At 59.0% G+C, this 230,686-nt stretch carries 203 protein-coding genes and 1 riboswitch (2 of these 204 only partly in view); of the genes, 117 read left to right on the plus strand and 86 right to left on the minus strand.

What is annotated here, in order from left to right; genetic code table 11:
• The 3 genes from NUW46_RS00750 to NUW46_RS00760 form a co-directional block, all read left to right on the plus strand.
• A protein-coding gene (locus NUW46_RS00750; protein ID WP_418141126.1) for a YbhB/YbcL family Raf kinase inhibitor-like protein crosses the window boundary here: on the plus strand, window positions 1–144 show its 3' portion. Its footprint begins 480 nt before the window's first position; the window shows 144 of its 624 coding nt (coding positions 481–624); its start codon lies off the left edge, out of view; it ends in the stop codon at window positions 142–144.
• A 165-nt stretch (window positions 145–309) separates the two neighbouring features.
• Entirely contained in the window at window positions 310–1,161 is an 852-nt protein-coding gene (locus NUW46_RS00755; RefSeq protein ID WP_069182523.1) for a UDP-2,3-diacylglucosamine diphosphatase, read from the plus strand.
• 137 nt (window positions 1,162–1,298) lie between these two features.
• Window positions 1,299–3,011 (plus strand): ABC transporter permease, encoded by a 1,713-nt coding sequence (locus NUW46_RS00760; RefSeq protein WP_136631452.1) that lies wholly within the window; start codon window positions 1,299–1,301, stop codon window positions 3,009–3,011.
• On the opposite strand, the gene NUW46_RS00765 is transcribed toward NUW46_RS00760, so the two are convergent.
• Complete coding sequence (locus NUW46_RS00765; protein ID WP_136631451.1) at window positions 3,008–4,135, minus strand: ABC transporter ATP-binding protein; 1,128 nt, start codon at window positions 4,133–4,135, stop codon at window positions 3,008–3,010. The two genes, NUW46_RS00760 and NUW46_RS00765, sit on opposite strands and share 4 nt — an antisense overlap.
• A 193-nt stretch (window positions 4,136–4,328) precedes the next feature.
• Between NUW46_RS00765 and NUW46_RS00770 the strand changes: the two genes are divergently transcribed.
• A complete protein-coding gene (locus NUW46_RS00770) occupies window positions 4,329–5,351 on the plus strand; it encodes a Fe(3+) ABC transporter substrate-binding protein (protein WP_136630440.1) in 1,023 nt (340 codons plus the stop codon).
• Between the two features lie 144 nt (window positions 5,352–5,495).
• Window positions 5,496–6,188 carry a TVP38/TMEM64 family protein gene (locus tag NUW46_RS00775; protein ID WP_136630438.1) on the plus strand — a complete coding sequence of 231 codons (693 nt, stop codon included), beginning with the start codon at window positions 5,496–5,498 and terminating at the stop codon, window positions 6,186–6,188.
• Between the two features lie 16 nt (window positions 6,189–6,204).
• Here the strand turns inward: NUW46_RS00775 and NUW46_RS00780 are convergent, their stop codons facing one another.
• Complete coding sequence (locus tag NUW46_RS00780) at window positions 6,205–7,377, minus strand: ADP-ribosylglycohydrolase family protein (RefSeq protein WP_418141127.1); 1,173 nt, start codon at window positions 7,375–7,377, stop codon at window positions 6,205–6,207.
• Window positions 7,378–7,698: 321 nt separating this feature from the next.
• Here NUW46_RS00780 and NUW46_RS00785 point away from each other — a divergent pair, with 321 nt between their 5' ends.
• From NUW46_RS00785 to NUW46_RS00820, 8 genes are all read left to right on the plus strand, one after another.
• A complete protein-coding gene (locus NUW46_RS00785) occupies window positions 7,699–9,894 on the plus strand; it encodes an FAD-dependent oxidoreductase (protein ID WP_418141128.1) in 2,196 nt (731 codons plus the stop codon).
• A 79-nt stretch (window positions 9,895–9,973) separates the two neighbouring features.
• Entirely contained in the window at window positions 9,974–10,945 is a 972-nt protein-coding gene (locus tag NUW46_RS00790; RefSeq protein ID WP_418141129.1) for a radical SAM protein, read from the plus strand.
• 459 nt (window positions 10,946–11,404) lie between these two features.
• Window positions 11,405–12,808 carry a sodium:solute symporter family transporter gene (locus NUW46_RS00795; RefSeq protein WP_418141130.1) on the plus strand — a complete coding sequence of 468 codons (1,404 nt, stop codon included), beginning with the start codon at window positions 11,405–11,407 and terminating at the stop codon, window positions 12,806–12,808.
• A gap of 4 nt (window positions 12,809–12,812) precedes the next feature.
• The gene (locus tag NUW46_RS00800; protein WP_418141131.1) at window positions 12,813–13,763 is read left to right on the plus strand and encodes a hypothetical protein; all 951 of its coding nucleotides are present in this window, start codon (window positions 12,813–12,815) and stop codon (window positions 13,761–13,763) included.
• 148 nt (window positions 13,764–13,911) lie between these two features.
• Window positions 13,912–14,427 (plus strand): diaminobutyrate acetyltransferase, encoded by a 516-nt coding sequence (ectA, locus tag NUW46_RS00805; RefSeq protein ID WP_291905181.1) that lies wholly within the window; start codon window positions 13,912–13,914, stop codon window positions 14,425–14,427.
• Between the two features lie 207 nt (window positions 14,428–14,634).
• Window positions 14,635–15,903 (plus strand): diaminobutyrate--2-oxoglutarate transaminase, encoded by a 1,269-nt coding sequence (ectB, locus tag NUW46_RS00810; RefSeq protein WP_418141132.1) that lies wholly within the window; start codon window positions 14,635–14,637, stop codon window positions 15,901–15,903.
• A gap of 50 nt (window positions 15,904–15,953) precedes the next feature.
• Entirely contained in the window at window positions 15,954–17,396 is a 1,443-nt protein-coding gene (locus NUW46_RS00815; protein WP_069182836.1) for an aspartate kinase, read from the plus strand.
• 138 nt (window positions 17,397–17,534) lie between these two features.
• The gene (locus NUW46_RS00820; protein ID WP_305965466.1) at window positions 17,535–18,533 is read left to right on the plus strand and encodes a sigma-70 family RNA polymerase sigma factor; all 999 of its coding nucleotides are present in this window, start codon (window positions 17,535–17,537) and stop codon (window positions 18,531–18,533) included.
• 33 nt (window positions 18,534–18,566) lie between these two features.
• Here NUW46_RS00820 and NUW46_RS00825 read toward each other — a convergent pair whose 3' ends face one another.
• The 5 genes from NUW46_RS00825 to pdxH are packed head-to-tail and all read right to left on the minus strand — an operon-like array spanning window position 18,567 to window position 21,362.
• On the minus strand, window positions 18,567–19,025 hold the full coding sequence (locus tag NUW46_RS00825) for a DUF3429 domain-containing protein (RefSeq protein WP_418141133.1): 459 nt from the start codon (window positions 19,023–19,025) through the stop codon (window positions 18,567–18,569).
• Window positions 19,022–19,327, minus strand: a complete 306-nt coding sequence (locus NUW46_RS00830; protein WP_069182537.1) for a DUF6482 family protein — start codon at window positions 19,325–19,327, stop codon at window positions 19,022–19,024. The genes NUW46_RS00825 and NUW46_RS00830 overlap by 4 nt, the downstream gene beginning before the upstream one ends.
• A gap of 57 nt (window positions 19,328–19,384) precedes the next feature.
• Window positions 19,385–19,966 carry a DNA-3-methyladenine glycosylase I gene (locus NUW46_RS00835; RefSeq protein ID WP_136630428.1) on the minus strand — a complete coding sequence of 194 codons (582 nt, stop codon included), beginning with the start codon at window positions 19,964–19,966 and terminating at the stop codon, window positions 19,385–19,387.
• Window positions 19,967–19,999: 33 nt separating this feature from the next.
• Window positions 20,000–20,758 (minus strand): 4'-phosphopantetheinyl transferase family protein, encoded by a 759-nt coding sequence (locus NUW46_RS00840; RefSeq protein WP_153637098.1) that lies wholly within the window; start codon window positions 20,756–20,758, stop codon window positions 20,000–20,002.
• A complete protein-coding gene (pdxH, locus tag NUW46_RS00845) occupies window positions 20,727–21,362 on the minus strand; it encodes a pyridoxamine 5'-phosphate oxidase (RefSeq protein ID WP_153637125.1) in 636 nt (211 codons plus the stop codon). Before pdxH ends, NUW46_RS00840 begins: the two co-directional genes overlap by 32 nt.
• A 233-nt stretch (window positions 21,363–21,595) precedes the next feature.
• On the opposite strand from pdxH, the gene NUW46_RS00850 reads away from it, so the two are divergent.
• Together NUW46_RS00850 and NUW46_RS00855 are read left to right on the plus strand one after the other, a co-directional pair.
• Window positions 21,596–22,882, plus strand: coding sequence for an MHYT domain-containing protein (locus tag NUW46_RS00850; protein ID WP_418141134.1), 1,287 nt, complete (start codon window positions 21,596–21,598; stop codon window positions 22,880–22,882).
• A 79-nt stretch (window positions 22,883–22,961) separates the two neighbouring features.
• Window positions 22,962–25,787 carry a DUF748 domain-containing protein gene (locus NUW46_RS00855; protein WP_418142070.1) on the plus strand — a complete coding sequence of 942 codons (2,826 nt, stop codon included), beginning with the start codon at window positions 22,962–22,964 and terminating at the stop codon, window positions 25,785–25,787.
• A 2-nt stretch (window positions 25,788–25,789) separates the two neighbouring features.
• On the opposite strand, the gene NUW46_RS00860 is transcribed toward NUW46_RS00855, so the two are convergent.
• Complete coding sequence (locus NUW46_RS00860; RefSeq protein WP_418141135.1) at window positions 25,790–26,614, minus strand: substrate-binding periplasmic protein; 825 nt, start codon at window positions 26,612–26,614, stop codon at window positions 25,790–25,792.
• Window positions 26,615–26,720: 106 nt separating this feature from the next.
• Between NUW46_RS00860 and yfbR the strand changes: the two genes are divergently transcribed.
• Window positions 26,721–27,314 (plus strand): 5'-deoxynucleotidase, encoded by a 594-nt coding sequence (yfbR, locus tag NUW46_RS00865; protein WP_222465835.1) that lies wholly within the window; start codon window positions 26,721–26,723, stop codon window positions 27,312–27,314.
• A gap of 14 nt (window positions 27,315–27,328) precedes the next feature.
• On the opposite strand, the gene NUW46_RS00870 is transcribed toward yfbR, so the two are convergent.
• Window positions 27,329–28,363 carry an SPFH domain-containing protein gene (locus NUW46_RS00870; protein ID WP_418141136.1) on the minus strand — a complete coding sequence of 345 codons (1,035 nt, stop codon included), beginning with the start codon at window positions 28,361–28,363 and terminating at the stop codon, window positions 27,329–27,331.
• A 2-nt stretch (window positions 28,364–28,365) separates the two neighbouring features.
• On the minus strand, window positions 28,366–28,824 hold the full coding sequence (locus NUW46_RS00875; protein WP_222465836.1) for an NfeD family protein: 459 nt from the start codon (window positions 28,822–28,824) through the stop codon (window positions 28,366–28,368).
• Window positions 28,825–29,029: 205 nt separating this feature from the next.
• Between NUW46_RS00875 and NUW46_RS00880 the strand changes: the two genes are divergently transcribed.
• The 3 genes from NUW46_RS00880 to NUW46_RS00890 all read left to right on the plus strand — a co-directional run bounded on the left by NUW46_RS00880 (window position 29,030) and on the right by NUW46_RS00890 (window position 31,886).
• Complete coding sequence (locus NUW46_RS00880; RefSeq protein ID WP_136630424.1) at window positions 29,030–29,845, plus strand: SDR family NAD(P)-dependent oxidoreductase; 816 nt, start codon at window positions 29,030–29,032, stop codon at window positions 29,843–29,845.
• A 106-nt stretch (window positions 29,846–29,951) separates the two neighbouring features.
• On the plus strand, window positions 29,952–31,052 hold the full coding sequence (locus tag NUW46_RS00885) for a GGDEF domain-containing protein (protein WP_418141137.1): 1,101 nt from the start codon (window positions 29,952–29,954) through the stop codon (window positions 31,050–31,052).
• 48 nt (window positions 31,053–31,100) lie between these two features.
• Window positions 31,101–31,886 (plus strand): class II glutamine amidotransferase, encoded by a 786-nt coding sequence (locus NUW46_RS00890; RefSeq protein WP_305965470.1) that lies wholly within the window; start codon window positions 31,101–31,103, stop codon window positions 31,884–31,886.
• A 132-nt stretch (window positions 31,887–32,018) separates the two neighbouring features.
• Here the strand turns inward: NUW46_RS00890 and NUW46_RS00895 are convergent, their stop codons facing one another.
• The gene (locus tag NUW46_RS00895) at window positions 32,019–32,924 is read right to left on the minus strand and encodes a metal-dependent hydrolase (protein WP_418141138.1); all 906 of its coding nucleotides are present in this window, start codon (window positions 32,922–32,924) and stop codon (window positions 32,019–32,021) included.
• Window positions 32,925–33,149: 225 nt separating this feature from the next.
• On the opposite strand from NUW46_RS00895, the gene NUW46_RS00900 reads away from it, so the two are divergent.
• Window positions 33,150–34,256 (plus strand): helix-turn-helix domain-containing protein, encoded by a 1,107-nt coding sequence (locus NUW46_RS00900; RefSeq protein WP_418141139.1) that lies wholly within the window; start codon window positions 33,150–33,152, stop codon window positions 34,254–34,256.
• A gap of 385 nt (window positions 34,257–34,641) precedes the next feature.
• Window positions 34,642–35,049, plus strand: a complete 408-nt coding sequence (locus tag NUW46_RS00905) for an NINE protein (protein WP_418141140.1) — start codon at window positions 34,642–34,644, stop codon at window positions 35,047–35,049.
• Window positions 35,050–35,058: 9 nt separating this feature from the next.
• Here NUW46_RS00905 and NUW46_RS00910 read toward each other — a convergent pair whose 3' ends face one another.
• Window positions 35,059–36,426: a WS/DGAT/MGAT family O-acyltransferase gene (locus NUW46_RS00910; RefSeq protein WP_418141141.1), complete on the minus strand. Its 1,368-nt coding sequence runs from the start codon at window positions 36,424–36,426 to the stop codon at window positions 35,059–35,061.
• Window positions 36,427–36,613: 187 nt separating this feature from the next.
• Between NUW46_RS00910 and NUW46_RS00915 the strand changes: the two genes are divergently transcribed.
• A complete protein-coding gene (locus NUW46_RS00915; RefSeq protein ID WP_418141142.1) occupies window positions 36,614–37,690 on the plus strand; it encodes an efflux RND transporter periplasmic adaptor subunit in 1,077 nt (358 codons plus the stop codon).
• The gene (locus tag NUW46_RS00920; protein ID WP_418141143.1) at window positions 37,690–40,854 is read left to right on the plus strand and encodes an efflux RND transporter permease subunit; all 3,165 of its coding nucleotides are present in this window, start codon (window positions 37,690–37,692) and stop codon (window positions 40,852–40,854) included. Before NUW46_RS00915 ends, NUW46_RS00920 begins: the two co-directional genes overlap by 1 nt.
• A gap of 135 nt (window positions 40,855–40,989) precedes the next feature.
• Here NUW46_RS00920 and nirD read toward each other — a convergent pair whose 3' ends face one another.
• The 3 genes from nirD to NUW46_RS00935 form a co-directional block, all read right to left on the minus strand.
• On the minus strand, window positions 40,990–41,358 hold the full coding sequence (gene nirD, locus NUW46_RS00925) for a nitrite reductase small subunit NirD (RefSeq protein ID WP_418141144.1): 369 nt from the start codon (window positions 41,356–41,358) through the stop codon (window positions 40,990–40,992).
• A gap of 204 nt (window positions 41,359–41,562) precedes the next feature.
• Complete coding sequence (gene nirB / locus NUW46_RS00930; RefSeq protein ID WP_418141145.1) at window positions 41,563–44,070, minus strand: nitrite reductase large subunit NirB; 2,508 nt, start codon at window positions 44,068–44,070, stop codon at window positions 41,563–41,565.
• Window positions 44,071–44,105: 35 nt separating this feature from the next.
• Window positions 44,106–45,338, minus strand: coding sequence for an NAD(P)/FAD-dependent oxidoreductase (locus tag NUW46_RS00935; protein WP_418141146.1), 1,233 nt, complete (start codon window positions 45,336–45,338; stop codon window positions 44,106–44,108).
• 387 nt (window positions 45,339–45,725) lie between these two features.
• Between NUW46_RS00935 and NUW46_RS00940 the strand changes: the two genes are divergently transcribed.
• Window positions 45,726–47,021 (plus strand): nitrate- and nitrite sensing domain-containing protein, encoded by a 1,296-nt coding sequence (locus NUW46_RS00940; protein ID WP_418141147.1) that lies wholly within the window; start codon window positions 45,726–45,728, stop codon window positions 47,019–47,021.
• 10 nt (window positions 47,022–47,031) lie between these two features.
• Here NUW46_RS00940 and NUW46_RS00945 read toward each other — a convergent pair whose 3' ends face one another.
• Genes NUW46_RS00945 through NUW46_RS00955 form a run of 3 tightly spaced genes read right to left on the minus strand, consistent with a single transcriptional unit; the run spans window position 47,032 to window position 50,335 of the window.
• On the minus strand, window positions 47,032–47,898 hold the full coding sequence (locus NUW46_RS00945) for an ABC transporter ATP-binding protein (RefSeq protein ID WP_222465848.1): 867 nt from the start codon (window positions 47,896–47,898) through the stop codon (window positions 47,032–47,034).
• Window positions 47,899–47,919: 21 nt separating this feature from the next.
• Entirely contained in the window at window positions 47,920–48,927 is a 1,008-nt protein-coding gene (locus tag NUW46_RS00950; RefSeq protein WP_418141148.1) for an ABC transporter permease, read from the minus strand.
• A 25-nt stretch (window positions 48,928–48,952) separates the two neighbouring features.
• The gene (locus tag NUW46_RS00955; protein ID WP_418141149.1) at window positions 48,953–50,335 is read right to left on the minus strand and encodes a CmpA/NrtA family ABC transporter substrate-binding protein; all 1,383 of its coding nucleotides are present in this window, start codon (window positions 50,333–50,335) and stop codon (window positions 48,953–48,955) included.
• A gap of 503 nt (window positions 50,336–50,838) precedes the next feature.
• Between NUW46_RS00955 and NUW46_RS00960 the strand changes: the two genes are divergently transcribed.
• A complete protein-coding gene (locus NUW46_RS00960) occupies window positions 50,839–53,484 on the plus strand; it encodes a molybdopterin-dependent oxidoreductase (RefSeq protein WP_418141150.1) in 2,646 nt (881 codons plus the stop codon).
• Here the strand turns inward: NUW46_RS00960 and NUW46_RS00965 are convergent.
• From NUW46_RS00965 to NUW46_RS01000, 8 genes are all read right to left on the minus strand, one after another.
• On the minus strand, window positions 53,468–54,169 hold the full coding sequence (locus NUW46_RS00965; RefSeq protein WP_418141151.1) for a hypothetical protein: 702 nt from the start codon (window positions 54,167–54,169) through the stop codon (window positions 53,468–53,470). The genes NUW46_RS00960 and NUW46_RS00965 overlap by 17 nt on opposite strands.
• A gap of 109 nt (window positions 54,170–54,278) precedes the next feature.
• Window positions 54,279–54,797 (minus strand): Hcp family type VI secretion system effector, encoded by a 519-nt coding sequence (locus NUW46_RS00970; protein WP_008176957.1) that lies wholly within the window; start codon window positions 54,795–54,797, stop codon window positions 54,279–54,281.
• Between the two features lie 214 nt (window positions 54,798–55,011).
• Window positions 55,012–56,736: a protein kinase domain-containing protein gene (locus NUW46_RS00975; RefSeq protein ID WP_418141152.1), complete on the minus strand. Its 1,725-nt coding sequence runs from the start codon at window positions 56,734–56,736 to the stop codon at window positions 55,012–55,014.
• A gap of 77 nt (window positions 56,737–56,813) precedes the next feature.
• Window positions 56,814–57,662 (minus strand): formate/nitrite transporter family protein, encoded by an 849-nt coding sequence (locus NUW46_RS00980; protein WP_008176963.1) that lies wholly within the window; start codon window positions 57,660–57,662, stop codon window positions 56,814–56,816.
• Between the two features lie 335 nt (window positions 57,663–57,997).
• Entirely contained in the window at window positions 57,998–58,774 is a 777-nt protein-coding gene (locus NUW46_RS00985; RefSeq protein WP_305965486.1) for an energy transducer TonB, read from the minus strand.
• Window positions 58,771–59,181 carry an ExbD/TolR family protein gene (locus tag NUW46_RS00990; RefSeq protein WP_305965487.1) on the minus strand — a complete coding sequence of 137 codons (411 nt, stop codon included), beginning with the start codon at window positions 59,179–59,181 and terminating at the stop codon, window positions 58,771–58,773. The genes NUW46_RS00985 and NUW46_RS00990 overlap by 4 nt, the downstream gene beginning before the upstream one ends.
• Window positions 59,178–59,573 carry an ExbD/TolR family protein gene (locus NUW46_RS00995; RefSeq protein ID WP_305965488.1) on the minus strand — a complete coding sequence of 132 codons (396 nt, stop codon included), beginning with the start codon at window positions 59,571–59,573 and terminating at the stop codon, window positions 59,178–59,180. Before NUW46_RS00995 ends, NUW46_RS00990 begins: the two co-directional genes overlap by 4 nt.
• The gene (locus NUW46_RS01000) at window positions 59,560–60,348 is read right to left on the minus strand and encodes a MotA/TolQ/ExbB proton channel family protein (protein WP_305965489.1); all 789 of its coding nucleotides are present in this window, start codon (window positions 60,346–60,348) and stop codon (window positions 59,560–59,562) included. The genes NUW46_RS00995 and NUW46_RS01000 overlap by 14 nt, the downstream gene beginning before the upstream one ends.
• A gap of 187 nt (window positions 60,349–60,535) precedes the next feature.
• Here NUW46_RS01000 and NUW46_RS01005 point away from each other — a divergent pair, with 187 nt between their 5' ends.
• Entirely contained in the window at window positions 60,536–62,878 is a 2,343-nt protein-coding gene (locus NUW46_RS01005) for a diguanylate cyclase domain-containing protein (protein ID WP_305965490.1), read from the plus strand.
• Here NUW46_RS01005 and NUW46_RS01010 read toward each other — a convergent pair.
• On the minus strand, window positions 62,861–63,631 hold the full coding sequence (locus NUW46_RS01010) for a sulfite exporter TauE/SafE family protein (RefSeq protein WP_305965491.1): 771 nt from the start codon (window positions 63,629–63,631) through the stop codon (window positions 62,861–62,863). The genes NUW46_RS01005 and NUW46_RS01010 overlap by 18 nt on opposite strands.
• Window positions 63,610–64,749 carry a hypothetical protein gene (locus NUW46_RS01015; protein ID WP_418141153.1) on the minus strand — a complete coding sequence of 380 codons (1,140 nt, stop codon included), beginning with the start codon at window positions 64,747–64,749 and terminating at the stop codon, window positions 63,610–63,612. The genes NUW46_RS01010 and NUW46_RS01015 overlap by 22 nt, the downstream gene beginning before the upstream one ends.
• A 52-nt stretch (window positions 64,750–64,801) precedes the next feature.
• On the opposite strand from NUW46_RS01015, the gene NUW46_RS01020 reads away from it, so the two are divergent.
• Window positions 64,802–66,289: an amidase gene (locus NUW46_RS01020; protein WP_136630407.1), complete on the plus strand. Its 1,488-nt coding sequence runs from the start codon at window positions 64,802–64,804 to the stop codon at window positions 66,287–66,289.
• 130 nt (window positions 66,290–66,419) lie between these two features.
• Window positions 66,420–67,037, plus strand: a complete 618-nt coding sequence (locus NUW46_RS01025; RefSeq protein ID WP_053113587.1) for a hypothetical protein — start codon at window positions 66,420–66,422, stop codon at window positions 67,035–67,037.
• Window positions 67,038–67,073: 36 nt separating this feature from the next.
• Here the strand turns inward: NUW46_RS01025 and NUW46_RS01030 are convergent, their stop codons facing one another.
• Window positions 67,074–68,495 (minus strand): HDOD domain-containing protein, encoded by a 1,422-nt coding sequence (locus NUW46_RS01030; RefSeq protein ID WP_418141154.1) that lies wholly within the window; start codon window positions 68,493–68,495, stop codon window positions 67,074–67,076.
• Window positions 68,496–68,709: 214 nt separating this feature from the next.
• On the opposite strand from NUW46_RS01030, the gene NUW46_RS01035 reads away from it, so the two are divergent.
• The 3 genes from NUW46_RS01035 to NUW46_RS01045 all read left to right on the plus strand — a co-directional run bounded on the left by NUW46_RS01035 (window position 68,710) and on the right by NUW46_RS01045 (window position 71,353).
• Window positions 68,710–69,717: a methionine ABC transporter ATP-binding protein gene (locus tag NUW46_RS01035; protein WP_418141155.1), complete on the plus strand. Its 1,008-nt coding sequence runs from the start codon at window positions 68,710–68,712 to the stop codon at window positions 69,715–69,717.
• Window positions 69,717–70,382, plus strand: coding sequence for a methionine ABC transporter permease (locus NUW46_RS01040; protein ID WP_222465862.1), 666 nt, complete (start codon window positions 69,717–69,719; stop codon window positions 70,380–70,382). Before NUW46_RS01035 ends, NUW46_RS01040 begins: the two co-directional genes overlap by 1 nt.
• Before the next feature lie 188 nt (window positions 70,383–70,570).
• Window positions 70,571–71,353: a MetQ/NlpA family ABC transporter substrate-binding protein gene (locus NUW46_RS01045; RefSeq protein ID WP_305965496.1), complete on the plus strand. Its 783-nt coding sequence runs from the start codon at window positions 70,571–70,573 to the stop codon at window positions 71,351–71,353.
• A gap of 109 nt (window positions 71,354–71,462) precedes the next feature.
• Here NUW46_RS01045 and NUW46_RS01050 read toward each other — a convergent pair whose 3' ends face one another.
• Together NUW46_RS01050 and NUW46_RS01055 are read right to left on the minus strand one after the other, a co-directional pair.
• Complete coding sequence (locus NUW46_RS01050; protein WP_069182577.1) at window positions 71,463–72,116, minus strand: peroxiredoxin; 654 nt, start codon at window positions 72,114–72,116, stop codon at window positions 71,463–71,465.
• Window positions 72,117–72,238: 122 nt separating this feature from the next.
• Complete coding sequence (locus tag NUW46_RS01055; protein WP_418141156.1) at window positions 72,239–73,600, minus strand: alanine/glycine:cation symporter family protein; 1,362 nt, start codon at window positions 73,598–73,600, stop codon at window positions 72,239–72,241.
• Between the two features lie 182 nt (window positions 73,601–73,782).
• On the opposite strand from NUW46_RS01055, the gene NUW46_RS01060 reads away from it, so the two are divergent.
• Window positions 73,783–74,214 (plus strand): CBS domain-containing protein, encoded by a 432-nt coding sequence (locus tag NUW46_RS01060; protein ID WP_008176998.1) that lies wholly within the window; start codon window positions 73,783–73,785, stop codon window positions 74,212–74,214.
• Between the two features lie 30 nt (window positions 74,215–74,244).
• On the plus strand, window positions 74,245–75,087 hold the full coding sequence (fghA, locus tag NUW46_RS01065) for an S-formylglutathione hydrolase (RefSeq protein WP_153634242.1): 843 nt from the start codon (window positions 74,245–74,247) through the stop codon (window positions 75,085–75,087).
• Between the two features lie 27 nt (window positions 75,088–75,114).
• On the opposite strand, the gene NUW46_RS01070 is transcribed toward fghA, so the two are convergent.
• A complete protein-coding gene (locus NUW46_RS01070; RefSeq protein ID WP_305965498.1) occupies window positions 75,115–76,239 on the minus strand; it encodes an HD-GYP domain-containing protein in 1,125 nt (374 codons plus the stop codon).
• Between the two features lie 281 nt (window positions 76,240–76,520).
• On the opposite strand from NUW46_RS01070, the gene NUW46_RS01075 reads away from it, so the two are divergent.
• Window positions 76,521–77,531 carry a GGDEF domain-containing protein gene (locus NUW46_RS01075; protein WP_153634243.1) on the plus strand — a complete coding sequence of 337 codons (1,011 nt, stop codon included), beginning with the start codon at window positions 76,521–76,523 and terminating at the stop codon, window positions 77,529–77,531.
• Here the strand turns inward: NUW46_RS01075 and NUW46_RS01080 are convergent.
• Window positions 77,495–78,916: an MATE family efflux transporter gene (locus NUW46_RS01080; RefSeq protein ID WP_418141157.1), complete on the minus strand. Its 1,422-nt coding sequence runs from the start codon at window positions 78,914–78,916 to the stop codon at window positions 77,495–77,497. The genes NUW46_RS01075 and NUW46_RS01080 overlap by 37 nt on opposite strands.
• Window positions 78,917–79,001: 85 nt before the next feature.
• Here NUW46_RS01080 and NUW46_RS01085 point away from each other — a divergent pair, with 85 nt between their 5' ends.
• From NUW46_RS01085 to NUW46_RS01095, 3 genes are all read left to right on the plus strand, one after another.
• A complete protein-coding gene (locus tag NUW46_RS01085) occupies window positions 79,002–79,874 on the plus strand; it encodes a carboxylate/amino acid/amine transporter (RefSeq protein ID WP_153634245.1) in 873 nt (290 codons plus the stop codon).
• Window positions 79,875–80,025: 151 nt separating this feature from the next.
• Window positions 80,026–81,600 carry a PAS domain-containing methyl-accepting chemotaxis protein gene (locus tag NUW46_RS01090; RefSeq protein ID WP_222465868.1) on the plus strand — a complete coding sequence of 525 codons (1,575 nt, stop codon included), beginning with the start codon at window positions 80,026–80,028 and terminating at the stop codon, window positions 81,598–81,600.
• Between the two features lie 166 nt (window positions 81,601–81,766).
• On the plus strand, window positions 81,767–83,164 hold the full coding sequence (locus tag NUW46_RS01095) for a sodium-dependent transporter (RefSeq protein ID WP_418141158.1): 1,398 nt from the start codon (window positions 81,767–81,769) through the stop codon (window positions 83,162–83,164).
• Window positions 83,165–83,256: 92 nt separating this feature from the next.
• Here the strand turns inward: NUW46_RS01095 and NUW46_RS01100 are convergent, their stop codons facing one another.
• From NUW46_RS01100 to dctP, 4 genes are all read right to left on the minus strand, one after another.
• Window positions 83,257–83,850: a hypothetical protein gene (locus NUW46_RS01100; protein ID WP_418141159.1), complete on the minus strand. Its 594-nt coding sequence runs from the start codon at window positions 83,848–83,850 to the stop codon at window positions 83,257–83,259.
• 99 nt (window positions 83,851–83,949) lie between these two features.
• Entirely contained in the window at window positions 83,950–85,260 is a 1,311-nt protein-coding gene (locus NUW46_RS01105; RefSeq protein ID WP_153634248.1) for a TRAP transporter large permease, read from the minus strand.
• On the minus strand, window positions 85,257–85,796 hold the full coding sequence (locus NUW46_RS01110) for a TRAP transporter small permease subunit (RefSeq protein WP_069182842.1): 540 nt from the start codon (window positions 85,794–85,796) through the stop codon (window positions 85,257–85,259). The genes NUW46_RS01105 and NUW46_RS01110 overlap by 4 nt, the downstream gene beginning before the upstream one ends.
• Window positions 85,797–85,890: 94 nt before the next feature.
• Window positions 85,891–86,937 carry a TRAP transporter substrate-binding protein DctP gene (gene dctP / locus NUW46_RS01115; RefSeq protein ID WP_069182587.1) on the minus strand — a complete coding sequence of 349 codons (1,047 nt, stop codon included), beginning with the start codon at window positions 86,935–86,937 and terminating at the stop codon, window positions 85,891–85,893.
• Window positions 86,938–87,367: 430 nt separating this feature from the next.
• Here dctP and NUW46_RS01120 point away from each other — a divergent pair, with 430 nt between their 5' ends.
• From NUW46_RS01120 to NUW46_RS01140, 5 genes are read left to right on the plus strand one after another with little or no spacing between them, the layout of a single operon-like run.
• A complete protein-coding gene (locus NUW46_RS01120) occupies window positions 87,368–87,808 on the plus strand; it encodes a PaaI family thioesterase (RefSeq protein WP_305965502.1) in 441 nt (146 codons plus the stop codon).
• 56 nt (window positions 87,809–87,864) lie between these two features.
• A complete protein-coding gene (locus tag NUW46_RS01125; protein WP_418141160.1) occupies window positions 87,865–89,067 on the plus strand; it encodes an acyl-CoA dehydrogenase family protein in 1,203 nt (400 codons plus the stop codon).
• A 23-nt stretch (window positions 89,068–89,090) separates the two neighbouring features.
• Entirely contained in the window at window positions 89,091–89,858 is a 768-nt protein-coding gene (locus NUW46_RS01130; RefSeq protein ID WP_222465872.1) for an SDR family NAD(P)-dependent oxidoreductase, read from the plus strand.
• Between the two features lie 19 nt (window positions 89,859–89,877).
• A complete protein-coding gene (locus tag NUW46_RS01135) occupies window positions 89,878–90,936 on the plus strand; it encodes a phosphotransferase (RefSeq protein ID WP_418141161.1) in 1,059 nt (352 codons plus the stop codon).
• Between the two features lie 54 nt (window positions 90,937–90,990).
• Window positions 90,991–92,655, plus strand: a complete 1,665-nt coding sequence (locus NUW46_RS01140; RefSeq protein WP_418141162.1) for a long-chain fatty acid--CoA ligase — start codon at window positions 90,991–90,993, stop codon at window positions 92,653–92,655.
• Between the two features lie 48 nt (window positions 92,656–92,703).
• On the opposite strand, the gene NUW46_RS01145 is transcribed toward NUW46_RS01140, so the two are convergent.
• The 3 genes from NUW46_RS01145 to NUW46_RS01155 all read right to left on the minus strand — a co-directional run bounded on the left by NUW46_RS01145 (window position 92,704) and on the right by NUW46_RS01155 (window position 95,626).
• A complete protein-coding gene (locus tag NUW46_RS01145; RefSeq protein WP_209399272.1) occupies window positions 92,704–93,159 on the minus strand; it encodes a MaoC family dehydratase in 456 nt (151 codons plus the stop codon).
• Window positions 93,160–93,276: 117 nt separating this feature from the next.
• Window positions 93,277–94,419 carry an acyl-CoA dehydrogenase family protein gene (locus NUW46_RS01150; RefSeq protein WP_418141163.1) on the minus strand — a complete coding sequence of 381 codons (1,143 nt, stop codon included), beginning with the start codon at window positions 94,417–94,419 and terminating at the stop codon, window positions 93,277–93,279.
• Window positions 94,420–94,429: 10 nt separating this feature from the next.
• Entirely contained in the window at window positions 94,430–95,626 is a 1,197-nt protein-coding gene (locus NUW46_RS01155) for an acyl-CoA dehydrogenase family protein (RefSeq protein ID WP_418141164.1), read from the minus strand.
• A 297-nt stretch (window positions 95,627–95,923) separates the two neighbouring features.
• Here NUW46_RS01155 and NUW46_RS01160 point away from each other — a divergent pair, with 297 nt between their 5' ends.
• The 5 genes from NUW46_RS01160 to oadA all read left to right on the plus strand — a co-directional run bounded on the left by NUW46_RS01160 (window position 95,924) and on the right by oadA (window position 100,714).
• On the plus strand, window positions 95,924–96,250 hold the full coding sequence (locus NUW46_RS01160) for a hypothetical protein (protein ID WP_418141165.1): 327 nt from the start codon (window positions 95,924–95,926) through the stop codon (window positions 96,248–96,250).
• A gap of 72 nt (window positions 96,251–96,322) precedes the next feature.
• Window positions 96,323–96,922 carry a hypothetical protein gene (locus NUW46_RS01165; RefSeq protein WP_153634255.1) on the plus strand — a complete coding sequence of 200 codons (600 nt, stop codon included), beginning with the start codon at window positions 96,323–96,325 and terminating at the stop codon, window positions 96,920–96,922.
• A 157-nt stretch (window positions 96,923–97,079) separates the two neighbouring features.
• On the plus strand, window positions 97,080–97,391 hold the full coding sequence (locus tag NUW46_RS01170) for a hypothetical protein (protein WP_418141166.1): 312 nt from the start codon (window positions 97,080–97,082) through the stop codon (window positions 97,389–97,391).
• Window positions 97,392–97,471: 80 nt separating this feature from the next.
• Complete coding sequence (locus NUW46_RS01175; protein WP_418141167.1) at window positions 97,472–98,893, plus strand: acetyl-CoA carboxylase biotin carboxylase subunit; 1,422 nt, start codon at window positions 97,472–97,474, stop codon at window positions 98,891–98,893.
• Between the two features lie 21 nt (window positions 98,894–98,914).
• Window positions 98,915–100,714 (plus strand): sodium-extruding oxaloacetate decarboxylase subunit alpha, encoded by a 1,800-nt coding sequence (gene oadA, locus NUW46_RS01180; RefSeq protein WP_418141168.1) that lies wholly within the window; start codon window positions 98,915–98,917, stop codon window positions 100,712–100,714.
• An 80-nt stretch (window positions 100,715–100,794) separates the two neighbouring features.
• On the opposite strand, the gene NUW46_RS01185 is transcribed toward oadA, so the two are convergent.
• On the minus strand, window positions 100,795–101,964 hold the full coding sequence (locus NUW46_RS01185) for an acyl-CoA dehydrogenase (protein WP_418141169.1): 1,170 nt from the start codon (window positions 101,962–101,964) through the stop codon (window positions 100,795–100,797).
• A gap of 183 nt (window positions 101,965–102,147) precedes the next feature.
• Between NUW46_RS01185 and NUW46_RS01190 the strand changes: the two genes are divergently transcribed.
• A complete protein-coding gene (locus tag NUW46_RS01190; RefSeq protein ID WP_418142071.1) occupies window positions 102,148–103,506 on the plus strand; it encodes a hypothetical protein in 1,359 nt (452 codons plus the stop codon).
• On the opposite strand, the gene NUW46_RS01195 is transcribed toward NUW46_RS01190, so the two are convergent.
• Complete coding sequence (locus tag NUW46_RS01195; protein WP_418141170.1) at window positions 103,500–104,429, minus strand: 2-hydroxyacid dehydrogenase; 930 nt, start codon at window positions 104,427–104,429, stop codon at window positions 103,500–103,502. The genes NUW46_RS01190 and NUW46_RS01195 overlap by 7 nt on opposite strands.
• Before the next feature lie 277 nt (window positions 104,430–104,706).
• Between NUW46_RS01195 and NUW46_RS01200 the strand changes: the two genes are divergently transcribed.
• The 5 genes from NUW46_RS01200 to NUW46_RS01220 all read left to right on the plus strand — a co-directional run bounded on the left by NUW46_RS01200 (window position 104,707) and on the right by NUW46_RS01220 (window position 111,870).
• On the plus strand, window positions 104,707–105,531 hold the full coding sequence (locus NUW46_RS01200; RefSeq protein WP_014579059.1) for an IclR family transcriptional regulator: 825 nt from the start codon (window positions 104,707–104,709) through the stop codon (window positions 105,529–105,531).
• A 287-nt stretch (window positions 105,532–105,818) separates the two neighbouring features.
• Window positions 105,819–107,912 (plus strand): 3-hydroxyacyl-CoA dehydrogenase NAD-binding domain-containing protein, encoded by a 2,094-nt coding sequence (locus NUW46_RS01205; RefSeq protein ID WP_418141171.1) that lies wholly within the window; start codon window positions 105,819–105,821, stop codon window positions 107,910–107,912.
• A 169-nt stretch (window positions 107,913–108,081) separates the two neighbouring features.
• Complete coding sequence (locus tag NUW46_RS01210; RefSeq protein ID WP_418141172.1) at window positions 108,082–109,266, plus strand: acetyl-CoA C-acyltransferase; 1,185 nt, start codon at window positions 108,082–108,084, stop codon at window positions 109,264–109,266.
• A gap of 71 nt (window positions 109,267–109,337) precedes the next feature.
• Entirely contained in the window at window positions 109,338–110,444 is a 1,107-nt protein-coding gene (locus tag NUW46_RS01215; RefSeq protein WP_153634261.1) for a zinc-binding dehydrogenase, read from the plus strand.
• 10 nt (window positions 110,445–110,454) lie between these two features.
• Window positions 110,455–111,870 carry an aldehyde dehydrogenase family protein gene (locus tag NUW46_RS01220; protein ID WP_418141173.1) on the plus strand — a complete coding sequence of 472 codons (1,416 nt, stop codon included), beginning with the start codon at window positions 110,455–110,457 and terminating at the stop codon, window positions 111,868–111,870.
• A 150-nt stretch (window positions 111,871–112,020) separates the two neighbouring features.
• On the opposite strand, the gene NUW46_RS01225 is transcribed toward NUW46_RS01220, so the two are convergent.
• Entirely contained in the window at window positions 112,021–112,602 is a 582-nt protein-coding gene (locus NUW46_RS01225) for a QsdR family transcriptional regulator (RefSeq protein ID WP_209399263.1), read from the minus strand.
• A 158-nt stretch (window positions 112,603–112,760) separates the two neighbouring features.
• Here NUW46_RS01225 and NUW46_RS01230 point away from each other — a divergent pair, with 158 nt between their 5' ends.
• From NUW46_RS01230 to msrB, 3 genes are all read left to right on the plus strand, one after another.
• Window positions 112,761–113,462 (plus strand): response regulator transcription factor, encoded by a 702-nt coding sequence (locus NUW46_RS01230; RefSeq protein ID WP_418141174.1) that lies wholly within the window; start codon window positions 112,761–112,763, stop codon window positions 113,460–113,462.
• A gap of 2 nt (window positions 113,463–113,464) precedes the next feature.
• Window positions 113,465–114,943, plus strand: coding sequence for an ATP-binding protein (locus tag NUW46_RS01235; protein WP_418141175.1), 1,479 nt, complete (start codon window positions 113,465–113,467; stop codon window positions 114,941–114,943).
• A 79-nt stretch (window positions 114,944–115,022) separates the two neighbouring features.
• Entirely contained in the window at window positions 115,023–116,240 is a 1,218-nt protein-coding gene (msrB, locus tag NUW46_RS01240; RefSeq protein ID WP_418141176.1) for a peptide-methionine (R)-S-oxide reductase MsrB, read from the plus strand.
• Here msrB and NUW46_RS01245 read toward each other — a convergent pair.
• Window positions 116,235–116,963 (minus strand): 3'-5' exonuclease, encoded by a 729-nt coding sequence (locus tag NUW46_RS01245; RefSeq protein WP_136630657.1) that lies wholly within the window; start codon window positions 116,961–116,963, stop codon window positions 116,235–116,237. The genes msrB and NUW46_RS01245 overlap by 6 nt on opposite strands.
• The gene (locus NUW46_RS01250) at window positions 116,956–118,830 is read right to left on the minus strand and encodes a putative nucleotidyltransferase substrate binding domain-containing protein (protein ID WP_153634266.1); all 1,875 of its coding nucleotides are present in this window, start codon (window positions 118,828–118,830) and stop codon (window positions 116,956–116,958) included. The genes NUW46_RS01245 and NUW46_RS01250 overlap by 8 nt, the downstream gene beginning before the upstream one ends.
• Before the next feature lie 122 nt (window positions 118,831–118,952).
• Window positions 118,953–119,176, plus strand: a riboswitch (cobalamin riboswitch).
• A gap of 134 nt (window positions 119,177–119,310) precedes the next feature.
• Here NUW46_RS01250 and NUW46_RS01255 point away from each other — a divergent pair.
• From NUW46_RS01255 to NUW46_RS01280, 6 genes are all read left to right on the plus strand, one after another.
• The gene (locus NUW46_RS01255; protein WP_418141177.1) at window positions 119,311–121,149 is read left to right on the plus strand and encodes a TonB-dependent receptor plug domain-containing protein; all 1,839 of its coding nucleotides are present in this window, start codon (window positions 119,311–119,313) and stop codon (window positions 121,147–121,149) included.
• Between the two features lie 30 nt (window positions 121,150–121,179).
• Window positions 121,180–122,064, plus strand: coding sequence for a cobalamin-binding protein (locus tag NUW46_RS01260; RefSeq protein WP_418141178.1), 885 nt, complete (start codon window positions 121,180–121,182; stop codon window positions 122,062–122,064).
• Complete coding sequence (locus tag NUW46_RS01265) at window positions 122,051–123,025, plus strand: FecCD family ABC transporter permease (protein ID WP_418141179.1); 975 nt, start codon at window positions 122,051–122,053, stop codon at window positions 123,023–123,025. The genes NUW46_RS01260 and NUW46_RS01265 overlap by 14 nt, the downstream gene beginning before the upstream one ends.
• Window positions 123,025–123,789 (plus strand): ABC transporter ATP-binding protein, encoded by a 765-nt coding sequence (locus NUW46_RS01270; protein WP_069182615.1) that lies wholly within the window; start codon window positions 123,025–123,027, stop codon window positions 123,787–123,789. The genes NUW46_RS01265 and NUW46_RS01270 overlap by 1 nt, the downstream gene beginning before the upstream one ends.
• A 70-nt stretch (window positions 123,790–123,859) precedes the next feature.
• Complete coding sequence (locus tag NUW46_RS01275) at window positions 123,860–124,210, plus strand: RidA family protein (RefSeq protein WP_062783252.1); 351 nt, start codon at window positions 123,860–123,862, stop codon at window positions 124,208–124,210.
• A gap of 76 nt (window positions 124,211–124,286) precedes the next feature.
• Window positions 124,287–125,135: a sulfurtransferase gene (locus NUW46_RS01280; protein WP_418141180.1), complete on the plus strand. Its 849-nt coding sequence runs from the start codon at window positions 124,287–124,289 to the stop codon at window positions 125,133–125,135.
• Window positions 125,136–125,165: 30 nt separating this feature from the next.
• Here NUW46_RS01280 and NUW46_RS01285 read toward each other — a convergent pair whose 3' ends face one another.
• Together NUW46_RS01285 and NUW46_RS01290 are read right to left on the minus strand one after the other, a co-directional pair.
• A complete protein-coding gene (locus NUW46_RS01285) occupies window positions 125,166–125,690 on the minus strand; it encodes a cytochrome b (protein ID WP_418141181.1) in 525 nt (174 codons plus the stop codon).
• A gap of 63 nt (window positions 125,691–125,753) precedes the next feature.
• On the minus strand, window positions 125,754–126,107 hold the full coding sequence (locus tag NUW46_RS01290) for a hypothetical protein (protein ID WP_418141182.1): 354 nt from the start codon (window positions 126,105–126,107) through the stop codon (window positions 125,754–125,756).
• 218 nt (window positions 126,108–126,325) lie between these two features.
• On the opposite strand from NUW46_RS01290, the gene NUW46_RS01295 reads away from it, so the two are divergent.
• Window positions 126,326–127,051, plus strand: a complete 726-nt coding sequence (locus tag NUW46_RS01295; RefSeq protein ID WP_418141183.1) for a response regulator — start codon at window positions 126,326–126,328, stop codon at window positions 127,049–127,051.
• On the plus strand, window positions 127,048–128,460 hold the full coding sequence (locus tag NUW46_RS01300; protein WP_418141184.1) for a sensor histidine kinase: 1,413 nt from the start codon (window positions 127,048–127,050) through the stop codon (window positions 128,458–128,460). The genes NUW46_RS01295 and NUW46_RS01300 overlap by 4 nt, the downstream gene beginning before the upstream one ends.
• Here the strand turns inward: NUW46_RS01300 and NUW46_RS01305 are convergent.
• The 5 genes from NUW46_RS01305 to NUW46_RS01325 form a co-directional block, all read right to left on the minus strand.
• A complete protein-coding gene (locus NUW46_RS01305; protein ID WP_418141185.1) occupies window positions 128,457–130,205 on the minus strand; it encodes an ArnT family glycosyltransferase in 1,749 nt (582 codons plus the stop codon). The genes NUW46_RS01300 and NUW46_RS01305 overlap by 4 nt on opposite strands.
• Window positions 130,206–130,214: 9 nt before the next feature.
• Complete coding sequence (locus tag NUW46_RS01310; RefSeq protein ID WP_291905398.1) at window positions 130,215–130,883, minus strand: TVP38/TMEM64 family protein; 669 nt, start codon at window positions 130,881–130,883, stop codon at window positions 130,215–130,217.
• 1 nt (window position 130,884) lies between these two features.
• Window positions 130,885–131,652: a glycosyltransferase family 2 protein gene (locus NUW46_RS01315; RefSeq protein ID WP_418141186.1), complete on the minus strand. Its 768-nt coding sequence runs from the start codon at window positions 131,650–131,652 to the stop codon at window positions 130,885–130,887.
• A 93-nt stretch (window positions 131,653–131,745) separates the two neighbouring features.
• Entirely contained in the window at window positions 131,746–133,167 is a 1,422-nt protein-coding gene (locus tag NUW46_RS01320; RefSeq protein ID WP_418141187.1) for an ATP-binding protein, read from the minus strand.
• A complete protein-coding gene (locus NUW46_RS01325; protein ID WP_305965527.1) occupies window positions 133,158–133,844 on the minus strand; it encodes a response regulator transcription factor in 687 nt (228 codons plus the stop codon). Before NUW46_RS01325 ends, NUW46_RS01320 begins: the two co-directional genes overlap by 10 nt.
• Window positions 133,845–133,982: 138 nt before the next feature.
• Here NUW46_RS01325 and NUW46_RS01330 point away from each other — a divergent pair, with 138 nt between their 5' ends.
• The 8 genes from NUW46_RS01330 to NUW46_RS01365 all read left to right on the plus strand — a co-directional run bounded on the left by NUW46_RS01330 (window position 133,983) and on the right by NUW46_RS01365 (window position 143,290).
• Entirely contained in the window at window positions 133,983–134,693 is a 711-nt protein-coding gene (locus tag NUW46_RS01330; protein ID WP_418141188.1) for a thermostable hemolysin, read from the plus strand.
• Window positions 134,677–136,863, plus strand: coding sequence for an AMP-binding protein (locus NUW46_RS01335; RefSeq protein ID WP_418141189.1), 2,187 nt, complete (start codon window positions 134,677–134,679; stop codon window positions 136,861–136,863). The genes NUW46_RS01330 and NUW46_RS01335 overlap by 17 nt, the downstream gene beginning before the upstream one ends.
• Entirely contained in the window at window positions 136,850–137,632 is a 783-nt protein-coding gene (locus NUW46_RS01340) for an SDR family oxidoreductase (RefSeq protein ID WP_069182630.1), read from the plus strand. The genes NUW46_RS01335 and NUW46_RS01340 overlap by 14 nt, the downstream gene beginning before the upstream one ends.
• Window positions 137,629–138,249 (plus strand): tetratricopeptide repeat protein, encoded by a 621-nt coding sequence (locus tag NUW46_RS01345; protein WP_418141190.1) that lies wholly within the window; start codon window positions 137,629–137,631, stop codon window positions 138,247–138,249. The genes NUW46_RS01340 and NUW46_RS01345 overlap by 4 nt, the downstream gene beginning before the upstream one ends.
• A 94-nt stretch (window positions 138,250–138,343) precedes the next feature.
• A complete protein-coding gene (locus NUW46_RS01350) occupies window positions 138,344–139,858 on the plus strand; it encodes a diguanylate cyclase (RefSeq protein WP_418141191.1) in 1,515 nt (504 codons plus the stop codon).
• An 82-nt stretch (window positions 139,859–139,940) separates the two neighbouring features.
• Window positions 139,941–140,807, plus strand: a complete 867-nt coding sequence (locus NUW46_RS01355) for an MBL fold metallo-hydrolase (RefSeq protein ID WP_418141192.1) — start codon at window positions 139,941–139,943, stop codon at window positions 140,805–140,807.
• An 8-nt stretch (window positions 140,808–140,815) separates the two neighbouring features.
• Window positions 140,816–142,549 (plus strand): SulP family inorganic anion transporter, encoded by a 1,734-nt coding sequence (locus tag NUW46_RS01360; RefSeq protein WP_069182634.1) that lies wholly within the window; start codon window positions 140,816–140,818, stop codon window positions 142,547–142,549.
• 81 nt (window positions 142,550–142,630) lie between these two features.
• Window positions 142,631–143,290, plus strand: coding sequence for an energy-coupling factor ABC transporter permease (locus NUW46_RS01365; protein ID WP_069182635.1), 660 nt, complete (start codon window positions 142,631–142,633; stop codon window positions 143,288–143,290).
• An 11-nt stretch (window positions 143,291–143,301) separates the two neighbouring features.
• Here NUW46_RS01365 and NUW46_RS01370 read toward each other — a convergent pair whose 3' ends face one another.
• The 3 genes from NUW46_RS01370 to NUW46_RS01380 form a co-directional block, all read right to left on the minus strand.
• Window positions 143,302–145,434: an EAL domain-containing protein gene (locus NUW46_RS01370; RefSeq protein ID WP_418141193.1), complete on the minus strand. Its 2,133-nt coding sequence runs from the start codon at window positions 145,432–145,434 to the stop codon at window positions 143,302–143,304.
• 162 nt (window positions 145,435–145,596) lie between these two features.
• Window positions 145,597–146,127, minus strand: a complete 531-nt coding sequence (locus tag NUW46_RS01375) for a response regulator transcription factor (RefSeq protein WP_418141194.1) — start codon at window positions 146,125–146,127, stop codon at window positions 145,597–145,599.
• Window positions 146,124–147,395, minus strand: coding sequence for a sensor histidine kinase (locus NUW46_RS01380; protein ID WP_418141195.1), 1,272 nt, complete (start codon window positions 147,393–147,395; stop codon window positions 146,124–146,126). Before NUW46_RS01380 ends, NUW46_RS01375 begins: the two co-directional genes overlap by 4 nt.
• Before the next feature lie 138 nt (window positions 147,396–147,533).
• Between NUW46_RS01380 and NUW46_RS01385 the strand changes: the two genes are divergently transcribed.
• The 7 genes from NUW46_RS01385 (at window position 147,534) to NUW46_RS01415 (ending at window position 158,834) form a co-directional block, all read left to right on the plus strand.
• Entirely contained in the window at window positions 147,534–149,543 is a 2,010-nt protein-coding gene (locus tag NUW46_RS01385) for a TonB-dependent receptor domain-containing protein (protein WP_418141196.1), read from the plus strand.
• Between the two features lie 272 nt (window positions 149,544–149,815).
• Complete coding sequence (locus tag NUW46_RS01390; RefSeq protein WP_418141197.1) at window positions 149,816–151,264, plus strand: YfcC family protein; 1,449 nt, start codon at window positions 149,816–149,818, stop codon at window positions 151,262–151,264.
• A gap of 24 nt (window positions 151,265–151,288) precedes the next feature.
• Window positions 151,289–152,518 (plus strand): arginine deiminase, encoded by a 1,230-nt coding sequence (locus NUW46_RS01395; RefSeq protein ID WP_418141198.1) that lies wholly within the window; start codon window positions 151,289–151,291, stop codon window positions 152,516–152,518.
• Window positions 152,519–152,536: 18 nt separating this feature from the next.
• Window positions 152,537–153,538, plus strand: coding sequence for an ornithine carbamoyltransferase (locus NUW46_RS01400; protein ID WP_418141199.1), 1,002 nt, complete (start codon window positions 152,537–152,539; stop codon window positions 153,536–153,538).
• Between the two features lies 1 nt (window position 153,539).
• Window positions 153,540–154,448: a carbamate kinase gene (gene arcC, locus NUW46_RS01405; RefSeq protein WP_418141200.1), complete on the plus strand. Its 909-nt coding sequence runs from the start codon at window positions 153,540–153,542 to the stop codon at window positions 154,446–154,448.
• A gap of 85 nt (window positions 154,449–154,533) precedes the next feature.
• A complete protein-coding gene (locus NUW46_RS01410) occupies window positions 154,534–155,607 on the plus strand; it encodes an efflux RND transporter periplasmic adaptor subunit (RefSeq protein ID WP_222465916.1) in 1,074 nt (357 codons plus the stop codon).
• Window positions 155,604–158,834 (plus strand): efflux RND transporter permease subunit, encoded by a 3,231-nt coding sequence (locus NUW46_RS01415; protein ID WP_418141201.1) that lies wholly within the window; start codon window positions 155,604–155,606, stop codon window positions 158,832–158,834. Before NUW46_RS01410 ends, NUW46_RS01415 begins: the two co-directional genes overlap by 4 nt.
• A 10-nt stretch (window positions 158,835–158,844) precedes the next feature.
• Here the strand turns inward: NUW46_RS01415 and NUW46_RS01420 are convergent, their stop codons facing one another.
• Window positions 158,845–159,900 carry a GGDEF domain-containing protein gene (locus tag NUW46_RS01420; protein ID WP_069182641.1) on the minus strand — a complete coding sequence of 352 codons (1,056 nt, stop codon included), beginning with the start codon at window positions 159,898–159,900 and terminating at the stop codon, window positions 158,845–158,847.
• A 137-nt stretch (window positions 159,901–160,037) separates the two neighbouring features.
• A complete protein-coding gene (locus NUW46_RS01425) occupies window positions 160,038–160,487 on the minus strand; it encodes a potassium channel family protein (protein ID WP_136630730.1) in 450 nt (149 codons plus the stop codon).
• Between the two features lie 152 nt (window positions 160,488–160,639).
• Here NUW46_RS01425 and NUW46_RS01430 point away from each other — a divergent pair, with 152 nt between their 5' ends.
• Genes NUW46_RS01430 through NUW46_RS01450 form a run of 5 tightly spaced genes read left to right on the plus strand, consistent with a single transcriptional unit; the run spans window position 160,640 to window position 169,143 of the window.
• Window positions 160,640–161,878 carry an efflux RND transporter periplasmic adaptor subunit gene (locus NUW46_RS01430; protein WP_418141202.1) on the plus strand — a complete coding sequence of 413 codons (1,239 nt, stop codon included), beginning with the start codon at window positions 160,640–160,642 and terminating at the stop codon, window positions 161,876–161,878.
• Window positions 161,875–165,042, plus strand: a complete 3,168-nt coding sequence (locus NUW46_RS01435) for an efflux RND transporter permease subunit (protein ID WP_418141203.1) — start codon at window positions 161,875–161,877, stop codon at window positions 165,040–165,042. The genes NUW46_RS01430 and NUW46_RS01435 overlap by 4 nt, the downstream gene beginning before the upstream one ends.
• 60 nt (window positions 165,043–165,102) lie before the next feature.
• The gene (locus NUW46_RS01440) at window positions 165,103–165,786 is read left to right on the plus strand and encodes an ABC transporter ATP-binding protein (protein ID WP_418141204.1); all 684 of its coding nucleotides are present in this window, start codon (window positions 165,103–165,105) and stop codon (window positions 165,784–165,786) included.
• A 7-nt stretch (window positions 165,787–165,793) separates the two neighbouring features.
• Complete coding sequence (locus NUW46_RS01445; protein ID WP_418141205.1) at window positions 165,794–168,064, plus strand: FtsX-like permease family protein; 2,271 nt, start codon at window positions 165,794–165,796, stop codon at window positions 168,062–168,064.
• Window positions 168,061–169,143: a lipocalin-like domain-containing protein gene (locus tag NUW46_RS01450; protein ID WP_418141206.1), complete on the plus strand. Its 1,083-nt coding sequence runs from the start codon at window positions 168,061–168,063 to the stop codon at window positions 169,141–169,143. The genes NUW46_RS01445 and NUW46_RS01450 overlap by 4 nt, the downstream gene beginning before the upstream one ends.
• Window positions 169,144–169,154: 11 nt before the next feature.
• Here NUW46_RS01450 and NUW46_RS01455 read toward each other — a convergent pair whose 3' ends face one another.
• The 12 genes from NUW46_RS01455 to NUW46_RS01510 all read right to left on the minus strand — a co-directional run bounded on the left by NUW46_RS01455 (window position 169,155) and on the right by NUW46_RS01510 (window position 180,053).
• Entirely contained in the window at window positions 169,155–170,363 is a 1,209-nt protein-coding gene (locus NUW46_RS01455) for an ammonium transporter (RefSeq protein ID WP_418141207.1), read from the minus strand.
• 223 nt (window positions 170,364–170,586) lie between these two features.
• Window positions 170,587–171,504 carry a flagellar motor protein MotB gene (locus tag NUW46_RS01460; protein WP_069182648.1) on the minus strand — a complete coding sequence of 306 codons (918 nt, stop codon included), beginning with the start codon at window positions 171,502–171,504 and terminating at the stop codon, window positions 170,587–170,589.
• A gap of 2 nt (window positions 171,505–171,506) precedes the next feature.
• Complete coding sequence (gene pomA / locus NUW46_RS01465; protein ID WP_418141208.1) at window positions 171,507–172,277, minus strand: flagellar motor protein PomA; 771 nt, start codon at window positions 172,275–172,277, stop codon at window positions 171,507–171,509.
• A gap of 69 nt (window positions 172,278–172,346) precedes the next feature.
• Window positions 172,347–172,766, minus strand: coding sequence for a YkvA family protein (locus tag NUW46_RS01470; RefSeq protein WP_069182650.1), 420 nt, complete (start codon window positions 172,764–172,766; stop codon window positions 172,347–172,349).
• A gap of 74 nt (window positions 172,767–172,840) precedes the next feature.
• Window positions 172,841–173,098 carry a TIGR03643 family protein gene (locus tag NUW46_RS01475; RefSeq protein ID WP_418141209.1) on the minus strand — a complete coding sequence of 86 codons (258 nt, stop codon included), beginning with the start codon at window positions 173,096–173,098 and terminating at the stop codon, window positions 172,841–172,843.
• A gap of 72 nt (window positions 173,099–173,170) precedes the next feature.
• On the minus strand, window positions 173,171–173,764 hold the full coding sequence (locus NUW46_RS01480; protein WP_418141210.1) for a tRNA-uridine aminocarboxypropyltransferase: 594 nt from the start codon (window positions 173,762–173,764) through the stop codon (window positions 173,171–173,173).
• Between the two features lie 6 nt (window positions 173,765–173,770).
• The gene (locus NUW46_RS01485) at window positions 173,771–175,447 is read right to left on the minus strand and encodes a phytoene desaturase family protein (protein ID WP_418141211.1); all 1,677 of its coding nucleotides are present in this window, start codon (window positions 175,445–175,447) and stop codon (window positions 173,771–173,773) included.
• Entirely contained in the window at window positions 175,438–175,938 is a 501-nt protein-coding gene (locus NUW46_RS01490) for a DUF6231 family protein (RefSeq protein WP_222465925.1), read from the minus strand. The genes NUW46_RS01485 and NUW46_RS01490 overlap by 10 nt, the downstream gene beginning before the upstream one ends.
• Window positions 175,939–175,955: 17 nt before the next feature.
• The gene (locus tag NUW46_RS01495) at window positions 175,956–177,278 is read right to left on the minus strand and encodes a DASH family cryptochrome (protein WP_418141212.1); all 1,323 of its coding nucleotides are present in this window, start codon (window positions 177,276–177,278) and stop codon (window positions 175,956–175,958) included.
• A 215-nt stretch (window positions 177,279–177,493) separates the two neighbouring features.
• A complete protein-coding gene (locus NUW46_RS01500) occupies window positions 177,494–178,243 on the minus strand; it encodes an SDR family oxidoreductase (RefSeq protein WP_069182655.1) in 750 nt (249 codons plus the stop codon).
• Between the two features lie 31 nt (window positions 178,244–178,274).
• On the minus strand, window positions 178,275–179,396 hold the full coding sequence (locus NUW46_RS01505; protein ID WP_305965552.1) for an alkene reductase: 1,122 nt from the start codon (window positions 179,394–179,396) through the stop codon (window positions 178,275–178,277).
• Window positions 179,397–179,465: 69 nt separating this feature from the next.
• The gene (locus NUW46_RS01510) at window positions 179,466–180,053 is read right to left on the minus strand and encodes a TetR/AcrR family transcriptional regulator (protein ID WP_349343994.1); all 588 of its coding nucleotides are present in this window, start codon (window positions 180,051–180,053) and stop codon (window positions 179,466–179,468) included.
• 115 nt (window positions 180,054–180,168) lie between these two features.
• On the opposite strand from NUW46_RS01510, the gene NUW46_RS01515 reads away from it, so the two are divergent.
• Window positions 180,169–181,281, plus strand: a complete 1,113-nt coding sequence (locus tag NUW46_RS01515; RefSeq protein ID WP_069182658.1) for an S-(hydroxymethyl)glutathione dehydrogenase/class III alcohol dehydrogenase — start codon at window positions 180,169–180,171, stop codon at window positions 181,279–181,281.
• A 76-nt stretch (window positions 181,282–181,357) separates the two neighbouring features.
• On the opposite strand, the gene NUW46_RS01520 is transcribed toward NUW46_RS01515, so the two are convergent.
• The 6 genes from NUW46_RS01520 to NUW46_RS01545 all read right to left on the minus strand — a co-directional run bounded on the left by NUW46_RS01520 (window position 181,358) and on the right by NUW46_RS01545 (window position 190,760).
• Window positions 181,358–181,954 (minus strand): antibiotic biosynthesis monooxygenase, encoded by a 597-nt coding sequence (locus NUW46_RS01520; protein WP_418141213.1) that lies wholly within the window; start codon window positions 181,952–181,954, stop codon window positions 181,358–181,360.
• Window positions 181,955–182,028: 74 nt separating this feature from the next.
• Window positions 182,029–183,357, minus strand: a complete 1,329-nt coding sequence (locus NUW46_RS01525; protein WP_418141214.1) for a DUF1329 domain-containing protein — start codon at window positions 183,355–183,357, stop codon at window positions 182,029–182,031.
• Window positions 183,358–183,372: 15 nt separating this feature from the next.
• Window positions 183,373–185,289, minus strand: a complete 1,917-nt coding sequence (locus NUW46_RS01530; RefSeq protein ID WP_418141215.1) for a DUF1302 family protein — start codon at window positions 185,287–185,289, stop codon at window positions 183,373–183,375.
• A gap of 41 nt (window positions 185,290–185,330) precedes the next feature.
• Complete coding sequence (locus NUW46_RS01535; RefSeq protein WP_418141216.1) at window positions 185,331–187,796, minus strand: efflux RND transporter permease subunit; 2,466 nt, start codon at window positions 187,794–187,796, stop codon at window positions 185,331–185,333.
• Window positions 187,797–187,798: 2 nt separating this feature from the next.
• The gene (locus NUW46_RS01540; RefSeq protein WP_083231746.1) at window positions 187,799–188,797 is read right to left on the minus strand and encodes a WD40/YVTN/BNR-like repeat-containing protein; all 999 of its coding nucleotides are present in this window, start codon (window positions 188,795–188,797) and stop codon (window positions 187,799–187,801) included.
• Window positions 188,798–189,056: 259 nt separating this feature from the next.
• Window positions 189,057–190,760 carry a sigma-54-dependent Fis family transcriptional regulator gene (locus NUW46_RS01545; RefSeq protein WP_069182663.1) on the minus strand — a complete coding sequence of 568 codons (1,704 nt, stop codon included), beginning with the start codon at window positions 190,758–190,760 and terminating at the stop codon, window positions 189,057–189,059.
• 369 nt (window positions 190,761–191,129) lie between these two features.
• Here NUW46_RS01545 and NUW46_RS01550 point away from each other — a divergent pair, with 369 nt between their 5' ends.
• From NUW46_RS01550 to NUW46_RS01630, 17 genes are all read left to right on the plus strand, one after another.
• The gene (locus NUW46_RS01550) at window positions 191,130–191,387 is read left to right on the plus strand and encodes a phenol hydroxylase subunit (RefSeq protein ID WP_069182664.1); all 258 of its coding nucleotides are present in this window, start codon (window positions 191,130–191,132) and stop codon (window positions 191,385–191,387) included.
• Window positions 191,388–191,440: 53 nt separating this feature from the next.
• Window positions 191,441–192,442 carry an aromatic/alkene monooxygenase hydroxylase subunit beta gene (locus NUW46_RS01555; RefSeq protein ID WP_069182665.1) on the plus strand — a complete coding sequence of 334 codons (1,002 nt, stop codon included), beginning with the start codon at window positions 191,441–191,443 and terminating at the stop codon, window positions 192,440–192,442.
• Complete coding sequence (locus tag NUW46_RS01560; protein WP_069182666.1) at window positions 192,439–192,708, plus strand: MmoB/DmpM family protein; 270 nt, start codon at window positions 192,439–192,441, stop codon at window positions 192,706–192,708. The genes NUW46_RS01555 and NUW46_RS01560 overlap by 4 nt, the downstream gene beginning before the upstream one ends.
• A 14-nt stretch (window positions 192,709–192,722) precedes the next feature.
• Window positions 192,723–194,258 (plus strand): aromatic/alkene/methane monooxygenase hydroxylase/oxygenase subunit alpha, encoded by a 1,536-nt coding sequence (locus tag NUW46_RS01565; RefSeq protein ID WP_136630689.1) that lies wholly within the window; start codon window positions 192,723–192,725, stop codon window positions 194,256–194,258.
• Between the two features lie 72 nt (window positions 194,259–194,330).
• Window positions 194,331–194,690: a phenol hydroxylase subunit P4 gene (locus tag NUW46_RS01570; protein ID WP_069182668.1), complete on the plus strand. Its 360-nt coding sequence runs from the start codon at window positions 194,331–194,333 to the stop codon at window positions 194,688–194,690.
• Between the two features lie 15 nt (window positions 194,691–194,705).
• The gene (locus NUW46_RS01575) at window positions 194,706–195,767 is read left to right on the plus strand and encodes an NADH:ubiquinone reductase (Na(+)-transporting) subunit F (protein ID WP_136631159.1); all 1,062 of its coding nucleotides are present in this window, start codon (window positions 194,706–194,708) and stop codon (window positions 195,765–195,767) included.
• 12 nt (window positions 195,768–195,779) lie between these two features.
• Window positions 195,780–196,103, plus strand: coding sequence for a 2Fe-2S iron-sulfur cluster-binding protein (locus tag NUW46_RS01580; protein WP_136630691.1), 324 nt, complete (start codon window positions 195,780–195,782; stop codon window positions 196,101–196,103).
• An 11-nt stretch (window positions 196,104–196,114) separates the two neighbouring features.
• On the plus strand, window positions 196,115–197,038 hold the full coding sequence (locus NUW46_RS01585) for a catechol 2,3-dioxygenase (protein WP_418141217.1): 924 nt from the start codon (window positions 196,115–196,117) through the stop codon (window positions 197,036–197,038).
• Window positions 197,039–197,069: 31 nt separating this feature from the next.
• Complete coding sequence (locus NUW46_RS01590) at window positions 197,070–198,530, plus strand: 2-hydroxymuconic semialdehyde dehydrogenase (RefSeq protein ID WP_418141218.1); 1,461 nt, start codon at window positions 197,070–197,072, stop codon at window positions 198,528–198,530.
• Window positions 198,531–198,537: 7 nt separating this feature from the next.
• Window positions 198,538–199,398, plus strand: coding sequence for an alpha/beta fold hydrolase (locus NUW46_RS01595; RefSeq protein WP_136630693.1), 861 nt, complete (start codon window positions 198,538–198,540; stop codon window positions 199,396–199,398).
• Window positions 199,398–200,183, plus strand: coding sequence for a 2-oxopent-4-enoate hydratase (dmpE, locus tag NUW46_RS01600; RefSeq protein WP_069182673.1), 786 nt, complete (start codon window positions 199,398–199,400; stop codon window positions 200,181–200,183). The genes NUW46_RS01595 and dmpE overlap by 1 nt, the downstream gene beginning before the upstream one ends.
• Before the next feature lie 26 nt (window positions 200,184–200,209).
• Window positions 200,210–201,145: an acetaldehyde dehydrogenase (acetylating) gene (locus tag NUW46_RS01605; protein WP_209399208.1), complete on the plus strand. Its 936-nt coding sequence runs from the start codon at window positions 200,210–200,212 to the stop codon at window positions 201,143–201,145.
• Between the two features lie 13 nt (window positions 201,146–201,158).
• Window positions 201,159–202,208 carry a 4-hydroxy-2-oxovalerate aldolase gene (gene dmpG / locus NUW46_RS01610; RefSeq protein WP_418141219.1) on the plus strand — a complete coding sequence of 350 codons (1,050 nt, stop codon included), beginning with the start codon at window positions 201,159–201,161 and terminating at the stop codon, window positions 202,206–202,208.
• Window positions 202,205–202,999, plus strand: a complete 795-nt coding sequence (dmpH, locus tag NUW46_RS01615; RefSeq protein WP_418141220.1) for a 2-oxo-3-hexenedioate decarboxylase — start codon at window positions 202,205–202,207, stop codon at window positions 202,997–202,999. Before dmpG ends, dmpH begins: the two co-directional genes overlap by 4 nt.
• Window positions 203,000–203,008: 9 nt before the next feature.
• Entirely contained in the window at window positions 203,009–203,200 is a 192-nt protein-coding gene (locus tag NUW46_RS01620) for a 2-hydroxymuconate tautomerase (RefSeq protein WP_209399206.1), read from the plus strand.
• 150 nt (window positions 203,201–203,350) lie between these two features.
• Window positions 203,351–203,911 carry a hypothetical protein gene (locus tag NUW46_RS01625; RefSeq protein WP_209399205.1) on the plus strand — a complete coding sequence of 187 codons (561 nt, stop codon included), beginning with the start codon at window positions 203,351–203,353 and terminating at the stop codon, window positions 203,909–203,911.
• 43 nt (window positions 203,912–203,954) lie between these two features.
• Window positions 203,955–204,902 (plus strand): ketopantoate reductase family protein, encoded by a 948-nt coding sequence (locus NUW46_RS01630; RefSeq protein WP_418141221.1) that lies wholly within the window; start codon window positions 203,955–203,957, stop codon window positions 204,900–204,902.
• Here NUW46_RS01630 and NUW46_RS01635 read toward each other — a convergent pair.
• Together NUW46_RS01635 and NUW46_RS01640 are read right to left on the minus strand one after the other, a co-directional pair.
• Window positions 204,899–205,924, minus strand: coding sequence for a peptidoglycan -binding protein (locus NUW46_RS01635; RefSeq protein WP_418141222.1), 1,026 nt, complete (start codon window positions 205,922–205,924; stop codon window positions 204,899–204,901). The genes NUW46_RS01630 and NUW46_RS01635 overlap by 4 nt on opposite strands.
• Window positions 205,921–206,649, minus strand: coding sequence for a MotA/TolQ/ExbB proton channel family protein (locus NUW46_RS01640; protein WP_349343985.1), 729 nt, complete (start codon window positions 206,647–206,649; stop codon window positions 205,921–205,923). The genes NUW46_RS01635 and NUW46_RS01640 overlap by 4 nt, the downstream gene beginning before the upstream one ends.
• A gap of 95 nt (window positions 206,650–206,744) precedes the next feature.
• Between NUW46_RS01640 and NUW46_RS01645 the strand changes: the two genes are divergently transcribed.
• Complete coding sequence (locus NUW46_RS01645) at window positions 206,745–207,191, plus strand: acyl-CoA thioesterase (RefSeq protein WP_418141223.1); 447 nt, start codon at window positions 206,745–206,747, stop codon at window positions 207,189–207,191.
• A 72-nt stretch (window positions 207,192–207,263) separates the two neighbouring features.
• On the opposite strand, the gene NUW46_RS01650 is transcribed toward NUW46_RS01645, so the two are convergent.
• Window positions 207,264–207,947, minus strand: a complete 684-nt coding sequence (locus tag NUW46_RS01650) for a type 1 glutamine amidotransferase domain-containing protein (protein ID WP_418141224.1) — start codon at window positions 207,945–207,947, stop codon at window positions 207,264–207,266.
• A gap of 394 nt (window positions 207,948–208,341) precedes the next feature.
• On the opposite strand from NUW46_RS01650, the gene NUW46_RS01655 reads away from it, so the two are divergent.
• Genes NUW46_RS01655 through NUW46_RS01665 form a run of 3 tightly spaced genes read left to right on the plus strand, consistent with a single transcriptional unit; the run spans window position 208,342 to window position 211,122 of the window.
• The gene (locus NUW46_RS01655; RefSeq protein ID WP_418141225.1) at window positions 208,342–208,938 is read left to right on the plus strand and encodes a substrate-binding periplasmic protein; all 597 of its coding nucleotides are present in this window, start codon (window positions 208,342–208,344) and stop codon (window positions 208,936–208,938) included.
• Window positions 208,935–210,317, plus strand: coding sequence for a ribonuclease J (locus tag NUW46_RS01660; RefSeq protein ID WP_418141226.1), 1,383 nt, complete (start codon window positions 208,935–208,937; stop codon window positions 210,315–210,317). The genes NUW46_RS01655 and NUW46_RS01660 overlap by 4 nt, the downstream gene beginning before the upstream one ends.
• Window positions 210,318–210,366: 49 nt before the next feature.
• On the plus strand, window positions 210,367–211,122 hold the full coding sequence (locus NUW46_RS01665) for a transporter substrate-binding domain-containing protein (protein ID WP_222466177.1): 756 nt from the start codon (window positions 210,367–210,369) through the stop codon (window positions 211,120–211,122).
• Window positions 211,123–211,144: 22 nt separating this feature from the next.
• Here NUW46_RS01665 and NUW46_RS01670 read toward each other — a convergent pair whose 3' ends face one another.
• A complete protein-coding gene (locus tag NUW46_RS01670; protein ID WP_418141227.1) occupies window positions 211,145–212,488 on the minus strand; it encodes an HD-GYP domain-containing protein in 1,344 nt (447 codons plus the stop codon).
• Between the two features lie 220 nt (window positions 212,489–212,708).
• Between NUW46_RS01670 and NUW46_RS01675 the strand changes: the two genes are divergently transcribed.
• Together NUW46_RS01675 and NUW46_RS01680 are read left to right on the plus strand one after the other, a co-directional pair.
• Window positions 212,709–214,976 (plus strand): putative bifunctional diguanylate cyclase/phosphodiesterase, encoded by a 2,268-nt coding sequence (locus NUW46_RS01675; protein ID WP_418141228.1) that lies wholly within the window; start codon window positions 212,709–212,711, stop codon window positions 214,974–214,976.
• Window positions 214,977–215,048: 72 nt separating this feature from the next.
• Window positions 215,049–215,477 (plus strand): hotdog fold thioesterase, encoded by a 429-nt coding sequence (locus tag NUW46_RS01680; RefSeq protein WP_222465948.1) that lies wholly within the window; start codon window positions 215,049–215,051, stop codon window positions 215,475–215,477.
• A 26-nt stretch (window positions 215,478–215,503) separates the two neighbouring features.
• Here the strand turns inward: NUW46_RS01680 and NUW46_RS01685 are convergent, their stop codons facing one another.
• Together NUW46_RS01685 and NUW46_RS01690 are read right to left on the minus strand one after the other, a co-directional pair.
• Window positions 215,504–216,457, minus strand: a complete 954-nt coding sequence (locus tag NUW46_RS01685) for a diguanylate cyclase (protein ID WP_418141229.1) — start codon at window positions 216,455–216,457, stop codon at window positions 215,504–215,506.
• Between the two features lie 76 nt (window positions 216,458–216,533).
• On the minus strand, window positions 216,534–217,871 hold the full coding sequence (locus tag NUW46_RS01690; RefSeq protein WP_418141230.1) for an HD-GYP domain-containing protein: 1,338 nt from the start codon (window positions 217,869–217,871) through the stop codon (window positions 216,534–216,536).
• Window positions 217,872–218,034: 163 nt separating this feature from the next.
• On the opposite strand from NUW46_RS01690, the gene NUW46_RS01695 reads away from it, so the two are divergent.
• A complete protein-coding gene (locus tag NUW46_RS01695; RefSeq protein ID WP_222465951.1) occupies window positions 218,035–218,715 on the plus strand; it encodes a hypothetical protein in 681 nt (226 codons plus the stop codon).
• Here NUW46_RS01695 and NUW46_RS01700 read toward each other — a convergent pair.
• Complete coding sequence (locus tag NUW46_RS01700) at window positions 218,712–219,443, minus strand: sulfite exporter TauE/SafE family protein (RefSeq protein ID WP_418141231.1); 732 nt, start codon at window positions 219,441–219,443, stop codon at window positions 218,712–218,714. The genes NUW46_RS01695 and NUW46_RS01700 overlap by 4 nt on opposite strands.
• Window positions 219,444–219,653: 210 nt before the next feature.
• Here NUW46_RS01700 and NUW46_RS01705 point away from each other — a divergent pair, with 210 nt between their 5' ends.
• A complete protein-coding gene (locus NUW46_RS01705) occupies window positions 219,654–220,001 on the plus strand; it encodes a YchJ family protein (RefSeq protein ID WP_418141232.1) in 348 nt (115 codons plus the stop codon).
• 7 nt (window positions 220,002–220,008) lie between these two features.
• Here NUW46_RS01705 and NUW46_RS01710 read toward each other — a convergent pair whose 3' ends face one another.
• The 3 genes from NUW46_RS01710 to NUW46_RS01720 form a co-directional block, all read right to left on the minus strand.
• Window positions 220,009–220,389: a rhodanese-like domain-containing protein gene (locus NUW46_RS01710; protein WP_136630706.1), complete on the minus strand. Its 381-nt coding sequence runs from the start codon at window positions 220,387–220,389 to the stop codon at window positions 220,009–220,011.
• An 83-nt stretch (window positions 220,390–220,472) separates the two neighbouring features.
• Window positions 220,473–220,847, minus strand: coding sequence for a thiol-disulfide oxidoreductase DCC family protein (locus NUW46_RS01715; protein ID WP_418141233.1), 375 nt, complete (start codon window positions 220,845–220,847; stop codon window positions 220,473–220,475).
• Window positions 220,831–222,183: a CHAD domain-containing protein gene (locus tag NUW46_RS01720; RefSeq protein WP_418141234.1), complete on the minus strand. Its 1,353-nt coding sequence runs from the start codon at window positions 222,181–222,183 to the stop codon at window positions 220,831–220,833. The genes NUW46_RS01715 and NUW46_RS01720 overlap by 17 nt, the downstream gene beginning before the upstream one ends.
• A 225-nt stretch (window positions 222,184–222,408) precedes the next feature.
• Here NUW46_RS01720 and NUW46_RS01725 point away from each other — a divergent pair, with 225 nt between their 5' ends.
• Window positions 222,409–224,085, plus strand: a complete 1,677-nt coding sequence (locus NUW46_RS01725) for a methyl-accepting chemotaxis protein (protein WP_418141235.1) — start codon at window positions 222,409–222,411, stop codon at window positions 224,083–224,085.
• Here the strand turns inward: NUW46_RS01725 and NUW46_RS01730 are convergent, their stop codons facing one another.
• Complete coding sequence (locus tag NUW46_RS01730) at window positions 224,086–225,264, minus strand: response regulator (RefSeq protein WP_418141236.1); 1,179 nt, start codon at window positions 225,262–225,264, stop codon at window positions 224,086–224,088.
• A 160-nt stretch (window positions 225,265–225,424) separates the two neighbouring features.
• On the opposite strand from NUW46_RS01730, the gene NUW46_RS01735 reads away from it, so the two are divergent.
• From NUW46_RS01735 to NUW46_RS01760, 6 genes are all read left to right on the plus strand, one after another.
• Complete coding sequence (locus tag NUW46_RS01735; RefSeq protein ID WP_136630709.1) at window positions 225,425–226,489, plus strand: TRAP transporter substrate-binding protein; 1,065 nt, start codon at window positions 225,425–225,427, stop codon at window positions 226,487–226,489.
• A gap of 142 nt (window positions 226,490–226,631) precedes the next feature.
• A complete protein-coding gene (potA, locus tag NUW46_RS01740) occupies window positions 226,632–227,747 on the plus strand; it encodes a spermidine/putrescine ABC transporter ATP-binding protein PotA (protein WP_418141237.1) in 1,116 nt (371 codons plus the stop codon).
• The gene (gene potB, locus NUW46_RS01745) at window positions 227,740–228,597 is read left to right on the plus strand and encodes a spermidine/putrescine ABC transporter permease PotB (RefSeq protein ID WP_222465959.1); all 858 of its coding nucleotides are present in this window, start codon (window positions 227,740–227,742) and stop codon (window positions 228,595–228,597) included. Before potA ends, potB begins: the two co-directional genes overlap by 8 nt.
• On the plus strand, window positions 228,597–229,367 hold the full coding sequence (gene potC, locus NUW46_RS01750) for a spermidine/putrescine ABC transporter permease PotC (RefSeq protein ID WP_222465960.1): 771 nt from the start codon (window positions 228,597–228,599) through the stop codon (window positions 229,365–229,367). Before potB ends, potC begins: the two co-directional genes overlap by 1 nt.
• Window positions 229,364–230,404, plus strand: a complete 1,041-nt coding sequence (locus NUW46_RS01755) for an extracellular solute-binding protein (protein WP_222465961.1) — start codon at window positions 229,364–229,366, stop codon at window positions 230,402–230,404. Before potC ends, NUW46_RS01755 begins: the two co-directional genes overlap by 4 nt.
• Window positions 230,405–230,561: 157 nt before the next feature.
• A protein-coding gene (locus NUW46_RS01760) for an extracellular solute-binding protein (protein ID WP_418142000.1) crosses the window boundary here: on the plus strand, window positions 230,562–230,686 show its start. 955 nt of this gene lie beyond the right edge of the window; 125 of the gene's 1,080 nt are visible here — the first part of the coding sequence; its start codon is at window positions 230,562–230,564; its stop codon lies beyond the right edge, outside the window.

The following is a 230,686-nucleotide window of genomic DNA, read 5'->3' on the forward strand; positions in this document are numbered from 1 at the left end:
TTCGAGGTGCACGCACTGGATGTGGATACGCTTGCCCTGGATGGTGAGTTCGATGGCAACGACGTGCGTGAGGCCATGGCAGGCCATGTGCTGGCCAGTGCCCGTGTAACAGGTACTTACACCCTGAATCCGGACCTGCGCTAACGGCTGCCCCTCGATGGTCCGGTAACCTGCGGGTTACCGGATGTCCCACTTCCTGCCAATGCTTCCTCTCTAAACGTCACAGAACTGTCTCTTCGTTGTCATTTCCCCGTCACCGGATCTTGCCAAGGTGTCAGCATCCGGACTGGTTGAAAGACGGGAGACACCATGCGGAGCTATCGGAGCGTTTTCATTTCCGACGTACACCTGGGCACGGCGGACTGCCAGGCGGAATACCTGCTGGATTTCCTGAGTCACGTACGCTGTGAAACGCTCTACCTGGTGGGCGACATCATCGACCTGATCGCAATGCAGCGACGGGTGCATTTCCCCGATGCCCACCAGGCCGTTATCCACAAACTCATCGAACTGGCGGCCAGTGGAACCCGAGTGGTTTACGTGCCCGGCAATCATGACGATTTTCTGCGCCGGTTCTGCGGCCAGACCATCGCTGGCATAGAGCTTCGATACAAGGCGGTGCATACCACCGCCGATGGTCGTCGGTTCATGGTCTGCCACGGCGACCAGTTTGATCAGGTGGTGCGCTGCAGCCCGTTGATGCTGCTGGTGGGTGACCGTGCCCACGGTCTCCTGCTGCGTTTGAACCGCTGGTTCAACGCCTGGCGCCGACTGAAGGGCAAGCCCTACTGGTCGTTGGCGGCCTGGGTGAAGAGCCGAATCGGCAAGGCCCGTACCTTTATCCGCCGGTTCGAACTGGCAGCACTTACGGTGGCCGAGAAAGGTAACTACGACGGCTTCATCTGCGGCCACATCCACTCTGCCGGGTTCCTGCGCAGCGAAGAAGGGCTTTATTGCAACGACGGGGACTGGGTGGAGCACTGCACGGCTCTGGTCGAGCAGGAGAACGGCAAACTCGAATTGCTGCACTGGTCGGAGTCGCCGGTGGTGCTTGCAAAAGAGCCGGACGCTCCGAACCCGGATGTGTGCGGCGATGCCCGGCCGGTCATCGACACCCTGCCAACCGCGTTTGTTGAACAGGTGAACCGCCTGGCCAGCTAAAAAGACAAGCCGGGATCTCGCCTGCCTCTATGTATTCCTATCTTCGGGGCGACTGTGAACTCCTTCCAGGTGGCCATTTTTCATAACGCCGCCGTATCCCTTATACTCCCGTTCCCGACCCGCCCTTCATAGGCTCTATGGCTGAACATACGACATCACAAACAAGCGATCTGACAGGCTCCGGTCTTGCAACCGATGGCGCCGGTCGTCGCGCCCACCGTTTCAGCGCCTGGACAGTCAGCACCTTCCTGATTGCGTTGCTGGTGGCCCTGCCAGTGCTGGTTATACTGGCCCACGTGTTTTTCCCTTCCGGTGAGGTCTGGGACCATCTGGTCAGTACTGTCCTCGGCAGATATCTGAGCAACACGGTGGTTCTGAGTCTCTCGGTGGCTATTGGTACCACCCTGATCGGCACTGCCTGTGCCTGGCTGGTGGTCATGTGCCGGTTTCCCGGCAGGCGCCTGTTCGAGTGGGCGCTCTTGTTGCCGCTTGCCGTACCTACCTATGTGATTGCCTATGCCTACACCGATTTCCTGCAGTTTGCAGGGCCATTGCAGAGTACTTTGCGTGACTGGTTTGGCTGGCAGTATGGTGACTACTATTTCCCGGATATCCGGTCACTGGGTGGCGCGTCACTGCTGATAACCATGGTGCTTTATCCCTACGTTTACCTGCTCGCCCGTGCCTCCTTCATGGAGCAGTCGGTAAGCGCACTCGATGTCGGTCGCACTCTGGGCCTCGGCCCGTGGCGCATGTTCAAGCGCATTGCCCTGCCACTGTCGCGTCCCGCCATTATCGGTGGGGTTTCGCTGGTACTCATGGAAACACTGAACGAGTTCGGGGCGGTCCAGTTCTTTGGTGTCGATACCTTCACCACCGGTATTTACCGGACCTGGTTTGGTCTGGGAGAGCCGGTTGCGGCTGCCCAGCTGGCCGCCTGTCTGCTGGTATTCGTGGTGCTGGTGGTGGTTCTGGAGCGAGTGTCACGCGGTGGCAGGCAATACCATACCTCGGCGCGCTATCAGGTCTTGCCGGAGTATTCGCTAACATCCGGACAGGCCGCGCTGGCCTTTTTGGTCTGTTTCCTGCCCATTCTGATCGGGTTCATTGTGCCTGCACTCATCCTGCTGGAGATGGCCATTACCACTGGCGATGCACTCTTCGGTACCCGTTTCCTGGAGTTTGCGTTCAACAGCTTTATCCTGGCATCGAGCGCAGCGCTGGTGGCCGTTGGTCTTGCGGTTATGCTGAGCTATGGGGCACGCCTGAATCCCAGTGCCTGGGTCCGTGGCGCCAACCGGGTTGCGGCCATGGGCTACGCCATCCCGGGCTCGGTTGTTGCGGTTGGCATCATGATCCCCCTGGCCTGGGCAGACCAGCAGTTGAATCTTTTTCTCCGGGACAGCTTCGGTTTTATGGTGGGGCTGGTACTCAGTGGCAGCGCATTTGTCCTGATTTACGCCTATACCGTGCGCTTCCTGGCGGTGTCGTTCAACACCGTCGAGGCCAGTCTCGGGAAAGTGACGCCGTCCATGGACGCAGCGGCCCGAACCCTGGGGCAAACGGCGGGTGGCACCCTGCGCAAGGTGCACACGCCCATCATGCGCAGCAGCCTGCTGGCGGCCGGCATACTGGTGTTCGTGGATGTCATGAAGGAACTGCCCGCCACGATCATTCTCAGGCCGTTCAACTTTGATACGCTGGCGGTTCGTGCGTACAGCCTGGCCTCTGACGAACGACTGGCGGAATCCGCCATGTCCTCCCTGGCCATTGTTGCCGTGGGCATCATCCCCGTGGTGATTCTCAGCCTGGCGATGCGCCGATCCCGTCCGGGCAGTGACCGGGGTTAACGCCAGGTTTCTGCCTCAAACAGGAACACCTGGGACATATCCAGCTCCAGGGAGACGGCCTGGCCTTCCTCTGGCAGAAACACCCCCGGCACCTTGGCGTGCAAATGCATCTCCTGACCGTCTGGTCCATGGGCGCAAATATGCAACAGGCTGGTGGGCCCCAGTAGGCGGGACATAATGACATGGCTGGTGCGATCATCAGCGACCTTCCCCTCCAGTGGCGTCACTTTGACGGCCTCTGGTCGAATCAGAATCCTGACATTCGCGCCTTCGTCGAATCGTGACGCGTCCAGTCGGCCCAGTGGCGTCGCTACCTGGCCGTCATGCACAATCCCGACGTGTTCATTCACCTGACCGAAGAAATTGACCACGAAGGGCTCCACGGGGTTGCAGTAGAGTTCCGTGGGCGAGCCGGTCTGCACAATTTCGCCGTTGCGCATCAGGGCGATCCGATCGGCCATGAACATGGCTTCCTCGGGGTCATGGGTAACCAGGAGGGTTGCCGTGTTGAGCTCTTTGAGCACATGAAGCGTGTCGTCGCGGATCTGGTCGCGCAGGCGGGCGTCCAGGCTGGAAAAGGGCTCATCCAGCAGCATGACCCTGGGCGATGGGGCAAGGGCCCTGGCCAGGGCAACCCTCTGCTGCTGGCCGCCGGACAGCGTGTGCGGGTAAACGTTGGCGGATCCTGCCATGCCCAGACGCTCCAGCAGATCCAGTGCGCGGGCCTGTTTCTGCTTCTTGGGCAGGCTGCTGATGCCAAAGCAGACGTTTTCCAGAACAGTCAGGTGAGGAAAGAGCGCAGACTCCTGGAAGGCAAGGCCGACATTTCGTTTTTCGGGCGGCACCTGGACGCCCCCGGGTGCCGAGACCAGCGACCGGCCCAGAAACACCTTGCCACTGGAGGGCATCTGAAGCCCTGCTGCAATGCGCAGCAGCGTGGTTTTGCCGCAGCCTGATGGCCCAAGCAGGCAAACCACCTCACCCGCTTCCAGGTGCAGATTGATGTCCCTGACAACGGTATCGCCATGGAACTGGCAATGAACACGGTCAAGCATGAGTGAAGGGCCCGACAGACCGTTTTCGAGTTGGTCATTGTAGGTGGGGCTTTGCTGATAAATGCTCATGTGCCGATCCAGCCTTCCGGTACAAACTTTGGTGACGACCACATTGTAATCTTGTTGCGTCTGATTGTGTATTGAATACGTAAAAGCGACTGATTCCTATTTATTGACTTCTACAGGAAAGTTGGGTCTAATCGCCGTAAATACAAATCGTTATCACCATTAATAACGCTCAACAACCAAGGAGATTGATCCCGTGGTATCTCATAAAGCGAAGCTGGCGGCCTCTGCACTGGCGACAACCCTGGCGGCAACCAGTGTATCTGCGAGTGAAGTGAACCTGTACTCGGCACGGCATTACGATTCCGACCAGGCCATTTACAATGCCTTCACTGAGGAAACCGGCATCAAGGTTAACCTGATCGAAGGCAAGTCCGACGCTCTCATCCAGCGGATCAAGCGCGAGGGCGTCGCCAGCCCCGCTGATATCCTGATCACGGTTGATGCGGGCAATCTCTGGCGTGCGGACCAGGAGGGCATTTTTCAGCCGGTTGATTCTGAAACCCTGAACAGCCGTCTTCCGGACTCCCTGCGTCATCCCGAAGGTCACTGGTTCGGTTTCAGCCAGCGCCTGCGCGTGATCTACTACGACCGCTCTGATTTCGATCCGTCCCAGATCAGCCAATACGAAGACCTGGCAAAGCCCGAGTTCAAGGGCGAGATCTGCATCCGCTCTTCCAGCAACATTTATAACCAGTCCCTGCTGGCCAGCCTGGTCGAGTACCACGGCACTGAAGGCGCACAGGAATGGGCCCAGGGTGTTGTCGACAACATGGCCCGTGATCCCCAGGGCGGTGACACTGACCAGATTCGTGCCGTCGCTGCCGGTGAATGTAACCTGGCCGTGGGCAACCACTACTACTATGCGCGCCTGCTGAACTCCGACGATGTTGCCGATCGTGAAGTGGCCCGTGAGGTTGGCATTATCTTCCCGAACCAGGACGGCCGTGGCGTACACGCCAACATCGGTGGTGCCGGTGTGGTAGCCACAGCACCGAACAAGGACAACGCGGTTCGTTTCCTGGAGTTCCTGTCCTCCGATACCGCCCAGCAGATCTTTGCTGAAAGCAACCACGAGTTCCCTGCGGTAGAAGGCGTACTGAAGAACCCGGTACTGGACTCCTGGGGTAACCTGAACATTGATGACATCAATGTCAGCGTTCTGGGTACCAACAACCCGGAAGCGGTGAAAATCTTCGACCGTGTAGGCTGGCGTTAATTGTAATTCCGCAGCGCTGATTCGATAACAGTTTCGAACGGCTGCGTCCTGAAGGGCCGGGTGTCGGTATGGCATCCGGCCTTTTGCGTTCTGGAGGGCAATGGTATTGCTTACTGTTTTGGGTATAGCGCGTAGAATAGCCACATGACCCGTTCGCAGTTGGTTTTCCGTTTCTCCCTTCTGGCAATTGTCGCGCTGCTGATGGCGGCGATCTGGTTTTTGCTGCGGAACCTCGGCATGCCCGCCAGTTTTACGCCGTCGGTGCTGTCCGACTGGTTTTCCAGCCAGGGCGCTCTTGGGCCGGTATTACTGATGCTACTGATGATTCTCGCGGTGGTGGTCGGCCCGATCCCCACCTTGCCGATCAGTGCAGCCTCTGGCCTGGTTTACGGTATGTTCCATGGGACAGTGATTGCAGTGGTTGGCGCCCTGGCGGGTTCGCTTGTCGCGTTTTATCTGGCCCGGGTGCTCGGGCGTGATGCTGTTCAGCAGAAGCTTGAAAACAATCCGGTATTCTCGGCTCGCGGTTCGCAGCGGTTCCTGTTCATCGCCGTTTTCCTGACCCGGCTTATTCCGCTGTTCTCTTTTGCACTGATCAGTTATGCGGCCGGCGTGACGGCCATACATGTCTGGCGTTACGCGTTGGCCACCTTGCTTGGCATGCTGCCGATGACGTTTGTCTTCGCCGGCCTCGGCCATACCTTCGAACTGAATCCCACCTTGACCGTCGTGGCTGCCGCCACGGTACTGTTGGTGATGAGCACATTGCCCCTGTATCTTCGCCGACGCCCGTACTCCCGGCTGTCCCGCTGGCTGCAGCTGGATGGACGGGTCTGATTCCTGCTCAGGATTCTCAATTCCCCAAAAGAGATTCGATATCCCCATAGACGGCTGCAGCGTCCGTTACCCTGGCCAGCCAGCTCAAAGGGACGCCGTTCTCACTGCCAACACCGTGAATGGCCGCCATGGCAGGGCCAATGAGCCACGCCCGTCCGCAGGAGTCACCGCCACAATGAATGTTGGCGCGAATGGCCTCTACATAGCTCCCTGCATGGGTAAGGATGTGAAAAATCACGGGCATCGCCTCCTGCAGATAACAGGTTCGACCAAAGGTTCCTCCAGCAGCCACACCGTCCAGTTGCGCGGACGCTCGTGCTTGCTCCAGGGATTCCTGCTCCGGTGCTTCGGCAGAGGCAGCGTTCATGGCTGCTGAAAGCCCTTCTCCGCGAAAGAGCCGATCGAGAAGCACCGCTGCGCATTTCGCCCAGGCGACGGCAACGTCGTTGTTGTTGGTGACCCGGACAGCGGCTTCAGTCACATCCAGAAGTTCGCTTTTACCGCAGTAGGCAGCCACCAGTGGTGGCAGTTTCGACACCGCCGGCAGCTGCATATCGTCAGCGCCACTTTCCCGCACCATATGTCGGTCGATGGTTTCTGCCAGGTGCACGCCGGCTTCCTGCACTTCCGAAGCCTCGTAAGTCAGACTGATGGCCTCGCGAACTGGCTGGGCCAGTTGGTCACCGGTCAGGCGGCGGGTGTAGGGCATGACTTTCTGAACCAATATCCGTTTCTGCTTTTCAGTCAGCCCAGCGGGCATGGTGGCTTGCGCCTGCTCAACGGCCCTGCGCTCGATGGCGTTGAAATTCTCCAGCGTGATTCGCGTGGGGTTATCGATGAATCCCCGCCACTGGCCCCCGGGGCCGAAGAAAGAACGAAACCGGCGTTGGTAGTCCCGGATGTCCAGGTTGCCGTTATTGGCCAGGAGGCTGTCGGTCAGCACGCCAGTGGCAGCGCCATAGTGGCTGACATCTCCAATGTCCTTGCCCTCATGGGCAAAGTAACCGAAGCCCTTGGTGTAATAGTCTGCCTTTGGTGGCAGGAATTCCGGTGCTTCGCCGCCAACCTCAGCGATACGCTCAGGGTTGTAGAGCCAGTGCAGGCCCAGGCTTGCGGCGTCGGCGACCCAGCCTCCGGCCAGGGCTGCTGTGATAGCGGCTTTTCTCTCGTTCGGAAGCTTGCTGACCATTGGGAGTCCTTGATGTTCGGTTTGTGAGTCCGCCCCGGAGGATTATTCGATAGCTTCGCGGCTCTGGACTGTTTTCTTTTATGAGCAATTGTTCAAGAATGGTAGTAAGTTAGGGAATCGGTCAATAAATTTCCCGCTAATTCCAAAGTGTGTACGTGATCAAATTGTTAGATATTCATGAGCATTCGTTGACACAATGCGCTCCTGATCCACGTACAACAACGGTAAGCCGATAACGAACTTCGAGCCAGCGCCTGGTGTAACACCTTCCCGGCCCGGGTGTCTCTTCGTTATCACGTTCAAGGTAGAAAGGATTTTTTCATGACACTCAAGAAATGGATTCTGGTCGCGCTGATCGCGGCTGTGGTCACCGGGTTTATCGCCAGTGGCGGGAGTGAGCTCCTGACTCTCGAAAATCTGAAAGAAAACCAGCAGTCTCTCGGTAACTGGATTGATCAGAATCTGTTGGTTGCGGTGCTGGGCTTTGTCGCTGTTTATATCGTGGTAACGGCGCTTTCGCTCCCCGGTGCTACCATCATGACCCTGGCCGGTGGTGCCTTTTTTGGCAATCTCTACGGTCTGGCTGCCGTTTCAGTTGCGTCAACCATCGGCGCCTCACTCGCATTTCTTGTGGCCAGGTTCCTGATGCGGGATACCCTGCGCAAGCGCTACGGCGAGACGGTGGCCAAGATGGACCGGGGCATTGAAAAAGATGGTGCTTTCTACCTGGCAACCCTGCGCCTGGTGCCGGTTTTCCCCTTCTTCCTGATCAACCTGGCCATGGGCCTGACGGCCATGAAGCTTCGCACCTACGCACTGGTAAGCTGGATTGCCATGCTGCCAGGCACCTTCGTGTATGTGAACGCCGGTACCCAGCTGGGCCAGATCCAGTCCACCGGGGATATTGTCTCGGCCGATCTGCTGCTGTCCTTTGCTTTGCTGGGTCTGTTCCCGCTGATTGCCAAGTTTGTGGTGGGCTTTATTCGTCGGCGCAAGGTGTATGCCGGCTGGCAGAAGCCAGATCATTTCGATTACAACCTGCTGGTCATAGGCGGTGGCTCCGCCGGTCTGGTTTCCGCGTACATTGCAGCTGCAGTGAAAGCCAAGGTGGCGCTGATTGAGAAACACAAGATGGGTGGCGATTGCCTGAATACCGGCTGCGTGCCCTCCAAGGCCCTGATCCGCAGCGCCAAAGCCGCCGATACCCTGCGCCACGCCAACCGGTACGGGCTGGAGTCGGTACCGGTTAAAGGCTCGTTCAAGAACATCATGAACCGGGTCAAGGATGTTATCGCCAAAGTGGAGCCCCACGATTCCCCGGAGCGTTACCGCAATCTGGGCGTGGACTGCATTGCCGGCGAAGCCAGCTTCGTCTCGCCCTGGGAGCTGGAGGTTCGGCACAACGATGGCCGCACGGAGCGCCTTACCGCTCGCAGCATCGTGGTTGCCACCGGCGGCAAGCCGGCGGTGCCCCCGATCCCCGGCCTGAAAGACATGGAACCGCTAACCTCGGATAACCTGTGGGAGCTGGAAGAGCAGCCCGAGCGTTTGTTGGTGCTGGGCGGTGGCCCGATTGGCTCCGAACTCGCCCATGCGTTTGCCCGCTTGGGCAGCCAAGTGATCCAGGTGGAAATGGGCGAGCGCATTCTGGCCAGGGAAGATGAGGATGTCTCCGAACTGGTTCTGAAGCAGTTCCAGGCGGACGGCGTGGATGTCCGGCTGAAACATTCCGCCGCCGAGTTCCGTATAGAGGAAGGAGAGAAGGTTGCCTACTGCGAGCACGAAGGCGAGAGGGTGCGCATTCCTTTCGACCAGGTGCTGGTTGCTGTTGGCCGTGCGGCCAACACCGCCGGCCTGAATCTGGAGCGGATTGGGGTGGATACCCTGCCGAACGGCACCGTGCCGGTGGAGGAGGACATGAGCCTGCGTTACCCGAACGTATTCGCCTGCGGCGACGTGGCGGGACCCTACCAGTTTACACATGCGGCGGCGCATCAGGCCTGGTATGCAGCTGTGAATGGGCTGTTTGGACAGTTCAAACGCTTCAAGGTGGACTACCGGGTGATGCCGTGGGTTACTTTTACTTCGCCGGAAGTGGCGCGGGTAGGACTTAGCGAAGCCGAAGCAAAAGCGCAGGGTGTCGCCTACGAAGTGACCCGTTATGGTATCGACGACCTGGATCGGGCCATTGCGGAGAGTGAGGACCACGGCTTCATCAAGGTTCTGACCCCGCCGGGCAAGGACAAGATCCTGGGTGCTGTGGTGGTAGGCACACACGCAGGCGAAATCCTGGCCGAATTTACCCTGGCGATGAAACACGGCCTGGGCCTCAACAAGATTCTGGGCACCATTCATCCGTACCCGACCTGGAACGAGTCGGCCAAATACGCCGCCGGCGAATGGAAGCGCGCTCATGCCCCCGAAGGCATCCTCAAGCTGCTGGAAAAGCTCCATGGCTGGCGCCGGGGCAGGGGTGGAAACGAGCCGACAAAGCAAAAAGAAGTGACGACAAGCTGAGGCCACACGGCGATGACTGAACCAAACAGGCATCGCCCCTGTCTCTGCCCCTGGAATTCTGTACAAGCGAGGAGCATTCATGCCCCTGACTGAAGTTCGACCGGCTCGGAAAAATCGAATTCCGGCCGTGGAAGTCCTGGAACCCCGGGCCCGCGACAGCTGGACCCACACTCGCAACGGCGACCCCCGGGGTTACATCGATGCCGACAAGCTCAAAGAGCTCTGGATCCACACCGGCACCGCCTGCAACCTGGCCTGCCCGTTCTGCCTGGAGGGTTCGCATCCGGGTGATGGCCGCATTCCGGGCATGAAGCTCAGTGATGTAAAGCCGTTTATCCACGAAGCCATCGACATGGGTGTGGAGCAGTTTTCCTTCACCGGTGGCGAGCCCTTTGTGATCCGGGATTTCGTGAACATCCTGGATTACGCCAGTCAGCACCGGCCCTGCTTCGTGCTCACCAACGCCACCGAGCCACTGCACAAACGCCAGAATCAGGTGTTGCCGTTGCTGGACAACCCCTACCCGATCCATTTCCGGGTCAGCCTGGATTTCCCCGACCGGGCCCGGCACGACAAGGACCGCGGCGACGGCAGCTTTCATGAGGCCCTCCAGGGCATCCGTTGGCTGATCGAACAGGGATTCAAGGTGTCCATCGCCCGCCAGACCGACCCGGAGGAAATTCCCTCGGACGTCGAAGCCGCTTTCCGTGAGATCTTCCGGGAATGGGGCATTCCGGAGAACCTGGCGTTTACCGCGTTTCCGGATCTGGGGACGCCTGGTTCCGAAGACGGCAGCCCGGAGATCACCGAGGCGTGTATGGAGAAGTATCCGACGAAGGAATCCCGGTCGCACTTTATGTGCACCTATACGCGGATGCTTGTGAAGAAGGGCGATCAGGTTCGGGTGTATGCCTGCACGCTGGTGGATGATGACCCGCAGTATGACCTGGGGGGGACGCTGGCCGAGAGTATGGATGAGCGCATTATGTTGCGGCATCACCGGTGTTTTTCCTGTTACCGCTTTGGGGCCAGTTGTTCGGCTCCGGTCTAGGTTTGGCGTCTGTTTCCTGTAGGACTGATGGCTGGTCATTGGCGGCCTGGGAGGTGAGATTATTTTCCCTTGGGAAAAATAACTCGCTTCGCTCAGACATCTTTTTCCTGGCGGGAAAATAATCTCACCACCCAGACCGCGGATAGGACTTTGCCACTCGTTTGTTTGGTGGGAAAAACGAGAGGAAAACAGGCTCGAGATAAGGAGCTGGCTAAGTGGTTTGAAGGCTGACTCCTTCGCCGGGGAAGGAGTCAGCCTTCAAACCACTTAGGTTGAACAAGGGACAGGCCGGATGGGGTTTCAAAAAATGTGGAGCGCCAGGGATGGCGCGACCAAGCCCCCCATGGATGGGTTCACGGGCGTTTTTTTGAAACCCCATCCGGCCTGTCCCGAAAGGCACCCAAACCAGAAACCCCGGAATAAGCCCCGGACGACGACAAAGAACAAAGGAAAGAAAACATGAATTTCACGGAAGCGTCCCTGTTCTGGGGATTCCTGCTGGTCTACGGCGTGGTGATGTATGTGCTGTCGCCCAAGAGCAAGAACGCGAACTCTTTCTATAAGGGCGCCGATGACCAGGGTAACCCGGTGGGTCAGTGGTCGTTGACGGCGAGTATTTTTATCAGCTGGATCTTTGCCAAGTCGGTGACCAACGCGGCGAACCTGGGGGCGGCTTATGGCGTGGTCGGGGGTCTGGCTTATGCCAGTTACTGGCTGTCGATTCCGGTGGCGGGCTATGTCATCTACCTGATCCGGACGCAGACCGGGGCCAAGAGTCTGCAGGATTTCCTGACTTCCCGGTTTGGTCGGCTGGCGAGCCTGGCGTTTGCGGCGGCGATTCTGATCCGTTTGTATAACGAGGTCTGGAGTAACACTGCGGTGGTGGGCGGCTATTTCGGGCTGCCCGGTGAGTGGGAGTATTACGCGGCGGCGATGTTGTTTACGGTGTTTACGCTTGCCTACAGCCTGAAGGGTGGGCTGCGGTCGTCGATTTTTACCGATGTGATTCAGGCGTTCGTGTTTGTGTTCTTCGTGGGGGCGGTGTTGTTCCTCATCATCCCCGCCAACGATACCAGTGCCCTGCTGACCAACGGCGAGTTCCGGCTTAATGCCGGGTTTGATCTGCTGTTGGTGGCGTTGCTGCAGCTTTTCAGCTATCCGTTCCACGATCCGGTGCTGACCGACCGGGGCTTTGTGAACAAAGAAAAGACCATGCTCAAGAGCTTTGTGGTGGCCGGGCTGCTGGGCTTCGTGGCGGTGTTTATCTTCAGTCTGGTGGGTGTCCATGCCCGGCTTAACGGCATTGAGGCCATGGGTAACGCGCCCGCGGCAGTAGGTCAGTCTCTGGGGCTGGCGGCGTTGTTCTTCATGAGTGTGGTGATGATGACCTCGGCTGGTTCCACTCTGGATTCCACCTTTACTTCACTGGCCAAGTCCCTGGCAGTGGATCTGCCTCGCCTGGCGCGGCGTGCGTCGGACAAGCTGCCGAGCATGAGGGTGGGTGCCGTGGTGATGGTGATTTTTGCGTTCCTGGGTAACCTGCCGATGTTTGCCGGCACCGACATCCTCAAGGCCACCACTATCTCCGGGACGATGGTGATGGGCCTGGCGCCGGTGTTCCTGTTCTACGGTTTCACCAAGTGGTCGCCATGGAGTTTCCATTTGAGTTTCTGGACCGGTCTGGGCCTGGGCGTGTTGCTGGCGGTTGGTCTGATTCCAGCAAGCTGGGCCATTGGCGATGGCAAGTACGCCATGTTGCTGGGCGTGAACGCCTATGGCTTTCTGATCTGTATGGCCGGCTTCTTTGCGCCCCTGTTGCTTCGACGGCTTGCCGGGCGCTCCCTGGCAGCGGGTGAGGCCTGAGATTATGAGCGAAGGTCGCAGCTGTCCACTGGCGTACCGCTATTCTGCCGAAGATCTGTGTCAGGAGCCGCGCACTGTCTCCGAGGACGTGCTCTATATCATCGGCGGGCTCTACGGGAATCCCTGGGCCCTGGATGAGATCGAACAGATGGCGCTGGCGGAGGAGCGGCAGGGACACCGGGTTAAGCTGGTGTTCAATGGCGATTTCAACTGGTTCAACGCCAGCGACAGCCTGTTCCGGACCATCAATAATCGGGTGCTTGATCACACGGTTTCCCTTGGGAATGTGGATTACGAACTGGCGAACCCCAGCGCCGGTGCCGGTTGCGGCTGTGCCTACCCGGATTTTGTTGATCAGGGCGTGGTGGAACGCTCGAACCGGATCATGGAACGGCTCCAGGGTATTGCCGTCGAGCATCCGGATATCCAGCGGCGACTGTCATTGTTGCCAAGGTATCGCTGCCTGATCTTTGGAGGCCTAAAGGTTTTGGTGGTGCACGGGGATCTGGACTCCCTGGCCGGTTGGGGCCTCGCTCACGAATCCTTTAGCGAGGGGAACGACGGCAAGCTTACCGAGTGGTTCCTGGCCTCGGGGGCCGATGTAATTGCCTCCACCCACACCTGCCTGCCGGTGCTCTGGTCCGGGCTGGTGGGTGAGCAGAGCCGGGTGGTGGTGAACAACGGCTCTGCGGGCATGGGCAACCTGCAGTCTGATCCGCGTGGGCTGATTACCCGGATCGGCTTCTCCAGCCCCGTCACTGAGCCTGTTGCCGGCATTGAGCGGCACGGGCTGAATGTGTCACTGCTGCCGGTGTGCTATTCCCTTGAGGCCTGGTTGCCGGAGTTTGACCGGTTATGGCCGGCCGGCTCGCCCGCCGCCGTGTCCTATCGGAACCGGATTCGGAATGGCACCTCCCTGCATGCCGACGATGTGATTTTCCCTTCATCAATTTAACGATTTTGTCACTGGCGAATGCTTCAATCCGGTCTATTCTGAAAGAGTGAGCTGGGGCCTTGCCGTGGGCGGGTTCCGGGGCCAACTTGAAATATATTTTGTGGTCTATATAATTCACCACTAACTTTTGCCACGAACTGATCACGTTATGACATCAGAAGGATCGAATACCACCGCCATCACGCTTCGCACACCGGTGAAGGATGATGGCTACAGGCTCCACCAGCTGGTGGCAGAGTGCCCGCCGCTGGACCCCAACTCGATTTACTGCAACCTGTTGCAGTGCAGCCACTTTGCCGAAACCGGCGTGGCCGCGGAGAAGGAAGGCGATCTGGTCGGCTTTATCTCCGGATACATCCCTCCCCAACAGCCCGAAACCGTGTTTGTCTGGCAGGTGGCGGTTCACGAAAAAGGTCGTGGACAGGGCCTCGCCAAGCGGATGCTGAAAGAAATCGTTGGCCGTGATGCGTGCAAGAACGTCAGCCATATGGAGACGACCATCACAGAAGACAACGAGGCCTCATGGGCGCTGTTCCGTTCATTCGCCCGTGATATGGGAGCCGAGCTCACCTACCACGAGCACTTCGAGAAAGAGACCCACTTCGGCGGAAACCATGATTCCGAGTTTCTGCTGCGTATCGGGCCTTTCACGAAGCCAGTCTGAGAGCCGCGGTCCAGGATCGGCCCCGTCATCTGATTGCGGGGCTGTGAACGACTGTAAAGCTGTGATTTGAATTAGCCGGCGGACCACTGAGGTAGGTCTGTCAAAAGGCTTTAATCAACGCACGGTGGGCCTTTTACGAACGCATCCGTAAGTATTGCCAAGCCGCCGCGCATCTACCTCGAACCTGACATGCTAAGAGGCAAGACGATGGAAATTTTCAAGTCGACTGAATCCGAAGTACGTGTATATAGCCGTGCGTTTCCGGTTATCTTCAACCGCGCCAAGAACGCGCATCTGTACACCGAAGATGGCAAGGAATACCTGGATTTTCTCGCTGGCGCCGGTTCCCTGAACTACGGCCACAACAACGATACCCTGAAGAAAGCGTTGCTAGAATACATCGAGGCAGATGGCGTGAGCCAGGGCCTGGACATGTTTACCACGGCCAAGCACGACTTCATGGAATCCTACAAGAAACACATTCTGGACCCCCGTGGTCTGGATTACAAAATGCAGTTTACCGGCCCCACCGGCACCAACTGTGTCGAAGCAGCCCTGAAGCTGGCCCGTAAGGTGAAAGGTCGCAGTGGCATTATTTCCTTCACCAATGGTTTCCACGGCGTCACCATGGGTGCCGTTGCCACCACCGGTAACAAGCACCACCGGGGCGGTGTTGGTACGCCGCTGGGTAATGTCGATTTCATGTTCTACGACGGCTACCTGGGCGATGATGTCGATACCCTGGCGATCATGGACAAACTGCTGAGCGACGGCTCTTCCGGTTTCGAACTGCCGGCGGCGGTGATTGTGGAAGCCGTCCAGGGCGAGGGTGGTCTGAACGCCTGTCGCGCGGAATGGCTGAAGGGCCTGTCCGAGCTTTGCAAGAAGCACGACATCCTGCTGATTCTGGATGACATCCAGGCGGGTAATGGCCGTACCGGTGAGTTCTTCAGTTTTGAATTCGCCGGCATCAAGCCGGACATCGTAACGGTTTCCAAGTCCCTCAGTGGCTATGGTCTGCCAATGGCGCTGGTGTTGTTCAAGCCGGAGCTGGATGTCTGGGATCCGGGCGAGCACAACGGTACCTTCCGTGGTAACAACATGGCCTTCATCACTGCCCGTGCCGCGGTTGAGAACTACTGGAAAGACGACGCCTTTGCCAACGAGGTCAAGGCCAAGACCAAGGTGCTGGGCGATGCGCTGCAGGCGATTTGCGACAAGTACCCCGGTCAGTTCAAAATGAAGGGGCGCGGTTTGATGCGTGGTATTGAAGCAACCCACGCGGACATCACAGGCCCGATTACCAAACGTGCCTTCGAGCACGGCCTGATCATCGAGACCAGTGGTCCGAATGATGAAGTCATCAAGTGCCTGATGCCGTTGACGACCAGCGAGGAAGACCTGAAGAAAGGGGCTGCCCTGCTGGCGAAAAGTGTGGACGAAATCATGCAGGAAGGGCTCAGCGAGGCGTCGTAAGGCGCCCGCACTTCCGGACATACATGCTGCAGGATAGCAAAGGCAAGATTATGACCAGCCAACTACATACCGTTGAAAAAATCGGCGGCACCTCGATGAGTAACTACGAGGCCGTCCGTGACAATATCATTATCGGTAATCGCAAGAAGGACAATCTGTACCAGCGCATTTTTGTGGTCTCTGCCTACGGTGGCGTGACCAACGAGTTGCTGGAACACAAGAAGACCGGTGAGCCGGGCGTCTATGCCCTGTTTGCGGATGCCGAGTCGGACTGGGCCTGGGGCGACGACCTCACCAAACTGGTCAAGTTTCTGACTGATATCAACGGTGAGCTGTTCGAAGACCCGATGCTCAAGCAGCAGGCGGACCAGTTCATTACCGACCGTATCGAGGGTGTGCGGGGCTGCCTGATCGACCTGCAGCGCCTGTGTTCCTACGGCCAGTTCCAGCTGGAAGAGCATCTGCTCACTGTACGTGAAATGCTGGCCGGCATCGGTGAGGCCCACAGTGCCTTTAACACCGCCCTGAAGCTCCAGCAGGAAGGCATCAATGCCCGCTTCGTGGATCTGACCGGCTGGCGCGACAACGAGCTGCTGCCGCTGGACGAGAAGCTCAAGCAGGCGTTCGATGCCGTGGACCTGAGCCGCGAACTGCCGATCGTGACCGGCTATGCCCAGTGTAAAGAAGGTCTGATGCGGACCTTCGACCGCGGCTACAGTGAGATGACCTTCAGCCGGGTGGCCGTGATCACCGAGGCCCGTGAGGCGATCATCCACAAGGAATACCATCTGAGCTCTGCCGATCCCAACATCGTTGGCGCGGACAAGGTGGTACCCCTGGGCCGCACCAACTACGACGTGGCAGACCAGCTGGCCAACCTGGGCATGGAGGCGATCCATCCCCGTGCCGGCAAGGGCATGCGCCAGAACGAGATTCCGCTGCGGGTGATGAATACCTTTGAACCGGAGCACACCGGTACCCTGATCACCGGCGATTACGTCAGTGAGAAACCCCAGGTGGAGATCATTGCCGGCGCCAAGGGTGTGTTCGCCGTGGAAGTCTTCGATCAGGACATGCAGGGCGAGCCCGGTTCCGACCGCCGTATCCTGGATGTGTTGAGCCGTTTCAAGGTTCGGTTCATGTCCAAGGACACCAACGCCAACACCATCACCCATTACGTGGGCAGTACGCTCAAACACGTCAAGCGGGTGGTCAAGGCGCTGAAGGAAGAGTTCCCCAATGCCGAGATCAACACTCGAAAAGTGGCTGTGGTTTCGGCGATCGGCAGCGATATGAAGGTTCCGGGCATTCTGTCCCGCTCCGTCAAGGCGCTGGCTGATGAGGAAATCAGCGTTCTGGCGTTGCACCAGTGCATGCGTCAGGTGGATATCCAGTTTGTGGTGGATGAGGATGACTACGAGAAGGCGATCGTTGCTCTGCACGGCGTTCTCATCGAGCCTCATAATCACGAGTACGCCATTGTCGCAGCCTGAGCTGCCATAGCTTTGCAGGTGATGCCCACAGGCCGACCGCTCGTGTCGCCTGTGGGTTTTTACTGACCCTCCCCCGGTAAATCCATCAGCTTCTCCACGTCGTATTCCCTGATGTAAATTTTGACCGGTACCTTAGCCATGCGAACGACTGAAAGGCTGGGACCGTCTCCGACAACGCCCAACGATGGTGAAAGGGATTCCCTGGTCGGGCTGTACTTCAGGGATGCGTCCCGGTATGAACTGCTGACAGACGAGGCTGAACGCCGCCTCTCCCGCAAACTGACTCTGTGTTACCAAATCATCAGTACCGAACTGGCCCTGCCGGAGGACACCCCGCAGACGTTCCGGGAAGTGATTGGTAGCCTCGGAGATGCCTGTGCGTTTTCGTCCCGATGTCGTCGGGCGTTCCACCTCGCCACGGCCTGTCGCCGCAAGCTTATCCAGAGCAACCTTCGTCTGGCGGTGCATATCGCCCGTCGCTACGGGCAGCATGGCATCCCCATGTCAGACCTGATTCAGGATGCAAACGTGGGCCTGATCAAGGCCGTGGAGCGGTTTGATCCCACCAAGGGCTTTCGATTCTCCACCTACGCCTACTGGTGGATTAGTGAGGAAGTAAAGCGCTGCCTGCAGCGCGGTACCCGTCTGGTGCATACGCCGGAAAACGTGGTGGATGAAATCCGTCAGCTGCAGAAGCTGTCTTTGAGGCTGCACCAGAGCCTAGGCCGGACGCCGTCCCAGACCGAGCTGGCCCGCGAGATGGAAGCCAGCCCGTCCAGGATTGGCGAACTGAGAGCCCTGGCGACCAGGGAGCTGTCTACGGACGTTCCGCTGGTGGAAGACGGTTCGGTCACCCTTGGCGATAGCCTGGACGCCGGCGATCAGATGGCGCCCGATCACCCGATGTCTGATCGCGATCGTCGACGGACGCTCAAATCCATGCTCAGCGAGCTGAGTGATCGGGAGAAGGACATCCTGTCGCGTCGCTACGGTCTTGGTCTGCCGGAACCGGAAACCCTGCAGGTGATCTCCGATGATCTGGGTATCAGCCGGGAGCGGGTGCGCCAGATTGAGAAGACCGCATTGAGGAAACTGCAAAGTCGCTACGAAACACCTGAAGACGCCTTCGGAGCCTGATCGTTCATCAGGCTCCGCACTTCCCGGAAAGACTCAGTGCGTCGCGTGGAGAAGGAAAAACCAGGCGGCCGCTGTGAGCTGACAAACTACAACCACCGAGGTAAGAAGAAGTCGAAGCCGCAAATACCAGGCGGGCCAGTAAACCTTCATCCAGCGGGCGTCCACCATGTAGAGCGCCAGATAGGCGATGGTGTAGAGCACAATCTGACCGGTTACCGGCAACAGCAAGCCGAGGCCTGCTGAGACAAAAAATACCTGGCTAAGCAGTATGGTAACGATGGGCGAGAGGGGATAGGAGCAGTTGTCCAACTGCATGGCAATGGGCCAGTAGACGCCAGCCATGAAGGCCAGGATACCGGCACTGTACAGATAGAAATAGCCCAGCAGCGCCACGCTGTACTGAGGCATCAAGAACAGCCCTGCGAGAAGGCCGATAAAAGGAACCAGCCCCGCGATGCCAACAAGGATGGCTAGTCTTGCTACTGCAATCACGGTTTCTGCCTCTGAACCCGGATTCTCATGGGTTCAACTTCTGAAGGTTCCATGCCAACCATTTCGTGGTAGGCGGAAGGGTGCACAACCTGGGTTTCACGGATATCAAACGAAGCCAGGGTATCCTGGATTTGCCAGGCGCTTCGGAACAGTGAGGTAGTGCCGTTTTTTTCAGAGAGCAGCAGAGGTTGGTCATCAATGCTGAGGCGCGCCATGTAATGTTGGCCCTCAAGCGAAAGGATCTCAAGCAGGTCGATTACCGGACTCTGCATGCTTCTGAGTTGGTCGAGGGTGATTCGCACAGACAAGCTCCGTGGTTCATAACACTCCAGAACTTACGACCCCTCAGCCTATTGAGATCATTGGCTCAGTAAATAGCACTCCCGATGTTGTGGGCACGCCACCAGATGGTCGTTCACCATGCCCGTTGCCTGCATAAACGCGTAGACGATGGTAGGACCGACAAAGGTGAACCCGGCGCGTTTCAGGGCTTTCGACATGGCTTCGGATTCCGGCGTGGCCGTGGGAACCTCGGAAAAGGAGCGCCAGCGGTTCTGGATCGGCTGGTGTTCAACGAAGGACCAGAGAAAGTCACTGAACCCTGTGCCTTTATCACGCAAATCCAGATAGCCCCGGGCATTCTTGATGATTGACTGTACCTTCAGGCGGTTGCGGATAATGCCCGGGTTGCTGAGCAGCGCCTCAACCGTGCTCTCGTCGTATTGCACGATCTTTTCCGGATCGAAGTGATCGTAAGCTGCGCGATAGTTCTCCTGTTTTCGCAGGATGGTGATCCAGCTCAGGCCGGCCTGTTGACCGTCCAGGCAGAGTTTTTCGAACAAGGCGAGATCGTCGTATTCGGGGCGGCCCCACACGGTGTCGTGATAGTGCACGTAGAGTGGGTCGTCGCCACACCATGGGCAGCGTTCCGGGGTGTCCATAAACTGACCTGTTTTATCTGTGTCTGGCCCGAGTCACGGGGTTTTGCAACGGATAGTGCGCTGGAACAGTGGCTCCCAGGAGGCCTCGATGGGTTCCGCATCCACCAGTGAGAAATCGTGGGGCGGCGGTTCAAGCAAGGTAATTTCCGGCCATACCGGCCGGCTTCCCCGAAACACCACGGTTACCAGGTAGCCCTCAATGTAGCAGCAGGCGGCTTGCCAGTCCTGTTCCGGCTGGTCGCCGTAGATCTCGAAATTCTTGCGCACCTCCAGGGTCTGGAGGTTGCCGGCAATGCCGCGCCCGGTTGCCTTCAGCCAGGCTTCTTTGAGGGTCCAGACCTTGAGGAAGGTATTCGAGTCGTCTTCCCGGAACAGCCATTCCTGTTCGACCGGGGAGAACCAGCGTTTGACCACTTTCTGCCACTGGGCATGGCGCTGGCAGGGCTCCAGATCGAGTCCGATGGGTGAATCTGCCCGAGTGGCGCAGGCGGAGAGGCCCTGGCTATGGCTGAGAGACAACCGCCAGCCTTCGGGCGTACCGGAAGCGTTAGGGCGGCCGGCCACCGGGCAGCAATGGTTGGGCGGAACCATGGCGGATTTGCCAATGGCCTGGCGAATAAGCCAGCGACTGGACAGGTATTCCCGCTCCCGGGGGCCACTGAATTTGCCTACGGTCTCGCGTTCATAGTCGGTCAGCCAGGCCGGGTGGGCGATCTCGGGCCCATCTGTCTGGTGGCAAAGCCAGACAGATGGGCGGTCATCAGGGCTGAAGTCGTTGGATGAGCCAGCCATCGCCGTCCCTCACATATTCAAAGCGGTCATGGAGCCGGCTGGGCCGGCCCTGCCAGAACTCGATACGGTCGGGGACAATGCGATAACCACCCCAGAAACTTGGCAGGGGCACTTCGCCGTCACTGAATTTGCGTTTGATTTCGGCCACCTTCTGTTCGAGCAGCCCTCGGGAGGTGATGGCCTTGCTCTGTTCGGATACCCAGGCGCCAATCTGACTGCCCCGGGGTCGTGATGCAAAGTAGCGCAGGGATTCTGCTTTGCTTACCTTCTCAACGGCGCCCTGGATCCGTACCTGACGATTCAGTCCGATCCAGGGAAATAGCAGGGCTGCCTGGGGGTTCTCTTCCATTTCCCGCGCCTTCCGGCTGCCGTAGTTGGTGTAAAAGACAAAACCCTCGTCGTCGAAGTATTTCAGCAAGACCGTGCGCAGGTCCGGCATGCCATCCCGACCTGTGGTCGCCAGCGACATGGCGTTGGGCTCGAGAATGCCTGCCTCCCGGGCATCTTCAAACCAGACCTGGAACTGCCTGACCGGATTACTGTCTAGCGCATCGCGATCCAGCCCCTCACTCTCGAAATCACGACGCATATCGCCGATATCCATAATGCTCCCTCTCATTCGAGTTCTACTGGCCCGGGATAAATACGATTCCGAAGCATATCGGGTTCAGGCCTGTCTGTCAGCGATGCTTATGTCGGAGACGGTTACATAAAGCCAACAATAGAATGAGACCCAATTCACACTTAGCCCGTATCTAACCGGACGTTGATGTAGGTCAGCATTGAGCAACCGGGAAATCTGACCCGTTCAAACACACCAATAAAAGGTCGAACGAGATGATGTCCGAATACGATTTGCCCCTTGTGGCTGCTTCCTTTCTGGTCGCTGTTCTGGCTGCATACGCTGCCCTGTTCTTCGGCGCCAGGTTGACCAACGCCAAAGACGGCGAGCGTCGAAAATGGCTGGCCGCTGGTGCCGTGTTGATGGGAACCGGCGTCTGGACCATGCACTTTGTCGGAATGCGTGCTATGCCGATGGATGTCGCCATGACGTTCGATGTCCTGATGACGACGGTTTCCTGGCTCGCGGCTGTGGTTGCCTCCGGCATTGCCCTGCATATTATCGGGCGGGAGCGATTGGGAGCACCTCTGTTTGCTGGTGCGACGCTCTTCATGGCCGGCGGCATTGTTGTCATGCATTACCTGGGAATGTACGCGATGCGAATGTCTGAGCCGCCGACATTCAACATTGGATTTCTTGCCGTTTCCATCGTGATTGCCGTTGTCGCATCCGGTGTCGCGCTTGCCCTGTGCCGCAAGCTTCAGGGCATGGACGGAGCGGGATCCCTGGCCATTCAGTTTGTGGCAGCCCTGGTGATGGCTGCAGCAATCTGTGGCATGCACTACACCGGTATGATGGCGATGATTTTCCCGGAAGGTGCTGTCCCTGCCGCTGACAATGGCTTGCGCGGCGATTGGATGGGGATCCCTCTGGCCGTCTTCTGTGCAGCCCTGCTCGGTGTTGCATTGGTAGTGACTGTTCTCGATGTAAAACATCAGCGTGACGTTGCCGTACGCAAGGCGGAAGAGGATCAGCGAGTGGCAGAGTTGGCCTTTGTCGACACGGTGACCGGCCTGCCCAACCGTTCAGCACTGGAGGAACGTCTGCTGGATATCCTTGCCCGGGACAACGCCGGCCGTAACCCGTTTGCCCTGATTTATCTGGATATTGCCAACTTCCGGGAGCTTTCCAGCGGCATGGGTGAGGAATCGCTGAATACGGTGGTCAAGGAAATCAGTGCGGCGCTGCTGGACCAGATGTCGGACCCGGTCTATCTGGCCCGGTATTCCGCCAGCGCCTTCTTTGCCCTGGTGCCCGATCATGAGGACAGCGAGCACGCGTTCATGTACAAACGGCTCCGCCAGATCAACGAGCGTATTGGTACTCCGGCTATGCCGGTCACCTGGCGTGTCGGCCAGTCTGCTTACCCGGCAACCGGAAATTCAACGCGCAAGCTGCTCCGCGCTGCCATGGTGCCAAGAGATCCCGAAGAGATTGGCCAGTTTTCCAACATGGTCACTGACCCGGAGCTGGTGTTGCCGGGTCATAAGCTCCAGAGCTGACAAACCAGCACAAGGCCGACTATCCTTGTGAACAGGCAGGTGGGCAAGATTGCCCCGGGAATCCGCCGGTTATAAGGAGATGTCTGTGGCCGAGAGCCGTAAAAGCAGTCGCATGCCCAGGAATCTGTTGATCGGATTCCTGGCGCTTCTGATTCTGTACACCCTGGCAGGGTTCCTCCTGCTTCCCTGGTGGCTGGAGCGGCTGGTGCCAGAGCAGCTGGACCAGCGCATGGGCTGGCAGGCAGAAATCACCGATATCCGTACCAATCCCTTTACTCTTCGGGTAGAAGCTCTGGGACTGTCTGCGGCCGATTCGGATGGCGAGCAGGTGGTTGGCTTTGACCGGCTCATGGTGGACATGAATTTTTTCCAGCTGATTCGCGGAATTGCCGGTTTTGAAGCCATTCAGCTGGACGAGCCTTACGTTCGGGTAGACCTCCTGGAGGATTACAGTGTTAATTTTGCCAGGGACTGGCAGGCGGCCAATCCGGAGGCCGGTCAGGACGAGCCCCCGTCCGCGCAAGCCGAGGAAACCGGCCCACCCAGGCTCTATTTTGGTCAAATTGCGCTGAACGGCGGCGAAATGTTGTTCCGGGACTTCACCAAGCAGGAAATGGCGGAGTTTCGGATTACCCCGCTGGATCTGACACTGAACGACCTCGCCACCTGGCAGCGGGACGGGCAGGACAGCGATTACTCCCTGCTAGCGGCTTTGGGTAGCCAGACGGTCGAGTGGCAAGGGGATCTGAGTGTTGCGCCATTGTATTCCAACGGCACCCTCAAAGTGTCGGCGGTGGGCCATGAAACCCTGGCACACTTTCTGGCGCCGTTTATCCCCTACGACCTGCGTGGTGGCAGCGTCACTCTCAGCTCGGACTATGAAATCCAGGCCGGTGACGTCTTTTACCTGGAAACGACCAACGGTCAGCTGAAACTCGAGAATCTTGCAATCGCCCTGGATGAGCAGAGTGATGAGGCCAGGCTGACGAACGCCCTGCTGTCGGTGGATGCCATAGGTTTCGACCTCAACCGGAGGGAGGTCCGTATCGGCCGGGTGTCCCTGGACAAGCTCGATCTCGCCCTGGCGCGAAGTGCAGCGGGGGAAATCGACTGGTTGGCGCCGCTGGCCGCCGATCAGGGAGAGGCTGAAAGCGCAGACGACGCATCGTCGGCCGGGCAGCCGTTCCGCTGGTCAGTCGCGGGCCTGGCGCTCTCCGACGGCCGGGTTCTCTGGCAGGACAGTCAGCCGGAGACGGCGGCTGAAATTGCTCTTGAGCAGCTCTCGGTTTCGGTAGGGCGGATAAGCCACGAGCTGGAGGAACCGGTAACTTACGAAGCCCGGGGAACCCTGGCCAGTGGTGGGCAGTTGTCGCTGAATGGCCAGGTTACGCCCGCGCCATTTACCCTGGAAGCGGCCATATCCGGGAGCGGTGTCGCGCTGGCGGCCTTCGAGCCATACGTGCAGGAGGGCGCCAACCTCGCCATAACCAAGGGCACTCTGGGCCTCGATGGCAATCTGGACCTCGATGGCCAACAGGACCCGCTCACCGGCACCTTCAGCGGTACTGCGGAAGTGGCCGGCCTGGACCTGAAACTGCCTGACAGTTCCGGATCGCTGGTGTCATGGCAAACGTTGCGCCTGGCGCCGATTGAATACAACGTCCACCCTGCCCGGCTGGAAATCGGCACCGTGACCCTGGCCCAGCCGAGGATCAACATTGTCCGCAATACCAACAGCGTCCATAACGTGGAGCGCATTGCCAAGGGGGCCGGTTCCGCCGAGGAACAAGAACCGGCCCCGGAGGCCGCAGAGGGAACCGGCGACTCCGAGCCCGAATTCATTTTCCGCATTGGGCAGTTGATGCTTGAGAACGGTGAGTTGGCCTACACCGATCGTACGCTGGATCCCGCCTTCACCACATCGTTTGGTGAACTGAATGGCAGCGTAACCGGATTGAGCAACATTTCCCCGCAGCAGGGCAAGGTATCCATAAGGGGCCGGGTCGGCGGCGTGGCAGACCTCGATTTTGAGGGCACCATTGGGACCCTTGGCACCGAGGATGTCAGCGATCTCCGGTTGATCATGCAGGATCTGTCGCTACCGGCGCTGTCGCCGTATTTCGGGCGATACCTGGGCTACGGCGTGGACAGTGGCAAGCTGAATCTTAACCTGGATTACGAGATTGCCGGCTCGCGAATCGATGCCTCCAACCTGGTGGTGATGGATCGGCTTGAACTGGGTTCCGCCATAGCCAGCGACGACGCCGTCAATGCGCCGGTCAAACTGGGTCTGGCCCTGCTCAGGGACAGCAAAGGGGTTATTGAAGTGGACCTGCCGATCAGCGGCGACCTGTCCGACCCGGACTTCAGTGTCGGCAAGGTGGTGATGCGGGCGTTCGTAAACCTGTTGGCGAAGGCCGCGGCGTCACCGTTCAGTATGCTTGGCTCGATTGCGGAGCTGGCCGGGCTGAGCGGGGAAGAGTTGGGCAAAGTGAGCTTTGTTCCCGGCAGTATCCAGCTGGCCGAGGGTGAGGCCGAAAAGCTGGCGGCGTTGGCGGACGCGTTGCTGGAACGCCCGGACCTGTTGCTGAATATTCGGGGTAATGTTGAGCCCCAGGCTGACGGACTTGCGCTGTTGCGGGACGATCTGACCGCTGGTGGTGAACAGGAACTGTCCGAGGAGGAGTGGCAGGCAGCCCGGGAAGCCTATCTGGCCGGTGAGCGGTCACTGGCGCCTGAAGCATTGAGTAACCTGGCCGCCTCGCGAGGGGTAACCTTGCGGAATGTCCTTCAGCAAACGCACGGAGTACCGGCTGATCAGCTTTTCCTGCTCGATCCGGCCCGTAATGCCGAAGTGGGTGGCGAAGGTAACGTGATCGTCGCCTTCAACCTGGATGTGCGTTGACCTCAGGGTGCCTCGAAGCTGGTCAGAAAGCCCGCTGGTAACTGGAGCCCCCAGTTTTCGACGAGTTGCCGGTATCGGCCATTGTCCACCAGTGGCGCCAACAGTTTGAGCATCTGGTCTGCACTGGCGGCGCCGCCCTTCCGGGCAATGATCCTGAGCTGGTAGCGCTGGTCCGGCTCACTCGATATCAGCAGTTTGTCCCAGTCTTCCGGATGCCTGGCCAGGTGCCGCTGCAGGTAGGAGTGACTGACAATCGCAACTTCCGCAACGGAAGGCCGATCGGCCTTGATCAGATTTATGTTGCGGCTGTGGCTGTCGGAAAATTCGATGTCGAATTTCTGCTCCAGCACGGAGTTGTCGGTTTCGTACCCGGTAAAACCGTAGTGATAGCCGGAAATAGCGACGATGGATCGCTTGTTCAGATCATCGAAGAATGAGGAATCTCTGCCGTCCTTTTTGAGAGCTACGTACAGTTCTTCGTCGGCCAGGATTGGACGGGTGATGTCCACGTCCTTCTCTGTCCAGCCCCAGTCTGGGCTTTCAAAGAAGATAACGTCGTAGAGCCCGGCATCGAAATCCAGGTATCGGCGCTTGGGAGAGGTATGAAACACCTGGAAGGAGAACGTTGGGTGGGCGTGTTCGAGTTCCTGCAGCAGGTCGCCCAGCAGGCCTGTGGCTTGCCCGCTACCGTCAACACTGGCGATCGGGGGAAAATGGTAAACGCCCACAGTGATTGCGGTTTCATCTGCCTGAATCGGCGCCGTTGCCAGCATAATAGCGGCAGCAAGGGTGGCCAGTAGTCTCAGAATGTGGGATCGAGCGGACACAATATTCCCGGTTATGTAACAATTGAATACGTATTCAGAATACCATGGGGATTTTGTGTACCTGAAGCAAAAGATTATGAACTAATGCAAAACAGGTCTTTAACCGATGGGTAATGTTGCCAGCCACTTTTTCGCCTATGTCTCCCGCTTGCGTTGGATCAAGCGTTGGGGACTGATGCGCAATGCCATTGAGGAGAATGTGGCAACCCATTCCTGGGAAGTAGCGACCCTCGCCCACGCGCTTGCCATAATCCGCAACCGGCATTTCGGTGGCCAGGTGAATGCCGACCGTATTGCCGCAGCAGCGCTTTACCATGATGCGACGGAGGTGATTACCGGTGATATGCCGACACCGGTGAAATACCATTCAAAGGTGATGCGAGAGGCATTCGGGGACATTGAGCACAAGGCAGAGGCGGAACTGTTGGCGCTGTTGCCGGAGGACCTGCGAGAGGATTTTTCACCTTATGTTCGGGAGTCTCGGCTACCGGCAGAAGACCGGGAACTGATCAAGGCCGCCGACAGGCTGTCGGCGTGGCTCAAGTGCCAGGCGGAGATCAGGGCCGGCAACAAGGAGTTCGAGCCGGCCGCCCAACAGATCCGCAACCGCCTGGAGGAAGACGGATTGCCAGAGGTTGCCTATTTCCTGAAGGTATTCGCCCCCAGTTACGACCAACCCCTGGACAATCTCCTGGGTTGACGGGTTCTCGGGGCTTAGCTGTTGCCTGCCGCGCCGACCATCCCGCCGCGTAGGCCATCGCGCTGCAGATGCTGGCGAACCGTGTCCTCGGGGCTGCCGGCCAGTTCGCGGAACATGCCCATGGAGCCGAGCAGCGCTGAGGATTCGTAGGGTACGAACACCCGCTCGCCCTCTTTCGCCATATTGGGCAGAACCTTGATATAGCTCTGGCCCAGAAGGTAGCCAATAACCGTCTGCTTGTTCTCTTCAGAGTCGCCCATTGCGCTGAGTACCAGACGGATGGACTCCTGCTCACCCTGGGCCCGGAGAATGGCCGACTCCTTGTCGCCCTGGGCATTCAGAATGGCGGATTCGCGCTGGCCCTGTGCCATGGCGATAGCCGCCGACTTTTCCCCCTCGGCTTCGGTGACCGTGGCCCGGCGCTTGCGCTCTGCAGCCATCTGCAACCGCATGGCTTCCTCCACTTCTTCCGGCATGCTGATGTCCTGGACTTCCACCCGGGTAAGCTTGACGCCCCACTTGGAAGCGGCCTCTTCCATCTCGGCCTGGATGGCGTAGTTCACCTCGCTGCGGGATTCAAACAGCTTGTCCAGCTCCATCTTGCCCACCACCGAGCGCAGGGTGGTTTTGGCCAGAACCTCCACCGCCTGGCTCATGTTGGCGACTTCGTAAACGGCCCGGCGCGGGTCAATGATCTGGTAATACAGGGCGCCGTTGATCTTCACCGTGACGTTGTCGGTGGTCACCACCGGCTGTCCAGGGAAGTCCATAACCGTTTCCCGGCGGTCAATACGGACCTCATCGCTCATCACCGGATGGTAGTCTTCGCCCATGCGGACGTAGCGAATCATGGTGATTGGGCGTGGCCGCTCGATGAAGGGGATGATGATGTTCACGCCACTTTCAAGAATCCGGTTGAACGAACCCAGCCGCTCAATGACCATGACTTCGGATTGGCGAACGATGACCAGTCCCTTGGCAATGATGAAGATGCCAATAGCGACCAGGATCAGGCTGATGATCAGCCCGGGTGAAAGATACTGTTCCATGCTTACTGTTCCTTGTATGTGATCGTCTCAACAACGGCGGTCGTGCCGTCAAACTGTTTGAAAATGACGTCGGTTCCTTCCGGAAGGTCGGTTTCTCCGGTGTCGGTGACCCGCAGGCGATAGAAATCGCCGTTGACCTTGATGCCGGTGGCACCGTCGAAATCCCGCTTCAGGGTCTGGTAACGCCGGCCTTGCTCCACACCGGTGCCGGTCGTGCCATAGGCCACGCCTTTGGGAGAGAAGCGTGGTCGTATCCAGCGAATGGCGACAGGCACCAGGATTCCCGAGAACACCCCCATGCCGGCGAGCTGCCACTCAAATGGTAAGCCCAGAAAAGCCAGCAAGGCGGTCAGCGCCGCGGCAATGCCCAGGGCCAGAAGTAACAGAACACCCGAGGCCAGTTCAGCCAGGCTCAGCACCAGCGCCAGGATCAGCCAGAAATGCGTAAGACTCCATTCCATAAAGAAAATCCACAGGTTCGGGGAAGGGGGAGGCTCGGTGTCGCGCACCGGCCGTCGGCAACGGATTGTACCGGAAACCGGATGCCGCGTCAGAGGGTGGCCGGAGTGCCATGTGGCCTGGTTCACTAAAGCCATATCCCCCGGACAGGCAATTGTTAGAGTATCTGCTTTAATTGCCAGAGCACACAACAAGAGGTCCGTGACCATGAAGAATCTGAAGAACAAAGTTGCCGTTGTTACCGGTGCAGGCTCGGGTATCGGGCGCGCGCTCGCCAAGTCCCTGGCGGACCGGGGCTGCCGGCTGGCGTTGTCTGACGTCAATGAGGCCGGCCTGGCGGAAACGGCGGAAGCGCTCGGGAATGCCGACGTGAAGACCTACCGGCTGGATGTCTCGGATCGGGATGCCATCTTTGCCCATGCCGAGGAGGTTGCAAAAGACTTTGGTCAGGTCAATCTGGTCATCAACAATGCGGGTGTGGCACTGTCTGCAACGGTGCGTGAGATGACCGACGAGGACTTCAAATGGGTCATGGACATTGACTTCTGGGGTGTTGCCCACGGCACCCGTGCCTTCCTGCCACATCTGATTGCCTCGGGCGATGGCCATGTGGTGAATGTGTCCAGCGTGTTCGGCCTGATCGGCGTGCCCAAACAGAGCGCCTACAACGCCGCCAAGTTTGCGGTACGCGGATTCACCGAAGCCCTCAGGCAGGAAATGAAGCTGGAAAACCAGCCGGTGGCGGTGAGCTGTGTGCACCCCGGTGGCATCCGCACCAACATTGCCAATGCCGCGCGTATGGGCAAGTCCGAGAATGCCGTCGCCCAGCGCAAGGGTTTCGACAAGCTCGCCATGACCACGCCCGAGAAAGCGGCGGAGACCATTGTGAAAGGCATCCTCAAGAACGAGTCCCGCATCCTGGTAGGCCCGGACGCCTGGGGTATCGACGCCATCAACCGTCTGCTGGGTTCGGCTTATCAGCCTTTGGTGGAACGCTTCTCTCGCAAGAACCTGTATGTCTGATGCGTGCGGCTGAGTGTCAGGGGCCCGTGAAGAACCGGGCCTGCTGTACATTTTACAAACAGTGTTTCGGGGCTATACTCGTAAGCTGATCCAAGGAAGAGTCAGCATGAATACGCCTCACCATTCCGACCTGGGGGCCACACTGGAACAGAGCCGCTCAGGTCTGCGGGACAGCCATCGCCGCTCCTTGATGCGGCTACTTTTTCTGATCACTGGCTCGGCACTGGTGGTTTTCGCATGCCTGCAGATTCTCAATGGTTTCCTCTGGGTGGGCATTGGTGAACTCTGTGCCAGCGCGTTGCTGTTTTTCGGCGTCTGGCGCCTGAAATCCACGCCCCACCTGCAGCAATGGGTTTATGCCTATCTGGTGCCTCTGTTCGCATTTTTCCTCGTGATAATGCTGCTGCCAGAAGCCTCGGTGTCCGCTTTCGTCTGGGTGCTGATGATGCCGGTTCTTGCCTACCTGCTGCTCGGCAAGAAAGAAGGCATGATTCTCAGCGCGCCCTTCATGATCGTCGGCGGCGTCATCTACTACATCCACCTTGGCCAGGTCGGCAGCCCCCACGCGATGATCGATCTGCTCAACATGGTGTTGTGCGGTGCCCTGATGCTGGCCTTCATTCACCTGTATGAGGGCCGCCGCGAAGAGGCCGAGCAGCGCCTGGTGGATATGGCCCAGACTGATGCGCTGACGGGCCTCGCCAATCGCAGCAACTTCCAGGGCACATTGAATCGGACCATCGCCGAGTGTGATCGCAGCGGAGCCGGTTTTGCTCTCGTGGTCATGGACATTGACCACTTCAAGCTTGTGAACGACACCCTGGGCCACGAGGCCGGAGACTATGTTCTCAAAAACATCAGCCGATGCCTGACCGAGCGCCTGAGAAGCACAGACTTCGTCGGCCGCCTCGGTGGCGAGGAGTTCGGCCTGATTCTGCGGGATGTGAAGCCGGCGGATGCGTTTGTCCTGATGGACGAGCTGCGCCAGCGGATTGCTGAACGCGATTTGCCCTATGGTGATGCCCGTATCCGGGTGACCGCCTCCTTTGGGGTTGCCCAGTGGCCAGATCACGGCCGGGAAGCCGAAGGTCTGCTCCGGGTTGCGGACCGCTGGCTGTACAGTGGCAAGCGGGCCGGTCGAAATCGGGTGGTCGGCGCCGGCCATAACCCCCGCCAGCTTGAGATTCTGACTGTCGAAGCGAGCTGATTGCGGTATTCTTGGGGCAATCATTTCCCTGCAAGATTGACCTAGCCCATGTGTGAACTGCTGGCCATGAGCGCCAATACGCCCACTGACCTGTGTTTCAGCTTCACCGGCCTCACCCGCCGCGGCGGCCAGACCGGCCCCCACAAGGACGGTTGGGGTGTGGCCTTCTACGAGGGCAAGGGCGTTCGGGCTTTCCACGATGCCGATGCCAGCGCCAGTTCCCGAATCGCCGAAGTGGTCCAGACCCATCCGATCAAGAGCGAAGTGGCCATCTGCCACATTCGCCAGGCCAACGTTGGCGACATCTGCCTGGCCAACACCCATCCGTTCATGCGCGAACTCTGGGGGCGCTACTGGGTGTTCGCCCACAACGGCCAGTTATCCGGCTTCCGCTCAACGCCGGGCTTTTACGAGCCGGTCGGCACCACCGACAGCGAAGCCCTGTTCTGCGATATCCTCAACCACCTGCGCAGCCATTGCGACCGGAACACCCCGACCGACGACATCATCGATCGGCTCGTAAGCCTGTCGAAGGCATACGCCAGCCAGGGCGTTTTCAACCTCCTGCTGAGTAACGGCGACTGGCTGTTTACCTACTGCACCACCAAGATGGCCAGCATTACCCGAAGGGCTCCGTTCGGTCCTGCTCGCCTGAAAGACGCGGACGTGACGGTGGACTTTGAATCGGAAACGACGCCCAACGATATCGTCAGCGTGATTGTGACGGAGCCACTGACCACCGATGAAAAGTGGGATGTCTACCAGCCCGGTGAATGGCGGCTTTGGAGGAAGGGGGAAGTCATTCGATCCGGCGTCGCTGAGCCGAATGTCTGACCCGGTAGCTGGGAATCGGGCGGAGAGGTCTTTCTTCCGGGAAAAGGCAACTCGCTGCGCTCAGACATCATTTTCCCTGCACAAAGACCTCCCCACCCGCTTCCCTGCAGGGTTGGGAGTTGCTTCCGTGGTTTACTGAAGCGTCCTGCGATTACCTTTCTTGTATTGCGGTGCGATGTGGGCCTGGATTTCTTCCTTGAAACGGGCAATCAGGTCGCTGTTGTCGTGATCCCAGGGGTGAAAACCGGGCTTAAAATACTCCAGCCATGTGGGAATCAGGCTGGAAAAGGTTCCGTTGAGGCCCCACAGGCGCCAGAGACCTGAAGCGGTATCTTTCAGAGAGAAGTTCTTGCGGTCGTTCAGCATCATCCGGCTGGTGAAGTAGGTGCTCATCACACCCAGGGCGGCGGTGCTGAAGGCGAGATAAAAGGTTCTTTCGGCGTAGGTGCCGCCTGCTGCCTGGAATACGTCATAGGCAACCGCCTTGTGCTCGGTCTCTTCAATCGCATGCCAGACCCATAGCGGGCGCATGGATTCATCCATGTCCTGACGGACATCGTCCCGCTCCAGCAGCATGTCGGCCATCATGGCAGTCAGGTGCTCGAGGGCACAGGTGATGGCCAGCTGGTGACGCTTGGGCAGTTTCTTGGCGATGCCCAGGACCACTTCCAGGTGTTTTTCCAGTTCTTCCACCGGCATGCCCTGGTCACGCACATGCTGGTTCATGGCGATGTGTTCCAGGGAGTGCATGGCCTCCTGGCCAATGAACCCGCGTATCTCCTCTTTGAGCTTGGGATCCGAGATCTTGTCCCGGAACGCCCTTACCGAATCGACAAAGAACTGCTCGCCCTGCGGAAACAGCACCGAGAGACCATTCATGATGTGGCTGATGGTGTAGCTGTTATCGACCCAGTAGCGGGGAACCTGTTCACCGAACTCGAACCCCATGCGCTGGGCGGTGATGGTGACGTTGTCCGGGGTGTTCGAGGCCCGGCTAACCGGCGTTTTTTTGTCTTCTGCGGTTTTGTTGCTCAGCATGTGTGTACTCCTCACTCTGGCTGATGTCATGGCTCCAGTGTGTGGCAGTCAAGGTCAGGCAGGAATGCGCAAAGGGGACGGCAGTCGATCAGGATGGGACACGGGCCGGGATTTGATTGACCATGCTGACGGCGAGCATGGTGTACCGGGCCCCACTGTAGCGGCAAGAGGCATCTGATACAGTCAGTTAAAGTGCTTCAGCCACGCCAATAAGAAGGAATGCCAATGAGCGCAAGCGGTCCGGACAAAGAACGGCAGATGCTGGGGTTGTTCCTGGTACCGGGCGCTTACCTGCGGGTTCTGGCCGAGACCGTCCGCCAACTGGGCTACAACGACCGGCTACTCTATGAAGGGTTGGAGTTCAGCCCGGACGATCTTAAGAGCAACGACAGCCGGGTGTTTGTCACCGATGCCATCATTATGGCCAAGCGGGCAGTAAACCTGGCCGGCCAGGACGGTCTCAGTTTCATGCTGGCCCGCGAACTGCGCCTGACCATTCACGGCACCCTGGGCTTCGCGGCTCTTACCAGCCCCACCTTCGCCGATGCTCTGGATTCCGTGCGCCGTTACCTGCATCTGCGGGTACCGTTCCTCAGTATGAGCCAGTCCGAAGCAGGGGATCAGGTGCTGGTAAAGCTGTGCACCGAATTCGAAGTGCCCGGCCTCTATCCGTTTCTCGCCGAGACCGTGAGCGCCACCCTGATCCTGCTGACCGAACAGCTCCTGGACCGGGAAGACGCTGCTAGACACGGCTTTGCCCTGGAAGACGGCAAGCTCCCGGGCGTCACCGTTCGCCTGAGCGCGGCGGAGCCGTCCTGCTACCGGCAGTTTGCGAACCAGCTACCGGTCCGATTCGAATACGGCCAGCCGGATGAAATGATGGTGTTCCCCCGGGAGCTTCTGGAAGTGCGCATGCGCCTGGCCGACGCCGAAGCCTCCCGCATGGCCCGAGATCAGTGTGAGTTCGAGCTCCAGAAGGCCCTGAAAGAGCAGGGTGACATTGTCCTGGCCATCCGCAACATGCTCCGGATGATGCCCGGCCCCTTGCCGTCCCTGGAAGCCATGGCCGAGCGTTTCTGCGTCTCGTCCCGAACCCTGAAACGCCGCCTGGCCGACCGCGATACCAGCTACCGTGAAATCCTCGAGTCGGTTCTGAAAGACCGGGCGATCCAGTTGCTCCGCTATACCAACCAGTCCGTCAGCGAGATTGCCTACGAGCTGGGCTATGCGGACCTGTCTAACTTCAGCCGGGCGTTCCGAAAGTGGACCGGCAAGTCGGCCAGCGAGTTTCGCGAGGGTGGTCCGGATCCGGCTCCGGAGGTTGGTCCGTAATGTTTGGCTTGGGGTGTTCGGTCTGTCGGGCCGCTTGTTTGGAGCGTGGTCGCAGGGCGGGGCATAAATTTTCAGGGTAAAAACAACTCGCTGCGCTCAGACATCTTTTTCCCCTGAAAATTTATGCCCCACCCCACGCCCTGCTGACAGCTGAGAATGCCGTCAGAAGAGTTATTGCTCGTTCTTAATTTGTTTTTCTGATCCTATGCCACAATGGTTCGACGGACGGGGGGAAGGAATATTTTCCCGACAGGAAAAAGATGTCTGAGCGAAGCGAGTTGTTTTTCCCGAGGGAAAATATTCCTTCCCCCCGGCCAGCCCCCAAATCAAACAGGCTAGGGCCATAATTGGAACCAGACACCAAACCAAGAGGATGAAAACGAATATGACCCAAAGGCCAGACACCCACAGCAAACTCATCGGCTACCTGCTCTGGATCTTCGGATTCCTGGGGTCGCACCGGTTCTATTACGGTAAACCGGTCACCGGCACCATCTGGTTCTTTACCCTGGGACTTCTGTTCATCGGCTGGATCATCGACCTGTTCCTGATCCCGGCCATGGACCGGGAGGCAGACCTTCGGTTCCGGGAGGGTGAAGTCAGTTACAACATCGGCTGGATCCTGTTGACCTTCGTGGGTGTGTTCGGGATTCACCGGATGTACATGGGCAAGTGGATTACCGGCATCATCTACCTGTTGACCGGCGGCCTGTTCCTGATTGGTGTGCTGTATGACTTCTGGACCCTGAACAACCAGATCTCCATCCGCAATGAGGAGCGCCGCTTCGGCTGATCGAGCTGCTTACAAGCCTGCGGCGGTCTCCAGTTCAACCAGGGCTTCCTCCAGGTAGTCGAGCATCCGCTGCAGGCTGGGTAGCGTGCGGCGGCAGCCGATGAGGCCGAATTCCACCTGGTCGCCGTAACTGGTCAGGGTCATGTTCAGGGCCAGGCGGTCCATGGCGATGGAGACCGGGTACATGCCGTCCAGGGTTGCCCCGTTCCAGTAGCAGGTCTCCCGCGGGCCGGGGACGTTGGAAATGACCACGTTGAAGGTCTGCCATTTCGGAGCCATGCCGGTCAGCAGATGGAAGGCCGCCGGCGCCAGGGTCAGAGCGGTGTAGTTGATGATTTCTTCCGGAGACATGTGGGCGTAGCGCTCCTTGGCGGCTTTCACATCCTCATGGATCTGCATCAGCCGGGTGACCGGGCTGGTGACATCTGTGTGCAGCGAGGCGAGGATAACGCCCACCTGGTTGCCGCCGGAGCTGTCGTCCCTGCGCAGGGACACCGGGACCATGGCGATCAGCGGTTTCTCCGGCAGCGCGTCCCGGTTCATCAGATAGCTGCGCAGCGCAGTAGCACACATGGCCATCACCACGTCATTCACCGTGGTTCTGTAGGTTTTACACACCGCCTTTATCCGACTGAGTTCATAGGATTGCGCCGCGAAGCGTCGGGAACCGGTGATTTTCTGGTTCAGGATGCTGCGGGGTGCGTGGAATATGGAGGAGTAGGCCGGGTCCTTGCGGGCGTTGTTGATGGTTCGTAGCAGCTCCCGGGCTACGGTGGGAACCGTGCCAAGTTGCTTGCCGGATTCGCCCAGCAGATGGCCGACACTGCGCCACAGGGAGGGGCCACCATCCTCCTTTTCACGGGACGGGCGGGGTGGCATGGCCCAGATCGGCGGCATGTCCCGTTCGCCGCTCGCCTGACACAGCATCCGGGTGACCATCCGCATGGCCGATACGCCGTCCACCAGGGCGTGATGCACCTTGATATAGACGGCAAACTGCCGCTCCCCCAGCCCTTCAATCAGATGGAACTCCCACAGTGGTCGCTCCCGGTCCATCAGGTGGGAATGTTCCGCCGAAACAAACGACAACAGCTCCCTTACCCGTCCCGGCGTCGGTAGCGCTTCGAAACGGAAGTGGTGCTCCAGATCCAGATGCTCATCTTCCACCCAGACTGGCTGGCCGAACCGGTAATCCAAGCGCTGGTTGAACGGCGGCGTTACTTTGGTGAATTGCCTGAGCCGGTCGGCGAGCTGGGCGACGTAATCGTCCGGTGCATCCTCGGGAAAAGAAAACAGCTGAAGACCGCCCACATGCATGGGCTGCTGCCGCTTTTCCAGCCATAGAAAAAGCTGATCCGTCGGGCTGAGAGGTTTCACGGGGCGTCCTTGTAATTGGTGTTGCCACAATAGTAGCTCAGATAGCTGGCAACGGAATTGACCCCGGTTCGCATTCCCTCACCCGGATGGGCCAAACCGTGTCCAAGGTCCGGACGGGGTTTTTCAACGTAAGCCATGAACTAAGGTTAGTAACTGCATCCATCAAAATGAATCTTGGAGAAAGGACGTGGGAACTCTCATCAAGAGCCTGCATGGCGTTCTCTTGTTTCTGTGCGGCCTGTTTTCGTTGTCTACCGCTGCCCAGGACCTGCCAGGTGTCCAGCTGGAAACCGTCTCGTCGGAAAATATCATCGAGGAAGTGACCCTCAACGGTACGGTAAATGCCCTGCGGGTCTCCGGTATGTCGGCGGCAGTGGCCGGCCTGTTGGAGGCGGTTCGGGTGGAAACCGGGGACCGTGTTTCCCGGGGCGATGTGCTGGTCGAGCTCGACGATGAGATGGTCACCTGGGAGCTGGCGGCCGCGAGGGCCGATGCGGAAGAGGCGCGCAGCCGTCTTGATGAGGCGCAGCGCCGGCTGCGTGAGGCCAGGTCTGTGGGTGCAGGCCGTAATATTGCGGCTACCGAAGTCAGTGCCCGGGAAAGTGAAGTGGCGGCCAGCGAGGCGGCGCTTGCACGCCTGGAAGCTGTCCGCCGACAGGTGGAAGTCCGGGCCGATCGCCATCGCGTGACAGCGCCCTTTGACGGTGTGGTCAGCCAACGCTCACGGGATATTGGTGAATGGGTCACCCCGGGTGACCAACTGCTGACGCTGGTTGATACCGACAACCTGCGTCTGGATTTCCGGGTACCCCAGTCCTTCTACAAACGTATCGACGACAACAGCCGGCTTCTGGTGCAGAACGGGCAGGAGCTGATCAGAGCAACCATCGATGTTCTGGTGCCGGTCAATGATCCCCAGTCCAGAACCTTTCTTCTCCGCGCGATAAAGCCCGAGTCGGTGAAGCTGCTACCGGGAATGTCGTCTCAGGCGGTTCTGCGGGTGACGACCGGTGAACTTGGCCTGACGGTCTCGCGGGATGCCATCAACCGGTATCCCGAAGGGCGAACCACCGTATGGATCGCCGAACCGGAGGATGAAACTACCTGGACCGTGACCGAAAAGCGGGTGCGTCTTGGTACCGGCTTTGAGGGCCGGGTAGAGGTCACCAGCGGCCTTGAGGCAGATCAGAAGGTGGTGGTCCGTGGCAACGAGTCCCTGAGCGAGGGCATCAGCGTTCGCATTGCCGAGCGGGAGAGCCGCTGATGTTTGCCGGCATAATCCGCCACGGCACATTGGTCGCCGTGATTGCCCTGATTGTGGCCATCCTCGGGGCCGCCGCCGCACTTCGAATTCCGGTCCAGATGATTCCGGATCTGGAAGTGCGCACGGTGACGGTGGAAACCAGTTGGCTCGGCGCCACGCCCCAGGACATCGAGAAGGACATCCTGATCGAGCAGGAACGGTTCCTGCGCAATGTTCCCAATCTCAGTCGAATGACCTCCACCGCGTCCAGCGGTGCAGCCGAAATCGAGCTGGAGTTCCCGTTCGGCGTCGATATCACCGAGACGCTGATCCAGATTAATAATGCCCTGAGCCAGGTCCCGGATTATCCGAGAAACGTCGATGAGCCGCGCATCGTGGCGGCGTCCTTCTCCTCCAACGCGTTCATGTATTTCCGCATCGCCACCCTGGAGGGCAACCCCAGGGAACTGGATATCGAACTGATGCGCGATTTTATTGAAGACCGCGTTCGGCCAAGGATGGAGAGCGTGCCTGGGGTTTCCGAGGTGACCGTCGGCGGCGGTGCCGACCGGCAGATGCAGGTTATTGTGGACGAAGCGGCCCTGGCCCAGCGGGGCCTGAGCTTGCTCGATCTGCGTGATGCCATTGTCAGTCGCAACCAGGACATTTCCGGTGGCGAGATTGATGCCGGCAAGCGCCGGTACCTCCTGCGCACGGTTGGGCGCTTTGACGACGTTGAATCCCTGGAGCAACTGGTGGTTCTAAGGCAGGGTGACAGCGTGGTGCGCCTGGGTGAAGTTGCCCAGGTCCGGCAAGGGCATTCACGCATTCGGGAATTGTCCGTTGTTAACGGACAGCGGGTGATTGGCCTGCAGGTTCGTCGCGAGAGTGGGTCCAACGTCATCGATATCAAGCACGCGATGATGGATGAAGTGGCCGCGATCAACCGGGAGGTGCTTGAGCCGGCGGGCATGAGACTGGGACTGACCGCAGACGATGCCCGGTATGTGGAAGCCTCTGTAGCCAATGTCTGGACCAACCTCGGCATTGGCGCCGCCTTCGCAACCCTGGTGATGTTCCTGTTTCTGCGATCCGGTAGAGCGACGTTTGCGGGTGTGGTGGGCATCCCCCTGTGCGCCATTGCTGCGTTTATCGGGCTGCTGATCACCGGTCGCACCATCAACGTGATTTCCCTGGCGGGCATCGCCTTTGCCATCGGCATGACCGTCGACAACAGCATCGTGGTGCTGGAGAACATCGAGCGACACCGGCGTCTCGGGCTGGACCGTTTCGAATCGGCCCTCAAGGGCGTGCGGGAAGTCTGGCCGGCGGTTCTGGCCTCCACCACCACAACCATCCTGGTGTTCCTGCCGATCCTGTTCATCGAGGAAGAGGCCGGACAGCTGTATTCCGACGTGGCAATCGCGATCTCCGCCGCCATTCTGGCGTCCATGCTGGTGGCCATAACCATCATACCCACCCTCTGTGCCCGGCTGGATTTCGGCCGCCGGGGTGTGCAAACGGATGAATACGGCAATGAGACCTCGGGTCGCTGGAGTCGGGCCGCCATGGCGGCGGTGCGCTGGCTGGTGAATGGCGCGGTGCGTCGTGTTCTGGTCATAGCGGCAACCGTGGGTGTCAGCCTCTGGGTGATCTTCGTGCTGACCCCGCCCGCCGAATACCTGCCTGAGGGTGAGGAACCCAAGACCTTTGCTGCCATGTCAGCGCCGCCGGGCTACAACCTGCAGGAGATGGAAGCCATTGCCCAACAGGTAGAGGATTACTTCCTGCCCCACGTGAACGCCGATGGCCAGGCCTATGCCGCCGGCGAGACCAGCGTGCCGCCCATGGCTTATCTCAATATGCAGGTAACGCCAACCCGGATCCGGATCATTGCAGAGACCCTGAATCCGCGGCATATCGAAGCTTTGATGGACGAGATCACCCGGTTTTATGAACAGTTCCCGGGCATGCGCGCCTTCGCGGCCAAAGGCTCCATCATATCCAGTAACGACGGCGGCACCCGCAGCATCAACCTGGATATCTCCGGCCCCGACCTGGTTTCGGTGTACAGTGCGGCCAATGCCGCCTACCAGCGGGCTGAAGAGATCTTCGACAATCCCCGCATCCAGAGCCAGCCCTCCACGCTGTCTCTGGCACAACCGCTGATCCAGATCATGCCCGACTGGGATCGTGCAGCGGAACTTGGCCTGGGTGCCGAAGGCATTGGCTTCACCGTGGCCTCCCTGACCGAGGGCAGCTACGTGGACGACTTCTTCCTGGACGACGAAAAGATCGATATCTATGTGTATGGCAGCGAGGGTCGCAATCCGTCACTGGACAGTCTGCCGGATGTCATGGTGCACACGCCCCAGGGCGCGACCCTGCCCCTGTCCAGCCTCGCCACCATAGAGGAAACCGTGGATACCAGCACCGTCCGCCGGGTGGATGGTCGCCGCACCGTGACCCTGAACGTGATTCCCCCGGACGATGTGCCGCTCGAGGCCGGTGTTGAGCGGGTACGCACGGAACTGCTTCAGTCCATGCGCGAAAGCGGTGCTTTGCCGGCGAATGTGGACGTGGATATCTCCGGTGCCAGCGACCAGTTGAACGCCACGCGGGAAGCGCTGACCGGCAATTTCATCATCGCCATCGCCATTGTCTACCTGCTGCTGGTGGCCATCTTCGCCCACTGGGGCTTCCCGCTGCTGATCATGACCGCCATCCCACTTGGTGTGGCTGGCGGCATCGTGGGCCTGGCCCTGATGAACCTGGTGGGTGGCCTGCTGCCCATGCTCGGCCTGCAGCCTCTGAGGCAGCCCTTCGACATGATCACCATGCTGGGCTTCCTGATCCTGATGGGCACGGTGGTGAACAACCCGATCCTGGTGGTGGACCAGGCCCGCCAGAACCTGCGCCAGAAAGGCGTTACCGTGGTGCAGGCCGTCACCAGCGCCGTGCAGACCCGCCTGCGCCCCATCGCCATGACCACCCTCACCACCATCTGCGGCCTCTCGCCCCTGGTATTCCTGCCAGGCGAAGGCACCGAACTCTACCGGGGCGTGGGCGCCATCGTCCTGTTCGGCCTGCTGGGGGCCGCCATCGTAACCGTGACCTTCCTGCCGTCACTGACCATCTTCGTTCTTGGCTGGCGTGAGCGTTGGCGTCGCTCCAGAGAGGTTTAGCCTCGGAGTATCGCCGTCACGCGCCATGGGAGGTCTTTCTTCCGGGGAAAAGCAACTCGCTTCGCTCAGACATCTTTTCCCCTCCACAAAGACCTCCCATACCACGCGCCGGCTTCCGCCGGCATTGTTAAGGGCTCAGGCCGCGATGGATTCTCGCTGGTTGGCCCGGACCTCCAAGCGGATCTGGTTGCCGTCCAGCAGGACAGGGTAGGTTTTGACCCTTACGGCATCGTCTTCCAGACAGACACCGGTGCGCAGGCTGAAATGTTGTTTGTATAGCGGCGAGGCCACCACCGGCTCCCCTTTCAGATCCCCGGTAATCCCCCGGGCCAGCACATTGGCGCCGCTGAACGGGTCAGTGTGACTGATGGCAAACAGTGCGGGCAGCCGGTGCGGAAGATAAAACACCGCGACCGGTCCTTCGTCTGTCCAGACTGCAACGCCGGATTCCGGTACCAAATCGTCTACGGTGCAGACGGCTTCCCAACGAGTGCGTGGTTTCATATGTTCCTCCAATGTCTTTATTAGCTGTTCAAGCCGATTCGTCCTAGAAAATTCTGGCTTGTTGCACCCAGGCGTTAACTCTTGGCCGGGTGAGCGTGGGGGTAGGTATCTTTCCCCGACAGGAAAAAGGTGTCTGAGCGAAGCGAGTTCTTTTTCCCGAGGGGAAAGATACCTACCCCTGCGCTCCGCCCCTCAACCAAAAATCTACGCGGATTCCAAAACAGGCCGCCGCTGCCCCCGCTCAACGGTCCACTCCTGCACCGGATCCGACTGCGAAGGCGCATTCACAAACTCCCGGAACCGCTTCCTCTTCTCCGGATCCTCGACGGCCGTCTTCCACTCGCACTGGTAGGTCCCGACAATCCCTTCCATGTGCTCCTCCAGCTCTGCGCAGATTCCCAGGCTGTCCTCCAGCACCACCTGCTTCAGGTACTCCAGGCCGCCTTCAAGGTTCTCCATCCAGACGCTGGTGCGCTGCAGCCTGTCGGCGGTGCGCACGTAGAACATCACCACCCGATCAATGGTGCGGATCAGTTCTTCGTCAGACAGGTCAGTGGCAAACAGGTCGGCGTGGCGGGGCCGCATGCCGCCGTTGCCGCAGACGTACAGGTTCCAGCCGTTTTCCGTCGCAATCACGCCAAAGTCCTTGCTCTGGGCTTCAGCGCACTCCCGGGTGCAGCCGGACACCGCCATCTTCACCTTGTGGGGCGCCCGCAGGCCCTTGTAGCGGTCCTCCAGACGGATCGCCATGCCCACGCTGTCCTGCACGCCGTAGCGGCACCAGGTGCTGCCGACGCAGGATTTCACGGTACGAAGTGACTTGCCGTAGGCGTGGCCGGTCTCGAAGCCGGCGGCGATCAGCTTTTCCCAGATCTCCGGCAACTGGCTCAGGGTGGCGCCAAACAGGTCCACCCGCTGGCCGCCGGTGATCTTGGTGTACAGGTCGTATTCCTTGGCCACTTCACCCAGCACGATGAGTTTGTCCGGCGTGATCTCACCACCCGGGATGCGCGGCACAATCGAGTAGGTTCCGTTCTTCTGCATATTGGCCATGAAGGTGTCGTTGGTGTCCTGCAGCGGCACGTGATCCGTGGCCAGGATGTGCTCGTTCCAGCAGGTGGCGAGGATCGAGGCCACCGCCGGCTTGCAGATGTCGCAGCCGTGGCCCTTGCCGTGTTGGCTGATCAGGGTGCGGAAGGTGCGAATGCCATTCACCTTCACAATGTGGAACAGCTCCTGGCGGCTGTACGGGAAGTGCTCGCAAAGATCCTTGCTGACCTCCACGCCACGTTTTTCCAGCTCGCTGTCCACCACGTTCTTCAGGAGCGCCGTACAGCCGCCGCAGCCGGTACTGGCCTTGGTCTCGGACTTGACGCTGCCAAGGTCTGAGCAGCCGGCGTCGATGGCGCCACAGATATCGCCCTTGGTGACGTTGTGACAGGAACAGATGGAGGCAGTCTCCGGCAGGGCGTCGGGGCCCAGGGCTGGTGCCCCGCCCTGGCTTTCCGGCAGGATCAGGGTTTCCGGATTCTCCGGCAGCGTGATGCCGTTAAGGGCGTATTGCAGCAGCGTGTCGTAGTGGCTGTTGTCGCCCACCAGAATGGCACCCAACAGGGTTTTGCTGTCTTCACTGATCACCATGCGGCGATAATGACCGGCCTGCTCATCGTTGAAGCGGATGTTGCGAGCGCCCGGGGTCTGGGCATGGGCGTCGCCAATGGAACCCACGTCCACGCCCAGCAGCTTCAGTTTGGTGCTCATGTCGGCACCTGTGAAGGCCGTCTCGCGATCACCGTTCAGCGCAGCGGAGAGGGTGCGGGCCATGGTATAGCCCGGAGCCACCAGGCCGAAAATCTTCTGTTCCCAGAGCGCGCACTCCCCAATGGCGTGCACATGGGGATCGGAAGTGGTGCAGTGATTGTTGATCACGATGCCGCCGCGCTCGCCGATCTCCAGGCCGCTGGCCCGGGCCAGGGCATCCTGGGGACGAATGCCGGCAGAGAACACGATAAGGTCTGTTTCCAGGAAGGACTCGTCGCTGAAGTTCATGCGAAGGCGAGCGTCCTTGCCCTCGACAATGGCAATGGTTGCCTTCTCTGTGTGCACCTGAACGCCCAGTTCCTCGATTTTGTGACGCAGCAGGGCGCCGCCGTCGGCATCAAGCTGAACCGGCATCAGCCGGGGGGCAAACTCCACCACGTGGGCTGCCAGTCCCAGGCTCTTGAGCGCATTGGCCGCTTCCAGACCCAGCAGGCCACCGCCGACGACCACGCCGGTATGGGCCCCTTCGGAGCTGGCGCGAATGGCATCCAGGTCATCAAGGGTGCGGTATACCAGGCAGTGGGGCCGGTCATTGCCCTCAATCGGCGGCACGAACGGATAGGAGCCGGTGGCCAGCACCAGTTCGTGGTACCGATAGCTGCTCCGGGGCGTTTCAAGTGTGCGATTTTCCCGGTCAATGCCGGTCACCTGCTCGTTAAGATGCAGTTGAATGCCTTGCTCGGTGTACCACTCCAATGTGCCCATCGCGAGATCGGCGTGGGTGGAACCACCGAAATACTCCGACAGATGAACCCGGTCATAGGCCAGCTGTTTCTCCTCGCCAAACACGATGATTTCGTAGTCGTCGGCCGCCGGACTGGCGCAGAACTGCTCCAGGAAGTGATGGCCGACCATGCCATTGCCGACGACGATCAGGGTTTTCTTGCTCATGGGTCTGTCCTCTTTCGGGGCAGCTGGCTGAAGGCTCATGCCGCTGCTTCGCAGTAGTTCTTGCCGAATGCTATGAAGTCCCGGTACCGGGAAATATCGTCCTGTTGCAGGATGCGCTGGCTGTACCAGGGTCCGTCCCGGGTATCACCAAGCAACACCGCGCCGGTGAGGCGCTGGTTGCGGATGAGTAGTCGGCAATAGTGACTCTGTTCGTGGTCCTGCCAGACCACCGATTCGGTTTCTCCATCGGGGCTGATCTGGCCGCAGGAAAAAATCGGAACGCCGCTGATTTTCAGGCGGGTTGGTGTATCCACCGGCCTGTATTCGGCGTCTGGAGTGTTTCCGCTGAGCACGCCTGCAAGCACCTCGGCCTGCTGGTACCCGGGTTCCACCAGCCCGAAGCTGATGTCTCCCAACTGGCAGCACTCGCCCAGCGCAGAGATTGCCGGGTCGCTGGTACGTAGTTGTCCGTCCACCAGAATGCCGCGATCGCATTCCAGGCCCGCAGCCCGGGCAAGCTCTGCAGATGGTGCGATGCCAGTGGCGAAGAGAACCAGATCGGTGCTGATCAGGGTTTCGTCGTCCAGTTGCACCGCCCTGACCATCGATCGTCCAAGCAGAGCCTTGGGAGCAACCGCGGTGCGGACACTCACGCCGCGTTCTTCCATGTGTTGTTGGAGGAGGTGGCCGCCGATCTCGTCGAGTTGCCGGTTCAGGAGATGACTGCTGCGGTGCAGGAGAGTGACGGCCATACCGCGTTGGCGCAGACCCTCAGCGGCCTCCAGGCCCAGGAAACCGCCGCCAATCACCACTGCCCGGCGGTGTCTGCGAGCCACATCGATCAGGGTTCTGGCGTCATCCAGATCCCGAAAGGTCATCACGCCCGGGAGATCCTGGCCCGGCAGCCCCGGTTTCGCAGGGCGCGAACCGGTCGCAAACACCAGATGGGTATAGCGCTGAACCCGACCGGTTGTGGTGGTCACCGTCCTATCTTCACGGTTGACCGAGACCACCGGTTCGCCAGTGAACACCTCAATGCCGTTGTCCCGAAACCAGCTGTCCTGCTGCAAGGTCAGAGCGGCTTCATCGGTTTCACCGGCAAGCAGTCCGGAGAGTTGTATCCGGTTATAGGCAGCGGATGCCTCGCCATTGAACACGATGATGCGGGTAAACGGTCTGACTTGCTCACGGCAGAGAGCTTCCAGCAGGCGTTGTGAAACCATGCCGTGCCCGCAAATCACCAGTGTCGATTCAGTGTGTCCTGTCATTTCGCTCGAACCCGTACTTTTTCGACCAAACAAAAAAAGCCGGAGCATCTATTCCCAGAAGGGAAATCGATGGTCCGGCGCCAATGCCAACAACAATGATCTGATGGTCCGGCCTGATCCTTGGCCGGGACGTTCGTCCTTGCTTCTTGCAAAGCGATCTTCGTGCCAGTTCTTGGAAGCCTTTAAAATCAGTTGGTTAGCTTTTTACGGGTTTGCTCCGGGCACTGTGAGAAGGCGAAAGCTGCCCTGCGACGGGGCGGATTGCACGGTTTTGGGCCAGATGCGGTGGCGCGGTAATTGCTGAGCAGGGGGTATGAGGCTGGTTACAAGGACAACCGGCCTGAACTCGATTGTCGTAATTGAGGCGGTCTGCCTCCGGAGTCTGTCATGAACACCAAACGTGCCCCTGCCCCTAAATCGCCCTCGGCAGGTGACTACCTGATTGCCTCGAAAAGCTGCGAGTTGATGAATCTCCAGTACTTCCTGCAGATGGGCAAACTGGTGCAGTGCATCAGCAATCTGGTACATGCACTGCAGTGCGAGCGGGGTGCCTCTAACGTGTTTCTTGGTTCTTCCGGCGAAAAATTTGCCCAGGAGCGGAAACACCTGGTCGCGAGGTCGGATCGGCTCCGTTCGGAGTTCGAGCAGGCCCTTGCCGAGATTCACGAGGAACTGACGGCGCATCCAGTCAGTAGTCGCCTGCTTAACCAGCTTGCGAGTGCCCTTCACGGCCTTGAGGGGCTGCCGGAACTTCGGCGGTGTGTGGTTGCCCGGAAAGTCACGGCGGCCTCTGCCACCGAGGATTACAGCACCCTGATCCACAACCTGATTGCGGTGGTCTTTGAGGCTGCGGATACCGCCGTTGACCCCACCATAGCCGGGCTTCTGGTAGCCATGGTACACCTGATGAACGGCAAAGAGTTTTGTGGGCAGGAGCGGGCTGTCGGTTCGGCGGGGTTTTCCAGTGGCCGGTTTGATCGTGCACTGTCAGAGCGCATGGCGCACCTGATTGAGGCGCAAGAGCGCTGTTTTGAGGTGTTTAACAGCTTTGCCGATGACGGTTCCCTGGATCTGTGGGAAAAACTGCGCGAAAACCCTCGTGAGGCGGAGATTGAAAGGCTTCGTCAGCGAGGCACTGCCATTGGTCGTTATAAAGATCTGGATCCGGCACTGGCCGATGAATGGTTCAGGCTCATGTCCGAGCGGATGGATGAACTCAAAACGATAGAGGATTCCGTAGAGGGCTGCTTTCACGCCCGCTGCACCGAGCGTTTTGCCGACGCCAGAAACTCGCTGGCCCACCAGGAAACCCTGGTTGCCTCCCTGGGTGCCCAGGAACCTTCGTCCCAACCCATGTTGGTACTGTGCGATTCCGGAAGCGACCAACAGGCCGGCGAATCCTGGGCCAGCGATGGTGTCGGCCAGCAGTTTGGCCGTTCTATCTTCGACCTGGTTCAGGAGCAAACCCGGCGACTCCAGCAGATGACCGATGAGCTGCAAAGTGCCAGGGAAGCGCTGGAGGACCGCAAAACCCAGGAAAAAGCCGTGCTGCTGCTGATGGAACATCGCAGGATCAGCAACGACGAAGCTCACCGGGTATTGCGAAAACTGGCCATGGACCAGGGCCGAAAATTGCCCGAGGTAGCCCGGGCCCTGGTATCCATGGCGGACGTGCTGAAGTGATGGAACAGTCCTAGGCTCTGGCAGCGCGGGCCTTCGGTTGTTTGTCGTCGGAGGCTTCCGGCCTTTCCGGACGGCGTGAAGAGATGTGTTCCAGCTTGCGCTGTTTCTCGTAAAGGAAACGCAGTACTTCCTGCCGGTAATGAACGTACTCCGGGTTGTCCGCCAGAGTCACCCGGTTGCGCGGCCGGGGCAGATCAATGTAAAGATCCTCGCCCACGGTAGCCTCGGGCCCGTTGGTCATCATGATGATCCGGTCTGACAGCAATACCGCCTCGTCCACGTCGTGGGTGATCATGATGACCGTGTTGTTCAACTCCTGCTGAATCTCCATCAGTGAGTCCTGCAAGTGGGCCCGCGTCAGAGCATCCAGCGCGCCGAACGGCTCGTCCATCAGCAGAACACTGGGTTTCATGGCCAGCGCCCGGGCAATGCCCACCCGCTGGGCCATGCCACCGGATACCTCACCCGGTCGCTTGTCTGCCGCGTGGGCCATGTTCACCAGTTCCAGATTGTGATGAATCCAGTCACGCCGCTCCTGCTTGCCCATGGATTTCCGAAACACCTGCTGTACTGCCAGCTCAACGTTCTCGTACACCGTCAGCCAGGGCATCAGCGCATGGTTCTGAAACACCACCGCTCGTTCCGGCCCCGGCGAATTCACCTCATGGCCATCCAGTACACAACCGCCCTTCGTGGCCTGAAGCAGTCCGGCGACAATGTTGAGGACGGTAGACTTGCCGCAGCCCGAGTGCCCGATCAGGGAAACAAACTCCCCTTTCTTTATTTTCAGATTGATGTTGTCCAGGGCGATAAATGCCCCCTTGGGTGTATCGAACGCCATTTCGACGCCGGTCAGCTCCAAATGTGTTTTGCTCATGTCACTCTCCCATCCAGAAATTTATTCGTTCCACGCTACTTTGCGTTGAATCAGGAGCATCACCCGGTCCAGCACAAACCCGATAAAACCGATGGCCAGAACCGCCACCATAATCCGACTCAGGGACTGGCTGCTGCCGTTCTGGAATTCATCCCACACGAACTTGCCCAACCCGGGACTCTGGGCCAGCATCTCGGCCGCGATCAGCACCATCCAGGCGATGCCAAGTGATACACGCAGACCGGTGAAAATCATCGGTACTGAAGACGGCAACACCACCTTGCGGACATGGGTCCAAAAGGACAGTCGCAGAACTCGGGACACGTTCAGCAGGTCCGGATTGACCGCAGCCACACCAACGCTGGTATTGATCAGCGTGGGCCACAGGCTGCACAGGGTGACCGTGATCATGGAGGTCAGGAAGGACTTCTCGAACATCGGGTCATCGCTCACATAGGTCGCCGAGACCACCATGGTCACCAGTGGCAGCCAGGCCAGCGGCGAAACCGGTTTGAACACCTGGATCAGCGGGTTGACCGCCGCCTGGAATTGGCGGTTCAGCCCCACCACGATGCCCAGGGGCACGGCGATGGCAGTGGCCACGATGAATCCGGCCAAAACCGTGATCAGGCTGGTTATGATCTGATCGGGAAAGGTTGGTGCGCCCGGGTAGCTTCGGATCTTGACCTCAGCTTCTGGATTGTCTGCCAGAATGCGGGCGTTCCGCTCTTCCTGCATGGCAATGAACTTGTCGGCCCGTTCGCGCTGGTTGGCGTGCTCCTGCCAGAGCTGTCCCGCTTGTTCCCAGACCTGTGCGGGGCCCGGAAAACTTCCCAGGGAGGTATCCACCTGTGGTGCGGCCATGTGCCAGAAACCGATAAACACCAGGATCCCTATCAATGGCAGCAGCATCTGGCGCCCGGTAGTGGCGAGCTGAGCGGGTGTCAGCGATGCACCGATGGACTTGAGTCTCTGGCCCAGCCAGCGCGGCGGCTGGGGTGTGTTTCTGGCCGAAGTGATCGTAGTCATGGTTAAAATCTCCTTGCTAACCCGCTTACGGGGTTTGCGAACCTTTCAGGCCGATGTCGAAACTGTCGATGTAGGCGTTGGGTGTTCGGGGTGTAAATGCGACACCGTCAATCAGCTCACCCTGATTTGGGCGCTGGAAGTTTTCGGTCTCGAAATCCGGGAAGTCCGACGCCTTCAAAGTGCCGTCTGCAATGAGTGAACGGGCCGCCTGCTCGTAGATGTCCGCACGGTAAACCCGGGCTGCGGTTTCCATATACCAGTCGTCTGGCTTGGCCTCGGGTATCTGGCCCCAACGGCGCATCTGGGTGAGGTACCAGATGGCATCGGACGGATAGGGGTAGGTGGCGTGATACCGGAAGAAGACATTGAAGTCCGGAACCTCGCGAATGTCGCCTTTTTCATACTCGAAGGTGCCGGTCATGGAGTTGGCGATCACCGCCTCATCGGCACCCACGTAGCTGGGCCGGGCCAGGATTTTTACGGCCTCTTCCCGGTTGGCGTTGTTGTTCTCATCGAGCCAATGTGCGGCCCGAATCATGGCGCGCAAAAGTCGCAGGTGGGTGTTGGGATAGTCTTCGGCCCACTGCCGGGTAACCCCAAAGACCTTTTCCGGGTTATTCGGCCAGATCTCGTAATCGGTGATCACCGGCACGCCGATGCCCATGAAAACCGCTTGCTGATTCCACGGCTCACCCACGCAGTAGCCCTGGATAGTGCCCGCCTCCATGGTGGCGGGCATCTGCGGCGGTGGCGTTACGGACAGATGCACGTCGGCTTCCAGGGTGCCGCTGGTGTCGCCTCGTTGGGGCGCGTAGTAGCCGGGATTCAGTCCACCGGCCGCCAGCCAGTAGCGAAGCTCGTAATTATGGGTGGACACGGGAAACACCATGCCCATCCGGAACCGTTCGCCCCGATCCCGGGCTGCTTCCACGACCGGCCGCAGCGCGCTGGCGCTAATGGGGTGTTCGGGCCTGCCGTCGGCATTGTCGGGGATGTGCTGGCTCATGGTGTTCCAGACATCGTTTGAAACCGTGATGCCATTGCCGTTCAGATCCATGCTGAAGGCCGTGATGATATCGGCCCGGGTGCCGTAGCCGATGGAGGCGCCAAGAGGCTGGCCAGCAAGCATATGGGCGCCATCCAGTTCTCCGGTAATGACCCGGTCCAGCAGCACCTTCCAGTTCGCCTGCGCTTCAAGTTCCACGAAAAGGCCTTCGTCCATAAAGAAGCCCTGTTCCCAGGCAATTGCCAGGGGCGCCATATCGGTCAGTTTGATAAAGCCGAGCTTGAGGTCTGGCTTCTCGGCTGGACCAATCTCCGCCTGAGTCACCGTGCTGACGGTCCAGAAAGTGGCTGTTAGCAGAATTCGAGTCAGCCAGCGGGTGGTTTGTCGTGTAACTGTGGACATGGATATACCTCATTCTGTGTGGCCCAAACGCAAAAACGCCCGCTCTCCGTTGCCGGAAAGCAGGCGCCTGTGCCTGGGGATCAGTTTTCTGTTGAGTCGTAACGCGCGTCTCTGATTCAGGTCTTGCACGGGGCGTGCCAGATCGGAGTTGCACCTTAAATCAGTGAGTTAGAGGGGCGTTTTCACTGAGCGGCGGGAATGGGCTGTGGTTACAAGTCTGGTTTTAGTGCGTGGGCGAGCGGTTTTGCACCACTTTGATACCGGAGTTGTTGGTTGGCCGGGAACCTCTGTCACGTTGATGAGGGGGACGGGATCGTTGAGAGCCGCCTTATCCGGTATCTGACATCCGCCACCTTCCCCCGTGATCCGAATGGCCCTTTTATTGCAGTCGTAAATGCGACTGTTCACGACAACGTAATTCCATTGGCAAAGAAGCCCGCCCCAGATGCACTTTCAAGGCATCCGGATTGGCGGGCTTTTTTTATGAAACGCGAGGAGATCCTGTGACCGGTATCAACCAGAGACCGGCAACGGTTAAAACCACCTGTCCATATTGTGGCGTGGGTTGTGGAGTGAATGCGGCGCCGTCTGCAACGCGGGGGGATGAGACTCATCCAGCGAACCTGGGCCGCCTGTGCGTGAAGGGCTCCGCCTTGCACGAGACTCTGACTCCGGATGAAAGATTACTGAGTCCCGTTGTTCATGGTCGAGAAAGCACCTGGCCGGAGGCGGTGGCGGAAGTGGCCCGGCAGATTCGTGAATCCGTGGCTCTTCATGGGCCTGGTTCAGTGGCCTTATATCTTTCGGGTCAGTTATTGACGGAGGACTATTACGTGGCCAACAAACTGGCCAAGGGGTTTATCCGAACGCCCAACGTGGATACAAATTCCCGCCTGTGTATGTCGTCTGCTGTTGCTGCTCACAAACGGGCCTTTGGCGGAGATCTGGTTCCCGGCTGTTATGAGGACCTGGAGCTGGCCGACCTGTTAGTGCTGGCGGGCAGCAATGCCGCCTGGGCGCATCCGGTGCTTTATCAACGAATGCAGGCTTCCAAGCGACCCGGCCGCCGGGTCGTGGTGATTGATCCGCGCAAGACCGCGACCAGTGACCTGGCGGATCTCCACCTTGCTCTCCGTCCTGGGACAGATACCGTGCTGTTCAATGGTCTGCTGGTCTGGCTGGCGGATCACCAGGCTCTCGATCAAGGTTACCTCGCGCACCACTGCGAGGGATTTGACGCCAGCCTCAGCGCTGCCAGATCTGCGGCCCCCTCGCCCGATGCGGTGTCCAGGGTCTGTGAACTGCCGGTCGAAGATGTCATCACCTTCTACCGATGGTTCGCAGAAGAGCAGCGCACGGTGACGGCGTTCTCCCAGGGCATCAACCAGTCTTCAGCCGGCACGGATAAAGGCAACGCCATTATCAACTGCCATCTGGCTACAGGCCGGGTGGGCAAACCAGGCGCCAGCCCCTTTTCCCTGACCGGCCAACCCAATGCCATGGGAGGCCGGGAAGTTGGCGGGCTGGCCAATACCCTTGCCGCCCATATGGACTACGACAGTCCGGGTGCACGGGACCGCGTGGCCCGGTTCTGGGAGACGGAGGCGGTCGCGGATGGGCCGGGCATGAAAGCCGTCGACCTGTTCGATGCGGTTGAGCGGGGTGACATCAAGGTGTTGTGGATCATGGCCACCAACCCTGCGGTCAGTTTGCCGGAGACCCATCGTATCCGGCGGGCCCTGGACCTGTGCCCCACTGTCATTGTGTCGGACTGCGTCAGGAATACGGACACCGCCAGCCATGCGGACATCCTGTTGCCGGCGGCGGGTTGGGGTGAGAAAGACGGCACGGTTACCAATTCCGAACGCTGCATTTCCCGTCAACGGCGCTTTCTGCCGCTGCCCGGAGAGGCCCGGCCGGACTGGTGGATAGTCAGTGCGGTGGCCCGCGCCCTGGGACACCAGGCGGGGTTTGACTATGAGCGTCCTGCGGACATTTTCCGGGAACATGCCCGGTTGTCGGGGTTCGAGAACGACGGTCAACGTTTTTTCAATATATCCGGGTTGGCGGATCTGACCGACGAACAATACGAGGCCATGGAGCCTGTGCAGTGGCCGGTTACCGGGCCAACCTCCGATTCCAGGCGACTGTTCACTGACGGTCGGTTTGCTACCGCCACCGGTCGAGCCCGCCTGATCCCGATTGCCTCTCGATTACCGGCCGGAAATCCAGGTGAAGCGTTTCCGTTGATCGTGAATACGGGCCGTATCCGGGACCAGTGGCACACCATGACCCGGACAGCCCGGTCCAGCCGGTTGCTGGCCCACCGCCCCGAACCGTTCATTGAAGTACATCCCGAGGATATTCGGGCGCTTTCCCTCACGCCCGGGGCATTGGCGACACTGAACAGTGCCCATGGGCCCTTTGTCGGCCGGGTGCGCAGTGCGCCGGAGCAGCGACGTGGCGAGGTGTTTGTGCCAATCCACTGGAACGATCAGTTCACCGGGCAGGGTCTGGCTACAGCGCTTACTGACAGCCTGGTGGACCCGATATCCGGGCAACCGGAGGCCAAGCACGGTCGTGCCACCCTTACCCACTGGCCTGCCCGCTGGCATGGACGTTTGCTGGTGCGACGGGATCGTCCGAAACGCTGGAAGGCAGACTACTGGGCCAAACAGGTCCTGCCCGATTGCGATAGCTGGTTCGTTGCCGGGCAGTGCTGCATGGATTGGGAAAGTGCTGTGCCGGACTGGCTCGGCGGCCAGCCGCAGCTGGTGATGGAGGATGTCCGCGAAGGCCGCTTCCGGGCCGCGCGCTTGCGCAATGGCCAGTTGGAGGCTGTGCTCTTGGTGGATCGTGACCCGGACGCTCTGCCATCGGTGGACTGGCTGGTCAGCTGCTTTAGCCAGCCAGAGCTTGACGAGGCGAGTAGGCGTGGCCTGCTGGCGGCAAAGGCCGTGGATGGGGATGATGCAGGCAACCTGGTTTGCAGCTGTTTCCAGGTCGGGGACCGACAGATTCAGCGGGCAATCGGGCGGGGAGCCAACAGCGTTGATGCTCTGGGTCGAGAGCTTCAGTGTGGCACCAACTGCGGTTCCTGTGTGCCAGAGATCCGGAGCCTCCTCGATTCGGCTACCGAGGCGGTGTAAGCGGGCTCAACATCTGCACGGGGACCCTGTAACGAACTCCTTTTGAGTGCCCGATACCGTCCACGGTACAGGTCTTGCGATTGACCCGGACAATCTGCCCGTGCAGTTCCCGCCGGCCGGTACCGAATCGTACGGTATCTCCCACCTGCCAGTGGGCCATCTGTTGCCTTGTGTCCACAGGTTCGAACGGCGTATCCGGTAACGTCAGGCCCTGGTCCCTTGCCCCTTCTGCCAGGGCCTTACGGGTAGTTTGCGCAGCCCCGCTCTCGTGCAGCTCATCAAGAATGGTGTAGAAATGGCGGTTGTGCACCGATCCCCGATACCGCTGACCGGCACTTTGCTGCAGGAGATGCGCAAACTCATGGCAGCAGGTGTGCGCCAGCAGATTCAGGGTGCTCAGTTCGCCACCAAAGTACCCCCGTTTCCGGATCTCGCGGCCTGACAGCCAGCCGCTGGCCGTCTCCGGCTGGTGCTTGGCGGCAATCATGCGGGCGCCGTAGGTAATCACATGCTGTCGATCGCGAGAATCGTAACGGTGGTAGGTGGCCTGGCCTGATCCGACCCGGCAATGCAGGACGCTGCCCGGATTGCGTTCTTGGACCCACTGCTCCGCCGATTGCCAGAGCCAGTCCCGGGTGACGGTGCACATCAGTTTGCCAAGTTGCAGAATGTCGTTGTTGTCCATGGATCGCACAGTAAGGGTGAGGACTGTTGCGATGATACCTCTTGCTCGGGCTGGGGTAAAAACAGCAACGGCCGGTAAAACCGGCCGTTGATTGGCAAGCACCGGGTTATCAGGCCTCGATCGGCGAACGCCAGTCATCAGCACCGGAAGTACCGGCAACGGCGTGCTCCCAGGTTACCTTGCGGTAGGACAGGGAAACGGTCACCAGCTGGGTGAAGTCGGCGTTGCCGGCATCCTGGCAGTGGGGCATGTTGCAGTTGATGTCGATGATGGTGGCATCTTCGAGGATGGTGGAGAAGAAGTGCTCCTGCTTGCCCTCAACGGAGGTGCGGTACCACTTCAGCTCGACCTTGGGCAGCATCTCGCCGGAGGCGAGGGCGTTGTACATCAGCGGGGTGGCCTTGTTCAGGGCGGAGGTGAACTTGAACGGCTTGTGCACGCGCTGACCGGATGGCTGACCGGACTGGGGATCGGTCGGTACGGTAACAACGTGGCTGAATTCCTGCACCAGCACTTCGTCTTCGTGGCCTTCCACGTAGATGTTACCGACAGAATCGGACGTGAATGCGCCGGCGGTGATGTTGCCCTGGGTCTGGCCTTCGATGCTGATATAACAAGGAGTTGGCATAGTCTGCTCCATGACTTGTGAATGAATAGTGTCCCCGGGTGTTCCCTGGACGCGGACTTTCATTACAAAGCCTGTGCCAGAAGAGGAAATAGTTTTTAAAACAGTGGGTTATCTTTTTTCTCGGAGATGTCCCCGGCGGGCCAGGCAACCGCGCGCCCGAACGCCGGGCGAAGGATTGCTGGTGGGGCAAAAACTTGCTCGGGCAATACCCGCTTCAGCCCAGGCCGAGGGCTGCCAGCAACGCCAGGAGCAATAACGCGGATACACCCTGCCAGAAGGCCACGGAATTGCGCTCCATTAACGGCGGCCGATGACGCTTGTGCCAGTCGACGGATGGGTGTCGCAGGTTGTACAGGTATTCCGAGAGCGCCGGGTAACGTCTGTGGGCCTGAGGGTGAACCGCTTTTTCAATTGTATCGTCGACCCAGGCGGGAAGATTCTCACGTAAGTGTCTCGCGGGCCGGTAGTTCAGCCCGCGAAGCTGGTTCCGGCTATGGATTTTCGGTACTTCCGCGCCATAGGGAAGCTGGCCGGTGAGCAACTGGTAGGTAATCACGCCCAGGGAGAACTGGTCTGATAGCCAGCTGCCGGGCTCGCCGAGAAAGGTCTCAGGGGCACTGTAAAGGGCGGCCCCCCGAGGAACCGCCTGTTCGCCGATCTCAGAGTCCTCAAGGCCGGCGACCCGGGTGGCACCGAAATCAATCAGCGTGACAGTGCCATGGGGATCCACCAGCACGTTTTCCGGCTTCAGGTCCTGGTGCACCATTTCAAGCCGGTGGAATGCCCTCAAGCCTTTACCAATCTGCTCAACGAGATCACGCACGGTATCAAGTGTCGGAGCCGGGTTGTCCAGCATCCATTGCCGCAAGGTACAGCCTTCCACGAACTCTGTGGCCTGGTAGAGAAAGCTGGGTCGTTGGCTGGACTGGAACGGTCTTGCGACATGAGCGCTGCTGATTCGCCTGGCAATCCACTGCTCGGTGGAAAACTGTTCCAGGTAGACCGGATCGTGTCTCTGTTCCAGTGAGGGCATCTTCAGCACCACCCGGGTATCGGTTTCCTCATCCACCGCCAGGTAGACATGGCTGCGGCTGCTGGCGTGAATCTGTCTCAGAATCCGGTAACCGTCCAGATGTTGGCCCGGCTGAAGTTCCGGCGCAAAGGGCAGCTGGGCCAGCTGGTGAAACAGCTCGCTGCTTTCCGGAACCGCGGGAACCGAGTTCACCCGGATGATCTGGGCGGTCAGGTTGTCATCACTGCCCTGTTCGAGGGCCTGAGCTGCCAACCGGCGGGCGGCAGCGTCCAGATCATCGCCAGATTCCCGGATGATACCGGCCATGGTTCGCTCATCCAGGTGCTCATGGATGCCGTCGGTCGCCAGCAAAAAGGTATCGCCGGGCTGGATCGGCAGGCTTCGATAATCGATATCCAGTTGATGGCCAATGCCCATGGCCCGGGTCAGGCAGCTCTCTTCCGGGGAGAGCCAGAGCCGGTGATCGGTGCTGAGCTGTTCAAGTTGGTCGTGGTGAACCCGGTAGATGCGGGTGTCGCCGATATGAAACAGATGTGCGGTGGCGGACCTGAGCACCATCACGCTCAGGGTACAGACATAGCCTCGGTCGCGGTCATAGCGGTATTGGCTTTGCCGGGTCTGGGCATGAAGCCAGGCATTGGTTGCGAGCAGCACCCGTTGGGCGGACTGTTTCACCGACCAGCTTTCCGGAGTGGAAAAGTAGTCGCTGAGGAAACCCGCGACGGCGGACTCGCTGGCAATCTGGCTGACATTGCTGGAGCTGATGCCGTCGGCGATGGCAACGGCGATGCCTTTGGTGATCAGCTGGTGGCCCTTTGGCACCAGTAAACCGTGGAAGTCCTGGTTGACTGGTTTGACGCCAGCGTCGGAGTACTGGCCGGCGGAAATGGAAAGGGAGCTGGTCATTGGGAAACGGCATTTCCTCGATCAAGGAAAGCGCAACTCCGGCGGGTGCGGCAGCCGGAGTTGCAGGACGCCCCGACTCAGTTGGTACGGGCCAGGGCAGCGTCGTTGTAGGTTTCCGCAACCTTGCGCTTGGGCGCGGTGCGCACATGGGTGGTGTAGAGGGTCAGGCCGGTAAAGGCGAGGCCGCCAACCAGGTTACCCAGAACGGTGGGAATCTCGTTCCACCACAGGTAGTCCATCACCGAGAACTCGCCGCCCATGATGATGGCAGACGGGAACAGGAACATGTTCACGATGGAGTGCTCGAAACCCATGAAGAAGAACAGCATGATGGGCATCCACATAGCCAGTACCTTGCCACTGACGCTGGTGGAAATCATGGCGCCAACCACGCCCATGGAGACCATCCAGTTGCACAGCATGCCGCGAATGAAAATGGTGGCCCAGCCGGCAGCACCGAACTCCGCGTAGCCAAGCGTGCGCGCTTCACCAACACTGGCGATCTTCGCGCCAACGGCACCGGGATCGGTATTGAAACCGTAGGTGAAGATAAACGCCATCATGAAGGCGACGGTCAGTGCGCCGCCCAGGTTGCCAAGGAATACCCAACCCCAGTTGCGCAGTATGGCTGCCGGGGTCACTCCGGGGCGTTTATCAAGCAATGCAAGGGGCGTGAGCATGAACACGCCGGTCAGCAGGTCGAAGCCCATCAGGTAAAGCATGCAAAAGCCGATCGGGAACAGGATGGCGCCGATCAGGAACACGCCGGTCTCGACCGCTACGGTAATGGCAAACGCGGCAGCCAGCGCCAGAATGGCGCCCGCCATAAAGGCCCGAATCAGTGTGTCCCGCGTTGACATGTAGATCTTGGATTCGCCGGCGTCGACCATTTTGGTGACGAACTCCGAAGGCACGATGTAAGACATAATGTTTCCCCTGACTTCTCTCGGATGGCCGGACTTTTCAAGCGGCCAAAAAAAACGGCGGTACCCGGTGCCTGCAATTTGCAGGTGCGAGTAGACGCCGTCGTCTGAATGAATCTGTCGCTGTGAGCAGAACCGACATTGGTTCCGCTAACCGAGTGGGTGCAGAGACTGTGCCAGCTTGGCGGTCTGCCGGGGAAAACGGATATAAATCAAAAGGGTAACGTTCTGAGAGGGATGTCGCGCGAAGCGGGTGAAGACGCGATTGCTGATCCGACGCACCCGATCGGTGCGTGAATGGTTAAGGCTGCTGCAACCTGGCGCAGCCATGGCGAGGCTCAGCGAAGGCTGAAGCGCACTGGCAAGGCGTAGCGGAATTTTTGTCCGGCAATCTCGTCGGGTACCTCAGGCAGAGGTGCTGCCTGCTCCAGCATGGCCAGTGCCGACTCGTCCAGAAGCTGGTGTCCGGAGCTGGTTCTCAGGCTGTGGGCGATCAGCGAGCCATCCCTCTGGAATTCGAACACTATGACAGGAGTGCCTTCCTGACCCAGGCGCCTTGCCCGTCGGGGATATTCATAATACCGGGCAAGGTGGCGGCTGAGTCTGGACAGGTAATTGTCCACTTCTGATTTGACGCCAGCGTTCTGCAATGGAACGGTCGCCTGCGATTGTTGCTCCGTTGCGGTTTCTGCCGGCTCACCGCTCGGTGCTTGCGCTTCGGCGGTCTCTGGCTCGGGCGTGGGTTCCGCTACCGGCTGAGGTTCCGGCGCTGGCTCAGGTTTCGGCTCAGGTTCAGGCTCAGGTTCAGGTTCAGGTTCAGGTTCAGGTTCAGGTTCTGGCTCTGGCTCCAGCTCTGGTTTTGGTTCAGGTTCTGGTTCTGGTACTGGTTTGGGTTCCGGTTGGGGTTCGGGTTCTGCCTTTGGCGCAGCCTCGGGTTTCGGCGCGGTTTCACCGGCCAGCTTTATGCGAATAGCGGGCGCCGTATTGTCCGCGGATTCGCCCAAAGTGTTGAGCTCCACCGTCTTTTCGGGAGACGCGAACACCAGGGCGACAAGAGTGATCATGAATGCCAGCAGCAAGAGTGCCCACCGGAAGGGCGGTTGTTGCGGCATCATTGGCCAGGCTCCGTCAACAACAGAATATCCTTGTATCCGGCTTCCTCAAGCAACCGTAACAGTGTCTCCAGGTCCGCCATGGTGATTCGTTCTGCAGCGGCGATTTTCAGGGGCTGCTCTTCGCCAGGTTTTGGCAGTCTGGCAACCAGGGAGTCCCTGTCGAGTAGCTCGCCGTTCACTTTCCACTCGCCCTCGGCACTGACAATCATGTCCGCGTGCGGCGACTGCCGGTCCTCCGCCTGCTGCGTGCCGGGCAATTCCGGAAGTGGGTCATCGGTCAGTTGGCCGGCAACAATGAAAAACATGAGCAGCAGAAACACAAGGTTGATCAACGGCAGAAGTGCATCTTCCACACGTTCCATCAAGGTTTTGCCGGAGGTAAACGGAGGTGGAACCAGATCGCTCATGGTGTTGTTGCGTTCGTCCGCTTCCAGTGGCTGTCGATACCCTGGTCAGCCAACCCACTTAACACCCCGGTGAAGGCTCCCAGGGGGGTGTCGCCGGTGGTCGCGAGGTTCACTTCGGTAATACCGGCGTTGCCCAGCTCGGTCATGAGCTGGTCGAGGGCCATGGCTTGTCCCTGCCACTGTACCTTGCCATTGGCAGTGACTGTCAGCTCGGGCAGCGGCTCGCCAGTGATCGGGCTGCGGTTCGAGGTGTTGTTGGCCAGCTCCAGGTAATCCACGGGGAGTAGCCGGGTGGTCAGCATAAAGAACACCAGAAGTATGAACACCACATCAATCAGAGGCGTAATCCGGATCGGAATGGGACGACTTGGTCTCGGTTCAACCAGTTGCATGGGCGAATCGCTGACCCCGGACGGTTGAATAGCGATCAGACTCCTCGCTGGCTGTCTCCGTATCAAGCTGTTGCGCTGGAGACTGGTACGACGTGTCTGCGGCCTCCAGAGTCTGCTCCGGCACGATATGCAGAACTGAAACCAGGGTGCTGTTGATGGTCTTGTGGATGCGCCGCAGTCGGAACTCGATCCAGGCAGCCAGGGCGGCAAAGGGTATGGCGACAACCAGGCCCGCCGCCGTGGTGGTCAGCGCCTCATAGATGCCGCCACTGAGCTGGGTAGCGTTGGCCCGGCCTTCGGTAGCCGCCATGGCGCTGAAAGCTTCCATCATGCCGAGCACGGTTCCCAGCAGACCGAGCAGTGGCGCCAGGGCTGCGATGACTTCAATAATCTTGAGGGGTGCCTCGAACGGCTCGAGAGAATGTTGCGCATCCCGCGCGGCGGTTTCCCGAATCTGGCGATCATCCTGGCCGTTCTGAATGGCCTCAATCGTATCGGTGACAAGCCGCTGCAGCGGATTCATCTGCCCCCATCGTCCGGCCTGATGTCGAACCTCGGACGGTCGGACTGACGCCGGATCCTTCTGCCAGTTCATTACGGTTTGTTTAAGCCGGCCAGACAAACGCGGTGCATAGAGGGCCCCGAGAAGCATCAGATACACGAAGGTAACGAAGCCAATGACGGCAAGCACCACCAGAACAATCATGACAGGGCCACCCATATCAATAAGTTGGGTGATCGGGCCGGCATTCAGGGGCAAAGTGAGGTCCGTCATGCGAAGAGTTCTCAATGTGCAAAAATGGAACTAAATAATAACGATTATCATTGAATTTGCAAGCGTGTAACCTGACTTCACAAAGCCCTCTGTTAGAATTGAGTTAAATGTAAGAGTTGTAAAAAGAAAGAAAAAACGGAGGTCAGATCATTACCGGTTGTCGAACCCGCTGCGGGGCCTGGAAGTCATGATGATCAGGAAATGGTTGGGTAGCCTGGCGAATCGGGCAGTTGCCCTGGTGGTTGTTGCGATCATCCTGACGGCCCTGCTGGTAACCGTTGCCGGTTTCCTGCTGAGCCGCTCCGAGCTGGAGCAGCAGGCCCGTAACCAGGTGGAAACGATTGCCACGCTTATTGCAGGGGAGCTGGACGACAAGTTGGCCCTGCGACTGGAGGCACTCAACCACGTAGCCCAGAATCTCACCATGTCCGGTGATGTTCTCAACACCAGGGCCCGGATCCTGATCCGCCGCCAAACAGCCCTGGAGCATCTGTTCGATGCGGTTTACCTGATCGATGAAAACGGTCTGGTCATAGCCGAGAATCCCGAAGATTACCGGCAGGCGGGACTGGATGTCAGTAACCGGGAGTATTTTCAGCGGATTTCCTCCACGCTCACCCCGGTGATCAGCGAGCCCTACATCTCTCACTATCAGGAAAAGCCGGCCATCATGGTGGCTGCGCCGATTTTCGACCACCGTCAGCGTTTCATTGGTGTGATTGGTGGTGCCATCGCGCTGGATGGCAACAATTTTCTGGATCAGTTCATTAACATCCGTATAGGAACGACCGGCTATCTCGGTGTGGCAACCCGCAGTGGTTTTGTGGTGGTTGACCAGCGGGACCACCAGCCCATGGCGCCGGTGCGGGTTGCGAATCCTGTACTCCGGGATGCGATGGAGGGGTTCGAGGGCACCTTGGAGACCCGCAACAGTAATGGTGAAAAGACCATCATGTCGGTGCAGCAGCTCACCCAGGTGCCCTGGTTTGTTTCCGCCTCCTGGCCTGCCCGGGAAGCCCTTGCACCAATTACACGCACGGTGGATGCCTTCGTTTGGATCCTGCTGCTGGTCATCCTCTTGATTGCGCCCGTGGCACTGTGGCGTTTCCGGCGGCTGATGGCGCCGCTCAAGACATTGGGCATCCAGATCCGTGAGCGCCACCTGGGTATGCGTTCCGATCCGGTGGATGTCGCCGGGGGTAAGGAAATCCGCCAGGTTGCCGAGATCTTTAACACGGTGACCGATGAGCGTGATGAAGTTCTGGTGTCTCTGGCAGAAAGAGAGGCATTTTTCCGTTCCCTTACCCAGAGTGCGCCCATCGGTATTGTCCAGACCGACGTCCTGGGCCGTATCGAGTTTGCCAACCCGGCTTTCGAGGCGATCGTCGGCAAACCGGCGGAAGATCTCACATACAGTTACCTGGCCGATCGTGTGGACAATGCCGACCGGCAGGAGGCGATTGCCGGTTGGAAGAATGCGATCAGGAGCCAGAGCGTTTTCCGGGGCCGGTTGAGACTGGCGGCTCCGGATCGGGTGATCTGGGCCGATGTGATGACGGCGGCAATCCAGACGCCTGAAAAGGCTCTCGGCACCATCACGGTCGTTCGCGATATATCCCATGAGCTGGAAGTGGAAGAGGCACTCAAGACCGAGCAGCAGCGCGCGGAAACCATACTCCGCGTTCTTCAGGAAGGCGTCCTGATGGTCGATGTCGAGGGGGTTATCCGGTTTTCCAACGATGCTGCCTGCCGCCTGCTGGGCATCGAGGGCGAGTGCGTGCTTAGAAACTTCTTCCAGTTGGTTACCATCGAGACGGAAGAGCGGGAAATGACGGCACAGGAGTTCCTGTCCGGGGATGACCTGGACAGCCTTTACGTCACCTTGCGGAACTCATTGGGCGTTCCCTTCCCCATAGACCTCACCATGCTGCACATTCGCCAGGGGCGAGAGGATGAGCGTCTGGTTTTCGTGCTGAGGGACGACAGCGATCGCCGTCGTCAGGAAGAACGGCTGTCCTGGGAGGCGACCCACGACAGCCTGACCCATTTGCTGAATCGGCGCGCGTTCAATGCGTCGCTGGTCCGTTGCCTGGGCGAGGCCGGGCGCCAGGAAGCACGTTCGGTGTTGATGCTCATTGACCTGGACTACTTCAAACCGGTCAATGATGAGGGCGGCCACCTGCTCGGCGATGATCTGCTTAAACGGCTCGCCGAACTGTTCAGGGAATCGGTTCGCCAGTCCGATACCGTGGCCAGACTGGGTGGGGATGAGTTCGGTATTATTCTACCGGCTTGTGGCATGGCCAGGGCCCAGGCACTGGCGGAACGGATTCGCGCCGATGTTGAAGCGCTCCGCATTGAACATGACGGCCGGTCCTTCGGTGTCACCACGAGCATTGGTCTCACGGAACTGACACCGGAAGATAGCGGCCCGAGAGAGGTCATGGCCCGGGCCGATGAGGGTAGCTACATCGCCAAATCCCGGGGGCGCAATACGGTTGTCGTCGTCCCGTCACCACCAGCCGGCTGAGACACTGGCCTGCCACAGCAGACGGATCGCAAGCGCGGTCAGCACGATATTAAAGATTAACGTGAACTTGCTGTTGCTCAGGGAACGGAGCACATGAAGACCAAGCCAGGTGCCGGCAAAGCCACAGCCAATCATGGCAAGGATGAACGGCAGCCATTCAAAGAACATGAACCCGGCGGCGCCGAATACCAGCGCCTTGGGGGCGTGCTGCAGCGTCATGGCCGTGGCGAAGGTGGCCACTGTTTTGAATCTGTCGGTATGGATCTGCTTGATGAACGCTGCAACGAGTGGCCCTGTGGCGCCCACGAACAGGCTGACAAAACTGGTCAAGGCCGACGCCACAAACACGCCCGGAGCCCCGAACGCGCCTTTTGGCAGAGCCGGTCCCCAGCAAAGGTAGAGAACGAACAGGGCGATGGTCAGCTGCCAGATATGGGCCGGCAGATTCACCAGCAACCAGGCGCCCAGGGCCGCGCCTACCATGACGCCGGGCAGGAACGCGGCAATGACCCGCCAGTCCACGTGTCGCCAGGTCAGTGCTGCCCGACCAACATTGGAACCCAGCTGGATCATGCCGTGAACCGGAATAATGGCGGCGGGCGGCATCCAGCTGGCCATAAGCACCAGCAGCAGAACCCCGCCACCCGCGCCGAGACTGGCAGTGATCATCGAGGTGATGGTGGAACTGGCTAGCAGGAAAACGGCGACTGGAAGGCTCAGGCTTTCGGGTATCAGTTGGTGGAGTACTTCCATTCGCAGAATTCCGTTGATTTCAGTTTGGCCGTGCGACACAGGGCCTCGGTTGCCAGTTGAACGTCGGCCACATAGTAGAGCGAGGCAAGACCGAGGCGGTCCCGCCCCAGATTGTGAAAAATCAGGCCGAAGGCAATATCGCCGGCGGTAAAGCGTTCATGGTTGGCGGCAAAATACTCCGCTGGTTGCGACAGCACTGGATCGTCCAACAACGCCTGAACCCGTCCGGCGCCGCCATGATACGCCTGAACCAATAGAAGGGTGAACAGACGGTCCCTCTTGGCTTCTGGCAGATGACCAAACCGTTGCTCGAAAACCGGTGCCAGATTGCGGGCATTCTGGTTCATCAGCCGCAGGGCGCAGTCGATCTGTGCCAGCCGATGCCAGAAATTGTTGGGGGCAATCTGGCAGTCGGACAGAGCCGCAGGTGACAGCTGCAGGATGCCCCTGGCGTTTGCCCGGGAATGGGCTCTTGCCTGTGCGCCACTCTCAATCAGGATCTGGCCAGCCAGGTAGCGGGGCAAGGCTTGTGGCAGAGTCAGGCGGTTCTGACTGCTGCGGTGCTCGTACACGTAGATCAGTGCATCATGAAGGCTTTCCGGAGCACTGCTATCGGCAAAATTGAGGTCGTCCCAGGCGCCCCAGATCCGGTCCGCCGGCAGGGTGCCAAGATACCGGGCAACGGCCTCGTCGACGTTCACATGGGGTTGGTCGCAGGAAAGGGCGAACGGATAGCCGGTCTGGCCGGTCTCACCGGCAACCCAGTCTTCCACCTTGCCATTGTCATACAGTGATTTTCGGGTTGCGTTCAGCAGGCGCTGGGTGGCCTCGCGGTCTTCGCCATCACTGATCCAGGCCAGAAAGCGCCCCCGCATATCGTAGAGGACGTGGCGTTCGGCACTGGCGCAATAGCCGGATTCTTTTAATACCCAGCGCCGGATGGTGAGGATGTTTTCAAATACCCCCTGGCTGACCCAGTAGGGCGAGGACCGGACCACGCGAGTCCAGTCGCTGTCTTCACTGGCCGCTGACGGCGGGTCCTGGGCGGCAACGGCAACCGGCGCTGCCAGGATGAAAATCACGGCAAGCTGGCGTAAGCTCTTGAGAATTCTGACCATAGACGATATACCCGTGACCTTCCTCAAAACAGAATAACAAAGGGAACCTGCCATGAAGCAATCTGAATATCTTCGTTACGATGCTACCGCACTCGCTGATCTTGTCCGTCGGGGTGAGGTCACTTCAAGGGAAGTATGCGAGGCAGCGGTTGAGCGGGCAACCCGCGTGAACAGCACACTTAATGCGATCTGCTATCCGCAGTTCTCCGAGGCGCCAGCACAGCACTTCCCCGAGCAGGCGGTTTTTGCCGGCGTGCCCCTGCTGCTCAAGGACCTCGCCCAGGAGCAGGCGGGTCACCCGTGTACCTACGGCAGCCGGGGGCTGATAAAGAATATTGCGCCCCAGGATTCGGAATTTGTCCGCCGGGCACGGGACGGTGGGCTGGTTTTCCTGGGGCGAACCGCCACGCCGGAGTTTGGTCTGAAAGCGGTGACCGAGTCTGAGCTCTGGGGGCCAACCCGCAACCCCTGGAACACGGAGCTGACCCCGGGTGGCTCAAGTGGCGGCTCCGGCGCGGCGGTGGCGGCCGGCATTGTACCCATGGCCGGCGCCAACGATGGCGGCGGCTCCATCCGCATTCCCGCAGCCTACAATGGCCTGTTTGGCCTCAAGCCGTCCCGGGGACGCATTTCCTCAGGCCCCTTTATGGGTGAAGCCTGGACCGGTGCGTCTACCGACCATGTGGTCAGCCGGACGGTGAGAGACAGTGCGGCGATGCTGGATGTGCTCAGTGGGCCGGCTCCGGGCGACCCGTTCGAGATTCCCGGGCCGTCTGCGGCCTACTCCGAGCTCATGCAGCGGTCTCCGGGCAAGCTAAGAATCGGCGTGTTCACGTCTTCACCCTACAATACGGAGGTAGCACCGGAGTGCGTTGCAGCCGTGGAGGAAACGGCCCGGGTTCTCGAGAATCTGGGTCACAGGGTTGAGTATGCTGCGCCGGAATTCGACGGCATGGCCCTGGCCCGCTGCTACCTCGGCCTGTATTTCGGTGAAGTGTCGGCGCTGATGGCGAAGGCGAAAGAGCAGTTCGGCGCCACCGACAGCGATTTCGAACTGGATACCCGGCTGATCGGCATGCTTGGTGAGACGATGCCGCTGTCCGACTATGTCCGGCGGCGCCAGCAGTGGAACGAGTTTGCCAGGGCGCTGGGTGCATTTTTCGGGAGTTACGATCTCTACCTCAGCCCGACCACCGGGCAGTTGCCGGCCGCCATCGGCGAACTGGAAACGCCGGCCCACCTCAAGTTCGCTGCCCGCCTGATGCTGAAATTGAAGGCCGGCAAACTGGTTCATCGTACTGGCCAGGTGGATCAGATGGCCCTGGAAAGCCTGGCCCGGACGCCGTTTACCCAGTTAGCAAACCTGACCGGGACACCTGCCATGTCGGTACCGATGCACTGGACTGCCGAAGGTTTACCGGTCGGGGTCCAGTTTGGCGGTCCCCACGGCGCCGAAGCGACCCTGCTTCAGCTGGCGGGCCAACTGGAAGAGGCCAATCCCTGGTTCAGCAACTACGAAAGGCTTGAGGACGCGTTCTGAGGTATCCGGGGTTGTGATTCGGCTGGGGAAACTCCACGTTTATCTTTGTAGCCGGAACAGGCTATGCTGTTAGTCAGGAAGACCCCTTCTTCCTGAACGACCCTGATGGCATCGAGGAGGCGAGCGTATTATGAACCAACCGATGGCAATCGACGAACTGGTATCAGTAGCACAGGCCGAGGCCATGGGGGAGTTAGACGCCCCCATGATGGCCATCGTCCTGTCCAGCGAACAAAGCTATGACTTGCCCATCAATTCCCTTGAAACCGATGCCGACAAGGCCCGCTGGGGGTTGATCCTCCGCGCCGCCCGCGAGCATGTTGAAGCGGATGCCGTGGCCGTGCTGTATCCGGCCTGGACCACCATCCGTCACAAGAAACCCGAAGTGGAAGCCGAAGCGGCCCCGGAAGCCATTGAGGAAGAAGCCGAGGGTGCCGACGATTCAGACGGCCCCATCGACACCCTGTTCGTGCAACTGCACACCAGGGATCACGTTTACTGGCGGGGGTTTGAACAGATTCGGGATCCCAAACACCAGCGCATCATCGGCTTCCGCCGGATCAAGGCGCTGTCCACCGATTACAAACGGGACGAAGCACCCTCCGTAGCCTCCTGGCTGAGCACCCTGTTCGAGCCGTTGCCGGAAGAAGGTGAAGAGACTAACGTAGACCGCGAGCTGGCCGACCTGCTGGAAGAGCCGGAAGTCAGCGCCGCACTCTACCCGCGCCAGATGCGGGCCCTGCACTGAAGAAGAACTGACAGCCGGAACCAGTGGCTCCGGCTGTCAGTGAGTGGACATCAGGGTCAGGCACAGCTGCGCGTTTTGAATAAAGTGGCCGAATGCTGACAGCTGCTCTTTCGAGGGCGTGTAGGTCCCGGCTGCATTGTCGGCGTAAAACAGACCGATAAGGCGTCCATTGGCCTTGATCGGGCCGATCAAGGCCGGCACTTTGCCGAGCCAGCGATCGTAGGGCACTCCCTCGGCGTTCGGTTTGGGCTCGAAAATGCTGCAGTGTGCATGGGGCAGAAGCGAACCCAATGGTCCGGTGCCGTCCTTCCGAATCACAAAGTGCTGGCGCCATTCCTCCGTGCCGCGACCGCCGAGTTTCCGGGGCACCAGTTCGTTGCCAGTGCGGTCACTCATTAACAGGGCGACCCGCTGCATACCAATGGCCCTGTGTATCCCTTCGATGACCAGCTGACAGACTTCATTGATGTCCGGTTTCTCCGCCAGGCACTGGCTCAGTTCACGCAGGATTTCCAACTGAAGTTCCGGATCCATGTCCGGAGCCTGTGCTCCGGCGTCGCCTGATTTGCCGTCGGCGCCAGGCATCATGGCGGTGACCTGAGGGATGCCGAGAGAAACGGCCACCCGGGTGGCTTCCGAGGCGTTCACCTTGAGTTGATCGCGGACCACGGCCGGGCTCTCACCGATGTCCTTGCCCAGACGCTCCAATACCTTGTCCATGTCCGGGCCGCTCCAGCCCTGTTCGGACAACCGGGCCATCTCCACGGAATTCCGCACCAGGCTTGAGGCCGTGGAATTGGCCTGCCCCGGCGAGACAACATCCTTGATAAAGGGTCCCAGGGACCAGGCATCCACAAGCCCCCGGGTGATTTCCGTAAAGGTTGAGTGCAGCACGGCCTTCTGCGCCTCAACCGGTGGCTCATCAAGGCGCAGGCGTTCCTCCAGTTCTGTAGCCTGGTCGGTCTCGCAGGACCAGAACGCCAGCTCGCCAATGTTCATCAACAATGCCCCGATAAATACTTCCTCAAGCGCAGTTTCGTTGCGTCTGGGCATCAGGCACCGGGCCTGAACCGCGGCGTGGATCGCCCGGGCCAGGCAGCGCAACAGGTGGGGGCGGTCGTTGCGTTTCAGCAGGGCATCGACGATCAGTGAGGAGATGGCCATGGATTTCACCGCGTCAAAGCCGATCAGGGTGATCGCGCGGCTTACCGTGCTGACCTGGGTCCGGATCTGGTTATAGAACACGGTATTGGACAGCCGTAGCACCTGGGAGGTGAGCTGGGCATCGTTGAGAATGACGTTGGCAAGCTCATTAACCGTGCTGTTCTTGCTGTCGGTCAGCTCATTGATTCGCCGAAGCGTATTGGCCAGTACCGGCAACTCGACTTTGCTGAGGTAGGTAACCCATGCCTGGGTAGAGTTCATCCTTGAGGGCGTTGGTTGTTTTTCGTTGGTCACGTTGGTGAGTCTCTGGGCAGCGCGTCTCTGGAAGAGCTCTGGGGAAATGTAAGGTTCTTTTGTTTTCCAAGTTTAGTTCACCAGGCTGCGCGGTGTCAGGTAACCGTTTGTGTAAGGATATCTACCCACACTGAGAATCATTCCGGAATTCGGGTTTGCCGACCGTTTGGGCTATAATCGCCGGTTTTAACGCTGCACCCACAAGGCGCTGACCGTGATTGTATTTGACCAGGTACAGAAGTCGTATCAGGTAGGCGGCCGGGCGATCCCCGCGCTGCATCCCACCGATATGACCATTCAAACCGGCGAGGTGTTCGGCATCGTTGGCCATTCTGGCGCCGGTAAATCGACGCTGGTGCGTCTGATCAACCTGCTGGAACCGCCCACCGGCGGCCGGATTCTGATCGACGACGAGAACATCACCGACTACGACGCTGCCGAGCTTCGCGCCTTTCGCCGCAAAGTGGGCATGATCTTCCAGCACTTCAACCTGCTGTCGTCCAAGACAGTGGCGGACAACATCGCCTTCCCCATGAAGCTGGCGGGCATCTACTCGAAGACCGAGATCCGCGACCGCGTTGAAGAACTGTTGGCCCGAGTCAGCCTCACCGACCATGCCAACAAATATCCGTCGCAGCTCTCCGGTGGCCAGAAACAGCGAGTGGGCATTGCCCGCGCCCTGGCGTGCCGGCCCACCATCCTGCTCTGCGACGAAGCCACCAGCGCCCTCGACCCGCAAACCACCCAGTCGGTCCTGAAACTGCTGGCGGATATCAACCGTGAACTGGGCCTTACCATCGTCCTGATCACCCACGAAATGGACGTGGTGCGCCGGGTCTGCGATCGAGTGGCGGTGATGGACGCCGGTGAAGTGGTGGAAATGGGCCCGGTCAGCGAGGTGTTCCTGCACCCGAAGCACCCGACCACCCGCGATTTCGTGTTCGAGAGCGAAAGCATCGACCGGGAGGAGCTTCAGGAAGACCTCAGCAAGGCCGACGGCCGCATCTTGCGCCTGACCTTCAAGGGCGAATCCACCTACAAGCCGCTGCTGGGCAGCGTCGCCCGGGAGTCTGGCGTGGATTTCAGCATCCTTTCCGGCCGTATCGACCACATCAAGGACACACCTTATGGCCAGCTGACCCTGTCACTGGTGGGCGGTGATCTCGAGGTGGCCATGGAGGCGCTGAAAGCTGCCGACGTTCACGTGGAGGTACTGCGCTGATGGAAGCCCTGTTGAGCAATGTAGACTGGACCGAAATCGGCTGGGCCAGCTGGGACACCCTGGTGATGGTGGGCATGTCCCTGCTGTTCAGCGTACTGATCGGCCTGCCCATCGGTGTCCTGCTGTTCCTGTTCGGCAAACGCCAGCTGCTGGAACAGCCGGTGGCCTATGCGGTGCTGTCGTTCGTGGTGAACGTACTCCGTTCCGTGCCGTTCATCATCCTGCTGATCGTTATGATTCCCTTTACAGTAATGCTGATCGGCACGTCGCTGGGCGTAGCCGGAGCAATCCCGCCGCTGGTGGCTGGCGGCGCGCCGTTCTTTGCTCGGTTGGTAGAAACGTCTTTGCGGGAAGTTGATCGCGGAATCATCGAAGCCACCCAGGCCATGGGCGCCAGTGTTAAACAGATCATCTTCGGAGCTCTGTTACCGGAAGCGCTTCCCGGGATCATCGCCGGTATTACTGTTACCGCGATTACTTTGGTTTCCTATGCTGCCATGTCCGGCGTCATTGGTGGCGGTGGCCTGGGCGACCTGGCTATCCGCTTCGGCTATCAACGATTCCAGACCGATGTAATGGTCATTACAGTCGCCCTACTGGTTATTTTTGTCCAGATCCTGCAGATGGTCGGTGACCGTCTCGTGCTGTATTTCAGTAGAAAGTAGAAAAGCTGGATATAGGCTGGCGGTCGGTCTGAAGCTCCTTCCGAAAACGTGGAGCGCCAGGGATGGCGCGACCGAGCCCTACAGGGACGTATTTACGGGCGTTTTTCGGAAGGGGACTCCGACCGACCGCAGGCCGTACTCCCAACCCGAATTCATTCGTTCAAGATGTCCAACAGGAGAATCGATCTATGAATCTGAAGAAAACTCTCGCAGCACTGGCTGCTGCTGCCACTTTCTCAGGCGCCGTTGCTGCCGAAGAACTTTCTGTAGCTGCCACACCGGTTCCCCACGCAGAAATCCTGGAATTCGTGAAGCCACAGTTGGCTGAGCAGGGCGTGGAGCTGGACGTGAAGGTATTCACCGATTACATCCAGCCGAACATCCAGGTTGACCAGAAGCGGATGGATGCGAACTTCTTCCAGCACCAGCCGTACCTGGATGAATTCAACGAAGGCCGTGGCACTAACCTGGTAACCGTAACTGGCGTTCATGTTGAGCCGTTTGGCGCCTACTCCAGCAAGATTGATTCCCTGGACGAGCTGGAAGAAGGTGCCGTGGTTGCCATTCCGAACGACCCCACCAACGGTGGCCGTGCGCTGCTGCTTCTGCAGAAGGCCGGTGTGATCACCCTGAAGGACGAGAGCAAAATCACAGCGACACCCCGTGACATTGCCGATAACCCGAAAGACCTGGACTTCAAGGAGCTGGAAGCTGCCACCCTGCCCCGCATCCTGAATCAGGTAGACCTGGCGCTGATCAATACCAACTATGCGCTGGAAGCCGGTCTGAACCCCTCTGAAGACGCGCTGGTGATCGAGGGCTCCGAGTCCCCCTATGTGAACATCCTGGTAGCCCGTCCGGACAACAAGGACAGCGAAGCCATGCAGAAGCTGGCCGAGGCCCTGAAGTCTGATGCGGTTCGCGACTTCATCATGGAGAAGTATGAGGGTGCCGTTGTTCCGGCATTCTGATTACTGAGGTATCGGGGCCGGGTGAAAGCATTCATCTGGCCCCAGTTCCACAAAAAAGGCCGGGCAGCGTAAGCTGCCCGGCCTTTTTATTAGTATTGGAGGCTGGTAATCAGTCACCGCTCCAGTTGGCTTTCGGGTCCGGTGTCATCCGCAGGTAGGATTTCACCGCCTTGTAGCCCTTCGGGAAGCGTTGCTTGATTTCTTCCTCGTCCTGCAGGGACGGGACGATAACCACGTCGCCGCCACGCTCCCAGTTGCCCGGTGTGGCGACCTTGTGCTCGTCGGTCAGCTGCAGCGAATCGATCACCCGCAGAACTTCGTTGAAGTTACGACCGGTGCTGGCCGGGTAGGTAATCATCAGCCGTACTTTCTTGTTCGGATCAATCACGAACAGCGAACGCACCGTGAGGCTGCTGTCGGCATTGGGGTGAATCATGTCGTACAGCTGCGACACTTTGCGATCATGATCGGCGATGATCGGGAAGTTCACCGAGCAACCCTGGGTTTCGTTGATGTCCTTGATCCACTCATGGTGGGAGTCAACGGGATCGACACTCAGGGCGATGGCCTTCACACCGCGCTTGGCGAATTCATCTTTCAGCTTGGCGGTCAGGCCCAGTTCCGTGGTGCAGACCGGGGTAAAATCCGCCGGGTGTGAAAACAGCACGCCCCAGCTGTCTCCCAGCCAATCGTAAAACGAAATCTTCCCTTCACTGGAGTCCTGCTCAAAATCGGGTGCGGTATCTCCGAGACGTAAAGTCATGTGTACTCTCCTTCGATCATGGTAGTGACAATTTCGTTTGTTATACCGGCGAGAAAACTGCCGGGTTGTATTCTGCCTGTATACGTCAAACCTTGGTGCCAGATGAGGCAATTACAAGGGGCTCAAACCCCCAATGCCTTCTCTTTCTCAAAGTGCTCCCGGGTAAGCTTGAACACGACCGGGCTCAGCATCAGCAGGGCTATCAGGTTTGGCAGCGCCATCATGGCATTCAGGGTGTCTGCCACCAGCCAGACGAAGCCCAGGTTGAGGGTGGCGCCAACGGGGATGGCCAGAATCCATGCAACGCGGTAAGGCACAATCGCCTTTACGCCGAACAGGAACTCGATACAGCGTTCGCCGTAGAACGACCAGCCAAGAATGGTTGTAAAGGCAAAAACTGCCAGGGCGATAGCTACAAGATAGTTGCCAATGCCGGGTAGCGCCTCCTGAAACGCCATGGATGTCAGGGCAGCGCCGGATTCCCCGGAGGTCCAGGTGCCGGAGGTAATAATCACCAGGCCGGTGATGGTGCAGATAATAATGGTGTCAATGAAGGTGCCAAGCATGGCCACCATACCCTGGTTGATCGGGTTACGGGTTTGCGCCGCGGCGTGGGCAATGGGCGCGGAGCCGAGGCCCGCTTCATTGGAAAAGATGCCTCGCGCCACACCGAAACGGATTGCGGCCCACACGGCTGCACCGGCAAATCCACCCTCGGCGGCGATGGGGCTGAAGGCGTGCTTGATCACCAGGGAAAAGGCGGCAGGGATGTCGGCGGCGTTAATCGCCAGCACCACCAGCCCGGCAATCAGATAGGAAACCGCCATCAACGGCACCAGGGCACTGGCAACATGGCCGATCCTGCGGATGCCACCAATCAGGACCATGCCCACCAGGACCATGAGCACCAGGCCAGTCAGCCAGTGTGGCAGTCCGAAGTTGGTTTCCATGACATCCGCCACCGAATTGGCCTGAACCGTGTTGCCGATGCCGAAGCCGGCAATGGCGGCAAATACGGCGAACAGGACACCAAGCCAGGCCCACTTGCGGCCCAGCCCGTTGCGGATGTAGTACATGGGGCCACCTACGTGATCACCGCGCTCGTCCACCTCCCGGTAGCGCACGGCCAGCACCGCTTCGGAGTACTTGGTGGCCATGCCTACCAGGGCCGTGAGCCACATCCAGAAGAGGGCCCCGGGGCCCCCAAGGAACACCGCGGTTGCAACACCGGCAATGTTGCCGGTGCCCACAGTGGCAGAAAGGGCTGTCATCAACGCCTGGAACGGCGGGATTTCACCCTCGGATTCGGCTCCGGCGGCAGTACGACCTTTCCACATCAGCCGGAAGCCGGCGCCCAGCTTCAGCACCGGCATCAACTTGAGGCCGAGACTGAGGAACAGCCCGACGCCCAGTATCAGAACCAGCATGGGTGGGCCCCAGACCAGTCCGTTTATCTGTCCTACAAATTCTGAAATAGCTTCCATGGGATCTCCCTTTGTATGCCATGGATTGGTATGGATTTTTGACCCGGGTTGGGTATAACCGATTGAGTTTAGTCAGATATCTTTCCGTGTAAACCGACGGCCCGGGAAAATTGGTGGATTCGGGTGTGATTGCCTATGCTCATAGCAATGGCGACTATCCAACAAGGGGAGGGAATCTGCCCATGCGTTCACTGAAAGTGTCAGATGTCATGTGGAACCACATCGAGCCGGTCCGCTGTGGCACGCAGCTCACCAAGGTGGTGAAGACGCTGCTCCACAATCACGTAACCGGCCTTCCGGTTGTTGATGACCAGCGCCATGTTATCGGATTCATCTCCGAGCAGGACTGTATCCATGCCCTGCTGGTCAGCGGCTATCACCGTGAGGGCGATCCACTTGTTGACGACGTCATGTTCCGGAAACCGGTGACGATTTCGGCAGAGATGGCCGTAGTGGATCTTGCCCAGAACCTCGGTGCGGGCAAGCCAAAGGTGTACCCTGTTGTGGATCACGGCAAACTGATTGGTATTGTCACCCGTACTGCTATCCTGGCCGAGCTGGCGCGCACCGGTTTCGGTCTGGAGCCGCCAAAGCACGCCAGTGCCCTGGACTGAAACACACCTATTTTTTGAATTGAGGACACTATGGAACTCCTATCCACGAACGTCTGTTTCGAAGGCGAGCACCGCCGCTACCGGCATACTTCCGCTACCCTCGAATGCGACATGGAGTTTGCGGTGTATCTACCGCCCGTGGCTGTGGGCTCCAACCCGAAGAAGGTGCCGGTTCTCTACTGGCTATCAGGGCTGACCTGCACCGACCAGAATTTCATGCAAAAGGCGGGTGCCCAGAAACGGGCTGCACAGCTGGGCATGGCGATTGTGTGCCCGGACACCAGCCCCCGTGGGGTAAACCTGCCGGGCGAGGACGACAGTTACGATTTTGGCTCCGGAGCCGGTTTCTACATCAACGCCACCGAGCAACCCTGGGCACCCCATTACCGGATGTATGACTATGTGGTGAAGGAATTGCCGCAGTTGATCGAGAACGAGTTGCCGGTTACGGACAAACGTTCAATCAGCGGCCATTCCATGGGCGGCCATGGTGCCTTGATCTGTGCCCTGAAAAACCCCGGCCGCTATGCTTCGGTGTCTGCCTTTGCGCCCATTGCCAACCCCACCGAGTGTCCCTGGGGCCAGAAAGCTTTCAGAGGCTATCTGGGGGATGATCCGCGCAGCTGGGAAGAGTGGGACGCCACCCTGCTGATCCCGACCGCCCGCGAACGATTGCCGCTACTGGTGGATCAGGGCACGGCGGACGAGTTCCTGGACAGTCAATTGAACCCGGATGTTCTGGCGGATACCTGTGAAAAGTTTCACCATCACATCAACCTGCGGATGCATCGGGGCTATGACCACAGCTATTTCTTCATTGCCTCGTTTATTGATGATCACCTGGATCATCACGCCGAAGCGCTGGGGCTGTGAGCGGGCTCTATCGGAGAAGGAAGCAGGTCAGGAGCGGAAGCCCCAGACCAGACTGAAGTCCATGGAGGGCATGATCTCGGGCTCTTCCAGGGACTGGATACCAAAGTCAGGCTCGCTGGTATCCCGCTCGAAAGTGCCGGTATAACGGTTGCCGCGGGGGCCGAAAATGGCTTTCACGAATGGCCCCCGGGCCCGCACCGGCCGGCGGGTAACTACGCCCACTTCGTTGTTTTCCAGCCGAACCAGAATGCCGGGTGGGAACTCGCCCAGAACCTGGAGCAAGGCCTTGGGTATGGCCGGGCGATACTTGCCGTCTGCAAGATTGGCAATCAGCTTGCGGGCGTTGGCCACGTTCATGCGCTGCCGGTAGGCCCGTTTGGTGATCATGGCCACGTAGCGCTCCGCCAGTGCCAGGATTTCCGCTTCTGGCCGTATTTCGGTACCACTGAGACCTTTTGGATAGCCGCTGCCATCGGCCTGTTCGTGGTGTTGGGCGATGATGGTGAGCAGTAGCTTGTTGTCGATGCCTGCGGCCCTGAGGGCCTGGATGCTGCGTTGCGGGTGCTTGCGAATCACGCTCCGTTGCTCGTCGTTCAGGACCGTATTGGACGCATTCAGCTTGTCGGCAATGGGCACCAGTGCAAGATTGGCCGTCAGGGCCGCGGCAGTCAGTACGGCAACCCGGCTCTCCTCAAGCCCGAACTGCCGGCCGATGAACTGGCACAAAATGGCGTAGAACAGGATTTGCTCGTGAATGACCGGACCGATCGAGTAAAGATGAACCAGCGCAAGGGTTGCGTCGGGTGACTCGGTGCAAGTGCGCTCAATCATCCGGGCCAGGCCCAGCAGGCGTTTCTGTGCCGAAGGGTCGGATTCGGTGATAGCGTTCAGGGTTGCTTCAAGGGAGTGGAGCAGGTCCGGGTAGTCGGCAAAGGGATTGCGATCCCGGGTATCCTCGAAGACCTCTTCCTGGGGCCGCTCGATCTTGCGGGGTTTGAACCGGCCCCGTTCGAACAACTGCTCCAGCTGGGAATTGGTCTGAATCACGTAGCCCTGGCGCAACAGGATATTCCCGTCGGTGTCATAGACATCCCAGGGCAGGGGGCGGCCGATGGTCAACGCGCCGGGAGCGATTCGAACAAGTTCGGTCAAAACAGGTGTCTCGGGTACAGGTTAGTTATGTAGCTTTGCAAGTGTAACCCCGAATGCCCATGGCCCTCCACTGGAGCCGCAATTCTGTGAGCATGGGGCGGTATGGTTTTACCTGATTTTACGGCTGCTACTGTTTTCTGATGCAAAAAAATGAGCATGCGTTCACACTTTGTCTTTTTTGAAGGACAATGTGTAAAGAATCGTTGCTTCGTAACGATCATTCAAATTGATTGCGCTATTCTGGGATACAGAATAGTTTTTTTGATGGAAATTAACGCTAAATGCTTCATCGCCTTAAGACCGATTTCAGGTTGTCGATCATTACTTTGTTGGGTGCTAGCGCGATTTTGGGCATTACGCCTTTCGCTGCCATGCGCTTTATGCAGGGCAATACCCTTGCGGGTTCTGTCGACACGGCAATTCTTGTCGGCATTCTTATCACGCTGATATACGCGTGGGCCAGTGGTGATACCCGTCGAAGCGGCCTGGTGCTTGCGGTTATTGCCTGCAGCGGTGCGGTAACAGTTGGTGCCGTGGTGGGCGAACCCGGGCTTTTTTGGCTTTATCCCTGTCTCGTAACTACTTTCTTTCTCGCCAACCCCCGTATCGCGGTGTTTTTGAACGTCGCTTCCGTCGTTGTACTCATGATTCATGGCGGTGCCTTCCGCTCTGATGTCCAGATGTGGTCCTTTGCCTCAACGGCGTTTGTGGTCAGCGCCTGTGCCTATGTGTTTGCTCACAGGAATCATGATCAGCGGGAGCGTCTGGAGCATCTGGCAACGATTGATCCGCTCACGGGTATCAAGAACCGGCGCTCCATGGATCAGGAACTGGATCTGGCGGCAGCGAATGCCGAGCGCACCGGGCTGCCCTATGCCCTGGTTCTGCTGGATATCGATCATTTCAAGAGAATCAACGATGAGCATGGGCATGGTGTCGGCGATGACGTGCTGACTGATCTGGTGGCCCTGCTGAAACAGAACACGCGCAAATCAGACCAGTTGTTCCGGTACGGCGGCGAGGAGTTTGTGCTGCTTTTGCCGGGGGTGGATGGTATTGGCCTCAAGGCGGTAATGAATAACTTGCAGCAGGTGCTGCGCAAGTATATGAAACACCCCGGTGGGGCCGTCACCGCGTCGTTTGGCGTGGCGCTGCTGCGCCATGGCGAGGGCGTCGATAGCTGGCTGGCCCGGGCTGATGCAGCACTGTATGAAGCCAAGGAAACCGGTCGGGACCGGATCGTATTTGCGGATCTTCATGAGGCGCCGGAACCGGCAGCCGATGCCGTCTGACTGTTATCAGGCGCATACAGGAACAGTCTCCAGCCCAACAGAATGCTGGCAGATGCCAGTCCACCAGTCAGGCCCACCCAGAAACCGGCAGCGCCCATGGCCGGCACCAGCCAGTCTGTGAACGTCAGCAGATATCCCAGTGGCAGGCCTACACCCCAGAATGAAAACAGCATGATGAACATCGGAATACGGGTGTCCTTGTAGCCACGCAATGCACTGATGCAGGTTACCTGGATAACATCGGCAATCTGGAACAGGGCAGCGAACATCAGAAGCCTCACGGTCACCGCCTGAACCTCTGAATCACTGGTGTAGAGTGCTGCGATTTCCCGTGAAAACACAAACAGCAGTATTGCAAAAACCAGCGCCGTGGCGGCGGCGAGAATCAGGGAACTGCGGGAGATCAGCCTTGCAGTGGCAGGCGCCCGGGCACCCATCAGGAAGCTGACTCGCAGCGTCAGTGCCATGCCTATGCTCAGTGGCAGCATGAATAGCAAAGACACCACATTCAGCGCTATCTGATGGCCGGCCACCACCACCGGGCCAAGGGGAGCCAGAAACAGGGCGATCACAGAGAACAGACTGGCCTCGACGAAGATGGTAAACCCAATGGGCACGCCGATGCCCAGGATGTAGCGCATGCCTGCCAGATCCGGCTTGACCCAATCGGCAATCAGGTGGAACTGGCGGTACACCCGGCTGCGGTTCAGGTACACCAGCAAGGCTGCTGCCGCGACGCCATTGGAAATGGATGTGGCCCAGCCGCAGCCAATCCCGCCCATCGCTGGCAGCCCCAGCTTGCCGTAGATGAAGATGTAGTTCATCGGCAGGTTGATCAGTGTGCTGAGCACGGAGAAGGCCATGATCACGCGGGTGTGCCCGAGGCCATCGGTCAGGCCCCGAAGTGCTGTCAGTAACAGCAGGGCAGGAATACCCCAGGCGAAGGCATTGAGGTAGCCCTGGGTAATGCGTGCGGTGTTGGCCTCCAGGTTCAGAAGCGCCAGCACCGGGTGTACGTGGGTCAGCAACAGGATCATGACCACGGACCCGGCAGCGGCCAGATACAGTCCCTGCCAGGTGGCGGGCATGATTTTCCCCACGTCCCGGGCACCGTTGTACCCGGAAATGATGGGTTGCAGCGCTCCCAGCATGCCCATGAAAAACAGGAACAGGGGCATCCACAGGCTACTGCCAATACCCACCGCAGCCAGGTCCTCGGCACTGGCGTGGCCGGCCATGATGGTATCGATCACGCCGTTGGCCATCTGGGCGACCTGCGCAATCAGGATCGGCCCGCCCAGAATGGCGAGGGTTCGCCACTCGGTGAGGGTTCGGGCCACCAGAGGCTGCCTGGGTTCCGGTAATGGCTGGTGGATTTCATCCATTGGGTGCTATCCGGTGCTTCTGCACTGCAAGTTTCTCCCAAAACCGTTAAAGTACGCGCCTCGATCACAACAGATGGCAGTGGCGATGGGACTTCTGGTTTTTGTTACCGTTCTGTGGGCGTTTTCTTTCAGTCTGATCGGCGAATTTCTGGCCGGCCAGGTAGACAGCGATTTTGCGGTGCTCAGCCGTGTTCTGCTCGGTGCTCTGGTGTTTTTGCCGTTCACCCGCTGGCGTGGCGTGGCTCCGGGACAGAAGCTGGGCATCCTGGTAACCGGTATGTTGCAGTTCGGTATTACCTACCTGTGTCTTTACCGGTCTTTCAGCTACCTGACTGTTCCGGAAGTGCTGCTGTTCACGATTTTCACCCCGCTGTATGTGACCCTGCTGGATGACGCGCTGTTTCGCCGGTTTTCACCGGTGGCGCTCCTCGCGGCGGCCATCGCAACTGTTGGCGCGGGTATCATACGCTACGATGGGCTCAGTGAGGACTTTATCACTGGCTTCCTGTTGCTGCAGGTGGCGAATTTTACGTTTGCCGCCGGCCAGGTGGGGTACAAGCATGTCATGCAGCATTACCCCACGGGCATGCCGGCCTATCGTACCTTCGGCTATTTTTTCTTCGGCGCCCTGATCATTGCGCTGCCCTCCTTCCTCATTTTCGGTAACGCCGAGAAACTGCCCACCACCCCGGTGCAGTGGGGCATCCTGGCGTGGCTGGGGCTTGCTGCCTCGGGCCTCGGCCTTTTCCTCTGGAACCGCGGTGCCTGCGTGGTGGATGCCGGCACTCTGGCAATCATGAACAATGCCCTGGTGCCTGCGGGCCTGGTGGTCAACCTGCTGATCTGGAACCGTGATGCCGACCTGCTGAGGCTGGCGGTCGGTGGCGGGGTTATCGTCTTCTCCCTGTGGGTAAACGCCCGTTTCCATCCCCGGGCACGGCTGGCTGTTTCGACATAAGTAACTGCACGCACTAAGGTTCCGTCACCCTCTGCCGTTAAACTCCCATACGCAGGGTAACTTTTGATGAATATCAATGGTGTTCATCAGGGGCTACTCTTTTGCGCCTGTTTCATTTTCCTTGGTCAGCTTCGAGTCAGAAGGTCCGTTTATGCGTAAGAATCTCCCGGTAACCCAGCGTGAAATCAAGATGCGAAAAGGCGGGCGGTTGATCAGCACCACGGATTTGAAGGGCGTTATCACCTACTGCAATGACGAGTTTGAGGAAATCAGTGGCTTCTCACGGGAAGAGCTGGTTGGCCAGGCCCACAACATTATTCGTCATCCGGACATGCCCCAGGCTGTGTTCAAGGATATGTGGGATTACCTCAAGGCCGGCAAGGCCTGGATGGGTGTGGTCAAGAACCGGGCAAAGAGTGGCGACCACTACTGGGTCAGCGCTTACGTTACGCCGATCCGTGAGAACGGCCAGATGGTGGGCTACGAATCCGTGCGGGTCGAGCCCACCCGCGATCAGATTGCCCGTGCTGAGCGGCTGTATGCCAAGATCTCTGCCGGAAAGATGACCTCATCGTTCAGCAACCGTGCCTTGTCCATGCTTCGCTCCGGCTGGCCATTCCTGGTCTCTCTGGTGTTGAGCCTGGGTGCGCTTCAGCTCGACCAGCCCTGGCTGGCAGCGGGCTTGATTGTGATCGGTCATGCCCTGGGCTTCGGTCTGGTGTTCAGTTCCCTGGCTGCCCGCTTGCGCAGGCTGCTGGACCTTCGCCCCGATGCCTTCCGGGATCCCATTGTCGCCCGCACCTACAGTGACGAGCGGGGGCTGTTCTCGCAGCTGTCGCTGTTGCTGGTCAGTGAAGAGGCCAGGGTTCGCACAGCTCTGGCGCGTATCGATGACCAGGCGGAGCTGCTCTACGAGCAGGCACGTGCTTCCCACGGCTATATCAGCGATGGCGCAGCGGCGATCGCACGGCAGCGGGCGGAAACCGACCAGACTGCTTCGGCCATCAATGAAATGACTGCCTCAATCCAGGAAGTGGCCGAGTCAGTTAACAGCAACGCTCGTGAAGCCGAAGAAGCCAATCGCCTGGCGGGGGTGGGTAGCGATCGGAGCGCCGAGGCACTGGTGGCTATTGAAGAGCTGGTCACCCGCGTAAACGGCATTGGTTCGACAATCAGCAAGCTGGGTGAGTCCACCAACAGCATCGGTGAGGCCGCCAACCTGATTTCCGAGATTGCCGAGCAGACCAACCTTCTGGCACTGAACGCGGCTATCGAAGCGGCGCGTGCCGGTGAACAGGGCCGCGGTTTTGCGGTGGTCGCGGATGAAGTGCGCTCCCTGGCCCGTCGGACCCGGGAATCCACTGTACGGATCCAGAATGTGATCGACGACTTCCGCCAGCAGGTGGATTCCGCGGTCCAGGCAACCCGCGACGGCGAAGCCGTGGCAGGTCAGGGGCTTGAGAAAGTGCGGGAGGCGGAGAGCTCCCTGAAGGATATCGTGACCTCGATCGAGACCATTTCCGACAGCTTTATCAGTATGTCTGCGGCCTTTGAAGAGCAGAGTCAGGTGTCGGACGAGATCAATCGCCAGATCACCAACATTGCCGAGTTGGCCGATCACAGTGACGCCCAGGCCGACTCTGCCAAGCAGAGCAGTGACCGGCTCAGCACTATGTCCCGTGGCCTGAAAGACCTGATTAGCAGGTTTATCAGCAAAAACGGCTAGTTAGCTTTATCTTCCTCGCCCCACGCCGGAACCCAGCCGGCTCGGGAGCTCGCCAGCACTGGCATCACAGCGTCAGTGCTGGCAGAATCCCGCCCCAATTGCCGCGGCAAGTCCGTGGCTCGCCCTTTTTAAAGACATTCCTCAGCTGAAAGCACAGGAACACAACATGACTCAGTCCAACTCGGTTTCGGGCAACGGTTCAGGAGCCACCCGCGGTCTCTGGTCCTCCCGGTTGGCGTTTATTCTGGCGGCAACCGGTTCGGCCGTTGGTCTCGGTAATATCTGGAAGTTTCCCTACGTTACCGGCGAAAACGGTGGTGGCGCCTTTGTACTGGTTTACCTGCTGTGTATCGCCGTAATCGGTATTCCCATCATGATGGCGGAAGTGTTTATCGGCCGGAATGGCCGCCATAACCCCATCACCAGTATGCGTCTGGTGGCCGAGCGCAATCTCAGCGCCCCGGGCTGGCGGATTTCGGCCATCATCGGGATGATTGCGGCCTTCGTGATCCTCTCCTTTTATTCGGTGATTGGTGGCTGGGCTGCGTCCTACGTGGGGCATGCCGCCATGGGTGACTTCACCGGCGGTACCGCAGATTCCATTGGTGAGTTGTTCGGTGGCCTGCTGGCCAGCCCGGGTCAGTTGCTGCTCTGGCACACCGTCTTTATGGCGCTGGTGATCCTTGTGGTTTCCCAGGGGCTGAAAGGCGGTCTTGAGCGGGCCGTTACCATCCTCATGCCGGCCCTGTTTATTCTCCTTCTGTTAGCCGTTGGCTATGCCACCACGACGGGTCATTTTGGCGAGGCCGTCAGCTTCCTGTTCACACCAAATTTTGGCGCCCTGACCTTCAACGGGGTGTTGATTGCCCTTGGCCACGCCTTCTTCACCCTCAGCCTGGGTATGGCCATCATGATGGCCTACGGTTCCTATCTGGGCCGGGACGTCTCCATCGGTCGCACCGCGGTGAGCGTGGCCATCATGGATACCGTCGTCGCGCTCCTGGCCGGCCTGGCCATTTTCCCTGTGGTGTTTGCCAATGGCCTGGAAGCCGGTGCCGGCCCTGGGCTGATCTTCCAGACCCTGCCGCTGGCCTTCGGAAACATGCCGATGGGTGGTCTGTTTGGTACCCTGTTCTTCATTCTGCTGCTGTTCGCCGCCTGGACTTCCGGTATTTCCCTGCTGGAGCCGGTGGTTGAGTGGGTTGAGGAAAAGACCAGCCTGGCCCGCACGGGCAGCGCCGTTCTGGTTGGGGTGCTTTGCTGGGCGCTGGGTATCGCCTCGATTCTGTCGCTCAACGTCTGGTCCGATGTGGCCCCGCTGGCCATGTTCGAGCGCTTTGAAGGCAAGACCATCTTTGACCTGCTGGACTTCTTCACCGCGAACGTGCTGCTGCCGCTCTCTGGTCTGCTGACGGCGGTGTTTGTGGGCTGGTTCGTGGCGAAGGAGTCTCTGAAAACGGATCTGGCCCTGGAGGGTGGCGCCTTTACCCTCTGGTACAACCTTATCCGGTTTGTCACGCCCATCGCCGTTGCCATCGTGTTTGTCTACAACCTGATGTCCTGACCCGAGGGATCAGCTTTACGGTTTAATGCAACATGGCAATGAAAAAGCCCGGCAGTGTGACTTGCCGGGCTTTTTGTTTTCAGGGGAGCTTTTTACTCTTCGCCTAACTGTCTGAGTGCCTCCACGTGGGGGCGCACCGCCTCGATATCTTCCGCCGGAGCATTGCTCGCGCTCTGCATGGCACCCATCGCACTCTCCATCATGGCGCGCATCTGGGCTTTCTGTTCGGCCGTCATGTGCGGGCTGTTTTCCATCTCGGCCAGCGCGGCCTCCATCTCTCGTCTCGCTGCAGGATTCTGCTCTGCCATTTCGATGGCCATCCAGGCCTGGAAAACACGGTCGCCCGTGGCACCCCAGGATTCCAGGCTGTCGAAGCCGTGATCCTGCACCAAGTCTTCCAGCCGTCCATAGGCTTCATGGCCTTTCATCTGCTCCAGGGAGTCCGACACGATCCGGGAGAAATCCGGCATGGTGCTCTCGTTCTGGTTGTCCATCCGACGCTCCAGCTCCTCGAACTCCGGAGCCAGTGTTTGTGCTGCCCGAACGCTTTCGATAAACGAAGCCACTTTCTGGTCGGACAGGGTGTCGGCGTGGCTTTCGGTAGGGAGTAGTGGAAGCAGAAAAAAAACGGCTGTGAGGATAATGCTGTTCAACACCGGCATCGGCTGTCGTTGCGGGTTATGCATGGCTGTTCTCCTTGTGTGGGCTTCCGGTTCCTTTGTCCGGAAGTCCCACGAGATTAGCGCTTACCCGCTTTGCCTGGCAACTGTGCTGTTATGTCAGCTTCAGAACAACAGCTCCGGCAACCAGGTGGCAATTTCCGGGAAGATCATGATTAGGATGATGCCAATGATTTCCACAATCACAAAGGGAATGATCGACTTGTAGATATCCTTCATGGTGATCGACGGCGGCACGATGCCCTTCAGGTAGAACAGGTTGAAGCCGAAGGGTGGCGTCATGTAGCCGATTTCCATGTTGATCACGAACAGGATGCCGAACCAGATCGGATCGAAACCGAGGGATTCCACGATCGGCATGAACACCGGCAGGGTGATCAGCATAATACCCACCGGGTCCAGCACCATGGCCAGCAGGAACACAATTACCATCATGGCGATGATGATGCCCCAGGGCCCGCCGGGCACCATGTTCATCAGGCCTTCGATCAGTTCCTGGGCGCCCATGCTCTGGTAGGCTGCGCTGAAGGCATGGGCGGCAAACAGGATCCACATGATCATGCCGGTGAGCTTGAAGGTGCGGATAGCCGCCTCCTTCAGGATGCTCCACTTGAACTGTTTGTAGACGGCCGCTGAGATGAGCGCGCCCAGAACGCCCATGGCAGCGGCTTCGGTCGGGGTGGTGATACCGCCGATAATCGAGCCCAGAACCATGACGACAACGCCGATAGGTAGCAGCACAGCTCGCAGAGCCCGCAATTTCTCTGGCCAGGTGCCTCGCTCTTCCTTGGGCAGCGCCGGCGCCAGGTCCGGCTGCAGGTGGCAACGCACAAGGATGTAGATGGCGGTCAGCACCATCAGCAGAATGCCCGGCATAATGCCGGCAGCAAACATCTGGCCGACGGAAACGCCGGTGATCAGCGCGTACAGGATCATCAGGATACTGGGCGGAATCAATATGCCCCAGCCACCGCCGGTATTGATCACGCCCAGGGCCATGTTTTTGTCATAGCCCCGTTCCAGCATCGACGGCAGGGCGATGGTGCCCATGGCCACCACTGCAGCACCGCTGATGCCGACCATGGCAGCAAACACCGCACAGATCCCAAGAGTGCCCAGAGCCAATCCGCCTCTAAGGCCACCGCACCAGAGATGCATCATCCGGTAAAGATCTCGGGCGACACCGGTACGCTCCAGAATCATGGCCATGAAGACGAACAGAGGGATGGCAACCAGGGTGAAGCTTTCCATGGTGCCCCAGATCTGCGAGGCCACCATATAGAAAGAGTCGAAGCCCCAGGTGAAATACAAGAACACCACCGATACGCCACCGAGAACAAATGCCAGCGGCAGGCCTAGCAGCAGGAAAAACAGCAGCGAACCGAAAAACAGGAGAGTCAGGGCTTCAATGCTCACAGCTGATCTCCTTCAGACTCGGCTTCTTCGGGCGTGTAGTACTCCAGGTTAAAGGCCACGGCGATGTCTTCAAGCAATTTGACCAGTCCCTGCAGAACCAGGAGAGCGGTGCCGACGGGAATGGCCAGCTTCACCGGCCAGATGGGGGGATTCCACGCCGAATAGGAGGTTTCCCAGCTGGACATGGATTCCTGCGCCATGTCGATCCCGAACCACAGCAGGGCAAGCGTGAAAATGAAAAAGACCAGGGAGGTAACGATGTCCAGGGCCGCGCGCTTGCGGGGCTTCAGGTGCGAATGCAACAGATCCACATTTACGTGGCCCCGATGGGCCATGATGTAGCCGCCGGACATTACCGCGTAGATGCCGAAAAGCATCTGGGTCAGCTCGTTGGTCCAGACCGTGGGGGAGTTGAGCAGATAACGGAAGCCAACTTCCAGAAGCAGGAACACGAACATCGCGAAAATGAGGAGGGCCACCCACCGGCCGATAAAATCATTGAGACGGGTAACCCCCCTCATGAATGCGGCGATCATCACACTCACGGCAATCTCCCACGGGATGCTGGTTTGGTTCGGGGAAAGAAAGGCCGGAGTCGAAGACCCCGGCCCTGGTCAGAACACTGGTCGATCAAAGATAGCCGAGGTCGGCCAGGTAACCTTTCAGCATGTCGAGTGCCTTCTTGGCGTTCTCGCTGCGCTTGCCTTCCTCATCCCACATGGCCTGGGCGGTGGCGACCAGTTTGTCCTGAACTTCGTCCGGCAGAACATTCAGTTGCACACCCTGCTCTTCGATAGCCTTGGCCAGGGTGATGCGCTCTTTGTACTGGTATTCGTTGGTGCGGATCCAGAACTGCTCGTTGAGGGCGTCCTTGACGATCTTCTGCATGTCTTCCGGCAGCTTGTCCAGAGCCTTCTGGCTGACGATGATCACGTCGGTGCCGGCAATGTTCAGGGCAGGCTGAACGTGGTGTTTGGCCACTTCATACAGGCCCATGCTATAGGCGCCCTGGGCCGCACCCCAGTGGGCACCGTCGACAATGCCGGAATCCAGTGCCGAGTAGAGTTCACTGCCGGGAATGTAGGATGCCGCGGCGCCAGCCTCGGTCAGGAAGGTTTGCAGGGCGCCGGAGGAGCGGATCTTCAGGCTGTTGAAGTCTTCCACGCTTTCAATGGGTTCCTTGACCACCATTTCGGTCGGGTAGACCTTGTCGGTCGCCCAGTAAACGCCGTGCTCTGCGGCTTCGTCACGGAGCATCTGCTCGAACCCCAGGTTCTGGTGGAAATAGGCGGCTTCCCAGACATTACGGAACGCGAACGGCAGACCGGAGGCAATGCCCGCGAGTGAGACCTTGTCCTGGGCATAGGCCGGGGAAATGGTGCCCATTTCCAGGATGCCACGACTCACCGCGTTGAAGGTGTCCGTGGCCTTGAACAGTGCGCCGGCCTCGTAAAGCTGCAGTTTCAGGCGGCCATCGGTGCGCTCTTCGAGCACTCGTTTGATGCGGCCAAGGCTGTCAGTGTAGGAGCTGCTGGATCCGGGCCAGTGGGACTGAACCTTCCAGGTGAAGGTGTCCTGGGCCGCAGCGGGTGCTGCAGAGAGCGCGGCGGTAATACCGAGGGTAAAGGCTGACGCATACACCGTCAGAGTCTTGCGAGCAGTAGCAAAGAGTTTCATGAGCTTGCCTCGTTGATTGTTGTAGTGGCTTTGCCTTGTTTCACTGTGCAGAACTCACAACTGCAGGGTGAATTGTATTCTCTGAATCTATCACATCATTCGGGCTTTGCAATAGGATGTTTGTCGTTCCGATTTGCAGCTGCGCGTGGTCGAAGAGTAGCTCAAAAGAACCGTTTTTACCGTCGCGGACCTGCGACATCAGCGCCTGACGCCTGATCATGGAAGGCTGTAAGCGGCTTTGATAGCCAAAAAGTTCCGCCCGCTACTCGTTGCACTTTTCATTTTTCGTCGATCTTTCTCTATTGTGTTTTGCTAGATGAAACAACCTTTCAAATATATTGACTCAAAACCGTAAGGCGTGACAAATTACAAAGACAACAGAACTACAAAGACAACATTAGCCGCCTGGCCCATCTGGAATGAATGTCTGATGAATGAGGAAAGCCGCCACATTACCCACGGGCAGGATCTGCCCGGTTTTCACAGTCTGCTCGGCTACCGTCAGGCGTCCTGGGAGGAAAATGAAGCGGTCATCGAGCTTGAGTTGACGCCCGTGCATCTGAATCTTGGCGGCGTTATCCATGGTGGTGTGCTGACGTCGCTGTTGGACATAGCCATGGCACAGGCCGGAACCTACTGTCCCTTTCCGGGCCGGATGCGCAAGGCAGTCACCCTGTCGCTTACCACCACGTTTACCGGCCAGTGTTCCGAGGGGGTTATTCGGGTAACCGGCAGAAAACGCGCCGGGGGGCGCCGGATCTTCAACAGCACCGGCGAAGTGCATGACGACAAAGGCAACCTGCTGGCCATTGGCGAGGGCACCTTTCGTATCCGCTCTGGCAGCGACAAGCCAGAGGGTGTTCCGATCTAACGGCCGGCCTGGCAGTTCGATGGCCGAAGAACCAATACCAACAAGAGGAAGCGGACATGTTCGATCTGTCTGATAAAGCGAAAGCGCTTCAATCGAAGCTCAGGGCCTTCATGGATGAGCACATCTATCCCAACGAGCACCTGCATCACGAGCAGATCGCGCAGGCCGAGAACCGCTGGGCTCCGGTTCCGATCATCGAAGAACTGAAAGCGAAAGCAAAGGCCGAGGGCCTCTGGAACCTCTTTCTTCCCGAGAGCGACTACGGTGCCGGGCTGAGTAATTACGAATACGCCCACCTGTGCGAAATCATGGGGCGCTCGGAGATGGCACCGGAAGTGTTCAACTGTTCCGCACCCGATACCGGCAACATGGAAACCATTGCCCGCTTTGGCAACGCCGAACAGCAGGAACAGTGGCTCAAGCCGCTGTTGGCCGGGGAAATCCGTTCCTGCTTCTCGATGACCGAGCCCGATGTGGCTTCGTCCGATGCCACCAACATCGCCTGTGAAATCCGCCGCGAGGGTGATGAGTATGTGATCAGTGGCCGGAAGTGGTGGTCCTCCGGCGCCATGACTACGACATCGAAAATTGCCATTGTCATGGGCAAAACCGACCCTACCGCCGAGAAACACAAGCAGCAGTCGATGATTCTGGTGCCCCTGGATACGCCGGGTGTGAAGATGATCAGGCCGCTGACCGTGTTTGGCTACGACCATGCGCCCCATGGCCACGCCGAGATTCACTACGACAACGTGCGGGTACCGGCCAGCAATATCCTGCTCGGCGAGGGCCGGGGTTTTGAGATTGCACAGGGCCGGCTCGGGCCGGGCCGGATCCATCACTGTATGCGCACCATCGGTGTTGCCGAACGGGCCCTGGAGTTGATGTGTCGGCGTGCCGGCGAGCGAGAGGCCTTCGGCAAGCCGCTATCGAGTTTCGATTCCATCCGCAAGGACATCGCCCGCAGCCGCATCGAAATCGAGCAGGCGCGCCTGATGACTCTCAAGGCGGCGCACATGATGGACACCGTGGGCAACAAGGTGGCGCGCCAGGAGATTGCCATGATCAAGGTGATCGCACCGAGTATGGCGCTGAAGGTACTCGACCGGGCCATCCAGGTTCACGGCGGTGCCGGTGTCAGCCAGGACACCTTCCTGGCGTCAGCCTGGGCCAAAGTTCGGACGCTGCGGCTGGCGGACGGTCCGGATGAGGTGCACCTGGACTCAGTGGCCAAGATGGAACTCCGGCAGTACCGCTGATTCACCGGCATGAGGATCGAACCATGACCAATTCGTTGTTTGATATGACCGGCAAGGTCGCTGTCATTACCGGCTCAACCAAGGGCATTGGCCGCGCTATTGCCGAGGAAATGGCACGTCTCGGCGCCCGGGTGGTGATTTCCAGCCGCAAGGCGGACGCCTGCGAGCAAGTGGCTGTCGAACTGAAAGCGCAGGGTTTCGAAGCCATGGCCGTGCCCTGCCATGTGGGCCGGAAAGACGATTTGCAGAATCTGGTCGACCGGACCAACGAAGCCTGGGGCCCGATCGACGTGCTGGTGTGCAACGCGGCCACGAACCCCGTTTACGGCACCACGGCGGAGATGACCGATGAGGCCTGGAACAAGATCATGGACACCAACGTGAAGGGCACCTTCTGGCTCACCAACATGGTCCTGCCCCAGATGGCGGAGAAGGGTGAAGGGGCGGTGGTTCTGCTGTCCAGCATTGCCGGCCTTCGGGGAAACACCACCATCGGAACCTACGGGGTGTCGAAAGCCGCCGAGGCGGCCCTGGCCCGCAACCTGGCGGTGGAGTGGGGGCCAAAAGGGATCCGCGTTAACAGCATCGCCCCGGGTCTGATCAAGACCGACTTCGCCAAGGCCCTCTGGGAGGATCCGGTTCGGGTGAAGCGGGCGGAGGACAAGACCCCGCTGCGCCGGATCGGTGATCCGGTCGATATCGCCGGCCTGGCCGTGTTCCTGTCCACCAGGGCGAGTGCGTACATCACCGGCCAGGTTATCGTTGCCGATGGTGGCGAGACCATTTGCTAACGGACTCTATAGAGACGCTATGACAACAGCACCAGAGCTGGTAGACGTTTTACCGGCACACAGGTTTGACGAGGAGCGGCTGCTGGCCTGGCTTCAGGCAGAACTGCCCGAGGTGGGTGAGCGGCTGGACGTTCGGCAGTTCCAGGGTGGACAGTCCAACCCGACGTTCCTGCTGGATACCGATGGCGGGCAATACGTCCTGCGCAAGAAGCCGCCCGGGAAAACACTTCCCTCGGCCCATATGGTGGAGCGCGAATACCGGGTTATGAAGGCCTTGGCAGACCACACCGGGGTACCTGTTCCCAGGGTGAGGGTGCTGTGCGAAGACAGCGCCGTTGTCGGGACACCGTTCTATGTCATGGACTTTCTGCACGGCCGGATCATCAGTCATTCGGCATTGCCTGACCTGGTCCGGGAGGACCGCCTGCTGGCCCACCGCTCGGCCGTCGATACGCTGGCGACCCTGCACTCGGTGGACGTGAACGCGATCGGCCTCGGAGATTACGGCCGTCCGGAAGGTTACGTGGCACGACAGGTAGCCCGGTGGAGCAAGCAGTATCTGGCTTCGAAGACGGACGAGCTGCCCGCCATGGACAAGCTCATGGCCTGGTTGCCGGAGAATATTCCAGCCGCGGACGAAACCGCCATCGCCCACGGCGACTACCGGTTCGGCAACCTCATGCTGGCGCCGGACAAGCCCGAGGTGATTGGGATCCTCGATTGGGAGCTGTCGACGCTGGGCCATCCGCTGGCGGATCTGGCCTACTTCTGCCTGCCGTACTATCTGCCCTCCGATATGGAAGGCATGCGCGGTTTGCAGGGAGAGGATCTGGAGGCATTGGGTATTCCCGATGAACAGACGACGATCGCCCGCTACTGCGCGCAGACCGGGCGCGACGGTATTGATGACTGGCACGTGTTCCTGGCGTTTTCCCTGTTTCGGCTGGCTGCGATCCTGCAGGGGGTCTACAAGCGGGCGCTGGACGGTAACGCCGCCAATGCCAACGCGCTGAATGTCGGCAGGCGGGCCAGCCTGTTGGCGGACATCGGCTGGCAGATTGCCAGCGAGCACCAATGAATAATAGCTGGCTGCACCTGTGGCCGACTGACTGAACTCTGGAGAGCAACACGCATGTTCACACGCCATTTCAAGGTCTGGCCCCGAGAACTGCCCAAGACCATGACCCTGCCGGAAACCAGTGTTTTCAGGAACCTGGAAATATCTGCGCTCCGCTACCCGGACCATAACGCGATCATCTTCTACGATGCGCCCCTTACCTACCGACGTCTTCTGTCGGAAGTGGAAACCATGGCGGGCTACCTGCAGTCACAGGGCGTCGGGAAGGGGGATCGGGTGCTGCTCTACATGCAGAACTCGCCGCAGTACGTGATCGCCTACTACGCCATCCTGAGGGCAGACGCCGTGGTGATTCCGGTCAATCCGATGAACCGTGCCGCCGAGCTCGAGCATTTTATTGCCGACACGGGAGCCTCAATCTGCCTGGCCGGCCAGGAGCTGGCGGACTTCATCATTCCTCTGTTGCCGGAAACGGATCTGAAGCAGGTTGTGGTGGCCTCCTACAGCAGCTACATCAAACCGGATACCGATCTCGATCTTCCGGCGGAAGTTGCGGCCCCGGTCTGGTCCCGGGGTGTACGGGGTGTGGTGACCTGGGAGGCTGCCCTGGCGGCCGGGTACGAGCCGTCAGCCCACACGGCTGGACCTGCCGATCTGGCCGTCATCCCCTACAGTTCGGGTACGACCGGTGCGCCCAAGGGCTGTATGCATACCCATCGCTCGGTCATGGCAACGGCGATGCACCGTGCCTTCTGGAACCTGAGCACACCGGATACGGTGCAACTGTCCACACTGCCGTTCTTCCATGTAACCGGCATGACTGGCTCCATGAACAGTCCCATCTACAGCGGTTCGACGTCGGTGATCATGACACGCTGGGACCGCACTACGGCTGCCCGTCTGATCGAGCGCTACCGGGTCACGGGCTGGACCAACATCGTGACCATGGCGGTGGACTTCCTGTCGAATCCGGACATTGGCCAGTACGACCTCAGCAGCCTGAATACCATCGGCGGTGGAGGCGCCGCCATGCCAGCGGCGGTGGCGGAAAAGCTGAAAACCATGACTGGGCTGGATTATATCGAGGGCTACGGCCTGTCCGAGACCATGGCCGCTACGCACATTAACCCGGTCAAGCAACCCAAGGCCCAGTGCCTGGGTATCCCTGTTTTCGATGTGGACAGCCGGATCATCGATGTGGATACCCTGGAGGAAAAGGGCCCCGGTGAAACCGGTGAAATTGTATCGTCTGGCCCGCAGGTCACCATCGGGTACTGGAACCGGCCGGCGGAAACCGAAGCCGCGTTCGTGGAGATCGACGGCAAACAATTCTTCCGAACAGGGGACCTTGGCTATTACGACGAGGACGGCTATTTCTTCATGGTGGATCGGGTCAAGCGCATGATCAACGCGTCCGGTTTCAAGGTCTGGCCCTCCGAGGTGGAGGGTCTGATGTACCGGCACCCGGCCATCCACGAAGTCTGCATCATCTCTGCACCAGACCCGAAACGGGGTGAAACGGTCAAGGCCTGCATTGTCCTGACATCCGAGGCGGAGGGAAAAACCTCGGCAGAAGACATCATCAACTGGTGCCGTGAGCAGATGGCGGCCTACAAGATACCGACCATTGTGGAGTTTGTGGAGGCACTGCCGAAATCCCCTACTGGCAAGCTGATGTGGCGGGCCCTGCAGGAAGAGGAATGGAAGCAGAATGCCTGAACAGGCGGAGAGTCGAGCCTCGTTCGGGCTCCCGCCGATCCGGGCCCGTCAGGCAACATACATCATCAGAGTCTCTGCCACACAGGCAGGCCTGTCTTCACCCCGGATCTCAATAGTGGTCTTGTAGGTGGCTAGCTGGCGCTGATCATCCACCTGATCAACAGAGAGTAGTTCCACGCGGGTACGAATGTCCGAGCCGACTTTCACCGCCGATGGGAAGCGCAGCCGGTTCAATCCGTAATTGATGGTGGCGGACGGCCCGATCACTCGTATTGCCTGGGGGTTCAGTTTCGAGATGAGCGAGACCGTGAGATACCCATGGGCGATGGGGCTTTTCCAGGGTGATTCGCGCCTGGCCCGCTCAACATCAATGTGAATCCACTGGTGATCACCGGTCACATCGGCAAAGGCATCGACCATCTCCTGGGTGATGGTGAGCCAGGGGCTGTGGCTCTCCAGTTGCCCCGCCAGACCTGCCAGTTCCGTAAGATTTATCTCTTTCATGAGCGCTCCCTGGTGATAACCGTTGTCCGCCTCCGGATTAAAAAAGGGGTGGTCTGGCGACCACCCCTCAAAAAGGCCTCAAAATGACAAGGCCCCAGGCTCACTGATGAGGGGATTCTAGCTTGCCTGTAAAAGAGTGGCGTAAGCCTCCAGGTGGAAATCGTCATCGCCGAGCTGATGATTGATCATCACCAGGCGCTTGGCGTAGTGGGCGAAGTTGTACTCCCAGGTCATGCCGATACCGCCGTGGGATTGGACGCCCTGTTCGGAGATGAACTGGCCGCTGCGGCCGATCACGTTCTTGGCGGCGGCCAGGATTCGACGGCGTTCGTCGCTCTGGGGCTCGTCGGCGACGCTAGCCGCCAGGATGGCCATGGAGCGGGCCTGTTCCAGCTCGGACATCATGTCCACCATCCGATGCTGAAGCACCTGGAATTTGCCGATGGGCACGCCGAACTGCTTGCGCTGCTTGAGATACTCCAGAGTCAGGTCACAGGCCACTTCCATGGCGCCTACGGCTTCACCGCACAAGGCGGAAATGGCGCGTCCGGTCTGGTATTCAATCACTTCGGCAGCTTTGCCTTCCTCGCCGAGCAGGGCTTCGGGACCCAGCTGAACGTTGTTCAGGAACAGGTCACAGCCTTTGGAACCGTCAATCGTCGGATAAGTCCGGCGCTTGAGGCCTTCGGCGTCAGCCGGAATCAGGAACAGGCTGATGCCATCTGCATCGCGGCTGTCACCGGAAGTTCGGGCAGATACCACCAGCACGTCGGCACAATGCCCGCCGATCACGACCGCCTTGCGACCATTCAGCAGGTAACCGTCACCGGACTTCTCGGCGCGGGTTTCCACATCGTTCAGGTTGTAAAAGCTCTGGGCCTCCTGAAGTCCAACAGCAGCGCGAAGCTCACCGCTGGCAATGCCGCCAAGCCACCGTTCCTGTTGTTCGCTGTTGCCGGCCTGGCTGATCAGCCCGCCGCCCAGAACCACCGATTGTAGATAGGGCTCAACGCAAAGGCCGCGGCCCAACTCGGTCATCACGCTCTTTACTTCAACACCGGTTCCGCCAAAGCCCCCCAGCTCTTCCGGGAAGGGCACGGCGGTCAGGCCCAGCTCACCCAGCTGTTTCCAGAAATCGGCGCTGAAGCCCAGCTCCGATTCGCTGAACTCAAGGCGCTTTTCAAAACTGTATTCACCGCGTACCAGGCGGGCCACGGTGTCCTGCAGCATCTGCTGCTCTTCATTCAGTCGGAAATCCATGGTCGCCTCCTTAAAGCCCGAGAATCATTTTCGACACGATGTTCTTCTGGATCTCATTGGACCCGCCGAAAATCGACAGCTTGCGGTTGTTAAAGTACTGGGGAGTAATCGGGGCGGCGTTTTCGTCCGACAGGAAGTCGCCCTCGTAATCCAGGTCCAGTTCCTCTTCCACGAAGGGAATGGCGTAGGGGCCAATGGCCCGGCGAGCCAGATCGTTAATGGTCTGGCGAATCTCGGTGCCGCGGACTTTCAGCATGGAGCTTTCCGCTCCCGGCATGCCGCCGCCCTCCACGGACGCGATGATCCGCAGGTTGCTGATTCCCGCAGCCATCAGGTCAATCTCAACCTGGGCAATGCGCTGGCTGAATGAAGGATCCTCAATCAGCGGGCGACCATTTTTGATCCGGCGGGTTGCCAGCTCCTTCAGGTGCTGCAGCGCAGCCTTGGAAATGCCAATGCCGGCCAGGCCGGTTCGCTCGTATGTGAGCAGGTACTTGGCGTAGGTCCAGCCCTTGTCTTCCTCGCCCACCAGGTTTTCTACAGGAACCTTCACGTCCTCGAAGAACACTTCGTTGACTTCGTGCTCGCCGTCCAGAGTGATGATCGGGCGCACGGTAATGCCCGGGGTGTTCATGTCGATCAGCAGGAAGGAGATGCCCTCCTGGGCCTTCACTTCGGTGTTTGTGCGAACGAGGCAGAAAATCATGTTGGCGTGCTGGCCCAGGGTGGTCCAGGTTTTCTGGCCATTCACAATGTAGTGGTCGCCCTCGCGCACGGCCCGGGTCTTGAGTGAGGCCAGGTCCGAACCGGCGCCCGGCTCGGAGTAGCCCTGACACCACCAGTCTTCGCCGCTGAGGATTCTTGGCAGGTACCTCTGCTTCTGCTCTTCGGTTCCAAACTTGATAATCACCGGCGCCACCATGTTGACGCCGAAAGGCACGGAACGGGGCGCCCCATAACGAGAGGATTCCTCATCCCAGATGTGCTTCTGAACCGGGCTCCAATTTACACCGCCGTATTCTTCCGGCCAGTGAGTGGCGTACCAGCCCTGCTCGCTGAGTATTTTCTGCCAGCGCTGGTGGTCCTCCTTGGACAGCCGGCGGAACCCTTTTACCTTGGCGGAGATATCCCCCGGCAGCTTTTCATCCAGGAACGCGCGGACCTCATCACGGAAGGCGAGCTCCTCGGTAGTGTAATTCAAGTTCATGAATAGCCTCTCTTGCTTCAAAGCGAAAACATATACCGCGTGGCAGAATATCTACATATTCGGAGATAAGAGCGGTACATGTCAATATAAATGCAAAAGTGTGTACCGCTAGGCGAAACATGGTATTCGGTGAGGAAGTAAAATCCAGGGCTTACCGAAAAGTCTTTCGCTGTCCATGCACTCTGAACCCCGTATTACATTGCGGAGTTTTAACCCGGAGTTGAGCTTGCATCCGGCCTGAAAGGCTATATGTTTGTATGAGCAAGTGCCTTTCCGCTATCAGCGCAGACACCAATTATGGCGAGTTGTTCCGTTAACAGAAGCACCCTGAAGTTCAGCCTGCTGGCATTGCTGGTGACAGGCCTGCTTGTGGTGTTTCTCAATGGAACGTCGCATCCGGCACTGGATCCCCAGCTGGACGATCACTTTGCCCCCACGCTGATTTCAGTGGATGGGACAAGCGACCCTTCGTCGCCAGATGCATCTTTCTCGATCACCTCGCCCCTTCTGTTCCCTGCAGGGGACTTCCGGGCCGTCTACTCGGCCAGCCTCGACTTTATCCAGCCACCGTTCCGGCTGCTGAGCTATCCGGCGCTACCTCAGGGACCTCCCAGTCTCGTTTAACTCTGACCATTGCGGATTTGTCCCTGCAGACGCAGGGGTCTCCAACCTGAATTCAGATTTACGAGGTTTGTCATGAACAGTGTATTCAACGCATTGCCAGTTCAGGATCTGGCGCGGACCGGCGCGCTGCCTACCGCAAAACCCCAGTCCCACATCGGAAGCGACGATTCGGCCGTTCACCTGCTGAGGGATTTCGCTGAGCATAGATTGTCCGTCTTGAGTTCCGATATGTCCGTGTCCGAGGCGAGGCTGTGGATGAGGCTCGCCGACACGTCCTTTAAAGTAGTGGAAAACCAGGCGGGCGATTGCCTGGGGATTCTGGCCATCGAGGATGTGAATGGAGAGAAGGCCATGAGTGTCGCCAATCGACAAGGCGTCCCCCTGAAGGACGTTCGAGTGCGGGATATCATGCGCCCGATAAGTGAGTTGCCGGCTATTCATTATCGGGATTTGCGCGCGGCAACCGTGGGAGATCTGGTGAGCACATTCCGTGAAGTCCATGAGGGGTATCTGCTTGTGCTGGATGACGACAGGCGTCAGCCTTCACGTTCCTTTCTGCGCGGGCTGGTTTGTGCAGAGGAGCTGTTGCAGCGACTGGATCTCGCCATCGACCTGGATCACCGGGCAACCAAGTTCTATGAGATTGTCCATGTGGTGAAAGGCGGCTTCTGACCTGGTTGATGTCTCCGGCGCAAATGAGGCGCCGGAGACACGTTGTTTTCAGCAATAGCATCGAAAAAATCGATGTTTCTGGCCCAGAAAACCGTATTGAACCGATGCGGTAATCACGTGACACTCTCTACGACTTTAGTCACACCAAAGGACGCCCATGCAGGACGCCCAACAAAAATGCCGGATGCGAGTTCCAAGCCTCTTGATGATTCTGGCATTGGGCCTGATTTCACTGCCTACCCATGCCTCAGACGCCACCCCAGCTCCCCTGTTCTGTGAGTCGGGTTTCTGCCCGCTATTGTTGGATGTGACAAGCGACGGAGGTCTGGAGGGCGGGCTCTGCGATGGCAACCGCTCACAGGGTTTCAGTCTTCACCAGAACGGCATTCTTTCAGGTATCAAAGGCTTCTCGGGACTGGTCCATTGCGCCAGTTTTCCGGTCTTGCCGCAGGCGCCACCTGTCACCTGAGCGCCCAAGTCCAGAGGGCGTGCCTGCCCTTAGCAACCACCTTTCGACTCAAATGACTTCCATCACCTGGAGGATTTTCCATGGCTATACGGAAGCTGCTGATCGCCAATCGCGGAGAGATTGCGGTCAGGATTGCCCGGGCCTGCAGTGAACTGGGTATACGCTCAGTTGCCATTCATTCGGAGGCTGACGAGTACTCCCTGCACGTCAAGAAAGCCGACGAAGCCTATCAGATCAGCAAGGACCCCCTGTCGGGTTACCTGAACCCCCACCATATTGTGAATATGGCAGTGGAAACCGGCTGCGATGCCCTGCATCCCGGTTACGGATTTCTGTCCGAGAATGCCGAGCTTGCAGCTATCTGCGAGCAGCGGGGCATCACCTTTGTGGGGCCTTCTGCGAACGCGATTTCATCCATGGGCGACAAGACTCAGGCGCGCCAGACCGCCGTTGCTGCGGGCGTGCCGGTGACTCCAGGGTCGGAAGGCAACCTTGCTGATGTTGAGGATGCCGTGGCCCAGGCCGCCGATATCGGCTACCCGGTGATGCTGAAGGCGACCTCCGGTGGCGGCGGGCGAGGTATTCGCCGGTGCGATAACGAGAAGGAGCTGCGCCAGAACTACCAGCGGGTAATCTCCGAGGCCACCAAAGCGTTTGGCAGTGCCGAGGTTTTCCTCGAGAAATGCATCATCGAACCCCGTCACATTGAGGTGCAGATTCTGGCCGATACCCACGGCAACGTTGTGCATCTGTACGAGCGGGATTGCTCCATTCAGCGCCGCAACCAGAAACTGATTGAGCTGGCGCCGTCGCCGCAGCTGGAGGAAAGCCAGCGCGAATACATCGGTGATCTGGCCAAGCGGGTGGCGAAGCAGTGCGGGTATGTGAATGCCGGCACCGTTGAGTTCCTGCTGGACCACGACGGCAGTTTCTACTTCATGGAAATGAACACCCGGGTCCAGGTGGAACACACCATCACCGAGGAAATCACCGGGGTGGATATCATCAAGGCCCAGATCCGGATCGCGGCCGGAGAACCGCTGGGCCTCAGGCAGGAAGACATCTCCTACCGGGGATTCGCGGCCCAGTTCCGTATCAACGCCGAGGATCCGAAGAACGGCTTTCTGCCGAGTTTTGGCCGCATCAGCCGCTACTATTCAGCCGGCGGCCCGGGCGTGCGTACCGATGCCAATATGTACACCGGTTACGAGATTCCTCCTTATTACGACTCCATGTGCGCCAAGCTGATTGTCTGGGCCATGGATTGGGACGAGCTGATTGCCCGCTCCCGACGTGCCCTCGGGGATATGGGCATCTATGGCGTCCAGACCACCATTCCTTATTACAAACAGATTCTCGAGCATCCGGATTTCCAGGCCGCCGACTTCAATACCGGCTTTGTTGAACGCAACCCCCAGTTGCTTGAGTACAGCAGCAAAACCCGCCCGGAATCCATCGCCACAGCCATTGCCGCCGCCATCGCGGCGCAGGCGGGCCTGTAAAAGAACATCGGAGAGATCCCAATGACCAAGCGCAAGATTCATATTACCGACGTTATTCTCAGGGACGCCCACCAGTCTCTGATCGCCACCCGCATGCGTACCGAAGACATGCTCCCGGCCTGTGAGTGGCTGGACCAGGCCGGCTACTGGTCCCTGGAGTGCTGGGGCGGCGCCACGTTCGACGCCTGTGTACGTTTTCTGAAGGAAGATCCCTGGGAGCGCCTGCGGACCCTGAGAAAGGCCCTGCCCAACACCCGTCTGCAGATGTTGCTGCGCGGCCAGAACCTGCTGGGTTATCGCCATTATGGTGATGACGTGGTGGAGGCATTCGTAGCCAAGGCTGCCGAGAATGGCATGGATGTGTTCCGCATTTTTGATGCCCTGAACGATGTGCGCAATCTCGAGACCAGCATCAAGGCGGTCAAGAAGGCCGGCAAGCACGCACAGGGCACTATCTGCTACACCGTCAGCCCGGTGCACAGCACCGATGCCTATCTGGAGCAGGCCAAGGCCATGGCCGACATGGGCGCGGACAGTATCGCGATCAAGGACATGGCCGGGCTGCTGACGCCGGCGGTAACCGCCGAGCTGGTCGGAAAACTGAAGCAGACCCTGGATTTACCGGTGTTCCTGCACTCCCACGCCACTTCGGGCATGGCGCCCATGTGCCAGTGGGCGGCCATGGAAGCCGGCGTTGACCATATTGATACCGCCCTGTCGGCCTTTGCCGGCGGCACCAGCCATCCGCCCACGGAATCCCTGGTGGCGGCACTGCATGATGCCGGCCTGGAAACCGGCCTGAACCTGGAGCTTCTGGATAAGGCAACACGCCATTTCCGGGAAGTGCGCAAAAAGTATCACCAGTTCGAGAGCGCCTATAACGGCGTTGATACCTCGGTGCTCCTGTCACAGGTACCTGGCGGAATGATGTCCAACCTGGCTAACCAGCTGAAGGAACAGGGTGCGCTGGATCGTATCCAGGACGTCTTCGAGGAAATTCCACGGGTACGCAAGGACCTCGGTTACCCGCCCCTGGTCACACCCACCTCCCAGATTGTGGGTACCCAGGCGGTGATCAACGTGCTGGCGGGCAAGCGCTACGAGTCCATCACCAACGAGGTGAAGAAATACCTCCAGGGCTGGTACGGCCAGGCTCCCGCTGCGGTCGATAAATCACTCCAGCAGCGCGCCGTCGGCAAGGAGGACCTGGTTGAAGAGCGCCCCGCCAACCTGATTCCCCGGGAGCTGGACGAGTTGCGCAAACAGGTGGGCGATCTGGCCACCAGCGAAGAGGATGTGCTCACCTACGCCATGTTCCCGGATCAGGCCAAGGCGTATCTTGAACAACGCCGGGACGGTACGCTGCAGCCGGAACCCCTGGAACCGATCCCCACCGGTTCATCAGGCGGTGCTGTCTCCAGCAAATTCAAGATCACGGTTCATGGCGAGAGCTACGATATCCACGTCACCGGCGCCAACCCCTCCGGAGAGAATGAGCGTCGTTTCTACATGACCGTTGATGGAGTTCCGGAGGAAATTCACCTGGCTTCACTGGGCGAAGATGGCGAGGGCGCCCGCTCCAGCGGTGGCCGGGCGACCGCCACCAAGGAAGGTCACGTGACCACGAGCATGCCGGGCAACATCGTGGATGTGCTGGTGAAGGAGGGCGACGAGGTTCAGGCTGGCGACCCGGTGCTGATCATCGAGGCCATGAAGATGGAAACCGAGGTGAAAGCCACCATCTCTGGCACCGTGCAGAGCGTCGCCATCAAGAAGGGAGACCGGGTTGTTCCCGGCGAAGTGCTGGTGGATATCGAATAAGGAACAACGTCTGCCGAACCCAAAAAAGCCCCTCATGATGAGGGGCTTTTTTATTACGTGTTAGTCGGCTGGAGCAGGAATCAGCTGAACGCTGCGATACCGGTCTGGCCACGGCCCAAGATAAGCGCGTGGACATCGTGAGTGCCTTCATAGGTGTTCACGGCTTCCAGGTTCATCACGTGGCGAATCACGTGGTACTCGTCGGAAATGCCGTTGCCGCCATGCATGTCGCGGGCAACGCGGGCAATATCCAGCGCCTTGCCACAGTTGTTGCGCTTGAGCAGCGAGATGGCATCCGGCGTGACGGTGCCGGCATCCATCATGCGGCCCAGTTGCAGTGCGGCCTGCAGGCCAATGGTGATTTCGGTCTGCATATCTACCAGCTTCTTCTGTATCAGCTGGTTGGCGGCCAGGGGTTTGCCGAACTGCACCCGCTCCAGGGTATAGTTCCGGGCCGCGTGCCAGCAGAATTCAGCCGCGCCCAGTGAACCCCAGCTAATGCCGAAACGGGCCTTGTTAAGGCAGCTGAACGGGCCTTGCAGGCCTTCCACCTCAAGGTGGTTCTCCTCCGGAACGAACACCTCGTCCATAAAGATGGAGCCGGTTTCCGAGGCCCGCAGGGAAAACTTGCCTTCAATCTTCGGGGTGTCGAGGCCCTTGGCGCCCTCACGCTCGATCACAAAGCCGTTTACCTTGCCGTCCAGTTTGGCCCAGACCACGCAGACATCGGCAATCGGCGAGTTGGTGATCCAGGTTTTGGAACCGCTCAGCAGGTAGCCACCGTCCACTTTCTTGGCCCGGGTTTCCATGCCGCCGGGGTCGGACCCGTGATTGGGCTCGGTCAGGCCGAAACAGCCGACGTACTCGCCGGAAGCCAGCTTGGGCAGGATGCGCTTCTTCATCGCTTCCTTGCCGTAGGAATAGATCGGATACATGACCAGAGAAGATTGAACGCTCAGGGCCGAGCGGTAGGCTGAATCCACCCGTTCCACTTCCCGCGCTATCAGTCCGTAGCAGACATGGTTCAGCCCCGGGCCACCGTACTCTTCAGGCAGGGTCGCACCCAGCATGCCGAGTTCCCCCATCTGGTTGAAGATGGAGCGGTCGAACTTTTCGTGCCGGTTGGCCTCGGTGATACCGGGCATAAGTTGCTCATCACAGAAGCTGCGGATGCTGTCTCGGACCTGACGCTCCGTTTCGTCCAGTTGACCGTCGAAATCGAGCAAATCATTCCAGGGTGCGGAAGCCATTATGTACTCTCCTGAAAGCGAATATCGAAAGCCCGACGCTAGGGGCGAGGGACCAATCTGTGCTATCTTTGTATCAACGGTGTTTCATTAAGCGAAACACAGTTTTGTAATTTGATGCTGAAAGACTAATCCGGGTGTTATGGAAATGCAAGCAGTGTTCAAGGCTGACCAGGTGCCTCTGTGCTGAACGGCATGCTGCAGTGGTTGGTATCCCTGGCTGTTGTTACAGAGCTGGTGGCCATCTGTCTCGATAGCCGCGAGCTCAGTGCTGTGGCGGGCGTGGCGTTCGTTACTGCCTTTCTGGCAGGGGCCGGGCGCCTGCAGGGGTACGCCCGTATGTTACTGGTTATGGCCCTTCTGATTCTGGGAGGGCTTGCCTGGCGCGGGTCGCTGAACAGCGGGCAGGTGTTGAAGGCGGCATCTGACGCCGCGTTCTATTCCGCGTTTCTGGGCAGCCTGGGCCTGATGCAGTGCCTGGTGCGCCGGTTCGAAGTGTTGCGCCGGATTCACGATGTTCTGCTGGGCGGAAGGCCCATGCTGCTCTATCCCAAGTACGCCCTGGTCAGCTGTGGCGTTGCCACGGTTTTGAGTTTCGGCATGATGAACCTGCTGTGCGGAAGCCTTTCTGACACCCTCCGGGAGCGCGGTATCGTCGGTGAATCCCGCCTGCAGTGGTTGCGCAGTGTTCTGATCAGTGCCCTGAGGGGGTTTGCCCTCGTGCCGCTGGTAGCACCCACCAGTGTGGCCGTGGCCATTCTTACCCGGGAGTTGCCGCAGCTGAGCTGGTCGCAACTGTTACCCTTCGGTGTGGTCGCGGCGCTGGTTATGGTGTTGATTGGCTGGGTGCTGGAGCAGCGCCGGTTCCGCAAGGTCAGCAGCGAGCGTGTTTCTGTTGACGGTTGGCTCCCCGGTACCGGTCGCCTCCTGTTTCTCATCCTGCTGGTATTCACGGTGATGGCGGGCCTGGTGGCCATAACCGGTTTCAAGGTGTCGGTGGCGGCCATGTTGTCGGTGCCGACCGTGACGCTGCTCTACATGTTCTGGCAGGAACGGGGGTTGATGCCGGTTCTCAAGGAGGGTGCCGGCCAGGTTTGGGCCATGCAGAATGAAATGGCCATCTTCGCCGCGTCCGCCATCCTCGGTGTTGCCCTGTCTGCGGTCATTCCGGCGGATGCTTTGGCCGGTCTGGTCGCCACTGGTGGCGGCGTTTTCCTGGTCGCGATGGTTGGCATGCTGATGCTGCCCATGTTCTCCATGGTCGGAATCATCCCCATCACGGTCCTGAGTGTTCAGGCCGGTTTGTTGCCCCAGCTGGTGGCGGAAGGAATGGATCTGCTGCCGGTTGCCGTGGCTCTGGTGATTGGTTTCTCCCTGGCCATGATGCTGTCGCCTTTTGGTCCATCGGTCATGCTGCTGTCCCGGTTCGGGCAGATCTCCCGCTGGGTCGTGGCGTTTCGGTGGAACGGTTTGTTTGCATTGATAGCGCTGCCGGCTCTCCTGGTGCTGACAGCGCTGGTCGCCTGGCTGGTACCGGGTCAGTAACCCCGGTCGGTATCCACAATCCCCGAAATGGCGCGCCCGGCGGCATGATCCCGGATCTTGCCGGTGATCTGTTCAAGGGTGGCATCCCGAAGGGTCCGGGCCGAGATGTGCGGGGTGATGGTGATTTCTTTCCGCTGCCAGAATGGATGGCCTTCGGGCAGTGGCTCCTTCCGGAACACATCGAGGGAGGCGCGGAGCAGTTTGCCCTCGTCCAGGGCCCGAAGCAGGTCCTCTTCCACCAGATGTTCACCCCGGCCAACGTTGATCAGCACGGCGCCAGGCTGGAGCTGGCTCAGCAGATCATAGTTGATGATGTTACGGGTCTCGTCGGTCAGGGGGAGGGTGTTGACCAGAACCCGAGTGGCTTTCAGGAAGTCGCCAAGCTGATCCGGGCCGGCAAAAGTATTCACGCCTTCAAGGCTATGCTCCCCACGTGCCCAGCCGCTCACCTGATAATCCAGGTTGGCCAACGTGCGGGCCACTCGCTTGCCGATATGGCCCAGCCCCATGACACCCACTGGCCACTCGCTGCGTTTGATCGGACGATGGATTTTCCAAAGGCTTTGGCGCTGCTGCTCCCGGTAGGTTTCCATCCCGCGACTGGCTTCCAGCAGCTGGTGCAGCACATACTCCGCCATCTGCACCGACATGCCTGGGTCTTCCAGGCGCACGACGGTTAGGGCTTCAGGCAGGTTGGCAACCTTGAGCAGCCCATCAATCCCGGCACCCAGATTGAATACGGCTTTCAGGTGCTTTTCCCGCTCGAACAGGGCCTCGGGTGGCTGCCACACGATGGCGTAATCCGCATCAACGGCGGGCCCTTCCGGATCCCAGACGTAAACCTCGGCTTCCGGCAGCAGTTCCTTGATAGGCACTGTCCAGCGCTCGGGTTTCGGGTCGCCTGCCACAAAAAGAATCTTCATTTTGCCTCCAGGGGGTCGCCACAGGGTTTGATGGCTGCTAGTTTGTTTTGCAATGCAGAATTCAGAAACGGCGAATTCTGAAAAACACGGTATGAAATACCGCCATGCGGTTCCTGATTTGAAACATAAGTGCCAAGTGTTTCATATTTGGTACGAATTTTGAAAAGACTTTCTGGTACTTGATTTCTGCAGCGATTAAAATGATGGATTCGCAACTATTCACCATATTAATACACCGGTTACCGGAGCGGGCGACGCGGTTGGAGGACGTCCCATTATGGCAGGAAAAAAGCAGATCTCACCCGAGCTGAAAGTGGCATCCACTGACGGTGAGCCGGTGAAGCCGGAAAAAGACCGCAAGTTCGTCGAAGCCCTGTCCCGGGGGCTGGACGTGCTACGCGCCTTCAGCCAGGGGCCTGTCATCCTGGGTAACCAGGACATCGCACGGATAACCGGGCTGCCCAAGCCCACTGTGTCGCGGATGACCTACACCCTCACCAAGCTTGGATACCTCAGCTACAACACCCAGTTGGAGAAGTATCAGCTGAGCTCCGGCGTTCTGGCACTGGGTTACGCCTATGTCTCCAACCTCAAGGTTCGCCAACTGGCCAAGCCCTACATGGACGAATTTGCCCGCCAGACCAATATGTCCGTGGGGCTGACCTGCCGGGACCGGCTGCACATGATCTACGTGGAAAACCGCCTGCCACCGGAGGCCTCACTGCTGCGCATGGACATCGGCCTGAAACTGCCCATGGCCACCACCTCGGCCGGCCGCGCCTACTACTGTGCCATCAGCGACAAGGCCCGCCTGGTCATCGACGACGCCATGGCTGCCAAATTCGGAGACGACTGGCCCGAGAAAAAGGCCGGCCTCGATCAGGCCATGAAGGATTACAAGGAGCACGGCTTCTGCCTGTCCATTGGCGAGTGGGACCGCAACATCAACTCCGCCGGCGTGCCCATCCACCTGCAGGACGGCACTATCATGGCCCTGACCTGTGCTGCACCCTCTTACCTGGTGCCTGCCGAAAAGCTTCGTGGTTCCATTGCCCACCAGCTAGCAATGCTGGCGGGCGATATCGAATCTTTGGGTGTTTGATGACACCGGTGAAGTTACGAAGGGAGGTGGCGAGTAGGCCCTACAGAAACCGTGCGGAGCCATGGATGGCGGAGCCGAGCGTACAAGGACGTATTCACAGCGTGTTTCTGTAGGGCCTACTCGCTGCCTCCCGACAAACTCCAAACCAAAAAACCGCAGAGGAACCCCTGCGGTTTTTTTGTGCCTGTAGTTTAATGGTAGGTTGAAACCACCAACGAACTTCTATTAAATCGTACGAATGTTTCGCTAGTTAAAACCACATTTCAGAAAGAATGCGAGGAGAAATCATGTCTGAGGTCGTTAGCTATAACCGGGAAGGCAACATCGGCGTTATTACCGTGAACTACCCGCCGGTCAATGCCCTCGGCCAGGCTGTTCGTTCCGGTCTGCTCGCAGCCCTGGAACAGGGCCAGAAAGATACCGAGGCTAAGGCACTGCTGCTGGTTTGCGAAGGGCGCACCTTTATCGCCGGCGCCGACATTCGCGAATTTGGCAAACCCATGCAGGAGCCCACGCTGCCGACGCTCGTCAACACCTTTGAAAACAGCGACAAGCCGCTGGTTGCAGCGATCCACGGCACGGCACTGGGCGGTGGTCTGGAAACCGCATTGAGTTGCCACTACCGGGTTGCCGTCAGCAGCGCCAAAGTGGGTCTGCCGGAAGTGAAGCTGGGCCTGCTGCCCGGTGCAGGCGGCACCCAGCGGCTGCCGCGCCTGACCGGTGCCCAAAAAGCGCTGGAAATGATCACCACCGGTGAATTTGTCGGCGCCAACGACGCGCTGGCCCTCGGCATTCTTGATGCTGTGGAAGATGGCGACGATATTCGCGCTGTCGGCATGGCCTATGCGCAGAAAGTGGTCGATGAAGGCAAGCCTGTGCGTCGTGTTCGCGATATCACCGACAAGATCGAGGCGGACAAAGGCAGCGATGTCTTTGACCAGTTCCGTGACGAACTGAAGAAGCGTGCCCGGGGCCTGTTCTCCCCGTTCAAGTGTGTCGACGCAATTGAAGCGGCGTTCAATCTGCCGTTTGACGAAGGCATGAAGCGCGAGCGGGAGCTGTTCATGGAGTGCATGGAGTCGCCCCAGCGCGCTGGCCTGATCCACTCGTTCTTTGGCGAGCGTGAGGTGTCCAAGGTCAAGGGGCTGCCGAAGGATACGCCGGTTCGTGACGTAAAGAGCGTTGGCATCATCGGTGCCGGCACCATGGGTGGCGGTATCGCCATGAACTTCGTCAACGTGGGCATTCCGGTCACCATCGTCGAGGTAAAACAGGAGGCTCTCGACAAGGGCCTGGCCATCATCCGCCGTAACTACGAGAACTCCGCTAAAAAGGGCAAGTTGACCCAGGAGCAGGTGGAGCAGCGCATGGCGCTGATCACCCCGAGCCTGACCTACGACGATTTCCGGGATGTTGATCTGGTGATCGAGGCGGTGTTCGAGAACATGGCTATCAAGAAGGAAATCTTTGCCAAGCTCGACGAGGTGTGCAAGCCGGGTGCGATTCTGGCGTCCAATACCTCAACCTTGGATATCGACGAGATTGCGTCCGCCACCAAGCGCCCGGAAGACGTGGTGGGTATGCACTTCTTCAGCCCGGCCAATGTGATGAAGCTGCTGGAGAACGTGCGTGGCAGCAAGACTTCCGATGAAGTCAAAGCCACGGTGATGGCGGTTGCCAAGAAGATCAAGAAAGTCGGTGTCATGGTGGGCAACTGCTACGGCTTTGTCGGCAACCGGATGCTCCACAAGCGCGGCACCGAAGCCATGTCGCTTGTAGACGAGGGCGCCACACCGCAACAGGTCGATAAGGTGCTGACCGATCTCGGCTTCCCCATGGGGCAGTTCGCCATGTCCGATCTGGCCGGGATTGATGTTGGGTACCGCATTCGCGAAGAGCGTCGCAAGTCGGGCGAGAACATTCCTGCAAGCTGGATGGACAAACTCGCCGAACAGGGCCGTCTTGGTCAGAAGACCCAGGCAGGTGTATACAAGTATGAGGAAGGCAGCCGCAAGCCGATTCCGGATCCGGAGGTGGAGCAGCTGATCGAGGAGTTCCGCAAGGAGCAGGGAATCACGCCGCGGGAGATCACCGACCAGGAAATCCTGGAGCGCTGCATGTATGTGATGATCAACGAAGGCGCCAAGATCCTGGAGGAAGGCATTGCCGATCGTCCGCTGGATATCGACATCGTCTGGATCTACGGTTACGGCTTCCCGGCTTATCGCGGTGGTCCCATGTTCTGGGCCGATCAGGAAGGTCTGGACTCCATTCTTTCGGCGGTGAAGAAGTACCAGGATACCGTTGGTGGCGAGCAGTGGGAGCCGGCGGCTCTGCTCGAGAAGCTGGTTGCTGACGGCCGTAAATTTGCTGACTTGTAACATCTGACATAGGGGCTGGTCTGGGGGCGGGGTGCCTTTTCCTCTGGGAAAAGCAACTCGCTTCGCTCAGACATCTTTTCCCGGCGGAAAAGGCACCCCGCCCCCAGACCGGCTTAGCTGAGTGCTTGGCCTGATCTCAACTACAATTTCTCAAATTGAGGGCATTATCATGTCTGAAGCCGTTATCGTTTCCACCGCCCGCACCGGCCTTGCCAAATCCTACCGGGGCTCTTTGAACAACACTCACAGCGTGGATATGGCGGGTCACGTTATCAAACACGCTGTTGAACGCGCGGGCATTGATCCGGCCATCGTTGAAGATGTGATCATGGGTGCAGCTTTCCAGGAAGGCGCCCAGGGCCGGAATATTGCCCGTCTGGCGGCCATTCGCGCTGGTCTACCGGTGACCACCGCCGGTTTTTCCATCAACCGGTTCTGCAGCTCGGGGTTGCAGTCCATTGCCCTGGCCGCCCAGCGGGTTGTGTCAGAGAAGGTGCCGGCCATGGTAGCTGGTGGCGTTGAATCCATTTCACTCGTGCAGAACGAGAAGATTAACAGTTTCCACGCCACCAACGAGTGGCTGATGAAGAACAAGCCGGAACTGTACCTTTCCATGATCGAAACGGCGGATATTGTGGCCAAACGCTACAACGTCAGCCGTGAAGCCCAGGATGAGTATTCGCTGATTTCCCAGCAGCGCACGGCGGCGGCCCAGCAGGCTGGCAAGTTTGACGATGAGATTGTGCCTTTCGATGCCACCATGCTGGTGAAGGACAAGGAAACCGGTGAGGTCAGTGAAAAGCAGGTGACCCTGACCGGGGACGAATGCAATCGCCCGAGCACCACGCTTGAGGGCTTGGCGGGTCTGGAACCGGTGCGTGGCCCGGAGCAGTTCATCACGGCGGGCAATGCCAGCCAGCTGTCGGACGGCGCCTCGGTATGCACCGTGATGAACAGCACCTACGCCGAGAAGCACAACATCGAACCCATGGGGATTTTTCGCGGCTTTGCTGTTGCAGGCTGCGAGCCGGATGAGATGGGCATCGGCCCGGTGTTCGCGATTCCGCGCCTGCTCGAGCGCAATGGTCTGACCATGGACGACATCGATTTGTGGGAGCTGAACGAAGCCTTCGCGTCCCAGGTGATTTACTGCCGTGACCGCCTGGGCATTCCCATGGAGAAGCTGAACGTAAACGGTGGTTCGATCTCTATCGGTCATCCCTTCGGTGTCACCGGCGCCCGCCAAACAGGCCACGCGCTGATTGAAGGCAAGCGCCGGGGCGCGAAATACGTGGTGATTACCATGTGCATCGGCGGCGGTCAGGGTGCTGCCGGCTTGTTCGAAGTGGTTTGAAGCCGACCTGTATGAAATCGGGGCCAGAAAAAGCGTTTTTCTGACCCCTTGTTCACCTAAAGGGGAGAAACATGGACAGACAAGCAAAAGCCGTCGTCTGCCGGGAATGGGGCCAGCCTGTTCAGGTGGAGACGATTACGGTGGAAGGCCCCAAGCGGGATGAAATCACCATCAAGATCGCGGCCTGCGGCGTCTGCCACAGCGATCTGTCTGCCACGACCGGCAAGATTCCCTACCCGCCTCCCCTGGTATTAGGGCACGAAGCCGCCGGTGTGGTTGTCGAAGTCGGTGAGGGCGTCACGGCCTTCAAGGAAGGCGACCATGTGGTGAGCACTTTCATCTCCATGTGCGGCAAATGCAGCCAGTGTGCCCGTGGCCGCCCGGTTCTCTGCGAAAACGCCCGCAAGGCCATGTTCAACCTGCCGGATGGGACGGTGCGAACCAAAGGCGCGGACGGCGAGCCCCTGAACGTCTTTGGCGCCTGCGGCGTGATGGCGGAGTTCGCCACCATGCACGTGGACAACTGCGTCAAAGTGGATGAAACCGTGCCGATGCAGAACGCCGCCCTGGTAGGCTGTGCCGTGATGACCGGTGTCGGTGCTGTTTTCAACACCGCAAAATTGGAACCTGGTTCCCGGGCGGCTGTGTTTGGCATCGGCGGCGTTGGCCTTAACGCCATTCAGGGCTGCGTGACCGCTGGCGCCGAGATGATCGTGGCGGTAGACAGCAACCCCGCCAAGCTGGCGATGGCCAAAGAGTTCGGCGCCACCCACACCGTGAATATCAACGAGGTGGAAGACGCCGCCAAGGCCGTGAAAAAAATGACTGGTGGCGTCGACTACGCCTTCGAATGCGTCGGTGCCGGGCCAGTGGTGGAACAGGCGTACAAGAGTCTCGGCCGTGGTGGTACCGCTGTGGTGGTGGGCGTAGCAGATCCGAAGGACAAGACCTCGCTGACCACGCTCACTCTGCCCGCCGATGAGCGCACCCTGAAAGGCAGCTGGCTGGGTTCGGCCCGTCCACAGCACGATTTCCCCAGAATCCTGGGTCTTTACAAGGCTGGTAAACTCAAGCTGGACGAACTGGTTACCCGAACCTACCCCATAGAGGACGCCGTGCAGGCGTTCGATGATATGGTGGCAGGAAAGAACGCCCGAGGCGTTATCGTATTTGAATGAAGGGGGAAGCATGAACGAGCTGAACAGGAACTACATCAACGGCCAGTGGGTGAGCTGGGCCGGTGACATGATCGACGTTCACGAAGCGGGCACAGGCGAGGTGATTGCTCGCGTTCCCGCCGCTGGCGCGGATGAAATGGAACAGGCCATTGCCGCCGCGGATGCCGCTTTCGAAAGCTGGTCGGAAAGCTCCCTGGACGAGCGGATCAAGGTGCTGGAGCAGCTGCACGCGGGCCTGAAAGAGCGCGCGCCGGAAATTGCCGAGACCGTCTGCCGGGAAGTGGGCATGCCCATCAAACTGGCCACGCCGATCCAGGCCGGCATGCCGGCTGCAGTGACCAAGAGCTACCTGAAACTGCTGCCCGACTACCCGTTTACCGAACAGTCCGGCAACTCCGAGGTGCAGTACACCCCGGTGGGTGTGGTTGGCTGCATTACCCCCTGGAACTACCCGCTGCACCAGGTGATCCTGAAAATCGTCCCGGCGATTGCCGCCGGTTGCACCGTAGTGCTCAAGCCTTCCGAGATCGCCCCCCAGACGGCGTTTATCCTCGCCGAGATCCTCGATGGCACCGACTTGCCCAAGGGCGTCTTCAACATGGTGTGCGGCTATGGCCACACCGCGGGCGATACCCTGATCAAACACCCGGATGTGCGCATGGTGTCCTTCACCGGTTCCACCCGCACCGGCAACCTGATTGCCCATGCCGCTGCCGATGACTTCAAGCGTTATGCCCTGGAAATGGGTGGTAAATCGGCCTCTGTGATCCTCCCGGACGCGGACCTCGCGGCAGCCGTCAAAGGCACCATCAACAACTGCCTGCTGAATTCCGGTCAGACCTGCACCGCACTCACCCGCATGCTGGTTCCGGCCGACAAGCACGACGAGGCCTGCGAACTGGCCGCCGCGGCCGCGGCCAAAATGACCCCGGGTAATCCGCTGGAAGAAACCACCCGCTTGGGCCCGCTGTCCTCTGCGCAGCAGCGTGACAAGGTCATCGAGTACATCAAGCTGGGTATCGAGGAAGGCGCCAAGCTCATCGCCGGTGGCCCGGAAGCGCCCGAGGGATGCGAGAAAGGTTACTTCGTCAAGGCGACCGTCTTCGGTAACGTCAAGCCGGACAGCCGCATCGCCCAGGAGGAAATCTTCGGGCCGGTGCTGTGCGTTATTCCCTACAACGATGAAGCCGAAGCGGTGAAAATTGCCAACGGCACCCAGTACGGGCTATCCGGTGCGGTCTGGTCTGGCGACGATGCCAAGGCCAAGAAAATCGCCAGCAAGCTGCGCACTGGCCAGGTATTCGTCAACGGTGGTGCGTTTAACCCGATGGCACCGTTCGGCGGCTTCGGCCATTCCGGTATTGGCCGTGAATTCGGCAAATGGGGCCTGGAGGAGTTTCTGGAAGTTCGGTCGCTTCAGCTGTAAACGCCTATGTGCCTGGCCTGCTGAGACGCGGGCTGGGCCCGAGGTGGGGTACCTTTTCTTCTGGGAAAAACAACTCGCTTTGCTCAGACATTTTTTCCCGCCAGAAAAGGCACCCCACCCCGGACCTGAGCGAGTTCTGAGTTATCCGCTCTACGCTTTTCCTCCCAGCAAAATCCGCACGGCCGTACAGGCATCCTCCAATTCGGCCTCCCTTGGTTCGCGCCCAGCGATGATGTCGCTGTACAGGCAGGATTCTGCCAGTCTAATCATGAAGTAAGACAGGCTGAAGATGTTCATTGGCGGCTTGATGTGACCGGCTGCTACCTGGTCTTTCAGCATCCGCGTGTTGGTCTCCACTGTACGGGTGTGGAGGATCGACTGGGACGAGGTAAGGATCTTCAGGGCGTATTCCGGGTCCTGGTTGATAAAACGGCGCAGCGGCTCGAAACGCAGGATGGTGGAGTTGGTGCGTCGGTATACGCCGACGATATAGTCCACACCGACGCCAGGTGTCTCCGTCATGGCCTGTCGCCAGAGAGGTTCGTACAGAGACCAGAGAATCTCGCCGACCAGCAGATCCTTGTTGCCCACCCAGCGAAACAGGGTAGCCCGGCCAATTCCGAGTTCATCGGCCAGCGGCGCCAGGTGAATGCGTTCACCCTTGAGCCACATGCGACGTGCCCGCTTGAACGCCTCGGCCGGTGTTGCCCTGGTTACGGTTTTGTCTGCCACTGAAACCTCATGCCCGAATTTGGATTCATTTTAACGGCTAAACCCGGAGCCGGCTATGTGGGCGGTTTCCAAAGGTCGTGATGGTTTTGTGAACTTTTCCGCCTACACTCTGCTCTGAACGCAACGAACGATACAGGGAAGGCAGTGAGCCCCTTACGATGACACGAACGGTACTGATTATCGAAGACAATCCCGGCATCGGTGAGCTGGTGCGTATGCAGGTGTCAGATCTGGGTATGAAGGCGGTTCTGATGGACCGGGGTGATACCGGTCTGGAGCGGTTCCGTGAGGGTGGCATCGATCTGGTGATCCTGGATCTGATGCTGCCCGGCCTGGATGGTCTCGCCGTGTGCCGGGAGATTCGTGCCTGCCCGGGCTATGTGCCTGTTCTGATGCTGACGGCAAAAAGCACGGAACTGGATCGGGTTCTGGGCCTGGAAATGGGCGCGGACGATTACCTGACGAAACCTTTCAGCGTGGCGGAGCTGGCAGCCCGCATCAAAGCGCTTTTCCGACGTGTAGACGCACTCTCTCAGGGCTCGTCCGCAAGCAAGGCAGTTGAAGAGATTCAGGTGGACGGGCTAAAAATCGACCCGGTTCGCCGGCGGGTCTTTGTCGATGAGAAGGAGGTGGACCTGACCGCCCGCGAGTTCGACCTGCTCTGGCACTTTGCCTCCCATCGGGGCCGGGTTTTCAGCCGGGCCCAGTTGCTTGATGCCGTCTGGGGCTACAACCATGAGGGCTACGAGCACACCGTGAACACCCATATCAACCGCCTTCGCAACAAGATTGAAGCCGACCCCGCCGAGCCCCGATATGTCCAGACGGTCTGGGGCGTTGGCTATCGGTTCATGGATTGATCATGGCGCTGTCTGTCTTCAGAACCCTCTATGCCCGGCTGGCCATTGGTCTGTTCCTGTTGTTGCTGGTGGTAGGAGGCCTCTTCACCTTTCTGAGCCTGTCTTCGGTGCGGGAATACTCGGCCGCGGTGAACCAGCAACTGAACCGGGATCTTGCCCGTAATCTGGTGTCGGACCGCAACCTGGTCACCGACGGTGAGCTCAATCGGGACGCCCTGAAGCAGCTGTTCGAGCTGTACATGACGATCAATCCGAGCATCGAGATCTATCTGCTGGATACCGACGGCAACATCCTCTCCTACTCTGCGGATCCGGCCAGGATCAAGCGCAACCGCGTGTCCCTGGAACCAATCCGGACCCTGATCGAAAACCCTGACGCCTATCCGCTTCCCGGTGATGACCCGCGCAGCCACGACCGGCGAAAGGTCTTTTCGGTAACGCCCGTTCCATCGGCTGAAAACCCGTCAGGCTACCTCTATGTGGTTCTGCGGGGCGAGGAATACGATCTGGCCGAGAGCATGGTGCACAGTAACCGCCTCCTGCAGATGGGCGCAGGCGCGCTGGCGGTGAGCCTGTTCGTCGGTTTGCTGGCCGGCCTGGTGTTTTTCCGGCTGCTGACGCGTCGGCTGTCTCGGTTGACCGAAAGGGTAGAATCCTTCGAGCGGGGAATGTCTCCGGAGAGCACTACGGCGGTTGCTGGCAAGGGTGATGACATTGATTACCTGGCCGCCCGGTTTGATCAGATGGCGCAGCGGATTGTTGCCCAGCTGGATCTACTGAAGCACAAGGATGCCCAGCGCCGCCAACTGGTTGCCCAGGTCTCCCATGATTTGCGAACGCCCCTGGCGTCCATTCAGGGTTATATCGAAGCCTTGAGGCTGAAACAGGGCACGCTTGGCGCCGATGAGCGTGCCCGGTTCCTGGATGTGGCCCTGGCCGAGAGTCACAGGCTCGGTCGCCTGGTGGAGGAACTGTTCGAGCTTGCGGCGTTGGATGCCCGGGAAAAGCAGCCGAAGACGGAACCGTTTGTGGTTGCCGAACTCCTACATGATGTGGTGCAGAAACATCAGCCTGAGGCGGAGCGCGCGGGTGTTGAGCTCTCGATTGTCTCCGTGGCGCCGGTCCAGGTGCTGGCGGACATTGCCATGACCGAGCGAGTGTTGGATAACCTGATCAGCAACGCCATCAGCCATTCGCCAAAGAACTCGGCGATTACGCTGGGCGTTGGCGAAGGGGAGGGCGATGCCATGATCACTGTCGCGGACGCCGGGCCCGGCATCAATGATGAGGACCTGGAACACATCTTCGAACCTTTCTATCAGGCTACTGGGGCTTCCCGAACAGGACATGCCGGCCTTGGCCTGGCCATCGCCCAGAGAATGGTGTCACTGCAGCAGGGAAAACTCTCTGTTCGCAACGCCGATGGGGCCGTGTTCACGGTCTGGCTCCCCCTGGCCGCCGAAAAATCCACAACGTTATGAATTCGTAACACCTGATGAACGTTTTCGTGAATCCGCGACCTTACGCTTTAGGAATGGAATCACGTTAAGGAGAAGTCTGATGAAACGCAAGATTGTGGGTATTTTTTCGGCACTGGCGCTGGTCTCTGTCGCCGGACTTGTCACCACCAACGCGATTGCCGAAAAGTCGAAGTCGCAGATGAGCAAGTATGCACCGGATCAGCCAGGTCTGGCGGTGGCAACCTTTGCTGGCGGTTGTTTCTGGTGTGTCGAAGCCGGGTACGAGAAACGGGTGCCGGGCGTGGTGGAAGCTGTCTCCGGCTATGCCGGCGGGGACGAGGCAAATCCTTCCTATAAGCAGGTGGCCTCGGGGCAGACTGGCCACACCGAAGCGGTACAAGTCTATTACGACCCGAACGAAATGACCTACGAGGGGCTGTTGCAAGCGCTCTGGCGGATGATGGACCCGACCGATAATCAGGGCCAGTTCGTGGACCGAGGCCAGCAGTACCGGCCCGCTATTTTCTACCACAACGCCGAGCAGAAGCGCCTGGCCGAGGAAGCCGTTGCAGAGTTAGAGGCTTCCGGCGTTTACGAGAAGCCCGTGGTGATTGAAATCGTGCCATTTGAGAAGTTCTATGAGGCCGAGGAATACCACCAGGATTACTACGACAAGAACCCGGTGCGTTACAACTTCTACACCTTCAACTCTGGCCGCTACCAGTTTATCGAGAAGGTGTATGGTGAAGACTACGAGCTTGATTACACCCGTTTCCAGGAGAACGCCACGGTGGATGCCAGTGACAACCTGGTGGGCAGTGACAGCGGCAATAAACAATCCGGCCAGATGGGCAGTGGCTTTGACCAGGAAAGCTTTGAAAAGCCGAGCCAGGAGGCGCTGAAACAGCGCCTGACCGATATGCAGTACGAGGTTACACAGGAAGACGGCACCGAGCCTGCGTTCAATAACAAGTACTGGGACAACAAGAAGCCAGGGCTTTACGTGGATATTGTCTCGGGCGAACCCCTGTTCTCATCCCGCGACAAGTACAAATCCGGCACCGGCTGGCCCAGCTTTACCCGGCCGATCACCCCTGATGCAGTGGTGGAACGTGAAGACAATTCGTTCTTCATGACCCGCACGGAAATCCGTAGCGTTCACGCGGACTCCCACCTTGGGCATGTCTTCAACGATGGTCCGGCGCCAACCGGGCTGCGCTACTGCATGAATTCCGCGGCAATGGACTTCATTCCGCTGGAAAACATGGAAGAGGCCGGCTATGGCAAGTGGATCGACGACGTCAAGCCGGCATCATAGCCAGAGATCCCCGATACGGGTCTCCCGGCTGAAATGGTGCAACACCTGGGCCTGCAAGAGCTCGGCCGTTGCCACCGCATCAATCAGGGCGTTATGGGCAGCATAATGAGGCAGCCCATAACGCAGCCGGCTGTCTGCCAGTCGAATGGATACGGGCTTTTTACCGAGCAATCTTTGCCAGCGTGACGGATTACGGTCCGGGTGCAGGTGAGCCTCGATGGCCATGGTATCGATTAACGGAAACCGGATGCCTTCCCCGAGTCGCCATCGCAGTGCGACGTCAAAGAACGATCTCTCGATGTTGCGGTAGTGGACCACGGGAATACGACCGTTCAGGCAGGCAAACAGGTCCTTCAGGATATCTTTCATATCGGGTGCCTGGTCGATATCACTGTGGGTAATGCCGTGAATCGTGATTGAGGTCTGGTGCAACGGAAGCTTGGGCCGCACGATCCAGTGGCGGGCCTTTCCCAACTGGATGCCATCGAGGGTGAACGGCACCAGGCCGATACTGACAATCGAATGCTGACTGGCGTCCAGGCCGGTCGTCTCGAAATCGAGCGCGACAAAAGGCACGTCGGACATGGGCGTCTCCGGCGACACACACCCGCTTTCGTAAAAGGCTTTCAGAATCGGTGACTTGCTTTGCTCAGCCAGGGCTTCGAACTGCTCGGGCCATGGCAGGCGTGTAACAGAATTCCCGGCCTGCTCCTCACTAGACATTACGAGCCACCGTGGCGTGATACCGGAATTTCAGGAACTTCTGGGCACCGCTGACCACCTGGAAGGCGTCTTTCAGGTGGCTGCGCTCAAACGGTGAAAGGTCCTCGGGCCGAACGTTGTTGTCCGGCTGTCGGTCCGCCTCGATGGCCAGGGCCTGGTGCCGAATACGCACAATGGAGATGAACTCCAGGGCGTCCCGAAGGTTGCCCAGATCGTCCTCCAGCAGCAGCTTGGTGTTGCCGATGGCTTTCAGACGCTCGAACGAGTTCTGTGCGCGGGAGCCGCAGGCCAGGGCGTGAACCCGGATCAGGTCTGACAGGGGCGCCGTACCCCGACGTTTCAGGTTGAAGGTCTTCTGGTGCTTGCCATCTTCTTCCAGCACGAAAGTCCGGAAAAAGCCGATCGGGGGCGTGCGGTTCAGGGCATTGCGGGCCAGCATTGCCAGGAACCGCTGGCTGTTGCTGGCCTTTTCGGCCACCAGAGTTTTCAGTTGTTCGGCAAAGTCGGTTTCCCCGTAGATACCGTCCAGATCAAAGAAGATGTTGCTGTTTAACAAGGCTTCGGCCTTGGGGTTATCAATCCAGTCGGTGAAGTAGTCCTTCCAGACCCGCAGTGGCTGCCGCCATTTCTGGTTGGTGGCCATGATGTCGCCGGTGCAGTAGGTGTAGCCGCACTCCGCAAGGCCATCGCTGACAAATTTCGCCAGTGCCAGGAAGTACTCATCGTGCTCTTCCGGCACGAAGCTGTCATCCAGAATCATGGCGTTATCCTGGTCGGTAACAACCAGCTGTTCGTCCCGCGCCATGGACCCCAGCGCCATAAAACAATAGGGCACGGGTGGCGGCCCGAGTTTCTCCTCGCCCAGGGCCAGCAGGCGCTGGGTAAAGCTGCGCCCGATCCCGGCCATGGCACTGCCAATCATGTGGGAGTTGGCGTCTTCGTTCACCATGCGAACAAAGCTGTCCCGCACATCCAGGCTGATTTTCTTCAGGCCTTTCACATCCTGCTGGTGGTAGATGTTGCTGACCAGGTAAAGGCTGCTCTGGCTCTCGTACTTCACGATGTCAGACAGCGCAATGACGCCGCGAACCTCATCACCATCCATCACCGGCAGGTGGTGCACATTGTTGTGCAGCATGGTGAGCATGGCCTCGAAGATGAATATGTTCGAACGGATGGTGATCAGATCCTCCGACATGATCTCGCTGATAGGCGTTTCGGAGGCTAATGCCTCGCTGAGGGCCCGGGTGCGCAGGTCGCGGTCGGTGATGATGCCCTTGAGCAAGGGCTTGTCGCCCTCCTCGTCCATCAGCAGCAGTGCCGAGACGCCGTGCTCGGTCATAATCCGCGCTGCTTCCTGCAGTCGGACGGTGTGGGGGGCGGACACCGGCTCCCGGGAAATCAGCCGGGTGACCTTGGAGGTCATGAGCTGGTTGGATTTTTCCCGCCGGGATACAGCGGAGCGCAGGCGGCTTCGGTCCTCGATCTCAACGAAATCGGCAAAGTTGTCGTCGTTTTCCCAGAGGTACTGGAACGTATCGTAAGGAATCTTGTACAGCAGAACGTCTTCGAGGGCTTTGGCGGGAAAGCGAACTTTCCGGTTCATCAGCAGGCCAAACTGGCCGAAGACTTCACCCTCGCTGATCCGGTTGTAGAGTTCTCCGGTGCGCCGATAGATCTCTACTGCACCACTGCGTACGTAGAACAGCCAGCTGCTGGGATCACCCAGTTCCAGAATCTGACTCCCGGCCTTGAAGTAAACAACCTCTATGTCGCCAACCACCCGGTCGAGCAGTTCCTCGGTCATCTCGTCGAACGGCGGGTATTGAGCCATGTGATTGCGGATGTCGACCAGCTCGGCCTGCATAAAACTCCCTGTTCTGGCGAAGAAAAAGTGATTGTCAGTCAAGGAATATAGCAGTGGCAGAGGCCTGCGACCATGTCGACCTTTGATGGATTTCATTGACCGGTTACCCCGGTGTTGCTAGCCTTGCCACACTTTTTTCAGGTGTCCGTCGCAAAGCGCGACGGGTGAAACGGGAAATCGGTGAGCCTGGCACAGCCAGTGCAAGTCCGATGCTGCCCCCGCAACGGTAAGCAGGACAACGGCAATCTATGCGCCACTGTGTCGCCACGACATGGGAAGGTGATTGCCCGGGAACCCCAGGTTCCGCCTGCCAGCCCGGAGACCGGCCTGGAAAAACACCCGATGTTGCGGTGGGCAACCTGGGTGGGTGATATGCCGGTTCCGCTTTTCTGTTGCCAGTCTACCGCCTGCCCCTACTCCCTGTTCCGCAACGAAAACCAGATTCCCGTGCGGGTGCGCGCGGAGTGCGGAGCAAGCTCTATGTTCAGAATTCAATGCCCTGTTTTGTTGGCCGGCGTTTCCCTGGCCGCCCTGCCTCTGGCCGTTTCGGCCCAGTCTTCTCCAGAATCCGATGCCCTGGATCCGATCGTGGTGACCGCGACACTGGGCCCCAAGACCGTTGGCGAGAGCCTGTCTTCAGTGACGGTCATCGAGAAAGAGGATATTGATCGGCAACAGCCCGCGGAATTCCGCGACCTGCTGCGCGCCCAGCCGGGGATCAACGTGGTATCGGACGGCAGCTACGGCAAGACCACCAGCGTGTTCCTGCGCGGCGCGGGCAGCTCGGGTACCGTGCTGCTTCTCGATGGTATCCGCTTGCGCTCTGCCTCTGCGGGTATCCCACCCTGGCAGTTTTTGCCTCCCGAGTTGATGGAGCGGGTTGAGCTGGTGCGGGGCGCGAAGAGCTCCCTCTACGGTGCCGATGCGGTGGGTGGTGTCATCCAGGCGTTTACCCTGGAACCCGAGGCCGGGCGCCAGGGTTGGGGCGAGCTGAAAGGCGGTTCCCATGAAACCCGTGAGGTAACGGCCGGACTGGCTGGCCGGGAAGGCCGTTCGTCGTTCCTGGCCGGTGGCGTTTATTCGGATACCGATGGCACGAACTTGCGTGCTGGCGGCGAAGACAAAGGATTCCGGAACGCTGGTGGCCTGGCCAAACTGAGCCACAGTTTTGACCAGGGCGGCGGCGCAGGGCTGACGGTGTTCCAGTCTGAAGGTAATACCGAGTTTGAAGGCGGTGATACCGATTTCCTGATCCGTGCCATGGGGCTGCATCTGGAAGCGGTTGCCAGTGACTACTGGCGCACACGGATCCAGTTCTCGGAAGCCCGTGACGAACAGGATACCTTCGGAGCCAATCCCAGCACGTTCGACACCCTGTCTCGCTCCGCGCGCTGGGAAAACACCCTGACGGCCGGTGTTCATGAGCTGGTTCTGGGTACGGAGGTCATGATTGACGAAGTCGATGGCACCAGTAACTTCACAGAGGACAGCCGGACCAACAGCGCGGTTTTCGGTCAGGGCCGTTTGAACTTTGATGCCACCGATCTGATGCTCAGTCTGCGTCTGGATGACAACGAGGCCTATGGCAAAGAGGAGACTGGCGGTGTGGCCTTCGGTCACCAGCTGGACCGCGCCCATCGCTTTCGCCTCAGCTATGCGACATCGTTCCGGGCACCCACCTTTAATGACCTTTACCTGACGGTGCCGTTCTACACCGGTAATCCTGACCTCGATGCGGAAGAGGGGCAGATGGTCGAAGCCGGTTTCTCCGGGCGATATGACCAGTGGTACTGGGACATTGCGCTTTATCAGAACGACGTGAAAGACCTGATTACCTACGTGTCTGACCCGGTGACCTTTGAGGGCACCATGGAAAACGTCGAGACGGCAAGAATCCGTGGCGTTGAGGTTTCTTCCGGTATCGAGACGGCTGACTGGAATCTGGCGGCAGCAGTAACCTACGCGGATACCGAGAACCGCGATACCGGCGCCCGTTTACCACGCCGCGCGGAAAAGAACCTGCGTCTGGATATCGATCGCCTGTTCTCACAGTGGTCTGTAGGCGCCAGCTTTATTGCTGAGAGTGACCGCTACAATGATGCGGCAAATACCAGCCTGCTGCCGGGCTATGGCACGGTAGACCTGAGAGCGGCCTGGAACTTCCAGCCTGGCTGGTCGGCCTCGTTCAAGGTCGATAACGTGCTGGATCGTCGCTATGCCACCAGCATCGGATATGACAGTGCGACCTTCGCGCCCTTTGATTATCTGGCCGCCGGACGAACCTTCATGGCCTCGGTGCGCTATGATTTCCAACAGTAAATTAATTGATCTGAGAGGCTCCCGCCCTCTATGAGGCACCTCTGGCTCGCTGCACTGTGTGTATTGTCTCTGCTTGCGCCCTCGTTGGCGCAGGCCGAGGGACCCTGCGCACGCGATGCACTGAACCAGAAGGTATGCCTGGCCGATCCAGCGCAACGTATTGTTTCTCTGTCACCGGGCGCCACGGAGCTGTTGTTCTCCGCCGGTGCCGGCGAAAAGGTCGTGGCGGCGAGTGCCTGGAGCGACTACCCGCCAGACGCCGAGAACTTACCGCAGGTGGGTGACAGCAATCGTCTGGACCTCGAAGCGATCGTTTCGATGGCACCGGACCTGGTGGTGGCCTGGGTGGATGGCAATTCCCGCAGCCAGCTGGAACGGCTGTCGGGTCTTGGTATTCCTGTTCTCTGGCTTGCTCCGCGAACCTTCGACGACATTGCGATGGCAGTATCGGATCTGGCGTTGCTCACGGGCTCACCGGATCTCGGGAATGATCGGGCCGAAGCGTTTCGCGCAGAGATGGCCGAACTGAAAACCCGGTATGCCGATGCCAGACCGGTCAGGGTGTTCTATCAGATATGGGAGCAGCCCCTGATGACCGTGAACCGGGAAGAACTGATCAGCAAAGCCATAACCCTGTGCGGCGGCGTGAATGTGTTTGGCGAGCTGCCACGGCTGGTGCCTCGGATCAGTCGGGAAGCGGTTCTGGAAGCCAACCCCGAAGCCATCATCACGGCCGGCTCGTCGGATGACAGGCAATGGCTTGAGGCCTGGCGAGACTACCCGGGCCTTGCCGCGGTAGCCGCTGGCAACCTCTTCCTGGAACCACCCGATCTGCTGGCGCGCCCGACGCTTCGTATGGCAGATGGCGCCAGGCACCTGTGCCAGACCCTGGAGCAGGCCCGTGCCAATCTCTAGCCCGTACAAACCGCTTTTTGTTCTGCTGCTGGCAGGGTTTCTGGCGGCTCTGCTTTCCGTCAGTATCGGCAGCACCGCCATCGGTTTTGAAGACACTTTGCGAGTGATAACCGGCAGTGGCACTGAACTTCAGCAAACGCTGATTCTTGAATTGCGTCTGCCCCGCACCCTGAGTGCCTTTGCAACCGGCGGTTTGCTGGCCGTAGCCGGGGCATTGATGCAGGTGTTGTTGCGAAATCCCCTGGCCGATCCTTACGTGCTCGGGTTGTCTGGCGGTGCCGCCGTGGGTGCGTTACTGGCCATGCTGGCCGGCGCTGCCGGTTTCCTGGTATCCGGCTCCGCGTTTGCCGGTGCCATGCTGGCCACCTTGCTGGTGTTTGGTCTGGCCCACGGCAGTGGCAGCTGGACGCCCTCGCGGCTGTTGCTCACCGGCGTGGTGGTTGCCGCCGGCTGGGGCGCCATCATTACCCTGATCCTCTCGATGACCCCGGCCAGTCGATTACCGGGCATGCTGTACTGGCTGATGGGCGATCTTTCCAACGCAGCCACGCCCTGGCCGGGACTGACTATTCTTTTGCTCGTGTGCCTGATGGTGTTTCCGCTGGGCCGGGCCCTGAACGTGTTGGCCCGGGGTTCCCTGCAGGCGGCGGCGTTGGGCGTTTCGGTGCGGCCACTGGAATGGTCGATTTACCTGATGGCCAGCCTGCTGACCGCATCCGCCGTCACCATGGCCGGTTCGGTTGGCTTTGTCGGCTTGGTGGTGCCCCACATGTTGCGGCTGGCGCTGGGGAACGACCAGCGGCTGATTCTGCCGGCCTGCGCACTGGCCGGCGGCACGCTGCTGGTGCTGGCAGACACGCTGGCGCGGGTAATGATTGCACCGGAGCAATTGCCGGTGGGCGTGATCACCGCACTGATCGGTGTGCCAACCTTCCTGTACCTGCTGTATCGGAGCCGATGATGACACGCCTGGCCACCGAAGCGCTGATGATCGATATTCCCGGGCGAGCCTCAGGTGCCCCCCTGAATCTGGCCATAGAGCCCGGGCAGGTCTGGGGCGTTCTTGGCCCTAACGGTGTGGGTAAAACCACCTTGTTGCATACCCTGGCAGGATTGCGGGAGCCCAGAAGCGGGCAGCTGCTACTCGACGACACCCCGCTGCACGACATCCGCCGCAAGACCGTCTCGCAGCAGATGGGCCTGGTATTCCAGGACCGGCAGGATGGATTCCCGGCCACGGTCCTTGAGACCGCCCTGATCGGCCGCCACCCCTGGTTATCCCCCTGGCAGATGGAGAGTGGCGAGGATCTCGCGATTGCGGAAAAAGCACTGGAAGCGCTGGACGTCATCCACCTGAAGGATCGCCTGGTGAACACCCTCTCCGGCGGCGAACGCCAACGGGTCGCCATTGCCACCCTGATGACCCAAAGCCCGGAAATCTGGCTCCTCGACGAGCCGACCAATCACCTGGATTTACAGCACCAGACCGCCGTTATGAAACTGCTTCGCCAACAAGCGGTGGAGGGCAAGGCAATCTTCATGTGCCTGCACGACCTGAACCTGGCCGCCCGATGGTGCGACCAGATCCTCCTCCTGTACCCCGATGGCCAGGCCTGCTGGGGCCCGGCGCGCGACATGCTGGTAACCTCTGCACTTGAGAGCCTGTTTGGTCAGCGTTTGCTATCTGCCGAACTGGATGGCTTTCCGGTGTTTGTGCCGGGCTAGATTGCGAGGCTTTATCCACGCCTCAGTTACTGGTTATATAGTCACTACATTCCCAATTCAGGCCATCACCATGACTATTGAGCGTATTTCCACCAACAGCCGGATGAGCAAGATCGTAAAACACAACGGCACCGCTTACCTTTGCGGTCAGGTTGCCAAAGACAGGAATGGCGACATTCGTACCCAGGTAACCGGAATGCTGGAGAAAGTGGATGAGCTGCTCGAGACCGCCGGCTCCAGCCGTGATCGAATCCTGTCGGCAACTATCTACCTGGCAGACATGGCTGATTTCAAGGCCCTGAACGAGGTGTGGGACAACTGGGTGCCTGAAGGCACGGCGCCGGCCCGGGCCTGCGTTCAGGCTCAGATGGCGTCGCCGGAGCTGCTGGTGGAAATCTCGGTGATTGCCGCGACGTCCTGAGGTCAGTCGGAAAGATCTGGCGATTCGGCTGGCTGTGCAGTCTGCCGTTTATTTCTGACAGGAAAAGGAGCACACCATGGCTTCCACACTTGTAACCACCGACTGGCTGCAGGAAAACCTCGATAACGACCGTTTGGTTTTGATCGACGCGAGTATGGCTACGGTGATTGGCAAGGAGCCGATCGTTTACGACCATCCGGTTTGGATACCGGGGAGTTTACAGATCGACCTTGAAGGAACGCTCTGCAATAAGGAATCGTCCCAGCTCCATGCGTTTCCAACCGAAGACCAGTTCACGCAGGAAGTGCGCAGACTGGGGATAACGCCCGAAAGCATGGTGGTGCTCTATGACAACCAGGGAATCTACTCGGCGCCCCGGGCCTGGTGGATTCTGCGGTCGATGGGCCTGGACAATGTTTTCGTGCTGGATGGTGGCCTGCCTCTGTGGCTGGCGGAGGGGCGTGAAACGGTGTCGGCTCCGGTTCAAGAAGCGGCTTTTTCCGGCTCCTTGTCGGGCCGTCTGGACTGTGAACGGGTTCGGGATTCCGCGTTCGTGTATCAGCACCTCGACGACGAGCAAGTCTCGGTAATTGATGCGAGATCCCGGGCGCGGTTCCTGGCCCAGGCGCCGGAACCGCGTCCGGGTGTGCGCGGCGGCCATATACCGAACTCTCTCAACCTGCCGTTTACCGAGGTGCTGGATGGTTACCGGTTCAAACCGGTCAGTGAGCTGAAAACAACGTTCAACCAGCTTGCACCGAATCTTCAGCCTGGAAACGGGCACCAACTGGTGTTTTCCTGCGGTTCCGGCATCACTGCCTGCATCATTCTGCTGGCGGCGGAGCTGGCCGGGTATGACCAGCTCTCTCTATACGATGGTTCCTGGGCGGACTGGGGCAGGGACGAATCGCTGCCGGTGGCTTGAGCCAGGAGGGTTTCCGTTTATTCCGGCCTGTCAGGCCATGCGCTTAATGGTCCGGTCGCCCAGCACGTACTGATGCACCAGAGCGGCTGCCACGTGTATGCCGATCATGAGCCACAGCACGTTTGCCAGTGCTTCGTGCATGTCTTCGCCGCTCTCTTCCAGCCATTCCACTTCCGGGCCGTAGCCAAAGACTGTCCAGCCGAAAAAGGTAACCGGATCGCCCTCGCCAAGGGACGTCGCCAGGCCTGACAGCGGCATCAGAATCATCAGGGCATAAAGCACGAGGTGCCCCAGTTTCGCCAGGGTTGCCCAGTGTGCCGGTGGTGACAGACGTGAGCGGTTAAGCCAGCGCCACAGGCCGCGAAAGATCACCAGCCCGAAGATGGTCAGGCCCAGGCTCTGGTGCCAGGCCATCAACGACGCCTCGGAGAGGGAATGTTCCAAAGCCTCAAACCAGACTTCGCTGGCAAGCATGACCAGCAGCAGAACCGCCATGATCCAGTGCACAGCCCGGGAAACGGCACCATAGCGATTGTCAGCGTCCATCAATGTCATCGCGATTCTCCTTGATCAAAGGTTGGCGGGGCACCTCTCGGGCCCCGCGCTGGCTGTTAGTAATCAGCTCCGGTGTCCGCCGCGAACCGGGGCACCGTACTGATTGAATTCCTGCTCCCGGATCAAATTCTGCTCGGCATCTCGCAGTTGGATCCGGTAGGTGCCATCCGACGTTTCCTCAACGGACACCTCTACGCCCGGGCCGAAGCGTCTAAGCGCCTGACCATAGGCCATGATGCGCATTTCTTCGGTGCTGTACTGTTTCAGATCGGAACCCATGGCTTTGCCGTGGTGGCGATTCTCGTATCGATCGTCACAGTCACCTCTCCCGTGGTCGTCATCGGCAGACGCAAATAGTGGCGTGGCGCTGAGCAGTGCAGCGATGGAGAGAGCAGCAATGGTGGTAGTTTTCTTCATGGTCGAACTCCTTGGTTGGTGAAACCCATGACGGAATGTCATCGTTGGTCGGGAGTTATTGCACCAAGGAAACGTCGCAGAATTGTCTCGGTGACCCATCGAGTTTGTCGCAACTTGTCGCAAGGCCGGGATTTGCGACGGTTTTTGACAAGATCGCGCCCATTGGGAAACTCGACTCCCCTATAATCGGGGCAGACGGTAATCCAACGGAGTAACGAGTGAGCGACTCTCCCACCATTCTGGTCGTCGATGACCATCGAGACATTCGCGATCTGGTCGGCCGCTATCTGCAGGAGCATGGTCTGCGGGTGCTGCTGGCGGATGGCGGCGATGCCATGAAGCGCCAGCTGCGACAGCAGTCCGTCGATCTGGTTGTGCTGGACATCATGATGCCCGGCGACGATGGCCTCACCCTCTGCCGTTACCTTCGCGAGCACACCGAATTGCCGGTGATACTGCTCACTGCCATGAGCGAGGAAACCGATCGCATCGTCGGCCTGGAAATGGGCGCTGACGATTACCTCACCAAACCCTTCAACCCCCGGGAATTGCTGGCCCGCATCAAGGCGGTTCTGCGCCGCACCACGGCGTTGCCACCGCAACGTAGCCCCATGGCCGGTCAGTCTCTGACGTTTGAGGGCTGGAAGCTCGACGTCGACCGGCACCAACTCATAGATCCGGAAGGTGTCGAGGTGTCGTTGAGTACCGCCGAGTACAAGCTTCTGCTCGCCTTCCTTGAACACGCCGGCCGCGTGTTGTCCCGTGATCAACTGATGGACCTGACCCTCGGCAGAGAGGCGGATGCTTTTGACCGCAGCATTGATAACCATGTCAGTCGCCTGCGCCGAAAGATCGACCCGGATGCCCGCAGCCCCAGGCTGATCAAGACCATCTGGGGCGGTGGTTACCAGTGGATTGCTGCAGTGGAAGGGACGAAACAATGAGGCTGTGGCCAAGTCGAGCCGGCGGGCAGCTGGCGCTGTTGCTGATTCTGGTGCTGCTGGTGGCCCAGGTTATCACCATCGTTATTCTGGCGGGGGAGCGCCAGGGAGCGTTGCGCAGTGCCAGTCTGGAACACGTCCTCCAGCGGGTGGCCGATGGCTATACCCTGGCCGATACCACGGATCCGGAACGTCAGGAGCGTATCCTGCGGGCGCTGTCCAGCCCGAGCCTGCGACTCTCTATCGATCCTGCGCCCTATCTGGTTGACGATAGGGCCTCCGGCATGACGCGCCGGCTGGCTGAGGAGCTGCGTCTGCCCGAGGAGCAGATCCGGACGGCCCTGGAGACTGACGAAGATGACTGCCGGCCCGTTCGCAATGCCCATCGGAGCCGTGAGCGGCATGACGATGAGGATGATGAGCACCATGAATATGAAGAACATCGTGATGATGACGACCATCGAGATGAACGGCATGAATGCCCCCCAGTCCTGGGGGTTTCCCTGGCCATGTCCTCTGGCCAGTGGTTCAACGCCCAAGCGAGGCCACCAGCGCCTTCCTGGCTCTGGCTAAAGGCCACGCTCACCAGCGTCGGGATTACCGCCGTGCTGCTCACGCTGACCCTGTTGCTGGCGGTCCGTCGAATTCTGAGGCCAATGAATGAGCTGAGCCGGGCCGCCCACGCGTTTGGACGCGGGGAGAAAGTCCGGATTTCTGAAAAGGGACCGGAGGATGTTCGTGAGGTAACCCGTGCCTTCAACCAGATGCAGGATCAGGTTGGCCGGGCCCAGGAAGACCGGGCAAGACTGCTGGCTGCCCTGGCCCATGATCTCAGGACACCCATCACTTCCATGCGGCTGCGGGTGGAAATGCTGCCGGAAGGCGAGGACAGGGATCGCCTTCTGGATGCCCTCCGGGAGATGCAGCATCTGGCCGAGGCCACCCTCGACTTCATCCGGGGCAGCACCACCGAACAGCACCGCCGCTATGATCTGGCCACCCTGCTGGACAGTCTATGTGGCGATCTCCAGGAAATGGGACTGGCGGTCCACTGCGAAGACAGCCCGAGATGTGTGCTCCAAGGGCAGCCCGAAGCCGTCAAACGCGCCCTGCGTAACCTGATTGAGAACGCGGTCAATTATGGCGAACAGGCGGACGTAACCCTGGCAACGACAGGCACAGAAGCCGTTGTCACGATCATTGATCAGGGGCCGGGTATTCCGGAAGGCGAACGGGAACGGGTTTTCGAACCCTTCTACCGGTTGGAACACTCCCGCAGCCGCGAGACCGGCGGCGCAGGTTTGGGCCTGGCCATCGCCCGCACCCTGATCCGTGGTATGGGCGGCGACATCCGTCTTGGAGCCGGTCCGGACGAGAAAGGCCTGAAGGTGTCCGTCACTTTGCCGCTTTAATCGAGCCAACTCCCGGGGCTGGGCGTGGTAAAGCGCCTGACCCTGTCCGGGGGCGTGCAGGTGGGGGCCATTTGTGCGTCTGAAAGCAGGAGGTAGCTGTCGCGGTGAGCCGTGCCCACGGGAATGGCACCGTCTTTCGTGAAGCAGGGCAGCTCAATCTGATCGGCCACGAGCAGGTAGCTATCCGGTGTTTCCTTCATCCATAACCAGGCATTGCGGTTCTCCTGTTCCCGACCGGTGAAGAAGCTGAAATGGGTGAAATCGCGCTTTGAAAACAGCAGGAACTGTTCCCGGAAGTCGATCATACCGAGCTGACCGCCGGCCGGGATATGCTGTTCTGCGGCGGCCAGAACGTTGCGGGGGGTTCGAAGCGGCTCAAGAATCCGATAGCCCCAGGTGCCCAGCAGCAGCCAGGTGATCATCATGGCCAGGAACAGACGCCCGAGGGCACGGGAGCGCCAGAACCCGAACAGGGTGATCAGCCAGGCCAGGCCGATGACGAAGACGAACGTTCCCGCCTCGTGAAGTTTGGCCGGGTCGGTGCTGTAGTCGGCCACCTTTTCAACCAGCTTGGGGTGGTCGGTCCAGGCCAGTATGCCAACTGCCATCAACGCAACACCGAGCAGGAACTGTAAACCCGTCAGGATGGGCGGAAACCAGCGTGCTGGCTTCTGGGCACTGAGAAGCGGGGCGAGAATCAGCGCGAGCATGGGCAATGCGGGCAACAGGTAAACACCGCGCTTGCCGGGGCTGAGGCTGAAAAACACGATGACCAGAGCAATCCAGCCCAGAAGCACCGGAATGATCGGGCGGTACCGGGCGGTTTCAGACAGGGGCCGGATCAAGGCCAGCAGCAACAGCGGAAGCGGAAACCAGAGCGAGGGGATTACGCTGGTGAGGTAATAGTACCAAGGCTGAAGATGGCCCCAGGAGTCGGCATAGCGCTCGCCGGTCTGTTTGAACAGGATGTTGTTCCGGTAGGCCAGGGCCTCTTCGGTGCCGAGGTTATTCACGTAGAGCACCATGGGAATCAGCCAGGCGGCAACCACGGCCAGCATGGCCAGAGGACCCAGTACGCAGCGCCAGGTGAGTGTGCCGCTGAACAGTGCGCGATCGCGAAGCTTCATGACCACGATGGGAAGGAGCATCAGCGCCGGCAGGAAGCCGACCCCCTTGGTGATGATGCCCAGCCCCATAAACGCCCAGCCGACAAAGTACCAGCCCCAGGCTGGCCCGGTGAAAAAGTGGCGGATCAGACCGTAGCAGGCAACCGCAATCCAGCAGGCGACCATGGCGTCGATCTGGGCCTTCTGGGCCTGGATCACGAACTGGGGCGCAAGCATCAGCAACATTAATGCGATGGCACCGGTTCGCTGGTTCCACAGGCGGGTGCCCAGATCAAAGACCAGTCCCAGTGTCAGCAGGCTACACAGCGCGTTGGGCAGCAGGAATGCAATCTTCAGGTTGCCGGTCAGCCAGTAGAAGAAGGCGATGCTCCACATGAACACCGGTGGCTTGTCCGGGTAGAACTCACCACCTCGCATGGGGATGAGCCACTGCCCGGAGGCGACCATTTCACGGGCCACTTCCGCGAATCGCGGTTCGTCGGCAGGCCAGGGGGAACGTAGTCCGATCCCGGTAAAAATCACGACTGCGGCAAAGGCCAGCAGTAACAGCAGAAGTTGATTGCGGGACAGGTTGATCAGGGTGTCCGGCAGGTGACGAACGGAGGAGGATGCGGGCATGGTTCGGTCTCAGAGAGAGTCGGAAACGGAATCGGCCAGCGTCCTGGCCCTCTGGTTGTGATAGAGAAAAGCACCAATGAGCGAGGCGAGAATGAAAAAGCCGATGCTCACCGCAAGCTGATAGGCATTGGCATTGCCGATACCGGCACCGGCCAGGGCAAACACCAGCATCTGGGGCAGGTAGCCCAGGGTGCTGCCAAACAGAAACGGCGAGAAACGGATCCCGGAGCAGCCGGCGACAAGGTTGGTCACCAGGTTACTGCCCACGGGCAGCAAGCGGACCATGAGAACTTTCAGCAGGGTCTGCTCCCGGAACAGGCGATCAAACTGCTGCATTCGGTGGCTGAACCGCCGGCTCAACGGCGTTCTCAGCAGCCAGCGGGCGGTCAGGAAACAGCCGGTGGCCCCAATGGCGGCGGCCAAAGTCGAAAGCAGCGTTCCATTGAGCCCGCCCAGGGCAAAGCCCAGCACGAAAGCGAGCAACTGGCGTGGAGCGCCCAGACCGGTAAACAATGCCCCGGTGAGAGTAATCACCACCAATCCGCCGACACCATGGCTGTGGAGATAGTTCGCCACTTCATTCTGGTCGGCAATAAAGTCGAGCCAGCCGTTATGAATGGTCAGGTAGCCAACCAGAACCAGCGCGGCGAAGGCCAGCCAGCGGGAACCGTTGATCATCTCAGGACCGCTCCGCTACCGACGCCTGTGGGTCGGCCTGTCCAGCACTGCTGACAACAGGAACCCGGGTGCGGTGCAGTAACCAGAGCACGCCGAGCAGGTCCAGGATACCGGCCCAGGTCCGGTTCCAGGCGTTGTATTTGGATACGCCGGCGGTGCGTGGGCGGTGATTGACCTCGACGATGGCGATGTCGCCGCCGATACCGCGTACCAACGCAGGGATAAAACGGTGCCCGTGGTCGAACCAGGGCAGTTTCAGAAAGGTGTCCCGGGGAAAAAGCTTCAGGCCGCAGCCGGTATCGGGCACGCCGTCATGAAGCAACGCATCCCGCACGCGATTGGCCAGGCGTGACTGGAAGCGTTTCCAGGCGGTGTCCTTGCGATTCTTGCGATAGCCGGCAATACAGAAATCCGGGTTTCGCAGGGTGTTGGCTTTCTGCAGCATGGCGGGAATGTCGGCCGGATCGTTCTGGCCATCGCCATCCATGGTAACGATCAGCCTGCTCCTGGCCTGGCGGATACCCGATGCCAGGGCACCGCTCTGGCCGATGCTCTGCTCGTGGCGAATGGTCAATAACCGGCCACCGAGGGCACGGGCTGTCCGCACTGCCGTGTCCAGTGTGTTGTCGGTGCTGCCATCATCCACCAGCACCACCTCGAAGCCATGATAGTCACGCATTACCCCGTAGGCTTCGGTCAGCAGGGTAGCGATGTTGGCTTCTTCATCCTTGGCCGGGATAACCAGCGACAGAGTTCTTTCCTGACCCATTTAGAGACATCCTCGAAAACGGAATATCAACCGGGCCGTCTGGCGGCCCTGTTCACTTGGGCCGGAGTATCCTCTTCAAACCTTAAAACAACCTTAAACCTGCTTGCGACGGGAAGTCCCCCGGGCCGGGAGCCAGATGCTGACGCACAGGCCGGAGTTGCCATCCGGCCGGTCGCTGAGGGTTAGCTGGCCACCGTGGAGTTCCGCGATACGCCGGGCGATGGCCAGCCCGAGACCGGCGCCGCCACCGAGCCGCTGGTCCAGTCGGACAAAGCGGCTGAGCGCCCGTTCGCGCTCCTCGGCAGGAATGCCGGGGCCCTGATCGCACACGCTGATGTGGTATCCCTCTCCGGAAGGCGTCAAATGCGTCTCAATGGTGGTGTGCTCGGGGCTGTACTGGATGGCGTTCGCCAACAGGGAACGCATGAGGGTATTGATTAGTGCGCTGTGGCAGGAGACCAGGGCCTGACCGGCATCGTCCTGCAGCACCGGGTCGATGTCCTTTTTGAGGGCCAGGGGGGCCACATCGGCAATGCTCTGCTCAACGATGGCCGACAGGTTGTGGTATTCCGGCGTGAAATCGGCACCGGAGTCGACGCGGTTCAGCAGCAACATCTGTTCAACCAGGTGCACCATGCGGTCCACGGACTGGATCAGGTCACCGTATTGTTCGGGATCCTTCTCGTAGACCTTTTCCAGGTTCAGTCGCAGGGCCGTCAGTGGCGTTCGCAGCTCATGGGCGGCATCGGCAGAGAACCGCCGTTCCCGTTCCAGGGCCTGGTTGAGGCGTCTGAGCAGGCCATTCACTGCCTGCACCAGCCCCGCGACTTCCTTCGGTGCCTGGCGGTCGTCCAGGGGGTGAATGTTTTCCGGGGCCATGTTGCGGATCGGGCGCTCAAGCTTCAGGAGCGGCCTGAAGCCGAACTGGATAGCGGCGCTGGCGGCAAGCAGCAGCAGGGGAAGGGCGATCAACAGGGGCAGGATGTTCCCCAGGGCCAGTTCCTCGCTGAGCTCCTCCCGAATATCCTCACGCTGTGCTGTCCGGATCCAGAAGCCGGTTGCCGGGTCCTGAAGAGTGAACACGCGCCAGCGAAAGCCACTGGATTCTGCCCAGGAATAGCCGGGTGTCAGTCCTTCGGTATCGTCGGCTTTGAGGGTATCCAGCAATGGTTCGCGGTCGGGGGTCCAGACCTCGAACGCCAGTTTCTTCTCGTACTTGTGCCCGGTGCCGTCGGGCAGGATTTCATTATTGTCGGCTTCGAAATCCACTCCTGGCGTGTCGGCTCGGGGCAGCTCCAGGGTTTCACTCAGGGTCTTGGGCAGCTGCTCTACAGACTGGGTGTCGGCCAGGTGCTGCAACAGGCCCTGGACGATCCTCGTGCTCTGTGCCAGTTCAGCGTCAAACAGTTCCTCCAGCTCGTGGTTGCTTTCGATGTAGCTCCAGGCTGCGGCAACAAGCGCAATCAGCAGAACGGTGGAGGTAACCAGCAGCGTCAGGGTGCGGGTCAGGGACATTCGGTCACCCTGGCGGCAGCCTGGCTGTCGAGCAGGTAGCCCACGCCGCGTATGGTCCGAATGGTCTCCTTGCCAACCCGGCGGCGCAGGTGGTGAATATGCACCTCCAGGGCGTTGCTTTCTGCGCCGTGATCCCAGCCGTAAAGTTGTTCCTCCAGCCGTCGTCGCGTGGCGACCTGGTCTGGGTGTCGCATCAGGTAGTGAAGAATCTGGAATTCACTGCGGGGCAGTGTGGTGGTCTCGTCGCCATACGTCAGTTGCCCGGAATCAGGGTTGAGAGCCAGCTGGCCCACCGTCAGACCATTCTGCGGCACGGACGAGCCCCGACGGGTGACCGCCCGGATTCGGGCCTTGAGTTCCGCCATGGCGAAGGGCTTGGTGAGGTAGTCATCGGCACCGGCATCCAGACCGGTCAGCTTTTCATCCAGGCCGGCCCTTGCAGTCAGGATGATTACCGGCGTTTGCACACCCTGTTTCCGTGCTGCCTTCAGAATGTCCAGGCCATCTACACGGGGCAGGGTCAGATCAAGGATCGCCAGATCAAAGTGTTCGCTGGTGAGCGCGCCCAATGCCTGCTGTCCGTCGTCGAGCCAGTCCACCGTGTTCTGTCCGTCACGCAACATCCCCAGCATGGTATTGGCCAGGTGATGGTCGTCTTCTACAAGCAATATCCGCATGGCAGGTCCTGTTACCGCTTTGGTGATCATTCTGGCACAGTAATCTTAAGGCCAGCTTAAGAAAACTTCTGGCGGCTCTTAAGCCTGGGTTAAGGCTGGCGCTCTAGTCTGGGAGGCGTACCCACAGGGAGGCCTTTTATGACAGACCCGCTCATGATGTCCACATGTTGTCCTCCGGATTCCGGGGAGGTGGTTCCGGTCATCCGTTGTGCCGGTCGCTGGTTTAACGAAATCCGTCCTGACACGGCCATGGCCGAGACGGTCGCGGATTTCATCCGTCGGCGCTTCCTGCATGCCTATGGCGCCGAGCCCTCTCTGCGCATACCGGCATTGCTTGCCCTGACCACAGCCCAAGGCACGCTTCTGGCGGCGGTCGGTGTTCGTAACGCCGCGCTGGAAAAACTGTTTCTGGAAGATTATCTGTCGGTGCCGGTGGAATCGGTGATGCCGGTAGCGGGTGTCGAACGCCATCGGATTGCCGAGATTGCCCATCTGGCCGGCGTTGAAGCCGGCGTCAGCCGGTTTCTGTTTGCCTCGCTGTCGGTGTGGCTGGATGGGGCCGGCTATGACTGGGTGGTGTGCACCGGCACGGATCAGCTGCGCAACAGTTTTCACCGCCTGGGTATTGCCACCGAGGTTCTGGCGACGGCGGATCCTGCCCGGTTGCCCGATGGGGGCGCCGGCTGGGGGCGTTATTACGACCATCATCCGGTGGTCATGGCCATCCGGGTGGCCGATGGCATGTCCGCCCTCAGGAGTGCGGGTCTGCTCAGGCTGATTCAGCCCGTTGAGTCTGAAGCCGCCGGGAGCGAGGCGATGGCAGGAGGTTCCTATGGCCACATTGCCTGAACTTCTGCAACGCCAGGCTGCTGATCAACCCTCGCGCACCGCGCTTCAGGGGCCCGATTCAGCGTTCAGCTATGCCCAGATGATGCAGGCGGCCGCTGCCCTGGCCGATCAGCTGACACGGTTGGGTGTCCGCCGGGCCGGCTTGTGTGGTGACAATTCCGTGGCCTGGATTCTTGCGGATCTGGCGTGCCTGCTGGCCAATGTGGTGTGTGTACCGGTACCGGTTTTTTTCTCCAGAACACAGACTCAGCATCTGATTGAACGTGCCGACCTTGATTGCCTGCTGTCTGCGGACAGAATCGATGACGGAGAACACCTCGGCCATGGCGTCTGGTTAAAGCATCTGCCTGTGTCTGCTGCAGGGGCCTGGATGCCGGAGCAGACCGCAAAGATCACCTTCACCTCTGGCAGCACCGGCAATCCCAAGGGCGTTTGCCTGTCGGTAGCCCAGATGACGGCCACCACGCTGGCATTGAAGGAGCGGCTGGACGGGGTCGAGCTTGAGAAGCACCTGTGCATCCTGCCGCTGGCCACACTGCTGGAGAACATTGCAGGTGTTTACCTGCCCCTGCTTATGGGCGGCACGGTGATGGTCGCTCCCTTGCAGGATCTGGGCATGACTGGCAGCAGTGGCCTGGAATTCGGGCGGCTGGTGCAGGGTATCAACAGACACCAGCCACACTCGCTGATCCTGGTGCCAGAACTGGCTATGGCGCTGGTGTCTGCCGCCGAACAGAAGCATCTCAAAAGCGATTCGTTCCGGTTTCTGGCGGTTGGCGGAGGACGGGTTTCCTCTGACCTGCTTGCCAGGGGCCGCAATGCTGGCTTGCCCCTCTATGAGGGGTACGGGCTTTCCGAGTGCAGTTCGGTGGTCGCACTGAATGTGCCGGGGACCGAACGCGAAGGGTCGGTTGGCAAACCACTCTCCCATGTCCAGGTAAAGGTGGACGAGCGCGGCCACATTCTGGTGGCGGGCAATACCCATCTCGGCTACCTGGGGGATGAACCGGCAGGCGATGAATGGCTGGATACCGGTGATCTGGGTGCCCGAGATGCCGACGGTTTCCTTTCGGTCAGTGGTCGCGCGAAGAATCTTCTTATCACCAGCTTCGGCCGCAACATCAGCCCCGAGTGGCTGGAAAGTGAACTGATCCAGGCGATCGGCGCGCGCCAGGCGGTGGTGTTCGGCGATGGTGACCCTCGTCCTTCCGCCCTCGTGGTGGTGCAGGATGGCCGTTCACCGGATGCGTTGCGCTCGCAGCTGGAATCCCTGAACGACACCTTGCCGGACTATGCCCGTTTGTCCGGTGTCTATATCCGCCGTCAGCCATTGAGCCAGGCCGAGGGCTATCTGACCGCAAACGGACGGCCCGTACGTCAGAAGATTCAGACCGACCTGCCGAGCCTGCTTGCCGGTGCGTTTCCCGTTTTCATGAATCTTTCCATCTCAATATCGGATTTTTCAAACACGCCAGGAGGATCTTTCATGGCATTTTTCGATCGACTGCAGTCCGAAACTGCGCAAGCCCGCGCCCACGTTACCGGCGCACCCGTTATTGCAGCCATCCGCGAGGGTCGGTTCGACCTTACCGGCTACACCTGGTTCCTGACCCAGGCCTATCACCACGTCAAACACACCGTGCCTCTGATGATGGCCTGCGGCGGCCGCCTGCCTGAGCGTCTGGAATTCGTGCGCAAGGCGCTGGTGGAGTACATCGAGGAAGAGTACGGCCACCACGAATGGATTCTCAACGATCTTGAGGCCTGTGGAGAAGACAAGGAAGCCATCCGTCATGGCAGCCCGGATACCTCCATCGAACTGATGGTTGCCTACCTTTATGACCGCATCAACCGCGGCAACCCGGCGGCGTTCTTCGGCATGGTTCAGGTGCTTGAAGGTACGTCGATTGAGCTGGCGACACCGCTTGGTGAAGCCATTCAGAAGCAGCTCGGGCTGCCGGATGAGGCCTTCAGCTATCTGTACTCTCACGGAGCCCTGGACCAGGAGCATTTCGAGTTTTTCCGGAACCTGATGAACGACATCACCGATCCGGAAGACCAGCAGGCCATCATTGAAGCGGCGCGCATGGTCTATCGGCTTTATGGCGACATGCTGCACAGCATTCCCCTGCCCGAAAGCCGGAAGGAGCAACACCATGAGGCTGCATGACCGCGTTTTCCTGCTGCTGGGTGGCACCGGCGGTATTGGCAAGGCACTGGTGGAACCTCTGGTCAGGGCCGGTGCCCGGGTGATCATTGCTTCCCGGCACCCGGAAAAGCTTGAGCATCGTGAGGGCGTCTCGCTTGCTCACCTGGACCTGGCGGCGCCGGACCTCGACCAGCAGCTGGATCGCCTGGGCGATGCCTATCCGGACATTGATGGCGTTATCCACTGTGCCGGGCAGAACCGGTTTGCCAGCCTGGGCAACATGGCCGTCAGTGACCTCGACGCACAGATCGCCGTCAATCTCCGGTCAGCGATGATTGTGGCCCGGCATTTTGCACCGAGGTTTGAAAAAGCGGGCCAGGGAGCGCTGGTGTTCGTGGGTTCTACCTTCGGCAGCATCGGTTTCCCCGGTTACACCGCCTACTGCGCCAGCAAGTTCGGTCTGCGGGGCTTCACCGAAGCACTGCGCCGGGAGCTGGCCGATACCCCGGTCCAGGTCGTCTATGTGGCACCCCGCGCCACCGCCACGGATATGAATCCGGAGGCAGTGAACGAGCTTAACCGGGCCCTCGGCAATGCCATGGATGCGCCTGAAGCGGTGGCGTCGCAGATTCTCGCTGCCATGGAAAATGACGATCGCCGGCGCTACCTGGGCTGGCCGGAGAAGCTGTTTGTGGTGATCAACGGCATCCTGCCGCGAATTGTCGACAAGGCGATGCTGAAGCAGCTGCCGGTCATCCGGCGGTTTCTGAATCCGGGAGTGTTGTCATGAAACGAGTGCTATTGGTGATTCTGTGCCTGGCGGCCCAGCCACTCTGGGCGGCGGCTCTGGAGACCGAACTGGCAGGTATCCAGCATCGCTGGGCGGAGATTCAGTATCAGGTACCGGCGGACGAGAAAGAGAAAGCCTTTGAGGGTTTGGCTGATGAGGCAGAACAGTTCGTCGCCCATTATCCGGGCCGGGCAGAGCCGTTGATATGGCAGGGTATTGTGCTCAGCACCTACGCCGGTGCCAAGGGCGGTCTGGGGGCATTGGGGTTGGTCAAGGAGGCCCGTAAATCACTGGAGGCGGCCCTGGCGATCGACCCCGATGCACTGGATGGTTCAGCCTACACGTCGCTGGGAAGCCTCTATTACCAGGTCCCTGGCTGGCCCTTGGGCTTTGGTGATGATGATAAGGCCCGGCAGTATCTGCAGAAAGCATTGGCCATCAATCCTGATGGCATGGATGCCAATTTCTTCTTTGGCGATTTCCTGCTGGACCAGGGCGAGCCGGAACGCGCCCGGAGTTATCTGCAGAAAGTCCTCGATGCACCCGACAGGGCCGGACGAGACGTCGCCGATGCCGGTCGGCGGGAAGAAGCCAGGAGCCGCCTGGACTCGCTCTGATTCGTCCTCTTCAGAACGGGTTTGCTTCCTGTCAGCGTGGGCTACACTCTTTAATGGAGAGGGGTGAATCGTCCGTCAGGAGGACGTGTTGTCCATGGCGTCAAGGTCCGGTAACGGGCAGCAAACTGCTTTGTCTGCCCGTTTTTTTCAGAAGCTGGCCTCAGGGGTTCCTGGAGTCCTCTTCGTATATTGGGTGAGTTCGGAAGGAGATTCCCACCGCTGTCCTTTTATCAGCGAACATGTGCAGTCGCTCTTTGGCATTGATCCCGCAGATCTGAGTGATAACGCGGATGCGATTTTCGCCATGATCCATCCGGAGGATGTTGATGCCGTTATGGCCAGTATCCGTGCCTCGGCAGACAGGTTGAATACCTGGAGCTATCGGGCCCGGCTCAGGCTTGAGCATGGCGGTTACGAGTGGTTCGAGGTTAATGCGGAGCCCGAGCGCCAGCCTGATGGCGGCACGCTCTGGTACGGCCAATTCCACAACATCCAGCACTACAAGAACCTGGAGCAGAGCCTGCGCGAAAGTGAGGCGGAGTTTTCCTTCCAGGCCGGGTTCCAGCGACTGATTGCCCGTCTCTCCACCGAATTCATCAATCTGGGATTTGGCACCATTGATCAGTGTATTGATGAACTTCTGAGATCCATCGGAACGTTTTTCAAGGTAGACAGGGCCTACCTGTACTGCTTTTCCGATGACTATTCCGTGATGACCAATACCCATGAGTGGTGCAGGGACGGTGTGCCCGCTCTGATCGACACACAGCAGGAGGTGTCGATCGACAGTTTTCACTGGTGGCAGGAACAGATCGAGGGGATGGTGAGTGGCAGCCGGGTGGTGTTTATTGAAGATGTCGACCGACTGTCCCGGGAAGCTGCTCCCGAGCGGGCACTGCTTCAGGAGCAGGGGGTGTCGTCGATGTTCTGCGTGCCTATCCGGGTACGCGGACGGGTAACGGGCTTTTTCGGCGTTGACTCCCTTCGCCGAAGAACCTGGCGTCTGGACCAGGCCGACCTGTTGATTATTGTTTCCGGCCTGTTATCGGGTGCCCTGGAGCGCAACCGCCTGGAAGAAGAGCTGCTGAACCAGTCCATTCGGGACCCCCTGACCGGCCTGCACAATCGCCGATACCTGATGCCGAGGCTGGATGAAATGCTCGGCCGGAGCAACCGCCGGGGTGAGCGCTTCGCCCTGGCGATCTTCGACATCGATCACTTCAAAAAGATTAACGACTCCATCGGACACCTCGGCGGGGATTATATCCTGCAGCGGTTTGCCGACATTCTGATCAGCCAGACACGCTCCATGGATGTGGTTGCCCGCTTCGGCGGGGAAGAATTCATTGTTGTCTTCAGCGCTGTAGAGCACGGCGATGTACGACAGCTCGTCCAGCGAATTCTCGAAGCTGTGCATGAGGAGCGTTTTGTCTTTGATGACGATGAGATACCGGTGACCGTCAGCGCAGGTGTGGCCGGAATAGAGGAGTTCGTTGACCGCCCAGCCTCGCCGGACGCTCTCATTGCCGGGGCGGATCACAGGCTTTATCTGGCCAAGCAGGCAGGGCGGGACTGTCTTGTTGATGTATCAGGAACATTGCGCATATAAAAAAAGATCATTTCACCTCATATTACTAAATAGTATATCCTTAGATTAAAAGTGATATTTGGATTGTCTAGAGGTGACTGTCATGAGCAACCCGATCGTTCAGCATTTTTTTGATGAACCCACCAATACGTTCAGTTACGTGGTGCGTGACCCGGACAGCCAGGCCTGCGCCATTCTCGATTCGGTCCTGGATTTTGATTACGCCGCGGGCAAAACCGATGTGCGTTCTGCCGATGAAATTATCGAGTACATCCGCAGCAACGATCTGAAGGTCGAGTGGATCCTGGAAACCCACGTCCACGCGGATCACCTGTCTGCCGCGCCCTACCTGCATGAGAAGCTGGGTGGCAAGACCGGCATTGGTGCGCACATTCGCGACGTACAGGAAATTTTCGGCAAGGCGTTCAATGCCGGTACCGAATTCCAGCGCGACGGAAGCCAGTTCGACAAGCTGTTCAAAGAGGGCGACACTTTTGCTATTGGCGGTCTGGAAGGATGCGTTCTGCATACGCCGGGGCATACCCCTGCCTGTCTCACTTATGTGATTGGCGATGCGGCTTTCGTCGGGGACACCCTGTTCATGCCGGACTTTGGCACAGCTCGCTGCGATTTCCCCGGTGGCGATGCCCGCACCCTGTACCAGTCCATCCAGAAGGTGCTGTCCCTGCCTGCGGAAACCCGAATTTTCCTGTGCCACGATTACAAGGCGCCCGGCCGCGATGAGTACCAGCACATGACCACCGTTGCGGAGCAGCGCGCCGCAAACATTCACGTCCACGAAGGTGTCTCCGAGGAAGAGTTCGTGAAAATGCGCACCGAGCGGGATGCGACCCTGGATATGCCACGGCTGATTCTGCCGTCCGTTCAGGTGAACATGCGGGCAGGCCACATGCCGCCGGCCGAGGACAATGGCCAGGTTTACCTGAAAGTACCGGTTAACCTGTTCTGAGATTCCTGATGAATCTTAAACGTTATCTGCCGATTCTGGACTGGGCGCCAACATACGGCCGTGATCAGGCCACCAGTGACCTGGTGGCCGCGATCATCGTCACCGTCATGCTCATTCCCCAGTCGCTGGCCTATGCTCTGCTGGCCGGGTTGCCCGCCCAGGTGGGGCTGTACGCCAGTATCCTGCCCCTGGTGATTTACGCCGTCTTCGGCACCAGTCGGACCTTGTCCGTCGGGCCTGTGGCCGTGGCCTCGCTGATGACGGCGGCGGCCCTGGCACCGCTGGCCGAGGCAGGAACTCCGGAATACGTGGCCGGTGCCGTTCTGCTGGCCGTTATGTCGGGGCTGATGCTGACGCTGATGGGGGTGCTTCGGCTCGGGTTCCTGGCCAATTTTCTGAGTCACCCTGTGATTTCCGGCTTTATCACGGCCTCTGGCATTGTGATTGCGGCCAGCCAGTTGAAGCATATATTCGGAATTCAGGCCTCCGGCCATAACCTGTTGGAAATCGGTCAGTCACTGTTCCAGTCCATTGGCGATACCAACCTGGCCACCCTGTCTGTTGGCGCCGGGGCGCTGTTGTTTCTGGTGCTGGCCCGCAAACGCTTGAAGCCACTTCTTATGGCGATGGGCCTGGCACCGAGAATGGCCGACATTCTGACCAAAACCGCGCCCATTCTGGCGGTTCTGGTGACCACCCTGGTGGCCTGGCAATTCCAGCTTGATGGCCAGGGTGTGCGACTGGTCGGGAATGTACCCCAGGGGCTCCCAGAGTTCACCATGCCGAGCCTGGACATGGGCTTGTGGCAGCAACTGGCGGTCAGCGCCTTGCTGATCAGCGTTGTCGGTTTCGTGGAGTCGGTGTCCGTGGGCCAGACTTTGGCGGCCAAACGGCGCCAGCGCATCGATCCTGACCAGGAGCTGATCGGCCTGGGGACCGCCAACCTGGGTGCCGGCTTTTCCGGGGGTATGCCGGTTACCGGTGGTTTCTCCCGTTCCGTGGTCAACTTTGATGCCGGGGCCGAGACCCCGGCCGCTGGCGCCTACGCCGCGGTCGGTATTGCCATGGCGACGCTGTTTCTGACACCGGCCATCGCGTATCTGCCACAGGCGACGCTCGCCGCCACCATTATTGTTGCGGTAGCCACACTGATTGATCTTCCGGCCCTGGGTCGAACCTGGCGCTATTCCCGCACCGACTTTGGAGCCATGCTCGCAACCATCGTGCTGACCCTGGTGCACAGTGTCGAGGCCGGTATTATCGCCGGGGTGGCGCTGTCCATCGGGCTGTTCCTGTATCGAACCAGTCGGCCCCACAGTGCGGTTGTTGGCCGTGTGCCCGGTACCGAGCATTTCCGCAATGTGCTTCGTCACGATGTTGAACTGTGCCCGAAGGTGACCTTCCTCCGTGTAGATGAGAGCCTGTACTTTGCCAATGCCCGGTTTCTCGAGGAAACCGTGATGGATCTGATGATCCGGGAGCCAGAGCTTAAGGACCTGGTGCTGGTGTGTCCGGCAGTGAACCTGGTGGATGCCTCTGCGCTCGAAAGTCTGGAGGCCATCAACGAGCGTATGAAAGATGCAGGGGTCAGATTGCATCTGGCGGAAGTGAAAGGCCCGGTAATGGACAAGTTGAAAGGGACGGAACTGCTTTCCCATCTGGGTGGCGAGGTTTTCCTGAGTACTTATGAAGCCTGGCAGCGCCTGACCGACCTCGGCAAACTCGAAAAACAGGTCGCCTGATCAATCTGGGCTCGCTTGCACCGGGGGTGGGGCGAGCCGCTAAGATGTCATTCCCGACCCCGTTGCTGCGGTAAGTTCACTATGGGCATGACTGAAAACCTGCTATCCACCAGCCAGTGGATCATCACGCTTCTGCTCTTTCTGGTGATTCTGGTCCGGGCGCTGCGCTCGATTGACTGGCAGGCCTTTCGCAAGGACAACGCACTCCAGCACTCGTTCTTCGGTGCTGCCGTGGTGCTGGGTTTTGTCTGGCAGTTGCGGGCCGGCATTTCACCCGGCCTCGCCATCCACGTTTTTGGTATCACGGTGATCACGCTGATGCTGGGGTGGGCCCTGGCAGTGCTGGCGGGCCTTATGGCACTGGTGATCACGGTGATCACCGGTCGCGAGCCTCTGATCATGTTTGCCGCCAACGGGCTGATCACGGTGATGGTGCCTGCCATTGTCAGCCACGGCATCATGCTGTGGGAGCGCCGACGGGATTTTCGGAACTTCTTCGCCTACATCTTCTTCTGCGGCTTCTTCGGTGCGGGCATTTCTGTAGCGGCGGCCGGCACGGTCATGTGCCTGATGCTATGGACCAGCGGCGTCTACACGTTTGATGAACTGGTGCACGAGTACATCCGTTACCTGCCACTGTTCATGATTCCTGAGGGATTTGTGAACGGCACCTTTGTAACCGGCCTGATGGTGTTTCATCCCGACCGGCTGACCACGCTGGACCAGAGACGGTATCGCTAGGGTGATCCGCCCTAGCGACCCTCGCCCCGGGCCACAACGGGATTGAGCATGTCACCGCTCTTGCCGGACTCTGCCTGTGCCCGCCAGTGACGGGTCCAGCCCAGCACTTCACCGGAAGGCATGGGGCGGGCAATGCCGTAACCCTGAACGAAATTGCAGCCCATCCGGCGCAGTGCCCGGGCATGCTCCATGGTTTCCACGCCCTCGGCCAGAACCGGGTGGGCGAACCGCTGGGCCAGGAAGATCACGCTCTCCACAATGGCATGGTCGCTGGCATCCTCAAGCATGTTCCGAACAAAACTCTGGTCGATCTTGATAATGTCCACCGGCAGGGTGCGCAAATAGGTCAGCGATGAGAAGCCGGTGCCAAAATCGTCCAGCGCCACCTGAAGGCCAAGGCTCTGGCAATGCGCCAGAACATTGCTGGCCCGTTGGGTATCCTCCAGGGCGGTTGATTCCAGCACCTCCAGGGTGATCTGGCCGGGCGCTATCTCGGGATGGCTGTGCAGATAACTCTCAAGATAGTCGGCAAAGGAGCGGTCCATCAGGTGTGGAGCGCTGATGTTGATGCTGACCGCCAGATCCTCGCCAGCCTCTTTCCAGGTGTTCATCTGGTGAATCGCTTCTTTCAGTACCCACTGTCCCAGTGGTACTTCCAGATGACTGTTCTCCACAATCGGCAGAAACTCGCCCGGTGAGACAAGCCCTTTCTGGGGATGATTCCAACGGATCAACGCCTCGAAACCGAACAGCTGGCAATCGGTCACGCGGATCTGGGGCTGGAAAAACAGTTCGAACTCCTCGTTTTCCAGAGCACGTGTGAGTTCCATCAACTGGTTGCGTCGGTTCCGGCGATGCTCGTCCAGCCCGGGATCGAAAAAGTGATACTGGTTGCGGCCTTTTTCCTTGGCGGAATACATGGCCTGGTCGGCGTGACGAATAAGGCCTTCCGCCTCTGATCCGTCTTCCGGGTAGCGGGTGATGCCAAGACTGGCTGTGAGGGTGACGTTTTGATCGCCCACGGCGACGGGGTCGCCTACAGTGGCCAGGATCCGCTGGTACACCGCATCGTGGTTGTCGTCCCCCTGCAGCAGGAGGACGAATTCGTCGCCACCGATGCGAGCCACGGTGTCGCCGCTCCTCAGAGCACGGGTCAGTCGCTCGGCGAGGGTTCTGAGGGCCTGGTCGCCCGCCAGATGGCCCCATTTGTCATTGATAGCCTTGAAGCCATCCAGGTCCAGATAGCACACGGACACAGTGCGATGTTGCCGGTCGGCGTGATTACGGGCCGTGCGCAGGCGCTCTTCCAGCAACTGGCGGTTGGGCAGGCCGGTCAGGTCGTCGTAGTTGGCTGCCCGGTCCAGCTCACGCGCATGGTTCTTGAGCGCCGTGATATCAGAGAACGCTGCCACGTGGTAATACTGCCCCGGTTCCTCCAGATGGACACGGCTGATGGAAAGCAGTTCAACATACTCTTCACCGTTTTTCCGCCGGTTCCAGATTTCGCCCCGCCAGTGGTCGGTTTTCTCGATGGTGCGCCACATGGACCGGTAGTATTCTCCGGAGTGGCGACCAGAGCTGAGGATCGCCGGGTTCAGTCCCAGCACTTCCTGCCGGCTGTAGCCGGTGATCCGTGAAAACGCGGGATTCACATCCAGGATCCGATTGGACTGGTCGGTGATCAGGATGGCTTCGTGGCTGCGATCGAACACGCTGGCCGCGATGCGCAGGCCCCGTTCGCCGTGCTTCCGGTCCGAGATATTGTTCTGAATGGCGATAAAGCCGGGTGCGACGCCCTGTTCGTTGCCGATTGGAACGCAATAGGTATGCACCCAGTAAGGTTCGCCGGCCCGGGTGTAATGGAGGATGTCTTCCTCAATGACCTCGGCCTTGTGCAGCTTCTGGTTGATGCGTTTGATGGTGTCAGGGTCTGTGTCCGGCCCGTACAGCACTTCCTTTGGCAGACGTCCGCGCACCTCCTCAAGCTGATACCCCGTGTGCTCCTCAAAACTGGGGTTTACCCATTCAATGCGACCGGCATCATCCAGCATCACCAGAAAATTGGGTGTGACCGACGCAATCATTGCCAGGCGATTGGGGTCGATGTCTGCGGGCGGTGCAATCGTGGTGGGGGATCTGGGCATGAGAGTCAGTAATGTGTGCTCCGGTGTGTCAATTTACGAACTCCCCTCCCTGTGAGACCTGTCGTAAGTGTCAGGGCATGCTACCGGAATAGACCTGAAAAGCCATGGGTAAATGGTCTGGATGAGTTGATAGATGTCAGTTTTGCGCCAATTACCTATCGGTCAGCGCCAGCGCGAGTGTTTCTGGAGTTTGCGTTGCAGGGTGCGGCGGTGCATGTTTAGAGCCCGGGCCGTGGCAGAGACGTTGCCCTCGTTCTCGTTGAGAACCCGCTGGATATGCTCCCACTCCATTTCCTCGACTGAAGGCGGCTCCGCCCGGAGATCGGGTGGTGCATCGATCGGCTCGAATCCGGCCAGCAACTGGTTGACCGTTACAGGTTTGCACAGATAGTTCACCGCGCCCCGGCGCATGGCCTCGACCGCCGTGGCGATACTGCCGTAACCGGTGAGCACCAGTATTTCGAGATCCGGATGCAGGTCCAGCAATTCCGGTAGCAGTTGCAGTCCGCTCTCACCGGCCAGGTTCAGATCCAGAACGCAGCGGTGAAACGTTCCGTTCAGCAGAGCGTTTTTTGCCTCCTGGTGCCCGTGGGCAAGCTGGGCCTCAATACCCTGGCGGGCAAGTGAACGCTGAAGCACTTGCAAAAAAGCGTCGTCGTCATCAATCAGTAGCCAAGCCTGTTGTCTGCTCACGCCTGTTCTCCCCAAGGGCTGTTGGTCGCTGACGCTATTGGCAGCTCAATGATGACGGTGGTGCCTTCGGCGCTGCCGCGGGCTTTCAGGTTACCGCCAAGACGCTGGATGGTAGCGTTGGAGAGGAAAAGGCCAACTCCCAGCCCGTTCTCTGAACTGACCACCCTCTCCCCGAGCGTACCTTCCGGGGTGGATTCCAGACCGTCGCCGTGGTCCTCGACAACCAGTTCCATCAGGCCGTCGGCACTTTCCCGGGCGGACACGGCGACCCAGGACGGGCTGGCTGTCACCGCGTTGGCCAACACATTGAGCACGGCCTGATCGAGGGTGGCGTCCACGGCAACCGGGGAGTCCGGTACCGGCTGTCGCCATTGAATGGGGGCACCCGGCCAGAGGAGAGTGGCTGATTCCCTAAGGCGTGCGACCCAGTCCCGGGCGGCCAGGGTTTCCAGTTGCGCGGTCTTGGCCTCAACGGCAGCCCTCGACAGTTGTTGCAGGTGGGCACTGCAAAGACCCAGTTGACTCTCCATCAGCGCAAGATCGTCTGCGATTGGCGCACCCCCCGGAACTGCGGATTTCATTCCGTCCACCAACAGCGTCATGGTGTTCAGCGGTGTGCCCAGGCGATGGGCGACGGCCGCGGCGGAAAGCCCCAGGGCGATGATCTGCTCATCCCGAAGCCGTGTCTCGCGTATCTGCGCAAGCTGGGCCTGTTGCTGGCGCAAACGTCGGGCGAGAGCGCCGACAACCAGGAGCAGGATGGCGGCGGTTGTGGCGAAGGTGACCCACATGCCTACCAGGTGCAACTGGGCGAGGTTGGCGCCGTGATGTTCATGGGTCACCGGCGTATGCCAGATCACCAGTGAGGTATAGACCGCCACCCCGGCAACGGTGACGGCAATACTCTGGCCCATTGGCACCAGCACAATGGCAACGGCGATGGGCAACAACAGCAGGGAGACCAGAGGATTGGTGTAGCCGCCCGTCAGGTAAAGCCAAGCTCCGATCATCAGCAGATCGACGATGAGCACCAGGCTGACGACCCGGGTCGAGCGGGGCGGGCGTCGAGTAAACCAGAGCCAGGCCAGGGTTGCCAGAACGCCGTAGGCCAGGAGCAGGATAACCGCTTCGGCACGATGGGCCAGCGTGACCATGGTTTCTGCAACGGCGATCGAAATCAGCTGCAGCGCAACAATAGTCAAACGCATGCCCAGCAGATAGCGGGCAGTTTGTTGAAATCCGGTCTGTGAGTGGGTCAGCCATTCCATACCGGGCATTCTAGCCGTTTTTTACGCCGGGATACGCGGTAATACCTCCGAGGGGATGCGGCATTTGGTCTCAGGCGCAAGCGCCGGCTGACCTTTATGATTGGCGCCAACTATCTGAGCTGGTCAGGACAAGGTTGTATGGCGACGGTAATTGGAGCGCGTTTTATCGGATTGTGTGCTGCGGGATTGGTTTCACTGCCCGCCGGGGTGATGGCCCAGGAAATTTCACCCGAGCTACCCGTGATCCGGGTGACCGAAGGGCAAAGCATTGAAGAGGCGTCGAGCCAGTTGGCTCCAGAACCGGTCGAACGTTTGTCTGCCAATCCCTCAGTGTCTCTTTCCCGAATGGGTGGACGCGGGCTGGAGCCGGTTATCCGGGGCCAGAGTCAGGAGCGGGTGGATGTGCTTCTGGACGGCGTTCGCGTTGAAGGCGCCTGCCCGAATCGCATGGACCCGCCCACCAGTCGTCTGAGTTCGGCGCTGGCGCCCTTGCTGGAAGTGCGCACCAGTAACCAGACCCTGCGCTGGGGCCCTATTTCCGGCGGCCAGGTGGTTGCGACCACGGTCGCGCCCGTGTTTGACGGTTCAGGCGCGACGGGTCATCTCACCGTGGGTGGCACAGACAACGGCAATGGCAAGCTGGTCAATGGCAGTGTCGCAGTGGGTAGCGACAGTGCCTGGCTTCGCCTCGCAGGGGGATACGACGAGGCGGACGATTACGAGGACGGCGACGGCAACGAGGTCCGCAGCGCCTACAAGAACTCCGAGGCTCGCCTGGATGCGGCGTGGAAGGCGGATAATGGTTTCTTCATCAAGGGTCTGGTGAGCCGGCAGGAAGAGCGGGATGTCAAATACGCCGGCTCCGGCATGGATGCGCCAAAAACCGATACCGACATCATGCGCCTGGAGCTTGGTTCTCCGCTGGCGAACGGCAACTGGAACCTGATGGCCTGGCAGGCGGATGTCGACCACATCATGGATAACTTCAGTCTCCGTGAATCCATGATGAAAATGCTGACGGATTCCGAGACCGAAACCCGGGGCTTGCGTCTGACCCTGGATCAGAGCCCGGATGCCCGAACAGACTGGGCCATTGGCGCCGATGTTGAGACCAATAACTGGTACGCCGAACGGTTCGGGGGAGCCAATCTTGATGTGCTCACCTCCGTACTCTGGCCCGACGTGGATCGAGACCGCTTCGGCCTCTTTGCCGAGCGCTTCTACCGGGTAACTCCCGAATTGAAGCTTGGCGGTGGCGTGCGCTACGACCGCGTGGAAATGTCTGCAGCGGCAGCCGATGATGTGTTCGGCAGTGGCATGATGGCCATGTCCGCGGCCGACGCCTACGAGTCGATCTACGGCACCACGAACACCGATGTTGCCGATGATAATTTCAGCGGTTTTGTCAGCAGCGATTGGCGATTCTCTCCGGTCCAGTCGATGGTGGTTACGGCCAGCCACAGCGTCCGCAGCCCGGGCGTGACGGAGCGTTACATTGCCAGCTGGAACAACATGGACCCGTCCAGGCGCTGGGTGGGCAACCCTGCACTGGACCCTGAGACCCACCGCAAGCTGGAACTGGCGATGCCCGGCCAGAGTAACGGCTGGAACTGGCGTCCGGCCGTGTGGGTGGATCAGGTGAATGATTTTGTCCTGCGTACCCGCAATGCTGACCAGGTCAGCGTCTACCGCAATATTGATGCGCGGCTGATGGGCGTTGAAGCACAGCTTGGGTGGAGCAATGGCACCTGGAACACCAACAGCAGCCTGGCATCGGTTCGGGGTGAAAATCGCGACGATAACCAACCGCTGCCGCAGATTCCGCCGGTGCAGTTTGTTCAGACCCTTGGCTGGCAGCGCATGGGCCATGCCCTTGAACTGGAGTGGGTGCTGGCCCGCCGCCAGGATCGGGTGGATCTGGAATCCGGTCAGGATCCCGGCACGTCCCCGGGTTATGGCGTGCTGAACCTGTCCGGCAGTCACCCTCTTGCAGACTATCTGAGTGTTACCTGGGCCGTGGATAACCTGTTCGACAATACCTGGGCACCCCATGTCAGTCGGGCCAATACTGATCCATTTAATCCCGAAGCCGTAAGAGTTAATGAGCCTGGCCGGACCCTGCGTGCCGCACTGACAGCCAGGTGGTAAGACCTTGTATGGCGGTTACCCGTTTCTCATAGCTGGCGGGTGACATTGATGCCCCGGGTGGATCCAACTCCTCCACCCGGGGCTTTTTTATGGCTGGTCAAAAATTGCGCTACCTCAATTCCGGAAATGACATCCTGCACTATGCTGTTTTCATGCAGATCTGGACCAGTAGCGCTTGGCTGCTGAGGATGTGTTCGGCTTCTTGAGGTTCCCGGGCGGGACCTGTCTGCATCATGCGATTGCACTATGCGATTAAGGACAGGAGACGCATCGTGACTGAAGATGAACAGTTGCCAGAAAACCCCGAGAACGACCTCGCCTCGCGATTCCCCACGGCTTACACCATTCTTTTCGGCCTGATTATTCTTGTTGCCGCGCTGACCTGGATAATTCCCGCCGGGCAGTACGAGCGCGCCATGAATGAAGAAGTCGGACGGGAAGTGGCGGTGCCGGGAACCTACCAGACCGTCGAACCAAACCCACAGGGCTTTGTTGATGTGATGCTGGCACCGACAGCCGGGTTCTACGACCCCGACAGCTACGTCGCCAATGCCATCGATGTTGCCATGTTCATCTTGTTTCTGGGCGGTTTTCTCGGTGTGATGAATGCGACTGGGGCCATCGATACCGGCATCCGAAGCGCGATGCGGCACCTGAAGGGCCATGAGATCTGGATGATACCGATCCTGATGGTGCTCTTCGCCATCGGTGGCACCACCTACGGGATGGCAGAGGAAACCCTGGCGTTTTACGCCATTCTGATACCCGTGATACTTGCGGCCGGCTACGATGCCGTGACCGGGGTCGCCATCATCCTGATCGGCGCCGGCATTGGTGTGCTGGGTTCCACCATTAACCCCTTTGCCACCGTGATTGCAGCCAATGCCGCGGGCATTCCGTTCACTGACGGTATCTTCCTGCGATTTGTTCTGCTGATTGGTGGCCTGTTGATCTGTATCGGCTACGTGATGCGATACGCGCACCGGGTAAAAACCGATCCGTCGCGATCGGTGGTCGCCAGGCAATGGCCGGCGCACAAGAAACTGTTTCTGCAAGGCGATGATCAGGAGATTCACAGTGCCACCCTGACAACCACCCAGATTGTTGCCCTGGTGATCTTTGCCCTGACCTTCGCCGTGATGATCTGGGGTGTGTCTTCCCAGGGCTGGTGGATGGCCCGGATGGGTTCCCTGTTCTTTGGTGCGGCCATCGTGATTGGCCTCATTGCACGGCTGGGGGAGAAGAAACTGACCGCCAGTTTTGTCGATGGCGCCCGGGATCTGCTTGGGGTCGCCCTGGTGGTTGGTCTTGCCCGCGGCATTGTGGTGATCATGGAGCAGGGCATGATTGCCGACACCATCCTGCACAGTGCCGAAACCTCCCTGGGTGGGTTACCGGAGCTGGCTTTTATCAACCTGATGTTCTGGATCGAGGTGGGCATGAGCTTCTTCGTGCCTTCGTCCTCTGGCCTGGCTGTGCTGTCCATGCCGATCCTTGCCCCGCTGGCGGATTTTGCCAACGTCGGTCGGGATCTGGTGGTGACTGCCTATCAGTCTGCCAACGGCCTGGTGAACCTGATCAATCCCACCTTTGCGGTGGTTGTTGGCGGGCTTGCCATCGGGCGAGTGTCCTACGATCGCTGGCTCGCCTTCATCTGGCCTTTGTTGCTTATCCTGACTGTATTTATCACGGTAGTTATAAGCCTGGGCGCCATGCTGTGAGCACTCGACAAAAGGAGCTTTGTCATGTCTGAACACACACTCGGAGTGCACTCCGAAACCGGAACCCTGCGCCAGGTCATCATATGCCGGCCCGGGCTGGCTCACCGGCGATTAACGCCGTCCAACTGCGATGCCCTGTTGTTTGATGATGTCTTCTGGGTCAAACAGGCCCAGAAGGATCATGACGTGTTTGCCAGTGTGATGCGTGGTCGGGGCGTGGAGGTTCTGGACGTCAACGAGTTGCTGGCGGAAACGCTTGCCATTCCCGAGGGTCGGGCCTGGATTCTTGACCACCGGATCAACTGGAACCACATCGGCGTGGGCATGGTGTCGGACCTGCGGGCCTGGATGGACGAGTTACCCGAAACGGCACTAGCCGAATTCCTGATTGGTGGTCTGGAGGTGGGAGACCTGCCATTCGATCCGGTCGGGCTGTTCGGCAACCATCTGGGCCGTTTCGGGTTCGTCTTGCCGCCGCTGCCCAATTTCCTGTTCACCCGGGACAACAGCGCCTGGGTGTATGGCGGGGTGACCCTCAACCCGATGTATTGGGCTGCCCGCAAGCCCGAAACCCTGCTGATGGCGGCCATCTACCGATTCCACCCGAAATTTGCCGGCAAGGTGAACGTTCATTGGGGCGACCCACTGCAGGACCATGGCCTGGCCACCCTTGAGGGCGGAGACGTCATGCCTCTTGGCAATCGCACCGTGCTGGTAGGTATGGGGGAGCGCTCCTCGCCCCAGGCGATCGGGCAACTCTCCAAAGCACTCTTTGATGGCGGCATGGTGGATCGGGTGATTGCCTGCCAGTTGCCCAAGACCCGTTCGGCCATGCATCTGGATACCGTGTTTACCTTCTGTGGCGGCAACGTGGTTACCGCCTTCAAGGAAGTGGCCGATGCCGTGATCTGCTACGACCTGCGCCCCGGCGAGGGAGCAAAAACACTGGCCTTCAATCAGGACTCGCGGCACCTGTTCGAGGTGGTTGCGGAAATTCTCGGCTACCCGGCCCTGGAGGTGGTGGCGACGGGCGGCAACACGCCGGAAGAACGTGAGCGGGAACAGTGGAACGATGGCAACAACGTGCTCGCCCTGAGCCCGGGTGTGGTTGTTGGCTATGATCGTAACGACGATACCAATGCGGCCCTGGCGGCGGCGGGCATCGAGGTTCTGGCGATACCTGGTGCCGAGCTGGGCCGGGGTCGGGGCGGCGGCCGGTGTATGAGTTGCCCGACCATCCGGGATGCTGTCTGATAGCCAAGGAGAGATTTTATGGCATTCAATCTAAAAAACCGGCATTTTCTGACCCTGCGGGATTTCAGTCCGAGGGAAATCGCCTTTTTGTTGAAGCTGGCTGCGGATCTGAAGACCGCCAAATACGCTGGCACGGAGGTCCCGAAACTCGAAGGTAAGGACATCGCCCTGATCTTCGAGAAAAACTCCACGCGTACCCGTGTCGGTTTTGAAGTTGCCGCCTTCGACCAAGGGGCGCGGGTCACTTATCTGGGGCCGACCGGAACCCATATTGGGCACAAGGAATCGGTGAAGGACACGGCAAGAGTGCTTGGACGGGTCTACGATGCCATCGAGTACCGCGGGTTCGGCCAATCCGTTGTCGAGGAACTGGCGCAGTACGCCGGCGTGCCGGTCTACAACGGGCTTACCAACGAATTTCACCCCACCCAGATACTGGCGGACTTCCTGACCATGCAGGAGCATGTGGAAAAGCCTCTGCGTGACGTGGCGTATGTGTTCATCGGCGATGCCGCCAACAATATGGGCGACAGCCTGCTGATCGGCGGTGCCAAGATGGGTATGGACGTGCGTTTGTGCGCTCCCAAGGCCTGCTGGCCCAATCAGGCCGTGCAGGATGAAGCCCGGGCGCTGGCGGCTGAAACCGGCGCCCGGATTACCATCACTGAGGACACCGACGCTGCCGTTGCCGGCGTTGATTTCGTGTATACCGATGTCTGGGTCTCGATGGGTGAGCCCAAGGAAAAGTGGGCCGAGCGCATCAAACTGCTGATGCCATACCAGGTCAATGCGGCGCTGATGGCCAAAACCGGCAATCCCCGGGTTCGATTCATGCACTGCCTGCCCGCCTTTCACAACACCGAAACTGTGGTGGGCAAGGAGATTCAGGAAACCTATGGCATCGACGCCATGGAGGTAACGGAAGACGTGTTCGAGAGCCCCGCCTCGATTGTTTTCGACCAGGCCGAGAACCGCATGCACACCATCAAGGCCGTCCTCGTGGCAACCCTCGGAGGCTGACATGCTGGTTGTAGCTGCTTTGGGGGGTAATGCCCTGCTGAAACGCGGAGAACCGCTGACGGCAGAGGTTCAGCGCAAAAACGTTCAAGCTGCGGCACTTTCGCTGGCGGCTATTGTCCGGGCCGGTCACGATCTGGTCGTCACCCATGGCAACGGTCCGCAGGTAGGGTTGCTGGCTCTGCAGGGCGCGTCCTACAAGCCGGATGAGGCCTACCCTCTGGATGTCCTGGGTGCAGAAACCGAGGGCATGATCGGCTATATGATCGAGCAGGAACTGGAAAACGCCCTCAGCCATGACCGACCGGTAGCAACGCTGCTGACCCAGGTGGTCGTAGACCCAAAGGATCCCGCTTTCGAAAAGCCGACCAAATTCGTGGGCCCGGTCTATGACCGTGAGGAGGCTGAGCGCCGTGCTGCTGGTGCGGGCTGGAGCATCGCGCCGGACGGTGACAAATGGCGCCGGGTGGTGCCCTCGCCGAAACCCCTGGAAATACCGGACATGCGCGTGTTGAAACTGTTGCTGGAGCAGGGTGTGGTCGTTGTGTGTGCTGGTGGTGGCGGCATACCGGTGCTGCGCCGGGAAAACGGCAGCATGGTCGGTATTGAGGCGGTTATCGACAAGGACGCCGCCAGTGCCTTGCTGGCCCGCCAGTTGGGGGCGGATGCTTTGCTCCTTTTAACGGATGTGGATGCTGTCTACCGGGATTTCGGCACCGACCAGTCGACGCCGCTTTTCGAACTGACGGTGGACGAGGCTCGGGCCCTGGATATGCCGGCCGGCTCCATGGGCCCGAAACTGCAGGCCGCCTGCGATTTTGCCGAGGCTGGCGGGGCTAGTGGCATTGGCCGGCTGCAGGACGCCGTGGCCATTCTTGACGGCTCTGCGGGCACCCGCGTGTCGGTCGGTTAACGGCGCTTATCGTGTTTTCCGGGTGCATACTCTGATAATGTTCAGTTATTAGGTAATAACCAGATTTATTTCCCGGAGGTGCCTCATGGGGCGAATGGCTGCCGCAGGATTGCTTGTGACTCTGGGCCTGGTGGCCCAGGCTGCGCTCGGACAGGAGGCGTTGTCTCCCCAGCCGGTGACAACAGCGGTCGCAGAGCGTAGCGAGTTACACGAGACCGTGCACCTCGATGGCGTCATTGAGGCCGTACAGCAAAGTACCGTCTCTGCCCAGACCAGTGGCACTGTCCAGAGCCTTCCCTTCGATGTGGATGATTCCGTGACCGCCGGTGAGCTGATTGTCCAGCTGGAGGACAGTGAGCAGCGATCCCGTTTGCGCCAGGCACAAGCCGGGCTGGAAGAGGCCGAGGCAGCACTGGTGGACGCACGCCAGCGGTTTAACCGGATTGAGGCAGTCCACGAACGGGGGCTGGTATCCCGGCAGGAGTTCGATCAGGCCCGCAACAACCTGGCCGCTGCCCGGGCCCGGGTAGAGCGCGCCAGTGCCGCCGTTTCCGAGGCGCAGGAGCAGCTTTCCTATACCCGTGTGGTGGCGCCCTATGGCGGCATCCTGACCGAGCGCCACGTTGAGGTTGGCGAAGCGGTCAATCCCGGCCAGCCGCTGCTCAGTGGCTTGTCTCTGGAACAGCTTCGGGTTGTCGTCGATCTGCCCCAGAAATACGCCGAACTGGCGCGTACGGAGCGTCAGGCCCAGGTTACCCTGGCCGACGGCCGGGTGCTGGAAACCGGTGAAATGACTTTCTATCCCTATGCGAATCCGCAAACCCATACTTTCCGCCTGCGCATGCGCCTGAGTGAGCCCAACGGTTCCCTGTTTCCCGGCATGCTGGTGAAAGTCAGCGTGCCGGTTGCCACCCGGGAGGCCCTGTGGGTGCCGGCCAGCAGCCTGATTCAACGCAGTGAACTCAGGGCGGTATTTGTGCTCGATGATCAGGATCAGCCCAGGCTGAGGCAGGTTCGCACTGGGGTGCGGGACAATGGCCGGCTGGAGATTCTTGCGGGCCTGAGCGAGGGCGAGCGGGTAGTCACAAACCCGTCTGTACTGGTGGGCAGCGAGCGCCTGAATCCGCTTGAAAGAACGGGCGAGGAGTCGAACCCGTGAGCCGTAATTTGCCGCCCGTTGGTCCATCCGGTGCCATCGCCCGGGCTTTCCAGAACAACCATCTGACACCGCTGCTGGCCATTCTGGCAATTATTCTGGGCATCCTGGCCGTGGTGGTCACGCCCAAAGAAGAAGAGCCCCAGATTGACGTCACCATGGCCGATATCATGGTGGCCTTTCCCGGCGCCAGCACCCGGGAGGTGGAAAGCGCGATTGCCACGCCCGCCGAACAGGTGATGAGTGAGATCAAAGGCGTCGAACACGTCTATTCGGTATCCCGCCAGGGCCAGGCCGTGATCACGGTGCAGTTCGAGGTGGGTATTCCACGGCAGGAAGCCCTGGTGCGGCTGTACAACCAGGTGTACTCCAACCAGGACTGGTTGCCGCCCAACCTGGGCGCGACCCAGCCGGTGATCAAGCCCAAGGGCATCGATGATGTGCCGGTGATGACCCTGACCCTCTACGATCCGGTCAACGGCCATACGGGTGAGGAACTGACCCGCCTGGCGCACATGCTGGAAGTCGCCCTGAAACGGGTTCCCGGTACCCGGGATGTCTATACCACCGGTGGCATTCCGGATCGCGTGGATATCCGGTTCGATCCGGCGTTGCTGGCGGGGTTCAATCTCACCATCGACGATATCCGTAACGCCCTGGCGGCGGCCAACACCAGCAGCCAGGAGGCCCGGATTACCCAGGATAACCTGTCGATACCTGTCCAGGCCGGAACGCTTCTGGAAACCGTGGAGGATGTCCGGCGCCTGGTGGTGGGTATGTACAACGGCGCAGCGGTGTACCTGGAAGATGTGGCGGATGTCAGCCGCGGTGGCACCGTGGTGGACCAGAGCGTGATGACCGGATTCGGGCCGGCCCACGAGGCCGGCCAGGCCGGCCGGCCCGGTGAGGTTTACCCGGCGGTGACCCTGGCCATCGCCAAGAAGCCGGGCGAGAACGCCATCAACATTACCACGGCCATTGAAGAGCGTCTGGCGCAGCTGCGCAACCGGGCCCTGCCGGAATCCGTGGAGGTTCTGGTGACCCGGGACTATGGTGTGACCGCTTCCCAGAAAGCCCGCAAACTGATAACCGATCTGATCTCCGCCACCCTCTGCGTTGTGTTGCTGGTGCTGGCGGCCATGGGCTGGCGCCAGGCGCTGATTGTCGGCATTGCGGTGCTGATCACCCTGCTTCTGACCCTGGTGTTCTCCTGGGCCTGGGGTTTCACCCTGAACCGCGTCTCCCTGTTTGCGCTGATCTTCTCCATCGGCATTCTGGTGGACGACGGCATCGTGATCACCGAGAACATCAACCGGCGGATCCAAAACACCCGGCGGGCGGTGAAGGACATTATTCCCGTTGCCGTGGACGAGGTGGGCACCCCCACCATTATGGCCAGCCTCACTATCATGGCGGCGCTGATTCCGATGGCCTTTGTCAGTGGCCTGATGGGCCCTTACATGAGCCCGATTCCGATCAACGCCTCGGCCGGCATGGTGCTGTCCCAGATTGTTGCCTTTGTGGTGGCGCCCTGGCTGGCCTTCCGGTTGCTCAAGCACAAGAAGGGTGAGCAGGCCGCCGAAGCCGAGGAGGCTTCCAGCTCGGCGGATGGCGTCAGTCCAGTGTCCCTGCGAATTTTCCGGACGGTGCTCGGGCCCTTCCTGGGCGATCATCCCTGGCGGCGTCGTGTGCTGGCCCTGGGCGTGGTGGGGCTGACCCTGGCGGCCACGTCGCTGCCGGTATTCCAGGCGGTGATCCTGAAAATGCTGCCGTTCGACAACAAGTCCGAGCTGCAGGTGGTGGTGGATATGCCCGAGCGCACGCCCATGGAGCAGACCCAGCGGGTGTTGATGGAAATGGGCAGCTATCTGGAAACGGTGGATGAGGTGGCCAACTGGCAGACCTACGCCGGCACCGCGTCGCCGATCAATTTCAACGGTCTGGTCAGGCAATACTACCTGCGTGGCGACCCTTACCACGGCGATATCCAGGTCAATCTTATTCATGAGGAGCGCCGGGAACGGCAGTCCCACGCCATTGCCCAGTCCCTGCGGGGGCCGCTGACCGAGATCGGTAAGCAGTACGGCGCCAGCGTCAAGATTGTCGAGGTGCCGCCCGGTCCGCCGGTGTTGTCACCGGTGGTGGCGGAGATCTACGCGGTGGATGAAACCCGCCGGGCGCAACTGGCCCGACAGGTGGCCGAGGGCATGACCCGGGTTGATGGCCTGGTGGATATCGATACCACGCTTGAGGCACCTACTCGGCAATGGGAAGTGGTTGTGGATCGGGACCGCGCGGCAAGGCTTGGTGTGTCCCAGGCCCAGGTGGTCGGTGCCCTGCAAACGGCCCTGGGTGGAACCAGTGTCAGTTTCCTGCACGATGACCATGCCAAGTACCCTGTTCCAATTCGTGTGATTCTGAGCGAAGGTGACAAGGCCCAGCCCTCGGTATTGTTATCCCTGAACGTGCGAAGTCGTGATGGCAACTTCGTCCCGCTGGCGAGTATTGCCGACGTTCGCGAGGCCGACTGGATGGGCGCGATCTACCACAAGGATTTGCTGCCGGTGACCTACGTGACGGCGGATATGGCTGGAGAGGTCGATTCGCCGCTGTACGGCATGTTTGCCATGGTCGAGCGCCTGAACAAGCAGGAAGTGGCGCCGGAGCAGTATTTCATCGATCAGCCCCCGTTGCCGGAAAAAGGCACCCTGAAATGGGACGGTGAATGGCAGATTACCTACGAAACCTTCCGGGATATGGGGGCCGCCTACAGCGTGGGCGTGTTCATGATCTTCGTGTTGCTGGTGGCCCAGTTCCGCTCCTATATTCTGCCGCTGGTGATCATGGCGCCCATTCCCCTGACGATGATCGGCATCATGCCCGGCCATGCCCTTCTGGGGCGGGAATTTACCGCCACCAGCATGATCGGCATGATTGCCCTGGCCGGCATCATCGTGCGCAATTCCATCCTGTTGGTGGTGTTTATCCGGCAGTTGATCGAGGAGGGTGTCGAACTGGACGAAGCGGTGGTCCTGGCGGGTGCGGTGCGCATCAAGCCCATCGCCCTGACGGCGATTTCGGCGATGGTGGGGGCTTACTTCATCCTGAACGATCCGATTTTCAACGGCCTGGCGATATCACTGGTATTCGGCCTGGCCATGTCCACGTTACTGACCGTGCTGGTGGTGCCGCTGCTGTATTACACCCTGGCGCGCTGCAAGTGGGTGTGAAGCGGGGCGTTTACGCCTGACATGGCACCAGGACGCTGTCGGAACTGATGATCCGGTTCCGCCCCGCGTCCTTGGCGTTATAGAGGTACTCGTCGGCACGGCCGATCAGGCTGCGAAGGTCGGCGCCGTCCGGACCAAACTGGGCAATGCCGCCGCTGATGGTGAGCCTGATGGCCTGGTCCTGATAGGACACGGGGTTTGACTCGATCTCATTCCGGATCTTTTCGGCCACCCGATGGGCCTGGTCTGCGGTGGTGTTGGTGAGCAGAATGGCGAACTCTTCACCGCCCAGTCGTGTGGCAAGATCGGTTGCTCTCAGCGATGCCCGCAGTGTGCCGGCAACATGCCGGAGCGCCCGGTCGCCCGCCTCGTGACCATGCTGATCATTGACCTGTTTGAAGTGGTCCAGGTCCAGCACCAGCATGGACAGCGGGGTTCCGTTGCGGAGGCTGCGCTTGCGCTCCTGCTCGAAAACGTCGCTCAGGCGCGCGCGGTTGGCGAGACCTGTCAGCGCATCGGTCTGGGCCATTTTCAGCAGGCGCGATTCGGATTGCTCCCGGGTGATCTCGTAAATATGGGAGAAGGCCAGAATGGTCAGGGACATCAGCCCCATGTTGGCAATCGGAAGCGGCTGCATCAGCTCCGGCGCATCGTGGAATTTGAAGAAGAAAATCACTGCTGCCGTAACCATGAACACGGCGGATACCAGAAGACCCAGCCGCCGCCCCATCAGAAGGTGAGAAAGGATGGGAATTAACAGAACCCAGGCGAATACGGTTGTTGTCGCCCGGGGAGACGTGAGCGCGAACATCATGGTGATGCAAAAGGGCAGGATAAACGCCAGGATCCATCGTTCCAGGTGTTTGGTGTTTCCGATTGCCCAGAAAATGAAAACCGAGTAGCACGCCATGCCAATCTCGGCAAAGGCCAGGGGGTAGTTCCCTCTCTGCATGTTGAGCATAAAGAAAAGCAGGCCACTGACGGCGGTCAGTATCAGCAGCGTTTTTAACACCGCTTTGCGGTACGGACGGGCAAGGTGCTTCTGTGATTCCGTATAGCTTTCCATGGGTCTGGTCTGGGCATCCGGTGCACTGGAGTGATGTGTACAAAGAGGTTGCACATGCTGCAAGCTCCGGCCATTAGATCAGAAATCCGGCAGTGTAGCCGTCCATATTCGACTAAAGTCTAGGGTGTAGAGGTTCCTCAACGAGTCGGCCAGTAGCGTTGCATTTCCACGAACAGGAACGAGGCGCTCCAGGTGATCAGAACCAGTCCGGCCAGCGCCTCTATGCCGGTGAGAAAGCGCAGAATACCGAAAGGTTCGATATCGCCGTAGCCAAGAGTCGTGAAGGTGGTGAAGGAAAAGTAGGCGCAGTCCAGGATGCTGCCGCTGAAATTACCGGTTAAATGGCCCCAGCCCTCGGCGTGGTGCATGAAGTAGAAGGCACTGGCAAAGATCCAGACCTGGAGGGTGTGCGCGGCAAGAATGCCGAAGACGGCAGCAATCAGTCGGAAACGGTGGCTCTGGCGCATTCTCGACAGAAGGCTGCTTAAATTCAGGAGCACTTCGTGATGGATCAGCACCACAACGGCAACGATCAGCCCGTTAATGAGCGTTGCGTTGAGGAGATTGACATGGTGTTCTGCTGCCAACAATGATGCTCTCCGTTGCCATGACTGAAAAAACACTGCGTAAAATTGACGCAGGAATTCGGCTTGTCCGATCCGAAAACGAGCCCTGATTGTATAGTAGTCTGAACCCGACAGCCCAATGGGCTTTATTTACCTTAGCTGGCCTGCAAGTAATGTCCAAAAGACTGATTCCCCTGTTGATTCTCGCCGTCGGTATCGCCGGTTTCATGATTCTCAAAATGACCCGCCCGGAGCCTGCAGAGGTCAGTGCCACCGAGCGCAGTTGGCGTGTCCAGGTTCAGGAAATTGAGCCGGGCACGCATACCCCGGTGCTGCCCCTGTATGGCGAAGTACTGGCCCCGGAGCAACTGACGGTGACAGCAACCCTGGCCGGTCGAATCGGTACGCGGCCCGTGACCGAGGGGCAGCGGGTCAAGGAGGGCGAGCTTCTGGTGGCACTGGACGATGCCGATATTCAGCCTGCGCTCTCCCAGGCCCAAGCACAGGTCAAAGACCTTGAAGCCCAGATCCGATCGGAGCAGGTCCGGTACCGGAATGATCAGACGGCGCTGGCCAGCGAACAGGCCATTCTGGAAAACGCCCGGCGGCAGCTGGAGCGTACCCGGTCGTTGGTGAATCGCAACCTGGCTTCCCGTGAGGCACTGGAAGCGGCTACGGACGCCGCGGCCAGAGCAGAGCTGACGGTAAATGCCAGGCAACGGGCAATCGAAGAGCATCCGGCGCGGCTGCAGAGCCTTCAGGCGAAACTCGCCCAGGCAGAGGCAAACCTGCTCAGCACCCGACGGGATGCTGAACGGGCCCGTATGACGGCGCCCTTTGACGGCATGGTGACCGACATCCGGGTGGCCGAAGGTGACCAGGTCAGCCGTAATGAACCTCTGTTGTCGCTCTACCCCGTTGATGGTCTGGAACTCAGGGCCAGGGTGCCGGAGATGTTCCGGGGCGAACTTCTGGATGCCCTGCAGCGGGGGGAAACACTGATTGCCACCAGTGCTGGTGATCAACACCGGTTTCAGCTTGCCCGCTTTGCGGGAACCAGTGATCCGTCCGGAACCGAAGCCATTCTCGAACTGCAGGGGGATCCCCGTGGGATCCGTCCGGGCGGTTTAATGCCCGTCACGCTTGAACGGGCGGCACGGAGCAATACCGTGTCGATTCCGTTCAGTGCTCTTTATGGCGCCGACAGCGTTTACCTGATGTCTTCAGACGGCCGGATGCAGCGCGCCCGAATAGAACGTATTGGCGAGGCCCGGGGCAGCAATGGTGAGCGCCGTCTGCTGGTATCCGGTGAAGCCCTGGTATCTGGCGCGCAACTGATTACGACGCATCTGCCCAACGCTGTCACCGGCCTCAAGGTGGATGTGGCAGATTCCGGAGTGGCATCGCAATGAGGCGGAAAAAAGGCGTCATCGGCTTTTTCGTTCATCACCGGGTTGCTGCCAACCTGGTCATGCTGGTGATGCTGCTCGGTGGTGTGCTGGCTCTGACCCGCATGAACATCCAGTTCTTCCCCACCTTTGCCCTGGACGTGGTCAGTGTCCGGGTGGTCTGGAGTGGTGCGTCCGCCGAAGACGTGGAGCAGGGCATTACCAACCCTCTGGAGCAGCGCCTGCGCAGCGTCGATGGCCTGAAAAAAATGACCTCGACCTCGGCCCAGGGGGTTTCCTCCATAACCCTCGAATTCGAAGAAGGCACCAATCCGATCCAGGCCCTGGATGACGTACGCCAGCAGGTGGATGAATTCACCAATTTCCCGGCGGAGGCGGAGGAACCCCAGGTAACCCGCATTGAACGCTACGAGCCAGTGGCCCGGTTGCTTGTGTACGGCGATGTGGATCGCAGTGAGCTGCGGCAGATGGCCTACCGTTTTGAAGATGAACTGCTCCAGCGTGGTATTGACCGGGTTTCGATCCGCGGCTTGCCGGAGCAGCAGATCAGCATTGATGTGCCGGTTGAGCGGCTGGAAGCACTGGGGCTGTCACTGGAGCAGATTGCCGAGCGCGTGGCCGCCATCTCCCGGGACCTGCCTGCCGGCATGATGGCGCAGCAGGATGCCACCCGGGAACTGCGGGCCGTGGAACAGCGCCGAAGCCCCCAGGAATTCGAGAACATTCCGGTGCTCAGTGGTGAGCGGATCCAGCTCAATCTGGGCGATGTGGCGATTATCCGGCAGGAAGCCCGCGAGAGCCAGGTGACCCTCGAGAAGGACGGCAAGCCGGCGGTTGAGCTGCAGTTGCAGCGATCGGAGAACGGCAATTCGCTGGCAGCGGCCCAGGTACTGGAAACCTGGCTGGCCGATACCCGGCCGGTGCTGCCGCCAACGGTAAAGCTGGAGGTGTACGACGAGACCTGGCAGCTTCTGGACGATCGTATTTCCCTACTGGTGAACAACGGGCTGGGTGGCCTGGTTCTGGTGGTATGCCTGCTTTACCTGTTTCTCCCCGGTCGGGTTGCCATGTGGGTGGCTGTGGGTATTCCGACGGCGTTCCTGGCGGCCATGGCGGTTCTCTGGCTGATTGGGGGTTCCATCAACATGATTTCCCTGTTCGCCCTGATCATGGCGTTGGGGGTGATCGTCGACGATGCCATTGTGGTGGGCGAGGATGCCGACGCCCACTCCCGAATGGGCGAGGAATCCATCTATGCCTCGGAAGGGGCAGCCAAGCGTATGGTGTGGCCCGTGCTGGCCTCGTCTCTCACGACGGTTGCGGCTTTCATGCCCCTGCTCGTGGTGGGCGGTGTCATTGGCAATATCCTGGGCGATATTCCGCTGGTGATGATCTGCGTTCTGGTCGCCTCCCTGCTTGAGTGTTTCATCGTATTGCCGGCGCACTTGCGTCATGCCTTCGTGCCCAGACGCAAGAAAAAAGCGGGAGAGACAGAACCCGAGCCAAAAGCACCGGGTCCCGTGGAGCGCTTCCGGCGGGGTTTCGAGCAGCGTTTCGACCGTTTCCGGGAAGGCCGGTTTCGCCGGTTCTCACGGTATAGCCTGGAACACCGGGGCGCTACCGTGGCGAGCGCGGTTGCCCTGGCGATCGTAACGGTCGGTCTGCTGGCTGGTGGCCGGCTCGGATTCAACTTTTTCCCAACACCGGAGCCTTCGGTCTTCTACGCCAATGCCAGCTTTGTGGCCGGCACGGATCGCGGCACCGTTGAGGAGTTCCTGACCCAGATGCAGCGAACGCTCAACGAGACCGAAGAGGCGCTTGGCGGTGATTTCATTTTGCATGTAGTGACCACCCGGGGCGCAACCCAGGGTGCCGAGGGCAGTTCCCGTAGCGGCGATGAACTGGGTTCGATGATGATCGAACTGGTGCCCTCCGACCGCCGCTCGGTTCGTAACCCGGAATTCATCACGGAGTGGCGCAGCCGGCTGGAGACACCGGCCGGGCTGGACAATCTGACGATTTCCGAACGTCAGGCCGGACCGCCGGGCCGGGATGTGAATGTGCGTTTGACCGGCGACAACGCGGAGAATCTGAAGCGTGCCGCGGATGAACTGGGGCAGGCGCTCTCGACGCTGCCCGGTGTGCTGGACGTTGAGGATGACATGCCCTGGGGCAGGGAACAGCTGCTTTACCAGGTCAGCGCCTATGGCGAGGCACTGGGATTGACCACCTCCGATCTCGGGCGCCAGCTCAGGGCTGCCTTCGACGGCCGGATCGCCCAGATCTACCAGGATGGCCGGGATGAAGTCGAAGTTCGCGTGCAACTGCCCAAGGATCAGCGGGAGCGCTTGTCGACGCTTTCCCGTATCACCGTGCGGGTGCCGGACGGTCGCTTTGTTCCCCTGACCCAGGTCATGAACCTGGACCACCGTCAGGGCTTCCAGGCCCTGCGACACGCCGAGGGCCGGTTGGCGGTTGAAGTCACCTCTGGGCTGAACACCCGGGTCAGCACCACCGACCAGATTCTGACCAGCCTTGAAGCAGACGCACTGCCGGATATCGCCAGTCGCTACAATGTGCGTTACAGCTTCGAGGGCCGTGCGGCCGACCAGAGGGAGACCCTGGGAGACATGCAAACCGGACTGGTTATCGGGTTGGCGCTGATGTACGTGGTGCTTGCGTGGGTGTTTGCCTCCTGGAGCCTGCCGCTGATCGTTATGGCCATCATCCCGTTCGCCCTCGTGGGCGCGTTGCTGGGGCACTGGCTGATGGGGCTGCAACTGACCATTCTTTCCCTCTTCGGGTTGTTTGGTCTTTCCGGGATTGTGGTCAATAACGCCATCATCCTCGTAGCTTTCTACAACCAGCAGCGGAAAAAGGGTCTGGGAATCACCGATGCGCTTAACGAGGCCGCGGTACAGCGGGTTCGTGCGGTTATGTTGACTTCCCTGACCACCATCGGCGGGCTGCTGCCGTTGATGTTCGAAACGTCCCTGCAGGCCCAGTTCCTGATCCCCATGGCCACCTCTATTGCCTTTGGCCTCGGGCTATCGACCTTGCTGGTCCTGTTGGTCATACCGGCGTTGCTGTCCTGGCTGGAGCAGTTCCGCGAGTGGCGTGCACGCCGGCACGGCACCTATGCTGATCCTATCGGGGCGGCGGATTGACCACCTGGCTCTGATTGACCCGGGCAAAGCCGTCGCCTCAACTCGTCAGACAAGGAAACTATGGTGGACTCTCTGCTTTCGGCCCGTGGCCTGAACAAGCAATTCCGCAGCGGTAATGAACCGGTGCCCGTGCTCAGGGGCCTCTCTCTGGATCTGGAACGGGGTCAGTCACTGGCGCTGACCGGTCGATCCGGATCCGGCAAGAGTACCTTGCTGAACATACTCTGTGGTCTGGAGAAACCGGATTCAGGGGTGGTTCAGGTGTTTGGCGAGACGTTTGATGCCCGGTCAACGGAGGCCGAGAGCAAGTCTGAACGTCGCTGGGGGACGCTTCGCCGACAGCAGATCGGGGTAGTCTTTCAGGAAGCCAACCTGATGCCGGCCCTGTCTTTGCTGGACAACGTCCGTTTTCGCGCCCGGCTTGCCGGCCAATCCGAGGATGGATGTCAGGACTGGCTCGAGCGCCTGGGGATCGGCGAGCTTGCCGACCGATACCCGGATCAGGTGTCCGGGGGACAACGCCAGCGCGCGGCACTGGCCATGGTGTTTGCCATGAAGCCGGCCCTGATTCTTGCTGACGAACCCACGGGCAGCCTGGACCGGCACACGGCAGAGGCCGTGATCGGGCAGCTTTTCGAATTGCAGGCCCGCCATGGCTGCGGACTGATCCTCGCCACCCACGATCCGGAACTGGCTGCCCGCTGCAGCCAGCATCTGGATCTTGGCCACGTGCCGCAAACCTGAGCCCGCCATGACCCTGTTGGCCGCCCTGTTCAGTCATTACCGCCGCCATCCGCTTCAGCTGCTGGCCCTGGCAGCCATGATTGTGCTCGCCACCATGCTGTGGACGGGCGTGCACCATCTCACCAGCCAGGCCCGGGCCAGTCTTGATCAGAGCGAATCGGCGGTGGCCGAACGCCAACAGATTGCCCGCCAGGACGGTAAACCCCTGACTGTGGAAGATTTTGTCGAGCTGCGCCGAGCAGGGCTCTGCGTGATGCCCTGGTGGGAAGTGCCTTCGCCGCAGGGCGGTCGGGTGGTGGGTATCGACCCGTTGGCGGCCGGATGTTTTGAGAGTCCCGACAGCGAAGAGGCGCCCTGGCAGGGTGAACTGGATGGTCGTCCCTTTGTTGATATCAGTGAAGCGGCTGAACTCGCCGGGAAGAACGAAGGTGGATTGACGTTGCTAATCTCCGATCCCCACATTGACGGGGCACTTCCTGAAGGGTATCGATTGGCGCCGTTTCGGGTTGGCCCGGATACCGGAGAGCTGGGCGACAGTTTTCTGCTGAATCTTGACGCGCTGGGCGTGCTGGTTCTGCTGATTACCGCCTTGCTGGTTCGCAGCGTGTATCTGCTGGGGATGGCGCAACGTAGAGACAGCTTCGCTTTGCTGCACCGGTTTGGCGTCCCTCAAGCCCGAATCAACCGGCTGCTGGTCGTGGAGATTCTGTTGTTGGCCCTGCTGTGTATTGTGCCTGGTATCTGGCTGGGTCGCTGGCTGGCGACCGGGCTGGGTAGCGGATTCGGGCGGGCCCTTGAGGGGCTGTTCGATCAGCCGTTGTACGCGGGCCAGGGTGGCAACTGGCTGGTTCCGCTTGCAACCATGCTGACGGTGGTTCTGGTGGCTTGCCTGGCCGATTTTCTCCGTCCATGGGCCCGAGCGTTTGCGGGAAGTAGCCGCCGGTCCGGCGGTTTGGTGGTGTTGGTGCTTATCGCTGGCCTGGCCTTGTCAGCCTGGGTTACGGATCTACTCTGGCTTTTTATCGCCGTGGCCCTCGTGTTTGTGGCTGCCGGGATCCTTGCACCGAGACTGATTGCCTGGCTTGCGGATTGGCGGTCCGGGCACGACCGGAATCTGCAGGCCCGCTGGCGCCATCGGGAGGTATCAGTGCTGGCGCGGCGTCTGGCACTGCCATTGGTCGCTCTGCAGTTCGCCATGGCCATGGTTCTGGCGGTTCAGGCTCTGGTGACGACCTTTGAAAGTACATTTGATCGATGGCTCGCGCAGAGACTGGAGGCGGATTATTACATCGAAGTTCCTGAATCAGCGGATGCGACCCTCGCGGTGGACTGGCTCGCTGAGCAACCTGAACTCGCAGCGTCTGGCCTGTGGCACCGGGTGATTCGCGGCCGTGCAACTTTGCCGGGCAACGGGGATGAGGCAGGCACAGAGGTGGACGTCTTTGCCATCGGCCCTGTAGGCCCACTGGTGACCGATTGGCAGTTGCTTGAGTCAGCGTCACGGCCCTGGCAGCGACTGCAGCAGGGCCAGGGCGTGATGGTGAATGAACAGCTGGCGCGCAGGCAGAATGTACAGGTCGGCCAGTCCCTGGAGGTAACCCTCGGAAGCGGTTCGTTCGAGTTTCCCGTGCTGGCCACCTACCCGGACTACGGTCGCCCCGCTGGCGAAATCCTGATTCATCCTTCGGTGCTTCCTGAAGACTTCGCAACCGGTTTCCAGAGCCTGTCGGTATCGCCCGGAAATCTCGACGTCGAGGAAGTGACCGGTGGATTAAAGCGGGTATGGCAGGTGGATGAGCTGACGGTCCGGGACAACCGGGCTATTGAAGAACTCGCCACGGCCATCTTTGACCAGACCTTCCTGCTGACCCGGGCCATGACTACCCTGACCCTGATACTGGCGGCCATTGCCCTGTTGATGATGGGCTGGGTCTTCTTCTCCACCCGGGCCTGGTATTTCCGGCTTTTGGTCGTCTGGGGACTATCCGTGCGACAAGCATCGGCCCAACTGATCCGGCTGTCAGTGTCGTTGACCGCTGCAATTACCCTGCTGGCCCTGCCGCTTGGCATCTGGCTGACCTGGGTTCTGGTGCATCGCATCAACCCCATCGCGTTCGGCTGGTCCCTGCCCATGGCGGTCTATCCCCGGTTCTGGCTGGAGCTTGGGGTGCTGAGTCTGCTGATTGGCCTCAGCATCGGCCTGCTGATGATGCGCCAGTTGAAATCACCAACGGTTGCCCCTGTGAACGCCAACGCGCTGGCGGGAGGTGAGCGATGAGACGCTGGATACTGATGTTGTCCATCGTGGTTCTGGCCGGTTGTTCGGAGTCACAACAAGAAGCAGGGTTCGCCGGACTGGCAGGTGTCGCAGAAAACGACGCCGAAGTGCCCTTCCTTCAGCCCGGGCCGGGCGACCGCCTGATATTTCCCGATGATTTCGGCCCGCACCCGCAACACCGGATCGAATGGTGGTATCTGACCGCCAATTTGAGGACTGAAGAAGGTGAGCCGTTGGGCCTGCAATGGACCCAGTTCCGCCAGGCCATTACGCCCAGGCCGGCAGATGCTGAACCTCCTGAGGCAGCCGAGTGGCCCCTGGAAGCGGCCTGGATGGCCCATGCCGCGGTGAGCTTTGATGCCCGGCACTACTTTGCAGAGAAACTGGCCCGGGGCGATGTCGGCCATGCCGGCGCACAGGCGCAGCCACTGGCCGTCTGGCTGGACGACTGGCAGCTTGAGGCAACATCCGAAAGCGAGTCATGGCGGTTGCAGGTGGCGGCGGATGGCTGGTCCTACGACTTGTCCCTCTCGATCAATGGCAAGCCTGTTGCGCACGGTGATAACGGCTTCAGTGCCAAATCCGCCGATGGTGAGGGTTCGATGTATTTCAGTCTGGTGGACCTGCACATCGAGGGTACTGTCACGCTGGGTAATGAGACACTTGAGGTTGCGGGCAAGGGCTGGTTCGACCGGGAGTGGAGTAGTCAGTTTCTCAAATCGGGCCAGCAGGGCTGGGACTGGTTTGCGCTGCACCTGGAGTCGGGTGACAAATTGATGGCTTTCCAGCTCCGCGAGGAGGACGGCGGTTTTCGTTCCGGAACCTGGATTCCGGCTGATGGCGAGCCGGTAGCGCTTCAGCCCAGTCAGCTTCGCATTCGCCCGGAGGAACCAGACGCCCGGGGCTTTCCCCGCCTTTGGCGTCTGGAGGTTCCGGATTACGGAGTGAGCCTTGAAATTTCGGCGCCCCCTGGAAACTACCTGAATGACGGGCTTTACCCTTATTGGGAAAGCCCGGTCACCGTCGCCGGCAGCCACTCTGGCGAGGGCTACATGGAATTGACCGGCTACGGCGACTGAACACCCAGTGCTTATTCGACCGCGTTTGCGCCAATCCGGTGGATGCTCAGGTCCGCCCCGTTGAACTCTTCTTCTTCGGTCAGACGCAGTCCGGAAATGGCGTTGATAACCCCATAGACAATCAGACCGCCCACAAAGGCCACCACCACGCCGGCCACCGAGCCGATGATCTGGGACATCAGGCTGACGCCGCCGAGACCACCGAGTGCCTCCTGGCCAAAGATGCCGCAGGCAATCGCGCCCCAGACACCACAGACACCGTGCAGGGGCCAGACACCCAGGACATCGTCCAGGCGCTCGATCTTGGCCTGGGCCCACTCGAACAAATACACGAAGATGGCGCCGGCGACGCCGCCCGTTACCAGGGCACCCACCGGGTGCATCAGATCAGAGCCGGCACATACCGCCACCAGCCCTGCTAGCGGACCGTTGTGGATAAAGCCCGGGTCCTTGCGGCCCAGCAGCATGGACACCAGGATGCCGCCGACCATGGCCATCAGGCTGTTCACGGCCACCAGGCCGCTGATGCCGTCCAGGGTCTGGGCGGACATGACGTTGAAGCCGAACCAGCCGACGGTCAGGATCCAGGCGCCCAGGGCCAGGAAGGGAATGTTGGAGGGGGCAAAAGCCACCACCTTGCCGTTACGGTAGCGCCCATTTCGTGCACCGAGGACCAGAACGGCCGCCAGGGCGATCCAGCCGCCCACTGCATGCACTACAACGGAGCCGGCGAAGTCGTGAAAGGACGCACCAAACTGGTTCTCCAGCCAGCCCTGGAAGCCATAGTTGCCGTTCCAGATCAGCCCCTCAAAGAAGGGATAGATAAAGGCAACAATCAGGCCAGAGGCAATCAGCATCGGATAGAACTTTGCCCGTTCAGCGATACCACCGGAGACAATCGCGGGAATGGCTGCGGCGAAGGTCATCAGGAAGAAAAACTTCACCAGATCATAGCCGTTGGCGGCGGTGAGCTCGGCGGCACCGCTCATGAAATGGCTGCCGTAGGCAATGTAGTAGCCGATGAAGAAATAGGCCACGGCAGAGATGCCAAAGTCGGTCATGATCTTCACCAGGGCGTTGACCTGGTTCTTGTGGCGAACGGTGCCTACTTCCAGAAAAGCAAAGCCGGCATGCATGGCCAGCACCATAATGGCGCCGATGAGGATGAACAGCGTGTTGGCGCTTTCAGTCAGGGTGTGTACTGCACTCGTGATGTCCACGGGTTTTCGCTCCTGATGTTGTGTGTCCGGCCTCTAGCGGGCCGCTTTACGTTGAAATGTGCATTGATGAGGTGCAGCTAAAGCAAGAGCTGTTCCAAAATAATGCATTTCAAGCGCGGAAGGGCAGTTGGGTGGTTCTGGACAGATGTGGGAGACGTGTTTTAGAGCCAAAGTGCACTAGCATTGTGCGTTTTGGTGTCGGGCGCACCAAAATAGAGTGCGCTTACCAGCTGATTTCGTTTGATGTCGAGCTGTCGGATTCGATCCCGAGTGCCGACTGGTCATCGTCCGATTCGGACTGGATCAGTTCCCGGAGGCGAACCTCCTGTTCCTGCATCGGGCCGGAGAGATCAATGATGATTTCCACGCGCCGGTTCTTGGCCCGGTTTTCTGCTGAGCTATTCGGAACTCTGGGTTCGGTATCCGCCAGTCCGGTGACGGAAAGTCGCGTGGGTTCAACCTGGTCCCGGGCGACCAGCACGTTGGCCACCGCGGCGGCCCGGGCAGCCGACAGATCCCAGTTGCTGTAGAAGCGATCGGTACGGATAGGCACGTTGTCGGTGTGGCCCTCAATGGTCAGGTCGCCGGGGATGCCCTCAATAACCTCGGCCATGTCCAGCAACAGGCCCTCAAATTCCCAGGTCAGCTGAGCCGAACCTGAGGGAAACGAACCTTTTTCTTCCACCCGGATCACGATCCGCCGCTGATCCTCGCTTACATTGATGCGCCCATCGGCGATCGCCGGCTCCAGCACCTTGAGGATTTCGTCCATGGTTTCCTGCAGCTGCTCTTCCATGGCAGCCTCCACGGCCATGTCGGTCGGGCTTTTCAGGGTCTGCAGCTCGGGGGCTTCCTCTGTGGTGGTCTGTTTGACCTCGTTGACCACGGTGGGCTCGGGCGGTGCGGGAGAAAACTTGTCGAAAATGGGGCTGGTACCCTTGGGTATTTCCAGGGCCGGCACGTCCCGCTGAACGCCGAAGGCTTTGGAGAGTTCACCGGCGATCTGCTTGAACTTCTGGGCATCAATCTCCGAGAAGGACAGCAGCAACACGAAGAAGCACATCAGCAGGGACATGAGATCGGCGAAGGTAACTACCCACGCCGGAATCCCCGGTTTTTCCTCTTCAGGCAATTCATCCATGGTCAGGCGCCTTCAACTGCAGCCGCTTTCTCGCGTTCCTTGGGGGGCAGGTAGCTCGACAGCATCTGCTCGATGATCCGGGGATTGGTGCCTTCCTGAATGGCCACCAGGGCATCAATGTACAGCGACTGCATGCGCGCTTCCTCGGTCATCCGCAGGGAGAGCTTGTCGGCAATCGGAGTCGCGATCATGGTGGCAATCATGGCGCCATACAGTGTGGTCAACAGTGCGACCGCCATGGCAGGGCCGATGGACTTCGGGTCTTCCATGTTCGACAGCATCTGAACCAGACCAATCAGCGTGCCGATCATGCCCATGGCCGGCGCCACATCGGCCATGGCCGTGAATACCTTGGCGCCAGAACGGTTGTGGTCGAGGGTCATCAGGCGTTCCTTGTTCAGGAGCTCCTTGATAGTCTTGCCGTCCTGACCGTCCACCAGCATCTGTATACCCTGGGCCAGGAACGGGCTGCTGATCTCTCTATCCTCCAGCCCCAGGACGCCTTCTTTGCGGGCCACGTTGGCGATATCCACCAACTCTTCAATGCTGGCCTGGGTTTCGGGCAGCTTGAACTTGAAGGCCCGAGCGGCCGCTTTGAAGGCGCCAAGAAACTGGGCGACGCTGAACTTGGCCAACACCACGAACATGGTGCCACCCACGACAATCAGCAATGAGGCAGGGTTGATAAATACGGAAGGTGAAACACCAAGAATAACGGCGGATGCAATCAGCAGAATAGCGCCGGCAAGACCGATGAGAGTGGCTAAATCCACGACAACTCCAGATTTGATTCAGGTGTTCCTACAGCAGGGGCGGGAGAATACCGTCAGTTCAGAAATTAATCAATTCGCACTGACCCGGTTTTCAGATTCTTCCTGATGTTCCTTCCACGCAGCGTAGCGGAGCAGATCGGATTCTACCAGTTTCAGACACAGGGCCACGACGCCGGCATCGTCGATAAATCCGAAGCCGAACAGAAGGTCGGGAATGACATCCAGCGGATTCAGCACGTACAGGAGTGCCCCTGCCACTGCCGCGATTGTCTTCCAGGGTACGCTCCGGTAATTGCCGTACCAGTAGTCGCGGATCATGGAAAACATCAGCTTGATGTCGCCGCTGAAGCGTGCCAGCTTGCCGCTACCCTTCACCTTTTCTTCAATCGCGCGTTGCCGTTCAAGCAGAGTCTCAAGGTCGGACCGGTGTACCTTGCTGGCCTCGGCATCGAGTTGCTCCCGGGCATCTTTCTGGTTGAACACTGCCATTGCATTGGTTCCTTGCTTGTTACCTGAGTGTTCATGATCGCGCAGCCATGCCGGCAATGCCAATGGTGCGACGCTTACCGATGCTTGTACTGGGTCGGGCAATAGCCCCGACTCACCCCTTCGGGCCGCAACTGGCGGTGCTTGGTGCTGCGTCCGGTTACCCGCTTGCGCCAGAGCCGGAAGCTTGAAGGCTTCAGCTCACGTCGCATCAGGTGGATGACGTCTTTCTCCTGAAGGCCATAGAGGGCTTCGATGGCCTCGAAGGGGGTGCGATCTTCCCAGGCCATCTCGATAATGCGGGAGAGGTCTGCAGAGTCGAATTGCGCGGACATGGGCTGCTCTCGGTTTTGATCGGGTTTCCGGAGATTACGTCCGCATCGGCCGCTCGTCTCACCCGCATCGGTTTATTGATAATGCTTGTGCAGCCGGGCCGGAATCTGGGCGAGCTGTTTGTCCACCAGTGAGCGCATGGCCCGGGAAATGGGCCGGGTATCCAGGCCGGGCTCGACTACCTTCAGCAGATAGGCAACCGCCTCTGCTGTGGCTAGGTGTTGCTTGCCCGGGGCCTTTCGGATGGCGTAGGCAGACGCTGGAGGTTCCGCCAAATGGAAGCGGGGCAGTGCCGCCAGGGCAGGATTCTGATGCAGGATCTTTGCGGCCTTGCGCCATGTGCCATCGAGAATGATCCAGTGATGGATGTTATGGAGGTCTGCGCATTCGAGGATGTCGCTGCCGGGACCGGGGAACAGCAGTGCGGAATGCCCGGCTTCTGTGAGTGAATTGAAGCCGGCCTGGTCAAAATCGTCTGGCGTCTCGCCCTGGAACACGTCGACTCTGGCGAGGCATTGGGCCAGTATGCGCACGGTTCCCTTGGGGTGAGCCACCTCGGTTGGGTGTTGAAGGACCGAAACCCGGGTGCGGTTCGGCACCGGGGCACAGGCTTCACAGACACAGATATTCAGGTGCATGCCGCAATCGGCACAGATCGGCCTGGGCAACGCCTGTTACCCCACAAAAATACGTTTTGCCAGCCCGGCGCCGCGCCAGCCCTGGATGGCCAGGGTGCTGACCAGCCCACCAATCATCGCGCCCACCACGCCGCAGGTCAGGATGTCCTGGCCGGTGAGATAGAGCCCGGGAATGTCGGTTTTCGGTTTCAGCCAGTCCTGTTCGAAGCGCTCAGGGTTGTGGTCCAGACCGTAGAGCTCGCCCCGACCATAGCGGCAGAACCAGGCGGTAGACAGCGGCGTGGAGGTCTCCACGTAATCCACTTTGCCCCGAAGCTGCGGGAGTTTCTCGTACATCACTTCCAGCAATTGGTCGGTAATTTTCTGCTTAAGGACCCCATAGTCTTCGCCGCGCTTGCCCCAGGTAGTGTCCTGCCAGGGCTCGAACATCTCCCAGGTGGTTGGTGCGACAATCTCTATGGTGGAGGTGCCAGGCCAGCGGTTCTGGTAGTCCGGGTCCTTGGCTGCCGGGAAGGAAATATACACCACCGGAAACTCGGTGTTTTCCGGATCATCCAGGAACTGTTGCACGTTGCTGTCGTGATCGGCGCTCGGGTAGATCCAGAAATTGGTGCGCGGCAGCCCGAGCGCTTCCGGAGTTTCTTTCAGGCCGATGTAGAGCCCGATATGAGGCATGGAGGGAATAATGTGCCGGCGTTTGCGCTTATAGCCGATTTTTTCTGCGGCCTTGGCCGGCAGCAATTTTTCAAAGGTGTTGATCACCCCGGCGTTGCTGATGACCATCGGTGCCCGGATTTCCTCGCCGTCTGCCATGCGCACGCCGGTTGCCTTGCCTTTCTCGACCAGGATGTCGGTCACGTCGGCGTAGGTGAATACCTCGCCGCCGGGCTGCTGAATGACGGGGATGATGGTTTTTGCGATCTCCGAGGCGCCGCCGACCGGATAGAAACCGCCGTAAAGGTAGTGCTTTGCAATCAGCGCGTGAACCATAAAGCTGGATTGCCTCGGTGTGACGCCGCAATCGCCCCACTGGCCGGTGATCGCACCGATCAGTTCCTGGTTGTCGGTCAGTTCGCTCAAAACGTCCCAGGTGGTTTTGTTGAAGTAATCCGGTAAGGCCATATCCAGGCCTTTATGAACGAGCGGGCTCAGAAGTCCGGGCGCGAGCTTGGAAAGCGTATACCACTGCATGCCGTCGGCTACCTTCCCCAGCAGTTTTACATACTGGTCGATGGCCTCCTGTTCATCCGGGAAGGCATCCAGCAAGGAGAGCCGAAGGCCCTCCTTGCCGGCACGCAGATTGACGACCTTGTCTCCCAGAAAGAAACGGTCGTAATTCTCGTCCATGGGTGCCCATTCCAGTTTGCCGTCGGTAATGTAATCGAACAGGCGCCGGCCCAGGGTATGGGGAGAGCCCATGTCGCCAATATAGTGAACACCCACGTCCCATTCGTAACCGTTGCGGGCGTAGCTGTGGGTGTAGCCGCCGGCGGTGTAATGCTGTTCGAGTACCAGTACCTTCTTGCCGGCCTTGGCCAGGCAAGCGGCCGTTGTCAGGCCGCCAATGCCGGAACCGATTACAATGGCGTCGTAAGGGCCTTTCAATCGATTGGCCCGGTACCGGGTGCCGATCCGGATCGTGCTGGGTTTGAGTTTTCGGGAAGACGGACTGCTCACCACTGCGCTTTTTACCCCCTCGCTTTCTACCACCATGCTTTGCCCCACATTTCCGGATTTGCCCAGTTCTCTGGATTGTTCCAGGCCCGCTTGTGGTTGTAAGTATCCAGATTGTAGGTGTACAGCGTCAGTGCACCGTTATCATTTTCCAGTTCGGCATGGCGCCGGAAGCCAAGGCCGATGAAGTCCGTAAACGCCCAGTCAGGAGCCTCTCCCACAAGAACCGCAATCTGATGGGTGCCATAGTTCCTGAGTTGTCCCAGCAGAAGGGCGCCTTCGTCGTGGGGCAGATGTTCGAGGGTTTCGGTAACCAGGGCCAGGTCTGCCACCCGGTCCAGGAACAGGTGGGCATTGGGGTCGATGGTGTCCAGTGTGTGAACGTCAACGCCCTTCTGATGTTTCTGCCAGATCCGTGAGACTTCGGTCGCGAGGTTGCCGCAACTCAGCAAGGTAGAGGGAGAGCTGGTATCGATGATGCGAGCCAGGGTCTCACGTGCCGTATTGCCGTTGTCCTTCCTATCCGTCATGGCTGTTCGCCTTATTGCTACAAGGGCCAGTCTGCCGCATCCACTGTGTGTAAACCTACGGGCTGTTCCGCGTGTCCGCCCCAGCGGTCAATGAAGGTGCCGGTGGGATCGTACTGCTGCGTCTGTTTTTCCAGATTAAATTGCCGCAGGCCTCTCGGGTCCGCCCCCACGCCAGCCAGGTACTGCCAGTTGCCGTAGTTGCTCCCTACATCATAGTCGATCAACTGCTCTTCAAACCATGCCGCTCCGTATCGCCAGTCGAGGCCCAGTTCGTTGATGAAACAGCTTGCTACCAGTTGCCGGGCCCGGTTGCTCATGTAACCGGTTTCCCGCAGCTGATTCATGGCCGCGTTTACGATTGGGTATTCGGTGTTGCCCTGGCACCAGGCCTTGAAACGGTGGCCATAGAAGGTGCCGTGTCGACGCTTGCGCTGGACGCCATCCCGGCGGAACAGGTTGGCGCCGTGTTTCAGGGCGTACCAGTAGAAGTATTCCCGCCAGAGCAGTTCGAACCAGAGCCAATAGGTGGATTCGTTTTTGGTCTCGCTGGCTTCGTACTCTGTGATGGTTTCCGCCACTTCGCGAACCGAGAGACTGCCGTTGGCCAGCCAGGGCGAGAATTTTGAGGAGGCGTCCCAGGAGTCCAGGGCGTTGCGGGTCTCCTTGTAGCGGTCAATGCTGTGGTTGCCGTACAGGAATTCCCGAAGCCGCTCCACGCCGGCTGTTTCACCCCCCATAAACTGCAATGGATGCATCGGCTCTGGTATCGGCGGGCAGTCGCCGCGATTGTCCTCCGGGAACCCTGGTGGCGGAGGCAGGGCTGTCAGAGTGCGGATACGCAAACGCTCGGTACAGCGTTCTCCGGTTTTCTCAACCTGCTTGCGGAACTGGGAAAAGGTGTCCGGCAGATCCTGCAGGGTCATGGGCAGGGAGCCCTCGGTAAACAGGCTCAGGGTTTCGAATTGCTGGAACAGGGTCTGTGGCAGTTTGTCCTTGATCGCGCGCCACTGGCCAGCTTCCCGGGTGCCCGGCAACCGCGACCGGACAACCCGGGCAATACGGTGGGCATGCACCAGCTCGGGGACCACGGCTTCCGGCTCGCCATAGGCAATATGCAGGCGCTGGCCAAGCGTCCGCAGGGTTCGCTCCAGCGCCATCAGGCTCTGCCAGAGGAAGCGCCAGCGATGATCGCCCATGGCTTTGCTTTGCAGTGGCCCCGGTGCGAACCAGCGGGGATCAACAACGTAGACACATAAAAGCACGTCGGACTTCGAGGCCGCCAGCAACGCGGCGTTGTCGTGCAGGCGAAGATCCCGGGTAAACCAGTAAAGCGTATGCAAGGTTGATGCTCCTTGGCCTTTTGATTCAACCCTTCAGATACGTACCAGATTCGGAAAAGTTTTTGGGGGCGCAACAATGATATGTGATGTGCGTGGGAACTTCGCAGGTAGGTGGTGATCTTTCGAGGATTTTGATGAGACTGGCCGTGGATCTCTTGCACCAACGCTGCCCTTGCGGGGCAGCATGGTGCAGGGTTCGAGGATCGAGAGAAGTTCTACAGCTCCTGAGCCGTCGGCCGCAGGATGATTTCATTGATATCGACATCCGCCGGCTGCTCGATGGCATAGACAACTGCCCGGGCCACGGCATCGGAATCAATGGCGACTTCGTAGAGCTCATCCGCCGCCTTTTTCGCGTCGGGATCAGTGATGGTGCTGGTGAGCTCGGTGGCGACGGCACCCGGCGAGATGTTGGTGCTGCGGATCTCGTCGCCGCCTTCCATACGAACGCCTTCGGACAGCGCCTTCACCGCATATTTGGTGGCGCAGTAGACGGCGGCACCGGGGAAGACCTTGTGCCCGGCGACCGACGACAGGTTGAGGATGTGCCCGCTGTGCTGTTCCCGCATGGTCGGCAGTACAGCGGCGATACCATACATCACGCCCTTGATGTTGACGTCTACCATCTGTTCCCACTCATCAACCTTGAGGGCGTCCAGCGGTGCCAGGGGCATCAGCCCGGCGTTGTTGACCAGCACATCGATCCTGCCAAACGCCTCTTTTGCCGCGGCGGCCAGAGACTCAACCTGATTGCGGTCGGTCACGTCGGTGACCTGCCAGATGGCTTCGGCGCCCCGGGATTTGAGATCTTCCGTCAGGTCTTTCAGGCGGTCCTCCCGGCGTGCTGCGAGTACCAGCTTGGCGCCCCGGTCTGCCAGGCGGCGGGCCGTGGCTTCACCGAGACCACTGCTGGCGCCGGTAATAATCACTACTTTGCTGTTGATCGGGTCATTGGTGTTGCTCATGGTTTGTCTCCTTTGGGAATAAAAGCGCTGTTCAGGCGCTTTTTTCGAGTTCTATCAGTGTCGGGTAGTCGGTGTAACCGTGTTCATCACCGCCATAGAAGGTGCTGTCGTCCCAGTCGTTCAGGGGCGCGTTCTGGCGGAAGCGCTCCGGCAGATCCGGGTTGGCGATAAACGGGCGGCCGAAGGTGACCAGATCGCACCGGCCTTCGTCGATACGCTTTCGGGCCTCGTCGGCGGTGTAGGCGCCATTGGCAATGTAGGTGCCCTTGAAGCCGGCGCGGATCGCGTCGATGACTTCTTCCGGGCGGCCGTTCGCGTGATTGCCCTGGAAGGAGTCTTCCACCACTTCGATGTAGGCAATGCCCAGGTCGTTCAGGTGCCGGGCGAAGGTACCGAAGGTTTCGGCCGGGTTGTCGTCGTCCATGGCATTGAAACTACCCGTGGGGCTGACGCGGACGCCGACCTTGTCCTTGCCCCAGACGTCGATAACCGCTTCGACGACCATCAATGGCAGGCGCAGACGGTTTTCCACCGAGCCACCGTATTCGTCAGTGCGATGGTTACTGCCGCTCTTGATGAACTGGTCCAGCAGATAGCCGTTGGCCGCATGGACTTCAACGCCGTCAAAGCCGGCTTCTTTTGCGTTCAGCGCACCCTGGCGGTACTGCTCGACAATGTCGGTCATTTCCGCGGTTTCCAGGGCCCGGGGCTCCGGGATATCCACCATGCCGGAGTTGGCACTGATGAAGGTCTTGGCACCTTCGGGCTTGATGGCAGAAGGCGCAACGGGCTTTTCACCGTTCGGTTGCAGGTCCGGATGGGAAATCCGGCCCACGTGCCACAGTTGCATGTGAATTCGGCCGCCGGCCATGTGCACCGCCCCGGTTACCTTCTTCCAGCCTTCAATCTGTTCCTGCGAATGAATGCCGGGGGTAAAGGCATAGCCCTTGCCTTGCGGCGAAACCTGGGTGGCTTCACTGAGAATCAGGCCAGCGCTGGCCCGCTGCTGATAGTAGCGGGCGTTCATGTCGTTGGGGATATCCCCGGGCTGGCTTGAGCGGGAACGTGTCAGTGGTGACATCAGAATCCGGTTGGGCAGGGCCAGTTCGCCCAGATGGTGCGGTTGAAAAAGTGGATCGTTCTGGTTGCTCATCGGGCATCCTCCTTCAGGATCAAATGATATTAATTAGACCAGTCTACTAGTCGGCAATCGAAAAAAATTTCAGCCGATGTTCAGGCAGTGTTTGAAAAAGACTCGCACGAACCTCTCCATGGGTTCGGTGGACTTGAGGACCTTCGAACGCAGGATGGCGCCTTCCCAGCCGGACAGAAGAAAACTGGCGGCGTCTGCCGCGTCGATGTCGGCGCTGATGTCTCCGGCCTGCTGGGCAGCACGGATGCAATGCTCAAAGCGTCTTTCCCAGCTGGCGAAGACCGAGTCCAGCCTCTGCCGGAAGGCTTCGTTCTGTCCCGCCAGTTCCTGGCCCAGGTTGCCGATCAGACAGCCCCGGGTGTACTCGCAGCTGGTCATGGTTTCAAAGCCGGTGTCGAAGTAGGCGCGCAGCCGGTCGACCCAGGAGCGGCTGGTGTCATTGAGAATCCGATCCAGTTTGGCGTCGTATTCCTCCGCGAAGGTATCAATGACCGCCAGGCCGAAATCATTCTTGCTGCTAAAGTAGTGGTAGAACGACCCCTTGGGTACGCCAGCTGCGGTCAGCACGGCGTTGATGCCTGTCGCACCAAAGCCTTTATGGCCGATCAGGTCGGCGCCGGTGTGAATAATGTGAGTGCGGGTGTCGGTTGACGTCATATCTGCTATAGTAGACCAGTCGTCTAGTAATCGTCAAACCGTCAATCTGTCAATTCATCATACAAAGGGAATCAGCAATGCCCGAGATTCCTGACAGAACCAGAGGAGCATGCCAGTGATCAAATCCCGTGCCGCGGTGGCCTTTGAAGCCAACAAGCCGCTGGAAATCGTTGAAGTGGATGTCGCCCCGCCGCAAAAAGGTGAAGTGCTGGTGCGCATCGTTGCCACCGGCGTCTGCCATACTGATGCCTACACCCTGTCGGGCGCCGACCCGGAAGGCCTGTTCCCGACCATCCTCGGCCACGAAGGCGGTGGTATTGTGGAGGCCGTGGGCCCGGGCGTGAAAAACCTGGAAGTGGGTGACCACGTGATTCCGCTTTACACCGCCGAGTGTGGCGAGTGCAAGTTCTGCACCTCCGGCAAGACCAACCTGTGCGGCGCCGTTCGGGCCACCCAGGGCAAGGGCGTGATGCCGGACGGCACCTCCCGCTTCTCCTACCAGGGCAAGCCGCTGTACCACTACATGGGTTGCTCCACCTTCTCCGAGTACACCGTGTTGCCCGAGATCTCCCTGGCCAAGATTCCCAAGGAAGCGCCCCTTGAGAAGGTGTGTCTGCTCGGTTGCGGCGTGACCACCGGCATCGGTGCGGTGATGAACACGGCCAAGGTGGAAGAAGGGGCAACGGTAGCCATCTTCGGCCTGGGTGGTATCGGCCTGGCGGCTATCATCGGTGCCACCATGGCCAAGGCCAGTCGCATCATTGCCATCGACATCAACCCTGGGAAGTTCGACATCGCCAAACAGCTGGGTGCGACCGATGTGGTCAATCCCAACGACTACGACAAGCCGATCCAGGAAGTGATCGTTGAAATGACCGACGGCGGCGTGGACTATTCCTTCGAGTGTATCGGTAACGTCAAGGTGATGCGCGCCGCCCTGGAGTGCTGCCACAAGGGGTGGGGCGAATCCGTCATCATCGGCGTCGCCGGCGCCGGCGAGGAAATCAGCACCCGTCCGTTCCAGCTGGTCACCGGCCGGGTCTGGAAAGGCTCAGCGTTTGGCGGCGTGAAAGGCCGTACCGAGTTGCCGGGCTACGTGGAAAAAGCCGAAAAGGGCGAGATTCCGCTGGATGTGTTCATTACCCACAACATGCCGCTGGAAGACATTAACAAGGCGTTTGACTTGATGCACGAGGGTAAGAGCATCCGGTCGGTTATTCATTTCTGAGTCGGTCGGGAGCGGGTCAGCGCGGCCTGGCTTGCTCCCTGACTTTGCTCTTGTCAGGCATCCATGAATCGTTCGCTCAACGGGAGGGTCCCTTCTGTCGGGGAAACAACCAGAAGGCGAACCATTTCGTCATTCTGGGCATCAACACATAACTCATTAACCCCATCACCACGATTGTGACGATCATCGTCCGCAGCAAGAGTGGCACCTGGGCCAGCAGGTCTCCGAAAATGACGAACACCAGGGTCACAGCGGGGTAAAGTGCCAGCCAACTGACAATAGTCATCTTCCATTTGGGTGGTGGTTGCACCGGGTTCTGGCCGGGCAGGGTGAACCAGGTCACGATGCCGGAGGTGACTTCCCGTTCGCTGGGCTGTACCAGCAGGCTTTCAATCTGTTCCAGCAGCTCGGCGCGTTCTTCCGATTCCTCCCAGGCGGTCAGGGTTTCCCGGTCCCGGAACTTGAAGACAATCCGGTACTCGGGATCGTCGGGCGAAGCGGGCCGGAACATGGCCGTGCCCAGGTAACCGAGAAAACGGGACGCCCGCTCGGTCATCTGGCTGCTCAACGCTTCAAACGCCTCTTGTTGGCCCTTCCTGACTCGCCGCGAAACAACGACTGTGAGGGGCGCGGTTGAATCCTGCTTACCAACGGCAGACTGGTTATCTGTCATGTCCGATATCCTCCATAGTCCAAAAAAGGGGCCCGCCGAAGCGGGCCCAAAAGAGGAGCAACAATGATGCCCGGTTAACTGCCCGTGGCGCGCAGGTACTGAACGTTGAACATATTGGGCGGCGACATTTCAGGATCCACCTGGCCCTTGAACTGGCCAGTGGTGCAGTGGCTGGCCTGCACGTCGATCATGCTGAAGCTGTCGTCGATGGAAACACCCGTGCCCTTGTTCTTGGCCAGGTGATGGTCCGGATGGGCCTGACCAATGGTGAAGGTCTTCCAGAGGCTGCCTTTACGGTCATAGGAGACGGTGCGGGGAATGGTGAAGGTCTGGGCGTCCATGAAGTGCACACGCTTTGACAGCGGATGGCTCTCATCGACCGGCACAGACTCGACCTCATAGACTTTGCGAAGCTGCCAGGTGATATCCGGGAAGCATCCGCCCTGGCCACTGAAGGCAACCACCTGGTAACCGTCGCTGTCACTGTGGGTTTCAGAGTCCAGCTTGAGCTCATTGTGGTTGTAGAACGGCATCAGCATGTAACGGGTACCCTTGTAGGTCCAGTTCATGTCGGAAATCCGGCCGTTGTAGCCTTCGAAGTCCTCGATCATCAGGTCGGAGCCCAGGAAGGCGTCGGTGACCTGACCGGTGGCCAAACGACGGACGCGACGTTGAAAACCGAGGTACAGCCAGGAGTTGTCGCGCTTGAGGTCATCCGCAGCCCGGTGAATGAGCAACTGGGTGTCGCGTACGTCAGCCGGATCCAGTACCTGCACGTAAATTGCACGGAAAAGATCAGATGGGTTCGGTGTAATTTCCGGAGTGGGTTCCTGGTTTACACGGCCTTTATAGTTGAGGAAGTGGAAGTTGAATTTGATCGTCCGTTCCACATCGCCCGAGTTCATGTCACGGTATTTCCAGTAGAACGGAGAGATAGCGGCGCTATCGCCCCAGTTGTAGCCGTATTTGTAGTTCCAGGCCAGCTTTTCACCGGCACGGGGGTCCTCTGAACTGGGTTCTTCCGGAAATGGCCGCCCTGCCTGCCAGCCATTAATTTCGCCGACCTTCTCGCCCAAGGTGACCTGGTCCATGGCCAGCCTTGTAGCTTCCACGTAGCTTGGATGAAGGTCGAACGAGGTGGTCTCGCCCACAACAATGGTGGTCCAGCCCTGCTCAATGAAGCCGTAGAAGGCCGGATCAATGATTTCTTTGAACTGGGCTACGTTGCTCTGGTCGATCACCATGCCTGGTTCGAGCCCCTCAAAGCCTGGTGTCTCGGTCTTGTAGGGGTAAAAAGACTCGGTAATTGTCGCCTCGTCCGCGAACGCGGCGGTGGCCATCAGGCTGGCAGTGCAGCCCGCAACTAGTGTGCGTTTGAAGGTATTCATTGTTTTGTGTCTCATGGTGTTACCTCGTGATCAGAAGCTGTAGCGAACGGTCAGTTGGACTTCGTCTTCTTCCTGCGCCATACCGATCGGACCGGACTTGAAGCGGCCGAGGGGCTCAAAGCCACCAAGGCCCGCGGACTCACCTGGTTGGTGATTGACCACACCCGGTGTCTGGGTGAACGGATCCCAGGGGTTACAGGAACGGCAGTCGTCGAATTTGCGGGCACCGTCTCCAACCTTCACGTTGGCGCCGGCAGTAACCCGGAACCGGTCCGTCACGATCCAGTCAACACTCGGGGCCAGCGTGGTGGCCTGGGCGCGGAAGTCGTGGGCGGTGATCAGTTTCGGGATCAGACGGTTGTTCATGTAAAAGCCCTGAATCAGCAGGGTGCCAATCCAGTTGTGCTCCCAGTCCGGAATGCCGGCTTCACCATAGGTCCTCTGCTCACGCTCGTGATCAAGAATGTGCTGGCCGAAGATCTGGCCGGAGAACAGGAACGACTGGTTTTCGTTCAGGAAAGGAATAAACACGTTCTTGTCTGCGCCAATAACGTAACGTGCCACGTCAGACTCGGAATAAAGTCTCTCGCGCAGGGTATTGGCGAATTCCTCGCCCGAGGTGTAGGCAGTCTCGAACCGGAATACGGTATCGATGCCCTGGGAGTAGTAGTCCAGGGAGCCACCCACCAGGTTGACCCGCGGGAAGTGGATGTCGAAGGCGATCAGGGACGGATAAACGTCTGTCGTACCGTCAAACGCGTTCTGGGCGGGAATGCCACCGCGAAGCGAGGGTAACTGGGAGCGATAGGTCAGTGCATTCAGGGAGAAGCCCAGGTCGCCATAGACACCTTCCAGTTTAAGCCCCAGCTGGGTGTTGGACAGCTTCCAGCTCGGCATATTGGCGCGGCGGATACCGATCTGCCCGGGGCCGAAGTCGGTTGCCAGACCACCATCAGGTGTCGCGCCTGCAAAGTTGGCCACGGTGCCGCCATTTTCCCAGAGGTTGTTCATGCCCCGGAAGAAACAGCCGGCGTCGAGGATCACGTTGGGCTGGCCGCACTGGCCGATGTCGTGGGGACGGAACTCGTCGAAGTTCCACACCACCTGGAAGTTCAGGTCGTCAAAGGCAAAGCCTTCGAACACTTCCGTCGGGCCCATACGGTAGTCCGTTTTCAGGATCCACATGGGAATCCGGATATCTTCCAGCTCGTCGTAGATGTTGTTGCGGGAATAGTCCACCGGGTTGATCACATCGAGGACCCGGAACAGATCGGTGCGGCCCCAGATGACCTGCTGTTTACCCAGACGGGTGCTGAGTACGTTGCCACTGTCGAAGTTCAGATCGAAATCAACATAGAGTTCCCGGATGAAATCCAGACGGTCATTGAACTCCTGGAAACGCAGCTCATCTTCGTCCTTGTCGAGGTAGTCATCGATACAGCCGCGGCTGTCGACGTCACAGGGACGTACGGGTACGCCAAAAGCAACGCCGTTGTCCTGATCATGCAGGTGCTCGCCGAGAACTACCATGCCGTCGTTGGGGTTCTCATTGATGTCGAAGCCTAAGAACGGCGTGGGAGCAATACCGCCTCCATGGGGAACCGAGCCCTGGGCGATGTCCTGGAGCTGAATCGGCCCGCCGGCTTTACTGCCGTATTCGTCATCATTGAGGTCGTAAACCCCGTCGTAGGTGCCGCGAAGCGTGCCGTTTACGGAGACATTGCTGAAAATGCCCACGTTACCTATCTGTTTTTCCCCCTCAAGCTGAATGGTGTTCCGGAATTTGGAGAGACCCACTCCGTCACGTGCGTAGGTTGCGTTCTCATAGAAGCCATTGATCCTGGTATCCTCCGCGGCAACAGTGCCGGGCAGCGCAGCCAGGGTGAGTGCAGTGGTGCTGGAGAATACAGCGCACCACAGACTCAGGCCTTTTATTTTTGTTTGCATGGCAGATCCTCGTTTGGGTTGTTCTGGAGCCTTGCCCCGGGTCAAGCCCGGGACGCGGCTCCGGCTACGTATCCATCACTGTCCCGGCTGTTATCGGTTGGTGAGGGAGTTGGTTCGGGACGTTGACGGTCGGCGTGGAGAATGCCGTCCTCGTCCGCGTAGACGTTGGTAATGAAACGGGGCTTGAACACCAGCACCCAGGAAGGCACCAGCAGCATGGCGGCGATGCCGTTGATCACGATCATCACGCACAGCAGCATGGCGGCATCGGACTGGAACCGCAGGTCAGAGAAGATGACCCACATGATGATGCCGGCCATCAGGGTGAGCGCGGTGAAACTGATGGCCATGCCGGTAGTGGCGATGGCCCGGCGAACCGCCTCGCGCAGCTCGCCACACTTGGCCATTTCCTCGCGTATGCGGTCCATCATGTAGATGGAGTAATCAATGCCCACGCCGATGCCGACGGCAATCACCGGCACCGTATTGATGTCGATGCTGAGCCCGTACAGGCCCATATAGGCGTAGGTCAGGGTGGTGGCGAACAGCATTGCCAGCAGCATCATCAGGCCGGCGTGCCAGGAGGTGTAAAACAGCATCACGAAGGCAAAAATCAGCAGGAACACCAGTGGTAGTACGATCATGTTGGTATCGAACGCTGATTCGTTCATGGCTGCGGCAACACCGAGCGTTCCTCCAGCCAGCCGGATGGTCAGTCCCTCGACGCTGTCACCATTTTCGGCGATCCATTCCTTGGCCATGTGAATGGCGCGGCGGATGGTTTCGCCCTGGCGATCCTTGTAGAAGAACACCAGATTGGCGACCCGGTCGTCGGTGTCATTGAACTCATCGAGTGCGCCGGGAATGGGGCTGGAAGCCATGTAGGTGAACATCAGGCCTCCCACATAACGCTGGTCGTGGGGAATCTGGTACCAGCGTGGATCGTCGTTGTGCATCAGCCGGTTCACCTGCTTGACTAGGTCGGGCAGGCCCTTGGATCCGCCAACACCCGGATCGGTGAGCATGTGCGCCTGGAAGTCCGACAGAGCCTTGAGCACTTCAGGCCGTTTGAGGCCACCTTTCTCGTCGGTTTCGGCGATCACATACAGCTCCTCGGAACCGGGGAAGCGGTCATTCACCACGCGGGAGGAGATGTTGTAATCGTGGTCCGGGTACAGGATCGGAGAACCGGGTTCCGAGTCGCCGATCTGGACGTTGGACGCCGCAAGGACGCCGGCACCCATCAAGACTGCCGCCGCTGCCAGTACAATTTTTGCCCGTCCGGGGCGAGTCACGGTTCGTGAGCAGCTGCTGCCGATATAACGCAGGGCGGTCTCGCGCATCTCGGCATTCTTTGGTGTGGGCAGGATCGAAAGCAGCAGGGGAACACCGATCAGAACCGTAAATACAACGGTGATTGCCCAGAGAGAGGCATAGATCCCCAGGTGGGTGTTCAGGGGAATCGAGCCGATGGCGATCAGTGACAGGCCGATGGCATCGGACACCACGCCCAGGGAGCCGGGGCGGAACAGGCTGTCAAAGGTAGCCTTGGCGGCCTTTGGGCCCTCGCCCAGCTCGCGGGTTTCTGCGTAATAACGTTCTACCAGCTGAACACCGTGGCTCATGGCCCGGGCAGCAATCAAAAAGGGGATGACCAGCCCGAGCGGGTCCAGGTTGTAACCGAGCAGGCTGATGATCCCAAGGCCCCAGATCGTGGAGATCAGAACGCCGCCCAGGGGAATCAGCACCCCATAGGCTTTGCGGAAATGGAAAACCAGCAGTGCCAGCATGGCCAGAACGGTGAAGATGAAGATCTGCAGAATCTGGTCCATGTAGGTGTAGGCCCAGCCAACAAGTACGGGCTGGCCTGTGGCGTAGATGGTGACGTCGTCACCGGCCTCCTGCTCGCGGAGCTGCTGCAGTTGCGCGAATGTCTTCTCGTAGTCGAGCTTGCCTTCGATCAATTGTGCTTTGACTAGAGCCATTCTGAAATCCGGAGACACCAGAGGCCCATAGACTCTTGGGTTTGCGGCCACTGCAGCCTTCATTTCACTCAGGGCCTGTTCGGAATACTCGCCTCGGGTGGAGTCGTAGTAGGGCTCGGAGTTAATGCTGCCTACTTCAGTCAGCCAGATCTCCCGGGAATTGCGGTGCGTAACGCTCGCAACCAGGTTGTGGTTCACGCCGGGCAGGTTATCGACCGCCTGTGTTACCCGGTCGATGGTTGCCAGGTTCTCATTGGAAAAGATGTCGCCTTCGGCGAATTCAACACCGACCACCAGAACGTTGGCGCCGCCAAAATCGTCCTTGATGCTGTTGTGCAGCTCGATGTAAGGATGCTGCTGGGGCAACAGATCGGCGAAGTCCGTGAAGATTTTCAGCCCCGGAATCCGTAGCGCGAAAAACAGCGTCAGGATGGCGATCAGCGACAGGACCTTCCGAGGATTCCTGAAAATCCAGAGTTCCAGCTGGTGCAGGAAGTGCGTGAATCTGTGCAGTCCGGCCATGATCAGTTACCTCGGTTGTTGCTGGCCACTGAGGCCACGGGAATGTCGAGTTGAAGGAGCAGACCGCGGCCTCCGGCTACCAGGAGCTGGTTGTCTGCGAGAACCACGCCGTCGCGCAGGTAAAGGGGCTGGTTGGGTGTTTCAAGACCTGTCCAGCTGCCTCCGGACAACGCCAGAACCGTGGCGTTATCACCCAGGGCAAACAGGGCATTGCCGGCCTTGACGAAGCCAAACACTGGCATGCTGGTGTCGGTAGGCTGGCGGTCCCAGGTTTCTCCGCCGTCGGTGGTGTGGTAGATAAAACCGTTCAGGCCACCAACCCAGCCTTCGTCTGCTGATTCGAAGTAAGCTGCATGGGGATAGAATTCGTCCGGTAGATAGCCGGCGTAATCCCAGGTCTCGCCACCATCCAGTGTTTTCAGAACCAGGCCATATTCTCCGGTCGCAAGTGCCGTTTCCGGATCGAGGAACTGGAGGTTGGTCAGAATGGCGTCCTCATTCAGGGAAGTTTCCTGCCAGGTCGTACCCTGATCCGATGAGCTCTGCAGCGTGGTGAAACTGCCGCCCGCCCACCAGGTGCCGTCGGGCGCGCAATCGGCGGTCATCATCTGCTCCTGGCTCGGAAGCTCATGGGCAGTCCACTGGGTACCGGCAGGGTTCCCGTGCCAGAGCTGATTGTTGAAGGTCAGGGCGATGAAACTGCCGTCCGGGCAGGCATCAAGGGAAAGAAAACTCTCGGTGGTTTGCACCGGGACCCGTTGCCAGTCCGAACCGCCGTTCTCGCTCACAAGCAACGCGCCGTTGTTGCCGGCGATGGCGACAATTTGATCGTTCCGGGCGACGGACTGGAAAAAATCGGTTCGCTGAATGGCTTGCTGGGACTGTTGTCGTACCGCTTCAAGATTCAGCGGCGCCTCGCAACCGGTCAGCAGCGCGGACGCACTCGCAAGAGCGAGCGTGACTGGAACTTTGCCGCGAGGATATTCCATGGGGTATGGCATGTTATGTCACCGTCTTTGTTTTTGTGGAAAAGCGACTGACGGTGGTTCAGCAACGGCTGTGCCAGAACGGATTTAAACGATCTAAGCTTTTGAAAATAAAATTAAAAATGCTTTGTTCTTGGCAGGTTTTGATTTTCGATAACGTGGGATAACAGCGTTGATTTTTATCAAATGATCAAGCGCTGGGCTGGGTTGTCCATTTCGTCATATTCGGTGTGAAGGAGGTGCAACTTCCATGTCGCAGATCCTCTTTGAAGAATCAGCTTTCATCGAGAATGCCAGTTTTTTTAAGGCGATAGGCGAGAGCGGGACGGGTCAGCCCCAGAATTCGAGCAGCCCCTGAGACATTCTGATTCGCCTGTTCCATGGCCTGCCGCATCAGCGTTTCTTCCACTTCCTCCAGGCTGATTCCGCTGTTGATGATATGATCAGACCAGCTTTCCTCCTTGCCGGCAGCCTGGCCGACGCAGACATTACCGTCTGCATCGATTCGTTCTATGGGCATTGGCTCCGATGGAGGAGGCGAGACGAACAGGGCATCCTGACTGATGGATTCGTTGTTGTCAGTTAGGATGACGCCGCGCTCGATGACATTCTCAAGCTCCCGTATATTGCCCGGCCACTGATAGTTCATGCACAGCGCCAGGGCTTTGTCCGATAACCCCAGAGTGCGTTTTTCATACTGGGCGTGGAATTTTTCCAGGAAGTGGCCGACCAGCAAAGGCAAATCTTCAAGTCGTTCCCGCAAAGGTGGGATTCTCACCGGGAAAACGTTCAGGCGATAAAATAGGTCGGCTCTGAAGCGGCCGTCCTCGACTGCCTGTTCAAGGCTCTCGTTGGTGGCGGCGATCACTCGAACGTTGACCTTTCGGGTGCGATTGTCGCCCACTCTTTCAAGTTCACTTTCCTGTAATACTCTGAGCAGGGTGGCCTGGGCTCGGGGAGTGAGCTCCACAACCTCGTCCAGAAAGATGGTTCCACCGTTGGCGCGTTCGAAACGCCCTTCTCTCGACTGGTTCGCACCCGTGTAGGCGCCTTTTTCAACGCCGAAAAGTTCCGCCTCGATCAAGTCAGGCGGAATGGCCGCGCAATTCACGGCGATGAAGGGCCCATCAGCCCTTGCGCTTCGCAAATGGACGCTGCGAGCTATTACTTCCTTGCCGACGCCTGTCTCGCCCAGGAGAAGTACCGACACCTTTCCCTGTGCGGCCTTGTCAATCATCCGGCACACCTTGTTATAGGATGCGGACTGGCCAATGCCGTAATACTGGCCTTCTTGCCGCTGAAAGGAGCTTCGCAAGGAGTTTAATTGTGCCTGAAGATCGTAAAGCTCTTCGATGATCGGATCCGCTTTGAAGTAGCGGGAGAACTCTTTCCCGTCCTTCCATTGCTCCGCAGGTTTACCCTCGATCATGCATTTCTCATCGCCACAGCCCCGGCAGCTGACTTCCCGGAAGATGATTTCCCGGCCCATGAACGATGAGGTATAGGCGCAGGCATACCCCAGCAGTACCCAGCAGGCCGGTTCTTTCATAAGACCCAGCTCGGTCTTGCAGATCTCCACTTCCCAGGAGTCGATCCATTCAAGGCGTCCGTAAAAATCTCCGGTTTCCTGGTCCAGATCGATCTCCAGGGGAACGACTTTCACCATACCCTTCAGCGAGTGAAGTTGCGGACCGGCCAGAAAAATATCCAGCTCACTGCAATGAGGCCTCAGCTTGCGGGCCAGCTCAGCATCCTTGAGCCCAGAGAGATAGCCAAGCCTTAGGAAGAATCCCTTGGCTCTCTCAATGCCCATGCTATTAACGATCTCGCGACGGAATGCTGCCAATGAACTGAGATTCATCAACAGCATACGCTGTTCGCCAAACCAGATTTTGCCCTCCGTGGATTGAAACTGGATCTGGTCCTTGAGATCCCTGAAGTCTGAATAACTCAGCTGTGGCTTGTAGCTTGCAGCCATGGTGTTCACCCCTTTTGTTGTTGTCGGCGGGGACTGCTCTTTTCGGAGAGCCTGTTGGCATTTCGCTTAAATAGTTAATACCTGATCGATGTCACAAATCAACCAAATGATAAAAAACTGCTTGCAGCAGGGCGAGATCAGAGCGTCTCAGCATTTGGTTATTCGGGCGGGGGAAATTGATCATTTAGTAAAAAGATAGCCGCGGAAGCAGCAGGTACTCTCCAAGAACTATTCACGCTGATTCATTTCGAATGACTGATAACTGTTTGAAAAACAGTTGGATGGATATTTGCGCTCGGCTTTTTGACGGGTTTGGCACACGCGTTGCTCGTCCCCTCCCAGACAACAACAAACCCAGTGGTGCAAATCATGACCAGCGAGACACGAGCCAAATCCTTTGACGAGATGACCCGCTATATCCGGGTTCGCAGCGAGCCGGGCGACAAATTCGTGGAATTCGACTTTGCCATCGGTCACCCGGAGCTGTTCGTCGAACTGGTTCTACCCAGGGAGGCGTTCCAAATCTTCTGCAAGCACAACAACGTGGTCCACATGGACTCCGACATGATCCGCCAAATCGACGAAGACATGGTCAAGTGGCGGTTCGGGGAGCGCGGCCAGCGTTAATGAGCAACATCCATCAACGTTCTGTTCCACAAAAACAACACGGTAAGGTTGATATGACTATCGAAATAAAGACCAACTCGGTGGAGCCCATCCGTCAGACCTACGGCCACATCGCACGCCGTTTCGGAGACAAACCCGCCACCCGCTACCAAGAAGCAAGTTACGACCTGGAGGCGAAAACCAATTTCCACTACCGCCCCCAGTGGGATCCGAATTACGAGCTCAACGACGAGCGGCGTACCGCGATTCGCATGGAAGACTGGTATGCGGTGACTGATCCGCGCCAGTTCTACTACGGGGCATACGTCGGCAATCGCGCCAAGATGCAGGAGGCCGCCGAGACCAGCTATGGCTTCTGCGACAAGCGTAACCTGCTGACCCGTCTGCCGGAAGAAACCCGCACCATGCTGCTGCGTCTGTTGGTTCCCCTGCGTCACCTGGAGCTGGGCGCCAACATGAACAACAGCAAAATCGCAGGTGAGGCCACCGCAACCACGGTATCCCAGATGCATATCTACCAGGCCATGGACCGTCTCGGTATCGGCCAGTATCTCTCGCGAATTGCCCTGATGATTGACGGGACCACCGGTGCCGGGCTCGACGAGTCCAAGGGTTACTGGATGGACGATGCGCTCTGGCAACCCATGCGCAAGCTGGTGGAAGACACCCTGGTTGTCCAGGACTGGTTCGAGCTGACCCTCATTCAGAACGTGCTGATGGACGGCCTGCTGTTCCCGCTGGTTTACGAAAAGATGGACCAGTGGTGGGAAGAGCAGGGTGCCGAAGACGTTTCCATGCTCACCGAGTTCATGCGCGACTGGTACAAGGATTCCCAACGCTGGACCAACGCCATGGTCAAGGTGGTTGCCGGCGAAAGCGAAGCCAACCTCCAGCAGCTCCAGACCTGGGCCGACCAGTGGGAGCCGGAAATCTACAACGCCCTGAAGCCGCTGGCGGAAGCATCCGTTGGCGTGGAAGCCCTCGATGAGGTCAGGGCGCAACTCGCCACCCGTCTCAAGAAGTTCGGGCTCAACACCCAGGGAGTATCGGCATGAGCCAGCTCGTATTCATCGCATTCCAGGACAACGACAACGCCCGCTACATGGTGGAAGCCATTCAGGAAGACAACCCTGAAGCGGAGGTTCAGCACCAGCCGGCAATGATCCGGATCCAGGCCGAAAAGCGCCTGGTGATCAACCGGGAGACCATGGAAGAAAAGCTGGGCCGCGACTGGGATGTCCAGGAAATGCTTATCGATGTCATCAGTATTGGCGGCAACGTCGACGAAGACGATGACCACTTCATCCTTGAGTGGAAATAATCGGGAGACACATCATGGCTGTTAAAAACAAAAAGTTGAACCTGAAAGACAAGTACCAGTACCTGACTCGGGACATGGCCTGGGAGCCCAGCTACCAGAAGAAAGAGGACATCTTCCCGGACGAGCAGTTCGAGGGTATCAAGATCACTGACTGGTCCCAGTGGGAAGACCCGTTCCGTCTGACCATGGATGCCTATTGGAAGTACCAGGCGGAAAAAGAGAAGAAGCTGTACGCAATTTTTGATGCCTTTGCCCAGAACAACGGCCATCAGAACATTTCCGATGCCCGCTATGTCAACGCCCTGAAACTGTTCCTGACCGGCGTATCACCGCTTGAACATGCGGCGTTCCAGGGTTATGCCAAAGTAGGCAGACAGTTCAGTGGTGCCGGTGCACGCGTGGCCTGCCAGATGCAGGCCATTGACGAGCTGCGTCATTCCCAGACCCAGCAGCACGCCATGAGCCACTACAACAAGCACTTCAATGGCCTGCACGATGCTGCCTACATGCACGACCGGGTTTGGTTCCTGTCGGTGCCCAAGTCGTTCTTTGACGATGCTCGCTCGGCCGGCCCGTTCGAGTTCCTGACCGCTATCTCGTTCTCCTTCGAGTATGTGCTGACCAACCTTCTGTTCGTGCCCTTTATGTCCGGCGCCGCCTACAACGGCGACATGGCCACGGTGACCTTTGGTTTCTCGGCTCAGTCTGATGAGGCGCGGCACATGACCCTGGGCCTTGAGGTGATCAAGTTCATCCTGGAGCAGCACGAGGACAACGTGCCCATCGTTCAGCGCTGGATCGACAAGTGGTTCTGGCGCGGGTTCCGCCTGCTCAGCCTGGTCAGCATGATGATGGACTACATGCTGCCGAACAAGGTTATGAGCTGGGCCGAGGCCTGGGAAGTCTATTACGAGCAGAATGGCGGTGCCCTGTTCAAGGATCTGGAACGCTATGGTATCCGTCCGCCCAAATACCAGGACGTGGCCAACGATGCCAAGCATCACCTGAGCCATCAGCTGTGGACCACCTTCTACCAGTACAGCCAGGCCACCAACTTCCACACCTGGATTCCGGAAAAGGAAGAAATGGACTGGATGTCCGAGAAGTACCCGGAGACTTTCGACAAGTACTACCGTCCCCGCTACGAGTACCTGGCGAAAGAAGCCGCCGCTGGCCGGCGCTTCTACAACAACACCCTGCCGCAGCTATGCCAGGTGTGTCAGGTACCCACCCTGTTTACCGAGATGGGTGCGCCCACCAAGCTGAGCCATCGTCAGCTGGTGCATGAAGGCGAGCGCTACCACTTCTGCTCCGAAGCCTGCTGCGACATTTTCAAGGATGAACCGGAGAAGTACGTCCAGGCCTGGTTGCCGGTGCACCAGATCTACCAGGGCAACTGTGAGGGTGCCGACGTCGAGACAGTGGTGCAGAAGTACTACCACATCAATATCGGCGAGGACAATTTCGAGTACGTAGGGTCCCCAGACCACAAGCATTGGCTTTCCATCAAGGGCCAGAAACCGGCTGACCAGAGTAAAGACGCAGCCTGACAGTGACCCGGGAATCGCCCGGCTGCCTGGGGCGTCGGGCGAACCACGCACAAAAACAACAAGGTGACCACCATGAGTGTTAACGCGTTATACGACTACAAGTTCGAACCGAAAGACAAGGTTGAGAACTTCAATGGCATGCAACTGCTGTATGTCTACTGGCCCAATCACTTGCTGTTCTGCGCGCCGTTTGCGTTGCTGGTGCAGCCGGATATGACGTTCGGCGATCTCGTCGAGACCGTTATCAAACCGGCAGCTGCCGCCCATCCGGATGCCGCCAAAGCCGACTTCCTGAATGCCGAGTGGCTGCTGAACGATGAACCGTTCACGCCGCGGGCTGACGCCAGCCTGAAAGACAACGGCATTGATCATAAAAGCATGCTCACGGTCACCACGCCGGGGCTGAACGGCATTGCCGACGTCGGTTACTGAGCGGGGAGAAGTGCCATGAGTCATACCGTGACTATCGAGCCTATCGGCGAGCAGATTGAAGTGGAGGACGGCCAGACCATCCTCCAGGCCGCGCTCCGCCAGGGTGTCTGGCTGCCCTTCGCCTGCGGTCATGGCACCTGCGCAACGTGCAAGGTCCAGGTGTTGGAAGGCGACGTGGAGATTGGCGACGCCTCGCCCTTTGCCCTGATGGACATTGAGCGGGACGAGGGCAAGGTGCTTGCCTGCTGTGCCACCGTTGAAAGTGACGTGACCATCGAAGCAGATATCGATGTCGATCCGGATTTCGAGGGATACCCGGTGGAGGACTACACCGCTACCGTGACAGACATCGTCGACCTGTCGCCCACCATCAAGGGTGTTCATCTGAAGCTGGACCGCCCCATGACGTTCCAGGCCGGCCAGTACATCAATATCGAATTGCCGGATGTGGACGGCCCCCGGGCTTTCTCACTGGCCAACCCGCCCAGCAAGTCCGACGAAGTGGAACTGCACGTTCGCCTGGTGCCTGGCGGTGCTGCCACCACCTACATCCATGAACAGCTCAAGGTCGGCGAAGAGCTGAACCTGTCCGGCCCCTACGGGCAATTTTTTGTCCGCAGCTCCCAGCCGGGCGATCTGATCTTCATTGCCGGCGGCTCCGGCCTTTCCAGCCCGCAGTCCATGATTCTGGACCTGCTGGAGCAGAACGACGAGCGCAAGATCACCCTGTTCCAGGGTGCCCGGAACCAGGCCGAGCTTTACAACCGCGAGTTGTTCGAGGCGCTGGCCAGGGATCATGAGCACTTTACTTACGTGCCCGCACTGAGTGATGCCGACGACGACACCGATTGGCAGGGCTTTCGGGGCTATGTCCATGAAGCCGCCAAGGAGCACTACGACGGGCGGTTTGCTGGCAACAAGGCCTACATGTGTGGACCGCCCCCGATGATTGATTCCGCAATTACTGCGTTGATGCAGGGACGGTTGTTCGAGCGGGACATTTTCATGGAGAAGTTCCTGACGGCTGCAGATGGTGCGGAAGACAACCAGCGTTCGGCGCTTTTCAAGAAGATCTGATGCGGAGGAAGCATGGCGGTATTCCATGTGGTCAACCGCACGACCGGCGACCGGTTCCGGTGTGAGGAGGACCAGAGTGTTCTCAAGGCCATGGAGCTGGTTGGCAAGAAGTGTGTCCCGGTGGGTTGCCGGGGCGGTGGCTGCGGGTTTTGCAAGATCCGCGTTGTTGAAGGCGAGTTCCGGTGCGGAAAGATGAGCAAGGCCCACTGCCCCCCGGAGGCTCTTGATAAAGGGGAAGTCCTGGCCTGCCGGATCTACCCGAGAACCGATTTGATGATCGAGTGTATGCCGCAACCTGCAGCGCCACTCGCCGAACAGACAAAAACAAAACCGTAGAGGTAATCGTCATGAAAAAAGGTGTTATGCGTCCTGGTCACGTTCAGATTCGCGTTCTGGACATTGAAGAAGCGGTAAAACATTACACAGACCTGATGGGCCTTATCGAGACAGACCGAGACGAACAGGGCCGGGTTTATCTGAAGGCCTGGACCGAAGTGGACAAGTTCTCGGTGGTACTGGTTGAGGCCGACGAGCCCGGTTGTGATTTCATGGGCTTCAAGGTTGTGGATGAGGCAGCGCTTGTTCAGCTGGAAAAAGACCTGGTGGCTTACGGGCTGGATGTAGAGCAGATTCCCGAAGGCGAGCTGAAAGACTGCGGCCGCCGGATCCGCTTTACCGTGCCTTCGGGCCACGCGTTCGAGCTATACGCCGACAAACTCTACACCGGCAAATGGGGTGTTACCGAGGTTAATCCCGAGGCCTGGCCCCGTGGCCTGTCCGGCATGAAGGCGGTGCGGTTTGACCATTGCCTGTTCTACGGGCCGGAACTGGCGGCTGTGTATGACATCTTCGTGAACGTGCTTGGCTTCCATCTGGCCGAGCAGGTGCTGGACCCGGAAGGCACCCGCGTTGCCCAGTTCCTGACCGTCTCCATGAAAGAGCACGACATTGCCTTCATCCACCACGAGGAGAAGGGCAAGTTCCATCACGCCTCTTTCTTCCTCGAGACCTGGGAAGACGTACTGCGGGCCGCAGACCTGATCTCCATGACCGATACCTCCATCGATATCGGCCCCACACGGCACGGTCTGACCCACGGCAAAACCATTTATTTCTTTGACCCGTCAGGCAACCGCAACGAGGTCTTCTGCGGCGGTGACTACACCTACCCGGACCACAAACCGGTGACCTGGCAGGCCGAGCAGTTGGGCAAGGCCATCTTCTACCACGATCGCGTGTTGAACGAGCGGTTCCTGACGGTTTTGACCTGACCAACATCTTCAGCAACAGGATTTAGCAGCAATGAAAGAGATCAAACACTACATCAACGGCCAGTACGTGGCGTCCGCCAGCGGCAAGCTGTTCGACAATGTGAACCCCGCGAACGGCAAGGTCATTGCCAAGGTGCACGAGGGTGGTCGGGAAGAAGTCGACGCCGCCGTCAAGGCGGCCCGGGCGGCACTGAAAGGCCCCTGGGGCAGGATGACCCTCGATGAGCGCACCCGCATCCTGCATCGGGTGGCCGATGGCATCAACGAACGCTTCGAGGAGTTTCTCGAAGCCGAGTGCCTGGACACTGGCAAGCCGAAATCCCTGGCCAGCCATATCGACATCCCCCGGGGTGCGGCCAACTTCAAGGTATTCGCGGACATGATCAAGAACGTGCCCACCGAATCCTTTGAAATGCCCACGCCGGACGGCACCGGTGCCCTGAACTACGCAGTACGTCGGCCCAAGGGCGTGATCGGTGTGATCAGCCCCTGGAACCTGCCGCTGCTGCTGATGACCTGGAAGGTCGGGCCGGCCCTGGCCTGTGGCAATACCGTCGTCGTCAAACCGTCGGAAGAGACACCGACCACCACCGCCCTTCTGGGCGAGGTGATGAAGGAAGCCGGTGTGCCGGATGGCGTCTACAACGTTGTTCATGGCTTCGGTGGTGATTCCGCTGGCGCCTATCTGACCGAGCACCCGCAGGTTGACGGGTTCACCTTCACCGGTGAGACCGGCACGGGTGAAGTCATTATGAAGGCGGCTGCCAAAGGTATCCGGGATATTTCCCTGGAGCTGGGCGGCAAGAATGCCGGCCTGGTATTCGCCGATTGCGACATGGACAAGGCCATCGAGGGCACCATGCGCTCTGCTTTTGCCAACTGTGGCCAAGTCTGCCTGGGTACCGAGCGAGTTTACGTTGAGCGGTCGGTTTTCGACGAGTTTGTCGGTCGCCTCAAGGAAGCCGCGGAAGGTCTGAAGATTGGCCCGCCTGATGATGCAGAAGCCAACCTGGGGCCGCTTGTCAGCCTCGAACACCGCGAAAAGGTGCTCTCTTACTACCAGAAAGCCGTCGATGACGGAGCAACCGTTGTGACCGGTGGTGGTGTTCCTGAGATGCCTTCCGAGCTGGCGGGCGGAGCCTGGGTCGAGCCCACCATCTGGACCGGCCTGCCGGACGATTCGGCGGTCGTTACGGACGAGATCTTTGGACCCTGCTGCCATATCCGCCCGTTCGATACCGAAGAAGAGGCAATCGAGCTGGCCAACAGTCTCCCCTACGGCCTGGCATCAGCAATCTGGAGCGAAAACATCACCCGCGCCCATCGCGTCGCGGGCCAGATTGAAGCCGGCATTATCTGGGTAAACAGCTGGTTCCTGAGAGACCTGCGGACACCGTTCGGTGGCAGTAAGCAGTCAGGGGTCGGTCGTGAAGGTGGTGTGCACTCCCTCGAGTTCTACACCGAAATGAAAAACATCTGCGTCAAATTGTGAGGGCGTCATGAATGCACCTGTAGACAGCCCTGAAATCGGGCGTGAAATTGTTGCCGCAGGCTACCGCACCAACGTGCACGACCATGGCGAAGGCGGTTTCCCCGTGATGATGATTCATGGCTCCGGCCCCGGTGTGACGGCCTGGGCAAACTGGCGCCTGGTGATTCCGGAACTGGCCAAACACCGTCGCGTTGTGGCGCCGGATATGCTGGGCTTCGGCTACAGCGAGCGCCCGGAAGACCAGATCTACAACCGGGAGCGCTGGGTCAAGCACGCCCTGGGCGTGATGGATGAGCTGGGCCTGGAACAGGTCGACCTAGTGGGGAATTCCTTCGGGGGAGGTTTGGCCCTGGCGCTCGCCATTGAGCATCCGGAGCGGGTACGCCGCCTGGTGCTGATGGGCTCAGCAGGGGTCAGCTTCCCGATTACCAAAGGCCTGGACGAGGTGTGGGGGTACGAACCTTCGCTTGAGACCATGCGCCGTTTGATGGACGTGTTTGCCTTCAACAAGGGCCTGCTGACCAGCGAGCTGGCGGAGATGCGCTATCAGGCCAGCATCCGGCCCGGTTTCCAGGAGTCGTTTTCGGCCATGTTCCCGGCTCCTCGTCAACGTTGGGTCGATAACCTGGCTAGTAACGAAGACGACATCCGGGCGCTTCCCCATGAAACCCTGATCCTCCATGGCCGGGAAGATGAAGTCATTCCTCTCGACGCCTCTTATCGACTGGCTGAACTGATCGACCGCGCCCAGCTGCATGTATTCGGTCGCTGTGGCCATTGGACCCAGATTGAGCATGCCGGCCGGTTTGCCCGGTTGGTCAATGATTTCCTGAACGAGGCCGATCAGGCCGCTGCCGGAGGTAACTAATGGAACAGACGAAAATTCACGCCTTTGGCGACGAGCTCTATCAGGCAATGATGAAAAGGGAGGCGGTCAGCCCGCTGACCAGCCGTGGTGAGGATATCACCATTGATGATGCCTACCACATTTCCCTGCGCATGCTGGAACGTCGTCTGGCGGATGGCGCCTCGATTATTGGCAAGAAGATTGGCGTGACCAGCAAAGCCGTACAGAACATGCTCAACGTCCATCAACCGGATTTTGGCTATCTCACCGACGACATGGTGTTCAACAGCGGTGAGGTCATGCCCATCAGCGACCGGCTGATAGCACCGCGCGCAGAGGGCGAAATTGCCTTCATCCTGAAAAAGGACCTGACCGGTCCGGGCGTGACCAACGCCGACGTTCTGGCGGCCACGGAATGCGTGATGCCCTGCTTCGAGATTGTCGATTCCCGCATCCAGGACTGGAAGATCGCCATTCAGGACACCATTGCTGACAACGCTTCCTGCGGTCTGTTTGTGCTCGGGGACCAGGCGGTATCGCCTCGCAAGGTGGATCTGGTTACCTGCGGCATGGTGGTCGAGAAGAACGGCAGTGTGATCAGTGCGGGCGCCGGGGCAGCGGCCCTGGGTTCGCCAGTGAATTGTGTCACCTGGCTGGCGAACACGCTGGGTGAGTTCGGTATTTCCCTTAAGGCCGGCGAAGTCATTCTTTCCGGCTCGCTGGTACCCCTTGAGCCGGTCAAGGCCGGTGATTACATGCGGGTCGACATCGGCGGCATCGGTAGCGCATCCGTGCGCTTCGCATGACCGAAAAGAACAATGAGGAACAGGCTATGAGCAAGAAAATAAAGGCAGCGATCATCGGCTCGGGCAACATCGGCACCGATCTGATGATCAAGATCCTGCGCAATGGCAAGCACATTGAAATGGGCGCCATGGTCGGTATCGATCCGGAATCGGACGGTCTGGCCCGGGCTGCCCGCATGGGCGTGGCCACCACCCACGAAGGCGTCGACGGACTGGTAAAGATGCCGGAATTCGCCGACATCGACATCGTATTCGATGCCACCTCCGCGAAGGCCCATATGCACAACGAAGTGTTCCTGCGCGGCCACAAAGAGGGCATCAAGATCATTGATATGACCCCGGCGGCGATCGGTCCCTACTGTGTGCCGGTGGTGAACCTTGAGCAGCAGCTCCAGGAAGGCAACGTCAACATGGTCACCTGTGGCGGCCAGGCCACCATTCCGATGGTGGCCGCGGTATCACGAGTCGCCAAGGCCCACTACGCGGAGATTGTCGCGTCGATTTCCTCGAAGTCTGCCGGCCCTGGCACTCGCGCCAACATCGACGAGTTTACCGAAACCACCTCCCGCGCTATCGAAGTGGTGGGTGGTGCTCAGAAGGGCAAGGCCATCATCATCCTGAACCCGGCCGAGCCACCCCTGCTGATGCGCGACACCGTATACGTGCTCTCGGATGCGGCCGACAAGGCCCAGGTGGAAGCTTCCGTGGAAGAGATGGTCAAGGCCGTGAACAGCTACGTGCCGGGCTACCGCCTGAAGCAGAAGGTGCAGTTCGACGACATCCCCGAAGACCAGCCCATGAACGTTCCGGGCCTCGGCCGCTTCAGTGGCCTGAAGACTTCCATCTTCCTGGAAGTGGAGGGCGCCGCCCACTACCTGCCGGCCTATGCCGGCAACCTGGACATCATGACCTCCGCCGCTCTCGGTACCGCCGAGCGCATCGCCGAATCGCTGGTCAACTGAGGAGGGTATTCCCATGACATTCAACTATCCAACGCAATCGGGCAAAAAACTCTACATCTCCGACGTGACCCTGCGAGACGGCAGCCACGCCATTCGTCATCAGTACTCCATCAAGAACGTGCAGGACATCGCCCGTGCCCTGGATGCGGCCAAGGTGGATTCCATCGAAGTGGCCCACGGCGACGGACTGCAGGGCTCCAGCTTCAACTACGGCTTTGGTGCCCACACCGACCTGGAGTGGATCGAGGCGGTGGCCGAAGTGGTTACCCATTCGAAGATTGCCACCCTGCTGCTGCCCGGCATCGGCACCGTCCATGATCTGGACAACGCCTACAACGCCGGCGCCCGGATTGTGCGCGTGGCTACCCACTGCACCGAGGCGGATGTGTCCAAGCAGCACATCGAACACGCCCGGAAGCTGGGCATGGATACCGTCGGCTTCCTGATGATGAGCCACATGCAGACCCCGCAGGGTCTGGCTGAGCAGGCCAAGCTGATGGAAGACTACGGCGCCACTTGCCTGTACGTGGTCGATTCCGGCGGCGCCATGAACATGAACGACATCCGCGACCGGTTCCGGGCTCTAAAAGACGTGCTGAAACCCGAAACCCAGACCGGCATTCACGCCCACCACAACCTCGCCCTGGGTGTAGCCAACTCCATCGTGGCGGTGGAAGAGGGCTGTGACCGGGTGGATGCCTCCCTTTCCGGTATGGGCGCCGGCGCTGGCAACGCGCCGCTGGAAGTCTGCATCGCCGCCTTCGACAAGATGGGCTGGGAGCACGGCACCGACGTGTACGCCCTGATGGACGCCGCCGACGACATCGTGCGCCCGCTGCAGGACCGCCCGGTGCGTGTAGACCGCGAAACCCTGGCGCTGGGCTATGCCGGTGTGTACTCCAGCTTCCTGCGCCATTCCGAAGTGGCCGCACAGAAGTACGGCCTGAAGACCGTGGATATTCTGGTAGAGCTGGGCAAACGCCGCATGGTGGGTGGCCAGGAAGACATGATTGTCGATGTGGCGCTGGATCTGCTGGCGGCACAAAAGGAGCAAAGCGCATGAGCAAGACATTAAGCCAAGAGCAGGTTCTGGCACTGGCCGAACATGTGGAAAACGCCGAATTGCAAGCCCATGACATCACCAAAGTCACCAACGACTTTCCAGACATGACCTTCGAGGACGCCTACGACGTGCAGTGGGAAATCCGCCGTCGCAAGGAGGCCCGTGGCAACAAAGTCGTTGGCATGAAAATGGGCCTCACGTCCTGGGCCAAGATGGCCCAGATGGGTGTGGAAACCCCCATCTACGGCTTCCTGGCCGATTACTTCAGCGTGCCCGACGGTGGAGTGGTGAACACCAAGGAGCTGATCCACCCGAAAATCGAGGCGGAGATAGCGTTTGTCACCAAGGAGCCGCTGAAGGGCCCGGGCTGCCACATTGGCCAGGTTCTGGCCGCCACCGACTTCGTGATTCCCGCGGTAGAAGTCATTGACTCGCGCTACGAGAATTTCAAGTTTGATCTGGTGAGCGTGGTAGCGGATAACGCCTCCTCCACCCGCTTCATCACCGGCGGCCAGATGGCTGATGTTGCCGACGTGGACCTGAAAACCCTGGGTGTGGTGGTCGAGAAAAATGGTGAGGTAGTGGATGTGGGTGCGGGTGCGGCCGTACTGGGCCATCCGGCTTCCAGTGTTGCCATGCTGGCCAACCTGCTGGCCGAGCGAGGCGAACACATCCCCGCCGGAACCTTCATCATGACCGGCGGTATTACCGCAGCCATCACGGTTGAGCCCGGTGACAACATTACCGTCCGGTACCAGGGTCTGGGTACGGTATCCGCTCGATTCGAATAAGGAGGTTTTATGCCTGTCGCCCAGATCAACATCCTGGAAGGCCGGTCTGATGAGCAAAAGGAAGCGCTCATCAGAGAGGTTACCGACGCACTTTGCCGTTCGCTTGGGGCGCCCGTAGAGAGTGTCCGAATCATTATCAATGAAATGCCGAAGCAGCATTTCGGTATCGGTGGCCAATCTGCGAGGAAGCTGGGGCGATGAGCCGCAGCTTTGAGCGGGCCTGTTTTGGAGGAAGTCGTGGACAAACTGCCGGTGTTATTTGTCTCCTGTAATGCACGAAGTCTGGAGTCTCAGCGAGAGGCTGCCTCCGGACCCGGGCGGATGATCTGGGGGCAGAGGGTCAGGAGTGTTTTGCTTTTAAGCACGGACGCGAGCCTTCAGGCGCCCGTGGTTACCCATTTGAAAGGTGACCATGAGTGCTCGGAGCGCGTTTTTTCTCTGCTCAGTTCCCAGGGCTTTGCACCGGGGATTCAGGATGAAATGACCGAAGGGAGAGAGAAGCTTCTTCGGGCCTTGCTTTCCGAAGAGCCGGCGGATCTTTGTGAACTCCGACTCAATACCGGGATGAGTGAAGATGAGTACCGGCTTGTCGGGCAGTGTCTGGAATCCATTCGTGAGCAGGGTGTCCTCGTTATCTGCCTGGATGACAAACGCGAAAGCCAGGTATCGCTGCATGACCGACATTTGCGTGAGATGCTTAATGGCTGGGTTCAGGACCAGCAGTGGGGTGCCGCGATTTCCTTCAAGGGGGGGCTGTCTCGCAACAAACGTAGCCCTAAGCTGGAAGATCCAACTGTGTGCCTCCTTAACGCCGCGTTTACGCTTGGCGGGTGCAAGTTCCCCCAGCGGATGTTCAGCAGTGGTATGAATAATGCCGGCCAGATGCTGTCCGGATTTGGCTGGATGAGGTAATAATAAGGACAGGCACTTACGTTCCCTGAGCAATGAGGTTCCCTTGGCAGGTCTGAAGATTCTGATGATTGGTGCCGGTGGCATCGGTGGGTATTACGCTGCAAGACTCGCACGAGCGGGACACGAGCTGGTTCTGACTGCGCGTGGTGATCATCTCAACGCTCTGAAAGCCCAGGGTTTGACTGTTGATTATGAAGGGGAAGTTCTGCATCAGGCACTGCCGGCCTTTTCCCACACAGAGCTGATCCAGAAGCATGAGCCCGATGACTTCGATTTGATTGTTATTGCTTTGAAGTCAACGGCCACTGCTCCGGTAATGGCGGAGCTCGCCAGCTGGCTGGAAAGTGCCGCTGTTCCGGTTCTCTCGCTTCAGAACGGAGTGGATAACGAGCCGGTGATTGCGGAAGTGGTTGGTGAGGATCGAGTACTGGGTGGGCTTGCGGTGCGCATTGGCGGCCACATTACCGAACCCGGGCAGGTGTTCGCCGAGGGCGTTGCCCAGGTTGTGATGGGTGCCTGGCCGAGGCAGCGACCTGACGATCTCCGCATTTCCCTGCTCCGACGGTTGGAAGCATTGTTCAATGCCGCCGGTATTCCAACAACCGTCTCCGACAACATCCGTTACGAGCTCTGGCGCAAGCTGGTGATCAACAATGGCGTGAACCCGCTCTCGGCCCTGACCGGCCTCGATACCCGGAGCCTCACGCACCACCCCGAGTTCGGGAAGATTGTCCATGGAATGATGGCGGAAACCGTAGCAGCGTCGAAGGCCGACGACGTCAACCTGGGGCCGGAGGATCTGGCCGAAATGTTCGACCTGATCAGCAACTTCAACGCCATCAAGACGTCGATGCTGGTCGACAAGGAAAAAGGGCGGCCCCTTGAACTGGACAGTATCGCCGGCGCCGTACTGCGGCGCTGCGATCGCTTGGGTATTGAAGCACCCTACACCATGACAGTGAACGCCCTGCTGGCCCATTCGCAGGGCTAACGATCCGTCAGCTTGAGCTCGATTCTGCGGTTTCTCTGAAGCGCTTCCGGTGAGGTGCCTTCCGCCACCGGGAAGAACTCGCCAAAGCCGGCGGCTGCCATTCGTCGTTCCGGAACCCCCTGGTCAGCCAGGTAGCGAACGACGGCAACCGCCCGGGCGGTGGACAGCTCCCAGTTCGATGGAAAGCGCGGTGTATTGATGGGCAGGATATCGGTGTGGCCGTCGATGCGCAGTATCCAGTCCACGTCCTCGGGTATTCGTTCGGCCACATCCAGCAGCAAATCCGCAAGCTTGTCCAGCTCCTGCCGGCCTTCCTCGCCCAGTTCCGCCGAGGCGGAGGCAAACAGCAGTTCCGAGGGCAGCAGGAAGCGGTCGCCGACAATCCGCACGTTCTCGTTACCCGCCAGAATATCCCGGAGCCGGGCAAAGAATTCCGACTGGTACTGTTCCAGCTGGCTGACCCGCTCGGCGAGCAGGGTGTTCAGCCGTCGGCTCACCTGTTCCAGCTCCTGCTCTTTCTCCGCCGTCATCTGTTCCTGCAGCTCCAGGGCCGAGGCAATCTGTCTGAGTTGTTCCCTCAGTGAGGCGATCTGATTGGATAGCCGCAGGATCATGGCCTGCTGGCTTGCGGACATCTCGTCTTTTTCGTCAATGGATTCTTCCATGCCGGCCAGTCGTTCTGATTGCGCATCGGCGATGGCGGTCTGCTGCATCAGCCGCTCACGGGTAGATTCCAGCTGGTCGACCAGGCTGTTGTTGCGGTCTTGAACGCTGGTCAATTGAGCTTCCAGTGCCTCACTCCGGCTTTCTTCCAGGCCAAGCATCTCCGAGAGTTCGTTCAACTGGGCATTCAGGCGGGCCAGCTGGGTATCCCGGTCAGACAGCGTCTGGGACAGATAGAGCTGGCTGACCACATACACCAGCAGCATGAAGATCACCAGCATCAGCAGTGCCGACAGGGCATCCACATACCCCGGCCAGACGTTGGTGGTGCTTCGGCTTCGGCGCCTGGATCCGATCATGACAGGTCTTTCTCGCTGTCTACGCGGTCTACAAGATTGGTCACGCCGGTCAGCCACTCCTCAAGGGCGTCATAGAAGCGGTTCTGGGCATGGCCGGCCTGGATGTCGAGAAAACCAAGAATCAGCGAGCCGCCAAGGCCCAGCAGGGAGGAACTGAAGGCCGTGCCCATGCCCTCAAGCGGTGTGAGCAGGCCTTCCTGCAGTTCGGCAAACACCTTGCCGAAATCCTCCTGGCTCATATCGAGGCCGGTGATCACCTGGCCGACCGAGTTGATGGTGCCGAGCAGGCCCCAGAAGGTACCCAGCAGGCCGAGGAAAACCAGAAGACTGATGAAGTAACGGGTGATCTCCCGCTGCTCATCCATGCGGGAGTGAATGCCATCGAGCACGGTTCGCAGGGAGAGAGTCGACAGCGTGAATCGATCCTTGGTTGCATCCTCTCCGAGCTGTCTTGCCAGTGGCTTCAGCAGTTTAGGCTCCTGGACCACCGACAGTCCGGCATGCCCGGTCCGGAACTGTGCAATCCACTTCAATTCCGGAAAGAGGACAAATACCTGCCGGTAAGTGAGTGCGATACCGACGATCAATACGCCGAGAATCAGCAGGTTGAAAACCCAGTTGGCCATGAAGGCCGAGATCAGAGGTTTGTGGATCAGGGCGCCGACGATGACGACCACGCCGAGGAACAGCGTCATCCAGAAAAGGGTGTGCTTCGGGTTGCTCATAGCGGTGGCCAGCTTTTTTGAGATATTCCTCAAAACGTTAGCACAGATATGAGAAGCTGTTGGCGACAGTAACTGAACTTTAATCGGAGCGCTTCATGACTGGTGATCTGCCTTTCCGCTTTCGCTTCCGGGTTCGCTATGGCGAATGCGATGCCCAGGGTGTGGTGTTCAACGCCCGCTATGCGGATTTTGTTGATATTGCAGTGAATGAGTATATTCGCACGCTGTTTGGCGATTACCAGCATCTGCTGGATCAGGATCTGGATATTCAGGTTGTGAGCCTCACCGTGAACTGGAAAGCCCCGGCGAAGTTCGATGATGTGCTGGAGGCGCGTATTCGGGCGGGGCGAATCGGCAACACTTCGTTTACATTGCATCTTGAATTCTTCAGGTATGGGGATGGGGCGTTTATCGCCGATGCCGATGTGACCTACGTGTTGATTCAGCCTTCAGTGATGGGAAAAGTGACGATACCGGATCATATTCGTGAACTGCTGGAGCAGGGTGCTCTTGGCGAGTTGATCAGTCACGCGGGGGAATGAACTCGAAGCGTAAGAAAAAGGCCAGATGAGAATCTCACCTGGCCTTGGGTTCATCTTCCGGTATTTACCGGATCAGGCCTCCTGCAAAGCCTGCACAACAGCTTTAGCCGCACCCTCGGAGGACGCCGGATTCTGACCGGTGATCAGTTTGCCGTCCACCACGATATGCGGTCCCCAGTCGTCGCCGCGGGTGTAGGTGGCGGTGTTTTCCTTCAGCATGTCTTCCAGAAGGAAGGGCACCACACCGCTCAGGCCTACCGCTTCTTCCTCGCTGTTGCTGAAGCCGGTGACTTCCCGGCCGCCAACGATGTTCTGGCCCGGTTTGACTTCCACGTTCTTGAATACGGCTGGCGCATGACAGACGGCTCCAATAACCTTGTCCTGCTCGTAAGCCGTTTTGATCAGGGCAATGGACTTGTCGTCATTGACCAGGTCCCACAGCGGGCCGTGGCCGCCAGGATAGAAAATTGCGTCGTATTCGTTCATGTCCACATCACTCAGCTTCTTGGTGCTGGCAAGGGATTCCTTGGCGTGAGCATCCTGCTGGAAACGACGGGTGGTTTCCGTGAGTGCCTCTTCCGCCTCGCTGTTGGGGTCCACTGGCGGCTGGCCGCCTTTCGGCGAGGCGATTGTGATGTCGGCACCGGCATCCCGGAAAACATAGTAGGGCGCGGTGAATTCTTCGAGCCAGAAGCCGGTCTTGTGGCCGGTGTCGCCCATCTGGTCGTGTGAGGTGAGAACCATCAGAATCTTCATGGTGTCCGTCCTTATATGTTGACGAATGAATGGCACTTCGACAGCTATTGGTAAATAACGTGTAGCCGGTTTGGTGAATCACTTCTTTACTGAACTGGTAATCGACCTTGTGCCATGGGTGGTTGATTTCAACCGTGATTACGTAAATCCGACGTTCCCGGATCTTGAACCGTCTATACTGGACACAGATGACCAGACTGCATAAGAACCTGAAAGGCTCACAGGCAAGGACGACAGGAATGCGAGTGCAAACAGCCGCCCTTCTGATGGTGTTGGTGTTTCCAGCTTGGGCCCAGCAGGGCACAGAAACTGTGGAACCTCTTACCATCACCGTAGGTGCCAACCATGCCCCCCATACCGGATTCTCCAGGGTGGTGAGCGAACCGGCCTCTACGTGGAGATCTTCGAGGAAATTGCCGAGCGGCTGGGCTGGGAAGTGCATTACCGGGAAGCCCCGTTCAGGCGCGTGTTGAGAATGGTCCAGCAGGGCGAGGTTGATGTCATGCTTGGTCCTCTGGAAACCGAGGAGCGATCCGAACTGATTGAGTTTGTGGCACCGGCGTTTCCGCCAGAACGACGATTGTTCTTTTATCTGAACAAAGAGCACCGCATTGAGCGCTACGCCGATCTGTACGGCAGGGCCATTGGCGTGCTCGAAGGCGCGTCGTATTTTCCGAGGTTTGATGATGATGAGGGCTTGCTCAAAGAACCTGCGCCTCGATATGAAAACCTGATGCTGATGCTTCAGAAGGGCCGGGTGGATGTGGTGATTGCGCCAGAACTGGTAGGTTTGTACACGGTTGAGAAACTGGGCCTGGGTGTTGAGGTCTCACCGTTCTTTGTGCCCGGAGAGCGCTCTTACATCGCCGTTGCGAAAAACTCGCCGGTGATTCAGTACGCCGACGATATCCGGGCGGCGCTGAAACTGATTGAAATGGAAGGCATACACGAGAACCTGGTGTTGAAGTATATGGAACGAGCCGCCGAATGATTCCTGCGCAGTCTGATCTGTGGTTTCTGCCCCTGGGGGGGACCGGCGAAATTGGCATGAACCTCAACCTCTATGGCCACGACGGTGCCTGGTTGATGGTGGATTGCGGCGTCACCTTTCCAAAGCCTGGCCGTATTGCCGCTGACGGAACCGTGCACCACCGGGGGGAACCGCCGGTACAAATGGCGGATCCCGCTTTCATCGCTGACCGCCGTGACCGCCTCGCGGGTCTGGTGATAACCCATGCCCATGAGGATCACGTTGGAGCCGTACCCTATCTCTGGCCGCTGTTGCAGTGTCCGATCTACACCAGTCGGTTCACTGCGGAAATTCTGCGACGAAAACTGTCGGAGTTCGATCTGCTGCACCGGGTTCCGATCATTGAAGTGGAGACCGGCCAGAGCAAACAGATCGGGCCGTTCAGCGTGCAATGGCTGGCGCTGACGCATTCCATCCCGGACCCCAACGCCCTGATGATTAGAACCGCCGCAGGTAACATCTTTCACAGCGGTGACTGGAAGCTGGATGAGCAGCCGCTGGTCGGCCATGGCTATTCGCCACAGACCTTTAGCGATCTGGCGAAAGAGGGTGTGAGCGCCATGGTATGCGACTCCACCAACGCAACGGTGTCAGGTCACTCGGTGTCCGAGGCGGCCTTGCATACCGGATTGTTGCAGGCTATACGATCCGCTGAGGGGCGCGTTGTAGTGACCTGCTTCGGCAGCAATATTGCCCGCCTGCATACGCTCTCTTCGATTGCGCGGGAAACAGGGCGCTATATGGGGCTGTTGGGCCGTTCGCTGATCAATATGAGTGGCGCCGCCAGAGCCGCCGGCCTGTGGGATTCGGCTGACCAGTTGATCAATCCCGCTCATCTTGGCTATCTGCCCCGGGATGAAGTCCTGGCCGTGGCCACCGGCAGTCAGGGTGAACCCAGAACGGCCCTGCGCAGACTGGCTGCTGGTACCCATCCGGATTTCGAGCTGGAAGCTGGCGATACGGTCATCTTCAGCGCCCGCGCCATTCCCGGCAATGAAGAAGCCATAGAGGCACTCGTGGCGAGACTCAAAGAGTTGGGTGTCCGGGTTATCACCGCCGAAGATGCGGATTTGCCAATTCATGCTTCAGGTCATCCTGCGCAGGAAGAACTGGAGTTAATGTACAAATGGGTCAGGCCTGCCATTGCCATTCCGGTGCATGGTGAGGCTGAACACATGGAAACGCACGCTGACATAGCCAAAGCAACTGGTGTACCCCGAGCCATGGTGGGCAGAAACGGCGATCTTTTCATGATCCGGCCAGTGCCGGGGATACGTCGCCAGGTTGTCGAAACCGGCCGTCTGGGCTGGCACAAAGAAGGTCTTGTCAGAGTTGAATAAGCTATTGTCTTCTGTTGTTGGTAAGTCACTTGTCTTTTTTGCAGCCGCGATGATTCTGGCGCCGGCTAATGCCACGGCAGTAACCCCGTGCGACACACTCACCGTGAGTGGTAATCCGGAATATCCGCCCCTGCTCTGGCGAGACGAGCAAAATCCTGGTTTCCTTAATGGCGCGGTACCAGCTTTGCTCCGGGAAATTACCCAACCCCTCGGCGTAACCGTGGAAGTGAAAGATATCGGTTCCTGGGCCCGGGTCCAACGGATGGCGCGCGAGGGGGAGATTGATATGGTGGCGGGGGCGTTCATCACGTCGGAACGCATTCGCTACATGGATTATCTGCTTCCTCCGATCACGCACTTGCCAACAGCGGTCTGGGTGCCCAAAGGACGGGAATTTGTCTATCGTCACTGGCCAGACCTGAAGGGCAAGCGCGGCAGCACCCTGATCAACAACAGCTTTGGCCAGAACTTCGACCGTTATGCCGAGCAGAATCTGCGTATCGAAGGTGTCAGGTCCATTGAGCAATCCTTCCAGATGGCGTTGGTTGATCGTGTCGATTATGTGCTCTATGAAGTCCTTCAGGGAGAGGTGAAACTTGAATACTTGGGCATTGCTGACGAGTTCGTTCCGCTGGAAACGCCGGTCAGCCGTGAGGGCCTTTTTCTTACCTTTTCCAAAGCGTCACCGTGCAATTCCTTTGAGTTGAGAGAACTTATTGCAGAGCGCCTTTATGAGCTTGTGAATTCTGGCCGCGTGGATGAATTGATCCGGTATTACAAGACCATGTACTCGGCGCCTGGCTGAGAGTTATTGAGAAAGCCCATCATCAATTTGATGCTTCGTTGATGTCCAGTCTCAGGCCATTATCGATAAAGCGTTGCAAGACAATTCCGTAGGTTCCATCCGGAACTTCCCGCAAAATCTCGAAAGGCTCTCCGAGAGCGTTGAGAACGGGTTTCTGCAAATCAAGTATTTGATACTTTTCAGGGCGTTGCTTGTTCGCATCCCTTACCAGCATCACCCTGGGTTGTCTTCGGTTTTTACGATTCGAGGCGATCACGATTGCCACCTCTCCGGATTTCATTTCAACGATGGAGCCCGGGGGGTATATCCCCACAAGAAGCACGAACTCGCGGGCGAGGTCAGGGTCAAACTGGACGCCCCGGAAACGGTGTATGATCTCCAGTGCATCCCTTGATGAGCGAGCGCGGTCGTAGGCCCGATTACTGGTTATGGCATCGTACGTGTCTACAATGGCTACTATTTTTGCGAAGTAGGGAATCTGGGAATCAACCAGGCCTCGCGGATAGCCTTTGCCATCAAGCCGTTCGTGGTGGCCATAGGCCACGTCGACGGCCGCGTGGTCGACTCGCGGAAGGGCCATCAGCATGTCACGGCCCCAATTGGCGTGATTCTGCATGATGCCATGTTCTGTGGGCGTCAAGGGGCCCGGTTTCTGCAGGAGCTCGACAGGAACTTTTGCTTTACCAATGTCGTGTAGCAGGCCGCAGAGTCCCAGTGTCCGAATTTCTTCCTCCAGCAAGCCGAGCTTTCTGCCGAACGCAGCCGACAAGATACACACGTTCAGAGAATGCTCTGCGGTGTATTCATCCTTGTTTTTTAGTCTGGTTAGCAGGAGAAGCGCATCATCGTTCCGGAGGATGCTGTCTACGCAGTCGTCTACGACCTCGCGAGCCCTGTTGAGATCGAGCGTACGACCGACGCGCAGGCCTGACATGATGCTGATGGCAAAGGCCTTGGCCTCGGCGTAATGTCCAGAAGCCGTGCGTATTTCTCTCTCAACACTGACCTTGTTGATGTAGGTGACACGTTTGCGCGAATTGGAGGGGGCGCTGTCAGCCTTACCTCGTTGTCGGGAGTTCGACCCGTCCTGCTGCTTTTGGGGGCCGTGAAAGATTGAAAATCGCGGCTTTTGCCGTGTTCCAGCTGCGGGAGGCTGCGAGATCTCAGGTTCTGTGTTTTTGACTTTGCCTTCAATCACCACCTTTCGGCATTGCGCCTGCAGGGCATCGATGTCGTCCTGATGCTGGACCACAAAGCCCTGAAGCAGGAAGTCGGTATCCTCCCACGGGCGGTCTAGCCTGACCACGTGCATACCGATCCTCAGTTCAGAGACATCGATTTCGAGTTCGACGGTTTCATACCGCATAAACAAAGTACCTTTCCAGCTCAGCCAATCATACGGACTGGATTTGAAGGCGTCACAGACTCAACCGGGAAATTTGTAGCAGGAATTTGAAATAGTGTTATATGTCCATCCGTCCAACATGTGTGTGAACTGTGTGGATGCACGTCTCGTAAATGGCTACAACGCGCATCTACAACTAATATTACAAAATCAGGGATGTGTGAGGATGGAGTTCGAAGGAATGGTCGACTCAGTTAGTTGGGACCACAGAGAGTTTGTCTACAAAGCCTCCATTGCTTTAGCGCGATCGACAATCGAGGACATCGACGAAGGCGTCACAGGATGTATCGCTGAGTTGAGGGATTGGCTCCTCTCGGATCGTTCCTACCTCATCCTGTTCGAAGAAGCGACTCAGACCCTTTCCATAACCCATGAAATCTGCGCGAAAGGAGTCGAGCCTCAGCGGCTCGCGATCCAGAATGTCCCCATGAGCCGTTTCCCCTGGCTTATGGAACAACTCCAGAAACTTGCTGTTCTGTCGATCCCGGAAGTAGAAGAGCTTCCCTATGAGGCGGAAGAGGAAAAGCTCGAATTTCGCCGGGAAGGTATTCGGAGCCTCATCCTCGTTGGTTTGAGGTTGGAAGGGCAAGTCAGGGGCATTCTGGGGTTTGATTTTCTGGATCAGTCCCTCACGCCGGATCCAGAGACGGAAGAATTTTTACTTCAAATTGGCGAAATTCTGGGTGCATCCGTGCATCGACAGATTCTTGCCACCCGGAACGAGCGGTTTGAAAACAGTCTTTATCGCTATTCCGACCAGTTTCCCGGGGTTATATTCCAGTTCAGAACCTATCCTGACGGCCGGATGACGTTCCCGTTCATCAGCAAAAAAGTGGAAGCAATGTTCGGGCTTTCACCAGAGGTGCTCCGATCAGACGCCGGGCCTTTGCTTGAACTGATCGATGCTGAAGACAAGTCTGCGTTCGAAGAGAAGGTTGACGAATCCAGGCAAGGGATGACGCCCTTCGAAACAGACTTCCGGGCCGTCAAAGCTGATGGATCCATTGCCTGGATAGAAGCCCGTTCGGTGCCTGCACGGCTGGCAGATGAAAGTATGATCTGGCACGGCTATTTCTACGACGTGAGTGACCGGAAGCAATCGGAGTCCGAGATAGAAAAACTGGCTTTCTACGACTCATTGACAGGTCTTCCAAATCGTCGATTGTTGCAGGATCGTCTGGCCCAGGCTTTAACGGGAAGCACTCGGGATCACAATCACGGTGCACTGGTCTTTCTCGATCTCGATAATTTCAAGAACATCAACGATTCTGCAGGACACGTGACCGGCGATGAGCTCTTGAAGCAGGTGGGTCAAAGGTTGCAACAGACCGTACGCGAATGGGATACCGTCGCCAGGCTTGGTGGCGATGAGTTTGTTCTCATTCTCAAGGGGTTTCCAGCCGATGCCGCCAGCGCCGCTGCGCGTGTGGAAAAGGTCTGCGAAAAAGTCCGGGACGCCCTGAACGAGCCCTACGATCTAAACGGCATTGATTACACGGGCACACCGAGTATTGGCGTAACCCTGTTTTTTGATCACGATACCTCCCTCGAGGAGCTTCTTGGCCAGGCCGATATGGCCATGTTTCGTGCCAAGGAAGATGGCCGCAACTGCATCCGTTTTTACGATGCCATGATGCAGAAAAAGGTATCGGAGCGTCTGGCCATGGAATCCGACCTTCGACTGGCCATACGGAAGAACCAGTTGGCGGTGCACTACCAGGTTCTGGTTGACGAGAAAGGTAAGCCGATAGGTGCCGAGGCGTTGCTTCGGTGGCATTGCCCGGGGCGCGGCATGGTGTCTCCCGCCGAGTTCATTCCGCTGGCAGAGGAGACGGGCCTCATTGAATCGGTTGGCTACTGGGTGCTTGAGGAGGTTCTCTCCAGGGTCGCCAGCTGGAAAAAGCGCGGCGGTGTTCTCTCGCAGCTCCAGGTTTCGGTAAACGTGAGCACAAGGCAGTTTCACCTGCCCTCTTTCTGCTCGACTGTGATGGCATTGCTCAGGAAAACCGGTGCATCGCCGCGAAACCTGAAGGTGGAAATTACCGAGAGTGCGCTGGCCTATGATCTTGAGTTGGTTGAAGAAACGCTTCGAACCCTCAGAAGCATGGGCATACGAATCTCCCTGGATGATTTCGGCACGGGCTACTCATCCCTTGGCTACCTCAAACGTCTCTCGCTGGATGAGCTGAAGATTGACCAGGGGTTTGTCCGGGACATCCTTGATGATCCCAACGACGCAGCCATCGCCGAGACGATCCTGGCCCTTGCCTCTGCCCTGAAGTTGTCCGCGGTGGCCGAAGGTGTCGAGACCAAAGGGCAGTTGGAACGCCTGGTGAGCATGGGGTGCACCCGCTTCCAGGGCTACTATTTCAGCCGGCCACTGCCTGCGACTGAGTTTGAGAGGTTGCTCGAAAAGTCCGGGACAGGTGAGCAAAGAAGGGCTTGGTAGTTCGCATCCTATCTGTATAAACTGGGCCCTTGCGTTTTCCCTGTTTCCAACAATATCGAGAGCAATTCCCCTATGGCAATCTGGACCCGCACCCCCAACATCGAACAACTGGCCAAATCCAGCGAAAACACCGCTGTCAGCTACATGGGCATCGAGTATCTTGAGATTGGCGATGATTATGTGAAGGGTCGCATGCCCGTTGATGAACGCACTGTGCAGCCATTCGGTATTCTTCATGGTGGCGCGTCGGTGTTGCTGGCGGAAACCCTGGGAAGCATGGCGGCCAACTGCTGCCTGAAGGATCCGGAAACCGTCGCAGTGGGGCTGGATATCAACGCCAACCACATCCGCCCGGTCACCAAAGGCTGGGTATACGGCACGGCCAGGCCCATTCATATTGGTGGTGCCACCCAGGTATGGGAGATTCTGCTTGAGAACGAAGAAGGGAAAACCACCTGCATTTCCCGGCTGACCATGGCGGTAACCAAGCGGCCTGGGTGACTTGTGTGATTTATTCCGGGTGCGGTTCAGGGCTTGATTCGCACCCGGCCCCTGCCAAGTGCTTTTGACTCATACATGGCGTTATCGGCCCTGGCCAGAAGGTTTTTGAGATCTGGCTCCTCGGGGTGAAGTGCTGAAATTCCGAAACTGGCAGTTGGCCGGATACGCACGTCACGGTACCGGACTGGCGATTTCTGCATGAGTTCCAATAGCCGCTCTGCAAGCTCTGAAGCCTGAACCGCATGAGCATCGGCAAGGAGGATTGCGAACTCTTCGCCGCCAATGCGTGCCGCAATATCCGCCTCACGTACATTGCTTTCCAGAAGCTGCCCGATGTGCCGCAACACCTCATCTCCGGCCTCGTGGCCGTGGTTGTCATTGATCTTTTTGAAGTAGTCCAGATCGAACATGATGATCGCCAGGGGCGAGCCGTTTCTTCGGGATTGCTTCAAAAGCTGGTTACCCAGTTCGAAAAAGGCTCTTCTGTTTCGAAGTCCGGTAAGGTCATCCTCCAAGGCAGCGGCCCGGGCTTTTTCATGGGCTTCCTTGAGTGCCAGCTCCATTACTTTTCGTTCGGTAATGTCGGTAGCGATCTCCAGGCGGACCAGCCGGCCATCTATCCAGGGAATTGCCTGATCCCGGCACTGGTACCAGCGTTGGTCCAAGCGGTTCTGGAATTCCCAGATGTGCGGCGGAGACGGGGTGCCTTCGGCATCAATCAAAAGGTGATTGGTGCAGAAGTCGCAGGGGCTGGCGCTATCCTGCAGCACTTCCCAGCACTTTCTACCATCTATGGACCCCCAGATTTTCCGGCCATAAGCATTCATGTACAGAAGATCATGGGTTTCAAGGTCTGATACGTAAACCAGGGCGTCCAGGTTGTCGAGCACGGCCCTGAGGCCCTCGGCGGGAGTAACCTCCGAAATGCCACCAGCTTCTGGCGCGGCAGGAAGATTGAGGGAGGGGATGCCGGATTTCATGTCTTGTTGTGCCGGAATTTATTTGCAACGCAGTATAGCAGGGCATTTCGGGTTAGAAAGTAACAGGCTGTCCCTTTTATGTGGCGTCAGTGCCCGGGTTTGGCTTGGTTACAATCAGACCCTGGTCAACAAACTCCTGTAGCACGATGTCGTAGGTGCCGTCAGGGACTTCCCGGGCGATGCGATAGATTTCACCCGCGGCGTCTTCAGGACTGACTTTCAGATCGACTGTCCGGTAGGGGTTCATCAGGCTTTTATCGGCCTCCCTGACCAGAAGAACGCAGGGCTTCAGCTTGTGCTCTGGCCTGCTCTCCACAACGATGCCAACCTCGCCGTTCACCATTTCCACGATGGAGCCCGGCGGATACACGCCAATCATCTGGATAAAGGCATCTGCCAGTTCTTCATCGAACTGTGTGCCGCGGTGCTTGTGGATGATTTCCAGCGCCTGCATGGAGGCCCGACCCTTGTCGTAGACCCGGTTGCTGGTAATGGCATCATAGGTATCCACCAACCCGATGATCTTGGCAAAGTAGGGGATCTGCTGGGCATGAAGTCCGCGAGGGTAGCCAGAACCATCCATCCGCTCATGGTGGCTGAATGCGACATCCACGGCGGTATTCAGGGAGTTGCTGGTACCCATCAGGATAGTGCGGCCGTGGGTGGTGTGGTGACGCATCACGTCGAACTCTTTCGGCGTCAGTGCTCCCGGCTTGTTCAGGATCTCATCGGGAATCCGGGTCTTGCCGACATCGTGGAGCAGGCCACACAGGGCCAGATTGCGGATTTCTCCTTCAAGCAATCCCAGATGCTTGCCAAAGGCCGCCGCCAGAATGGACACGTTGATGCAGTGCTCGGCGGTGTATTCATCCTGGTGCTTGATTTTTGTGAGTAACAACAGCGCGTTTTCATTGCGGAGGACGCTTTCCACGCAGTGGTTTACCACTGTCCGGGCATTGTTAAGGTCGAGTGTGCGGCCCACCCTCAGGCCCGACATGATGGACTTGGCGGTCTTCTGGGCCTCTTCGAAGCGTATGATCGCGGTTTCCATCTCCCGGCCAGCGTCGATCTTGTTGATGTATCTGACACGCTTTCGGGGTGGTACAGATTTAGGGTGATTTTGCACCGGTTCGGACGTCTGTTTCCTGCGGAAGAGTCCCATCAGGCCTGAAGGCTTTCGCCCGTTGCCGTTACCGTGTTGTGGTAGCGGTGCCCCATCGATACGTCCTTCAATGAAGACAAACTCGCACTGTGCCCGCAACGCATCGATCTCCGCCTGGTCACGAATAACAAACCCCTGAATCAGGAAGTCCGTATCTTCCCAGGGGCGGTCCAGGCGTGTGACGTGCATGCCGATGGCGAGTTCTGACACGTCGATCTGGCTTTCAACAATTTCCTGATGGGGTGCACTCATACTCTAATCCTGAATCCCTGGAGCACTATTTTGAGGCAAAAACGGTCTTACAGGATGGACCGGATTGCAAAATCTGGTCAAATAATGTTCATTCAATGCATTGGCGAACAAGTTCGCCGGTGCTGCGTTGCCGGGCAAGGAGTCGCTCAGAGGGATTCTTCCAATGAATGACCATCGTTCCTTTCATCTGTGGTGGCTGGCTCTGGCGGCGGCTCTGATTCCGCTGTTGACCATTCACACCACGTTTACCGTATCGGTGCTGGAAGGGTATGTGGAGCTGTGCAACCCCTACTGGGATAGCTGTACCAGCATCAGTCGTACCGGCCGTCACGGAACGTCTTACTTCATTTTCAAAGGTACCATGCTGCCAGCGGCCTTGCTCGGGATTCTGTTCTGGTGGCTCAATGGCCGGTGGTTGCGCCAGCTCGGCGTACATTCGACCGGGGTTGCCTGGATTCCGTGGCTGGGCATGGTGGCCAGTGTGTCGCTTGCCGCCTATACCCTGGCGCTGGGCCATGCCGGCGACGGCTTCAATCTGATCCGCCGTGTTGGTGTGGTTCTGTATTTTTCGCTCACCTTCATCTGTGAGTTGCTGGTAAGCGCCGGCTTGCGCAGCCATCCACTGTGGAAGCACACGGGCATGAGGCTGCTGAATCTCTGCCAATTGACCCTTGCCGTGGGGATTCTTTCCGTGATCCTGAATGGCGTGGCCCCGGAGTTCTATAGTCGCAAGGATGACGCCTTCGAGTGGATCCTGGCCTTCCTGATTAATGCCCATGCCATATGGCTGGCGTTGCTCTGGCGCAAGAATCGGTTCCGTGTCCGGCTCTGGGCCGATTCCTAGAGCGAGAGCAGGCCGCGAGTGAGGGCTGCGGTTCCGGCGATGGCCGCGATACCGAGAATGACCGGGCGAAGGCCCTCAAAGGGCATGCGGTTGACAAGCTTGCCGGAAAGCCAGAAGCCCAGGAATACGCCCGGGAAGGTTACCGCGAACAGGAACAGCTCCCGTGTTCCCAGGTAGCCGGAGGCGAGCAGTCCTGACAGGCTCAGGACGCTGGCCGCCAGAAAGAACGCGGACATATTGGCCCTGACCAGAGGCCCCTTTTCATTCTGGTAGATCAAGGCGATCGGTGGCCCACCCACCGCGGTAATCGTGCCCATATAGGTCGAGGCGGCTCCGGCCATCACACTGTTTCGGGCGTTCAGCGCTGGCTTGAGCCCACCAATGCTGAGCGCTACCCCGGCGAGAATCAGCACACCAAAAATCAGCTCGAAGCCCGCCGTCGAGATCACCAGCAATGTCAGAGCCGCCAGAATTGCTCCGACGACTCCGCCCACAATGGCAAAGCGCACTTCCCGGACCTGCAATGCGCCTCGATTGCGTATCAGCATGAAGACAGTAAGCAGAGTGGCATTCAGTATCAGGGGGCCAGGAACGAACACCGGGCTGATCAGAAACAGCAATGGCGCAGCCAGTGTACCAATGCCGTAGCCGGCCACACCCTGCAGGCAGGCCCCGGCCAGAATGGCAAGGTTGGCCAGAAGAATCTGTAACAGCGATACACCCGTCAAAGGAAATCACCAGGAAGTCGTTGGAAAAGGCCGGAGCAGTACCGGTCAGATGTTGATACACTGCGGGGCCAGGAGCAAAGTCGAAAAGAATGATCCCCGATGACCCAGCAGCCTGAACACCAAAGTTGCCCCTGTGGCAGCGGCAAATCCTACCCCGAATGCTGCCAGCCCTTCCATCAGGATAAACCGGCTCCGTCGCCGGAGGCACTGATGCGGTCCCGTTACGCAGCGTTCGTTCTCGATCTTCCGGATTACCTGCGAGCCACCTGGCACCAGAGCACACGACCACAGACGCTCGCTCTGGCAGACTCGCCGGAATGGACCGGTTTGCAGATCCTGGACACCGGTGAGTCGGGCAATCGCGGGACGGTTCATTTCCGAGCGCTCTACCGCCTGGGTAAGGGCTGGGGCTTTCTCGAAGAAAATTCCGATTTCGTTCAGGAGCAGGGCCGCTGGTATTACCTTCGGGGAGACACCAGCGAGGGCCAGTTGAAGCCCGGTCGGAACGACCCCTGCCCCTGTGGCAGTGGCCGGAAGTACAAGGCCTGCTGCCTGTAGGCGTCCATTACTCGAACGAGGGCAGTTCCGGCTTGGCGACCGGTTTGCCTGCTTCCTGCCAGGCATCGAATCCACCGGCGATGGACTGCACATGCATGTAGCCCATTTCCTTCAGGGCCTTGGCGCTCAGGGCGGCTCGCCCGGATGTCTTGCAGTAGCAGACAATGTTCATGTCGCGGCTCTCAAACGCCGGATCGTTGGTAAACTTGAACTCCAGCAAGCCGCGGGAAATGTTCACCGCGCCCGGTATATGGCCAGCCCGGTATTCATCCGCATCCCGCACATCCAGCAGAAGATCGGCATTCTTGATGGCATCGTCCGCCTGATCCAGGGGCACTTCCTGGATTTCTTTCTTGGCGGCTTCTACAAGGTCATGGGCAGTTTTCATAGCTGAGCTCCTCAAACTGATGGAATAAGGTTATGCCTCAGGATAAGGGTTCGACCGCCGAGCGTCACTCCGAATATGTACGATTAAGCCGCCTCGTTGTCACCGAAGGCGCAGGCGTACTTACGTTCATAGCGCTTATCTGCCCATATCCCGTAGATACGCGAGGCAATCTGGAAAATGCCGGGCCACAGCAGGGGCTTGAACAGAAAGCCATAGGGCGTGTGGGACCAGGCCCGAACGTTTGCAGGCAAGCCGATGACCCATTCCCCGGTCCAGGTCATCAGGTGCAGGCGTCGCAGCAGAGTTTCATGGCTCGGCAAATTGCCGCTGCCATCACGCTGTTCGTGGATGTCTGCGAAGATGAGATTGCCACGCTGCAGTTTGCGCAAGGTGCGAATCTCCCTGGCACATAGTGGGCATTGTCCGTCGTAAAACAGGGTGTCATAACGGGGCTCCATCAAGTCCTCCAAGGGTCAGAATCTGTTTCCGGGCGTCCGCTTTGCGCTCTTCGAGGGTTTCCATAATCCCGTCGAGGGCGGCGGGTAAGACCTCCGGGGCCGCCTTGCGGAACTGGTCAAGCAGTTCGATCTGAACATGTAGATCCTGGAAGCGGCCATACAGCTTTTGGCGTGCTTTCATCGTTTTCAGCTCGGACTTCCAGGTTTTCGAGTCCAGCTCCATCAGGTAACGGATTCGCTTGAGTTGCTTGCGAAGCCGATGAATATCCTCATCCGGAGAGGTATGCATCAGCTCAGCGGTCAATTTGTTGAACCCTTTTATACGGCTCTCCACCGCCTTTCGGATGTCTTTTGCCTTTAGCGTCTCCGCCAACTTCTGGAACTTTCGGGACTCAATGAGGTTCAGCCAGTGCTCCATGCTGTCGTGATAGCGCTTGCTCTGCAGGCGCTTGACCAGTTTTTTGTGGCGGTTGGCGGCTTCCTGTTCGAACCAGATCTGCAGGGCTGCCCGGACTTCCGAATTGTCGCCACACAATTCAGGCAAGTCCTGGAGAAAAACATGCAGATCGCGTAACGGTCCCGTCGCACGGGCATGACGTTTCAGGGTTTTAACCGCTTTTGCCAGCGTCTTGTCACCTGTCACTTCCTGCACCGATTCGGCAATGGCCCGGCTGCGCCGAATCGCAATCCGGTATTGGTGCAGGAATTCGTCGTCCAGGCCCAGGATAACGCCACGCTCCAGTTGCCTTAGCCGATCATGTTGGTGGTGAAGGGCCTTGGGGATGTCCCTTGCCGGGTCGTCTCCCTCGGTTCTGGCTTTCTTTTTAAGTTTCCGTTCGAAGTGGGCATAGCTGTAATCCTGTGGCGTCATCAGAGCCACCAGCTTGCCCTTGCCCCGGTCTAGCTGGTGCCAATGTTTGATCGGGAGGCGGATGTGAATGAAGCTGGCGGTAGGTAGCTGTTCGGGAGGATGTTTCAGCAGCCACTGGGCCAGTTCCAGCAAGGCAGGATTGTGACCTACAAGCGTGATTCCGGAATCAGCGTCGCGATGTTCCAGCCAGGCGAGCAGACGCCGGTAGTCAAAGGTGTACAGCTCGGCAAGATGCTGGCAGCGCTCGCGAGCAGCCATCTCAGGCACTGCCCCCTCAAGTGTGGCGATGGCGCGGGTGGCATCACTGGTGAAGATCTCGCCCTGGAACGCGCCCGCTGCTTCCAGAGCCTTGCCCAGAGGTACCAGTTGACTCTCGCCCCGGGCGTTCAGTGGCCGCTCCCGGTCACAGAGCGTTTCATCGGCCCAGCTGGATTTGGCATGGCGTACCAGAAACAGGTGCTTCATTGGCCTACCTTCGTAGTGGTCCTTTAGTCTGACGCTTGCTCAAGACATTTACGTTACTGCCGTTACTCTACGTGTCTGAAAACATTGGCGGAAGGTCCGTTTATCCGTAGCGCTGAACACGCGCAGAGAGAGTCAGTGAAATCTCTTTTAACAAACTGGAACAGATCACCTGAGTTGGTCTGTGGATAATCCGCATCAATAGCAAGTTCCCGGGAGTTTGAAAGCATGAATGTTCTGAGCCGGTTAAAAATCCGAAGCCGCTTACTTATCGCCGTACTGGTGCCTGTACTGATAACGGCGGCAACCCTCGCTTGGATCACCGCCAATCAGATTCAGGCGAACGGAGAAGCCGAGCTCAAACGCCTGGAGACCAGTCTTCTCGAAGCACGCAAGACCGGGCTGCAGAACCTGATTGATGCTGCTGAGGCAGTAGTGTTGGAGGCCAAGAACGACCCTTCAATGACAGAAGCGGAGGCGAAGGAGGCGGCTGCCGCGCGTCTGCGTTCTATCCGTTTTGACGAAACCAATTATGTATTCGCCTACACCCGGGATGTTTTCAACCTGGCGTATGCTCCAGATCCTTCGAAAGAAGGCCCCACGTCAAACCCGGTTGTCAGGAAACTGGTTGGCAATCTTTTCGACGCGGCCCGCGGTGAGGGCTTCTATGGCTATGACTGGATGAACCCGGCCTCTGGCAATGAAGAACCCAAGATGTCCTACTCCACGATCATCCCGGACTGGGACTGGATGATCGGTGCTGGCGTCTACATTACCGACATTGATCGCCAGGTAGCAGCAGCTCGCGAAAAAATTGAAGCCGGTATGGCCGAGACCCTGGGCTTTATCCTGCTGGTGACAGTGCTGGTGGTTGTGATTGCCCTGGTAATCGGCATCTTCGTGGGTCGTAGCGTGACCCGGCCACTGAAGAGCGTCAGCAACATGATGCAGGAAATCGCCGACGGTGAGGGTGACCTGCGCCAGCGCCTGCCGGACGAGGGTAATGACGAACTGGCCGAGCTGGGCCGGCGTTTCAACGCCTTCGTGATCAAGATCCAGGACACCATGCGCGAGGTGGGCGCGACGACGGACCAGGTGGCTTCCGCAGCGGAGGAACTGAGCCGGGTCGCAAACGAGACCCGGGCTTCGGTTCAGGAGCAGGGGTCCGAGACGGATCAGATTGCCTCAGCCATCAACGAAATGGCCGCCACCATCCAGCAGATTTCCGGTAATGCCAATGAAGTTGAAAGTTCGGCCTCGGACGCCGATCGCATGGCCCGGGAAGGCGGCGAAACCATCAGCAGTGCTCAGGGCGCCGTGAACAAGCTGTCCGAAGAGATCGAAGATACCGCCCGGAGCATCAATGCTCTGGCGGAAAAATCCGATGAAATCCAGCAGGTGCTCGACGTCATTCATGCTGTGACCGAGCAGACCAACCTGCTGGCCCTGAACGCCGCCATCGAGGCTGCACGGGCTGGTGAGCATGGCCGTGGTTTCTCGGTGGTTGCCGATGAAGTTCGCCAGCTGGCAAAACGCAGCGCCGAGTCCGCTGATCAGATTCGAACCATGATTGACGGATTTGTTACCGAATCCAAGGCATCGGTTGAGCGGATGAACAAATCACGCAACCGGTCAACGGAAACGGTCGAAAGGATCAACCATGCGACCAGCGCGTTGCGAACCATCGAAGCGTCGGTCGGCAAGATTCATGACCAGGTGACCCAGATCGCCACGGCTTCAGAGCAGCAGAGCCAGGTTGCCGAAGAAATCAACCAGAACGTGGTTCGTATTGTCGATGCTGCACAGCGCAGTGATACCGGCGTAACCCAGACCAACGAAGCCAGCCACGAACTGGCGCGCCTGGGTGAGAGCCTTCGGGATCTGGTTGGGCAATTCAAGGTCTGATCAGCGGGTGTCGGTCGCGTTGATGAGCTCGCGCAACCTTCGGGAGCGTTTGGCTCGGGCGAGGACCGTGGCCGTCAGGTAGTCGGAGTCGAAGGGCTTCAGGATGTAGTCGTCGCCCCCGAGCGCAACACTGAGGGTTTTCTCGTCCTGATGGGTCTGTGACGTCAGGAAGAGGATCGGAGTGGCATCGAATTCCCGGTCCTCCCTCAGGATGGCAGCGAGCTCCGTCCCGGAGACGTCCGGCATGACAATATCCAGGATGATGACATCGGGCCTGATATCCCTCGCAACCGCCAATGCCTCCAGGGGTTCCTCGCAGGCATGTACCTCAAGCCCAACCTGTTCCAGCTGTATTTTTGCGGCCTGCAGGGCGGTTTGATCATCATCCACCATCAGTACGCGGTAGGTTGTCGTGTTCTTGCGCTCGGCAAATTCATGGGCGAGGGCCATGAGTCGGTCTTTGGTGACCGGTTTGACCAGATAGCGCGAGGCGCCTGCCCGGAGTGCTGAAAGCCTGGCGGGCATTTCGTCATGGATGGAAAGAAAGATAACCGCCGGCATTCTCCCCAGCCGGTTTCGAAGCTGTCGGATGATGTCCGGCCCCGCGCCCATGTCCTTGCCAAAGGCGACGTCCATAATAATCATGTCCGGCCGGGGGAGTGTCTCAAAGGCGTCCAGATACACCGATGAAGACAGGAAGACTTCCGCATCAAATCCTGCCTCAACAAGCCAGGTAAGCATTTCCTGAGCCACCAGTTCGTCGTCGTCCACGATGTGGATTTTCCGTGAGCCAAGCCTGGTGGGTTCGGAGCTTTCCTCTGCTGGCTTCATGTCGCAATCGCGCATGGTTTTGAGCAGCGCAACCATCATCTCTTTTTTGGCAACGGAATCCAGAGGATTTGTGTGCCAGTTCTCGGCAAGAGACAGCAATTGCCTTGCTGCTGTCGAAACACACTCAAGACCGAGAGAACCGGAAGTGCCAGCGAGTTTGTGGGCCTCCTGGTATAACAGTCCGAGTGAGGCGTTCAGGTTGTCCAGCCCGGTTGCTTCATTGGGGGCGGTTGGTATTGCGTCGATGAGCGCCTCCAGACGTTCAAACGTCTCGGGCATCTTTCCCACGTAGGCGGCCCTGAGGGCCTCCAACTGCGCTCGATGTTTGGAGAGTTCCTTATCTGGCATGGACTGTAACCCGGATCCCTGGAATTACGGCAATCAGTTGTTTTCAACATAGCCAATAAACGCCCGGATGAACAGATTTTGGCCTTTTTTAAACTCACAGGTTACTATCTCCGAGGCATCAAAAATCACAACATAACAATGAAATAGAGGTTCAACGACAATGACCCACCTGCTGAAAGCAACGGTAGCGTCGGCGCTGCTTCTCGCAAGCAGCATCGGCCTCGCCGAGGAAAACTATACTCTGCGCCTTGCGCAAACCTGGGGGCCCAACTCTCCGGTACTGGGAGAGACGGTTCAGCATATGGCGGACATGGCTGAAACCATGTCGGATGGCCGCTTGCAGATCCGCATAGATCCGTCCAACAAGCACAAGGCGCCGTTCGGCATTTTTGATCTGGTGCGCAACGGCCAGTACGACATGGGGCACACCGCGTCCTACTACTACAAGGGCACTATCCCCAATGCCATGTACTTCACCACCATCCCGTTCGGGCTGATTGCACCTGAAATGTATGCCTGGTTCTACCATGGCGAGGGCATGGAACTGATGCAGAAGGTCTACGAGCCGTACGGCATGCTGTCTTTCCCGGGCGGTAATACCGGTAACCAGATGGGTGGCTGGTTCCGCGAGGAAATCAACTCGCTGGAAGACCTGAAGGGTCTGAAGATGCGCACCCCCGGTTTTGCCGGCGAAGTCATGTCCGAGCTGGGGGTTGCCGTGACCAACCTGCCGCCGGGTGAGCTCTATACCGCACTTGAGCGTGGCACCGTGGATGCCGTTGAATGGGTCGGTCCTGCCCTGGATTTCCAGATGGGCTTCCATCAGATCGCCAAGTACTACTATTCGGGTTGGCAGGAGCCGGGCGCGGAAGTCCAGTTCCTGATCAACAAGAAGACCTGGGAAGAACTGCCAAAGGATCTTCAGGAGATCCTGCGTGTGGCCATGCGCACCGCTGCCTATGACATGTACATCCAGAGCACCCACCAGAGTGGCGTGGCCTGGGATCGCATGAAGGAAGACTACCCGGATGTGACCCACAAGGTGTTCCCGCCGGAAGTCATTGATGCCCTGCGCAGCACCACCAACCGGCTGCTGGCCGAAGCTGCAGAGAATGATCCGCTGGCGAAGGAAATCATCGAGTCCCAGCGCGACTACCTGAAGCAGGTTCGTCAGTGGACCAACATTTCGGACAAGGCCTACCTGAACAGTGTGGCTGAGGACTGAAGCCTGACAATACCTGAGAGCCAGCCCAAGGGCTTGAGGGCTTTGTCAGTCAAAGGGGCGCCGGGGCTGTAATACCCCAGCGCCCCTTTTTGTTTGCGTCGGTTTCTGGAAAAATAGGCCGCTCATTCTTTGGGCAGCGCCGATGAAACAGACACTGCTATCCCTGAGCAATCTTTCCAAGCAATTCGGTGGCAAAACGGTGCTCGACGGTCTGGATCTTGAGATCTACGACGGCGAGTTCATTACCCTGCTGGGCCCTTCCGGGTGCGGAAAAACCACCCTGCTGCGGCTGATGGCCGGTTTCGAAAATCCCGATGAGGGCAGCATCACCCTGGCGGGACAAGATCTCACCCACACTGCCCCGGAAAACCGTCCGCTCAATACCGTATTCCAGCATTACGCGCTGTTTCCCCACATGTCGGTGTTCGACAACGTGGCCTATGGCCTGAAGATGGAAAAGCGCCCGAAGGACGAGATTCGCCAGCGAGTCGATGAAGCGCTGGCCATGGTCCAGTTGCAGGATTTTGCCCGCCGCAAGCCGCATCAGTTGTCCGGCGGCCAGCAGCAGCGGGTGGCCATCGCCCGGGCGGTGGTCAAGCGGCCGAGGCTGCTACTGCTCGATGAACCGCTCTCGGCCCTGGATTACAAGCTTCGCCGTACCATGCAGGTGGAGCTGAAGCGTCTGCAACGGGAGCTGGGCATCACCTTCGTATTCGTGACCCACGATCAGGAAGAGGCCCTGTCGATGTCGGATAGGGTGGTGGTCCTCAAGGATGGCCTGGTGCAGCAGCTCGGCACTCCGCGGGAGGTTTACGAGCGGCCAGCCAACCTCTTTACCGCCCGGTTTGTGGGGGAAACCAATTTTTTCCCCGGCACGGTCGAGTCGGTTCACGATGGCTCTATTACCGTGGATGTCTTTGGCCTCAAACGAACCCTGCGGCGACCGGACTTCGCGTTAAGCGAAGGCCAGCCCCTGAACGTGCTGCTGCGGCCTGAGGACATCCGGGTGCTGGATCCGGCCGATGAGCAGGGTGTCGCGGGCAAGATTGTCGAGCGTAACTACAAAGGCAGCACGCTGGATTCTGTCATTCATCTGGACGATGGCACCGAGGTATTGGCCAGCGAATTCTTTGATGAGGACGATCCCGCCTTCGATTACCGCCTGGGCGAGCCGGTCAAGGTCAGTTGGGTGGATGGCTGGGAATGGCTGCTGCCCGGAGAAACCGCAACGGAAGAGGAACTTGCGGCCGATGCATAACGTTATGCAGCAGCCGTTCAAAACCGCCGTCCTGATCCTGGTCTGGGGTTGGCTCCTGTTTCTGGTGCTGGCACCGAATCTCCTGGTGGTGGGCGCCAGTGTCATGACCCGGGATCCGGCAACCTTTCTGTCGCTGCCTCTGAATCTGGACGCCTATCGCCAGCTGTTTGACCCGCTGTATCTGGAGGTTTTTCTCCATTCCCTGTACATGGCGGCGATGACCACCCTGGTGTGCCTGCTGATCGGTTATCCGTTTGCCTGGGCGCTCTCCAAGGTGGGCAAGCAGCGCCAGCTGATATTAATCTTCCTGCTGATCGTGCCCTTCTGGACCAACTCCCTGGTGCGTACCTACGCCCTGAAGCTGATCCTGGCCACCAACGGCCTGCTGAACAGCGCCCTGATGTCGATTGGTTTGATTGATGAGCCCCTGCAGCTGCTTTATACCGAGGGCGCGGTGATCATTGGCCTGGTGTACCTGCTGCTTCCGTTCATGATCCTGCCGCTGTATTCGGTGTTCGAAGACCTGAAGCAGGAGTTGCTGCTGGCCTCCCACGATCTGGGCGCGGGTCGGTTGTCTACGTTTATTCATGTGATTGTGCCGCTGACTTTGCCGGGAGTTCTGGCTGGTGTAATGCTGGTCCTGTTGCCGGCCATGGGGCTTTTCTTCGTGCCGGACATTCTTGGCGGTTCCCGCAATCTGCTGGTGGGTAACGTGATCAAGAACCAGTTCCTCGATGCCCGCAACTGGCCCTTTGGGGCGGCGGCCAGCATTGTGCTGACCCTGACCATGGCGTTCCTCATGTTCGCCCATCGCCTGAGTAAACGGCGAATTGGCGAGGAGGGTGCCTGATGACACGATGGTTGCCCCGCACCTATCTGACCCTCGTCTACATTTTGCTCTACGTGCCCATCGTGGTGCTGGTGGTGTTCTCCTTCAACGAATCCCGCACCGGCTATGCCTGGGGCGGGCTCAGCCTGCGCTGGTACGAGGCGCTTTTCGATAACCGGGCCATGGTCAATGCCATGTGGAATTCCCTTTGGCTGGCGCTGTCTGCCGCCACCGTGTCCACGGTGATTGGCGCCCTGACCGCCCTGGCCCTGCATCGTTACCGGTTCCGTGGCAAGAAGCTGCTCAATGGCATGCTGTTTGTGGTGATGATGTCGCCGGAGATTGTCCTGGCCATTTCGTTGCTGGCCCTGTTTCTGTTGGTGGGGCTGCAGCTCGGCTATGTATCGCTGCTACTGGCTCATGTCACCTTCTGTCTTCCGTTTGTGGTGATCACGGTCATGGCTCGATTGAGTGGTTTCGATGAGAGCCTTCCAGAGGCCGCCCGGGATCTTGGTGCCTCTGATTTCACCATGACCCGTACCGTGCTGATCCCGGTGATCATGCCGGCATTACTGGCAGGCTGGCTGCTAGGGTTTACACTGTCCCTCGATGATGTGGTAGTGAGTACTTTTGTGAGTGGCCCGAGCTACGAGATTCTGCCCCTGCGCATCTACTCCATGGTGCGTGTGGGCCTGAAACCCGAGGTGAATGCCCTGGGCACACTGTTGCTGGTGTTTTCACTGGTTATGCTGATGTTGTCTCAATGGATTCTGATAAGGAGCAAACGATGAAGAAACTGGCACTGGCCGGCTTGCTGGCAGTGGGATTGACGGGGTGCAGTTCCGAGGAGCCCCAGGTTCTCAACCTCTATAACTGGTCCGAGTATATGCCCCAGGAAGTGCTCGACCGCTTCACGGAAGAAACCGGTATCCAGGTGGTCTACACCACCTACGACAGCAACGAGGCCATGTATGCCCGCTTGAAATTGCTGGATGACAGTGCAGCCTACGACCTGGCGGTGCCGTCTACTTACTACGTCAGCAAGATGCGCCAGGAAGATCTGCTGATGCCGATTGACCGCAGCAAGATCGAGGGCTTTGACCAGCTGGATCCGGAACTGGTGAACCTGGATATCGATCCGGAGAACAAATTCTCCGTTCCGTACCTCTGGGGTACCACGGGGCTGGCCGTTGACACCGCAGACATCGAAGGTGAGCCTGTCACCGCCTGGGAAGACCTGTGGGAAGACCGTTTCGATGGCCGGGTGATGCTGACCAACGACATGCGGGAAGTGTTCCACGTTGGCCTGCGGGTATTGGGCTATTCCGGCAACAGCACCAATCCGGATGAAATCGAGGCGGCCTATGAAAAGCTGTCCGAGCTCATGCCCTCGGTTCGTACTTTCAATTCCGATGCGCCCCGGATGCCTTACCTGGAGGGTGAGACGGACGTGGGTATGATCTGGAACGGCGAAGCCGTGATGGGCAAGGACACCATGGAGTCGCTGGAGTACGTCTATCCGGAAGAAGGCATCATTGCCTGGCTGGACAGTTTCGTGATTCCGAAGAACGCGAAGAATCCGGAAGCGGCCCACCAGTTCATTAGCTTTGTGTTGCAGCCGGAAATCTCCGCTTTGATCAGTGAGGAGATCGGTTATGCCACTCCGAACCTGGCAGCGCGGGACCTGCTGCCAGACGAAGTGGCGAATAACCGGGCGAGCTATCCGAATGCCACCGACATGATCAATGCCGAGTTCCAGACCGACATCGGTGACGACGCCCTGCAGGTCTACGCCAAGTACTGGGAAATGCTGAAGTCCGGGCGTTAAAAGCACCGGTAGTTCATGGCGTCACTGAAAACGGAGGCTGCGGCCTCCGTTTTTTTGCTTCGGGTTTCACAAAACTGCAATACATGGTCTATAACTTCCTGATAACAAATGGTTAGCAAACTTCTGAACTTGCCATCAGTAAGGACACGTTATGATCATGCCCTCTCGCTCGACACGGAACCGTGCTTTTTTGCTGTCTGCAGCCCTTGCCACCACAGGTTTTTCCGGCAGTACCCTGGCTGAAGAGCTACGCCTGATTACCTGGGGTGGCTACGCCCCGGA

Origin of the sequence: Marinobacter sp. MA (genome assembly GCF_048298425.1) — a bacterium.
In the GTDB taxonomy this organism is placed as follows: domain Bacteria; phylum Pseudomonadota; class Gammaproteobacteria; order Pseudomonadales; family Oleiphilaceae; genus Marinobacter; species Marinobacter salsuginis.

Bases quoted from the DNA above. Each gene is read 5' to 3' on its own strand.
- NUW46_RS00755 (WP_069182523.1), top strand. From the start codon at position 310: ATGCGGAGCTATCGGAGCGTTTTCATTTCCGACGTACACCTGGGCACG.
- NUW46_RS00760 (WP_136631452.1), top strand. From the start codon at position 1,299: ATGGCTGAACATACGACATCACAAACAAGCGATCTGACAGGCTCCGGT.
- NUW46_RS00765 (WP_136631451.1), bottom strand. From the start codon at position 4,135: ATGAGCATTTATCAGCAAAGCCCCACCTACAATGACCAACTCGAAAAC.
- NUW46_RS00775 (WP_136630438.1), top strand. From the start codon at position 5,496: ATGACCCGTTCGCAGTTGGTTTTCCGTTTCTCCCTTCTGGCAATTGTC.
- NUW46_RS00780 (WP_418141127.1), bottom strand. From the start codon at position 7,377: ATGGTCAGCAAGCTTCCGAACGAGAGAAAAGCCGCTATCACAGCAGCC.
- NUW46_RS00785 (WP_418141128.1), top strand. From the start codon at position 7,699: ATGACACTCAAGAAATGGATTCTGGTCGCGCTGATCGCGGCTGTGGTC.
- NUW46_RS00790 (WP_418141129.1), top strand. From the start codon at position 9,974: ATGCCCCTGACTGAAGTTCGACCGGCTCGGAAAAATCGAATTCCGGCC.
- NUW46_RS00795 (WP_418141130.1), top strand. From the start codon at position 11,405: ATGAATTTCACGGAAGCGTCCCTGTTCTGGGGATTCCTGCTGGTCTAC.
- NUW46_RS00800 (WP_418141131.1), top strand. From the start codon at position 12,813: ATGAGCGAAGGTCGCAGCTGTCCACTGGCGTACCGCTATTCTGCCGAA.
- ectA (WP_291905181.1), top strand. From the start codon at position 13,912: ATGACATCAGAAGGATCGAATACCACCGCCATCACGCTTCGCACACCG.
- ectB (WP_418141132.1), top strand. From the start codon at position 14,635: ATGGAAATTTTCAAGTCGACTGAATCCGAAGTACGTGTATATAGCCGT.
- NUW46_RS00815 (WP_069182836.1), top strand. From the start codon at position 15,954: ATGACCAGCCAACTACATACCGTTGAAAAAATCGGCGGCACCTCGATG.
- NUW46_RS00820 (WP_305965466.1), top strand. From the start codon at position 17,535: ATGCGAACGACTGAAAGGCTGGGACCGTCTCCGACAACGCCCAACGAT.
- NUW46_RS00835 (WP_136630428.1), bottom strand. From the start codon at position 19,966: ATGGACACCCCGGAACGCTGCCCATGGTGTGGCGACGACCCACTCTAC.
- NUW46_RS00840 (WP_153637098.1), bottom strand. From the start codon at position 20,758: ATGGCTGGCTCATCCAACGACTTCAGCCCTGATGACCGCCCATCTGTC.
- pdxH (WP_153637125.1), bottom strand. From the start codon at position 21,362: ATGGATATCGGCGATATGCGTCGTGATTTCGAGAGTGAGGGGCTGGAT.
- NUW46_RS00850 (WP_418141134.1), top strand. From the start codon at position 21,596: ATGATGTCCGAATACGATTTGCCCCTTGTGGCTGCTTCCTTTCTGGTC.
- NUW46_RS00855 (WP_418142070.1), top strand. From the start codon at position 22,962: ATGTCTGTGGCCGAGAGCCGTAAAAGCAGTCGCATGCCCAGGAATCTG.
- yfbR (WP_222465835.1), top strand. From the start codon at position 26,721: ATGGGTAATGTTGCCAGCCACTTTTTCGCCTATGTCTCCCGCTTGCGT.
- NUW46_RS00870 (WP_418141136.1), bottom strand. From the start codon at position 28,363: ATGGAACAGTATCTTTCACCCGGGCTGATCATCAGCCTGATCCTGGTC.
- NUW46_RS00875 (WP_222465836.1), bottom strand. From the start codon at position 28,824: ATGGAATGGAGTCTTACGCATTTCTGGCTGATCCTGGCGCTGGTGCTG.
- NUW46_RS00880 (WP_136630424.1), top strand. From the start codon at position 29,030: ATGAAGAATCTGAAGAACAAAGTTGCCGTTGTTACCGGTGCAGGCTCG.
- NUW46_RS00885 (WP_418141137.1), top strand. From the start codon at position 29,952: ATGAATACGCCTCACCATTCCGACCTGGGGGCCACACTGGAACAGAGC.
- NUW46_RS00890 (WP_305965470.1), top strand. From the start codon at position 31,101: ATGTGTGAACTGCTGGCCATGAGCGCCAATACGCCCACTGACCTGTGT.
- NUW46_RS00895 (WP_418141138.1), bottom strand. From the start codon at position 32,924: ATGCTGAGCAACAAAACCGCAGAAGACAAAAAAACGCCGGTTAGCCGG.
- NUW46_RS00900 (WP_418141139.1), top strand. From the start codon at position 33,150: ATGAGCGCAAGCGGTCCGGACAAAGAACGGCAGATGCTGGGGTTGTTC.
- NUW46_RS00905 (WP_418141140.1), top strand. From the start codon at position 34,642: ATGACCCAAAGGCCAGACACCCACAGCAAACTCATCGGCTACCTGCTC.
- NUW46_RS00920 (WP_418141143.1), top strand. From the start codon at position 37,690: ATGTTTGCCGGCATAATCCGCCACGGCACATTGGTCGCCGTGATTGCC.
- nirD (WP_418141144.1), bottom strand. From the start codon at position 41,358: ATGAAACCACGCACTCGTTGGGAAGCCGTCTGCACCGTAGACGATTTG.
- nirB (WP_418141145.1), bottom strand. From the start codon at position 44,070: ATGAGCAAGAAAACCCTGATCGTCGTCGGCAATGGCATGGTCGGCCAT.
- NUW46_RS00935 (WP_418141146.1), bottom strand. From the start codon at position 45,338: ATGACAGGACACACTGAATCGACACTGGTGATTTGCGGGCACGGCATG.
- NUW46_RS00940 (WP_418141147.1), top strand. From the start codon at position 45,726: ATGAACACCAAACGTGCCCCTGCCCCTAAATCGCCCTCGGCAGGTGAC.
- NUW46_RS00945 (WP_222465848.1), bottom strand. From the start codon at position 47,898: ATGAGCAAAACACATTTGGAGCTGACCGGCGTCGAAATGGCGTTCGAT.
- NUW46_RS00950 (WP_418141148.1), bottom strand. From the start codon at position 48,927: ATGACTACGATCACTTCGGCCAGAAACACACCCCAGCCGCCGCGCTGG.
- NUW46_RS00955 (WP_418141149.1), bottom strand. From the start codon at position 50,335: ATGTCCACAGTTACACGACAAACCACCCGCTGGCTGACTCGAATTCTG.
- NUW46_RS00965 (WP_418141151.1), bottom strand. From the start codon at position 54,169: ATGGACAACAACGACATTCTGCAACTTGGCAAACTGATGTGCACCGTC.
- NUW46_RS00970 (WP_008176957.1), bottom strand. From the start codon at position 54,797: ATGCCAACTCCTTGTTATATCAGCATCGAAGGCCAGACCCAGGGCAAC.
- NUW46_RS00975 (WP_418141152.1), bottom strand. From the start codon at position 56,736: ATGACCAGCTCCCTTTCCATTTCCGCCGGCCAGTACTCCGACGCTGGC.
- NUW46_RS00980 (WP_008176963.1), bottom strand. From the start codon at position 57,662: ATGTCTTACATCGTGCCTTCGGAGTTCGTCACCAAAATGGTCGACGCC.
- NUW46_RS00985 (WP_305965486.1), bottom strand. From the start codon at position 58,774: ATGATGCCGCAACAACCGCCCTTCCGGTGGGCACTCTTGCTGCTGGCA.
- NUW46_RS00990 (WP_305965487.1), bottom strand. From the start codon at position 59,181: ATGAGCGATCTGGTTCCACCTCCGTTTACCTCCGGCAAAACCTTGATG.
- NUW46_RS00995 (WP_305965488.1), bottom strand. From the start codon at position 59,573: ATGCAACTGGTTGAACCGAGACCAAGTCGTCCCATTCCGATCCGGATT.
- NUW46_RS01000 (WP_305965489.1), bottom strand. From the start codon at position 60,348: ATGACGGACCTCACTTTGCCCCTGAATGCCGGCCCGATCACCCAACTT.
- NUW46_RS01005 (WP_305965490.1), top strand. From the start codon at position 60,536: ATGATGATCAGGAAATGGTTGGGTAGCCTGGCGAATCGGGCAGTTGCC.
- NUW46_RS01010 (WP_305965491.1), bottom strand. From the start codon at position 63,631: ATGGAAGTACTCCACCAACTGATACCCGAAAGCCTGAGCCTTCCAGTC.
- NUW46_RS01015 (WP_418141153.1), bottom strand. From the start codon at position 64,749: ATGGTCAGAATTCTCAAGAGCTTACGCCAGCTTGCCGTGATTTTCATC.
- NUW46_RS01020 (WP_136630407.1), top strand. From the start codon at position 64,802: ATGAAGCAATCTGAATATCTTCGTTACGATGCTACCGCACTCGCTGAT.
- NUW46_RS01025 (WP_053113587.1), top strand. From the start codon at position 66,420: ATGAACCAACCGATGGCAATCGACGAACTGGTATCAGTAGCACAGGCC.
- NUW46_RS01040 (WP_222465862.1), top strand. From the start codon at position 69,717: ATGGAAGCCCTGTTGAGCAATGTAGACTGGACCGAAATCGGCTGGGCC.
- NUW46_RS01045 (WP_305965496.1), top strand. From the start codon at position 70,571: ATGAATCTGAAGAAAACTCTCGCAGCACTGGCTGCTGCTGCCACTTTC.
- NUW46_RS01050 (WP_069182577.1), bottom strand. From the start codon at position 72,116: ATGACTTTACGTCTCGGAGATACCGCACCCGATTTTGAGCAGGACTCC.
- NUW46_RS01055 (WP_418141156.1), bottom strand. From the start codon at position 73,600: ATGGAAGCTATTTCAGAATTTGTAGGACAGATAAACGGACTGGTCTGG.
- NUW46_RS01060 (WP_008176998.1), top strand. From the start codon at position 73,783: ATGCGTTCACTGAAAGTGTCAGATGTCATGTGGAACCACATCGAGCCG.
- fghA (WP_153634242.1), top strand. From the start codon at position 74,245: ATGGAACTCCTATCCACGAACGTCTGTTTCGAAGGCGAGCACCGCCGC.
- NUW46_RS01075 (WP_153634243.1), top strand. From the start codon at position 76,521: ATGCTTCATCGCCTTAAGACCGATTTCAGGTTGTCGATCATTACTTTG.
- NUW46_RS01080 (WP_418141157.1), bottom strand. From the start codon at position 78,916: ATGGATGAAATCCACCAGCCATTACCGGAACCCAGGCAGCCTCTGGTG.
- NUW46_RS01085 (WP_153634245.1), top strand. From the start codon at position 79,002: ATGGGACTTCTGGTTTTTGTTACCGTTCTGTGGGCGTTTTCTTTCAGT.
- NUW46_RS01090 (WP_222465868.1), top strand. From the start codon at position 80,026: ATGCGTAAGAATCTCCCGGTAACCCAGCGTGAAATCAAGATGCGAAAA.
- NUW46_RS01095 (WP_418141158.1), top strand. From the start codon at position 81,767: ATGACTCAGTCCAACTCGGTTTCGGGCAACGGTTCAGGAGCCACCCGC.
- NUW46_RS01100 (WP_418141159.1), bottom strand. From the start codon at position 83,850: ATGCATAACCCGCAACGACAGCCGATGCCGGTGTTGAACAGCATTATC.
- NUW46_RS01110 (WP_069182842.1), bottom strand. From the start codon at position 85,796: ATGATCGCCGCATTCATGAGGGGGGTTACCCGTCTCAATGATTTTATC.
- dctP (WP_069182587.1), bottom strand. From the start codon at position 86,937: ATGAAACTCTTTGCTACTGCTCGCAAGACTCTGACGGTGTATGCGTCA.
- NUW46_RS01120 (WP_305965502.1), top strand. From the start codon at position 87,368: ATGAATGAGGAAAGCCGCCACATTACCCACGGGCAGGATCTGCCCGGT.
- NUW46_RS01125 (WP_418141160.1), top strand. From the start codon at position 87,865: ATGTTCGATCTGTCTGATAAAGCGAAAGCGCTTCAATCGAAGCTCAGG.
- NUW46_RS01130 (WP_222465872.1), top strand. From the start codon at position 89,091: ATGACCAATTCGTTGTTTGATATGACCGGCAAGGTCGCTGTCATTACC.
- NUW46_RS01135 (WP_418141161.1), top strand. From the start codon at position 89,878: ATGACAACAGCACCAGAGCTGGTAGACGTTTTACCGGCACACAGGTTT.
- NUW46_RS01140 (WP_418141162.1), top strand. From the start codon at position 90,991: ATGTTCACACGCCATTTCAAGGTCTGGCCCCGAGAACTGCCCAAGACC.
- NUW46_RS01145 (WP_209399272.1), bottom strand. From the start codon at position 93,159: ATGAAAGAGATAAATCTTACGGAACTGGCAGGTCTGGCGGGGCAACTG.
- NUW46_RS01150 (WP_418141163.1), bottom strand. From the start codon at position 94,419: ATGGATTTCCGACTGAATGAAGAGCAGCAGATGCTGCAGGACACCGTG.
- NUW46_RS01155 (WP_418141164.1), bottom strand. From the start codon at position 95,626: ATGAACTTGAATTACACTACCGAGGAGCTCGCCTTCCGTGATGAGGTC.
- NUW46_RS01160 (WP_418141165.1), top strand. From the start codon at position 95,924: ATGGCGAGTTGTTCCGTTAACAGAAGCACCCTGAAGTTCAGCCTGCTG.
- NUW46_RS01165 (WP_153634255.1), top strand. From the start codon at position 96,323: ATGAACAGTGTATTCAACGCATTGCCAGTTCAGGATCTGGCGCGGACC.
- NUW46_RS01170 (WP_418141166.1), top strand. From the start codon at position 97,080: ATGCAGGACGCCCAACAAAAATGCCGGATGCGAGTTCCAAGCCTCTTG.
- NUW46_RS01175 (WP_418141167.1), top strand. From the start codon at position 97,472: ATGGCTATACGGAAGCTGCTGATCGCCAATCGCGGAGAGATTGCGGTC.
- oadA (WP_418141168.1), top strand. From the start codon at position 98,915: ATGACCAAGCGCAAGATTCATATTACCGACGTTATTCTCAGGGACGCC.
- NUW46_RS01185 (WP_418141169.1), bottom strand. From the start codon at position 101,964: ATGGCTTCCGCACCCTGGAATGATTTGCTCGATTTCGACGGTCAACTG.
- NUW46_RS01195 (WP_418141170.1), bottom strand. From the start codon at position 104,429: ATGAAGATTCTTTTTGTGGCAGGCGACCCGAAACCCGAGCGCTGGACA.
- NUW46_RS01200 (WP_014579059.1), top strand. From the start codon at position 104,707: ATGGCAGGAAAAAAGCAGATCTCACCCGAGCTGAAAGTGGCATCCACT.
- NUW46_RS01205 (WP_418141171.1), top strand. From the start codon at position 105,819: ATGTCTGAGGTCGTTAGCTATAACCGGGAAGGCAACATCGGCGTTATT.
- NUW46_RS01210 (WP_418141172.1), top strand. From the start codon at position 108,082: ATGTCTGAAGCCGTTATCGTTTCCACCGCCCGCACCGGCCTTGCCAAA.
- NUW46_RS01215 (WP_153634261.1), top strand. From the start codon at position 109,338: ATGGACAGACAAGCAAAAGCCGTCGTCTGCCGGGAATGGGGCCAGCCT.
- NUW46_RS01220 (WP_418141173.1), top strand. From the start codon at position 110,455: ATGAACGAGCTGAACAGGAACTACATCAACGGCCAGTGGGTGAGCTGG.
- NUW46_RS01230 (WP_418141174.1), top strand. From the start codon at position 112,761: ATGACACGAACGGTACTGATTATCGAAGACAATCCCGGCATCGGTGAG.
- NUW46_RS01235 (WP_418141175.1), top strand. From the start codon at position 113,465: ATGGCGCTGTCTGTCTTCAGAACCCTCTATGCCCGGCTGGCCATTGGT.
- msrB (WP_418141176.1), top strand. From the start codon at position 115,023: ATGAAACGCAAGATTGTGGGTATTTTTTCGGCACTGGCGCTGGTCTCT.
- NUW46_RS01245 (WP_136630657.1), bottom strand. From the start codon at position 116,963: ATGTCTAGTGAGGAGCAGGCCGGGAATTCTGTTACACGCCTGCCATGG.
- NUW46_RS01250 (WP_153634266.1), bottom strand. From the start codon at position 118,830: ATGCAGGCCGAGCTGGTCGACATCCGCAATCACATGGCTCAATACCCG.
- NUW46_RS01255 (WP_418141177.1), top strand. From the start codon at position 119,311: ATGTTCAGAATTCAATGCCCTGTTTTGTTGGCCGGCGTTTCCCTGGCC.
- NUW46_RS01260 (WP_418141178.1), top strand. From the start codon at position 121,180: ATGAGGCACCTCTGGCTCGCTGCACTGTGTGTATTGTCTCTGCTTGCG.
- NUW46_RS01270 (WP_069182615.1), top strand. From the start codon at position 123,025: ATGACACGCCTGGCCACCGAAGCGCTGATGATCGATATTCCCGGGCGA.
- NUW46_RS01275 (WP_062783252.1), top strand. From the start codon at position 123,860: ATGACTATTGAGCGTATTTCCACCAACAGCCGGATGAGCAAGATCGTA.
- NUW46_RS01280 (WP_418141180.1), top strand. From the start codon at position 124,287: ATGGCTTCCACACTTGTAACCACCGACTGGCTGCAGGAAAACCTCGAT.
- NUW46_RS01285 (WP_418141181.1), bottom strand. From the start codon at position 125,690: ATGACATTGATGGACGCTGACAATCGCTATGGTGCCGTTTCCCGGGCT.
- NUW46_RS01290 (WP_418141182.1), bottom strand. From the start codon at position 126,107: ATGAAGAAAACTACCACCATTGCTGCTCTCTCCATCGCTGCACTGCTC.
- NUW46_RS01300 (WP_418141184.1), top strand. From the start codon at position 127,048: ATGAGGCTGTGGCCAAGTCGAGCCGGCGGGCAGCTGGCGCTGTTGCTG.
- NUW46_RS01305 (WP_418141185.1), bottom strand. From the start codon at position 130,205: ATGCCCGCATCCTCCTCCGTTCGTCACCTGCCGGACACCCTGATCAAC.
- NUW46_RS01310 (WP_291905398.1), bottom strand. From the start codon at position 130,883: ATGATCAACGGTTCCCGCTGGCTGGCCTTCGCCGCGCTGGTTCTGGTT.
- NUW46_RS01315 (WP_418141186.1), bottom strand. From the start codon at position 131,652: ATGGGTCAGGAAAGAACTCTGTCGCTGGTTATCCCGGCCAAGGATGAA.
- NUW46_RS01320 (WP_418141187.1), bottom strand. From the start codon at position 133,167: ATGTCCCTGACCCGCACCCTGACGCTGCTGGTTACCTCCACCGTTCTG.
- NUW46_RS01325 (WP_305965527.1), bottom strand. From the start codon at position 133,844: ATGCGGATATTGCTTGTAGAAGACGACCATCACCTGGCCAATACCATG.
- NUW46_RS01330 (WP_418141188.1), top strand. From the start codon at position 133,983: ATGACAGACCCGCTCATGATGTCCACATGTTGTCCTCCGGATTCCGGG.
- NUW46_RS01335 (WP_418141189.1), top strand. From the start codon at position 134,677: ATGGCCACATTGCCTGAACTTCTGCAACGCCAGGCTGCTGATCAACCC.
- NUW46_RS01340 (WP_069182630.1), top strand. From the start codon at position 136,850: ATGAGGCTGCATGACCGCGTTTTCCTGCTGCTGGGTGGCACCGGCGGT.
- NUW46_RS01345 (WP_418141190.1), top strand. From the start codon at position 137,629: ATGAAACGAGTGCTATTGGTGATTCTGTGCCTGGCGGCCCAGCCACTC.
- NUW46_RS01350 (WP_418141191.1), top strand. From the start codon at position 138,344: ATGGCGTCAAGGTCCGGTAACGGGCAGCAAACTGCTTTGTCTGCCCGT.
- NUW46_RS01355 (WP_418141192.1), top strand. From the start codon at position 139,941: ATGAGCAACCCGATCGTTCAGCATTTTTTTGATGAACCCACCAATACG.
- NUW46_RS01360 (WP_069182634.1), top strand. From the start codon at position 140,816: ATGAATCTTAAACGTTATCTGCCGATTCTGGACTGGGCGCCAACATAC.
- NUW46_RS01365 (WP_069182635.1), top strand. From the start codon at position 142,631: ATGGGCATGACTGAAAACCTGCTATCCACCAGCCAGTGGATCATCACG.
- NUW46_RS01370 (WP_418141193.1), bottom strand. From the start codon at position 145,434: ATGCCCAGATCCCCCACCACGATTGCACCGCCCGCAGACATCGACCCC.
- NUW46_RS01380 (WP_418141195.1), bottom strand. From the start codon at position 147,395: ATGGAATGGCTGACCCACTCACAGACCGGATTTCAACAAACTGCCCGC.
- NUW46_RS01385 (WP_418141196.1), top strand. From the start codon at position 147,534: ATGGCGACGGTAATTGGAGCGCGTTTTATCGGATTGTGTGCTGCGGGA.
- NUW46_RS01395 (WP_418141198.1), top strand. From the start codon at position 151,289: ATGTCTGAACACACACTCGGAGTGCACTCCGAAACCGGAACCCTGCGC.
- NUW46_RS01400 (WP_418141199.1), top strand. From the start codon at position 152,537: ATGGCATTCAATCTAAAAAACCGGCATTTTCTGACCCTGCGGGATTTC.
- arcC (WP_418141200.1), top strand. From the start codon at position 153,540: ATGCTGGTTGTAGCTGCTTTGGGGGGTAATGCCCTGCTGAAACGCGGA.
- NUW46_RS01410 (WP_222465916.1), top strand. From the start codon at position 154,534: ATGGGGCGAATGGCTGCCGCAGGATTGCTTGTGACTCTGGGCCTGGTG.
- NUW46_RS01420 (WP_069182641.1), bottom strand. From the start codon at position 159,900: ATGGAAAGCTATACGGAATCACAGAAGCACCTTGCCCGTCCGTACCGC.
- NUW46_RS01430 (WP_418141202.1), top strand. From the start codon at position 160,640: ATGTCCAAAAGACTGATTCCCCTGTTGATTCTCGCCGTCGGTATCGCC.
- NUW46_RS01435 (WP_418141203.1), top strand. From the start codon at position 161,875: ATGAGGCGGAAAAAAGGCGTCATCGGCTTTTTCGTTCATCACCGGGTT.
- NUW46_RS01440 (WP_418141204.1), top strand. From the start codon at position 165,103: ATGGTGGACTCTCTGCTTTCGGCCCGTGGCCTGAACAAGCAATTCCGC.
- NUW46_RS01445 (WP_418141205.1), top strand. From the start codon at position 165,794: ATGACCCTGTTGGCCGCCCTGTTCAGTCATTACCGCCGCCATCCGCTT.
- NUW46_RS01450 (WP_418141206.1), top strand. From the start codon at position 168,061: ATGAGACGCTGGATACTGATGTTGTCCATCGTGGTTCTGGCCGGTTGT.
- NUW46_RS01460 (WP_069182648.1), bottom strand. From the start codon at position 171,504: ATGGATGAATTGCCTGAAGAGGAAAAACCGGGGATTCCGGCGTGGGTA.
- NUW46_RS01470 (WP_069182650.1), bottom strand. From the start codon at position 172,766: ATGGCAGTGTTCAACCAGAAAGATGCCCGGGAGCAACTCGATGCCGAG.
- NUW46_RS01475 (WP_418141209.1), bottom strand. From the start codon at position 173,098: ATGTCCGCGCAATTCGACTCTGCAGACCTCTCCCGCATTATCGAGATG.
- NUW46_RS01485 (WP_418141211.1), bottom strand. From the start codon at position 175,447: ATGGTGGTAGAAAGCGAGGGGGTAAAAAGCGCAGTGGTGAGCAGTCCG.
- NUW46_RS01490 (WP_222465925.1), bottom strand. From the start codon at position 175,938: ATGACGGATAGGAAGGACAACGGCAATACGGCACGTGAGACCCTGGCT.
- NUW46_RS01500 (WP_069182655.1), bottom strand. From the start codon at position 178,243: ATGAGCAACACCAATGACCCGATCAACAGCAAAGTAGTGATTATTACC.
- NUW46_RS01505 (WP_305965552.1), bottom strand. From the start codon at position 179,396: ATGAGCAACCAGAACGATCCACTTTTTCAACCGCACCATCTGGGCGAA.
- NUW46_RS01510 (WP_349343994.1), bottom strand. From the start codon at position 180,053: ATGACGTCAACCGACACCCGCACTCACATTATTCACACCGGCGCCGAC.
- NUW46_RS01520 (WP_418141213.1), bottom strand. From the start codon at position 181,954: ATGACAGATAACCAGTCTGCCGTTGGTAAGCAGGATTCAACCGCGCCC.
- NUW46_RS01525 (WP_418141214.1), bottom strand. From the start codon at position 183,357: ATGAGACACAAAACAATGAATACCTTCAAACGCACACTAGTTGCGGGC.
- NUW46_RS01530 (WP_418141215.1), bottom strand. From the start codon at position 185,289: ATGCAAACAAAAATAAAAGGCCTGAGTCTGTGGTGCGCTGTATTCTCC.
- NUW46_RS01535 (WP_418141216.1), bottom strand. From the start codon at position 187,796: ATGGCCGGACTGCACAGATTCACGCACTTCCTGCACCAGCTGGAACTC.
- NUW46_RS01540 (WP_083231746.1), bottom strand. From the start codon at position 188,797: ATGCCATACCCCATGGAATATCCTCGCGGCAAAGTTCCAGTCACGCTC.
- NUW46_RS01545 (WP_069182663.1), bottom strand. From the start codon at position 190,760: ATGGCTGCAAGCTACAAGCCACAGCTGAGTTATTCAGACTTCAGGGAT.
- NUW46_RS01550 (WP_069182664.1), top strand. From the start codon at position 191,130: ATGACCAGCGAGACACGAGCCAAATCCTTTGACGAGATGACCCGCTAT.
- NUW46_RS01555 (WP_069182665.1), top strand. From the start codon at position 191,441: ATGACTATCGAAATAAAGACCAACTCGGTGGAGCCCATCCGTCAGACC.
- NUW46_RS01560 (WP_069182666.1), top strand. From the start codon at position 192,439: ATGAGCCAGCTCGTATTCATCGCATTCCAGGACAACGACAACGCCCGC.
- NUW46_RS01565 (WP_136630689.1), top strand. From the start codon at position 192,723: ATGGCTGTTAAAAACAAAAAGTTGAACCTGAAAGACAAGTACCAGTAC.
- NUW46_RS01570 (WP_069182668.1), top strand. From the start codon at position 194,331: ATGAGTGTTAACGCGTTATACGACTACAAGTTCGAACCGAAAGACAAG.
- NUW46_RS01575 (WP_136631159.1), top strand. From the start codon at position 194,706: ATGAGTCATACCGTGACTATCGAGCCTATCGGCGAGCAGATTGAAGTG.
- NUW46_RS01580 (WP_136630691.1), top strand. From the start codon at position 195,780: ATGGCGGTATTCCATGTGGTCAACCGCACGACCGGCGACCGGTTCCGG.
- NUW46_RS01585 (WP_418141217.1), top strand. From the start codon at position 196,115: ATGAAAAAAGGTGTTATGCGTCCTGGTCACGTTCAGATTCGCGTTCTG.
- NUW46_RS01590 (WP_418141218.1), top strand. From the start codon at position 197,070: ATGAAAGAGATCAAACACTACATCAACGGCCAGTACGTGGCGTCCGCC.
- NUW46_RS01595 (WP_136630693.1), top strand. From the start codon at position 198,538: ATGAATGCACCTGTAGACAGCCCTGAAATCGGGCGTGAAATTGTTGCC.
- dmpE (WP_069182673.1), top strand. From the start codon at position 199,398: ATGGAACAGACGAAAATTCACGCCTTTGGCGACGAGCTCTATCAGGCA.
- NUW46_RS01605 (WP_209399208.1), top strand. From the start codon at position 200,210: ATGAGCAAGAAAATAAAGGCAGCGATCATCGGCTCGGGCAACATCGGC.
- dmpG (WP_418141219.1), top strand. From the start codon at position 201,159: ATGACATTCAACTATCCAACGCAATCGGGCAAAAAACTCTACATCTCC.
- dmpH (WP_418141220.1), top strand. From the start codon at position 202,205: ATGAGCAAGACATTAAGCCAAGAGCAGGTTCTGGCACTGGCCGAACAT.
- NUW46_RS01620 (WP_209399206.1), top strand. From the start codon at position 203,009: ATGCCTGTCGCCCAGATCAACATCCTGGAAGGCCGGTCTGATGAGCAA.
- NUW46_RS01635 (WP_418141222.1), bottom strand. From the start codon at position 205,924: ATGATCGGATCCAGGCGCCGAAGCCGAAGCACCACCAACGTCTGGCCG.
- NUW46_RS01640 (WP_349343985.1), bottom strand. From the start codon at position 206,649: ATGAGCAACCCGAAGCACACCCTTTTCTGGATGACGCTGTTCCTCGGC.
- NUW46_RS01645 (WP_418141223.1), top strand. From the start codon at position 206,745: ATGACTGGTGATCTGCCTTTCCGCTTTCGCTTCCGGGTTCGCTATGGC.
- NUW46_RS01650 (WP_418141224.1), bottom strand. From the start codon at position 207,947: ATGAAGATTCTGATGGTTCTCACCTCACACGACCAGATGGGCGACACC.
- NUW46_RS01660 (WP_418141226.1), top strand. From the start codon at position 208,935: ATGATTCCTGCGCAGTCTGATCTGTGGTTTCTGCCCCTGGGGGGGACC.
- NUW46_RS01665 (WP_222466177.1), top strand. From the start codon at position 210,367: ATGATTCTGGCGCCGGCTAATGCCACGGCAGTAACCCCGTGCGACACA.
- NUW46_RS01670 (WP_418141227.1), bottom strand. From the start codon at position 212,488: ATGCGGTATGAAACCGTCGAACTCGAAATCGATGTCTCTGAACTGAGG.
- NUW46_RS01675 (WP_418141228.1), top strand. From the start codon at position 212,709: ATGGTCGACTCAGTTAGTTGGGACCACAGAGAGTTTGTCTACAAAGCC.
- NUW46_RS01680 (WP_222465948.1), top strand. From the start codon at position 215,049: ATGGCAATCTGGACCCGCACCCCCAACATCGAACAACTGGCCAAATCC.
- NUW46_RS01685 (WP_418141229.1), bottom strand. From the start codon at position 216,457: ATGAAATCCGGCATCCCCTCCCTCAATCTTCCTGCCGCGCCAGAAGCT.
- NUW46_RS01690 (WP_418141230.1), bottom strand. From the start codon at position 217,871: ATGAGTGCACCCCATCAGGAAATTGTTGAAAGCCAGATCGACGTGTCA.
- NUW46_RS01695 (WP_222465951.1), top strand. From the start codon at position 218,035: ATGAATGACCATCGTTCCTTTCATCTGTGGTGGCTGGCTCTGGCGGCG.
- NUW46_RS01705 (WP_418141232.1), top strand. From the start codon at position 219,654: ATGCGGTCCCGTTACGCAGCGTTCGTTCTCGATCTTCCGGATTACCTG.
- NUW46_RS01710 (WP_136630706.1), bottom strand. From the start codon at position 220,389: ATGAAAACTGCCCATGACCTTGTAGAAGCCGCCAAGAAAGAAATCCAG.
- NUW46_RS01715 (WP_418141233.1), bottom strand. From the start codon at position 220,847: ATGGAGCCCCGTTATGACACCCTGTTTTACGACGGACAATGCCCACTA.
- NUW46_RS01720 (WP_418141234.1), bottom strand. From the start codon at position 222,183: ATGAAGCACCTGTTTCTGGTACGCCATGCCAAATCCAGCTGGGCCGAT.
- NUW46_RS01725 (WP_418141235.1), top strand. From the start codon at position 222,409: ATGAATGTTCTGAGCCGGTTAAAAATCCGAAGCCGCTTACTTATCGCC.
- NUW46_RS01730 (WP_418141236.1), bottom strand. From the start codon at position 225,264: ATGCCAGATAAGGAACTCTCCAAACATCGAGCGCAGTTGGAGGCCCTC.
- NUW46_RS01735 (WP_136630709.1), top strand. From the start codon at position 225,425: ATGACCCACCTGCTGAAAGCAACGGTAGCGTCGGCGCTGCTTCTCGCA.
- potA (WP_418141237.1), top strand. From the start codon at position 226,632: ATGAAACAGACACTGCTATCCCTGAGCAATCTTTCCAAGCAATTCGGT.
- potB (WP_222465959.1), top strand. From the start codon at position 227,740: ATGCATAACGTTATGCAGCAGCCGTTCAAAACCGCCGTCCTGATCCTG.
- potC (WP_222465960.1), top strand. From the start codon at position 228,597: ATGACACGATGGTTGCCCCGCACCTATCTGACCCTCGTCTACATTTTG.
- NUW46_RS01755 (WP_222465961.1), top strand. From the start codon at position 229,364: ATGAAGAAACTGGCACTGGCCGGCTTGCTGGCAGTGGGATTGACGGGG.